The organism is Pseudomonas sp. MYb193 (assembly GCF_002966775.1).
In the GTDB taxonomy this organism is placed as follows: Bacteria; Pseudomonadota; Gammaproteobacteria; order Pseudomonadales; family Pseudomonadaceae; genus Aquipseudomonas; species Aquipseudomonas paracarnis.
Genome location: NZ_CP023269.1, coordinates 56725 through 287410, shown reverse-complemented (window position 1 = coordinate 287410; position 230686 = coordinate 56725). Strand labels below are relative to the sequence as shown.

At 59.5% G+C, this 230686-nt stretch carries 183 protein-coding genes, 3 tRNA genes, 4 rRNA genes and 2 pseudogenes (2 of these 192 running past the window's edge); 72 read left to right on the top strand and 120 right to left on the bottom strand.

The features are described 5' to 3' along the window. The 7 genes from CLM72_RS01240 to CLM72_RS01210 all read left to right on the top strand — a co-directional run. Positions 1-727: the 3' portion of a hypothetical protein gene (locus CLM72_RS01240; RefSeq protein ID WP_105225398.1), read on the top strand. 62 nt of this gene lie to the left of the window's left edge; the window shows 727 of its 789 coding nt (coding positions 63-789); the start codon falls outside the window, past its left edge; its stop codon occupies positions 725-727. A gap of 185 nt (positions 728-912) precedes the next feature. Next, a complete protein-coding gene (locus CLM72_RS01235) occupies positions 913-2154 on the top strand; it encodes an SfnB family sulfur acquisition oxidoreductase (protein WP_054920297.1) in 1242 nt (413 codons plus the stop codon). A 40-nt stretch (positions 2155-2194) separates the two neighbouring features. Beyond that, on the top strand, positions 2195-3388 hold the full coding sequence (locus tag CLM72_RS01230; protein WP_105225397.1) for an SfnB family sulfur acquisition oxidoreductase: 1194 nt from the start codon (positions 2195-2197) through the stop codon (positions 3386-3388). Then, positions 3388-4740, top strand: a complete 1353-nt coding sequence (locus CLM72_RS01225; RefSeq protein WP_105225396.1) for an LLM class flavin-dependent oxidoreductase — start codon at positions 3388-3390, stop codon at positions 4738-4740. Before CLM72_RS01230 ends, CLM72_RS01225 begins: the two co-directional genes overlap by 1 nt. Positions 4741-4882: 142 nt before the next feature. Then, positions 4883-5698 (top strand): MetQ/NlpA family ABC transporter substrate-binding protein, encoded by an 816-nt coding sequence (locus CLM72_RS01220; protein ID WP_054896665.1) that lies wholly within the window; start codon positions 4883-4885, stop codon positions 5696-5698. Then, entirely contained in the window at positions 5695-6810 is a 1116-nt protein-coding gene (locus CLM72_RS01215; protein WP_060772800.1) for a methionine ABC transporter ATP-binding protein, read from the top strand. The genes CLM72_RS01220 and CLM72_RS01215 overlap by 4 nt, the downstream gene beginning before the upstream one ends. Continuing rightward, positions 6800-7444, top strand: a complete 645-nt coding sequence (locus CLM72_RS01210; RefSeq protein WP_003187635.1) for a methionine ABC transporter permease — start codon at positions 6800-6802, stop codon at positions 7442-7444. Before CLM72_RS01215 ends, CLM72_RS01210 begins: the two co-directional genes overlap by 11 nt. 2 nt (positions 7445-7446) lie before the next feature. On the opposite strand, the gene CLM72_RS01205 is transcribed toward CLM72_RS01210, so the two are convergent. Continuing rightward, on the bottom strand, positions 7447-8550 hold the full coding sequence (locus CLM72_RS01205) for a hypothetical protein (RefSeq protein WP_105225395.1): 1104 nt from the start codon (positions 8548-8550) through the stop codon (positions 7447-7449). A 176-nt stretch (positions 8551-8726) separates the two neighbouring features. Between CLM72_RS01205 and CLM72_RS01200 the strand changes: the two genes are divergently transcribed. Further along, on the top strand, positions 8727-9353 hold the full coding sequence (locus tag CLM72_RS01200; RefSeq protein WP_105225394.1) for a bifunctional 2-polyprenyl-6-hydroxyphenol methylase/3-demethylubiquinol 3-O-methyltransferase UbiG: 627 nt from the start codon (positions 8727-8729) through the stop codon (positions 9351-9353). 109 nt (positions 9354-9462) lie between these two features. On the opposite strand, the gene CLM72_RS01195 is transcribed toward CLM72_RS01200, so the two are convergent. The 4 genes from CLM72_RS01195 to CLM72_RS01180 all read right to left on the bottom strand — a co-directional run bounded on the left by CLM72_RS01195 (position 9463) and on the right by CLM72_RS01180 (position 17108). Then, positions 9463-11652 (bottom strand): glycoside hydrolase, encoded by a 2190-nt coding sequence (locus CLM72_RS01195; protein ID WP_105225393.1) that lies wholly within the window; start codon positions 11650-11652, stop codon positions 9463-9465. A gap of 244 nt (positions 11653-11896) precedes the next feature. Then, a complete protein-coding gene (locus CLM72_RS01190) occupies positions 11897-14962 on the bottom strand; it encodes an efflux RND transporter permease subunit (protein WP_032894148.1) in 3066 nt (1021 codons plus the stop codon). After that, the gene (locus CLM72_RS01185) at positions 14959-16029 is read right to left on the bottom strand and encodes an efflux RND transporter periplasmic adaptor subunit (protein WP_096143912.1); all 1071 of its coding nucleotides are present in this window, start codon (positions 16027-16029) and stop codon (positions 14959-14961) included. Before CLM72_RS01185 ends, CLM72_RS01190 begins: the two co-directional genes overlap by 4 nt. Beyond that, entirely contained in the window at positions 16026-17108 is a 1083-nt protein-coding gene (locus CLM72_RS01180; protein ID WP_034125475.1) for an efflux RND transporter periplasmic adaptor subunit, read from the bottom strand. Before CLM72_RS01180 ends, CLM72_RS01185 begins: the two co-directional genes overlap by 4 nt. Before the next feature lie 121 nt (positions 17109-17229). Here CLM72_RS01180 and CLM72_RS01175 point away from each other — a divergent pair, with 121 nt between their 5' ends. Next, positions 17230-18390 (top strand): AAA family ATPase, encoded by a 1161-nt coding sequence (locus CLM72_RS01175; protein ID WP_105225392.1) that lies wholly within the window; start codon positions 17230-17232, stop codon positions 18388-18390. 99 nt (positions 18391-18489) lie between these two features. On the opposite strand, the gene CLM72_RS01170 is transcribed toward CLM72_RS01175, so the two are convergent. The 12 genes from CLM72_RS01170 to CLM72_RS01115 all read right to left on the bottom strand — a co-directional run bounded on the left by CLM72_RS01170 (position 18490) and on the right by CLM72_RS01115 (position 30534). Continuing rightward, a complete protein-coding gene (locus CLM72_RS01170; protein ID WP_003187618.1) occupies positions 18490-19338 on the bottom strand; it encodes a transporter substrate-binding domain-containing protein in 849 nt (282 codons plus the stop codon). Further along, positions 19335-20111, bottom strand: coding sequence for an amino acid ABC transporter ATP-binding protein (locus CLM72_RS01165; RefSeq protein WP_034125472.1), 777 nt, complete (start codon positions 20109-20111; stop codon positions 19335-19337). Before CLM72_RS01165 ends, CLM72_RS01170 begins: the two co-directional genes overlap by 4 nt. Continuing rightward, on the bottom strand, positions 20108-20767 hold the full coding sequence (locus CLM72_RS01160) for an amino acid ABC transporter permease (RefSeq protein ID WP_105225391.1): 660 nt from the start codon (positions 20765-20767) through the stop codon (positions 20108-20110). The genes CLM72_RS01165 and CLM72_RS01160 overlap by 4 nt, the downstream gene beginning before the upstream one ends. Next, positions 20748-21413, bottom strand: a complete 666-nt coding sequence (locus tag CLM72_RS01155; RefSeq protein ID WP_003187615.1) for an amino acid ABC transporter permease — start codon at positions 21411-21413, stop codon at positions 20748-20750. Before CLM72_RS01155 ends, CLM72_RS01160 begins: the two co-directional genes overlap by 20 nt. Before the next feature lie 316 nt (positions 21414-21729). Then, positions 21730-22512: a MetQ/NlpA family ABC transporter substrate-binding protein gene (locus tag CLM72_RS01150; RefSeq protein WP_105225390.1), complete on the bottom strand. Its 783-nt coding sequence runs from the start codon at positions 22510-22512 to the stop codon at positions 21730-21732. Positions 22513-22618: 106 nt separating this feature from the next. After that, on the bottom strand, positions 22619-23545 hold the full coding sequence (locus tag CLM72_RS01145; protein ID WP_054896673.1) for a sigma 54-interacting transcriptional regulator: 927 nt from the start codon (positions 23543-23545) through the stop codon (positions 22619-22621). A gap of 48 nt (positions 23546-23593) precedes the next feature. After that, positions 23594-24175 (bottom strand): alpha/beta hydrolase, encoded by a 582-nt coding sequence (locus tag CLM72_RS01140; protein WP_105225389.1) that lies wholly within the window; start codon positions 24173-24175, stop codon positions 23594-23596. A gap of 192 nt (positions 24176-24367) precedes the next feature. After that, positions 24368-27298: a glycosyltransferase family 32 protein gene (locus CLM72_RS01135; protein WP_105225388.1), complete on the bottom strand. Its 2931-nt coding sequence runs from the start codon at positions 27296-27298 to the stop codon at positions 24368-24370. A 185-nt stretch (positions 27299-27483) separates the two neighbouring features. Next, the gene (locus CLM72_RS01130) at positions 27484-27885 is read right to left on the bottom strand and encodes a biopolymer transporter ExbD (RefSeq protein ID WP_105225387.1); all 402 of its coding nucleotides are present in this window, start codon (positions 27883-27885) and stop codon (positions 27484-27486) included. Between the two features lies 1 nt (position 27886). Beyond that, complete coding sequence (locus tag CLM72_RS01125) at positions 27887-28609, bottom strand: MotA/TolQ/ExbB proton channel family protein (RefSeq protein WP_105225386.1); 723 nt, start codon at positions 28607-28609, stop codon at positions 27887-27889. 25 nt (positions 28610-28634) lie between these two features. Beyond that, positions 28635-29447, bottom strand: a complete 813-nt coding sequence (locus CLM72_RS01120; RefSeq protein WP_105225385.1) for an energy transducer TonB — start codon at positions 29445-29447, stop codon at positions 28635-28637. 235 nt (positions 29448-29682) lie between these two features. Then, positions 29683-30534, bottom strand: coding sequence for a LysR family transcriptional regulator (locus tag CLM72_RS01115; protein WP_005783745.1), 852 nt, complete (start codon positions 30532-30534; stop codon positions 29683-29685). 105 nt (positions 30535-30639) lie between these two features. On the opposite strand from CLM72_RS01115, the gene CLM72_RS01110 reads away from it, so the two are divergent. Both CLM72_RS01110 and CLM72_RS01105 read left to right on the top strand, forming a co-directional pair. Further along, positions 30640-31101: a nucleoside deaminase gene (locus CLM72_RS01110; RefSeq protein WP_105225384.1), complete on the top strand. Its 462-nt coding sequence runs from the start codon at positions 30640-30642 to the stop codon at positions 31099-31101. Continuing rightward, on the top strand, positions 31088-32275 hold the full coding sequence (locus CLM72_RS01105) for a CynX/NimT family MFS transporter (RefSeq protein ID WP_105225383.1): 1188 nt from the start codon (positions 31088-31090) through the stop codon (positions 32273-32275). The genes CLM72_RS01110 and CLM72_RS01105 overlap by 14 nt, the downstream gene beginning before the upstream one ends. On the opposite strand, the gene CLM72_RS01100 is transcribed toward CLM72_RS01105, so the two are convergent. After that, positions 32246-34561, bottom strand: a complete 2316-nt coding sequence (locus CLM72_RS01100) for a TonB-dependent receptor (RefSeq protein ID WP_105225382.1) — start codon at positions 34559-34561, stop codon at positions 32246-32248. The two genes, CLM72_RS01105 and CLM72_RS01100, sit on opposite strands and share 30 nt — an antisense overlap. Before the next feature lie 155 nt (positions 34562-34716). Here CLM72_RS01100 and CLM72_RS01095 point away from each other — a divergent pair, with 155 nt between their 5' ends. The 3 genes from CLM72_RS01095 to CLM72_RS01080 all read left to right on the top strand — a co-directional run bounded on the left by CLM72_RS01095 (position 34717) and on the right by CLM72_RS01080 (position 38560). Further along, a complete protein-coding gene (locus CLM72_RS01095) occupies positions 34717-35661 on the top strand; it encodes a LysR family transcriptional regulator (RefSeq protein ID WP_105225381.1) in 945 nt (314 codons plus the stop codon). Positions 35662-35766: 105 nt separating this feature from the next. After that, the gene (locus tag CLM72_RS01090; RefSeq protein WP_105225380.1) at positions 35767-36228 is read left to right on the top strand and encodes an HIT family protein; all 462 of its coding nucleotides are present in this window, start codon (positions 35767-35769) and stop codon (positions 36226-36228) included. Between the two features lie 724 nt (positions 36229-36952). Next, entirely contained in the window at positions 36953-38560 is a 1608-nt protein-coding gene (locus CLM72_RS01080; protein WP_105225378.1) for an alkaline phosphatase family protein, read from the top strand. A 59-nt stretch (positions 38561-38619) separates the two neighbouring features. On the opposite strand, the gene CLM72_RS01075 is transcribed toward CLM72_RS01080, so the two are convergent. After that, on the bottom strand, positions 38620-39525 hold the full coding sequence (locus tag CLM72_RS01075) for a TauD/TfdA family dioxygenase (protein ID WP_072434701.1): 906 nt from the start codon (positions 39523-39525) through the stop codon (positions 38620-38622). Positions 39526-39709: 184 nt separating this feature from the next. On the opposite strand from CLM72_RS01075, the gene CLM72_RS01070 reads away from it, so the two are divergent. Then, positions 39710-40630, top strand: a complete 921-nt coding sequence (locus tag CLM72_RS01070; RefSeq protein ID WP_105225377.1) for a LysR family transcriptional regulator — start codon at positions 39710-39712, stop codon at positions 40628-40630. A gap of 103 nt (positions 40631-40733) precedes the next feature. On the opposite strand, the gene CLM72_RS01065 is transcribed toward CLM72_RS01070, so the two are convergent. Then, the gene (locus CLM72_RS01065) at positions 40734-41735 is read right to left on the bottom strand and encodes an ABC transporter substrate-binding protein (RefSeq protein WP_105225376.1); all 1002 of its coding nucleotides are present in this window, start codon (positions 41733-41735) and stop codon (positions 40734-40736) included. Positions 41736-42014: 279 nt separating this feature from the next. Between CLM72_RS01065 and CLM72_RS01060 the strand changes: the two genes are divergently transcribed. Next, on the top strand, positions 42015-43613 hold the full coding sequence (locus CLM72_RS01060; protein WP_105225375.1) for an ABC transporter permease: 1599 nt from the start codon (positions 42015-42017) through the stop codon (positions 43611-43613). Next, a complete protein-coding gene (locus tag CLM72_RS01055; RefSeq protein ID WP_105225374.1) occupies positions 43610-44425 on the top strand; it encodes an ABC transporter ATP-binding protein in 816 nt (271 codons plus the stop codon). Before CLM72_RS01060 ends, CLM72_RS01055 begins: the two co-directional genes overlap by 4 nt. On the opposite strand, the gene CLM72_RS01050 is transcribed toward CLM72_RS01055, so the two are convergent. After that, a complete protein-coding gene (locus tag CLM72_RS01050; RefSeq protein ID WP_105225373.1) occupies positions 44412-45482 on the bottom strand; it encodes a fatty acid desaturase in 1071 nt (356 codons plus the stop codon). The two genes, CLM72_RS01055 and CLM72_RS01050, sit on opposite strands and share 14 nt — an antisense overlap. Before the next feature lie 101 nt (positions 45483-45583). On the opposite strand from CLM72_RS01050, the gene CLM72_RS01045 reads away from it, so the two are divergent. From CLM72_RS01045 to uraH, 3 genes are all read left to right on the top strand, one after another. Beyond that, positions 45584-46588 (top strand): AraC family transcriptional regulator, encoded by a 1005-nt coding sequence (locus tag CLM72_RS01045; RefSeq protein WP_105225372.1) that lies wholly within the window; start codon positions 45584-45586, stop codon positions 46586-46588. A 195-nt stretch (positions 46589-46783) separates the two neighbouring features. After that, the gene (locus CLM72_RS01035; RefSeq protein WP_105225371.1) at positions 46784-47257 is read left to right on the top strand and encodes a heme-binding protein; all 474 of its coding nucleotides are present in this window, start codon (positions 46784-46786) and stop codon (positions 47255-47257) included. Between the two features lie 27 nt (positions 47258-47284). Beyond that, positions 47285-47695 carry a hydroxyisourate hydrolase gene (uraH, locus tag CLM72_RS01030; RefSeq protein WP_014716425.1) on the top strand — a complete coding sequence of 137 codons (411 nt, stop codon included), beginning with the start codon at positions 47285-47287 and terminating at the stop codon, positions 47693-47695. Here uraH and CLM72_RS01025 read toward each other — a convergent pair. Then, positions 47690-48376 (bottom strand): Crp/Fnr family transcriptional regulator, encoded by a 687-nt coding sequence (locus CLM72_RS01025; protein WP_105225370.1) that lies wholly within the window; start codon positions 48374-48376, stop codon positions 47690-47692. The two genes, uraH and CLM72_RS01025, sit on opposite strands and share 6 nt — an antisense overlap. Before the next feature lie 83 nt (positions 48377-48459). On the opposite strand from CLM72_RS01025, the gene CLM72_RS01020 reads away from it, so the two are divergent. Then, positions 48460-48984, top strand: a complete 525-nt coding sequence (locus CLM72_RS01020) for a DUF962 domain-containing protein (protein ID WP_019819908.1) — start codon at positions 48460-48462, stop codon at positions 48982-48984. Positions 48985-49111: 127 nt separating this feature from the next. On the opposite strand, the gene CLM72_RS01015 is transcribed toward CLM72_RS01020, so the two are convergent. The 6 genes from CLM72_RS01015 to dibA all read right to left on the bottom strand — a co-directional run bounded on the left by CLM72_RS01015 (position 49112) and on the right by dibA (position 55469). After that, positions 49112-50092 (bottom strand): sulfate/molybdate ABC transporter ATP-binding protein, encoded by a 981-nt coding sequence (locus tag CLM72_RS01015; protein WP_105225369.1) that lies wholly within the window; start codon positions 50090-50092, stop codon positions 49112-49114. Positions 50093-50095: 3 nt separating this feature from the next. Then, a complete protein-coding gene (gene cysW, locus CLM72_RS01010) occupies positions 50096-50968 on the bottom strand; it encodes a sulfate ABC transporter permease subunit CysW (protein ID WP_054920357.1) in 873 nt (290 codons plus the stop codon). A gap of 13 nt (positions 50969-50981) precedes the next feature. Further along, positions 50982-51800, bottom strand: coding sequence for a sulfate ABC transporter permease subunit CysT (cysT, locus tag CLM72_RS01005; protein ID WP_032894195.1), 819 nt, complete (start codon positions 51798-51800; stop codon positions 50982-50984). A 199-nt stretch (positions 51801-51999) separates the two neighbouring features. Next, positions 52000-53010: a sulfate ABC transporter substrate-binding protein gene (locus CLM72_RS01000; protein ID WP_003187562.1), complete on the bottom strand. Its 1011-nt coding sequence runs from the start codon at positions 53008-53010 to the stop codon at positions 52000-52002. Positions 53011-53074: 64 nt separating this feature from the next. Beyond that, entirely contained in the window at positions 53075-53257 is a 183-nt protein-coding gene (oscA, locus tag CLM72_RS00995; protein WP_003170956.1) for a sulfur starvation response protein OscA, read from the bottom strand. 295 nt (positions 53258-53552) lie between these two features. Then, a complete protein-coding gene (dibA, locus tag CLM72_RS00990; RefSeq protein WP_105225368.1) occupies positions 53553-55469 on the bottom strand; it encodes a phosphodiesterase DibA in 1917 nt (638 codons plus the stop codon). Between the two features lie 166 nt (positions 55470-55635). On the opposite strand from dibA, the gene desA reads away from it, so the two are divergent. Together desA and CLM72_RS00980 are read left to right on the top strand one after the other, a co-directional pair. Then, positions 55636-56820 carry a delta-9 fatty acid desaturase DesA gene (gene desA / locus CLM72_RS00985; RefSeq protein ID WP_032894197.1) on the top strand — a complete coding sequence of 395 codons (1185 nt, stop codon included), beginning with the start codon at positions 55636-55638 and terminating at the stop codon, positions 56818-56820. 188 nt (positions 56821-57008) lie between these two features. Then, entirely contained in the window at positions 57009-58010 is a 1002-nt protein-coding gene (locus CLM72_RS00980) for a sensor domain-containing diguanylate cyclase (protein ID WP_034125448.1), read from the top strand. Between the two features lie 87 nt (positions 58011-58097). Here CLM72_RS00980 and CLM72_RS00975 read toward each other — a convergent pair. The 12 genes from CLM72_RS00975 to CLM72_RS00920 form a co-directional block, all read right to left on the bottom strand. After that, positions 58098-59470, bottom strand: a protein-coding gene (locus CLM72_RS00975; protein ID WP_233475429.1) for an IS3 family transposase whose coding sequence is annotated in 2 segments (ribosomal slippage) — positions 58098-58967 and positions 58970-59470 — 1371 coding nt in all. Because the reading frame shifts where the segments join, the coding sequence is not laid out codon by codon here. A 98-nt stretch (positions 59471-59568) separates the two neighbouring features. After that, positions 59569-60771, bottom strand: a complete 1203-nt coding sequence (locus CLM72_RS00970) for an HDOD domain-containing protein (RefSeq protein ID WP_105225367.1) — start codon at positions 60769-60771, stop codon at positions 59569-59571. Between the two features lie 125 nt (positions 60772-60896). Next, positions 60897-62174, bottom strand: a complete 1278-nt coding sequence (gabT, locus tag CLM72_RS00965) for a 4-aminobutyrate--2-oxoglutarate transaminase (RefSeq protein ID WP_014716416.1) — start codon at positions 62172-62174, stop codon at positions 60897-60899. 177 nt (positions 62175-62351) lie between these two features. Continuing rightward, on the bottom strand, positions 62352-63794 hold the full coding sequence (gabD, locus tag CLM72_RS00960; protein WP_003187552.1) for an NADP-dependent succinate-semialdehyde dehydrogenase: 1443 nt from the start codon (positions 63792-63794) through the stop codon (positions 62352-62354). A 296-nt stretch (positions 63795-64090) separates the two neighbouring features. After that, positions 64091-64405, bottom strand: a complete 315-nt coding sequence (locus tag CLM72_RS00955; protein WP_003187551.1) for a RebB family R body protein — start codon at positions 64403-64405, stop codon at positions 64091-64093. A gap of 50 nt (positions 64406-64455) precedes the next feature. Next, positions 64456-64770, bottom strand: coding sequence for a RebB family R body protein (locus tag CLM72_RS00950; protein WP_003187550.1), 315 nt, complete (start codon positions 64768-64770; stop codon positions 64456-64458). Between the two features lie 80 nt (positions 64771-64850). Further along, positions 64851-65174, bottom strand: coding sequence for a hypothetical protein (locus CLM72_RS00945; protein WP_105225366.1), 324 nt, complete (start codon positions 65172-65174; stop codon positions 64851-64853). 40 nt (positions 65175-65214) lie between these two features. Beyond that, entirely contained in the window at positions 65215-65856 is a 642-nt protein-coding gene (locus CLM72_RS00940) for a hypothetical protein (RefSeq protein ID WP_229999321.1), read from the bottom strand. 67 nt (positions 65857-65923) lie between these two features. Then, positions 65924-66496: a hypothetical protein gene (locus tag CLM72_RS00935; RefSeq protein ID WP_105225365.1), complete on the bottom strand. Its 573-nt coding sequence runs from the start codon at positions 66494-66496 to the stop codon at positions 65924-65926. Positions 66497-66514: 18 nt separating this feature from the next. Further along, on the bottom strand, positions 66515-66742 hold the full coding sequence (locus CLM72_RS00930) for a RebB family R body protein (protein WP_003187543.1): 228 nt from the start codon (positions 66740-66742) through the stop codon (positions 66515-66517). Between the two features lie 103 nt (positions 66743-66845). Next, a complete protein-coding gene (locus CLM72_RS00925) occupies positions 66846-67388 on the bottom strand; it encodes an RNA polymerase sigma factor (protein ID WP_020302203.1) in 543 nt (180 codons plus the stop codon). Between the two features lie 87 nt (positions 67389-67475). Further along, entirely contained in the window at positions 67476-68192 is a 717-nt protein-coding gene (locus CLM72_RS00920; RefSeq protein ID WP_158688676.1) for a Crp/Fnr family transcriptional regulator, read from the bottom strand. A 195-nt stretch (positions 68193-68387) separates the two neighbouring features. Between CLM72_RS00920 and CLM72_RS00915 the strand changes: the two genes are divergently transcribed. Next, positions 68388-68464 (top strand) — tRNA-Arg (locus CLM72_RS00915). A gap of 511 nt (positions 68465-68975) precedes the next feature. Here CLM72_RS00915 and CLM72_RS00910 read toward each other — a convergent pair. From CLM72_RS00910 to CLM72_RS00875, 7 genes are all read right to left on the bottom strand, one after another. Then, positions 68976-69623, bottom strand: a complete 648-nt coding sequence (locus CLM72_RS00910; RefSeq protein ID WP_105225363.1) for an HNH endonuclease — start codon at positions 69621-69623, stop codon at positions 68976-68978. Position 69624: 1 nt separating this feature from the next. Next, positions 69625-71064, bottom strand: coding sequence for an AAA family ATPase (locus tag CLM72_RS00905; protein WP_105225362.1), 1440 nt, complete (start codon positions 71062-71064; stop codon positions 69625-69627). 600 nt (positions 71065-71664) lie between these two features. After that, on the bottom strand, positions 71665-72927 hold the full coding sequence (locus CLM72_RS00895; RefSeq protein WP_105225360.1) for a hypothetical protein: 1263 nt from the start codon (positions 72925-72927) through the stop codon (positions 71665-71667). A 3-nt stretch (positions 72928-72930) separates the two neighbouring features. Next, positions 72931-74064, bottom strand: a complete 1134-nt coding sequence (locus CLM72_RS00890; protein ID WP_105225359.1) for a nucleoid-associated protein — start codon at positions 74062-74064, stop codon at positions 72931-72933. Between the two features lie 1322 nt (positions 74065-75386). Beyond that, the gene (locus CLM72_RS28655) at positions 75387-75710 is read right to left on the bottom strand and encodes a hypothetical protein (RefSeq protein ID WP_158688675.1); all 324 of its coding nucleotides are present in this window, start codon (positions 75708-75710) and stop codon (positions 75387-75389) included. A 290-nt stretch (positions 75711-76000) separates the two neighbouring features. Continuing rightward, positions 76001-77176, bottom strand: a complete 1176-nt coding sequence (locus CLM72_RS00880) for a cell wall metabolism sensor histidine kinase WalK (protein WP_072434685.1) — start codon at positions 77174-77176, stop codon at positions 76001-76003. Positions 77177-77181: 5 nt separating this feature from the next. Then, positions 77182-77871 (bottom strand): response regulator, encoded by a 690-nt coding sequence (locus tag CLM72_RS00875; RefSeq protein ID WP_003187519.1) that lies wholly within the window; start codon positions 77869-77871, stop codon positions 77182-77184. A gap of 218 nt (positions 77872-78089) precedes the next feature. Between CLM72_RS00875 and CLM72_RS00870 the strand changes: the two genes are divergently transcribed. After that, the gene (locus CLM72_RS00870) at positions 78090-78902 is read left to right on the top strand and encodes a MipA/OmpV family protein (RefSeq protein ID WP_105225358.1); all 813 of its coding nucleotides are present in this window, start codon (positions 78090-78092) and stop codon (positions 78900-78902) included. Positions 78903-79013: 111 nt separating this feature from the next. After that, a complete protein-coding gene (locus CLM72_RS00865) occupies positions 79014-80234 on the top strand; it encodes an alginate lyase family protein (RefSeq protein WP_105225357.1) in 1221 nt (406 codons plus the stop codon). A gap of 252 nt (positions 80235-80486) precedes the next feature. Here CLM72_RS00865 and CLM72_RS00860 read toward each other — a convergent pair whose 3' ends face one another. Further along, the gene (locus CLM72_RS00860) at positions 80487-81386 is read right to left on the bottom strand and encodes a LysR family transcriptional regulator (protein ID WP_105225356.1); all 900 of its coding nucleotides are present in this window, start codon (positions 81384-81386) and stop codon (positions 80487-80489) included. Positions 81387-81502: 116 nt separating this feature from the next. On the opposite strand from CLM72_RS00860, the gene CLM72_RS00855 reads away from it, so the two are divergent. Next, complete coding sequence (locus tag CLM72_RS00855) at positions 81503-82534, top strand: SDR family oxidoreductase (RefSeq protein ID WP_105225355.1); 1032 nt, start codon at positions 81503-81505, stop codon at positions 82532-82534. Positions 82535-82582: 48 nt separating this feature from the next. On the opposite strand, the gene CLM72_RS00850 is transcribed toward CLM72_RS00855, so the two are convergent. The 8 genes from CLM72_RS00850 to CLM72_RS00810 all read right to left on the bottom strand — a co-directional run bounded on the left by CLM72_RS00850 (position 82583) and on the right by CLM72_RS00810 (position 89092). After that, positions 82583-83170 (bottom strand): hypothetical protein, encoded by a 588-nt coding sequence (locus CLM72_RS00850; protein WP_105225354.1) that lies wholly within the window; start codon positions 83168-83170, stop codon positions 82583-82585. Then, positions 83167-83739, bottom strand: a complete 573-nt coding sequence (locus CLM72_RS00845; RefSeq protein WP_105225353.1) for an RNA polymerase sigma factor — start codon at positions 83737-83739, stop codon at positions 83167-83169. The genes CLM72_RS00850 and CLM72_RS00845 overlap by 4 nt, the downstream gene beginning before the upstream one ends. A 152-nt stretch (positions 83740-83891) precedes the next feature. Further along, a complete protein-coding gene (locus CLM72_RS00835) occupies positions 83892-85514 on the bottom strand; it encodes a VWA domain-containing protein (RefSeq protein WP_105225352.1) in 1623 nt (540 codons plus the stop codon). 196 nt (positions 85515-85710) lie between these two features. Beyond that, positions 85711-86361: a DUF799 domain-containing protein gene (locus CLM72_RS00830; RefSeq protein WP_005783625.1), complete on the bottom strand. Its 651-nt coding sequence runs from the start codon at positions 86359-86361 to the stop codon at positions 85711-85713. After that, the gene (locus CLM72_RS00825) at positions 86358-86720 is read right to left on the bottom strand and encodes a DUF4810 domain-containing protein (RefSeq protein WP_005783622.1); all 363 of its coding nucleotides are present in this window, start codon (positions 86718-86720) and stop codon (positions 86358-86360) included. Before CLM72_RS00825 ends, CLM72_RS00830 begins: the two co-directional genes overlap by 4 nt. A 29-nt stretch (positions 86721-86749) precedes the next feature. Further along, a complete protein-coding gene (locus CLM72_RS00820) occupies positions 86750-87430 on the bottom strand; it encodes a CsgG/HfaB family protein (protein ID WP_005783620.1) in 681 nt (226 codons plus the stop codon). Between the two features lie 503 nt (positions 87431-87933). Continuing rightward, positions 87934-88626: a hypothetical protein gene (locus tag CLM72_RS00815; protein ID WP_105225351.1), complete on the bottom strand. Its 693-nt coding sequence runs from the start codon at positions 88624-88626 to the stop codon at positions 87934-87936. Positions 88627-88699: 73 nt separating this feature from the next. Next, complete coding sequence (locus CLM72_RS00810) at positions 88700-89092, bottom strand: DUF2846 domain-containing protein (protein ID WP_169913177.1); 393 nt, start codon at positions 89090-89092, stop codon at positions 88700-88702. 343 nt (positions 89093-89435) lie between these two features. Between CLM72_RS00810 and CLM72_RS00805 the strand changes: the two genes are divergently transcribed. Continuing rightward, positions 89436-89693, top strand: a complete 258-nt coding sequence (locus CLM72_RS00805; RefSeq protein ID WP_105229064.1) for a hypothetical protein — start codon at positions 89436-89438, stop codon at positions 89691-89693. 107 nt (positions 89694-89800) lie between these two features. Here the strand turns inward: CLM72_RS00805 and CLM72_RS00800 are convergent, their stop codons facing one another. The 21 genes and pseudogenes from CLM72_RS00800 to CLM72_RS00700 all read right to left on the bottom strand — a co-directional run bounded on the left by CLM72_RS00800 (position 89801) and on the right by CLM72_RS00700 (position 119722). Next, a complete protein-coding gene (locus CLM72_RS00800; RefSeq protein ID WP_233475105.1) occupies positions 89801-90250 on the bottom strand; it encodes a hypothetical protein in 450 nt (149 codons plus the stop codon). 88 nt (positions 90251-90338) lie between these two features. Next, entirely contained in the window at positions 90339-90770 is a 432-nt protein-coding gene (locus CLM72_RS00795; RefSeq protein ID WP_105225349.1) for a hypothetical protein, read from the bottom strand. Positions 90771-90871: 101 nt separating this feature from the next. After that, entirely contained in the window at positions 90872-91345 is a 474-nt protein-coding gene (gene comJ / locus CLM72_RS00790; protein WP_105225348.1) for a competence protein ComJ, read from the bottom strand. Between the two features lie 204 nt (positions 91346-91549). Next, on the bottom strand, positions 91550-92014 hold the full coding sequence (locus tag CLM72_RS28650; RefSeq protein ID WP_146120476.1) for a hypothetical protein: 465 nt from the start codon (positions 92012-92014) through the stop codon (positions 91550-91552). Then, entirely contained in the window at positions 92011-99999 is a 7989-nt protein-coding gene (locus CLM72_RS00785) for a DUF637 domain-containing protein (protein ID WP_168220160.1), read from the bottom strand. The genes CLM72_RS28650 and CLM72_RS00785 overlap by 4 nt, the downstream gene beginning before the upstream one ends. Positions 100000-100029: 30 nt before the next feature. Next, positions 100030-101758, bottom strand: a pseudogene (locus CLM72_RS00780) (ShlB/FhaC/HecB family hemolysin secretion/activation protein). Positions 101759-102250: 492 nt separating this feature from the next. Continuing rightward, the gene (pgaD, locus tag CLM72_RS00775) at positions 102251-102727 is read right to left on the bottom strand and encodes a poly-beta-1,6-N-acetyl-D-glucosamine biosynthesis protein PgaD (RefSeq protein ID WP_003187480.1); all 477 of its coding nucleotides are present in this window, start codon (positions 102725-102727) and stop codon (positions 102251-102253) included. A gap of 2 nt (positions 102728-102729) precedes the next feature. Continuing rightward, positions 102730-104070, bottom strand: coding sequence for a poly-beta-1,6-N-acetyl-D-glucosamine synthase (gene pgaC / locus CLM72_RS00770; RefSeq protein WP_105225347.1), 1341 nt, complete (start codon positions 104068-104070; stop codon positions 102730-102732). Between the two features lie 2 nt (positions 104071-104072). After that, the gene (pgaB, locus tag CLM72_RS00765) at positions 104073-106076 is read right to left on the bottom strand and encodes a poly-beta-1,6-N-acetyl-D-glucosamine N-deacetylase PgaB (RefSeq protein WP_105225346.1); all 2004 of its coding nucleotides are present in this window, start codon (positions 106074-106076) and stop codon (positions 104073-104075) included. Between the two features lie 12 nt (positions 106077-106088). Beyond that, positions 106089-108569 carry a poly-beta-1,6 N-acetyl-D-glucosamine export porin PgaA gene (pgaA, locus tag CLM72_RS00760; protein WP_105225345.1) on the bottom strand — a complete coding sequence of 827 codons (2481 nt, stop codon included), beginning with the start codon at positions 108567-108569 and terminating at the stop codon, positions 106089-106091. 320 nt (positions 108570-108889) lie between these two features. Beyond that, positions 108890-110386 (bottom strand): YdgA family protein, encoded by a 1497-nt coding sequence (locus CLM72_RS00750; RefSeq protein WP_105225343.1) that lies wholly within the window; start codon positions 110384-110386, stop codon positions 108890-108892. Between the two features lie 146 nt (positions 110387-110532). After that, entirely contained in the window at positions 110533-111165 is a 633-nt protein-coding gene (locus tag CLM72_RS00745) for a hypothetical protein (protein WP_019819550.1), read from the bottom strand. 81 nt (positions 111166-111246) lie between these two features. After that, positions 111247-112689 (bottom strand): efflux transporter outer membrane subunit, encoded by a 1443-nt coding sequence (locus CLM72_RS00740; protein ID WP_105225342.1) that lies wholly within the window; start codon positions 112687-112689, stop codon positions 111247-111249. After that, positions 112686-113576, bottom strand: coding sequence for an efflux RND transporter periplasmic adaptor subunit (locus CLM72_RS00735; RefSeq protein ID WP_105225341.1), 891 nt, complete (start codon positions 113574-113576; stop codon positions 112686-112688). The genes CLM72_RS00740 and CLM72_RS00735 overlap by 4 nt, the downstream gene beginning before the upstream one ends. Continuing rightward, a complete protein-coding gene (locus CLM72_RS00730; protein WP_003187469.1) occupies positions 113573-113782 on the bottom strand; it encodes a DUF1656 domain-containing protein in 210 nt (69 codons plus the stop codon). The genes CLM72_RS00735 and CLM72_RS00730 overlap by 4 nt, the downstream gene beginning before the upstream one ends. Then, positions 113779-115857, bottom strand: a complete 2079-nt coding sequence (locus tag CLM72_RS00725; RefSeq protein ID WP_105225340.1) for an FUSC family protein — start codon at positions 115855-115857, stop codon at positions 113779-113781. Before CLM72_RS00725 ends, CLM72_RS00730 begins: the two co-directional genes overlap by 4 nt. Then, positions 115854-116273: a MarR family winged helix-turn-helix transcriptional regulator gene (locus CLM72_RS00720; RefSeq protein WP_105225339.1), complete on the bottom strand. Its 420-nt coding sequence runs from the start codon at positions 116271-116273 to the stop codon at positions 115854-115856. The genes CLM72_RS00725 and CLM72_RS00720 overlap by 4 nt, the downstream gene beginning before the upstream one ends. Positions 116274-116568: 295 nt before the next feature. After that, on the bottom strand, positions 116569-116985 hold the full coding sequence (locus CLM72_RS00715) for a hypothetical protein (protein ID WP_105225338.1): 417 nt from the start codon (positions 116983-116985) through the stop codon (positions 116569-116571). Continuing rightward, complete coding sequence (locus CLM72_RS00710) at positions 116982-117656, bottom strand: hypothetical protein (RefSeq protein WP_105225337.1); 675 nt, start codon at positions 117654-117656, stop codon at positions 116982-116984. Before CLM72_RS00710 ends, CLM72_RS00715 begins: the two co-directional genes overlap by 4 nt. A 207-nt stretch (positions 117657-117863) precedes the next feature. Next, complete coding sequence (locus CLM72_RS00705; protein ID WP_105225336.1) at positions 117864-118109, bottom strand: DUF2789 domain-containing protein; 246 nt, start codon at positions 118107-118109, stop codon at positions 117864-117866. Positions 118110-118141: 32 nt separating this feature from the next. Next, on the bottom strand, positions 118142-119722 hold the full coding sequence (locus CLM72_RS00700) for a glycosyltransferase family 39 protein (protein ID WP_105225335.1): 1581 nt from the start codon (positions 119720-119722) through the stop codon (positions 118142-118144). 193 nt (positions 119723-119915) lie between these two features. On the opposite strand from CLM72_RS00700, the gene CLM72_RS00695 reads away from it, so the two are divergent. The 4 genes from CLM72_RS00695 to CLM72_RS00680 all read left to right on the top strand — a co-directional run bounded on the left by CLM72_RS00695 (position 119916) and on the right by CLM72_RS00680 (position 123836). Continuing rightward, entirely contained in the window at positions 119916-122078 is a 2163-nt protein-coding gene (locus CLM72_RS00695) for an outer membrane assembly lipoprotein YfiO (protein ID WP_105225334.1), read from the top strand. Next, positions 122075-122779, top strand: coding sequence for a DUF3142 domain-containing protein (locus tag CLM72_RS00690; protein WP_105225333.1), 705 nt, complete (start codon positions 122075-122077; stop codon positions 122777-122779). Before CLM72_RS00695 ends, CLM72_RS00690 begins: the two co-directional genes overlap by 4 nt. 104 nt (positions 122780-122883) lie before the next feature. Then, entirely contained in the window at positions 122884-123243 is a 360-nt protein-coding gene (locus CLM72_RS00685; RefSeq protein ID WP_105225332.1) for a helix-turn-helix transcriptional regulator, read from the top strand. Positions 123244-123305: 62 nt separating this feature from the next. Beyond that, positions 123306-123836 carry a HipA domain-containing protein gene (locus CLM72_RS00680; RefSeq protein WP_256595261.1) on the top strand — a complete coding sequence of 177 codons (531 nt, stop codon included), beginning with the start codon at positions 123306-123308 and terminating at the stop codon, positions 123834-123836. Positions 123837-123873: 37 nt separating this feature from the next. Here the strand turns inward: CLM72_RS00680 and CLM72_RS00675 are convergent, their stop codons facing one another. From CLM72_RS00675 to CLM72_RS00640, 8 genes are all read right to left on the bottom strand, one after another. Continuing rightward, a complete protein-coding gene (locus CLM72_RS00675; RefSeq protein ID WP_105225331.1) occupies positions 123874-125316 on the bottom strand; it encodes an efflux transporter outer membrane subunit in 1443 nt (480 codons plus the stop codon). Next, on the bottom strand, positions 125313-126371 hold the full coding sequence (locus CLM72_RS00670) for an HlyD family secretion protein (protein WP_105225330.1): 1059 nt from the start codon (positions 126369-126371) through the stop codon (positions 125313-125315). Before CLM72_RS00670 ends, CLM72_RS00675 begins: the two co-directional genes overlap by 4 nt. Positions 126372-126386: 15 nt before the next feature. After that, complete coding sequence (locus tag CLM72_RS00665) at positions 126387-127922, bottom strand: MFS transporter (RefSeq protein ID WP_105225329.1); 1536 nt, start codon at positions 127920-127922, stop codon at positions 126387-126389. Positions 127923-128149: 227 nt separating this feature from the next. Then, positions 128150-129070 (bottom strand): LysR family transcriptional regulator, encoded by a 921-nt coding sequence (locus CLM72_RS00660; RefSeq protein ID WP_105225328.1) that lies wholly within the window; start codon positions 129068-129070, stop codon positions 128150-128152. A 60-nt stretch (positions 129071-129130) separates the two neighbouring features. Next, a complete protein-coding gene (locus tag CLM72_RS00655; RefSeq protein ID WP_105225327.1) occupies positions 129131-130003 on the bottom strand; it encodes a TauD/TfdA family dioxygenase in 873 nt (290 codons plus the stop codon). A gap of 215 nt (positions 130004-130218) precedes the next feature. Then, the gene (locus CLM72_RS00650) at positions 130219-131583 is read right to left on the bottom strand and encodes an HlyD family type I secretion periplasmic adaptor subunit (RefSeq protein ID WP_105225326.1); all 1365 of its coding nucleotides are present in this window, start codon (positions 131581-131583) and stop codon (positions 130219-130221) included. Beyond that, complete coding sequence (locus CLM72_RS00645; RefSeq protein ID WP_034125412.1) at positions 131573-133729, bottom strand: type I secretion system permease/ATPase; 2157 nt, start codon at positions 133727-133729, stop codon at positions 131573-131575. Before CLM72_RS00645 ends, CLM72_RS00650 begins: the two co-directional genes overlap by 11 nt. 41 nt (positions 133730-133770) lie before the next feature. Beyond that, positions 133771-135126, bottom strand: a complete 1356-nt coding sequence (locus CLM72_RS00640) for a TolC family outer membrane protein (RefSeq protein ID WP_105225325.1) — start codon at positions 135124-135126, stop codon at positions 133771-133773. 336 nt (positions 135127-135462) lie between these two features. Here CLM72_RS00640 and CLM72_RS00635 point away from each other — a divergent pair, with 336 nt between their 5' ends. Both CLM72_RS00635 and CLM72_RS00630 read left to right on the top strand, forming a co-directional pair. After that, positions 135463-151260, top strand: coding sequence for a LapA family giant adhesin (locus CLM72_RS00635; protein WP_105225324.1), 15798 nt, complete (start codon positions 135463-135465; stop codon positions 151258-151260). A gap of 150 nt (positions 151261-151410) precedes the next feature. Then, positions 151411-151749: a hypothetical protein gene (locus tag CLM72_RS00630; protein WP_003187438.1), complete on the top strand. Its 339-nt coding sequence runs from the start codon at positions 151411-151413 to the stop codon at positions 151747-151749. Between the two features lie 162 nt (positions 151750-151911). Here the strand turns inward: CLM72_RS00630 and lapD are convergent, their stop codons facing one another. Both lapD and lapG read right to left on the bottom strand, forming a co-directional pair. Beyond that, on the bottom strand, positions 151912-153864 hold the full coding sequence (lapD, locus tag CLM72_RS00625; protein WP_105225323.1) for a cyclic di-GMP receptor LapD: 1953 nt from the start codon (positions 153862-153864) through the stop codon (positions 151912-151914). Between the two features lie 14 nt (positions 153865-153878). Further along, positions 153879-154502, bottom strand: a complete 624-nt coding sequence (gene lapG, locus CLM72_RS00620) for a cysteine protease LapG (protein ID WP_371264164.1) — start codon at positions 154500-154502, stop codon at positions 153879-153881. 318 nt (positions 154503-154820) lie between these two features. Between lapG and CLM72_RS00615 the strand changes: the two genes are divergently transcribed. The 4 genes from CLM72_RS00615 to CLM72_RS00600 all read left to right on the top strand — a co-directional run bounded on the left by CLM72_RS00615 (position 154821) and on the right by CLM72_RS00600 (position 160980). Then, the gene (locus CLM72_RS00615) at positions 154821-155531 is read left to right on the top strand and encodes a GntR family transcriptional regulator (RefSeq protein ID WP_105225322.1); all 711 of its coding nucleotides are present in this window, start codon (positions 154821-154823) and stop codon (positions 155529-155531) included. Positions 155532-155903: 372 nt separating this feature from the next. Further along, the gene (locus tag CLM72_RS00610) at positions 155904-156662 is read left to right on the top strand and encodes a DUF3050 domain-containing protein (RefSeq protein WP_105225321.1); all 759 of its coding nucleotides are present in this window, start codon (positions 155904-155906) and stop codon (positions 156660-156662) included. Further along, complete coding sequence (locus CLM72_RS00605) at positions 156659-157606, top strand: diiron oxygenase (protein ID WP_105225320.1); 948 nt, start codon at positions 156659-156661, stop codon at positions 157604-157606. The genes CLM72_RS00610 and CLM72_RS00605 overlap by 4 nt, the downstream gene beginning before the upstream one ends. Then, positions 157603-160980, top strand: a complete 3378-nt coding sequence (locus CLM72_RS00600) for an amino acid adenylation domain-containing protein (RefSeq protein WP_105225319.1) — start codon at positions 157603-157605, stop codon at positions 160978-160980. The genes CLM72_RS00605 and CLM72_RS00600 overlap by 4 nt, the downstream gene beginning before the upstream one ends. A 63-nt stretch (positions 160981-161043) precedes the next feature. Here CLM72_RS00600 and CLM72_RS00595 read toward each other — a convergent pair whose 3' ends face one another. The 9 genes from CLM72_RS00595 to CLM72_RS00555 form a co-directional block, all read right to left on the bottom strand. Then, positions 161044-162924 (bottom strand): methyl-accepting chemotaxis protein, encoded by a 1881-nt coding sequence (locus CLM72_RS00595; protein WP_105225318.1) that lies wholly within the window; start codon positions 162922-162924, stop codon positions 161044-161046. Between the two features lie 274 nt (positions 162925-163198). After that, positions 163199-163314 (bottom strand): 5S ribosomal RNA (gene rrf, locus CLM72_RS00590). Positions 163315-163423: 109 nt separating this feature from the next. Continuing rightward, positions 163424-163539, bottom strand: a 5S ribosomal RNA gene (gene rrf, locus CLM72_RS00585). Between the two features lie 151 nt (positions 163540-163690). Next, a 23S ribosomal RNA gene (locus CLM72_RS00580) occupies positions 163691-166582 on the bottom strand. Positions 166583-166829: 247 nt separating this feature from the next. Then, positions 166830-166905 (bottom strand) — tRNA-Ala (locus CLM72_RS00575). 30 nt (positions 166906-166935) lie between these two features. Beyond that, positions 166936-167012 (bottom strand) — tRNA-Ile (locus CLM72_RS00570). A gap of 81 nt (positions 167013-167093) precedes the next feature. After that, positions 167094-168630 (bottom strand): 16S ribosomal RNA (locus CLM72_RS00565). Together the 16S, 23S and 5S rRNA genes with 2 tRNA genes alongside form the textbook arrangement of a ribosomal RNA operon. Positions 168631-169201: 571 nt before the next feature. After that, positions 169202-170422 (bottom strand): CaiB/BaiF CoA-transferase family protein, encoded by a 1221-nt coding sequence (locus CLM72_RS00560; RefSeq protein WP_105225317.1) that lies wholly within the window; start codon positions 170420-170422, stop codon positions 169202-169204. Between the two features lie 13 nt (positions 170423-170435). After that, positions 170436-171617 carry an acyl-CoA dehydrogenase gene (locus tag CLM72_RS00555; RefSeq protein WP_003187423.1) on the bottom strand — a complete coding sequence of 394 codons (1182 nt, stop codon included), beginning with the start codon at positions 171615-171617 and terminating at the stop codon, positions 170436-170438. Positions 171618-171773: 156 nt separating this feature from the next. Here CLM72_RS00555 and CLM72_RS00550 point away from each other — a divergent pair, with 156 nt between their 5' ends. The 19 genes from CLM72_RS00550 (at position 171774) to lptE (ending at position 192096) form a co-directional block, all read left to right on the top strand. Then, entirely contained in the window at positions 171774-172673 is a 900-nt protein-coding gene (locus CLM72_RS00550; RefSeq protein WP_168220159.1) for a LysR family transcriptional regulator, read from the top strand. 452 nt (positions 172674-173125) lie between these two features. Continuing rightward, positions 173126-174247 (top strand): Re/Si-specific NAD(P)(+) transhydrogenase subunit alpha, encoded by a 1122-nt coding sequence (locus tag CLM72_RS00545; RefSeq protein ID WP_034129252.1) that lies wholly within the window; start codon positions 173126-173128, stop codon positions 174245-174247. 15 nt (positions 174248-174262) lie between these two features. Beyond that, entirely contained in the window at positions 174263-174583 is a 321-nt protein-coding gene (locus CLM72_RS00540) for an NAD(P) transhydrogenase subunit alpha (protein ID WP_003187417.1), read from the top strand. Beyond that, entirely contained in the window at positions 174583-176019 is a 1437-nt protein-coding gene (locus CLM72_RS00535) for an NAD(P)(+) transhydrogenase (Re/Si-specific) subunit beta (RefSeq protein ID WP_105225315.1), read from the top strand. Before CLM72_RS00540 ends, CLM72_RS00535 begins: the two co-directional genes overlap by 1 nt. A gap of 180 nt (positions 176020-176199) precedes the next feature. Further along, positions 176200-177693 (top strand): acetyl-CoA hydrolase/transferase family protein, encoded by a 1494-nt coding sequence (locus CLM72_RS00530; protein WP_003187414.1) that lies wholly within the window; start codon positions 176200-176202, stop codon positions 177691-177693. 318 nt (positions 177694-178011) lie between these two features. Next, positions 178012-178227: a DUF1127 domain-containing protein gene (locus tag CLM72_RS00525; RefSeq protein WP_003187413.1), complete on the top strand. Its 216-nt coding sequence runs from the start codon at positions 178012-178014 to the stop codon at positions 178225-178227. A 330-nt stretch (positions 178228-178557) separates the two neighbouring features. Then, positions 178558-178878, top strand: coding sequence for a DUF2388 domain-containing protein (locus tag CLM72_RS00520; protein ID WP_105225314.1), 321 nt, complete (start codon positions 178558-178560; stop codon positions 178876-178878). Between the two features lie 105 nt (positions 178879-178983). Next, the gene (locus CLM72_RS00515) at positions 178984-179292 is read left to right on the top strand and encodes a DUF2388 domain-containing protein (RefSeq protein WP_105225313.1); all 309 of its coding nucleotides are present in this window, start codon (positions 178984-178986) and stop codon (positions 179290-179292) included. Positions 179293-179331: 39 nt separating this feature from the next. After that, on the top strand, positions 179332-179652 hold the full coding sequence (locus tag CLM72_RS00510) for a DUF2388 domain-containing protein (protein WP_003187408.1): 321 nt from the start codon (positions 179332-179334) through the stop codon (positions 179650-179652). Next, the gene (locus CLM72_RS00505; RefSeq protein WP_105225312.1) at positions 179649-181610 is read left to right on the top strand and encodes a DUF4105 domain-containing protein; all 1962 of its coding nucleotides are present in this window, start codon (positions 179649-179651) and stop codon (positions 181608-181610) included. The genes CLM72_RS00510 and CLM72_RS00505 overlap by 4 nt, the downstream gene beginning before the upstream one ends. 380 nt (positions 181611-181990) lie before the next feature. Further along, a complete protein-coding gene (locus CLM72_RS00500) occupies positions 181991-183298 on the top strand; it encodes a CitMHS family transporter (protein WP_003187405.1) in 1308 nt (435 codons plus the stop codon). Positions 183299-183365: 67 nt separating this feature from the next. Beyond that, positions 183366-184133, top strand: coding sequence for a TerC family protein (locus CLM72_RS00495; protein ID WP_014716354.1), 768 nt, complete (start codon positions 183366-183368; stop codon positions 184131-184133). Positions 184134-184345: 212 nt separating this feature from the next. Next, positions 184346-186004 carry a Na/Pi cotransporter family protein gene (locus CLM72_RS00490; protein WP_105225311.1) on the top strand — a complete coding sequence of 553 codons (1659 nt, stop codon included), beginning with the start codon at positions 184346-184348 and terminating at the stop codon, positions 186002-186004. 58 nt (positions 186005-186062) lie between these two features. Beyond that, positions 186063-187445: a pitrilysin family protein gene (locus CLM72_RS00485; RefSeq protein WP_105225310.1), complete on the top strand. Its 1383-nt coding sequence runs from the start codon at positions 186063-186065 to the stop codon at positions 187443-187445. Positions 187446-187513: 68 nt separating this feature from the next. Continuing rightward, positions 187514-188545, top strand: a complete 1032-nt coding sequence (locus CLM72_RS00480; protein ID WP_003187399.1) for a DUF5924 family protein — start codon at positions 187514-187516, stop codon at positions 188543-188545. A gap of 54 nt (positions 188546-188599) precedes the next feature. After that, entirely contained in the window at positions 188600-189748 is a 1149-nt protein-coding gene (locus CLM72_RS00475) for an ABC transporter permease (RefSeq protein ID WP_034129245.1), read from the top strand. Continuing rightward, on the top strand, positions 189745-190548 hold the full coding sequence (locus tag CLM72_RS00470; protein ID WP_003187395.1) for an ABC transporter ATP-binding protein: 804 nt from the start codon (positions 189745-189747) through the stop codon (positions 190546-190548). Before CLM72_RS00475 ends, CLM72_RS00470 begins: the two co-directional genes overlap by 4 nt. A 1-nt stretch (position 190549) precedes the next feature. Beyond that, positions 190550-191488 carry an MlaD family protein gene (locus CLM72_RS00465; RefSeq protein WP_003187394.1) on the top strand — a complete coding sequence of 313 codons (939 nt, stop codon included), beginning with the start codon at positions 190550-190552 and terminating at the stop codon, positions 191486-191488. Next, on the top strand, positions 191485-192096 hold the full coding sequence (lptE, locus tag CLM72_RS00460; protein ID WP_105225309.1) for an LPS assembly lipoprotein LptE: 612 nt from the start codon (positions 191485-191487) through the stop codon (positions 192094-192096). Before CLM72_RS00465 ends, lptE begins: the two co-directional genes overlap by 4 nt. Before the next feature lie 92 nt (positions 192097-192188). Here lptE and CLM72_RS00455 read toward each other — a convergent pair whose 3' ends face one another. Continuing rightward, positions 192189-193418 (bottom strand): nucleoside recognition domain-containing protein, encoded by a 1230-nt coding sequence (locus tag CLM72_RS00455; protein WP_105225308.1) that lies wholly within the window; start codon positions 193416-193418, stop codon positions 192189-192191. 97 nt (positions 193419-193515) lie between these two features. Further along, positions 193516-194847 carry a glutamate/aspartate:proton symporter GltP gene (gene gltP, locus CLM72_RS00450; RefSeq protein ID WP_003187390.1) on the bottom strand — a complete coding sequence of 444 codons (1332 nt, stop codon included), beginning with the start codon at positions 194845-194847 and terminating at the stop codon, positions 193516-193518. Between the two features lie 203 nt (positions 194848-195050). Between gltP and CLM72_RS28645 the strand changes: the two genes are divergently transcribed. Continuing rightward, positions 195051-195203 (top strand): hypothetical protein, encoded by a 153-nt coding sequence (locus tag CLM72_RS28645; protein ID WP_158688674.1) that lies wholly within the window; start codon positions 195051-195053, stop codon positions 195201-195203. Between the two features lie 356 nt (positions 195204-195559). Here the strand turns inward: CLM72_RS28645 and CLM72_RS00445 are convergent, their stop codons facing one another. From CLM72_RS00445 to CLM72_RS00435, 3 genes are all read right to left on the bottom strand, one after another. Beyond that, positions 195560-196027 (bottom strand): inhibitor of vertebrate lysozyme family protein, encoded by a 468-nt coding sequence (locus CLM72_RS00445; RefSeq protein ID WP_105225307.1) that lies wholly within the window; start codon positions 196025-196027, stop codon positions 195560-195562. Positions 196028-196029: 2 nt separating this feature from the next. After that, the gene (locus CLM72_RS00440) at positions 196030-196194 is read right to left on the bottom strand and encodes a DUF1328 domain-containing protein (RefSeq protein WP_003187386.1); all 165 of its coding nucleotides are present in this window, start codon (positions 196192-196194) and stop codon (positions 196030-196032) included. Positions 196195-196270: 76 nt separating this feature from the next. After that, a complete protein-coding gene (locus tag CLM72_RS00435) occupies positions 196271-196555 on the bottom strand; it encodes a hypothetical protein (RefSeq protein ID WP_105225306.1) in 285 nt (94 codons plus the stop codon). A gap of 389 nt (positions 196556-196944) precedes the next feature. Between CLM72_RS00435 and algB the strand changes: the two genes are divergently transcribed. Both algB and CLM72_RS00425 read left to right on the top strand, forming a co-directional pair. Then, positions 196945-198291, top strand: a complete 1347-nt coding sequence (gene algB / locus CLM72_RS00430) for a sigma-54-dependent response regulator transcription factor AlgB (protein WP_034129241.1) — start codon at positions 196945-196947, stop codon at positions 198289-198291. Between the two features lie 10 nt (positions 198292-198301). Continuing rightward, positions 198302-200089: an ATP-binding protein gene (locus CLM72_RS00425; RefSeq protein ID WP_054897229.1), complete on the top strand. Its 1788-nt coding sequence runs from the start codon at positions 198302-198304 to the stop codon at positions 200087-200089. A gap of 32 nt (positions 200090-200121) precedes the next feature. On the opposite strand, the gene CLM72_RS00420 is transcribed toward CLM72_RS00425, so the two are convergent. From CLM72_RS00420 to CLM72_RS29125, 6 genes and pseudogenes are all read right to left on the bottom strand, one after another. After that, positions 200122-200898, bottom strand: a complete 777-nt coding sequence (locus tag CLM72_RS00420) for an N-acetylmuramoyl-L-alanine amidase (RefSeq protein ID WP_105225305.1) — start codon at positions 200896-200898, stop codon at positions 200122-200124. Between the two features lie 89 nt (positions 200899-200987). Continuing rightward, positions 200988-203048 (bottom strand): GGDEF domain-containing protein, encoded by a 2061-nt coding sequence (locus CLM72_RS00415; protein WP_105225304.1) that lies wholly within the window; start codon positions 203046-203048, stop codon positions 200988-200990. After that, positions 203045-203923: an endonuclease/exonuclease/phosphatase family protein gene (locus tag CLM72_RS00410; RefSeq protein ID WP_003187377.1), complete on the bottom strand. Its 879-nt coding sequence runs from the start codon at positions 203921-203923 to the stop codon at positions 203045-203047. Before CLM72_RS00410 ends, CLM72_RS00415 begins: the two co-directional genes overlap by 4 nt. Before the next feature lie 10 nt (positions 203924-203933). Beyond that, positions 203934-204569 (bottom strand): thiol:disulfide interchange protein DsbA, encoded by a 636-nt coding sequence (gene dsbA, locus CLM72_RS00405; RefSeq protein WP_105225303.1) that lies wholly within the window; start codon positions 204567-204569, stop codon positions 203934-203936. A 167-nt stretch (positions 204570-204736) separates the two neighbouring features. Then, positions 204737-205363 carry a cytochrome c4 gene (locus CLM72_RS00400; RefSeq protein WP_105225302.1) on the bottom strand — a complete coding sequence of 209 codons (627 nt, stop codon included), beginning with the start codon at positions 205361-205363 and terminating at the stop codon, positions 204737-204739. Between the two features lie 33 nt (positions 205364-205396). Then, positions 205397-205604, bottom strand: a pseudogene (locus CLM72_RS29125) (cytochrome). Positions 205605-205796: 192 nt separating this feature from the next. On the opposite strand from CLM72_RS29125, the gene yihA reads away from it, so the two are divergent. Beyond that, on the top strand, positions 205797-206438 hold the full coding sequence (gene yihA, locus CLM72_RS00390) for a ribosome biogenesis GTP-binding protein YihA/YsxC (protein ID WP_105225301.1): 642 nt from the start codon (positions 205797-205799) through the stop codon (positions 206436-206438). A gap of 271 nt (positions 206439-206709) precedes the next feature. Here the strand turns inward: yihA and polA are convergent, their stop codons facing one another. Continuing rightward, on the bottom strand, positions 206710-209505 hold the full coding sequence (polA, locus tag CLM72_RS00385; RefSeq protein ID WP_105225300.1) for a DNA polymerase I: 2796 nt from the start codon (positions 209503-209505) through the stop codon (positions 206710-206712). Positions 209506-209579: 74 nt separating this feature from the next. Here polA and CLM72_RS00380 point away from each other — a divergent pair, with 74 nt between their 5' ends. After that, positions 209580-209870, top strand: coding sequence for a DUF2782 domain-containing protein (locus CLM72_RS00380; RefSeq protein WP_016978788.1), 291 nt, complete (start codon positions 209580-209582; stop codon positions 209868-209870). A 56-nt stretch (positions 209871-209926) separates the two neighbouring features. After that, positions 209927-210880: a homoserine kinase gene (locus CLM72_RS00375; RefSeq protein ID WP_105225299.1), complete on the top strand. Its 954-nt coding sequence runs from the start codon at positions 209927-209929 to the stop codon at positions 210878-210880. A gap of 107 nt (positions 210881-210987) precedes the next feature. On the opposite strand, the gene CLM72_RS00370 is transcribed toward CLM72_RS00375, so the two are convergent. Next, positions 210988-211917: a zinc ABC transporter substrate-binding protein gene (locus CLM72_RS00370; protein WP_105225298.1), complete on the bottom strand. Its 930-nt coding sequence runs from the start codon at positions 211915-211917 to the stop codon at positions 210988-210990. A 58-nt stretch (positions 211918-211975) separates the two neighbouring features. Here CLM72_RS00370 and zur point away from each other — a divergent pair, with 58 nt between their 5' ends. The 4 genes from zur to CLM72_RS00350 are packed head-to-tail and all read left to right on the top strand — an operon-like array spanning position 211976 to position 214766. Continuing rightward, positions 211976-212458, top strand: a complete 483-nt coding sequence (gene zur / locus CLM72_RS00365; RefSeq protein ID WP_014716336.1) for a zinc uptake transcriptional repressor Zur — start codon at positions 211976-211978, stop codon at positions 212456-212458. Further along, a complete protein-coding gene (znuC, locus tag CLM72_RS00360) occupies positions 212458-213228 on the top strand; it encodes a zinc ABC transporter ATP-binding protein ZnuC (protein WP_003187361.1) in 771 nt (256 codons plus the stop codon). Before zur ends, znuC begins: the two co-directional genes overlap by 1 nt. Beyond that, positions 213221-214009 (top strand): zinc ABC transporter permease subunit ZnuB, encoded by a 789-nt coding sequence (gene znuB, locus CLM72_RS00355; protein WP_034129232.1) that lies wholly within the window; start codon positions 213221-213223, stop codon positions 214007-214009. The genes znuC and znuB overlap by 8 nt, the downstream gene beginning before the upstream one ends. Positions 214010-214046: 37 nt before the next feature. Next, a complete protein-coding gene (locus tag CLM72_RS00350) occupies positions 214047-214766 on the top strand; it encodes a PA5502 family lipoprotein (protein ID WP_105225297.1) in 720 nt (239 codons plus the stop codon). Between the two features lie 86 nt (positions 214767-214852). Here CLM72_RS00350 and katE read toward each other — a convergent pair whose 3' ends face one another. Further along, positions 214853-216994 carry a catalase HPII gene (gene katE, locus CLM72_RS00345; protein ID WP_105225296.1) on the bottom strand — a complete coding sequence of 714 codons (2142 nt, stop codon included), beginning with the start codon at positions 216992-216994 and terminating at the stop codon, positions 214853-214855. Positions 216995-217259: 265 nt separating this feature from the next. Between katE and CLM72_RS00340 the strand changes: the two genes are divergently transcribed. From CLM72_RS00340 to CLM72_RS00330, 3 genes are read left to right on the top strand one after another with little or no spacing between them, the layout of a single operon-like run. Beyond that, positions 217260-218267: a methionine ABC transporter ATP-binding protein gene (locus tag CLM72_RS00340; RefSeq protein ID WP_034129230.1), complete on the top strand. Its 1008-nt coding sequence runs from the start codon at positions 217260-217262 to the stop codon at positions 218265-218267. Continuing rightward, positions 218267-218941, top strand: coding sequence for a methionine ABC transporter permease (locus tag CLM72_RS00335; RefSeq protein ID WP_003187354.1), 675 nt, complete (start codon positions 218267-218269; stop codon positions 218939-218941). Before CLM72_RS00340 ends, CLM72_RS00335 begins: the two co-directional genes overlap by 1 nt. Positions 218942-218992: 51 nt before the next feature. After that, positions 218993-219763 (top strand): MetQ/NlpA family ABC transporter substrate-binding protein, encoded by a 771-nt coding sequence (locus CLM72_RS00330; RefSeq protein WP_003187353.1) that lies wholly within the window; start codon positions 218993-218995, stop codon positions 219761-219763. A gap of 152 nt (positions 219764-219915) precedes the next feature. Here the strand turns inward: CLM72_RS00330 and CLM72_RS00325 are convergent, their stop codons facing one another. From CLM72_RS00325 to CLM72_RS00305, 5 genes are read right to left on the bottom strand one after another with little or no spacing between them, the layout of a single operon-like run. Next, on the bottom strand, positions 219916-220551 hold the full coding sequence (locus CLM72_RS00325) for an SCO family protein (RefSeq protein WP_105225295.1): 636 nt from the start codon (positions 220549-220551) through the stop codon (positions 219916-219918). Beyond that, positions 220548-221447: a heme o synthase gene (gene cyoE / locus CLM72_RS00320; protein WP_105225294.1), complete on the bottom strand. Its 900-nt coding sequence runs from the start codon at positions 221445-221447 to the stop codon at positions 220548-220550. Before cyoE ends, CLM72_RS00325 begins: the two co-directional genes overlap by 4 nt. Next, the gene (locus CLM72_RS00315) at positions 221435-222514 is read right to left on the bottom strand and encodes a heme A synthase (RefSeq protein ID WP_105225293.1); all 1080 of its coding nucleotides are present in this window, start codon (positions 222512-222514) and stop codon (positions 221435-221437) included. Before CLM72_RS00315 ends, cyoE begins: the two co-directional genes overlap by 13 nt. A 10-nt stretch (positions 222515-222524) precedes the next feature. Then, entirely contained in the window at positions 222525-223109 is a 585-nt protein-coding gene (locus tag CLM72_RS00310; protein ID WP_105225292.1) for a hypothetical protein, read from the bottom strand. Then, positions 223075-223839 (bottom strand): SURF1 family protein, encoded by a 765-nt coding sequence (locus tag CLM72_RS00305; RefSeq protein ID WP_105225291.1) that lies wholly within the window; start codon positions 223837-223839, stop codon positions 223075-223077. Before CLM72_RS00305 ends, CLM72_RS00310 begins: the two co-directional genes overlap by 35 nt. 31 nt (positions 223840-223870) lie before the next feature. On the opposite strand from CLM72_RS00305, the gene CLM72_RS00300 reads away from it, so the two are divergent. After that, positions 223871-224074 carry a twin transmembrane helix small protein gene (locus tag CLM72_RS00300; protein ID WP_003187345.1) on the top strand — a complete coding sequence of 68 codons (204 nt, stop codon included), beginning with the start codon at positions 223871-223873 and terminating at the stop codon, positions 224072-224074. Positions 224075-224080: 6 nt separating this feature from the next. Here the strand turns inward: CLM72_RS00300 and CLM72_RS00295 are convergent, their stop codons facing one another. The 4 genes from CLM72_RS00295 to coxB form a co-directional block, all read right to left on the bottom strand. Then, positions 224081-224968, bottom strand: a complete 888-nt coding sequence (locus CLM72_RS00295) for a cytochrome c oxidase subunit 3 (RefSeq protein ID WP_105225290.1) — start codon at positions 224966-224968, stop codon at positions 224081-224083. Between the two features lie 35 nt (positions 224969-225003). Further along, the gene (locus CLM72_RS00290) at positions 225004-225555 is read right to left on the bottom strand and encodes a cytochrome c oxidase assembly protein (RefSeq protein WP_003187340.1); all 552 of its coding nucleotides are present in this window, start codon (positions 225553-225555) and stop codon (positions 225004-225006) included. A gap of 135 nt (positions 225556-225690) precedes the next feature. Then, positions 225691-227274 (bottom strand): cytochrome c oxidase subunit I, encoded by a 1584-nt coding sequence (gene ctaD / locus CLM72_RS00285; protein ID WP_003187339.1) that lies wholly within the window; start codon positions 227272-227274, stop codon positions 225691-225693. Between the two features lie 58 nt (positions 227275-227332). Then, the gene (coxB, locus tag CLM72_RS00280) at positions 227333-228460 is read right to left on the bottom strand and encodes a cytochrome c oxidase subunit II (protein ID WP_032894328.1); all 1128 of its coding nucleotides are present in this window, start codon (positions 228458-228460) and stop codon (positions 227333-227335) included. A 369-nt stretch (positions 228461-228829) separates the two neighbouring features. Between coxB and CLM72_RS00275 the strand changes: the two genes are divergently transcribed. Continuing rightward, positions 228830-229477, top strand: coding sequence for a hypothetical protein (locus CLM72_RS00275; RefSeq protein WP_105225289.1), 648 nt, complete (start codon positions 228830-228832; stop codon positions 229475-229477). Between the two features lie 132 nt (positions 229478-229609). Here the strand turns inward: CLM72_RS00275 and CLM72_RS00270 are convergent, their stop codons facing one another. Next, positions 229610-230686, bottom strand: the 3' portion of a protein-coding gene (locus tag CLM72_RS00270) for a SulP family inorganic anion transporter (RefSeq protein ID WP_105225288.1). 465 nt of this gene lie beyond the right edge of the window; only the last 1077 of its 1542 coding nucleotides appear in the window; the start codon falls outside the window, past its right edge — the gene reads right to left on this strand; the stop codon is at positions 229610-229612.

The following is a 230686-nucleotide window of genomic DNA, read 5'->3' as shown; positions in this document are numbered from 1 at the left end:
CGGCATCAGCGCCCTGGCCTCCGCCCACTTGCAGGTCGACATTTCACCCTACCCGAGCATGGAAGAAGGCGACCTGATCGAACTGTTCTGGAACAACTGCTTCGCCGCCTCGCGCAAGGTGACGGCGTGCAGGATCGGCACGTGCACCCACCTGTACGTACCGCAGAGCTTTGTGCAGGACGGACCGGCACGCGTCCATTACCAGGTCTTGCAGATCGGCCATGGCCCGATGCGCTCGGCGGTGACGCTGGTGCGGGTCAAGACCAACTACCCCGGCGGTCAGCCTTCGCCGCGCCTGAACCCTGAAGGCGACAATGAAAACCAGAATCTGGCGCCCGTGAACCTGCCCGAGACGATTCGCCGCCACGGCGTCAACAGCAGCCAGGTAAGGCGCGGCATTCCGCTGACCATCGAGCCTTACCTGAACATGAGCACAGGCGATGCCATCACGTTGCGCTGGGGCGATGTACGCTTGGACCTGCCCCGTATCCAAGCCAACAGCGTCGGCCTGGCGGTGCAGGTGTGGGTGCCGCCCCACGTGATTGTCGAAGCCGGCGACGACTGCCGGTTGGAAGTCACCTACTGCATTCTCGACCGCGTGGGTAACAACTCCCGCTGGGCGCCCGCCCGCACGCTGCGCATCGCCGCCTGCATACCGCCCCGCCCTGCCTCGCCCGCACCGAGCTATCAACCGCGTCGCTTCGGTTCACCCTGTGAACCGGGGTGACAGCCCTTCTATGCATATTCCTAAAAGTTAGTTTATTTAAATAATTAACACGCTTAGGGTATATGCACCGGACCACCGGACATTCCTGATTTTTCTGTTTATTTCATTGAATGCGAGGTCGGTATGGTCAGAATTACCCCGGTGCGCAACGCCAGGGCATTGCGTGCAGCCAAGGAGCGGCGCTGATGTCTAACTTGGCTCTAACACCCCCCCAGAGTGATCTGGACGTAGCCCCCCTGCTGTTGCCCGCCACGGTGTTGCGCAACGACGCTCAGGCACTGAGTGCAGCCCACGAACTGGCCCAGGCTGCACGCCTGCACGCCGCCCAGCGCGACCAGCAACGCAAACTGCCCTGGGCGCAGCTCGAACAGTTCACCCGCAGCGGCTTGGGCAGTATTTCCATTCCCCGGGAATACGGCGGCCCACAGGTGTCGTTTGTGACCCTGGCCGAAGTCTTCGCGATCATCAGCGCAGCCGACCCGGCACTCGGGCAGATCCCGCAGAACCATTTCGGCATCTTGTACGTATTGCAGGGCACCGCGACCGAGCGTCAGAAAAAGCAGCTGTTCCAGAGCGTGCTCGACGGCTGGCGCATCGGCAACGGCGGCCCGGAACGCGGCACCAAAAATACCCTGGAGCTCAAGGCACGCATTACGGCCGAAGGTGATGGGTACGTGGTCAGCGGCCAGAAGTTCTACTCCACAGGCGCCCTGTTCGCTCACTGGGTGGCAATCAAGGCCCTGAACGATGACGGCAAGCAGGTCATGGCCTTTGTGCGGCGCGGCAGCGAAGGGCTGCGCATCGTCGATGACTGGTCGGGCTTTGGCCAACGCACCACCGCCAGCGGTACCGTCTTGCTTGATCGCGTGGCCGTGGAGCCGGAACTGGTCATCGACAACTGGCGCCTGGGGGAAAGCCCGAATATCCAGGGGGCCGTGTCGCAGCTGATCCAGGCCGCCATCGACGCCGGCATCGCCCGAGGCGCCCTCGACGATGCCATTGCCTTCGTGCGTGAACGCTCACGCCCGTGGATCGACGCCAAGGTCGAACGGGCCAGCGACGACCTGTATGTGATCGCTGATATCGGCAAATTGAAGATCGAACTGCACGCCGCCGAAGCCCTGCTGCGCAAGGCCGGCCAGGTGCTCGACCAGGTCAGCGCCGCGCCGATCACCGCGCAGTCCGCCGCCCACGCCTCGATTGCCGTGGCCGAGGCCAAAGTGCTGACCACCGAAGTGGCGTTACAAGTCACCGAGAAGCTCTTTGAGCTGGCAGGCAGCCGCGCCACCCTGGCCGAATTCAACCTTGACCGTCACTGGCGCAACGCCCGGGTGCACACCCTGCACGACCCGGTGCGCTGGAAGTACCACGCCATCGGCGCCTATCGGCTCAACGGCACCTTGCCGGCTCGTCATTCCTGGATTTAACCAACCAGAACACTTTTTCCACGAGCTTCTGGAGAAACTCATGACCCTTTCTCACCCCGTCGCGGTCATCACCAGCGACGAACAAGCGCTTATTGTCGCCAGCGATCTTGCTGAAGACTTGGGCCGCGACAGCGCCCAGCGCGACCGCGAACGCCGCCTGCCATTGCCCGAACTGGACGTGTTTTCCCGCTCTGGCCTGTGGGGCATCAGCGTGCCCAAGGCCTACGGCGGCGCGGGCGTGTCCAACGTTACCCTGGCCAAGGTCATCGCATTGATCGCCCAGGCCGATGGCTCGTTGGGCCAGATTCCGCAAAACCATTTCTATGCCCTCGAAGTACTGCGGGTGAACGGTAGCCCCGAACAGCAGCAACGCCTGTACGCCGAGGTATTGGCCGGCCAACGCTTTGGCAACGCCTTGGCGGAGCTGGGCACCAAGACCGCCCACGACCGCATTACCAGCCTCACCCGTGACGGCGACGGTTTTCGCATCAACGGGCGCAAGTTCTACGCCACCGGCGCGATCTATGCCCAACGCATCCCCACTTCGGTAGTGGATGCAAATGGCGTGCAGCAACTGGCCTTCGTACCGCGTGACAGCGAGGGACTGACGGTGATCGACGACTGGAGCGGGTTCGGCCAGCGCACTACCGGCAGCGGCTCGGTAGTGTTCGACAACGTGTGGGTCGCGGCGCAAGACGTGGTGCCGTTCCAGAGCGCTTTCGAACGCCCGACCACCGTCGGCCCGCTGGCGCAGATCCTCCACGCAGCCATCGACACCGGCATCGCCCGCGCGGCCTTTGAGGATGCCTTGCATTTTGTGCGCACCAAGACCCGCCCGTGGATCGACGCCGGCAACGACAAGGCCACCGAAGACCCGCTGACACTCAAGAGCTTCGGCCACCTGAGCAGCCGGCTGCACGCTGCCGAAGCCTTGCTGGAACGCTCGGGTGAATTCCTCGACCGCGCCCAGGCCGACAGCAATGCCCAGACCGTCGCCGCAGCCTCCATCGCCGTTGCCGAAGTACGCGCCCTGAGCACCGAGATCTCCCTGGCGGCCGGCAGCACCCTGTTCGAACTGGCTGGCAGCCAGGCAACCCTGGCCGAACACGGCCTGGACCGCCACTGGCGCAACGCCCGGGTACACACCCTGCACGACCCGGTGCGCTGGAAATACCATGCGGTTGGCAACTACTACCTCAACGATGAAAACCCGCCGCTGCGGGGGACCATCTGATGAGCAAAAAAAAGATCCTGCTCAATGCTTTCAACATGAACTGCATCGGGCACATCAATCACGGTTTGTGGGCTCATCCACGAGACAACTCGACCGAGTACAACACCCTCGAATACTGGACTGAACTGGCGAAGATCCTTGAACGCGGGTTGTTCGACGGTTTGTTCATCGCTGATATCGTCGGCGTGTATGACGTCTATCAGGACTCCATTGACGTGCCCCTCAAGGAGTCGATCCAGCTACCAGTCAACGACCCGCTGCTGCTGGTGTCGGCCATGGCCGCCGTCACCCAGCACCTTGGCTTCGGCCTCACCGCCAACCTCACCTACGAACCGCCGTACCTGTTCGCTCGGCGCATGTCGACGCTGGATCACCTGAGCCGTGGCCGGGTGGGTTGGAACATTGTCACCGGCTACCTCGACAGCGCCGCCAAGGCCATGGGCCTTACCGAACAGGTCGAGCATGACCGGCGCTACGACCAGGCCGATGAATACCTGCAGGTGTTGTACAAGCTTTGGGAGGGCAGCTGGGAAGACGACGCGGTGCGCAACGATCGCCAAGCGCGGGTGTATGCGCAACCGGGCAAGGTGCACAAGGTAGAGCACCACGGCGAGTTCTATCAGGTGGAGGGTTACCACCTGTGCGAGCCCTCGCCGCAGCGCACGCCGGTGCTGTTCCAGGCCGGCAGTTCCGAGCGCGGCTTGCTGTTCGCCGGGCGGCATGCCGAGTGCGTGTTTATCAGCGGGCAGAACAAGGCCGCGACCAAACGCCAGGTGGACAAGGTGCGCGCCAGCGCAGTGGAGGCTGGGCGCAACCCGGACGACATCAAGGTGTTCATGGGCCTTAACGTCATCGTTGGCGCCACTGAAGCGTTGGCCTGGAACAAGCACGCCGAGTACCTCAGCTACGCCAGCGCGGAAGCCGGCGTGGCGCACTTCTCGGCCTCGACCGGGATTGATTTTGCCCAGTACGCGTTGGACGAACCGATCCAGTATGTCAAAAGCAACGCGATCCAGTCGGCCACCCAGAACCTGCAGAACAACGACTGGACCCGGCGCAAATTGCTTGAACAGCACGCCTTGGGCGGGCGCTATATCACCCTGGTGGGCTCGCCTGAACAGGTGGCCGATGAGCTGGAATCCTGGATCAGTGAAACCGGGCTGGATGGTTTCAACCTGACGCGCATTGTGACGCCGGAGAGCTATGCGGATTTCATTGAGCTGGTGATACCGGAGCTACAACGACGGGGCTCGTACAAGACGGAATATGCGCAGGGAACGCTGCGGGAAAAAGTCTTCCACGACACGGCTCGCTTACCCAGCCAACACACCGGCTCTACCTATCGTCATTGAACAACACTGTGGGAGCTGGCTTGCCTGCGATGGCGGTGGACCCGCTAAAACCAATGTGGCTGAAACACCGCCATCGCAGGCAAGCCAGCTCCCACCATTGACCGCATTGTTTGCACCTATACCTTCTGACTGGAAAACCACTATGAAAAAGACATTCCTAAACCACCCAGTCAAAGCACTGGCCCTGGCCTTCGGCTTATTCAGCTCGGCGGTATTTGCCGCCGACGCCCCGCTGAAAATCGGCACCACCGCTGCCTTCGCCATTCCGCTGGAAGCCGCCGTAGAAGAGGCCGGCAAGCAGGGCCTGAAGGTCGAACTGGTGGAGTTCACCGACTGGATCGCGCCCAACGTCAGCCTCGCCGCCGGCGATATCGACGTGAACTACTTCCAGCACATCCCCTTCCTGGAAAACGCCAAGGCCGCCGCCGGGTTTGACCTGGTGCCGTATGCACCAGGCATCATCAATAACGTCGGGCTGTATTCGAAAAAGTACAAAAACTTCAACGAGCTGCCCGCAGGCGCCAGCGTGGCGATTGCCAACGACCCGATCAACAGCGGTCGCGGCCTGCAACTGCTGGCAAAGGCCGGGCTGATCACCCTCAAGCCGGGCGTGGGCTACAAAGCCACCGAAGAAGACATCGTCGCCAACCCGAAAAACATCAAGATCCTGCAAGTGGAAGCGGTGCAACTGGTGCGCGCCTATGACGACGCCGATCTGGTGCAGGGCTACCCGGCATACATCCGCCTGTCCAAGACCTTCGATGCCGAGTCGGCGCTGCTGTTCGACGGCCTCGACCACCCGGAATACGTGATTCAGTTCGTCATCCAGCCCAAGAGCAAAACCGACCCACGGGTGATCAAGTTCGTCGATATCTACCAACACTCGCCGGTGGTGCGTGCGGCCTTGGACAAGTCCCTCGGCAAGCTCTACCAGGTCGGTTGGGAAGCTAAACCATGAGTGCCGCCAACGCCCGATTGCACGATCTGGCCCCTGCACCCAGCCACGCCGAACAGACTGAACTGCACCCGGACTTGAACCGCGCCCATGTGCGGTTCATCAACCTGGGCAAAACCTATGACGGCACGGTGCATGCGCTGCAAGGCATTGACCTGGCGATTCAGCGTGGCGAAGTGTTCGGCATCATCGGCCGCAGCGGCGCCGGCAAGTCATCGCTGATCCGCACCATCAACCGCCTGGAACAACCCAGCAGCGGACGGGTGCTGATCGACCAGGTGGACATCGGCAGCTTCGATGAAGACCACCTGGTGGCGCTGAGGCGACGCATCGGCATGATCTTCCAGCACTTCAACCTGATGTCGGCCAAGACTGTGTGGCAGAACGTCGAGTTGCCGCTCAAGGTCGCCGGTGTGCCCCAGGCACAACGCGCGCGAAAGGTGCATGAACTGCTGGAGCTGGTAGGCCTGCAAGACAAACACAAGGCGTACCCGGCGCAGCTGTCCGGCGGGCAGAAGCAGCGCGTCGGCATCGCCCGCGCGCTGGTGCACGACCCCGAGATTCTGCTGTGCGACGAAGCCACCTCGGCCCTCGACCCGGAAACCACCCAGTCGATCCTCGGCCTGCTGCGCGAGATCAACCAGCGCCTGGGCCTGACCATCGTGCTGATTACCCATGAGATGGCGGTGATCCGCGACATCTGCGACCGCGTGGTGGTGCTGGAGCACGGGCGTATCGTCGAGCAGGGCCCGGTGTGGCAGGTGTTTGGCGATCCGCAACATGAGGTCAGCAAGACCCTGCTCGCACCGCTGCAACACGGCTTGCCGCCAGAGTTGCAAAGCCGCCTGCAACCCACGCCCGCCTCGGCCGACGCCGCACTGGTGCTGCGCCTGCAGTTCACCGGCAGCGACACCCTGGAGCCAGACCTCGCGGCACTGTTCAGTGCCCTCGGCGGCCGTGTGCGTTTACTGCAAGGGGGCGTGGAACGCATCCAGGGGCATGCCTTGGGGCAACTGCTGCTGGCGGTGAACGGATCGCCGCATAACGCCGAAGAACTGCGCAAACGCGCGGCGAATTGGGCACAACAGGTGGAGGTGCTGGGCTATGTGGTTTGATCGGTTAGTGCAGGGCGCCATCGACACCTTGTTGATGGTGGGAGTGTCATCGCTGATCGCGCTGCTGGTGGGCATTCCGCTGGCAGTATTCCTGGTCACCAGCGACAAGGGCGGCATCTACCAGGCACCGGCCCTTAACCGCGTGCTGGGAGCGTTCGTGAATCTGTTCCGCTCCATTCCGTTTCTGATCCTGATGGTGGCGCTCATCCCGTTCACGCGCCTGATCGTCGGCACCACCTATGGCGTCTGGGCGGCAGTGGTACCGCTGACCATCGCCGCCACACCGTTCTTTGCGCGCATCGCTGAAGTCAGCCTGCGCGAGGTCGACCACGGCCTGATCGAAGCCGCGCAGGCCATGGGTTGCCGCCGCTGGCACATCATCTGGCATGTGCTGTTGCCAGAGGCGTTACCCGGCATCGTCGGCGGCTTCACCATCACCCTGGTGACCATGATCAACTCATCGGCCATGGCCGGGGCGATCGGCGCCGGTGGCTTGGGCGATATTGCCTACCGCTATGGCTACCAGCGCTTCGATACGCAGATCATGCTCACGGTGATCGTGCTGCTGGTGGTGCTGGTGGCGGTGATCCAACTGAGTGGGGACCGGTTGGCGCGGGTATTGAACAAGCGCTGACGTCACGGGCACTCATCCAGTTGGGCAACGCTGGCACGGGGCACGAAGGTGATGGTTTTCTCCTTGGCCTGCCAGGGCCGCACGATATAGCTGCCATCCGAGTCGGCCATCACCCGCAGTTTCACGCTGCGTTTGGGGTTGTCGGTGTCTACCAGCGCGCCGGGGACCTTCGTCTCTGCCGCCCAGGTCATCAACGTACAAACGCGCCCTCCCGAGGCGGAGCCTTGCAGCGGCAGGCCACCCAACTTGGCCCCGCTCGCCGGGATCAGTCCGAGTAAAACGATGAGCGCAAAGGCCACCAATGAAGCGAACGCCACCGGGTTTTTCTGGACGCGCATGCGTACCACCAGGCAGGCGGCGCTCCCCTGGATCAGAAACAGCACGGCCATTTCGGCGGCCATGAACGGTGCAAAGAACACGGCGCTGTCGGAGTACTCGCTGAAGGCCTGGGAGACCGGCACCGTCACCATCAGAATGACCACCATTTGAACGACCCCGGCGCCAGCACTGGCCAGCCAGAACTCGCCGGACAACTCACCCAGAGCAACATGGGCGGGGCGCGCACGAATGATGATGCCGACATAAGCCACTACCGCCGCCATGATCGCCACGATCCAACTGAGCGTCAGCAAAAGCCCACTTTCGGCGTTCACGGACAGGTATACGGCGGACATCCAGAACACAAACATCACCAACAGGCTGGCCGCCCAATGCCCCAGTAACCTCCTGTGCTGGGCCGTCTCTTGCGGCGACTGCGGGCTGAGATTGAGTTGATCACTCAGGCGCACACCGGTGCCGTTCAGGCGCGTGAATAAGATGAACGTGGGCACCAGGATCGATGCACCCATCATGCCGATCACAAATACCAACATGGCGAACATAGCCGGCAAGGCAGTGAACGCCGACGCCGACAGGATACTCAGCGGCACCTTTTCCACCTGGATGTACTGGTACAGGTACAGGCCCGCCACCGAGAGAACCCCCACCGTCAGCGGCCAGGCACGCTCATTGAGCCAGAACAGCCCATTGCTCAATCTCGTGGCGTATTGGTCGACCTTGTTCGGTGCGGTGTCGTTGCCAACGGGTGAACATTTTTCCTCTTCCATGGATGTGTAGCCCTCTGCAAATGAGGGCCGAATCTTACCCACAATTTCCTGTGGCGGTCTGTCGGATGCGCGCACTGCGACCGCCGTGAAGCGCCCTACAGCGGATACACGGTTTTCAACTGATGAATGGGCCGGGGTATAGTCCCCCTACCTCAGCCGCAGCCGTGCGCCATGCCATGAAACTTGCTCCCGACGACCTCAACCAGATCACCTCCACCACCCTGGGCCACTACAACAAGGTGGCCGAAGACTTCCGTGAAGGCACCCGCGATCACGATGTGAGCCAGAACATCGACGCGTTGCTGCGGCATATCCAGGGCACGCCGCCATTCACTGTGCTGGATTTCGGCTGTGGGCCAGGGCGGGACTTGCAGACGTTTACGCGCAGGGGGCATATCGCCGTGGGCCTGGATGGTTCCGAACGTTTTGCGCAGATGGCCCGCGAAGACAGCGGCTGTGAGGTGCTGCAGCAGGACTTTCTCAAGCTGGACCTGCCCGCCGAACGCTTCGACGGAGTGTTTGCCAATGCTGTGCTGTTTCATATTCCCAAGCAGGAGTTGCCCCGAGTGCTCAAAGAGCTGCACGGCGCGTTGAAGCCTGGGGGCGTGCTGTTCAGCTCCAACCCTCGGGGTGAAAATCAGGAAGGTTGGAATGGGCCAAGGTATGGTTCTTATCACGACCTGCAGGCGTGGCAGGCCTTGCTGACTGAGGCCGGGTTTGAAGAGCTGGAGCACTACTATCGGCCGGCCGGGTTGCCGCGGGAACAGCAGCCTTGGTTGGCGAGTGTGTGGCGTAAGATTTAGTGCTGCATCGCCTGTACCTGCCTCATCGCAGGCAAGCCAGCTCCCACCTTTGGAATGCATTCACCTGTGGGAGCCGGGCTTGCCCGCGATGGCGCCGTAACGGGCAGCGTTATTTCACCTGATACACCACCGGCTCCTCCCCCTCCACCAGCAACGCGACACTGCGCCCGGCATACCCCTGTTTTTCCAACGCCGAGAAATTCGCCACCAGCCGCGTTCCATCGGCGAAGGTGGTTTGCTGCAGTTGCTTGTCCACCGTCAGCCAACGGAAACCCGTCATTTCCTGGGTCGCCAAGCGCTGGTGCAACGGCCGGAAGAAGCGGTCCTGGCGCTGAATAATCGGCAGCCGCGCCTTGAGCGTCGCCGCACTGAGGTGGTACAGCGGCGGCACGTTGTAGAGCAGTTGGGTCAGCTCATTGTCGCCCTGCACATTGCTCAGTTTGAGGCTGTCGAACAGCCAATGATGGGTGGTGATCACCGAGCCGTGGAACACCGCCTGATACAACGGCAGGCGCATCGTCGGTTCGAAATATAGCGTGCGAAACGGCTCCTTCAACGGCACCGATTTGAAGAACACCGCCGGTTGCTCCGAGGGGTACCAATTGCCTACGAAGTACGGCGACTGCGGGTCCTGGGTCATCTCGCGATCACCCCAACCGATCACCGGGGTCTGCATGCCGTGGGCAAACAGGATGCCCTGGGCGGTGATCGCGTTGCCGTCTTCGGAGCCTGTAACCAGCTTAGGCACGGTGTTGATCCAGCGGGAGGCGTCGATATTGCCTTCGGCGTTTTGTGCCTGGGTCATGCTGGCGTTGCTGCGGTAGCTGTCGAACAGCATGCTGGTGGCGTAGGCATCGAGAAACCAGGCATTGAAGCCAGCCTTGGCGTGTACCGCCTTCACCCGCGCCTCCAGCAGCGGCCGCACACACCGCGGGTCGGTGTAATGGCCGGACTTCTGGAAACCGGTTTTCAGCTTGCCGTCTTTCAACACGATCGCGCAGTCGCGATAGGCCTTGGCGCCCAGGTGGGCAGTGGTCCAATCGGGGTTTTCCGTGGCGGACAGGGCCGTTTCATAGGAGTCGTAAGGCGCCATCAGAAAACCGGCTTCCACCCCCGCGCGAATCGCTTCGGGATGCCAGAGGCCACCCTCCCAACCTTCGCCCAAGGTCAGCAACAGACGCTGCAACCCGGCGTCGCGCAGGGTTTGAATGGCGCTACTGCCCCAGGTTTGCGGGCTGTCACTCAAGGCTCCCACAAAGTCCACGGCCAGTTCACTGCGCAGCTCACCGTAGCGGGCGGCAAGGCGGGTCATGTCTGGGTCTTCGACTTGCCAGGCCTGCCGGGCCTTGGTGTTGATCGCCGCGTTGACGCCGCGCAGCAGCACGGTTTGCTCATAGCGATTCAATGGAGTGGGCTGCGCCAGCAGCTGTGCGCTCTCCTTGTCCATCAGCGTCTTGAGTTCATGGCTGCGCAGCCGTTTGATCAGTTTGGGCCAATCACGCACATCGCCCAAAGCCAGCAGGCCGTTGTCCCACAGGTACACATGGCTGGCGCCCAGCAGCTTCTGGGCTTCAGGTGTTTGCCGCAGCTTGTCCGCCAACGGTTCATAGCGGCCCTGCTCCACCAGCCACTGGCGGTAGCGCTTGGCGCCAGCCAATGGGTCGGCATCGCCCAGGTACAGCCGCAGCGTCATCGGCGCATCAGGCGCCAGCGAGGTGAATTCATGGGCCGCGGAGAGGGCCAGGCCGTTGCCGTCGGCTTGCCATTGCAGGCGGTTGTTGTAGGGGTTGGTCAACAGCCAGCTCAACGTGAAGCCACCGTGATCCACGCCCCACAGCGGCAGGCTCAGGTCCTGGGTGGTATTGAACTCACCCCGCTCCAGCAGAAACGCCTTCCAGATGGCATTGCCGGCAGGCACGTAATGCCCCTCGGCCAAGGGCCAGATCAACCCTCGCCCCATGGCCTCGGCAGGCTGGCGCAGCAGGGCCAGTTCACCGGGCTCGCGGGCGTTGATGGTCAGGACCAGGTCGCGCTGCTCCAGGCCGGCGCTCAGGCGATAGGCGCCGTTGTCCCATTGCCAAGTGGCTTGGTCAGGCGTGTTCTGCAGTTGGCTGACGGCATGCGCGGCCACACCGCTGGATGCCTGCACCGAGGCCTGCCCTGCGGGTGTCACGCGCAGCGCCAGCGTGGCGGGGTCGAGTTCGACGCGCCACAAGGCGTTTTCCAGTACGGTGGCGGCGAAGGCAGGCGGTGCAAGGAGCAACGCGCAAAACAGCAAGGTGAAACGCAGGCACTGCATGAGGACCGACCTGGGTTTGAAATGAGGACCAGAGGGTACAGCATGCAGTAGCGAGCCAGGACGACATGGGGATTTTTCAGAAACTTCACACAGCCTCAACCAGAATGAAGTTCCAAGTGTGGGAGCTGGCTTGCCTGCGAAAGCGACAGTTCAGTCACAGATGCTGCGACTGACGCACCGCCTTCGCGGGCAAGCCCGCTCCCACAGGGGATCTGCGCTTAACTGGCAGCCCCCTCTCTCAGTGTTAATCCTGTTGTGGCTGATGTTCCTGTTTCGGCTCGCGGATCTTGTACCAGGCCACATACAGCGCCGGCAGAAACAGCAACGTCAGCAACGTCGCAATGATGATCCCGCCAATCATCGCGTAGGCCATCGGCCCCCAGAACACCTCTCGTGCAATCGGGATCATGCCCAGGCTCGCCGCCGCAGCCGTCAGCAGAATCGGTCGACGCCGGTGTTCGGTGGCTTCCACCACCGCATCCCACGGCGTGTAGCCGGCCTCTTCGTACTCGTGGATCTGTGTGACCAAAATCACCGAGTTGCGAATGATGATGCCGATCAGCGCCAGGATCCCCAGGATCGCCACAAAGCCCATGGGCGTGCCCGTGGGGATCAACGCCAGCACCACGCCGATCAGCCCCAGTGGCGCGACGCTGGCCACCAGGAACATCTTCTGCACGCTGTGCAACTGGATCATCAAGAAGGTGGCCATCAGGAACAGCATCAACGGCACCACCTTGGCGATAGGTCCCTGAGCCTTGCCACTTTCTTCCACAGTGCCGCCGGTGGCGACTTTGTAGCCCACCGGCAAGCCCTCGCTGAATTTCTCGATGGTCGGCGCCAACTGCTTGACCAGGTCGGTCGGCTGCATCTCATCGCGCACCGCGGCCTTGATGGTAATCGTCGGCTTGCGGTCGCGGCGCCATACCAGCGGCTGCTCCAGCTCGTAACGCACGGTGGCGAACGCCAGCAATGGAATCGAGGTGCCGTTGGGCGTGACGATCTGCAGGTTCTGCAAGGTTTCCGGCGTACCGCGCTCGGCATCCTCGGCGCGGCCGACCACGTTGATCAGGTAGATATCGTCGTGCACCTGGGTCACCGCCGCGCCGCTGACCACGCTGTTCATCAACTGCGCCACGTCTTCCGACGACAGCCCCAGTTGCCGCGCCTTGTCCTGGGCGATGTCGACGCGCAGGACTTTGCCCGGCTCGTTCCAGTCGTAGATGATCTCGCCCAGGTGGGTGTTCTGATCGAGCAAGGTCGCCAGTTCAATGGCGTGTTTGCGCACCTGGTCGATGTCTTTGCCGGACACGCGGTACTGGATCGGCCGCCCGACCGGCGGGCCCATTTCCAGCGGCTGCACGTAGCTGCCGATACCGACAAAATCATCGCGCAAGCGTTGTTGCAGGCGTGCTATCAGGGCGCCACGCTCCTCCAGGCCCTTGCTCACAATCACCAGTTGCGCGTAGTAGGGGTTTTCCAACTGCTGGTCCAGTGGCAGGTAGAAACGGATCGCGCCCTGGCCGATGTAGGTGCTCCACCGGGCGATGTCCGGGTCGTCCTTGATGATCGCTTCGAGGCGGTCAACGGCCTTGCGCGTCTCGTTGATCGAGGCGTTTTGCGGCAGGTTCAGGTCGACGAGGATTTCCGGACGGTCCGACGACGGGAAGAACTGGTTCTGCACAAATTGCATGGAAAACACCGAGGCCACGAACAGCGCCACGGTGATACCAATCGCCCACCAACGGTTGCGCATGGCCCACAGCATGCCGCCATTGAAGGCACGGCCAATGCGCCCCGGCTCGGCGTTGTGCGGTTTCACATTGGCGCTGAGGATATGCACGCCGATCACCGGCGCAAACAGCACCGCCACCACCCACGACACCAGCATCGCCACGGCAATCACCGCGAACAAGGTAAAGGTGTACTCGCCCGCCGAACTGGCGTTGAGGCCAATCGGCACGAAGCCGGCGACGGTCACCAGCGTGCCGGTGAGCATCGGGAAGGCCGTGGAGGTATAGGCGTATGTCGCCGCCTGTTCCTTGGTTTCGCCTTTTTCCAGGCGCGTGATCATCATCTCCACGGTGATCATCGCGTCATCCACCAGCAGGCCGAGGGCGATGATCAACGCGCCCAGCGACACGCGCTGCATGGTGATGCCGCTGTATTCCATGAACACGAACACCAGCGCCAGCACCAACGGAATCGAGCACGCCACCACCAACCCAGCGCGCATGCCGAGGCTGATAAAGCTCACGACCAGCACGATGATCACCGCCTCGAACAATGCGCTGGTGAAGCCGCCGACCGCCTCTTCCACCACTTCGGCCTGGTCGGACACCTTGTGCACGCCGACGCCCACCGGCAGGTCGGCGGTCAACTCGTCCATGCGCCCGTGCAGGGCCTTGCCGAACGACTGGATATTGCCGCCCTTCTGCATGGCGATGGCCAAGCCAATCGCTGGCTTGCCGTTGAAGCGAAACATCGGCCGCGCCGGGTCCACATAACCACGGCTGATGTCGGCAATATCCGCCAGCCGGTAGAAACGGTCATTGAGGCGCAGGTTGACGTTGGCCAGGTCTTTCTCCGAGGCGAACTGCCCGGAGGTGCGCACGGAGATGCGTTCGGGCCCGGCCTCGATCACCCCGGCGGGGGTCACGGCGTTTTGCGATTGCAGGCTTTGCACAACCTGGCGCTGATCAATCCCCAAGGCCGCGAGTTTGCGCGTGGAGAAATTCAGGTAGATCACTTCGTCCTGCTGGCCGATCATCTCGACCTTGCCCAGCCCCGGTACCGAACGGATTTCGGCGCGCACCTGCTCCACGTAATCACGCAGCTGGCGCATCGACAGGCCATCGCCGGTAAAGGCGTACACCGAGCCGAACACGTCACCGAATTCATCGTTGAACGACGGCCCCTGCAAACCCTGGGGGAAGGTGCCGCGGATGTCATCGATCTTCTTGCGAACCTGGTACCAGATCTCCGGGATGGCCTTGGCGCTGGTGGTGTCCTTGAGGAACACGAACACCGTGGACTCGCCCGGCCGGGTGTAGCTCTTCACGTAGTCGAGGGAATCGAGTTCTTCGAGTTTTTTCTCGATGCGGTCGGTGACCTGCTTGAGGGTTTCTTCCTGGGTCGCGCCCGGCCAGCGGGTCTGGATCACCATGGTCTTGATGGTGAACGAGGGGTCTTCTTCACGGCCCAGGTTCATGTACGAGAACACGCCCATCAGCAGCGCGACGAACATCAGGTACCAGACGAAGGACTGATGCTTGAGGGCCCAGTCGGATAGGTTGAAGCTCCCTTTCATCGCGGGCTGTCCTCGTCGATTTTGACTTTTTGCCCGGGTTTCAGGCTGTTCACGCCGGCGGTGACAATGCGCTCGCCGGGTTTGACGCTGCCATTGAGCAAGGCGCTGTGAGCATCACGGCTGATAACCGTGACCTCGCGGGGTTGCACGGTCTGGCTCTGGGTGTCGAGCAGCCAGATACGGGTCTTGCCGTCGACTTCCTGCAAGGCGCTCAGGGGCAGTTCGATACGCGGGGCGATGGCGGTGCTCAAAGTCACGCTGATTGCCGTGCCCAGGCGGAACGCCGGCGGGGTTTCGGCCAGGCTCAGGCGTGCGCGACGGGTGCGCGTGGCGCTTTGGGCCTGAGGCTCGATCTCACGCACCACGGCGGTGGTGTGCACGCTGGGGTCCAGTTGCCCGGCGACCAGGAACACCACATCGGCAGGCAAGCGTTCAGCCAGGCCGGCGGGCAGGTCGATCACCGCTTCCTTGATGTCCGGACGGGCCAGGGTCACCACCTGCTGGCCGGCGCTGACCACCTGGCCGGCTTCGGCATTCCAGGCGGTGACGATGCCGGCATGGTCGGTGCGCAGTTCTGCGTAGTTGAGCTGATCCTTGGCCTGGTTGACCGAAGCACGGGCCTGGTCGAGGGTCGCCTGGGTGGTTTTCAGATCGGTCTGGGCCACATCCAGCTGGGCCTGGGCGCCGACGCCACGATTGAACAGCTCCTGTTGCCGCCGAGCGTTGGCCTGGGCGTTGATGAACTGCGCCTGTACGCGCGCCAGGTCGCCCTGGGCAGCGCGCAATTGGTTCTGCTGGTCGGTGGGGTCAAGCACGGCGAGCAGGGCGCCCTTCTCCACTTCGGCGCCGACATCCACGGCGCGACGGGCGATGCGGCCCGGCACACGGAAACCCAGGTTGCTTTCATAGCGGGCCTGGATGGTGCCGGCGAAACGACCGAGGTTTTCCTGGTCTTCAGCCTTCACTTCCATGGACAGCACCGGGCGTATGGGTTCGGGCGGCGCCTCTTCCTTGGAGCAGGCCATCAGCAACAGGCTGGCGGCGACAATGAGCGTCAATTGCTTCATGGCTGCGCTCCGGGCTGGGCGATCTCGACGACCATGCCGGGGTGCAGCAATTGCCCACCGGCTATCACGACTTTTTCACCGCCTTTGAGGCCCTCGCCGATGATCACTTTGCCGGTGAGGTAGCGCGCCACGGTGACCTTGTGCAACTGCGCCTTGCCTTCGCCGTCCACCAGCCACACGGCTGGCTCGTTGAGGTCTTTGGTCAGGGCTGACCAAGGCAGCTCGATGCTCGCCTTGGCCGGGCCATTGGCGGTGGCGCTGACCACCGACCCCAGCTCCATGCCCTTGGGCAGGCTTTGCAGGGCGATCTTCACTTGGACGGTGCCGGTATTGGCGGCCACGGCGGGCGTGACTTCGCGGACTTTGCCCACGGCCTTGATGCTCGGGTTGTCCAGCAGGCTCACCGTAATCGGCGCGTCGGGCGGCGGCTCCACCAGCAAGGACTCATACACGTTGAACACGGCGTCACGTTCGCCATCGCGGGCGAGGCTGAAGATCGGCACGGTGGCCTGTACCACTTGGCCGACTTCGGCCTGACGCGCGGTGATGATGCCCGGGGCATCGGCAATCAGCGAGGTGTAGCCCAATTGTTCGCGGGCATTGGCCAACTGCGCCTGGGCAGCGGCCAGGGCACTTTGGCTGCTGCGCAGCGCGGCCTGGGCGGCGTCATATTCGCTGCGGCTGGTATAGCCTTTGGGCAAGAGTTTTTCCTGGCGCACAAAGGCGGCGGCGGTCTGCTTGACCCGCGCCTGTTCGGCCACGACCTGGGCCTGGGCCGAATCAACATTGGTTTGCAGGTCCTTGGGGTCGAGCTTGGCCAGGACTTGCCTGGCCGTGACGCGGTCGCCCACGTCGACCATGCGCTGGATAATCTTGCCGCCCACGCGAAAGGACAGATCGGTTTGCACCCGCGCCTGGATATCACCCGTCAGCGTCACCGCCGCGGCAAAATCCGCCGACTGCACGGTCTGCACGAACACCCGCGAATGCTGCTTGGGCTCGGCTTTGTCCTGGCCACAGCCGCTGAGCAGCGCCAGGAGGCCAAGGCTGAAAATAAATGTCGAGGTGCGACCGCCCATGCAGGCTCCTTTTGCGTGATGCCGACGTTCAAGTGTGTATGCGACTGTGAGCTTAGATCAGGGTTCCTTATCTGCATGGAGGATCCCATACTCCAATGGTTCCCATGCTGGCTAAATACACATGCTTAAAACCCTCGCGGTGGCCAATTACCGCTCGATCAACAAATTGGTGGTGCCCCTGGACCGGCTGAACCTGGTGACCGGGCCCAATGGCAGCGGCAAGTCCAACCTGTATCGCGCCCTGCGCCTGCTGGCCGAAACTGCCCAGGGTGGGGTGATCAATGCGCTGGCCCGTGAAGGCGGGCTGGATTCGACCTTCTGGGCCGGGCCGGAAACCATCACCCGGCGTATGCGCAGCGGCGAAGTGCCGGTCGAATCCAACGTGCGCCAAGGCGTCAAACGCCTGCGCCTGGGCTTTGCCGCCGAGGACTTCAGCTACGCAATCTCTTTGGGCTTACCCGAAAAAACCCTCTCGGCCTTCAAACTGGACCCCGAAGTAAAAAAGGAATGCATCTGGGCCGGCCACGTCTACCGTCCGGCCAGCCTGCTGGTGCAGCGCTCAGGGCCGATGGTGCGTGCCCGCGAAGGACGTACGTGGGATGTCCTGGCGCAGCACACACCGAACTACAACAGCCTGTTCGACCAGGTCGGCAGCCTGCGTGGCTCGCCGGAAGTGCTGCTGTTGCGTGAAAGCATTCGTGGCTGGCGCTTTTACGATCACTTCCGCAGCGACGTGGACGCGCCAGTGCGCCAGCCACAGTTGGGCACGCGCACGCCGGTGTTGCACCACGATGGCCGCGATCTGGCGGCTGCGTTGCAGACCATCCGCGAGATTGGTGATCCCGAGGCGCTGCAACGCGCCGTGAGCGATGCATTCCCGGGGGCGAGTCTGCACATTGAACCGTTGCAGGGCGGACGCTTTGCCATTGAGTTCTATCAGGAAGGCTTATTGCGCCCGTTGTCGGCGGCGGAGCTGTCGGACGGCACCCTGCGCTACCTGCTGCTGATCGCCGCGCTGCTGACTCCACGGCCACCGACCATGATGGTGCTGAACGAGCCGGAGACCAGCCTGCATCCCGACCTGTTGCCGGCACTGGCGCGCTTGATTATCCAGGCGTCGAAGCAGTGCCAGGTGTGGGTGGTGAGCCATGCCAGCCGCTTGATTGCGGCGTTGCAGCAGGATGAGGGGTGTAACTCGATTGTGTTGGAGAAGGTGTTGGGGGAGACACGGATTGTGGGGCAAGGGATGCTGGATGCGCCGGCCTGGCACTGGCCGGAGTAGGCGTTGCCTGCACCGGCCTCTTCGCGAGCAAGCCCGCTCCCACATTTTGATGTGTGAATACATTCAAAGGTGGGAGCTGGCTTGCCTGCGATAGCGATCTCAGCCCTGCCACTTACCACCCTCAACAATCACACTCTCAGGCTTGGTGTCATCGCTCAGTTCTTTTCGCACATATTGGTCATAAAGCTTGAGCAGAAACTTCTCCTCGCCCAACTTCGCCAGCTCGGCATTCACCCAGTCACGCAGCTCGGTATTGCCCTTCTTCACCGCCGGGGCAATCGGCGCTTCATCACCCAGCTTCTCTTCCAGCACGCGGTAGCCAGGGTTCTGCTTGGCCCAGCTGAACAGCACCAGGTTGTCTTGCGCATAGGCATCCCCACGGCCAGCCGACAGCGCCTGCAGCGACTCGGAGTTCTTCTCGAACTTGAGCAGCTTCCAGTCCGGATGGTTCTTGGTCAGCCAGATATCCGCCGTGGTGCCGGTGGTGACGATGGTCGTGCGAGTGGCCAGGTCATCCAGGCTTTTGACGGCACTGTCATTCGGCACCAGGGCCTGCACCGCGACTTTCAGGTTGGGGTTGGTGAAGTCCACCGCTTCCTTGCGTTCAGGCGTCACGGTCATGTTGGCGAGAATCAGGTCGACCTTGTCGCTTTGCAGGAAGGGAATGCGGCTGGCCGGTTCCACGGCGACAAATTCCACCTTGTTTTCGTCACCCAACAGGTCCTTGGCGAATTGACGGCCGATGTCGGTATCGAAGCCGACATAACGACCCGCTTCGTCCACAAAACCGAATGGCGGCTTGTCGGTAAACACGCCGACAATCAGTTTGTCCCGCGCTTTGATTTTGTCGATGTAGCTCACAGCCGCGGGTTTTACCGGCTCTTCGGCCTTTTTATCGCAGCCGGCCAGCAAGGCGACGGCAAACAGTGGCAGCAGTAACTTTTTCATATCAGCTCCAGTTCCTTGATCTTTTTGGGCAGTGTTGAAACAAAGGAGAACTTCTCCAGGAACTGCTGCGCGCGTGCGGTCTGCGGGTTCGTAAAGAATGCCTCGGGGGTGTTGTGTTCGAGGATGCGACCGGCCTCCATGAACACCACGCGGTCGGCGACGGCGCGGGCGAAGGCCATTTCGTGGGTAACGATCAGCAGGGTCATGCCATCGCGGGCCAGGTCCTGGATCACTTCCAGCACTTCCTTGACCATCTCCGGGTCGAGGGCCGCGGTGACTTCGTCAAACAGCATGACCTGGGGGTTCATGCACAACGAGCGGACGATGGCGATGCGTTGTTGCTGGCCACCGGAAAGCTGGCGTGGGAAGGCGTCGCGCTTGTCGGCAAGGCCCACGCGCTCCAGCAATTTTTCCGCCTGCTCACGAGCCTCGCGGGGGTCGCGCTTTTGCACTTTGAGCGGGCCGAGCAGGATGTTGTCGAGCACGCTCATGTGCGGGAACAGGTGGTAGCTCTGGAACACCATGCCAATGTCCTGGCGTACCTGGCGCCAGTCGGTGGTTTTATCCAGCAGCTCTTTACCGGCGAACCGCAGACTGCCGCTGTGTGCCACTTCCAACCCGTTCAAACAACGCAGCAAAGTGCTTTTGCCACAGCCGCTGGGGCCGAGGATCACCACCACTTCGCCGCGTTGCACGCTCAGGTCGATGCCCTTGAGCACCTGCGCCTCGCCAAAGAATTTGTTGAAACCCTGAAACTCGATCAATGCGCTCATGCTTGGGCCCAGCGCCGTTCCAGCACCTTGGAGGCGGCTGACAACGGGTAGCAGATAAAGAAGAAAAACAGGAACAGCGCACCGTAGATCAATACCGACTCATAGGTGCGCTCGATGATTTGCTGGCCGACCTTGATCACATCCACCACGCCGATCAGCACCGCCAGGGAGCTGGTCTTGATGATGCGCGTGTACACATTGATGGTCGGCGGCGTCATGCGCTTGAGGGCCTGGGGCAGCAGTACATAGCCGTACAACTGTGGGCCGGACAGGCCAATCGACAAGCCCGCTTCGCGCTGGCCACGAGGCAGCGAATACAACGCGCCACGCACCACTTCGCCCACCTCGCTGGCGCCCCACAACGACAGCACCAGCACCGCGCACCAGAAACTGGGGATGCTCAGACCGAAGAAGATCGGCACGCCAAAAAACAGCAGGTACAACCACACCAGCACCGGAATGGCGCGGAACAGTTCCAGGTAGACCCGCAGCACGCCGTTGATCGCTTTGTTATTCAAGGTGCGCAGCACGCCGTAGAGCACGCCGCCAACCGTACTGAAGGCGATGCTCAAAAACGAAATCGACAGGGTTTGCGCAGCGCCCTTGCCCAGTTGCGGCAACGACACCCACAACAACTCAAGACCCGAACTGGCCATGCTGGAGCCTCCTTTCCAGGCGGCTGAGCAACAGCGACAACGGCAGGAACAACAGCACGCAAATCAGCGTCAGCACAGCGAGCATTTCGTAGGTCTTGTAGTAGAGGGCGATGTAGCTCTTGGTGGTGTAGAGAATTTCCGGCACCGCCACCGCCGACACCACGGTGGTTTCCTTGAGCAGAAAAATGAAATTGGCGAACAACGCCGGCAGGCTGAGGATACCGGCCTGGGGCAGGATCACGTGGCGCAGCAGTTGCCAGTCGGACAGGCCAATGGACTTGCCCGACTCGATTTGCGCCAGCGGCACCGCTTCCACACCGGCGCGCAGTACTTCGGTGAGGTAGGCGCCGCCCAGAAAGGTCATGGTGATGATCGCCGCCCAGAACCCGGAAATATTGAAACCCAGGGCCGGTAGCGCGAAATAGACGAAGAACAGTTGGATCAACAACGGCGTGTTACGCGCCAGCTCCACATAGAGCGCCACCAGGCGCGACAGGTAAGGCGTGCGAAACACCAGCAGCGCAGCGTTGATCAGCGCCACCAGCAAGGACGTGGCAATGGCGATCAGGCCGACTTGCAGCGTCACACCCACGGCCTTGAGAAAGGCCGGCAGCGTGCTGAGGATAAAAGCGAAATCGAAGGTCATGTGCAGTCCATATCGCCGCATGGGTAATGCCGCGAGCGCAGTCCGTTCCGACGTGGATAACGTCGGGTAGCGCGAACTTTAAAGGTATAAAAATCAAATTTTAAATACCTAGATAGCATATTCATATCACCAAAAAACTTACCTCTGTGGGAGCTGGCTTGCCTGCGATAGCGGTCTGTCAGATACAGCTGTGATACTGACCCAACGCTATCGCAGGCAAGCGAGCTCCCACAGTTTTGACTGTATTTCAGATAAAAAAACGCCGACGCTGTAGTAGCCGTCGGCGTTGAAACCTTGAAGGGGGTTTTGGCTTACATCAGAACGCTGGCACCACCGCGCCGTTGTACTTCTTCTCGATGAAAGCTTTGACTTCCGGGCTGGTCAGGGCCTTGGCCAACTTCTGGATAGCATCGCTGTCCTTGTTGTCCGGGCGGGCCACCAGGAAGTTTACGTAAGGTGATTTGGCGTCTTCGATGATCAGCGCGTCCTTGGCCGGGTTCAGGCCAGCTTCCAGGGCGTAGTTGGTGTTGATCACATCCAGGTCAACCTGATCCAGCACGCGTGGCAGCAGCGCCGATTCCAGCTCTTTGAATTTGAGGTTTTTCGGGTTGTCCTTGATGTCCTTTGGCGTGGACAAGGCGTTGGTCGGGTCTTTCAGGGTGATCAGACCGTTCTTCTGCAGCAGCAACAGGGCGCGGCCGCTGTTGGAGCCTTCGTTCGGAATGGCCACGGTGGCGCCATCTTTGAGCTCAGAGATATTTTTGATTTTTTTCGAGTAACCACCGATGGGTTCGACGTGCACGCCCGCAACGGTGACCAGGTTGGTGCCCTTGCCCTTGTTGAAGTTTTCCAGGTACGGCAGGGTCTGGAAGTAGTTGGCGTCCAGGCGTTTCTCAGCGACTTGCACGTTCGGCTGTACGTAGTCGGTAAAGACTTTGATCTGCAGGTCCACACCTTCCTTGGCCAGGGTCGGCTTGATCAGCTCGAGGATTTCGGCGTGGGGAATTGGCGTAGCAGCCACCACCAGTTTCTCGTTGGCCTGGGCAAAGCCAGCAGTCAGGGCAGCCGCCAGAGCGGTAAACAACAGAACCTTTTTCATGCAATGTCCTTCTAACGACCGTTTTTATGTGAGGTGCCAGCGAAGTGCTATCGCGGCGTGGAAAGGACAATACCTAGATTTTTTATTCCCGAACAATATCTTTTATTCACGTTGATATTCCATTTTGCTCATACAGGAATTTACGCACCGATTCCTGCTCGGCCGGGCTGGCGCTGGCCAAAATTCGTCGCACTTGCTCCAGCGGCGAACCCGCCGCTGGCAAGTTCAAATGCTCGGGCAAGATTTCATCGCCACTACTCACCAGCAAGGCAAAGTGAATGACGTTTTCCAGTTCGCGGGTATTACCCGGCCACGTGTGGTGTTCCAGCACCTGCTGGGCGGCGTCGCTGATCAGTGGCACCGGCAGGTCCAGGCGCTGGCTGTAGATGCCGAGGAAATATTCGGCCAGGGACAAGATATCCCCCACCCGCTCGCGCAACGCCGGCAGGTCCAACCGGCCCTCACTCAAATAATGGAACAGACGCTCATGAAACTTGCCCACGGCCACGGCCTGGGCCAGGTCGATGCTGGTAGCGGCCACAAGGCGTACATCGACCGGGCTCGGCTGTTGGGCACCAACACGGGTGACTTCATGGTTTTCCAAAGCCGCGAGCAATTTCACCTGGATCGGCAGCGGCAAGTCGCCGATCTCATCCAGGTACAAGGTGCCGCCATTGGCCGAGCCGAACCAACCCGCCCGGCTGCTCGCCGCGCCACTGTGACTGCCGGCGGCATAGCCAAACAACTCGGCATCGGCATAGGTGGGGCTGATTGCGCCACAGTTGACCGAGACAAACAGGCCAGTACGGTCACTGCCACGGTGGATATGCCGTGCCAGCAGTTCTTTACCGCTACCGGTCTCGCCGCGGATCAGCACAGGCAAGGCTCGTGGTGCGAGGCTTTCCAGCTCTTCGCGCAGTTGGCGTGAGCGTGGGTCGACAAACACCAGAGCTTTGGCGCGAATACTCAGCGGACTCTTTTCCGCGTCCGGGAAGGTCAGCAATGGCTGGCCGAAGGTTTCATGCAGACTCATGGCAGGCTCCCGCCCCAATCCACTCAGGGACGGGGCGTTGAAAAAATATTAGGCGCTGCGCCGAGCGTGGTGCTCGAGGCGATGTTGCAGGCGATAGAGGTAAGCAAACCCTTGCTCCCAGCGCCGGTGGCCGGACTTCACATTGATATGCCCGGCGCCCGACAAGATGCCGGCTTCGGCGCCCCACTGACGCGCCAGTTCCAGAGCCCTGGGGGCGCTTACGGCACTGTCGTTGTCGGAGCTGACCACCTGGCTGGGAAATGGCAGCAGGTCAGATGGAATAGGGGCGAAATTGCGCAGTGCAGGGGCACACGCAGGACGCTCGACATCCGCCGGTGCCACCAGCAATGCGCCGCGTACCTGCCGCAAGAAGTGCACGGGGGCAGTGGCGACCCAGTGGGCCACGGTGATGCAACCCAGGCTATGAGCGATCAGGATGACCGGCGTGCTGTCGGCAGCGATGGCCTCGGCCAGTGCGGCGACCCAATCCTCGCGACGCGGCGTCAGCCAATCGGCCTGTTCCACCCGTGCGCTGTTGGGCAAGCTCTTCTGCCAATGGGTTTGCCAATGATCTTCTGGCGATCCTTGCCAGCCCGGCACGATCAGATAACGAATCGACTCGCTGTGCATGGGTGTGCCCTCCTGCCGCGTTTAACGTTGCTGGTCAGTATAGGGTGAGGTTCACACGCCAATAAGGAATAAAAAAGAATTTATTAATAACCAAAAGGAATTTGCGCCCTTTTCAGAACTTGCTTTTACCAAGCCCTTCATTAAAACCGGCCATTGCGCCCCTGCCACCGCGGCGCAATGACCGAGCCAACCTCAGCGAGAATGATGCATAGAGTGTTCCGAGCCGATAGCAACTCCGAGCTTATGATTCATCGCCATATAATAATCACGCACTTGTGTAAGTTTTTCCGCATACGCTTGCGGAAGTAAAATACGCGCATTCATCAGATCCGTCAGTTCCTCAACTTCTGAAAAAAATCCATACTCTTTTTGCGCCAATACATCTCCAAACATTCTCGGCCCAGTGATTTCGAAAATTTTCTTTTCATACTCGTTATAAATTTGCCGCTCTGCGGCTGTCGAGTTTTCCTTCAGAAAGGGACGATTAGCGTTCAGCCATTCTTCGTTTGCCTTGAATCGCTCATACGCTGTCTCCAGAATCTCGTCAAATACAGGGTTGTCTGGATGGCTGGCAAAATTACTGGTGTTGAACCCATTGAAGTCCGTAGGTTCGTAAGTAACCGGCACGTTCATCAAGATATCATTAGGCGTGGCTTTCAATGTGACCTCGCCCACATTAAAGGTCAGTGCATCATCCGTATCCAGATAGATACCGCCGTACTTTTTCATTAGCACCGCGCGCATGACGTCCGATGACGCCGCTAAATTCTGCCCACGCCCTGAACGGAAAAACTGATACATCTCGCCGTATTGACCTGCATTCAGAGCCTGAAAACTTTCATCGGCCTTTAAATCATGTACTTCAAGCCCGCCCACTTTATGATCCAACGCTGAATGTATTTTCTGAAAAGTATCCGCGTCATTAGCATCAACGTGAACAATCGATTTATACCCTGGGCTTTTCCGGGAGTTTTCCATAATATTATTGAGTAGATTTTCCGGCATTTCATTGCCGGCCCAGAAATAGTGGATCACTTTCGGCACATCTGTAGCGCCGGACGGCAGTACCGGCATCCTCGGTAGTTTCAGTATTTTGGTTGTCATCGAAGCCGGCGCATTTTTACTGGCCTCAATCGCTTCGGCTTGAGTGCCACCCAGCCACCGTCCTTGACCTTTGCGCCAATAAAAGATGTCGTTCACCTGACCATTGGCCTGGAGCCCGCGCCAAAGACCCGCTTCGACGTCATACGTAACTTTGGTACCGTATTGACCGACATAAACCATATAGTCTTTCCCGATCATGCGCCTCACGTCATCCATGGGAACCCTGACCTCCTCAAGAATCACTGGAGGTGAGACGGGCCCCATCGGGTATCCGATATGCCCATTGACACGTTGTGGTGTCCTGAAGAATGGGCGCGCTTGTTCAGTCACTTGGGTGGGTGTGCGGGTTGCAGCATCAACCCCTGCTGCAACGCCACCGCCAGACATCCTCTCTGTCAGCGCTTTCGCCAGTGGTGCCCCCGCGTGAGTGGCCAACGGCGGTACGGCGTTCAACACGCCAAACACAATGCGGTCGGAAGCCGTTGCTTTTCCCTGGACGGCATCATCAATACCGATACCCGTCTGCGCAGCCCCGGCGGCCAGGAAGAAAACATCCAGCCCTATAGCGACTTCGGGCATCACCAGCGCCAGGGGCGTCATGAACATGGCGACCTTAGTAGCCTCTTCCACGACATGCAGCACCTGGTTCTTGGTGTAGTCCCCGTCACTGACAATCGCATTGTCAGCGTCCGAATAGGACCGTGCTTTTTGCCGAACCTTGACCGCTTCGAACGGATCGCCGTGCAACTGCTCAACAGCGATGAAACGATCCGGCACCCAACCGTTGAGGCTCGCAAGGAAAGCATTGCCTGATGCCTGCGCATCGGACCAATTTCCCATCCCTTGCAGGGTCTGACGTACGCCGTCTGAAAACGTTCTGTCAGCTTGATCCTTGAGGGAAAAGTGCGTCAACAAGGACGCGCGCTTTACGGGGTCCGAGGCTTGCCCGGCCAGCCACGTTGTCATTTGCTGCGGATTATCGAAGCGATGTATTGGCGAGGAGTTGCCAGGGATGTAAAGCAACGTCAACTGGGTTTTCCGATCGGTCACACACATCAAGTCGGTCGACTCAAACCCATTGATGCTCAGCAGGCCGATGTTCAGATCCGGGTCCTTTACGGCAGGCCCTTCAAAATCCTGGATCGTCAGCTTGGACCAATCCTTTTGCGCAACAGGCCCCAACGCCCGCTGGGCGAGTGCCGTCTCGGCAGGGCCAAGGCTCCCTTCCAGGCGCTGCAGATTGATGGCTTTGACAAACGAGATTTTACTCAATGCCGTATAAGATTCGCTGTGCTTGTCCCAAAACCCATCAAGGGTTTTCTTATACAGTTGGGTCCGGTCTGTATCCCAGACTAATGCCTTGAAGTCATCCACCGGTATGGAAACGCGGGTGTCGGCATTATAGGGGGCATCGCCCGGCGCACTGGGCTCCCTATAAATACCTTGTCGAGTGTTTGCTTCCTGCACCCAACCGTCAATCTGGTTGTAAATATATATCGCTGGCGAAAAGTACTTGCCAATCTTTACAAACCAGCTTTCATCTTTCTTAATTGTTACATCTTGCCTGTTTTTCAATGCTGCTTGCGTCAGGGTGATTTTTTCTACCACCTCTTTTTCATCCTCACTGTCATCTTTAAATGTCACCAGATAGGTTTTATCCGGATCAACATCCACACCCCATTGCTGCTTTATCTTTGCAGATAAAATAGTGGAAATTTCGTTTTCGGGCGTTACAAAGTCGGCGGTTTGCTTACTGATATAAGATTCTAAACGAGCGTTTTTCTTCAATGACGAGTTGCTCCCGCCTCCTGGTATAGGTAGTGCTTCAGCACCCTGCAGTAAACTCTGTTTTCTCTTATAGTCAGCCAGCGTGGGCAAAATACAGGCTGATGGATGTCGCAGGCCGGCCATACGATCGTTCGAAGATGCCATTACCGCAGGCTTTTCTTCAGGCTTTTCAACCGTTAAATGGGGATTAACGAACGTATTCACGACTTGGACAGGAACGCGTATAGACATGCAATTACTCCATTAATTAAATCACTCTATGCGCCGACCAGAATAAGCATGCTGCCGAGAATTGCACGCTCGGAAACATATAAATTCTTTTCCTGAGCAACATCTGTAAACATGTAATGCTTAAATAAAAAAAGGCCGCACCCTGCCAAGGAAAGCGGCCCAAAAACTGTCGAGACTTTTTGAAACTAACGTGCAGTGATCACCGACAACCTGGTTATGCCCGCACGCTCAATCGACGCCATGGCTCGTGCCACTTCGCCGTAGTTCACTCCATCGTCAGCCTGCAGTTGCACCCGCACATCGGGGTCCTTGGCCTTCGCCGACTGCAGGTTGAACTCCAGCAGATCCGGCTGGATTTCGTCCTTGTTGATAAACAATTTGCCGGCGCCATCAATGCTCACCACCAGCGGGTCCTTTTGCTCAACCGGCGCCACGGCCTGGGTCTTGGGCAGGTTGATCGGGATCGAGTTGGTCAACAGCGGCGCGGTGACGATAAACACCACCAGCAGCACCAGCATCACGTCCACCAGCGGCGTGACGTTGATCTCGCTCAGCACCTCATCACTGTCTTGCGTGGAGAAGGCCATGTCAGGACGCCTCCTTCACTTTCTGCGGGCTGCCGACGCCGGCCTTGATCAGCGCTGGGTGCAACAGCACGCGGAACGCGTTTTTCTGCGCCAGGCTGTAGAAGTCGTGGGCAAAGTCATCCAGGTCTGCCGCCGTCAGCTTCAGGCGACGCAGGAAGTAGTTGTAGACCAGCACCGCAGGCACCGCGACGGCGATCCCCACGCCGGTCGCCACCAGTGCCGCGCCGATGGGCCCCGCCACGGTTTCCAGGCTGGCGGACCCGGCAGCACTGATCCCCTTCAGCGCTTCCATGATCCCCCACACGGTGCCAAACAGGCCGATAAACGGCGAGGTGCTGCCGATACTCGCGACCACAGCCAGACCGGTTTCCAGGGAGCGGCGCTCACGCACGATTTGCTGGCGCAGGGCGCGTTCGAGGCGGTCCTGGTGATTGATCGCCTGGCTCAAATCCGCAGCGTGGGTGGTATCGCCCACCTGGATCGCGGCATAGCCGGCCTGGGCTACACGGGCGGCGGCGCCAGGCTGGGTTTCGGCGAGTTCTGCGGCCGAGTCGAGGCTCGATGCCGCCCAGAACTGTTTGTGAAACTTGCGATCCTGGGCCTTGAGGCGACCGAACTGCACGCCCTTGAGCAAGGCCAGGCCCCAGGTGGCGACCGAAAAGGCCACCAGCAGCCAGATCACCGCGCTTTCGATGGATTCAAGTGGAGATGCCAATGCCATGATGTTTTCCCTCTGCGCCGCTGAATAATTAATGAATCTTGAAATCGATGGGCACGCTCACCCAGCCGTTCTGGGCCACATCGCCCTGCTTGGCAGGCACGAAACTCCAGCGCTTCACCGCCGCCAATGCCGCGTCATCCAACTGCTGGCGACCACTGCTTTTCTGCACCTGGATCTCACCCGGTTTACCGCTGGCCAGCACCTGCACCCGCAGCAACACCGTGCCTTCCCAACCGCGACGCTGAGCCAGTGACGGGTATTCCGGCGCCGGGTTTTTCAGGTACGCGGCGTTGGCCGAAGCAGGCGTCACCGGCGCTGGCGCCGCAGGTGCGGGCGGTGCAGGTGGCGCTGGCGTCGGTGGTGCAGGTGGCTGCTCGACGGCCTTGGGGGCCGGCTTGGGCTCAGGTTTAGGCACGGGCTTGGGCTTGGGTTTCGCAATGGGTTTGGGCGGCGCCGGCTTGGCCGCCAACTCATCCACCAGCGGCGGCGGGGGCTCGACCACAGGCGGAGGCGGTGGTGGTGGTACAGGCGGTGGCGGCTCAACCACCGGCGGCGCCGGCTGGGAAAATTCGATGGTCATCGGTGGAATTTCCGGCGGCACAATCGGCAGCACCGGCGTGGGTTTCTGGCTCACCCAATAGATCACTGCACCGTGCAGCGCCAACACCAGCAACCCGAGCAAAACCCCTTCGCGGCGGCTGGAAAAACGCTTCGGGGTCTTCTGCAGGCGCAATTGCCCCAACGGCGCGCGATGCGGCCGGCCAAGGTCGACCAGCTCACCACTCGGTGCCTGACGCCACTGCGCCTCAGGTGCACTGGCGGCGGTCTGGACTTTGCCCATTGATTCACTCCCTGCGGTTTTGAAAAACCGACGGGCCAGCGTGAAGGCCCGTCGAGGGCTGAATCATCGGTGCCAGACACTTATCTCTTAAAGTAATCTTTAAAGTTATATATAGAACAAAAACGCATAAATAAAACAGCCGATTACGCCAAAGCCACGGGGTCCGTGGCCTGGCTTCAAGCCGTTGTTTTTCAATGCCTTAAAGGCATACAAAATATTCGGCAAAGGTATGGGCTCAGTGCGGGTTTCCACTGCACAACGCCAGCAATTCACCCAGCAAACTCTGGCCCGCTGCGCCCAAACCACTGCGGCCATACAGGGCCAACCGCACGCCATGAACAGGTGGCAAGCCACTCTCTGGACCGAGTATGCGATGGCCCGGTTGCAACACCCGTTCTGGCAATAAACTGATGCCCAAGCCTGCCGCCACCGCCGAGCACACACTGGCCAGGCTGGCGCTGGAATAGCCGATGCGCCAACGCCAGCCGGCCCGTTCCAGATGATGCAGCATGTCGTTGCGATACAGGCCGCCCACGGGGAAAGCCACCAGCGGCAGCGGGTCGCGACCCAGCGCCGGCGTGCTCAGGCTGTCGACCCAATACAAGGGCTCCGGCCACGACGCCACACAGTCGTCGCTGTCGCCCATCTGCTTGACCAGCAACACATCGAACTCACCGCCCCGGTACTGGCGCTGCAATTCAGGGCCCAGACCGCTGGTGACCTCCAGACGCACCCGTGGATAGGCCACCACAAACGCCGATAGCAGCGGCATCAGGCGCTCGGCGGCGAAATCCTCCGGCACGCCGAGGCGCAACACACCGTCGCTTTGCTGGTTGATCAGCACGTCGGCGGCTTCTTCGTGCAACGCGAGAATACGGCGCGCATACGCGAGCAGACGCTCACCCTCGGCGGTGGCCACTACCCGGCGCTGATCGCGGTCCAATAACTGACAGGCCACTGCGTCTTCCAGACGGCGGATCTGCTGGCTGACGGTGGATTGAGTCAAATGCAGGCGCTCGGCCGCCCGGGTGAAATTGCCGCAGTCCACCACGGCGACAAAGCTGCGTAACAACACGGGATCGAACAACGTCATCACCATTTCGTTTGCCACTGATTGGCATGTTTATATTTAATTTCAGCATACCTTGCTGGCTGACCATACTTCACCTTTCATCGCACCCCGGGGCCTTGTATGACCAACGATCAACCACACCTGCAACGCGCTATCGCCTTGGCCCGCGCCAACGTCGCCCAAGGTGGCCGCCCCTTCGGTGCGGTGCTGACGCGCAACGATGAGGTGCTGGTGGAAGCCGTGAATGAGATCCACCTGACCCAGGACCCCACCGCCCACGCCGAGCTGCTGGCAATTCGCGCAGCGAGCCGGCAGTTGGGTGCACGCCTGGAAGGGTGCGTGATCTACGCCAGCGGCCAGCCTTGCCCGATGTGCCTGAGCGCCATGTACCTGTGCGGCGTCGAGCGCGTGGTGTTTGCCGCCAGCAACGAAATAGCCGAGCCATTCGGCCTGTCGACGGCAGCCATCAGCCAACAGGTTGGCTTGCCCATCGACGCGCAACGCCTGCCCATTCAGTACCTGCCCGATGCCGCAATGACTGCGCTGTATCACCAATGGAAAACCCTGCATGACCCTGAATAAATCCGTCGCCGGCTGGGGCCTGCTGGTGGTGCTCGGCCTGAACCTGCGCCCCATCCTCAGTTCCATCAGCCCGCTGCTCGGCGAGATTCGCCAGGCCACCGGCCTGAGCTTTCAGAGCAGCGCCCTGCTCACCAGCCTGCCGGTGATCTGCATGGGGTTGGTGGCACTGGTCGGCGTGCGCGTGGAGGCTCGCTTGGGCGAGCGTCGCGGCATCGCCCTGGGCTTGTTGATGATTCTGCTGGCGTGCCTGGCGCGCTGGCTGATGGGCCAGGCTTCGGCACTGCTGGTTACCGCGCTGCTCGGCGGCGCGGGCGTGGCGCTGATCCAGGCGCTGGTGCCGGCGATGATCAAGCGTGAATTCCATCACCGTGTGCCGGTGGCGATGGGCGTGTATTCGGCCTCGCTGATGGCCGGTGGCGGCCTGGCGGCGCTGCTCAGTCCGGTGGTAGCCACGCATTTCCAGCAATGGCAGGCAGGCCTGGGTGTGTGGCTCTTGCCGGCGCTGGGGGCATTGCTGCTGTGGGCCTGGCTGCCGCTGGGCGCCGCACGCAATCCACAGCAGGCACCTGCGTTCAGAGGGTTGCGCAACCGCCGCGCCTGGCTGCTGGCGCTGTATTTCGGCCTGGTCAATTGCGGCTACATGAGCATGGTCGCGTGGCTGCCCGCCTACTATCAGCAACTGGGTTGGGGCGTGCTGCCCAGCGGGTCGTTGCTGGCGTTCATGACGATTTTTCAGGTGACGGCCGCCCTACTGATGCCGGTGCTGGCGCAACGCGGTATCGACCGCCGCCCATTGCTCAGCATCAGCCTGCTGGCGCAAACCATCGGTTATCTGGGCCTGATCGTTGCGCCGCAAGAATATCCCCACCTGTGGGTGGCCTTGTGCGGCTTCGGGTTAGGGGCGTGCTTTGCCCTGAGCCTGCTGCTGACCCTCGACCACCATCGCGACCCACGCCAAGCCGGGCAACTGGCGGCGTTCGTGCAAGGCGTAGGCTTTTTGATCAATGCGATTTCGCCGTGGCTGACCGGCTGGCTGCGCGAGCTTACCGGCAACTTTGTCAGTGCCTGGGTGGTGCTGACGGTGACGGTGGTGGCGATGCTGCTGGTGACGCGGGTGTTCAGCCCGGCCACCTATCGCACCGACCTAGAAGTCGTAGCGCCCAGTCACGCCTAGGGTGCGCGGCGTGCCCAGCAGGCCCTCGTAACCGCCGTTACCACCGGTCCACAGGGTGGTGTAGTAGGTTTTGTCGAAGGCGTTTTTCAGCCACAGCGACACATCCCACTGCCCCTGGTCATAGTCGCCGCGCAAACCGGTAGACAGGTTGACCACCGCATACGCCGGGATCTGCCCGTAGTCGGAATCTTCCACGGTGCCCACCGCCTTGGAACGGAACGCGTAGCTGGCGGTGACGTAGGGTTCGAAGCCGTTCGCCAGGTTCCACTTGTACTCGCCGTTGGCGTTGGCAATCCACTTGGACGCGCCCACCACCTGGTGGCCGCTCAAGTCGCAGGACGCCGGCGCACCTGGACGCAGGCTGGTTTCCGGCGGGCATGGCGCATCCTTGTAAGACAGGTACGTCACGTCATTGAAGGAGCCGTTGATGTTCAGGGTCAGGCCCTTGATCGGCACCAGGGTGCTTTCCACTTCCACGCCCCGCGAGCGCACCGAGCCGGCGTTGGTCAGGTACTGCACGCGGTTGTCCTGGTCGTAGGCGTTGGTCTGGTAGCCGTTGACCTGGGTCCAGAACAGGTTGGCATTGAGTTGCAGGCGGCGGTCCCACAGCGTGCTCTTGAAGCCCAGCTCGGCGTTGTTGGCGCGCTCGGTGCCGATCAGCAACGAGTCGGCTCCGGCTGTCGGCGCAGACCCCACCGCCAGGTTCACACCGCCGGACTTCTCGCCATGGGACAGCGTCGCGTAGCCCAGCAGGTTTTCATTGAAGTGATAACTGAGGTTGAGCAGCCCCGACGGCGTGGCGCTGTATTGCGACAGGTCGCCCGAGTCATAGGCCCCGGTACGCCCACGCCGCGCCATGGCGGCGGCCCCGCTGACCGCCGCGCCACCGACGGGCGCATTGCGCGTGACCCAGGCGCTTTTCTCTTCGTAGGTGCCGCGCACACCGGCGGTGAAATCCAGGCGCTCGGTCAGGTGCCAGGTGCCTTGGGCGAACAGCGCGAAACTGTCGGTGCGGATATGCCCGTTGCCCACACTGCTCACGTTGCTCAACGCACCGGCGGGCGTGCCGTTCCAGATATCGGCCTTGGGCCCGTAGTAGGCAAAGGATTTGTTATCCAGGTCGGAGCCGAAGTAGTAGGCGCCGAGCACGTAATCGAAGAAACCACCGCTGGGCGACGCCAGGCGAAATTCCTGGGACCACTGCTTATCTTCCACCGAAACCCCGGCGTTATACGACGCCGGTACGTTGAGGCCGTCATCGTTGCGCGGGGTGAAATTCCACCAGCGGTAAGCACTCACCGAGGTCAGGGTGAAGTCGCTGGGCAGCGTCCAATTGGCTTCCAGCGAGGTACCGCCCTGGAACACCGTGACGTGCTGGTCGTTGTCCAGGTTGACCTTGCGATGGGTGCCGTCCACCAGGGTGGCGCCTGCCGCGTTGGCCCGGGATTGATACAGGTTGGTGCCATTGATGGTCGGCCCGGTGCTGTACAGCACGCGGGTGCCGGCGCTGGAGTCTTCTTCGTTGTAGTCGCCGATCCAGCGCAGGTTGAAGGCCTCGCTGGGCTTGTACAGCAGTTGCCCGCGAAAGCCCTGGCGTGAACCGCCGTTCAGATCATGGCCGTCGTGTTCATTCTTGATGTCGCCGTCGCTGCGGGTGCGATAGGCCGAGAAACGCCCTGCCAGGTCATCGGTCAGGGGGCCGGAAATCGTACCCTTGGTCTGGAAATAACCGTCCTCGCCCAGGGAGGTTTCGATGCTGCGCTCCGGGGTAAAGCTCGGTGCGCGGGTGCTGATATTGATGACCCCGGCAGTGGTGTTCTTGCCGAACAACGTGCCCTGAGGGCCGCGCAAAACTTCAAGCTGCTCAATGTCCATCAGGTCGAACACCGCCATGCCCGGGCGCCCGAGGTAGACGTTGTCGATATACAGCCCCACGCTGCCTTCCAGGCCATCGCTGGCCGGGTTGTTACCCAGGCCGCGGATCGACACGCTGGACTGGCGCGCATGCATATAGGCGACGTTGGCGCTGGGCACCAGTTGCTGCAAATCCTGGATGCGGTACACCCGCTGGGTTTCCAGGGCCTGGCCACCGAGCACGCTCATGGGCGTCGGCACGGCCTGGGCACTTTCGGTACGCCGCCGGGCAGTGACCGTGACAGTTTCCAGTTGGCCACTGGCGCTTTCGCCCTTGCCGGCAGGCGCGGGTGTTTCAGCGGCCTGGGCCGGCGACCAACTGCTGCTACCGGCCACTAGAACAGCCAGGGGCAAGGACTTGAACAGACTCATAAGCGGCTCCAAAACCCCGGAATACTCGTCGCCTAATATTCCTAAAGGTTATTTATTTATGTTTTTACGAACATTTACTGCATAAGAGATAGCCTTTATAAGGAGTCGACGTAATGCATAGCCAATGCATTTCCCGGATATTTTTGATGTGAAAAATGCATATCGACTTGCGCCAGCTTCGCCACTTCATCGCCCTCGCCGAACAGCGCAGTTTCGTCGCGGCAGCCGCAGCGGTGAACCTGTCGCAGTCGGCGTTCAGTCGCAGCATCCAGGCCCTGGAACACAGCGCCGGCTGCCAACTGGTGGACCGCGGCCGCAAGGACCTGGCGCCCACCAAGCAAGGCCAGGTGCTGCTCGAACATGCACGGCGCCTGGTCAGCGGCGCACAACAACTGGCCAACGAGATCAGCCAGTTCAACGGCCTGGAAGCTGGCGAGCTGCGCTTCGGCTGCGGCCCCGCGCCGGCCGGTGGGTTAGTCCCGCGTGCCATTGGCAGTTTTATCGGGCGCTACCCCAAGGCCCGCGTGCAGTTCCAGGTGGATGACTGGCAAAGCCTGGGCAAACGTCTGCTCAGCGAAGAGTTCGAATTCTTCGTCGCCGACACCCGCCACTTCGAAGCCAACCCCGACTACCACACCCACCGCCTGCGCCCGCGCCGTTGGCACTTCTGCTGCCGCGCCGGGCACCCCCTGACCGTGCGCAACAGCGTCAGCGCCGCCGAGCTGATGAGCTACCCCCTGGCAGTGACCATCCGCCCGCCGAACCTGCGCAAAGTCATCGTCGACCTCAGCGGCCGGCCGGATTACCAGCCCAATGTGGAATGCGAAAACGGCTATAGCCTGATGGGCGTGGTGCTGCGCTCGGACGCCATCGGCATCGTCAGCGCCAACAGCGACGTGCTGCACATGGCCCGCGGCGAACTGGTGTGTTTGCAGATTGAGGGATTGGACGAAAACCTGGAGGAGCGCTACACCCGCTACGGAATCGTCAGCCGCGCAGGGTATCGGTTGTCGCCGCTGGCGCAGGCGATGATTGAGCAGATCAAGGAGATTGATGAGAGAGACGAGGATGCTTATGCGTTGGAAAATATTGCGGTCTGACCAAGCGGTGAACCGCGGCCCGCAACGTCAGTGAAGTCATCATTAGATAACAAAGATCACATACAAGAGGGTCTACCTTTTGACCCGCACGAGGAAGCGCGTTTGATGGACTGTATCTTTTGCAGCATTGCCCGCGGTACTGCACCCTCCCACCTCCTGTGGGAAGACCAGACCCACATGGCCTTTCTCTCCATATTTCCCAATACGCCGGGGTTCAGTGTGGTTATCCCCAAAACCCATCACGGCAGCTATGCGTTTGCCGAACCGGACACCGTGCTATGTGACTTGGTCATCGCAGCCAAGAAGACGGCGAAGCTTTTGGACAAAGCGCTAAAAGGTGTGGCTAGAACGGGCATGATTCTGGAGGGTTATGGCGTCGATCATCTGCACGCCAAATTATTCCCGATGCACGGGACCGGGGAAGATAGCGCCTTCAAAAAAATCAGTTCGACCCAGGACAAATATTTTGAGCGTTATGAAGGCTATGTCTCCTCCCATGACGCTGCCAGGGCAGATGATAAAGCGCTGGCAGGACTGGCCGTTCACATCAGGTCCTTCGCCGGGTAAGCCTGCTCCCACCATTTGATCGCGGGGTGCCAGGTAGATATGTATCTGCTGTCAGGCCGTCATCGCAGGCAAGCCAGCTCCCACAGGGAAATGCATTTCAACTGTGGGAGCTGGCTTGCCTGCGATGGCCATAGGTATCTACACAACTTCGGCACGACGCTAAATCTGTGGCGAGGGAGCTTGCTCCCGTGACGGCCTGGCAGCCGACACAGATATAACTGATGCCCCGCGATCCAATGTGGGAGCTGGCTTGCCTGCGAAGACGGCCTGACAGTCAACACAGTTGGACCGTGTACATATCCATTCCTGCGGTAACGGCCACTTAGGGTTCCGCCCTGACGGCGGCTCACTTTCGAAAAGCGCGAAAGTAAGCAAAGCGCTCTTGCCCCACCACTCGGCACCTCGCTTAGGCTCGGTGTGCCCGTAATCCGCCAGCGTGGTTTAACGGGGCGCCTAAGATCAAAAGCAGATCAAGATCAAGAGCGGCTCGCTTCGCATCGTGGTTACCGTTGAGCTAACAGAGTTATGTAGATACCTATGGTCATCGCAGGCAAGCCAGCTCCCACAGGGAAATGCATTTCAACTGTGGGAGCTGGCTTGCCTGCGATGACGCCAGCAGCCACACCCATGCACTCAATGCATAGAACCCAGTCCCCAAATGCACTTGCCAGAGCGCCCCTCGAACGGCGAAAAAACCCACCTGTCCTCCGTTCGGTAAATTCCTATGTCTGACCCCAAACCCGTGCGCAACGTGCTCTACATCATGTGCGACCAACTGCGCCGCGACTACCTGTCCTGCTACGGCCATGCCCATCTGCACACGCCGAATATCGACCGCCTGGCCGCCGCCGGCGTGCGTTTCAGTCGGGCCTATACACAGGGCACCATCTGCGGCCCGTCGCGCATGTCGGCCTACACCGGGCGCTATGTCAGCAGCCATCAGGTGGCGTGGAACGCAGTGCCGTTGCCGCTCGAAGAGCTGACGATCGGCGACTACCTGCGCCCCCACGGCATCCGCACCGCACTGGTGGGCAAGACCCACGCCACGCCGAACCTTGAGGCCTTGCAGCGCCTGCAGATAGACCCCGACAGTGCCCAGGCCGAGCCGCTCAATGAGGTCGGCTTCGACGCGTACCTGCGTCACGACGGCATCTACCCCGACAGCCCGCTGTTCGAGGATAAGCGCGAGTCCGCGCCCTACACCCAATACTTGCGTGATCACGGCTACCACGGCAGCAACCCTTGGCACGAATGGGCCAACGCCGCCGAAGGTGAGAACGGCGAAGTGCTCAGCGGCTGGCATATGCGCAACGCCGGCAAACCCGCACGGGTGGCCGAAGAACATTCGGAGACCGTCTATACCACCGACCGCGCCATCGATTTTATCGACGAACAAGGTGAACAGCCCTGGTGCCTGCACCTGTCGTATATCAAGCCGCACTGGCCCTACATCGCGCCGGCGCCGTATCACGCGCTGTACGGAACCGAGCATGTGCAGGCGCCGATTCAACCTGAACACACCAGCGATCACCCGGTGTACCAGGCATTTCGCCAACACCAGGAGAGCCAGAATTTCTCCCGTGACGAGGTGCGCCTCACGGTGATTCCGACCTACATGGGCCTGATCAAACAGATTGACGATCAACTCGGGCGGCTGTTCGACTTTCTGCAAAGCGCTGGCCGCTGGGACGACACGCTGATCGTGTTTACCAGCGACCACGGCGACTTCCTCGGCGATCATTTCCTCGGTGAAAAAGAATTCTTGCTGGAGCCTGCGGTGGGCATTCCGTTGATCGTGCGCGACCCGCGTGCCAGCGCCGATGTCAGCCGCGGCACCGTGGATGAGCGTCTGGTGGAAACCATCGACGCCCTGCCCACCTTCCTCGACGCCCTGGGCTTGCCCGCCGCCGACCATCGCCTGGAAGGCCGCTCATTAATTCCATTGCTGCAGGGCGAGCAACCCACCTGGCGCCGCTATGCCATTGCCGAATACGACTACGCCTTCCAGGCCCCGGCTCGCGAGCGTCTGGAGCAACCCATCGACCGTTGCCGCATGACCATGGTGCGCAGCGAGCGCTGGAAGTACCTGGCGTACGACGGCTTTCGCCCGCAACTGTTCGACCTGGAAAACGACCCGCAAGAAGTGCACGACCTGGGCAGCGATCCCGCCTATGCCGAGGTACGCGAGACGCACTTGGGTTATCTGTTCGACTGGTTGCGCGGGTTGAAGCGGCGCACCACCATCAGCCACACGGAGGTTGAGGTGCGCGGGCAATGGTTCCGTTATGGTGAGCCAGAGGCAGAGAAAGTGGTGAAGATCGGAGTCTGGTAAACACCACAAATCCAAATGTGGGAGCAAGCCGGCTCCCACATTTTTAATCCTCACCCGGCTTAAAGACCTTTAGTGGTTTTGCTTGATTGCCCCTGCACCCCCACCGGCACATCCCCCTTGAGCGTAACCCGGCGCACGATGCGCTCCTGCGTGCCGTAGTCGTCCACCGCGTAATGCTGGGTGGCGCGGTTATCCCAGATCGCCACGTCACCGGTGTTCCAGCGCCAGCGCACGGTGTTTTCCAGGCGGGTGACGTGGCCTTGCAGCAGGTTGAACAACTGCGCCGACTCTGCCTGGGAGTAGCCTTTCAGGCGTTTGACGAAGTGCCCCAACAGCAGGGTTTTCTCACCGCTGACCGGATGCACGCGCACCACCGGGTGTTCGGTTTCGTACACCGTGGAAGTGAAGACCTTGCGGTATTCCTCCAGCTTCTCCACCGCCACATCCGGCTTGCGGGCGGCGTAGTCGTATTCGTTGCTGTGCACCGCCCACAGGTGGTCAGCCAATGCGCGCAGTTCCACGCTGAGGTCGTTGTAGGCAGCGGCTGTGTTGGCCCATACGGTATCGCCGCCGGATGCAGGCGCCAGCACCGAACGCAGGATCGAGGCCTTAGGGTAGGCATCGACGAACGTCACGTCGGTGTGCCAGGAGTTGGCGCGTTGGCCACGGGTGCCATCCAACTCCATCAGGAACCGCGTGCCGTCCCGCACCGGCACCGTGGGGTGGGCGATCGGCTCGCCGAGCAGGTGAGCAAAGGCTTCCTGGCTCTGGTCATCGAGATGGGTTTGTTCGCGGAAGAAGATCACCTTGTACTGCACCAGCGCCTGCTGGATGGCCTCGACGGTGGCGGCATCCAGCTCACCGGACAGTTTGATGCCACGGATTTCGGCGCCGATCCGCCCGGCTACCGGGTGAATATCGAGTGGTTGGGCGATGGGTTGAACGGCTAATGCGGCGTTGCTCATTGTGATGACCCTCATGTGCCTGCGAAACGGTGGGGGGACGCTTCCAGCAACGCTCTATCCATATGCAATTTAGGTCTAGCAAATGAATGAATGCTTCGTTGACGGAATAAGAGCTTGCATTTAAAACCTCAGCTTGCTCGGTCGCAAATGCCTTCGACCTATTTTTAAAATGCCGGGAAAGCATATGGATCTTCGCCAACTACGCTACTTCATCGCCCTCAACGAACACCGCAGTTTCGTGCGTGCCGCGGACGCCATGGGCATCACCCAACCGGCGTTCAGCCGCAGCATTCAGGGGCTGGAACAGGAGTTTGGTTGCGTGCTGGTAGACCGCGGTCACAAGGACTTGCGCCCCACGCCGGAAGGCCAGGTGGTGTTGCAGCACGCCCTGAGCCTGGTGCATGGCGCAGCGCTGCTGAGCAGTGAAGTGACGCGCATGACCAAGCTCGACGCCGGCGACCTGCGCTTCGGCTGCGGCCCGGCGCCAGCCGTGAAACTGGTGCCGGATGCGGTGGCGCGGTTTATCAACGCCCACCCGAAAATCCGTACCACGTTTCAGGTGGATAACTGGGAAACCCTCAGCCGCCGCCTGAGCCGTGAAGAGATCGAATTCTTTATCGCCGACATCCGCCAGTTCGAAGCTGACCCGAATTTCCAGACCCGCGCACTCACCCCCAAACGCGGGGTGTTTTTCTGCCGCCCTGGGCATCCCTTGCTGGCCAAGGACAGCCTGTCCACCAACGATATGTTCGATTACCCGCTGGCGGCGCCGCTGATCTCCCAAGGCATTCGCAAACTGCTGGCGAACCTGAGTGGGCGTATGGATTTTTCCCCGAGTATCCAGACCGAGCACTTCCCGGCACTGGTGAGCATCGTGCTGCAAACCAATGCCATCGGCGTCGGCACTGAAGAAGCCTTTTCCGAGGACATTGCCAGGGGGGCGCTGGTGCTGCTGCACTGGCGCAACTTGCCGCAGCACATGGATACCCTGAGCGCACGCTGCGGGATCGTCAGCCGCACGGGGTCGCGGTTGTCGCCGGCGGCGAAGGCGATGATCGAGACGTTGGTGGAGGTGGATAGTCAGCAGGTAAGTGTGGCGGTTTGAAGGGCCTCATCGCAGGCAAGCCAGCTCCCACTTTGAGCGGTGAACACGTTCAAGTGTGGGAGCTGGCTTGCCTGCGATAGCGATAGCCCAGGCACCGATAAGCTCAAAGCCCTGCCGCCACCAACCCAGGCGCCACCCAGTCACTTACCTGAAACGGCCGACGAATCAACTTCTCCTTCGAAGCCAAATCCACTGCATCCTGCAATTTGCCCAGGAACACCGGGTCCAGGGTCGAGGGGAAAATCTCGCTGAGTTTCTGGTCTTTCAAATCATTGGTCAGGATCACCGGCGGGTAACTGGCCAGCCCTGATACCAGTTCGATATACGCCTGTTTGTTGTTGTCATCGGTCAACCACTGCACCGCTTGCTGCTGGGCCTTGAGCAGCTTGGCCACCGCATCGGGGTGTTCATCGACAAACTTGGCGCTGCCCACCAGCACGGCCTGGATGCTGCCGGCATCGCCCAGGTCTTTGGTGGTCAGCGGTATCTCTGCCAAACCTTTGGCCTGCAACGCCGTCAGGGTGGAACCGCCCCAGGTGGCGTCAATCTGCTTGGCGGCCAGGGCGGCAGCGGCCGCGTTGAAGTCCAGGTTGATCACCTTCAGGTCCTTCTCGCTCAAGCCCTGGCTGGCCAATGCGCTGTCGAACGACAACTGGCTCGCCGTGCCTCGGAACACCGCCACGCGCTTGCCCTTGAGGTCTTGCAGGGTCTTGATGCCGGAGCCCGGCACCACGCCGAGGTAGTGTTTCACTCCCCGTGCAGAGGCGCTGAGCAGCCGCGTGTCCAGGCCATTGGAGCGGCCGATGATCGCTGCCAGGTCGCCCAGATAGGCCAGGTCTACCTGGCCGTTGGCAAAGGCTTCATTGATCACCGGGCCGGCGCCCTTGAAGTAATTCCATTGGATCTTGATGCCTTGGTCGGCAAAGGCTTTTTCAAAGATCTGCTGTTCACGCAACACGTCGGTGATGCCACCGCCGCTGTGCTGGCTACCGGCACTGAGGTCGGGCACTGCGATGCGGATTTCCTTGAGGTCGGCGGCATGCACCACCCCGGCCAGGGCGGTGCCGGCGAACAGGCTGATCAGACGTTTAAAGGGCAGTTTCATAAGCGCAGCTCCTGGTGGGCGACGGTCGCCTGGGGAGCAAAAAGTAGGCACAGACTGAACAAAACTTTAAATACTATAAATTCACAATTTAATAGCTTTTAGAAATATGCAAGCTAACCCGCAGCCTCCAGAGGCCTATGCATAAACAGCATCGAAAATATTCTTCGAATGCATTGGATGCGTGGCGGCGTGAGGCTTTAAATGACTTTTCTTATCTCACAATCATCTTGATCCCGCTTTTGTAAGATCGAAATCACATAACGCATTCGGAGGTCTTCCATGGCCCGGATTTCACTTCTGAGCCTGCCGCTGGCGGCCCCGCCCAAAGGCATCGCGCCGCGCTGGCCGCAGCTGGGCCAGCGTTTATCGCCGTGGCTGCTGCCGCTCACGCTGTTTGCCTTATGGTGGCTGGCCAGCCGCAATCATTGGATGAGCGAGCAGATTCTGCCCACTCCCGCCCTGGTGTGGAGCAGCGCGGTGGAGTTGGCCGGCGGCGAGTTATGGAGCCATCTGGCCATCAGCTTGCAGCGCTTGTTCTGGGGCCTGCTGGCCGGTGTCAGTGCCGGCGCGATACTGGGCGCGTTCCTGGGTTTCAGTGCGCGCGCCGAGCGCTTGGTGTTCCCGACGTTCAGCGCGCTGGCGCAAGTGCCGACCCTGGCCTGGATCCCGCTGTTCATGGTGTTTTTCGGCATTGGCGAAACCCTCAAGCTGGTGGTGCTGGTCAAGGCCATCGTGGTGCCCGTGACCCTGCATACCCTGGTAGGCGTTCGCGACGCCCAGCCCAACCTGCGCGAAGCCGCCCGTGTACTGCGCCTGCCTGGCCACTTGCTGATCCGCCGCCTGGTCCTGCCCGCCGCACTGCCTGCGTTCATGGCCGGTGTACGCCTGGCCCTGGCGGCGGGCTGGACCTCCCTGCTGGCCGTGGAGCTGCTGGCCTCCAGCGAAGGCATCGGTTACCTGATGGTGTGGGCGCGCCAGTTGTTCATGCTCGATATCGTCTTCGTGTGCATCGTGGTCATTGGCGTGCTGGGTGTGGTGATGGACCGCGGCATCGGCTGGCTGGACCGCAAGTGGGTGCACTGGCCCCATCCGGCCACTGCGCAGATTCGACGCGGGCCACGCTACGAAGGCTGGCAGCGCTTGCAACCCTGGCTGTTGCCGCTGCTGCTATTGGCGTTATGGCAAGTAGCGACTCAGCAAGATTGGGTCGATCCAAACATTCTGGTCAGCCCCTGGGCGGTGCTGCAAACCAGCGTGGCGGGCGTGCTGGATGGCAGCCTGACTACGGCGCTGGGCAAAAGCCTTGGCCGGGCCCTGGGCGGGTTGCTGCTGGGCGGTAGCCTGGGCTTTGCCATGGGCCTGTGGCTGGGGCTGTCGCGGCGCAGTGAGCGGCTACTTGGCCCCACTTTGTCCGCGCTGCGCCAGATCGCGATTTTCGCCTGGGTGCCGCTGCTCACCGCCTGGTTCGGCCTGGGTGAACTGGCCAAGTGGGTGTTTATCGCCCTCGCCGCCTTCTTCCCGTTGTTTATTGCCACCCAGCGCAGCGTGCTCAACCTGTCGCCCCAGCTGCGCGAAGCCGCGCAGGTGCTGCGCCTGAACCTCTGGCAACGCTTGCGCCGCCTGGTACTGCCGGGCGCCGCGTCGGGGATTTTCGCCGGCCTGCGCCTGAGCCTGATCTACGCCTGGATGGGCACCCTCGGCGCCGAATATTTCATGCCCTCAGATGGCGGCATCGGCAGCCTGATGATCGGCGCCCAACAGTTGCTGCGCATGGATTTGATCATGAGCGGCATGCTGCTGGTCGGCCTCACCGGCGCCGCTCTCAACCTGATCGGCCAACGCATCGAAACCCGTGCCACCCGCTGGAGACACGCATGAACGCACCGATTGTCAGCTTCAACCACGTGGGTAAGTCCTTCGACGTCGACGGCTTCGAACTGGAAGCCATCCGTGAATTCAACCTGGAGGTGGCCGAAGGGGAATTTGTTGCGATTGTCGGCTCCAGTGGATGCGGGAAATCCACACTGCTGCGCTTGCTGGTGGGCTTGGATACGCAGTTTCGCGGCGAGATCCAGGTCGATGGCAAAGCCGTCAGCGGGATCGGCGGCGAACGCGGCATTGTGTTCCAGGAGCACCGCCTGTTCCCGTGGCTGACCGTGGCGCAAAACATCGGCCTGGGCCTGGTCAACGAGCCGCTGAGCGAGGCCGAGCGCAACCGGCGCATCAGCGACTTTATCGAACTGGTGGGCCTCACCGATTTCACTCGCGCCTACCCCCACCAACTCTCCGGCGGCATGGCGCAACGGGTGGCGATTGCCCGCGGCCTGGTGGCCAGCCCGCGCATCCTGTTGCTGGACGAACCCTTCGGTGCCCTCGACGCGCTGACCCGCCAGCAGATGCAGGATGAACTGTTGGCAATTCGCGCCCGCGCCAGGATCACCACGGTACTGGTGACCCACGATGTGGAAGAGGCGATTTTCCTCGCCGACCGCGTGGTGGTGATGGAGCCGCGTCCGGGGCGAATCAAGCAGGTCGTCGAGATCGCCCTGCCTCATCCGCGCCAGCGCAGCAGTTTTGAATTCCACCAGCTACGCGAAGAGCTGTTGCACGAATTAACCAGCGACGACCATTACCAACCGCCGGTGCGCGAACAGATCCGCGACCTGCCATTGGCGTTCATTGCTTGCTGAAAGAGAGCTCAGTGCGCGGGTGTTCCTGGGGCTCCAGGCGATTGGCTCGCGCAAACGTGCCCAAATCATTGAAGCGCACCCCCATCTCGGCCATGACCTTGTGCGCCACCTTGGCGGTCATCTGGCGGATGTAGAACGGTTCTTTCACCACAAAGTGATGGATGCCGTGGGTGCTGCCGAAGTTGAAGCAGAACGCCTGCAACGGCCACAGCCACCAAGGGTTCAGCACTTGGGTTTGCTGCATCACATTGCCCAGTTCCACATCGCCGTAGTAGTGCATGTTGGAGCTGACAAAGTGCAGGCAGAAGGTGCGCAACACGTTCGGGCCGATGATCACCACCGCAGCGATATCGATCACCTGCATCACCTGCAAGGTACCGGCTGACCACTGAATGGGCGCGCCCATCAAACTGGCAATCCCATTGGCGGCATGAAAGCCCAGGAAGACGTACCACGCGCCCCAATGCAGCAAGGCCAGCGGTGCGTACACCAGCAGCACGCGCTTGAGGATGCTGAACCTGTGCGGCCAGGTCTTGGCGCGCAACAGGCGGATCAAGGCCGACATCATGTTGTCCCCCACCATCAGCAACCGTGCGATGCCCCAGGGTTCGCCATTGGTGATCGCGCGCTCTTCCATGTCGGCTTCGGTGCCCGAGACCTTGTGATGGTTGAGGTGCAGATGCCGGCGTATCCAGGGGTTGATGGTGCTTGGCCGCGCCAGCCATACCAGCCCCATCATCAGGTTGTGGGGCACGCGTTGCTTGCGAAAGTACATGCTGTGGATCAGGTCGTGTTCCAACTCATGAGTGAGCGAGGCGAAGAAGGCATTGAGCAGCAGACACGCCCACCAGGCCATATGACCGCTGATATAGAGCGCTGCCGAGCCGAGCATGCCCAGCAGGGCAAAGGCCAGGATGCCTGCGCCCAGCGCGTCCTGATGCAACAACCAGGGGTGCCGCTGGCGCAAGCGCACTCCTTCGGCCATCACCACCTCGCGGATATGCGCCGAACGCTGTTGCGCGTTCAACGGCTGGGGGCTTGCAGAAGTACCGTCCATGCTTCCATTCTCTTGTGAAGTGATGCCTGCATCCTGCACCTAACCCTAGCGCAGGACGCTAGCCGCGCACGCCAATCTGTTGACCACAAGCGCCAATTGCCATGACCGAACCCACTTCCCTCGCCAGCTGGACCCGTGCCCTGCGCAAGCAGCTCGACGCCCTGGGCCTCGACAGCGCCGCGCTGTGCGCCGAAGCCGGGCTCGACCCGCAGCAGATGGACGACCCCAACGCCCGCTACCGGTTGTCGGCCACCACGCGCCTATGGGCGCTGGCGGTACAGGCCAGTGGCGACCCTGCGATCGGGCTGCGGGTGTCGAGGTTTGTCAGCCCCACCACCTTTCATGCGCTGGGTTACGCATTGGTGGCCAGCGGCAGCTTGCGCGAGGTGTTCGAGCGCATCGTGCGCTATCACCAGGTGGTCAGTGATGCCTTGGACCTGGAGCTGAGCCGCCACGGCGACGTCTACCGTTTTCGCCTGCTCCAACCCCCAGGCAGCCCTGCGCCCGCACCGGAAGCGATTGATGCCTTTGCGGCGATTTACGTACGCACCTGCCGCAACCGCCTGGGTCGCGACTATGCGCCGTTGGCCGTGTACCTACGGCGCCCGGAACCCGCCGACCCCAAGCCATGGCACACGGTATTTCGTGCGCCGGTATGGTTTGCCGCAGACGAAGACCGCCTGGAATTCGCCGCCAGCGACTTCGACAGCCATCTGGACGACGCCAACCCGGAGCTGGCCGAACACAACGAAACCGTGCTCAAGCGCACCCTCGCCCAACTGCAACCGCTGACCTGGGAACGCAAGGTGCGCGCCGCCATCGAGGCGCAATTGCCAGACGGCGAGCCAAGCGCCGAACACATTGCACAAGCGCTGCATTTGAGCCTGCGCAGCTTGCAGCGGCATCTGGCCGATGAAGGGTGTCGGTTTGACGCCCTGCTCAATGAGTGCCGGCAAAACCTGGCGTTATTGCACCTGCGCGACCCGCAGTGCTCATTGGCCGAGATCAGCCATTTGCTGGGGTTTGCCGATACCAGCAGTTTCAATCGTGCGTTCAAACGCTGGACAGGGATGACGCCGGGGCAGTTTCGCGACGGGTTGCAGTAGGAAGGGCCTCATCGCAGGCAAGCCAGCTCCCACAGAGGAATGGGGTTCACATCATGTGGGAGCTGGCTTGCCTGCGATGAGGCCAGTACAACCACCACAAATCCCTGAGTTTGATTACAAACCTGTCATCCAATTGTGCGGCTTTTGTCCGCGTCCGCTGGTTACCGTGACGGCCTGCTTTCTGGAGCCCTCACTATGTACCGCACTGCCTTGTTCCTGAGCCTCGCCGTGGCCACCGTCGCCCAGGCGGCGCCACAATTACCACGCCATGCCGAGCTGGATCTGCACACCGCTCGCCAACTGGCCGACGCCAGCCTGGCCCACTGCACCGCTGCGCTGACCGTACTCGACCGCGGTGGCAACCTGTTGCTGGGCCTGCGCGCTGACGGTGTCGGCTCGCACAACAGCCTCGCCAGCCAACGCAAGGCGTACACGGCGCTGTCGACAAAAACCCCGACCCGGCTGTTTGCCGAACGGGCGCGTAATAACCCCGAAGCCGCCAACCTCAACAGCTTGCCCGAGCTGCTGTTGCTCGGCGGTGGCGTGCCGCTGTTTGCCGACGCCGAACTGGTCGGTGCCCTAGGCATCGCCGGTGCCGGTGGCGCCGCGCAGGATGAAGCCTGCGCCGTACAGGCCGCCGAGCAACTGGGCTTGAAAATCACCCCTTGATTCCACTTCCCTCAAAAGGACTTCGCGATGAAAACCTTGAGCATGACCCTCGCCGCACTGAGCCTGAGTGGCCTGTGCAACCTGGCCCTGGCCGACGGCAACCCCCTGAGCGTGCACGTACTCAACCTGGAAAATGGCCTGCCAAGCGCCGGGGTCAATGTCACCCTTGAACAACATGTGGGCGATAAATGGCAGTCGCTGTCTGAAGGTGTCACCAACCAGCAAGGCCGCATCGCCGAGCTGTTCCCGGCCAACCGCAGCATGCAGCCGGGCGAGTACCGCGTGGTGTTCAAGACCGGCGATTACTACAAGAAGGCTAACCGCGAGACGTTTTTCCCTGAGGTACCGGTGATATTTCAGGTCAAGCAGGCCGACCAGCACTACCACATCCCGCTGCTGCTCAGCCCTTACGGCTTCTCCACCTATCGCGGTTCATAGGCCCGCGGCCAGCCGCAGCCCATTGAGGTCGCGTATCTCGATGGCGCCGTAACTCAAGCCGATAATGCCCTGTTGCTCCAGCGCCTTGAGCAGACTGTTGATGGTCTGGCGCGACAGGCCCAGCATCGCCGCCAGATCCTCCTGGGGCAGTTGCAGCACGCGGCGCGCCTGATCCACTTCGCCGTAGCCTTGGGCAATCATCAACAACCGATGGGCCAGCCGCTCTGAGGCGGGCATCAGGCTTGTCTGTTCAATATTGATCAACGACAGCCGCAGTTTATGGCTCATCAACAGCGCCATCTCCCGCCAGAACAGCGGGTGCCGTTCGAGAATGCCGAGCATCGCCGCCTGCGGCACCTGCAGCAGCCTGCAAGCACCCGTGGCCAAGGCATCGTGGGTGCGCGGCAGGTTGTCGAACAAGCAGATCTCGCCGAACCAGTAGGGCGTTTCCACCAGGCTCAACACCGCTTCCTTGCCTTGAGCACTGACCGCACTGATGCGCACCGTGCCTTCCAGCACCGCATACACGCCGCACGGCGGGTCACCACGCTTGAACAGGTACTGCCCCGCCGTCAGCACACGCAACCGCGCCGCTTCCAGCAGGCTACGCTGCAAGTCAGGCGGCAAATGGCTAAACCAATGACCGCGAGCCAATTGCGCGTGCCATGTCCCTGTGTCCATGCGAACTCCGAAGATTGTCGCCCAGTTGACAGTTAGGCACCGACTGACAGGGCATGATCAAACATCCTACAGGAGGAACAACAATGAAAAGCCTCGTCGACCACCTCAGTCAATACGCCGCGTACCACCGCGACCCACGCAACATCGCCAGCCACTTCATCGGTATCCCGTTGATTGTGGTGGCGGTGGCCGTGCTGCTGTCGCGCCCCGAATGGTCGGTGGGCGGGCTGTGGCTATCACCTGCGGTGCTGTTGGCACTGTTTTCGGCGTGGTTTTACCTGCGCCTGGAACTGGCACTGGGGGTGTTGATGACGGTGCTGATGGGCTTGTCGGTGTGGGCCGGGCATGTGCTGGCGGCGCAAAGCACGGCGGTGTGGCTGAGCAGCGGCGTGGGGATGTTTGTGGTGGGCTGGGTGATTCAGTTCGTCGGGCATTACTACGAAGGCAGGAAGCCTGCGTTTGTGGACGATGTGTCGGGGCTGATCGTGGGGCCGTTGTTTGTGGTGGCGGAGTTGGCGTTTTTGCTGGGGTTGCGGCAGGACCTCAAGCGCCAGATTGAAGAGCGCTCTGGGCCGGTGGCGGTACGCGGGAAAAACGCCACGGTCTAACAAGTACTGAAGATCCAATGTGGGAGCCGGGCTTGCCCGCGATGGCGGTGGATCAGTTGGCATAACTGTCGACTGACACACCGCCATCGCGGGCAAGCCCGGCTCCCACAAGGGTTTTGCAGTGTTATTAGGCTTTTTGCCAGACCTTGGGTTTGAAGAACAGGGTCTCGCCCCGCGCCAGGCCGGTGAGGCTGTCATGGTCTTTCACCACTTCGGCCTCGATCAATTCACTCTGGCCTTCAACCTTCAAGGTCACGCGAGTGGTCGCACCCAACGGCCGAATATCCCGCACTTGCGCCGCATGGTGATCTTCCAGCTCATGGCGTGACAACGACACTTCGTGGGGGCGGAACAGCAGGTGCTTGTCTTCGCCCAAATGCAGGCGGTTGGAGTCACCCAGGAAGTGGTACACAAAATCGCTGGCCGGGTTTTCGTAGACGTCGCCCGGTGAACCGATCTGTTCGATCACGCCCTTGTTCATCACTACGATACGGTCGGCAACTTCCATGGCCTCCTCCTGGTCGTGGGTCACGAAGACCGAGGTCAGGTTGATGTCTTCGTGCAGGCGCGCCAGCCAGCGGCGCAGTTCTTTACGCACCTTGGCGTCGAGGGCGCCGAAGGGTTCGTCGAGCAGCAACACCTTGGGCTCCACCGCCAGGGCGCGGGCCAGGGCGATACGCTGGCGCTGGCCACCGGAGAGTTGTTCCGGGTAACGGTCCGACAACCAATCAAGCTGCACCATGTTCAGCAGCTCGTGAACCTTGCTGGCAATCTGGCTTTCCGTGGGGCGTTGGTTTTTCGGCTTCATGCGCAGGCCGAAAGCGACGTTGTCGAAAACGGTCATGTGGCGGAACAGCGCGTAGTGCTGGAACACAAAGCCCACGTTGCGATCACGCACATCGTGGCCGGAGACGTCTTCGCCGTGGAACACAATACTGCCGGTATCCGGGGTTTCCAGGCCGGCAATGATGCGCAGCAGCGTGGTCTTGCCGCAGCCGGACGGGCCCAGCAACGCCACCAGCTCGCCACTCTGGATATCCAGGTTGATGCTGTCCAGGGCCTTGAAGGCGTTGAAGTTCTTGCTGACATTACGGACTTCGATCGACATGACTTATTCCTCACCCGCGCTGTTGCGCAGGCGGTTGATTCGGTTCTCGCTCCACTGCTTGAGCAGCAGGATGAAGAGCGCCAGGATCAGCAACAGGCTGGCCACCGCAAACGCGGCAACGTGGTTGTATTCGTTGTAGAGAATCTCGACATGCAGCGGCAGCGTGTTGGTGACGCCGCGAATGTGGCCGGACACCACCGACACCGCGCCGAACTCACCCATGGCCCGCGCCGTACACAGCACCACGCCGTAGATCAGGCCCCACTTGATGTTCGGCACGGTGACATGCCAGAACATCTGCCAGCCATTGGCACCCAGCAGGCGTGCGGCTTCTTCTTCCTGGGTGCCCTGCTCCTGCATCAGCGGGATCAGCTCACGGGCCACGAACGGCACGGTGACGAAGATGGTCGCCAGCACGATGCCCGGCAGGGCGAACACGATCTGGATGTCGTGGTCTTGCAGCCACGGCCCGAAGAAGCCCTGGGCGCCGAACATCAACACATACACCAGGCCTGCGATCACCGGCGACACCGAGAACGGCAGGTCGATCAGCGTGACCAGGATGCTCTTGCCACGGAACGAGTACTTGCTCACGCACCAGGCGGCGCTTACACCGAACACCAGGTTGAGCGGCACCGAAATCAGCACGGCGATCACCGTGAGTTTCAGCGCCGACAGCGCGTCGGGTTCAAGGATTGCGCTGAAGAACGTGCCGAGGCCGTTTTTCAAGCCCTGGGACACCACCACCAGCAACGGCAGCAGCAGGAACAGCACGAATACCAGCCAGCCAAGGCCGATCAGGATACGTCGCGAGGTCGCGCTGCCACGGCGGGCGGCGTTGGCCGAGGACGCGGCGGAAATAGACGATTGGGACATGTTCCGCGCCTCCTTATGGACGTTCGATGCGCCGCTGCAACAGGTTGATCAGCAGCAGCAAGACGAAGGACACCACCAGCATCAGCACACCAATGGAGGTGGCGCCGCGGTAGTCGTATTGGTCGAGCTTGACCATGATCAGCAATGGCAGGATTTCGGTTTTCATCGGCATGTTGCCGGCGATGAAGATCACCGAACCGTACTCACCCACGCCTCGGGCAAACGCCAGGGCGAAGCCGGTCAGCCAGGCGGGCAGCAGCGCCGGCACGAGGATGTAGCGGAACACTTGCAACGGCTTGGCGCCGAGGCAGGCGGCGGCCTCTTCGATTTCCCGGGGGATATCGGCCAGTACCGGCTGCACCGTGCGCACCACGAAGGGCAACGTGACGAAGGTCAGCGCCAGGGTGATACCCAGGGGGGTGTAGGCGATCTTGAAGCCCAGGTCCGTGGCGAACTGGCCGACCAGGCCGTTGGGCGCGTACAGCGCCGTCAGCGCGATACCGGCGACGGCGGTGGGCAGGGCGAACGGCAGGTCGATCATCGCGTCGATGACCTTGCGCCCGGGGAAGGTGTAGCGCACCAGCACCCAGGCCAGCAAAGTGCCAATCACACCGTTGATGAGTGCGGCGTACAGCGCGGTGCTGAAGCTCAGCTTCAAGGCCGCCAGTACACGAGGTGCGGAAATGATGTTCCAGAACTGATCCCAGGTGAGTTGAGCGGCGTGTACAAACATCGCCGCCAGCGGGATGAGCACAATCAGGCTGAGGTACACGACGGTGTAGCCCAGCGTCAGCCCGAAGCCGGGTATGACGGGGGAGATACGACGCGACATAAGAGTCCTTGGTTAAAGGGTAGAAACCACTGTAGGAGCGCGCTTTTTGTGGCAGCTGGCTTTTCTGTGGGAGCCGGGCTTGCCCGCGATGCAGGCACCTCGGTGTATCAGCCACACCACGGTGATGCTATCGCAGGCAAGCCAGCTCCCACACCAGCCCAGTTCCTACAGAAAGTCAGGCCCCTACAGTTACTTTGGCTTACTGCGCCGTATAGATCTGGTCGAACACGCCACCGTCATTGAAGAATTTCGGTTGGGCAGTTTTCCAGCCGCCGAAGTCTTTGTCGATAGTCACCAGGTCCAGTTTCGGGAACTGCTGGGCGTATTTGGCGGCGACTTTTTCATCCCGTGGACGGTAGAAGTTCTTCGCCGCAATCTCCTGGCCCGCCGGGCTGTACAGGTGGTTGAGGTACGCCGTGGCGATCTCGGTGTTGCCCTTTTTCTCGGCGTTCTTGTCGACCACGGCCACAGGCGGTTCTGCCAGGATCGACAGGGACGGCACGACGATGTCGAATTTGTCGGCGCCGCCGTCTTCCTTCAAGGCCAGGAACGCCTCGTTTTCCCACGCCAGCAACACGTCACCCTGGCCGTTGTTGACGAAGGTAATGGTAGAACCGCGTGCGCCGGTGTCCAGTATCGGCACGTGCTTGAACAGCTCCTTGACGTATTCCTGGGCCTTGGCTTCGCTGCCGCCGGCCTTGAGGCCGTAGGCCCAGGCGGCGAGGAAGTTCCAGCGTGCACCGCCGGAGGTTTTCGGGTTGGGCGTGATCACTGAAACGTCTTTCTTGATCAGGTCGCCCCAGTCCTTGATGCCCTTGGGATTGCCCTTGCGCACCAGGAACACAATGGTGGAGGTGTAGGGCGTGCTGGCGTCCGGCAGGCGGGTCTGCCAGTTCTCCGGCAGGGTCTTGCCCAGCTTGGCGATTTCGTCGATGTCACCGGCCAGGGCCAGGGTGACGACATCGGCGCGCAGCCCATCGATCACCGCCCGGCCTTGCTTGCCCGAGCCACCGTGGGACTGCTGGATCTTGACGTTGTCGCCGGGGTGGGACTGTTTCCAGAAGCTGGTGAATTCAGCGTTGTAATCCTGGTACAGCTCACGGGTGGGGTCGTACGAGACGTTGAGCAACTCGTAGTCCTTGGCAACGGCGGAACCGGCAAACACGGCACTGGCCAATGCGGCCAAGGCATAACGGCGAATCGACGACATAGAAGCTCCTGAAATTCTTGAGTGTTGGCTTTTCTTGTAATTGCGGGTCTATCGCCGTTCTTGCTCAGCTCGGTTTGTTACCGGGGTTCTGCAGACGGAATTTTTCCTTGCGTTCGATCTGTACCACTTGGGCGTTGTGTACAGTGATTTCCACCGCGCCAAACCGCAGGTCGCGCAGGGCGCTCTGGATTTCACGCAAAATGGCTGCTTCGTCCTGGCCGTCAACGCTACGTAGAGATGCGCTCATGGTCTCGCTCCTGAAATGAGTAGTGCCTGGCAGTGGCGGCACTGCTTGCGGCGTGAGGGCGATAGTAGATAAGCGCGGATATTCTTAAAAATACTATTTAAGAATGTTTATATAACCAGAAAGAATTTTCTGATAGGGCATGGGGTTGCAAGGGTTTCCACAGAAAAAACGCTCATGCACAGGCGCCGCAGAACCCCGTGGGAGCTGGCTTGCCTGCGAAAGCGGCGGTGCAGTAACACATGCAGTGACTGACACACCGCCTTCGCGGGCAAGCCCGGCTCCCACATCGACCGCGTCAGTCCTGGCGGATCAGAGGTGCCCGCGTCCAGTCGATTTCATCAGCCGGCATCGGCCGTCCAAACCAGTACCCTTGGCCCATGTCGCATTCCTGATCCAGCAGGAACCGCGCCTGTTCCACCTGCTCGATCCCTTCAGCGTGCACCTGCATGCCCATGCTTTTGGCCAGGGCGATCACCACGCGCACAATCGCCGCGTCGTCTTCGTCCCACGGCAAGCCCGCCACAAAGCCCTGGTCGATCTTGAGCTTCTGCACCGGCAGGCGTTTGAGGCGCAACAACGAGGAATAGCCGGTGCCAAAGTCGTCGATCGCCAGGCGCAGGCCCAGTTCGCGCAGGCGGTGCAGTTGCTCCAACGCGACTTCCGGGTCGTCCATCACTGCGCTCTCGGTGACCTCCAGCTCCAGGAAGGCCGGATCCAGCCCAGTGGCGTGCAGCACTTGGCCCACTTGCTCATACAGCTCGCGCCGGGCAAACAGGCGGCTGGAGACATTGATTGCGATAAAGCTCAGCGGCGCGCCGTCGGCCAACCATTGGCACATTTGGCGGCAGGCCTGGTCCATCACCCACGCATCGATCTCGGCAATCAGCCCGGTGCGTTCGGCGATGGGGATGAACTCGCCCGGGGGTACCAGGCCGCGCTCCGGGTGCTGCCAGCGCACCAGTGCTTCAACGCCGACCAGACGGCTGTCGTGCAGGTCGTGCACCGGCTGGTAATAGACGCGCAGCTCATGTTGGTCGAGGGCGCGACGCAGCTCGCCAGCGATTTCCACCCGATACTGGGCGTGGGCGGTCAGCTCTTCGGTATACAACGCGTAGCCTTCGCGCCCGGCGCTCTTGGCCTTGAACAACGCGGAATCGGCGTTGCGCAGCAGTTGCTCGGCGCTCAGGGCGTCACTGGGGAACAGGCTGATACCGATACTGGCGCTGATAAACAGCTGGTTGCCGTCAAAAATGAACGGATCCTTCATGGCATTGAGCATGCGCTGCGCCAAAGCCGCCGCTTGCACCACCTGCGGGCAGCTTTCTGCCAGCACGGCAAATTCGTCGCCCCCCAGGCGCGCCAGGGTAACCCCCGGCCCAAACAGGCCGCTGAGGCGTTCGGCCACCAGCTTGAGCAACTGATCGCCGACGTTATGGCCGAGGCTGTCGTTGATGATCTTGAAGTGGTCCAGGTCCATCAACAGCAGGGCGCAGCCACGTTTATGCACCTGCGCGGAGGCCAGGGCCTGCTCGGCGCGATCGGTGAACAGCAGGCGGTTGGGCAGGTCGGTGAGCGGGTCGTGATGGGCAAGGTGCGCCAATTCGTGCTCAGAGTTCTTCATGGCGCTGATGTCCGAAAACACCGCCACGTAGTGGCTGACCTGGCCCTGGTCATCGTGAATCACCCGTATGGTTTGCCACTGGGGGTAAACCTCGCCACTTTTACGGCGGTTCCAGATTTCGCCGCTCCATTCGCCGGTGCTTTCCAGGGCCTGGAACATTTGCTGGTAGAAATGCGCCGAGTGGCGCCCGGACTTGAACAGGCTTGGCCGTTGGCCCATGACGTCTTCGCACTGGTAGCCGGTGATCTCCATGAAAGCGCGGTTAACGTGCACGATCAGCCCTTGGGTATCGGTGACCAGCACCCCTTCGCGGGTGCAATCGAACACCGCAGCGGCCTGGCGCAGGCGCTCGCGGTTCTCTTTCAGGGGTTGTTGCAACGCATGGGCACGGGCAAAACGCCGGCCTATCCAGTAGATGACCAAGGCGCTGAGGCTGACCCACACATAACCGCGCGCCTGCAGCCAGCGCCCCAGCGCCCAAGGTTCATCGATAAAGTTGATTAATAGGTAATTGCTGAGCTGGAGCCAAACGATAGAAACCAGCAGGTACACCAACCCCGCACGTAGGGCACCTCGGTATGAAAACAGCATATGCTTAGTAATCCTTACTAAATAACCAGAATCGCCCTACAAAGGATCAGGATTATAGAGGAGGAAACACTTTGTAAGTCTTATCTGAAACGGTGACTGGTTTTATCTGCAAAGGAAGTGATAATGCGGGTGCTGTTTTTTTCTTTATCTGAGGGCCATACAGCCTATGTGGTACAACGGTTTTCTTGATCTGTCCGCCTGGCAACTGGTGGCAGTCACGCTGTTGATGACCCACGTGACCATTATTGGGGTCACTGTCTATCTGCACCGTTATTCGGCCCATCGCTCGCTCGAGCTCAATGCCGGCCTTAAACACTTCTTCCGCTTCTGGCTGTGGCTGACCACGGCGCAGAACACCCGCGAGTGGACCGCCATTCACCGCAAGCACCACGCCAAGTGCGAAACCGTCGATGACCCGCACAGCCCGGTGATCAAGGGCTTGTCCACCGTGCTGCGCAAAGGTGCCGAGCTGTACCGCGCCGAGGCGGAAAACCCCGAGACCCTGCGCATCTACGGCAAGAACTGCCCGGACGACTGGATCGAACGCAAACTCTACACGCGCTACCCGCTGCTGGGCGTGGCGCTCATGGGCGTGATCGACCTGCTGCTGTTCGGCACCATCGGTATCACCATCTGGGCGATCCAGATGATGTGGATCCCGTTCTGGGCCGCCGGCGTGATCAATGGCCTGGGGCATGCCGTGGGCTATCGCAACTTCGAATGCCGTGACGCCGCCACCAACCTGGTGCCGTGGGGCATCATCGTCGGCGGCGAAGAGCTGCACAACAACCACCACACCTACCCTAACTCGGCCAAGCTGTCGGTGAAGAAGTGGGAATTCGACCTGGGTTGGGCCTGGATCAAAGTGTTCAGCTTCCTGCGCCTGGCCAAGGTGCAGCGCGTGGCCCCCATCGCCCACCGCGTCGAAGGCAAGGGCAGCCTGGACATGGACACCGCCATGGCGATCCTCAACAACCGCTTCCAGATCATGGCCCAATACCGCAAGTTGGTGATTGGCCCGTTGGTCAAGCAGGAGCTGGAGAAGGTCGATCATTCGGTGCGCCACCAGTTCCACCGCGCCAAGCGCCTGCTGTCGCGGGAAACCAGCCTGCTGGAAGACCGCCACCACTTGCGCATCCAGAGCATGCTGGAACACAGCCATGCCCTGACCGTGATCTACGAGAAGCGCCTGGCGCTGCAGCAGATCTGGCTCAAGACCAGTTCCAACGGCCACGACATGCTGGCAGCGATCAAGGAATGGGTGCATGAAGCCGAGGCCAGCGGCATTCAATCCCTGCGCGATTTTGCCCACCAGTTGAAGACTTACTCGTTGCGCCCTACAGCAGCATGAGCACGCCGTGGGAGGGTTCGCCCTCCCACGCACTGGCTTTTTGGCGCCATTTTCCGGGCACCGTCAATGCATGCTGATCACGGAACTTCACCGCAATTCCCCTCTCTCAAAGAACACTTCGCCATCATGGTGACCCCTTGTAGTGACCGCTTTTGCACCCTGCGGCGCGCCCAGAGAGAGTTGTACCGATGGTTCACGAAAAGCCCAGCCTGCCCGATGTGCCCACCGCAGAGCCGCCGCGCCCGGCCGCGGCGGCGACCCTGTTGGCGCTTATGCATGCTCAAGGTGAAGTCGAGCGGCTGAGTGAGCGTGAGCAACTGCTCAGTTCCCTGCTGGTCAGCGTGAACGCCGTGCTCTGGGCCATCGATTGGGAAACACGCCGTGTGCTGTATGTGAGCCCGGCGTACGAGCGCCTGTTTGGCCGCTCCGCCGGCCTGCTGCTGGCCGACCACCGTGAATGGCGCAACAGCGTCCACCCCGAAGACCTCGACTACGCCGAACACAGCCTGGCCCGTGTGCTGGAACAGGGCGCCGTGGAGGACCGCGAGTACCGCATCATCACCGCTGACGGGCAGATCCGCTGGTTGAGTGACAAGTGCTACATCAACCAGCAGGTGGTGCCCGGTGAAGCGCTGATCGTGGTGGGCATCGCCGAAGACATCACCGAAAAGAAGCAACTTGAACTGGAACTGCATCGCCTCGCCACCACCGACGTACTGACCCAAAGCAGCAACCGCCGACACTTCTTCGAACTCGCCAACCAGGCCTTCGACAACGCCTGCGTGCAGGGCACCCCGCTGGCGTTCCTGTTGCTGGACATCGATGATTTCAAAGACATCAACGACACCTACGGCCACTTGGAGGGCGACCAGGTGCTGCGGCGCATCGCGGAAAGCGGTCGCGGGGTATTGCGCCGTGGCGACCTGTTCGGGCGCATTGGCGGCGAAGAATTCGCCGCCGTCCTGCCGGGTTGCCCACCGGAGATGGCCCTGCAGGTTGCCGAACGGTTGGGCAAGGAAATCCAGGCGTTGGTGTTCAGCTATGAGGGGCATGAGTTCAATGTGACCGTCAGCCAGGGCCTGGCCGGCCTGCGCGAAGACGACTCCACCCTCGACAGCCTGTTTGCCCGGGCGGATGCGGCAATGTACGAGGCCAAGCGCCAAGGCAAGAACCGCGTTATCGCCGGTTAACACCGACCCACTGTGGGAGCTGGCTTGCCTGCGATGGCGTCTTGGCTGACCCACTGAAGTGCGCCCCAAAAGTTGGACAGCTGTTGGTTAGGTTACAGCGGACCGAGTTCTGTACGCTACAGGGCTCAGTCCGCCAAGCTTCGTTTTGATTCGCTTATGGTTGTAGTAATGGATGTACTCATCCAACCCAGCCTGCAGTTGAGCCACACTGTCGAAGCTTTCCCGGTAGTAAAACTCTGACTTCAGCGTGCCGAAGAAGCTCTCCATCGTGGCGTTGTCATAGCAGTTTCCTCTGCGTGACATGCTCTGCTCAAGGCCCGCTTTCTCCAGGCGCTCCCGGTATTTTGGGTATCGATAGTGCCAGCCCTGATCCGAGTGCAACATGGGTTTAGCGCCCTCTGGCAAGCGCTCAAGAGCTTGTTCCAGCATGTCTCCCACCAAGGCATATTGAGGGCGTGTGGCGGTCTGATAGGCCACGATCTCCCCGTTGTATAAGTCTAAAACTGGCGACAAATACAGCTTTTGGCCGGCCACTTTGAACTCAGTGACATCCGTCACCCATTTCTGATTCGGTTGCTCGGCCTCAAACTGACGGGCCAGGGTATTGGGTGATGTCTCGCCCACTACCCCTCGATAAGACCTGTACTTCTTCGGACGCAACATACATTTGAGGCTCAACTCTCCCATCAGGCGTCGCACCGTTTTACCGTTAATGGGGCTGTTTTTACGTAGCTCCAAAGTCATCCGACGGTAACCAAAGCGACCTTTATGCTCGCCCTGGATAGCCTGGATAGAGGCTTTGACCGAGATGAATCGGTCTTCAACGCCCATCGCTTTGAGTTGGTAGTAGTAAGTACTTCGCGCAAGTCCCAGCAGTTTGAGTAGATCATTCAAGGGAAAGTCTTGCCTCAGCTCACTGATTATTTGGGCTTTTTCTTCGCTTCTTTCTCCCGCCTCATCACCGCCTCGCCTAACTCCCCAAGCTTTTTTAGGTAGGCGTTCTCCATGCGCAAATACTGAAGCTCATCAAGCAAGGCTTTATGCGCAAGCTGTTCGGCGGTGAATGGTGCAGTGGTTTTTTGAGGTTTAGCAGGAGGCTTGGGCATAACGGTATTCAGTCCTTTTTTCCCTGAGGCCAGGGCTTCAATGCCGCCACTGTAATACTGCTGTTGCCATCTGCCCACCTGGCTGGAGTTACCCAGATTGAAGAGCGCCGCTGCGCGGCGCAAGGAAAGGCTGTCACGCCACATGCGTTGCAGAACGGAGAACTTGAACAAAGCACTGTAACGCTCGCCAGTACTGCTCAGACCGGCTTCACCATGCAGTCGGTAAGCCTCCACCCAGCGGCGCAGCAAAGTGGGGTCCATGTGAAATTGAGCGGCGATACGTCGAAAACCACGGCCTCGCTCAAGAAAGGCGCTGATGGCGGAAAGCTTGAATTGCGTCGTGTATTTGCTCATGAAAAAGCCCCAGGAGTTGGATGGGTGTCCAACTTCTGGGGCGCACTTCACACCGCTATCGCAGGCAAGCCAGCTCCCACAATTGACCGGTGTGTGTTTCAGGTTTTGCGCACTCGGGTCAGTTCCGACAAGCCGACCTTGAGCAGCCGCGCCGTCTTGCTGCCCGCCAGTTCTTCCAGCCCTTCGTGCTCGGTCAGCCGCGCCATTTGCACCGCCAGGTTCACCACCAGGGCTTCGCGCGAATACACCCCGCCTTCAAGTGAATAGATCCCTGCGATCAACTGCCGCAACTCCAGCGGCAAGCGCCAACGCGTGCGCAACGCCGAACCGTAGGCAGCGCCAAAGGCGTCGAGGGATTCGCCGATGGCTTCGTCATCCAGGGCGCCGCCGCCCTGGCGCCAGTCTTCCAGGCAGCGCAACAAGGCCAGGTCGCCCAAGCGATGCAGGATGCAGGCGCTGTAGCAGCGCTGATGATCGAGCTCCAGCATGCGCGCCAGGCGCCGAGCGTAGTCCGCGCTAACCTGGGACAGTTGCCAGTGCCGTTCAGCGTAGGCCACCAGCCCAGGGTCGCCCAACACCACGTTGTGCTTGAGCGCCAGGCCCAGGATGAGGTTCATGCTCTGGCCGGGCACCAACTTATGCAGGGCTTCTGACAGGGTCTGCACCGGCGTGCCGTGGTAGCCCGCGCTGTTGGCGGCGGCGATCAGTACGGCGGTGATTTGCGGGTCGCTGTGTACCTGGTCTTCCAACTGCTTGAGGTCCAAGCCTTCGGGCCCCAGGCTGCGTTGCACGGCGGTTTTCACATCCACACGCAACGGCGCCCCATCGCAGACCTCGCGGCGCCGCTCGAGGAAGGCGGGCAAGGTCATGCCCGGCGCCAGGGGTGGAATTTCGCAGTACACGCTTTCGCCTTCATTGAGCAGCAGGTCTTGCAAGCGCTGGGTCAGGCTTTCCATGTTCAGCGGGCGGGTCAGGTAGGCGGTGGGCGCCAGGGGCAAGGCTTCGCGCACGCTGGCGCTGTCGTTGCGACTGCTCAGCAAGATAAACGGCAGCGAACGGCGCTTCTGGCGCACGCTGCGCAGCAGACTCAAGCCATCCACGCCCGGCAACTCCCAATCCGCCAGGATCAGGTCATAGGTTTTTTCGCCCAACAGCGTGGCGGCGTGCTGCCCATCGGCGCACACATCCAGCCGTGCGTCACAGCGCACATTCAACAGCACTTGCTTGAGCAGGTCCCGCGACCAAGGGTCTGCTTCGGCGATTAACACTCGGGGTACAGCGGGTAAATCAACAGCAGTCATCCAGCACGCTCCATCGGCAATGCTTGCACCTTAGACAATGCAGGCGCGTGCGTACAATGAAGCAGGCACAAAAAAACCGCCGAAGCGGTTTTTTTGTACGGGCTGTAACCTGTGGCGAAGGTTGGTCAGAGTTCGGAGAAGCACTCTTCGATGATCGCCAGGCCTTTGTCCAACTGCTCGTCCGGCGAGGTGAGCGGCACCAGTACGCGCAACACGTTGCCGTAGGTACCGCAGGACAGCAGGATCAGGCCCTTGTCACGTGCCTTGGCTACCACGGAGGCAACGGCGGCAGCGTTTGGCTTGTGGGTGTCGCCGTCTTCGAACAGCTCGACCGCGATCATCGCGCCCAAGGCACGTACTTCGCCGATCACCGGGTACTTGGCCTGGATAGCCTTGAGGCCAGTCACCAGGCGCTCGCCCACGGCCTTGCAGCGGTCCAGCAGGTGCTCTTCTTCGAACACTTCCATCACCGCCAGGGCCGCGGCGCAGGCAATCGGGCTACCGGCATAGGTGCCGCCCAGGCCGCCTGGGGCGATGGCGTCCATGTACTCGGCCTTGCCGCACACACCGGCCAGCGGGAAGCCGCCCGCGATGGATTTGGCGAAGGTGGTCAGGTCGGCGGCAACGCCCATCTGTTCCATGGCGAAGAAAGTACCGGTACGGCCGGCACCGGTTTGCACTTCGTCGGCGATCAGCAGGATGCCGTGCTTGTCGCACAGTTCGCGCAGGCGCTTCATGAAGGCTTTCGGCGCGACGTAGAAACCGCCCTCGCCCTGCACCGGCTCGATGATGATGGCGGCAATATCACGCGGCTCGGCATCGTTCTTGAAGATGCGCTCGATGCTGGCGATGGAGTCGTCGACGCTCACACCGTGCAGTTCGTTGGGGTACAGCGCACGGAACACGCCGCCTGGCATCAGGCCCATGCCGGCCGAGTAAGGCACGACCTTACCGGTGAGGCCCAGGGTCATCATGGTGCGGCCGTGGTAAGCGCCGGTGAAGGCGATCACACCGGCACGGCCCGTGGCGGCGCGGGCGATTTTCACGGCGTTTTCTACCGCTTCGGAACCGGTGGTGACCAACAGGGTTTTCTTGGCGAAATCACCTGGCACCTTGGCGGCGACTTTCTCACACACTTCTACGTAGGGCTCGTAGGCCAATACCTGGAAGCAGGTGTGGGTCAGCTTGTTGAGTTGCTCGGTCACGGCCGCGATGATTTTCGGGTGCACGTGGCCGGTGTTCAGCACGGCGATACCGCCGGCGAAGTCGATGAACTCGCGACCTTCAACGTCGGTCACGGTGGCGTTCTTCGCGGAGTCGGCGAAGATCGGGTGAATCTGGCCAACACCGCGCGGTACAGCGGCTTCGCGGCGTTTCATCAGGGAAGCGTTGGTCTTGCTCATAAAGTCCTCATTCGCCGCTCATCGGGCGGCGTGGCTCAAGGATAGGTGGCGGGGAGGCAACTACGGCAGCATGCGATGATCGACTGCCACAGCTTTCCCGGCCACTGCGAATAACCATGTGAAACACGCAAAGGGGCAGCGCTCTCGTGCCCTCTGCGTTTACTGCAATCCCGTGCCTTAGATACCCAGGCAGAGGTATTTGATTTCCAGGTAGTCCTCGATCCCGTACTTGGAGCCTTCACGGCCCAGGCCCGAGGCCTTGATGCCGCCGAACGGCGCCACTTCGTTGGAGATCAACCCGGTGTTGACGCCGACCATACCGTATTCCAGAGCCTCGGCCACACGGAACACACGGCCCAGGTCGCGGGCGTAGAAGTAGGAGGCCAGGCCGAACTCGGTGTCGTTGGACATGGCGATCACTTCGGCTTCGTCTTTGAAGCGGAACAGTGGCGCCAACGGGCCGAAGGTTTCTTCCTTGGCCACGGCGGCGTTTTTCGGCACGTCGACCAGGATGGTCGGTTCGAAGAAGTTGCCTTCCATCACCTTGCCACCGGCCAACAACTTGGCGCCTTTGCTCAGGGCATCAGCGATATGTTCCTGCACCTTGGCCACCGCTTTTTCGTCGATCAGCGGGCCGGTGGTGGTGCCGTCTTCCAGACCGTTGCCGATCTTCAATTTGGTCACCGCTACCTTGAGCTTTTCAGCGAAGGCGTCGTACACCGAATCTTGAATGTACAGGCGGTTGGCGCAGACGCAGGTCTGACCGTTGTTGCGGTACTTGGAGATGATCGCGCCTTCGACGGCCTTATCCAGGTCGGCGTCGTCGAACACGATGAACGGTGCGTTACCGCCCAGCTCCAGGGAGACTTTCTTGATGTCCTTGGCGCATTCGGCCATCAGCTGGCGACCAATTTCGGTCGAGCCGGTGAAGGACAATTTACGCACAATCGGGTTGCTGGTCAGCTCGCCGCCGATGTCGCCAGCGCTGCCGGTGACCACACTGAGCACGCCTTTGGGGATACCGGCGCGGTGCGCCAGCTCAACCAGGGCCAGGGCCGAGAATGGGGTTTGCGAGGCCGGCTTGATCACCATGGTGCAACCGGCGGCCAGGGCCGGGCCGGCTTTGCGGGTGATCATCGCGGCGGGGAAGTTCCACGGGGTGATGGCTGCGGTCACGCCGATAGGCTGCTTGATCACGATCAGGCGCTTGTCGGGCTGGTGGCCGGGGATCACGTCGCCATAGATGCGCTTGGCTTCTTCGGCGAACCACTCGATAAAGGAGGCAGCGTAGACGATTTCGCCCTTGGCTTCGGCCAGCGGCTTGCCTTGTTCGAGGGTCATCAGGCGGCCGAGGTCGTCCTGGTTTTCGATCAGCAGTTCGAACCAGCGGCGCAGCTTGTTGGCGCGCTCCTTGGCGGTGAGTGCACGCCAGGCTGGCAGGGCCTTGTCGGCGGCTTCGATGGCGCGGCGGGTTTCCGCGGCGCCCATCTTCGGCACGGTGCCGAGAATCTCGCCCGTGGCCGGGTTGTTGACCTTGATGGTTTGACCATTGTCCGCATCGACCCAAGCGCCATCGATAAAGGCTTGCTGGCGGAACAACTGGGTGTCTTTAAGCTGCATGTCGGCTTTCCTTAACAGCACCGCGCGCACGCGGAGCGAATTAGAGTTGTTGAAAGGCGCCTTGTGGGCTGCCGTCAGGGAAATCAGCCCCAGCGCGCAGAAGAAATGAAAGAGCGCACGGGAGACAGAGCGTTTGAAATCTCAAACGAATCCTAGGATCAATGGGGGTACAGGGCAATAGGATGTTCGAAAAAAAGAACGAATATGGCGCATCCGGTTCATCTTTCGGATCAAACGCACACACGACAACAGCCCCGGAGCCTTGTGGGCGCCGGGGCTGCTGGGGGCTCTGCAGCTTAAGGTTGGAACGACTTGAGCACGGCCAACAGGCTGGTCAAGTTGTCGGCCACGCCGCCCTGGGCGACTTTTTCGGTGGCGGCGGCGCCAGCGGTGGTGTCGACGCTGTAGATCTGCATCACGCCCTGGTTGGTGGCCGCCTGAGCCAGGGTGTTTTGTTGCTGTTGGGCCGAGACCGAGTTCTGGAACAGAATGGCCGTGGCCTGGCCCATGGATTGGTAAATGGTGCTCATGGCCATCGCGGGTGATTCGGCAACCACCTTGACGTTGGTCTGGGTGACGGCATCGGTGATTTGCGGGCTGACTGTACTCATGGTTAAAACTCCTGGGTTGAGAAAGAACAACATCCGTTATTGCTCAGTGCTTAAGGCTGGAAAGACTTGAGCACGGTCAACAGGCTGGTGAGGTTATCCGACACGCCGCCCTGGGCGACTTTCTCGGTAGCCGCCGCACCTGCGGTGGTATCGACGCTGTAGATCTGCATCACGCCCTGGTTGGTGGCCGCCTGGGCCAGGGTGTTTTGCTGCTGCTGGGCCGACACCGCGTTCTGGAACAGAATCGCCGTGGCCTGCGCCATGGATTGATAGATAGTGCTCATCGCCATCGCAGGCGATTCGGCCACCACTTTGACGTTGGTCTGGGTGACCGCGTCGGTAATTTGCTCGTTGACTAATGGCATGATCAATTTCCTTATTTAGTACACGGTGCATTCCGTGTTCATCAATGAACGTTGCGGAACAGGCGCTGTGAAACGCAGGGTCAAGGTTTTGCAGTGGGGCCCAGCGCCGCTTCAATCTGGGCGATCAACCCTTGGATCAATGCCTGCACTTCCTTGCGTTGCGCGTCCTGGTCGGGAGCTGCGCCGTCCAACACCTGGCGCAGCGCCGCTTCACGTTGCAGGGCAGCGGTCTTGAGCGCTTGTTCGTTGGCCTTCGATTGCGCAAGCACTTCGGTAGCGCGCTTGAGGGTTTCGTCGACGATGGCCTGGGGCGTTCCGGCGAAAATCTGCGGGTTGCGCAGCATCGCTTCGAGCCGTTGGCGGTCATCGGTGGACAGGACCGAGGGTGTGGAAGGGGGTGCCATGTCGATCTCCTTGGGCTTTACGTCGCCTGCAAAAGGGCCGCTAAAGCCGCACCTCTCTGCCGTCTTCCCAGAAACCGGCAAAGAAAAAACGCGGCGACGCAGCACAGAACGTCGCGAGCTCTGCCGGTGTCATCGCTGAGGGTTGCCGATTGAAGATGGCCGGCGGTGGCGGAACCAGATTGGCCGCGTTGTAGAGGTTGCCGACCTCATAAGCGTTGGCCGCGAATTGTGAGCAAAAGGAACCGCTGCCTATCGCTATCGACTCATTGATCCGAGCCTGCAGGGTGTCGTTGGCCTTCCAGTTCTTGAATGCAGAAAGCATCGCGTTCCACGCGCTATAACTGCCGTCGATTTCATCGCCGAGCTTGTCGAAATAGAACTGCTTGGCCGCCAGCGCCGCCGCAAACCCCAGCTCAGTGTCACGGCAGGAAAACACCATGGCGGTACGAGGGGGTTTTTCCAGGCTCACATCAGTCAACGCCAGGCCAGTGCCGACGCTTTCGATCACCATGGTCTTGCTCACCGCAATTGCCGGGTGGACCACATTCAAATACGTCGTGTCCTGTGAGAACACCTTGGCTTTGACCAACTGACCGGCTTTGATGAAAGCCCGCGTCGTACTGTCATCTTCTTGCTTCACCGAAAAAATAAGATCTCCAACGTCCATGATGTCGCTCCTCATTCAAGAAAAGTTGCTTTCAAGTTGCTGTTGCACCGCCCCAGCAGAACGCCGAAGCGCTGTGCTCGGTTCAGGCCGCTGGCGCGGCCCGGTTGGCCAAGGTGTCGGCGTACTTGGCGATGCTCTGGTCGATCTTGTCGATGGCCACGCTGGCGGCTTCGGCTTCCATCGCACCGGCGGCGGCGGCCACAGCGGCAGCGGCGCCCACCAGCAGGTCGGTGGCCAAGGCGCCCAAGGCGTCTTCGGCAGCGGCCGGCAGGTTGTCCTTGACGATGTTCTCGGTCATTTGCTGGAGCAGCACGGCCTGGGCCGCCAGGGCGATCTTGCTGACCCCGTCGAAGTACCCCGCCGCCGCTTGCGCCACCAGCCCGGCCGCCTGGCTGATCATCATGTCGGCCGGCACCGCGATCTGCGCCGGCGCATAGGCAAAGTTCTGCGCGTTGGTGAACTGCACCGCCTGCACGATCTGGCTATTGAGCGCCGCCGTGCTGTCGGATGACGGCGTGCTCACCTGGTTGAGCAGGTGCTCGTTCATGCGCGCCATGATTGAGCGCGAGGCCGGTGCGGCGGGCGCCGTCGCAGGTGGATCGGCGGCGGGCGTTGCTTGGGAGGCGGCGGGTTTCTTTCTGCTGAACCACGACATAATCGATCTCCCGAGGGCTCAGCCCTTCTCGCCAATCTGCATGATCAGCGCCACGGCCTTGGAGATCACCGCGTTGGAAATCTGATTCATCGCCTGCTGGCTGTTGACCGCGTTCTGCAACGACAAGCCCGCCGCGCTGCTGGCCACCTGGTACAGCGACGCGATGGCCTGGGCTGGCGCCTCGGCCACCACCTTGACGTTGGTTTGAGTGACCGCGTCGGTGATCTGGCTGTTGACCTCTGTCATACATCTCTCCTTGATGGCATTCACCCAGGTTTGGGTGTGGATAGCGGCGGCGTGCTGCGCTCATACCACTAGAACGCCCCACGCCAACGTCTGTGAATCGCCTTCAGCGCAAAGCACTGCGCAGCAGTTGCACACGCTTGCGCACCAGCGGCAGCTTCACGTGCAGCTCGGCGGCGATTTGCGGGTAAGGCAGGTCATCGACAAAACGCATCTCGAACAAGCGCTGCTGCAACAGCGGTAACCGTGCGACGTGCGCCTCGATCTGCTCCAGGCGCTCATAGCATTCCACCCGCTCCAGCACCGAGGCGCAGGGCGCGGCGAGCGCGGCCAGGTGATCGTGTTCAAGGTCCACCGAATCATCGAACAACCGCCCCTCGCGCTTGCTGCGCCGCACGCTGTCGAGAAACACATGATCGAGCACCAGAAACAGAAACCCCTGAGGGTCGCGAATGCGCTCCGGCGAACGCCGAAAAAACAGCAGGGCCTTGATCGCCGTGGCCGACAGCCACTCCTGGCCCTGATCCAGATTGCCCTTGGCCCGCCGCAACGCCCGGCGCCTGAGCTCGCCGTGCACAGCGCGCCAACTCGCTTCGAACAAACGGTCATCGGCGGCCCATTGATCCTTGAACTGAACAGTCATCCCCATCGCCAGCACTCCTGTGCATCCTTGATGAAGGGCCAGTCTGCGAGGGCACGACGGGGGCACGCTGTTACCTGGGGAACACCGCCACAACTAATTCAGCGCAAAAGCCTTGCGCCGCAAATGCTCGACATCGTTGATCACCATGCGCTCCAGATCGCCGCTGATCACCCCACTGCGCCGCCACACTTGCAGCTGCACATTCAGCTTGGGCCGGCTGGTATTCAGCATCGACGCCAACACCCCCTGGCTTGCGGGCAACGACACACTGGGCAAGGCCAACGCCAGGTCGATCTCGCCCAGGTTCGCCAATAAAAACCGCGCCAACCGCGACTCCAGCCGATGCAGGCACACCAACTCCAGCAACTCGATGGCGTGCAGCAAACGCAGCATCATCAACATCAACAAACGCCGCAGAAACGCCGGCTCCTCAAACAACACCGCAAAATGCCGACTGCCCAACTGCAACAAGCGCGTGGGGCCACTGGCAAAGGTAGAAGACTCGCGCCCATGATCCTTGATCAACGCCGTCTCCCCCACCACCTGCCCGGCCCCGGTGCTGCCGATGATCTGCTCTCGACCATCGGGCCCATGCACCACCGAATAAATCCGCCCCTCGACTACCAGCGCAATAAACTCGAGGGTGTCGTCCTTGAAATACAACAGCTCACGATCATCCAGCGTGCGCTCCACCATGTGGGTGGCAACGTAGCGCAAGAGGTGCTCCGGCATACCTCGAAACAAATCGGAGCGAGCCAACAGGGTTTGTTTGAGCGGGAGATCGAGCATCACGGTTCCTTTGGAATGCATGCGTTCACCTGGGGAATTGCGGCGTGGAAGCGGGTTAAAGCCACAAGAGCAAAGCAAACAAAGGGACGTGCGGCGCGGGGAGTTGTGAATGAGGGTGGCAATTAGCCATTTTTTGTCGGAAATGGACGACAGGGAGCGGGGGGAATGCCGGAATGGACGCATCAGGTCGACATGGGTATGATGTCGCCCGCACAAGCATCCGTAGCTCAGCTGGATAGAGTACTGCCCTCCGAAGGCAGGGGTCGTGGGTTCGAATCCCGCCGGGTGCACCAGATGTGGAATGGAAGAGCCTCAGGTCGGGAGATCTGGGGCTTTTTTGTTTTTTGGGTTGGGGGGGTGGTGTTGGGAAGGAGTTGAGCGGGGTTTCGGTTTGGGCTGTCTGGGATTGCCGCCTCCTTTTTCGTCGTGAAAATAAATCTGTCCCCTTTTTCCTTTAACGTCGAAATTGATGTAGCAAGAATGAATAATTTTTCCGGCCTCGCTCCGTGCCTTACTACCGCATCATTAATGCCTACAAGAAAAGCAGCCGTCGTAAAATCATTTCGCCTTGCACAATATTCGATGCCTGAGTTAAAAAGCGCTTTCATAGTTGACGAACTGAACTCCTTATGGAATTCAAGCATGGTTAAAAGAACGGCATCAAGCTGATGTTTTTCAAACGCCGAAAAACTTAACCTTCCGTCAGACATTATCGAAGTAATCTCAGCCATGCGATCCATCAATAGCTGAGGCTTGAGGTTCTTATTCTTCTTCCATTTCACTTTCATCGATTGTTCCATCGCTTCAAAAATCGGCCTCGACTGTAAAATTCAAAGTACACATAAAGCGTTGAATATCATCTTTAGTTGCATCGGGAGGACAGCGCTTAATGTAATCACTTACCGCCTTTACAATTGCGTAGTTAAAATCATCCCACTCCGCAAACTCATATGAAAATCTGACAAGCTCGCAAATTATGAAGGTCTCTCTTCCTTTTTCCTTATTTCTCGGGCGATGGAAAACCTTCTTGGCTAGGACCGCAATTTCCATATGTTCTGAATATGTATCATAGTGCGGGTGAATGATGGTGAATGCGTCAGACATACGAGGGTAAGGAGACTCCCTCGTTAACGGCTTGGTGAGAACCCCTTTGTCCCATTTGCTCTGATTGCATTCTTTGCAAGCTAAGGCAAGATTTTCAGGCTCAAATAAATATAGGGGATGGGTAGATTTTGGAATAATGTGTTCGACGTCCCAAGTTAATCCATGACGTTCTTTCTTTTCCATTCGGCAATATGCACACAGAAAGCCTTGTTCTTCCAGATAGTGCGTCCGAATTGAATGCCTCAACTTAACAATGGGACCTTTTGTGCGGTTCCAAAGTTCATGATCGGTGCCGTTGTACGCATTAACGTAAGTTGCGTCAAATCCAGTAAATGTGATTGCCTTCATTTTAATGCAATGCCTCCACCTGGCCTATAAGGTGGTACACTGGATCTGTCTCGCTCATATTCTTACGAATACTTACAAGCATCTTAAAGGTTTCACGATCATCGTAATTCAGCTCTTCGCGCCGACTGAGCTTTGTAAGTAATAGGAGTGTGACTCTTAGAAGATACTCATTATTTTGACCTGGCGTATGAAAAACTTCGGCCAACTGAAAGTCTGCAGAGCGCTTAGCGTATTCAAATGAGTGATAGAGTTCTTTTTCTTCTAGATTTAAAACATATCCATTATTACTTGTAAGCCCTGATACAAGCTGGGGTGAATGAGTGGCAATTACAAAGTGACAACCACTGAAATTTGAAAATACTTCCTGCAACTGCTTGACCAAGTTTGTTTGCCACTGCGGATGCAAACTTATTTCGGGTTCATCAATACATATAAGCGAACCGTCTTTTATCGCGCCCGCTATTCCAAGCATAATTGTCAACATGCATTGTTGCCCGGAACTCGCTTGACTTAATCGCATTCGAGACTTATTAATCAAACTGATCAAAGTGATATCGAATATTTTGATGAGTCCCGATTTGAGAAATGGAATTAACTCGGTAATTGTACGATGTTTCATATCAAGGGAGTGGTCCCAAAAACCAAGTTCAATGTTTGTTTTTGAACTAGATTTTAAATACTCGTAAAAAGCGCTTGCCGACGAATAGTTATCATGAACGCGAGAGTCGTCACCTATCAAAAATTCAAGTAAAGATTGATTGGAACTATAATGTAGCTCATTGAGCTCTTCGCTTGTAAGTCTTGAGTATTGCTTTCTGTCAAGAGATAACTTTATATCCAAATATGGCGCAAATCCGAGGTACTCAAATATGTCACTAAGCTTGTGAAGGCTTTGTCTACCTTGCAACAGCCCTTCGAGCAATGAGATGAGACTTGATGAAATGCTATTCTTTGAGAACTGGTCGGTGCCGATATAGCGATAATCTGCGATTATTTCTTTGTTTCTAATATGAGTTGCAGATGGAAATCTGTCGTGACGACCAGTGGAAACTGCGATCACATTGCTCGGCGACAAACTTGAAGTTAATGAAGTTCTTACCTCGCCTAAATAATAGTTGTGGTCGCGAAACAAATGCGAATCGTGTGAGGCTGCGTTGCTTGGCAATGCAAAGTAGTTAATCTGTTTCGGGTCGTTATGGGACTGATTCCATAAGCTGGAATGGTCTTGATTATAATAATTCCCCGACTTGATTGATGACTTGGTACGACCTTCTTGTGAAAAAATATAGTTACTGACAATTTTTCTTAGTAGCCTGCTCTTGCCTACAGCATTTTGCCCAACTATCAGTGTGAATATATTTTCGTAATTGTCTGACGCACGATAATCGGTTAGTGGAACCCAATGACCATCGACTTGTACTTCATTTATTTGAAAGCGCATCTCTGATCATCCATTTTCAGGGCTTAACCTAGGGGGGAGTTGCCATCTTGCTAATTGTACAGACAGCGGAAACGTTTTCAATGACGATATAAGTGCTTGCTCGTCCAGTCAAGCAGTGTTACGTCTCATGATGCTAAGATTCGAACGCCAAAATACGACGCAAGGGTGAAGCCGTATCGCCCGCAATTCGATTTGTCCCATGCCTCAGTTTCGCCCAGCAGTGAAATATTTCAAGCAATCACCGAAAGCAAAGTCGTAGAGAGGCGGAAAAGCATCGGTAACGTTGAAGGGGTATTATGAACCGCCTCAGGTCTCGTCGAAGGCGAGCGCCTGCTTATGGCCGATCCTGTTGAAATGTCGGTCCTCCAACATTACCTGGTCATTGACCAGTGAAAATGCCATTGTTGCACGCTGCTGCGTGAAGCCCACGCTTGTAAAACTCTGCCAAAAGTAAAGACTACAATCTCGGACACGGACCTTTAAGCTACGGAAATAAAGCACGATTCTCAACATAATCGGCCTCTTAGCGCCTCTGACGAAGGGCTGCAAACTGTCCGAAGCAAACATCATTCATTAGGACTTGTATCAGATCTCCATTGGCTAAGGACTTAGAAAAATCGGATCAAAAGTAGCGCCTGCGAAGATTGTCGATATGACAGTAACAATACCCCATAGGAACGAACCCCAATATTTTACAAGAGCCACCAGCACCGCCCCGGCTGCGGGCAATAGGGCTAGTATCTGCAATAGCTGAAAGGTACGCCGCAGAGTACGCCCCTGTCTTTCGACTTGCTCAATTGTAATTCTGAGCAGGCCTTGAAGTTTGGGAGGATAGGTTTTAATTTTGTCTTTGAAATCGTCGAAAACAACATTAAAGCTGTGCAACAAGCGTTCTGTCTGAAGCATTTGATTGTGCAAGATGGCGAGTAATACCAGCGAAACAACAATCAAACCAAGTACAAGAACGAACCCTTCAAAAGCAGAAGTACTGGTGTTCAGGACAACCCATCCAGCAAAAGAGATCGGGAGCGCCAGCATTTTACCGGCAATGTCACCTAAGACGCCGCTGAGTTTGGTCCCATAGTCGATTTCCGCCTGTGCCAATTCGCGCCGAGCCTTCTCGAACGAAAAGCCGTAGACATAAGTTTGTAAATTGGCGCGGTAGGTAGTGAGGACCTCCTTCCATTCGCGAACCACTACGAGGAAGTGATTTGGCTCGTTTTCAAACTTCTCAATTACACCGGCGATCGCCATTCTGATCATCAGCTTACGTTCTGAAAGATGAGCCTTGTTCTCGTTTTTGCGGTTGAGAATCTCCTCCAGCAAACTCATATGCCTGAGTTCATGGCCAAGAACTTGTTCATCAACCTGCGTCGCCAGCAGAAAAGTCCTGGGCGGTTTTGCGCCGTCGGGAGGCAAAGCGAAGAACAAATTATAGGTATCTGGGCTGCTGTCCTTGTCCACACCGATTGCCAACAACGCCAGAAGCTCGATTAACCTACAAACTCGTCTGAGCTCTTTAATTTGTGTTGGTTCGCTAACGTCGAAATCGGCCCAACCCAAGTCAACGACGTATACGTTCTGCGGAAACTGCCCTTTGCCCAGTGACCCGTTACGAGCCAAGTCGCTAACGTTCGCGTAAAATCGGCCCGATTCATTCGTAGGTAGGCGGAGCTCGATCTCTACCACACCACCTTCAACTACTTCATGATGCTGAATTTTGCCGAACTCGGGCTGCAGATCCTTACACGCCTGCAGCGCGGCAGTGATTTCGGTAGTGGGGAGCCCTTCATAGGAGACCACACCGCCTTCGATGGCTGGCGCTCCCATTGCCCGGTACAGGGCCACGACATTGGAAAACATGGCTTACCCAACCCTGGCCTTCAGCTCTTTTTCAATCAAATCGACCAGTTCTTGGTTCATATTTGACAGGGTCAGCTTCTTGCGACCCTCATCGTAATAAACATCGGACGTTGCCTCCTTCCCCAAGGCACCACGTTCGAATTGAAGCGACCAGCTTGCAGCTTCGCCTTTAATCCTGGTCTTCTCCTTCAGCGATTTTGCATTGACAGTAAAGTCCTCAGGGACTCGATGTTTTTCGTCGTTGAGATAGTCTTTCAGTCCTGCAATCTCATCGACCAGATCAGGCGGAACGTGCTGAATTGCCGCATGGCAGATCGCATCTAACCGAGCGGATTTACCATCCACAAGTCGGTCCTGCAAATACCGGACAACCGCCTCTTTCGCCTTGTAAGCAAAGGGCTTGAGCTCTCTATTGTTACGGAAGAAACGGCCAACATAATCAATGGCATTCTTGGTTGCCCGGCCGGATGCCACGCCTTTGGCGCATCCTAAAGCGGAGATGAAATAGTCAGAAGCCTGGCTGTCCCGACCGCGGCTGATAAAGCACAGATAGGTCGAATCAGCCTCTTCTGCGTCCTCAGCATCTACAACTGTATTACCCGCAGCGACACATGCGGCGGCGGCAGTAACCGACGCGAATTTCACAAAGTTGATCCTGGCTGCCTGCTGAACCGTCTTCAGGTCCACTTCCTGAATGGCTTTGGGCACATAGTTCTCATCCAACTGGATGCCACCGCGCTGTTTGATGCTAGCAACCAGAAAGAAGTCAGACGCACCGGAGGTGTATTGCGCGCAGAGAATATGGCCCCCAGTGGCCAAGGTTTGGTCCCTCGCCTGCTCGACGAGCTGATCCATTGCTAAGTGGGTTAACGCGATAAATTCAGCCTCATCATCGCAGACATCCACATAAGTGCTAAACCGATCAGGAAACGGACCTTGGCGACCGTCGTCGGCAAATTGTCCGTAGACCACGCTGTTTCCTTCTTTGCCAATCAGGCCGTTGATGCCTTCGACCAGAGACTCTAAAGCTGGGTTTTGTGTGTCGAGGACAACATCCTTTTTCACCACGTCAGAAACGAGACCTGTGTGAGCGATCTTCTTGAAACTGTGGATGATGGCGGTTTTCAGCGTGATCACAAGTCGACTTCCATTTCAGTAATATCAATGTGAGATTACGAGAGTCCACGTAACCCTGCAAACGGCCATTGGTCTGATGTCTTTATTTTCTAGCAGTCAACAGCGGCAAATTAAAGTAATTGACAGTGATACTGTATATGCAAACAGTATAACTGTCGAGCTCGCCATGCCCGCGTCATATTTTGCTAGCGGGTAGCAGCCCTTCTAAGCTATGGGCTCTCGTCCGATGGCAGTCGCCTTAATCATCATAAACAGCTCCTCCCTGACCAGTTATTGATGTAACACCACTTGCCATGTAACACGTCTGTCGGCAAACGAAGCAAAGCCGTATAACGCCTATATATTATTTAAAATCATATAGTTATAACCTCGCGCAACACCAGTAACACGGTTTCTCAGGGTATCCCCGAGCCCCATCGACATTCCTCCTCCAGCGAACGGAGATAGATCATGCTCTAGGCTTTGGATAAACCGTGGGGACCCTGTGCATGTTGATTTAGCACGGGGTAGGAAACCCGCGTGATCGTGTCAGCGGAAAGGTGCCCAGCTTAGTGAACAGGTGAACCAGGTGAACTGCTGTTCACCAGTGCATTTGCCCTATGAATCGTAAAGCCGCTGGGGACCTTGGGCATTTCGGATAGACACGGGGCAAAGAACCCGCGCGTTCGTGTTAGCGGCTGGATTTTTTAAGTTGGTTGACAGGTTGACGTGGTTGACACCCATCACCATGGTTGACGCCCTGCGGATGTTCACTATCAGCAACAGATACAGCCACCTTTACCGAAGCTGTAACGATGGCCGTTTTTCTTCAGCATCCTTTCAATTTCAACGATTGAAATTTCAGTAACTTCCGGCACCTCCCACTAACTCGATCCCGCGGGTTTCATGCCCCGTACCACCTTAATACTCCCAGGGGCCCCGCCAGTTTTTGGCACCAGGGCTAGCTTCCGTCGTCGAAAATTCGAATAGCTGATGCCACTCTGTAACGACAGCGAGACCGTGGGTTGAATAGAGGGTGCGCCTTAATGGCATTTCCCAATTCCCCAGCTACTCTCCAAGCCGCTAGGTGCAGAACGCTTGCCCCGCAGCAGACGTGCGCTGACTTTCTGCGTTACACGCAGGGGCAGCGTTACATCGGATGTACGCTAGACATCTAAACTGTGTAACGGCCCTAAAAGCCAATAAAAATAGGCGTTTGGCGATGGGCGTTACACGAGTAACACGCGTTACACCGGTTTTAGAGGGGGCTGTGTAGGTGCTCGCATACTACCGCTCAAAACTGGCCCTCATGACCAGGTGAGCGCTGTACCGCTGTTGGTCGGTTAAAAATAAAAATGACGCAGCCAAGGAGACAACCAATGCCAAGATTTATCATCAACAAGAACGCCCAGGCGAATGGTGATCATGAAGTCCATGATGCGACCAACGGATGCCGGTTCATGCCTTCCCTTGAAAACCAGGTCGAAGTTGGCACCTACCCCACTTGTCATGGAGCCGTAGCCGCAGCTAAACAAAAATGGTCGGATAGCCGGATTAACGGCTGCTACTACTGTTCCAACCAGTGTCACACCAGCTAGTAACCCAAAATAGATGGCAGCATTGCATAGGGCATTAAGGGGCCAGGCGAGCTGGCCGTGTATGCCCACATGTATGCCTAACCGAAAACCTGTCTGCTAGCCCCAGTAAATACTGGGGCTTCATAGCCCAGTTCAAACGACGCCGGGGCACAAGATATGAAATGAAAAAGCCTCAGGTCGGGAGATCTGGGGCTTTTTTGTGCGTTTGGTGGTTGGTGAGAGAGTGTTGAGTCGCGTCGGGATAGTAGAGGTGAAAATAAATCCCCTTTTCCCCTCCCTTTTTCCCAAGCAGTTTTCCAGCTCTACGATCATTACGATTTCACCGTCTTGAGCGCCGGTCTCAAGCAAAGAAGAAACGCCTACACAGGAACCTCCGCCCTGATCAGCGTACCGCCTTCGGCCAGATTGCGGGCAGTAATGGTACCGCCATGGGCGTGGCAGATCGCACGGGCGATGGACAAGCCTAGCCCGCTCCCCCCCGAGTAACGTGCCCTGGAGCGCTCTGCACGCCAGAAGCGGTCGAACACGCTGTCCAGATGCTGGGCTTCGATACCTGGCCCTCGGTCACCGACTTCAATCACCACCGAACCGTGAACCCGGCGCGCCGTTACATTCAACTCGCCTCCCCCGGCCGCATAACGCAGCAAGTTATCGACCAGAATGTTGATCACCTGGCCCAGGCGATCACGATCGGCATGCATACGAAGCCCATCAGCAATACTGACCTGCGTCAGCACGCAAGCCTCATCCAACTGCGGCTGGAACCACGCCAACCGCTCCGCCACCAGAGCTGCCAGAGAAAACTCGCTGCGCTCCAGCACCAGCCGGCCAGCACGAGCCATCGACAACAGGTGCAAATCATCCACCAGCTTTCTGAGTTGATCGAGCTGACGCTTGACCATGCCCAACTGCATGGCATCGCTGGGGAATACCTCATCGAGCATACCCTGCACGCGCCCCATGGCGGCGTTCAAGGGTGTGCGCAGTTCGTGGGCAATGACCGCGCTGGATTCACGCACATCGCGCTCATAGCGCTCCAGTTGCGTGGTCATGCTGTTGAAGTCGCTGACCAGCCGTTGCAGCTCGTCGGGCGCGTCGCGGTGCACCGGCAGGCGCGTCAGGAAATCACCGCCGGCGACTCGCCGGGCGCCCTGGGCAATTGCCGAGAACTGGCTGGACAAGGGCCTCGAAAACCACAGGCCGAAGCCAATGATGATAGGGATCGCGGCCAGCACCAGGCCGATCAGTATCAGCCAGTCGCGATTGGCGATAGCCGGCTGGAAATAGTCCAGCGGATAGTACTGGGCAACCACTTGACGCAAGCGTGCCTCATTGAGCTCTGGCTCGGCGCGCAACGCCAGCAGTTCCTCACGCGGCCCCGGCGGCAGATGCTGCACAAAATACCAGTCCGACAGTGTGACGTTGATCCACATGCACACCGAGATCACCACCACCGCGCCGATCGCCAGCAGGCTCATGCGCAGGCCGATCCAGCGCCACATGGGTTTGTCGTTGACCCGCGGTTGCTCAAGCATGTGCGTTACCTGAATCGATAGCCAATGGAGCGCACCGTGACCAGAACGCCGGTGATGCCGTGGTTTTCCAGCTTGCGGCGCAGGTTGTGCACGTGGGTGTCGACGACGCGGGCCAGGGCTTCGCTTTCCGGCAGGCAGATTTCCAGCAACTCATCACGAGTGAAGGCCTTGGACGGCGTCTTGAGCAACGTCACCAGCAGCTTAAATTCCGTTGGGGTCAGGTCCAGCCATTGCGGTGGTGCTTCGCCCTGCTCAATGGCCGCGGTAAACGCAACAAGATCCACCCGCAGGTTTTCATGGCGCAGCAGGTGTTCGACCGGTTGGTTGCCGGTGGTGCGCCGCAACACCGCGTGCACCCGCGCCACCACTTCGCGCGGGCTGTAAGGCTTGACCACATAGTCGTCCGCGCCATAACGCAAGGCACCGAGCTTTTCCGGTTCGTCGCCCATGGCCGTGACCATGATGACCGGCGTGTCACTGCTACGGCGCACGGCGGATAACACCTCGGTGCCGCTCAAGCGCGGAAGCATCACGTCGAGCAGGATCAGGTCGGGCTGCCAGCTTTTGTACAGGTCCAGACCGCGCTGGCCGTCTTCGGCCAGGGCCACCTCATAGCCATCCCGGAGCAAGTAGGCTTCGAGAATGTTGGCGCTGTCGGCGTCGTCTTCGACGATGAGGATACGTTTTCCTGACACAAAGAAGCCTCTTGATGAAACCTTGATAATTTACGAACGGTTTATTGAAAGTGCGCTGCCAGTATTGCCCTACGCCCACTTTCGCGAGCCGATCCTATGCCGACCACTGCATCGCTGTCCAAGCCTATCAACGGGCCTGAACAGCTCGATCAGAGGGAGGCGTTGTGTCGCGCGTCGGCGGGCGCACTGCTGTCTTCTTTTGCACATAGGGCTTGACCATGAACTTCACCACCTCCCCTACCCACAACGTTCTGTTGGGCGCCGTCACGCTGCTGTGCTGCGCGCTCGCGCCCCAGGCTCAGGCGACCGACGCCAGCCCGACAGCCGATGAAACCACTGTTACCCTGGGCCTTGGCATGGGTGTCACACCTCGCTACATGGGTGCTGACCGCTACCGTCCGCTCGTACTGCCGATGCTCAGCATCCAGCACGGAGCGTTGTTCGCCGACACCACTCGCGGCGTGGGCCTGCAATTTCAATCCGACAGTGGCTTCGGCGCCAGCGCGGCGATCAATTACGACATGGGCCGCAAGGAGAAGGACAGCACCACCGGCGCGGGCGGCGACGAGCTAAGAGGAATGGGCGATATCAACGGCGCAACCGTCGCCAACTTTACCCTCAGCCAACAACTGCTTGACTGGCTGTCGATCAACGGTGAAGCCGACATCCGCATGGCCGGTGAGCACCGTGGCAACCGCTACCGCTTTGGCCTGGAAGGCATCCTGTTGCACACAAGCCGCGACACCCTGGCCCTGGCCATCGACGCCCATGCCGGCGATAGCCGCTACAACCAGACGTTCTTCGGCGTCACCCAGGCCCAGAGCCAACGCTCGATCTACAGCAAGTACACCGCCGACGCCGGGATCTATGCCTACTCCGCTGCCTTGAACTGGCAGCACACCTTCGACGCGCACTGGTCAACGCTGACCAGCCTGACGCTGACTCAATACGCCGACCAAGCCAGCGACAGCCCACTGGTAAGGCGCGAAACCGCAGGCTTGGGCCTGTTTGCAATCAACTACACGTTCTGACAACAAGCCCCGGGTATGCAGGCTTCATCTGGACTATCCCTGGGGCAGATTCCGGTCCTGTGCGAATGGCTTTTCAAACCGCAAGGTTCTCCCCATCAGGGCGTACACACGATGATCCGTTTGAAGTACCTGTCCAAAAGAGCCGTGCTGCTCTATGCGCTATTGATGAGTATCGGCAGTCAAGCCTCCCCCACCCTGCCTACCGAAGCGTTCGTGCATCCTGGCCTGCTCCACACCCGGGAGGACTTCACGCGGATACGCGAGAAGCTGGCCAACTATAACCAGCCGTGGCTGGCCGGCTGGCAGAAGCTGATCGCCAACCCCCATGCCTCATTAGCCTGGCAGCCCAACCCGATGCCGGTGGTGTACCCCACTTCAGGCGGCCCGAATAACGACAGTGTTCTGTTCAACGACGCAGCCGCCGCGTATGCACTGGCCCTGCGCTGGCAGATCTCCAACAACCCGGCGTATGCCGACAAGGCCGTGAGTATTTTGAACCAGTGGGCCTTGACCCTCACCGCGATCAAAGACAAGCCCGGCAGAGCTTTGGTGGCAGGCTTGTACGGCTACCAACTGGCCAACGCGGCCGAACTGCTGCGCAGCTACCCAAAGTGGCGGGCGGAAGATTTCCAGCGTTTTCAAGGCATGATGCTCACTGTGTTCTACCCCATCAATCATGACTTCCTGGTGAACCACGACGGCGCCCGGCCTGATCATCATGGGGCCAGCTGGGACCTAGCCAACATGAACTCGATGCTGGCCATCGGCGTACTGACCGACCGCCGCGATCTCTACAACGAGGCCGTCGACTACTTCAAGCACGGCACAGGTAACGGCGCCATCGCCCACGCGGTGTGGAAGCTCTACGGCGATGGCCTTGGTCAAGTCCAGGAAAGCGGACGTGATCAGTCACACGCCATGCTCGACATAGCCCTGCTCGGCAGTTTCTGCCAAATGGCCTGGAGCCAGGGCAACGACCTGTTCGGCTACCAGAACAACCGCGTGCTGCAGGGCGCCGAGTATGTGGCCAAGTACAACCTTGGCCAGGAGGTGCCGTTTAGCCCCATCCCCAACAGCAGCTTCAAACAGACCGTCATCTCGCCCGATCATCGCGGCGAAACCCGTCCGATATGGGAACTGCTCTACAACCACTACGCCGTGCGAAAGGGCCTCAGCGCACCGAATGTGCAGGCCATGGCAAATAACGTCCAAGTGGAAGGTGGTGGCGGGGATTATGGTGCTGACAGGGTTGGCTACGTCCAGCTGGGGTATGGGACATTGCTGTATTCGTTGGGGGAATACGGTTTGTCGGAGATGCAGTTGATGCCTTAGAGGTATATCACCGAAGCTGCGCTGCGCATTACAAATGCGTCCTTTCTACCTGTCAAATTCGAGGAATGACAAGAACGCATTGGTGTGTTGGAAATGTCAAAGGACGCCAGCACCATCGCCGCAGAAGTGTGGAGCCAGATATGAATGAAACACCCGAGGTCTTAAGACCCGGGGCTTTTTTGTGAGCCACTTGCACGCGCAACTCGATGTTGCTACGAGTGGCTAAGCGCCTACATCCCGATGGGTTGAGTATTACGAAGGCCTTGATGAATTCCCGGAATGCTGCTTTTCCAGGCTTGAAATTTCACCGCGCAACACCCCCTCCAACACCCCAAAAAATCCCTGAATATGCCCCTGCTTCAACGCCTGCGGCCGCGTCACCAAATAAACCTCCATCGCCGGCAGTTCTATCTCCTGAAAAACCTCACTCAACCCCGTCGCCAAAATACGCGGCAGCACCGCCACACCCATCCCGCGCTTCACCGATTCAAGCTGCACCGCAAACGAACTCACCCTGATCGGCGCATGGTCCAGCCCCGCGGCTTTCGCGGCGCGCATTTGCGGTAGCAGGTCCAGCGGTGGCAGCAAGGCGATACTGGCGGCAGTGGCGGGAGTTAGCGCCGGAAATCGTTGCAGGTATTCCGCAGTTGCGAAGACCCCGTAAGCGAGTTTGCCGAGCCCTCGGTAGATCAGGGAAGGTTCGCCCAGGTGTGCGGTGCGTATGGCAATGTCGGCTACGCCTCGTACGATTTTGTGGAAGTCGGTGGTGACCTGCAGCTCTACGGAGCAGCCTGGGTGCTGTGCTGTGAAGCGGCTGGCGGCCTCGAGCACGCTGGCAGAGAAGCCTTCGCCGGCGCTCACCAGCACGGTGCCGCTGAGGGTTGCTGGCGCGCCGTCGACGGGGGCCTGGCGTCGCAGGCCGGATTCGGCCGCCAGGGCGACGTCCACCAGGGCTTGGCCACGGGAGGTGAGCCGGCAGCCTTCCACGCCGCGCTCCACCAGCGGCTCGCCCAGGGCGGTTTCCAGTTGGGTAAGGCGTCGGGAAACGGTAGACGCCGCGATACCGAGTAACTGGCCCGCCTGTAAAAAGCTGCCGCGCCGTGAGACTGCCAGCAGCAGTCGAAGATCGTCCCAATTTGCCTGCAATGCCATATCTCCGCGCTTCCCTGGTGTGCAGATGTGCAAAGCCATTATGCCGTAGGCGCTGTTTTTACTGCGCGGGCTCGCGGGTATATCTACTGGCCTTCTCAACAAATGGAATGGCCTGTATGAACACGAACCCCAATCGCTTGCGCAGCACCTTTGTGACCGGTGCCACCGGCTTGCTGGGCAATAACCTGGTACGGGAGCTGGTCGCACGGGGTTATGCGGTGAAGGCGCTGGTGCGCTCGGCGGCCAAGGGTGCGCAGCAGTTCGGCGATTTGCCGGGTGTGGAACAGGTGGTGGGAGACATGGCTGATGTGGATGCCTTCGCGGCGGCGTTACAAGGCTGCGATACGGTGTTTCACTGCGCGGCGTTTTTTCGCGATAACTACAAGGGCGGCAGCCATTGGGAGGAACTGGAGAAGATCAATGTCGTCGGTACGCGAGCCCTGCTGCAACAGGCGTATGACGCCGGTGTGCGACGGTTTGTACATACTTCGTCGATTGCCGTGCTCGACGGTGCCCCCGGTACGCCGATCGACGAGACGTGCCTGCGGGCCGAAGCCGATGCGGATGACTACTACCGCAGCAAGATCCTGGCTGAGCGTGAGGTGTTGAGGTTTCTTGAAAGCCATCCGCAGATGCACGCCTGCATGGTCTTGCCCGGTTGGATGTGGGGGCCGGGTGACCGTGGGCCGACGTCTTCGGGGCAGTTGGTCAGGGACGTTATCAACGGCAAGTTGCCGGGGCTGATTCCTGGCACCTTTTCTCTGGTCGATGCCCGCGATGTAGCCTGGGCGCACATTGCCGCCGCCCAGAGCGGGCGACGGGGCGAACGCTACCTCGCGGCCGGTCGCAACTTGACCATGCGCCAGCTGATTCCGGCGCTGGGGCGTATTGCCGGGGTCAAGGTGCCCTCCCGCCAACTGCCGCTGCCCGCGCTCTACCTGTTGGCCGCGGTGCAAGAGGCCTACGCTTACCTGACTGGAAAGCCCATCTTGCTGAGCATGGCGACGTTACGGCTGTTGATACGCGAGGAGCACCGTACCCGCTTTGACCACCGCAAAAGTGAAGAAGAACTGGGGCTGAGCTTTCGTGTGCTGGAGCAGACCCTCACAGACACGGTGGCCTGGTCCCGGGCCTACGGCGGGTTGTAATAAAAAGCCCCAGGTCGACAGGCCTGGGGCTGGTTCGTGGCGGCGGGTTCACTGCTGTTGCAACGCCTCTAGCCGTGCCGGCAAGTCCTCCTCGGGAAAGCGTTGGTACAGCGCCAGCAGTTTTTCATCCGCGGCCCTGGTTTCACCCGCTCGACGCAGGTTCACAATTTCCTGCAGACCTGCTTCCAACGTAGGCAGCGCCCGTTTGCTGAGTTTCAGCGCTGGCTGATCCGCCACTGCGCTTTCGGCTTGAGCAGGCGCACTTTCAACCCGTGGCGCTATCGCCATCCGGGCCATTGGCGCGGGGGCGGAGAAGGCTTGCGGCGCTGGCTGGGCGGCTTCTTCGTGGTGCGGCGCAGAGAATGTCGCGGTGGAGATTTCGGGTTGCGGCACGGGGGAGCGCATGACCACGCCGATCATCAATGCCAACCCGGCGACGGTGGCAAATGCCATTTGCCAGCGCGGGCGTTGGCAGGCTTGCAGCCAGCGTTGCCACAGGCTGGGTTGCGGCTGCGGGGCTTCGCGACGGGCAGCGTTGAGGATGAAGGCGTCGAGGGACGCGGGCGGCTCGCCCGTGCTGTGTTGACGATAGTGCTGGAGCAGCGCGTCGTCTGGGGTGTGTCGGGAGTCAGTCATACAGGTACCTCCTCGGCCAGCAGGCGCCGCATTTTTTGCAGGGCGTAGCGCAAGCGGCTTTTTACGGTTTCCAGCGGGGCGCCGGTGAGGGTGGCGATTTGCGGTACTTCGAGCTCGCCGTGCAGGCGCAGCAGAAACACTTCGCGCTGGTCTTCGGGCAACGCTTGCAGGGCCGCGTCGAGGCGCGCCTGGTCGCGGCTGAGGGTCAGTTGCTGCTCGGGGCCGTCGCTGTCGTCGGCCTGGGCGTGCAGCTGTTCATCGTAGCTGTCGTGCAAGGGGTTGTGGATGCCGTGCTTGCGCCAGTGGTCGATCAGGCGGTTGCGGGCGATCTGGAACAACCAGGTACGAAAACTCGCCCGGCCTTGTGGCTGGGTGGTGCTGCGGATCAGGCTGAGCCAGGTGTCCTGGTAGATTTCTTCGGCCAGTTCGGCTTTGTTGCACAGGGACACGAGGAAGCGGTACAGGCCCTGGCGGTGGCGCGTGTACAAGGCTTCGAAGGCGGCAGCGTCGCCGGTTCGGTAGCGGGCCAGCAGCGATTCGTCGCTGGGTGAGTCATCTGGAACGGCCATGTAGTGGGCGAACTCCTTTTTGTCAGCCGAAGCAGGGCTAAGTGTGGGAGCGGGCTTGCTCGCGATGGCATCCACTCGGTGTGCCTGATGGACCGAGTTGTCTGCATCGCAGGCAAGCCAGCTCCCACATTGGTTCATTGTTGTGGTGGAGATCAGGGTTTGAGGCTTTGGGCCAATTCCACCAGTTGCACGAACTCGTTGCGCAGCCCGAACGGGTCAGCGCCGCGGGCCGAGCGCGCCAGTTTGGCGGTGTCTTGCACACTCATGGTGCCAGTGTAGCGGCCATCGCCCTTGAGCTGTTGGGCGAAGGCGGCCACGGCAGACGCGAAGCGCAGATCATCGCTGGCCGGGGTGGTTTGGTTGGCGATGGGGCGTTCGATCAACTGACTGTTACCGCCCGCAGCGGGTTTGTAGCGCACCCGAAGCATCGCAAGCTCCGCGGATTGGCTTGCGTCCGCAGGCGCAGCGGCATAGCGCAGAGGCTCCAACCAGCCCTTCTCGCCCTTGGGCACGATTTCATACAGCGCGGTCACAGTGTGCCCTGCACCAATCTCGCCGGCATCGACTTTGTCGTTGTTGAAATCCTCACGCTTCAGGGCGCGGTTTTCATAGCCCAGCAGGCGGTACTCGCTGACCTGCGCCGGGTTGAATTCAACCTGCAGTTTTACATCCCTGGCCACCACCGCCAGGGTCGAACTAAGTTGTTCCACCAGCACCTTGCGCGCTTCGCGCAGGTTGTCGATGTAGGCGTAGTTGCCATCGCCCGCATCGGCCAGTTGTTCCATCAGGTGTTCGTTGTAGTTATCCACACCGAAGCCGAGGGTGGTCAGGGACACGCCGCTTTTGCGCTGGGTTACCGCCATTTGCTTGAGGCTGTCGAAGTCGCTGATGCCCACGTTGAAGTCGCCGTCGGTGGCCAGCAGGATGCGGTTGATGCCTTGGTCGATAAAGCCTTCGCGGGCCATCTGGTAGGCCAGTTCGATGCCGGACGCGCCTGCGGTGGAGCCGCCGGCGGTGAGTTGGTCGATGGCGTTGCGGATCTTGGTTTTGTCATGCCCCGAGGTGGGCTTGAGCACCACGCGGGACTCACCGGCGTACACCACCAGTGACACGCGGTCCTGATCGCGCAGTTGGTCCACCAGTAATTTCAGCGTGCTTTTGACCAACGGCAAGCCTTCGCGGCGGTCCATGGAGCCGGACACGTCCACCAGGAACACCAGGTTGGCAGGCGCCAGTTCGGCCACGGTTTTATCGGAGGCTTTGATGCCAATGCGCAGCAGTTTTGTGCGCGGGTTCCACGGCGTAGTGGCAACTTCGGTGGTGACGCCAAAGGGTGAGCCGTCGGTGGGCAGTGCGTAGTGGTAGGGAAAGTAGTTGACCATTTCCTCCAACCGCACCGCGCCTTCGGGCGGCAGGCGGCCTTGGTTGAGGAAGCGCCGTACGTTGGCGTAGCTGCCCGTGTCGACATCCACGCTGAAGGTGGAGACCGGGGTTTCGGCGACGCGGTGCACCGGGTTGTCGGGCAGGTTGGCGTATTGCTCGCGGGGTTCGCTGCGGTCATTCATCATCGCCATTTCACGCACCATGATCGGTGCCGGCATGACCATGCGTTTGGCCATCGCGCCCTCAACCGGCGCGCTGTGCAACTCGGCGATGGGTTGTGCGGGTTTGGCTACCTCGGGAGAGGAAGACAGCCCACACCCGGCCAGCGCTACCAGCAGGGTAACGGTGAAGCCTTGGGCAGCGGGACGCAGGCAGAGCAGAGGGCGGGACATGGGCTGAACCTCGTGAATGAATAGTCCGTTCACAAGGTCAGACGCGAGGAAGGTTGGGTTCGGGTTAAACCTTGGAAATTCACCCCGATCAATGTGGGAGCTTGCCTGCGATAGCGGTGTGTCAGGCAGCCTTTCCAGCACTGGCCCACCGCTATCGCAGGCAAGCCAGCTCCCACAGTTGAATGGCGGTGTTCTCTTAGTCCGTGCCGTACTTGGGGTTACGCGGGCCGTACAAGATACCGGTGCGTTGCCCTGCCGACAGCAACCGCGCACTGGTGATACCGGCAATCGGGTGTGCCGCATCGGTGGAGCTGTTGATCACCTGCTTGACCGCCGCCGTGATCAGCATGCCCACCAGGCCGCCACCGTTGTTGTTGCCCTCCTCGCTCGACGCCCGCGCCGAACCTGTCCACAGGGTGGTGCCGGTGCGCAGGTCCACCAGTTTGGCCGAGGCCGTCACCGAGGTGTCGCTGGAGATCAGCATGTACTGAGTGCCGTACTCGCTGATGGTGATGTACAGCGCCGCGTCCGCACCAAAGATGTCATGCAGCTTGGCCGGCTGTACGGCCTGGATATCGTTGGCGGTGGTGAGGCCGTTCTGGCGGAAGGTTTCGTCCACCAGGGCAATCGGCAACACGTAGTAGCCTGCTTCGGCCAGCGGGTAGGTGACTTGCGACACCAGGCTGTAGGACGCCTGCACTTCCGGCGATTCATTGATCGGCGGCAGTACCAGGATCGACTTGGGCCGCGCCTGTTTGTACGCCGAATAATCGACCGTCTTGGGTGCGGCGCAACCGCCGAGCAACGCCAGGGCCAGCAACGCGCCGGTGAGTTTTAACAGGCTCATTTGGTGGCGACTCCGGCTTTGGCGTTTTTCAACAGAAAGTCCATGTACGCAGCAGATTCGGGGAACAGCGCCTTCTCGGTGCGAAACTCCTGCACCATCTGGTCATCCTTGCCCATGTTCATGTACAGCATGCCCAGGTGCGCGTGGTAACCCGGCGGTGCCTTGCGGCCACTGGCGTTGATCTTCTGCAGATCGCGCTCCAGTGCTTCCACCTGCGCTTCCTTGGGCTCGCCCTTGAAGTACTCGTAAACCTGCGGCTGGTAGCTCTCCCATTGATACAGGGGCTGGGGCGCCGTCTGGCACCCGGCTACCGTCGCGATTGCTGCCAGCGTCAGCGCCAACTTAACTGCCTTGCTCATCCGTGTACTGCTCCTTGTGGTGTGGCTGATCAGTTACGCGGGTTCCAGGCGCCGGCGTTGATGCCGTCGACCAGGCGGTTGATCGCTTCGCGCATGGCCAGGTCCAGCACCTTGCCATTGAGGGTGGAGTCATAGCTGGCGGTGCCGCCGAAGCCGATCACTTCACGGTTGGACAGCGCGTACTCACCGGCGCCCTGGGTGGAATACACCACTTCGGAGGTGTTGATGTTGACGATATTCAACGCGACTTTGGCGTAGGCCACTTGGGTCTTGCCACGGCCGAGGATGCCGAACAGCTGGCGGTCGCCGGTTTCTTTGCGGCCGAACTCGGTCACATCGCCAGTCACCACATAGTCAGCGCCCTTGAGCTTCTGCACGGTGCCTTTGATCTTGGCTTCCTGGGAGATCTCGCCCATGTTGTCGCGGTCCAGCACGCTGAAGCGGTTGGTCTGCTGCAAGTGGGTGATAAGGATGGTCTTGGCCTGGCCGCCGAGACGGTCAACGCCATCGGAGAAGATGCCACGCATGTAGCTGGAGCGGTTATCGAACTTACCCACGGCAATCGGCACACGCACGCCGGAATAGGCCACGTGGGCGCTGGCGACTTGCTCCACCGGCATCGCGCGGTTGCTCTCGGTGGCGCAACCGGCCACGGTCAACAGCGCCGCGGCGGTGAGGCCCGACAGCAGGATTTTGGACAGTGTCTTCACAGGGTGCTCCTTGGGTGAGGAAATCAGCGTTGCTGGGTTTTCCAAGGAGAAAGGCAGCCTGAAAACGTGCTGGCCTGAATTCTTCCCTGAAAGACGGTGATGCAACGGCTGCGGCATTTTACGGGGTTGAGAGCGGTTCTCAAGTTGTTTCGGCCATAGGTCGGGGGGCTTAGCCTACTGCCGACCGCAACACTCAAAGCAACGAAGATCAAATGTGGGAGCTGGCTTGCCTGCGAAAGCGGTAGTGCAGCAACAGATGCAGCGACTGACACACCGCCTTCGCGGGCAAGCCCAATGCCGATCAATTAAACGAACGCAATGCCCAAAGCAACGAAGATCCAATGTGGGAGCTGGCTTGCCTACGAAAGCGGTAGTGCAGCAACAGGTGCAGCGACTGACACACCGCCTTCGCGAGCAAGCCCGCTCCCACAGGGGAACTGCGCTAACCCTGACTGGCATTAAGACAAACCCGCCCACCAACAACAGCGAGCCTTCGCACAGCCCTACTTGAGCTCCTTCACCAGATACTGCGCAGAAATCTGCGTAATCCCGGTCAACGCCCGGCGCAAGGCTTCAGGGTCAGTGCGGTAAGTGAGCGGCGTGTAGCCATAGACGTTCTGGCCATTGAACGGCGTAACTGCTTCAAAGGTGCGCCAGATCATCTCATCGCCGCGATCCATCTGAGCTAACACGTTAAGGGTCGGATAAATCACGCTGCTGAAACCCTGGGTCAGGCGAAAGCCCCACTCGGACACGGTCAGCTGAATCTGCGCATCAGCCGGCTCATCATCGCCGACCACCTTGAGCGTCGAAGTCTTGCCCAACTCATCGACAAAGCCCTGCTTAAGCAACACGCCTACATCGAGTTTTTCCGCCTCCATCACCGTCAGAATAGCCACCGGCGTCGGCATCTCGGCCAACTGCCCAAGCTTCATGCCGCCGGCAAACCCGGCGCCACTCAACGCCGCAGTACCCACCTTGGACGCCCCGCTGGCCATGCCAACACCCGCGCCAACCCCGGCACCCAGGGCCGCGCCCCAGGCCTGTTCGCGGCCGAAGTACACCATGTTCTTTTCCCACTTCACGGGCAGGACTTTGACGGTCTTGATCTGCGCGCGGTTTTCGGGGGTGAGAGGGTGGCTGACGCAACCGCCGAGGATGAGGGTGGCGAAGAGAGTGAGGAGGAGATTTTTCACATTGGTCCTTTAATGTTTGCAGTGAATACGAGAAGTCGGCAGGGCCTGGGCCCTGCCGACACACTGGCTCAACTCATTTGCTTTCTTTGGCAATGGTGCCCAAGGACGCATCCTTGACCAGATAACGGCCTTCGACTTCGCTCAGCGCTTTGAGGCTGTTACGCGCCACGGCGAAGCCCATTTCGACTTCCTGCTTGAGGTAAACCACCTCGCCCGCCTTTACATCAATCGGCATATCCGCCCAGTTTTCAGCCTTGGAGCTGATCACGTGTTTGCCCGGTGTCACGAAAAAATAGATGTACTGGTTACCACGGTTGTAACCCATCTCCGAGTCGGCTTCCTTGTCATCTAGGAACACATTGAACCGCACCAACATTCCTACGTTGCTCGGGCGCACGACGTACACCAAACCTTTATCGGCCACGGCAGCCTTGGGCAGCGAATAGTTCGCCACGTCAGCCTGCATCTTCTCCACCGACGGCGTCGAGGAACAGCCAAACAGCGTGGCCAGGGACAGAACGACAGCGGCTTTGCAGAACAGCTTGATCATGTATTTCTTCCTTGTGGGTAACGGTGGAGCGGTTTTGAGAGTGCCGATGATGGCGGGGTCTCATTTTTGGATGCGTTGGTCATTGCCGTTGTGTCGGCAATGGATGGCGTGACATGAGCAATGTGTGCCATCAGTGTGACGCCTTGCACGGTTTTAGCTGAGGCGCTTATAGTCCGGCCGTCGCTCAAAAAGCGACCGGGTTTGGCGACCCGAAGAACGAGCCCTCAATAATCCAGAGAGCTTAATGATGAATCGATACATTCCCCTAACCTGCCACGACTGCACCGTCCCAGCCCTGATCATCGACACCCAGGCACCTCTCGACGTCCTTCACGACGCCGCCGTGCACCGCATTCGGGCCGTCACCCAACTGCTGGAAAACCTGGCCTTTCGCGAACAACTCAGCAGCGATGCCGTAGTACTTTCAGACTTCGCCCACTTGCTGGCCATTCCGCTGCGCGATGGGTGTGATTTGCTGGATGTCATCAGTCGCAGGCTTAACGCCGATCCGTCCTGAGTGGAAATAGGGCGGCCTTCGTGTCGCCCGCTTTGGCCTCGCGCCGGAAGGGTAAAGGCTAAATAAATCTGCCCTTTCGCACTGCTCCGCCTCGATGATCAAATAGCTTACAAAGAACCTTCACAACTGTGTTTGTTGAATTCGAACCGGCCAATTTCTTTTACATTTTTGCTACCAAAAACATAAACGTAAGTACCGCCCAGCGAAAAAATGGATTGTTCTTCAAAATTTTTCGGATCACAAAAAATCTTTACAACTGCTGACTTAGTAGCGTCTAAGTCAAAGCCGGCAACATCAAGATCATAATTTAATAAAGAATAATAAACCGTTATTGTATGGCTATTAGTCGCCTCCATACGAACAAGCTCTGTATTTTCGTCAACCTTCCAATTACGGGCATGCGTTCGCGCGGTGACGATTATCAAGTCACTAAGAAAGGTTGTTTTGCTAGGCTCAGGCGTTTCTTCTGTTGCTTGTTTTATCAAGACCGCTGCTATACCAACAAACAACAGTACAAAACCCCAGCGCCAAAATCCTTTTTTTGATTCATCAGTCATTATTTATAGCTCCCTTCAACCATTGATTGGTTTTTCTGCGATCTCGAATCAAAATAAATCTATGCCCTTTTCTTCTCTTTGCACCAACTCAACTTTTTCCTTTCATATGATTTCGCCACGGCACGAGCAGTCCTTCCAGCAAGACTCGGCCAATAACACCATCATCAATGGCGCCAACAAAAGTTGTATCCAGTTGAAATTCAAAAGAAATATTCTCTTTTTCAGATAACATTCTTACAGCGCAGATTATTTCTTCTACTTCATCTAGATTTTTCGACTCCATATCAACGGAGAGTATGCTTGGTTGCAGCGCTGAATAAATCTCCAACATTCCACCCACTACTTCCGCGCCCCCTTCGTCTATCGCGTCAATAAAGGTTGGCGGGGCAATGCTCCATATTCTTGACGCGGCGACCTCATTCACAAGCTGCTGCACATGAGATCTAATAGACTGATCTAAGTCCTGAGCCACGTAGAAAATCAATTTTTGCTTCTCATGTTCTAGCGGTACGGAATGCACTATTCAGCTCCTTTTTTGAACAAAAGGGGACAGCTTTATTTAATAGGCTTTTTTACCGCCATCTCGAATTAAAATAAATCCGCCCCCATTTCTCCGAAATTTTATCCCGCAGGAACCGCATCGATATCAAACTCACCTTGCTCGTCAATTTCGGCGTCTGCTCTCAACACCTCAAAATCGCAGCCCCCTAAATTCAAATGGACATTTATTTCATACACTCCACTTGAGGAGGGTCTTATAAATTCGACCTGAAGAGAATAATCTCCTTCAGGCAGCTCTAGAGGAACCGTACTCGAAATACTACCAACCTCAATATTTCTATCTCTCACCGAGAAGGGAACTTTAAAGGCCCGAACCACATCTGCGTTTATAGCTGGTACTTGTTCGTTAATGAAAAAATTAATTATATGACTCCCTTCGTCAACCAGCGCTTTAAAAGAGACACTCCCCGACCTCCACACAAATCCTTGTGCATAACTACGATCACTCCAATCGTTATACGGCTGATCAAGCGAACTCAAAAATACGCAAAACTGCGAATAAGACAAATATATACTTTCTTTGAATCCAGCCATGAGCCCACCACCTTAATTCTGACTTTCTCCCCACCGGACAGTCCGCATGAAAAGGGTGGAGAAGATGGCAGATTTATTTAATTTGCTTTTCTACCGACATTCCGAGCTCAAATAAATCCGCTCCCTTTTCTCATGTCTAGGGTTTAGTCTCACCTCTGCCTCTATCGAGGTTTATTTAAATAAACCCTCCTCCCTTTCGTAACCTCAATCAGGGGAATATTTCGGTAAGCTCCAATACGATAGCAGCCCCGTAATTAGCGCCCCTCCAAAAAAAGCAATCGAAGCAGGGAGCATACTGTCCATAAAGCTGTAACCAGCACTATTACGAAGTAAATAACAGTCCGACAAAAACATCCACAACGAAGCAACCACAGCCCCGCAAATCGAAACATTCCTGCAAACTTTAAAACTTCTAACTGGCTTAACAAAACTTATACAGCATGCAAATACAAGAGAAGGGACAAAAAAAACCAACTCCGCAAAAAGTGGAGCAGTCAACAGGACTGAAAACGCTTCCCCCCCCCTGACTTGCCCTAACAAACGAGCATCACTAAACAGACCTACCAGCATAACAATTAGAGAAATTGGCCCTATGATTAGACCTGCGAAAAAAGGGCAAAATAAAAATACGAAAAATATTTTCATTGTTGGGTATTTCTTGACGTTCATGGCGCGCACCCTTGGCTTGCTGAATAACCGAGCAACTTACATCCAAACGTAACTCTTGATTTGTAATCCAAAATATCAACGCCGCCCTCTATGCGCTGAGTTTCCACAAAAGGGATATATTTCATAGGACCATCGACACTGGTGGCTTCCTTGGTCAATTCTACAAACCGCTTATGATCCTGCAAGTATGCTTCATGAATAGGCTGGAGCGTTGCCTGCTCATTTTTTAGCTGACTTATATCCCAAGCTACTGGGTCGGTCGCCTTTTTATCATAAAGGGCTTTAAAGTTATCGTAACCGCCAGTCATAAGAGCATCTCCTGCCGCCTTACGCCAATCATATACAGGCGCTAACGCCCATCCCGCTCCAAAGGTTAAGTATGATGCATTCCCGTCCGCCCCCAACCCTGTAATAGGTGCACGCGAGACAGCATCTGCGCCTCCAAACCATCTTGCACCAACGCCTAATTGATGCTCGTAAGTATCACTGGCGGAAAAAAAGTTTGCTCGATTGTCAATCGTATTAAAATAAGATACGAAAGATTCTTTTCCTTGCTCAGTATTATATAAATAATTGAATGTGTTCTTCGTAGAGCGCTCAACATCACTATGCATTACACTCCACGCTTCTTGAATTGCAGCGTACTTTATAGCTGAATTCACCGCAGTCCGACAGCTGTCGCTACCAGGATTTTTGGAACACACATCGTTCATTTCGTCATCCAGAAGCTTACTTAGACGTTCTGCTTCCGTTTTCGCGGCATTTTTTTCAGCATCTGTCGAGCAGGTCCTCCCCGACATGCAATTATTAACCTCATCAAATTTTTGATGGGTTAAATAATTAAACGTAGTCGCCTTTTGCGCAACCTGAGCCCCTTTTTCCAAATCGCCGTCTACTGCAGCCGCCGCCACCAAGCCGGTTAACTGTGAGAGCATCAAGGTAATATCTTTATTTCCCTGCGCAGCCCAAGCAAGCTGGTTAATTAATGCCTCGTTTAACCCGGCCGCCGCCGCACCTGTTTTAAAGTCACTGCCGGTGGCCTCTGCTAACAATCCCCCCATCAAAGCGTGCGCAATAATCTTTTGAGGGCTGCCATTGGGGAACGTGACGTAATCACCCACCCAATTAAAACCGGTAGCCATTGCAACGTTGCCAGCCTCTCCCAACAAGGCCGCATTGAAGTTGTCGCCAAAGCTTCCCCCTTGAATGGCCGTCGATATTCCGCTAGAGATTACCGCCCGGCCACCGGTACGCAGCGCGATATCGCCTGCTGACGTCCAGGTGAAAATATCTTTGGAGGAGTTCGTAACCGCCAAGGTTGAACCCGTACTCGGGGTAACACCTTGGACTGTGCTTGTACTTGTGCCTGCACCTGCGCCGTCAGCACCAGCGAACCAATTGGTGTCGGCATACTCAAGAGCCCCCGCCGTGAACCCGGCGACCGCTGCGCTTTTCAGGCTATTGGCGCTGACCGTTTCCTTAAGCGCTGCACCCAAATTGCCTTTGTTGTTGATGGTGCTGGTGACTGCGGTCGTACTCAAGCTGGTGCTCACCGCAAGGGTGGCGCCCTGCAGCCCAAAACCTACCGGCCCCATAATCGCCGCCATCATGATCGCAATCGCAATCTTGGCACCGGCGCCCAACCCTGAGTTGTCGTACTTGAAGCTCTCGTGAATCTCTTTCACCTGGCGCCAATCAATGTCGCCACGCGCTTCAGCTTGCTTGAGCCAGGCCAAATTAGGATCAGCCTTGACCATCGCATCAACGGTCTGGCTTACAGTCTGCTGATCGACCTGTTTGACGTCGATACGAATGCCTTCGGCGGCCTTGATGACAAGTTTTCCTTGGGCAACCAACTCGCTCTGACGCAAGGTTTCGTCTGTATTACCTTTGCCCTTAGCGCTGAACCACGAGAGGTCGCTTTTGCTCTTAGTGTGGCTCTCATCGTGCAGGTCCTTGACGCCTTCAAAGACAATTGCACCACCGCTATCAAGGATGATGTCCTTGCCGCTATTAAGCTTCGCAACTTGATACAGCTGGTCGCCGTCGCTTTTAAGGACTAGGTTGCCACCTGTCTTGATCTCGCTCCCTACCTGGGTGGTGCGGGTCACTTCATCCATCTGCGCCTTTTTAGCGCCCCAGCTTCCCTTCTCCTTCATGTCATACAACGTATGCGTACTATTCTCAGCCGCCAACAAACTCAACTTATCCCCGCTATACAGATAAGCCTCATTCCCCGCACTGATCCTGCTCGCCACGATCGTGGTGTCACGCCCCGCCTGGCTGACAAAATCCCCACCCGCCGTCAGTACGCTCGCCACTTGGGTGGTCTGGTCGTCCGAAGTCTTGATGCGTTTTTTGCCATCCTTTTCCTTGCCCTCGACGTTGTGCATGTCGCTGACCGAGGCGACGTTGAGGTCGCGGCCGGCGGCGATGTTGAGGTCTTTGCCGGCGGTGGCGGTGCTGCCGATGATGTTGACGTCTTGCCCGGCCTGCATGTTGAGGTTGCCGCCCACCGTGACGCTGGCGGCGAGGTTTTTGACGTCGGTGGTGATGCTGGATTTCTCCCCGCCGTCGCGGGTCTCGTGTTTGACGCTGGTGTCGCTGGCGGCGATGAGGTTGAGGTCGCGGCCGGCGGTTAAGTTGGCGTCGTTGCCCGCTACCAGTGCGCCTCGGTTGGTGAGGTCGCGGCCGGCGTCGATGGCGAGGTTTTCGCGGGCGACGATGGTGCCGGCGCTGGTGTCGGTGAGGGTGCGCATGCCGGCGCCGTCACGTACCTGGATGGCGGTGGTTTCGTTGGTGATGTCGCCTTTGAGGGCCGTAAGGCTGACTTGTTTGCCGCGGATTTCGCCGGCCATGGCGTTGCGAATGCTGTCCTGGGCCAGCAGGCTGAGGTTGTTGCCGGCTTCGACCAGGCCGCCGGTGTAGATACTGCCGCTGCTGATGGCGGAGAGGTTGTTGCTGGCGCGCAGGGTGCCGACGTTGATCAGGTCGCCGCCGGTGACCAGGTTGAGGTCGCGGCCTTGGATGAGGCTGTTGCCGCGTACGTTGCGCGAGTCGGCCTGGGCCAGGTACAGCACCGGCACGAGCACGGTCTGGCCGTCGATGACGCGGTTTTCCATCCACACGATGTCGTGGGTCAGGGCGCCGACTTGCTGATCGGTAAGGGCCACGCCCAGGCTCAGGCGCAGGGCGTCTTTGCTGGCAAGGCCATTGTCCATCAGGTAGCGGAACTGGTCGGCGTCGCTGTACAGGCCGCCGGCGAGGAAGCGTTGGCCGGTTTGCGCGAGGACGGCGTCGCGGATCAGGCGGGTTTCGTACTGGCCGTCACCGAGGCGGCGCCAGGCGTTGTCGGCAGTGAAACCAAGTTTGCCGAGCATGTAGTCGGAGCTGAAGAAGCCCGACACCGAGGTGAATTCGGGGTTGGTTTCGATCAGGTAATGGCTGGTAGGGTCGGCGTTCTTGACGAACAGGCCGTACTCGCCCTTGGGCAGTTGGAAGGTCGGCGAGGTGGTGGGGTCGACCGGGGCGAAGGCGGTGCCGGTGTAGTCCACGGGCACGAAGCCGCCGCCAGGGGCCACGCCCACGACGGGCAATACGCTGCCGGGCGCCTGGGCGCTCGGGTCGTTGGCGTGTTTGCTCAGGTTGATGTTGATGCCGCCGACGGGGATGCCGGTCTGGTCGTCGCCGAGGGTGCCGGTCAACTGGGCCAGGGTGTTGTTGTGCAGCGTGCCGTTTTGCAGGGTGCGGGTGACGTTGAGGTTGACCGTGCCGCCCGCTTGCAGGGTGGCGTCGTAGCCGCGGCCGCTGTTGTTGGTCCAGGTGGTGACGTCACTTGCGTAGGCGAACGGCAGGCTATTGGGTGAGCGGCTTTTGAGTTCTTCGAAGCGCGCCTTGTCGAAATTCCCTGCCGCCGTGGCCGCATTGAACGCGGGCACGTCGACATATTGCATGCGTTCAAACAAATCGTCGGAGACGTGACCTGGCGTGCCGATGACAAGCTTGCGCTGGCCCGTGCGCGTGGCGGCGCCCTGGTTGAGCAGGTCACCGGCAGTGATGCTCAGGTCGCCATTGGCGGCCATCAGGCTGTAGCGGTTCTGCACCGTGTCGCCTTGCAGCAGCATGTTTTTGCCCGCCACCAGGCGCGCCGCTACCGAGTCCTTGGTCGCCGCCTCGAGGTACGTTTCGTAGATGGTGATCTCGCCACGTTCCCAGTTGTCGCTCTCGCCGCAGTGCTGGCCACAGATCCAACTCAAGCTGCCGGTGGTCAGCGTTTGCCCGAGTTCGAATGCGTCTTTGGCGTTTTCGATAAAGCCCGCATTGATGCCAATCGAGCCTTCGCTTTCCACGGTGCCGGAGCGGTTGCTGAACAGCACGGCACGCCCGCCATCGCGGGCGGCGAAGCTCAGGTTGCCTTTGCTGTAGACATCGCCATAGCTGTTGCTGAAGCCATTGCTGCGCAAGGTCATGTCGCCGCCGCTGAACAGCAGCGTGTCGGCGGCATTGGTGATGCCGTTGACTGCGGTGAGGTTCACCGCGCCCTGGGCACCGAGGGTGCCACGGTTGTTGATTTGCGCGGCGGCGATATCCAGTTGCTGGCGGGCGGTGAGGAACCCGAGGTTGTCCAGGGTGCCGCCCAGGGTCAGGCGCGTATTGGTGGCCGCCAGGCGGCCGCCGTTCTGGCTGAGGTTGTTGGCGGCGACGGTGAGTGTTTGCAGGGCCGAGACGCGGCCGCTGTTGGTGATATCGCCGGTGGTGATGCTGATGTCACCGTCGCTGAGCAGTTCGCCGCCGTTGTCCAGGCTGGCCACGTTGAGGATCAAGCCCTTGGCGCTGGCCATGCGGTCACCGGCCTTGAGGGCCAGCCCTTGGTCGCTCTTGTAGGTGAGCACGTCGTTAAGTTGCACGCGGCCCAGGCCGTCAACGTTGCCGAATGCCCAGTCGGCGCTGCCCATGCCCTGGATATTGCCCTGGCTGCCTTCGAGGCTGGCGGTGTTGAGGTGGAACAGGCCGGTGCCAGCGTGTTGCAGCATGCCGCTCTGGTTGTTGAGGCTGGCGGCGTCAAGGCTGAAGGCCTGGCTGCCGAATTCGAGGGTGCCGTTGTGGTTGTTCAACGCGCCGCTGAGGTTGAGTTTGCTGCTGGCGCCGCCCAGGGCACGCAGTTGCCCGCTGGCGCTGTTATCCAGGTTGCCGCCGGTGAGGGTCAGGCCCTGGTTGGCTTCGATCAGGCCGCCCTGGTTGGTGAGGGTGTCGCGTGAGGTCAGGTTGATCTGATTGCCGCTGACCTGGCCACCCGCGCTGTTGTCGAGGCTGGCGCCGCTGACGGTCACTTGTTCTTTGCCGAACAGTTTGCCGCCACGGTTGGCCAGGGCTTCTACGGTCAGTTGCAGGTTGCCGACCAGGCTGGCCATCAGGCCGCCGCTGGCGTTGTCGACGCTGTTGGCGGTGACGCTCAGGCTGTCGCCCTGCACGGTGCCGCCCTGGTTATCCAGGCGGGTGGTGTTCAGTTCGGTGAGGGCGCCGCCGCTGAGGATCAGGCCCTTGCGGTTGCTCACATCCTGGCCGCTGTAGCTCAGGCCTTCGGCGCCGGCCAGCAGTTGGCCGTTGTCGTTGTTCAGGTGCTGGGCGGCGATGTCCAGGCGCTTGCCGCGCAGGGTGCCGCCGTCGTTGTTAAGGGTGGTGAGCTGCTTGACCAGCACGCTGCGTTCGCCCGCGTCGATCTGGCCGCCGACGTTGGTGAGCAGGTCGCTGACCTTGAGCACCACGTCGCCGCCGTCGCTGACCAGCGCGCCTTTGTTGCTGTTGGTGAAGGTCTGCGCGGTCACGTCGACGGTCTGGCCCAGCAGGATGCCGGCACTGTTGTCCAAGCGCTCGCCTTGCAGTTGCAGCAGGCCCTCGCTCTGGATGCGGCCCTGGGCGTTGAGCAACTGGCCCGGGCCTTTGAGCAACAGACTTACGCCCTGGGCGCCACCGGCCAGCAGGCCGGCGTTGCGGTTGTCGAGGCCCGAGGCGCGTACGTCGAGGTGGTCGCCCAACACGCGCCCGGCGCGGTTGTCGATGTCGCCGCCGGCCACGTCGAGCAGCAGTTGCTTGCCGACGATCGTGCCGCTCTGGTTATCCAGGTTCGCGGCGTGCAACTCGATATCGCCCTGCCCGGCCTGCAAGCGGCCCTGGGCGTTGTTGAGCTGTTGCGCGGCGGTGAGGGTGAGCTTGCCGGTGTCGGCGCTGAGTACGCCGCCTGCGTTGCTGCTGAGGGTGCCGGCAGTGACGTTCAGATCGGTGCTGGCCTGGGCGAAACCCTGATTGTTGTTGAAGGTGTTGGAAACGGCGAGGTTGAGCGCGCCGCCGTCAGCCTGGATCAGGCCCTTGAGGCTGTTGTCGAGGTTGCTGGCAGTGACGGTCGCGGTCTTGGCCACCAGTACGCCGTTCTGGTTGTTCAGGTTGCCAGCGTTGACGGTCAGGTCGTTGGCGATGACTTGCCCGCCGCTGTTGTTCAGGTTGGCGCTGGTGAGCACCAGGCTGCCACCGGCCATTTCGATACGGCCCTGGCGGTTGTCCAGGGAGGCGCTATTGAGCGTGGCGGCCTGGCCTTCGCCGAAGCGGATCAGGCCGCCAAGGTTGACGATGGCCGGCGAGTTGATCACCAGGCTCTGTTCGCCAAACAGGCGCGCAGTGGCGCCTTGGTTCGTGAGCTTGGCGCTGCTGACCTCGACGGTCTTGGCCTGAATAATCGCGCCCTGGTTGGTCAGCGCTTGCGCGGCGGTAATCGCCAGGGCGCGGCTGGCCAACAGGTTGCCGCTGGTGGTGACGGTTTGCGCGTTCACCACCAGATCGCCGGTGGTGTTGCGGCTGTTATCGGCGGCGACGCCGGCTTCGATGATGCCGGGGTTGTTCACGCTGGCCGCGTTGATCTCGATGCGCTGGCCAGCGGCGATGCTCTTGCGGTTGACCAGGGCCTGGGCGCTGGCGACCTGCACGTTGCCGTTGGCGTAGACCTTATCGGTGAGGTCGATGTTTTGCGCGGTGACCTTGACGTTACCGGTGGCCACCGTTTGCGCCATGCTCAAGCGCCCGTTGGCGTCGAGCTGAATATCGCCGCCACTGGCGGCCAGGGTGCCGTCGAGCTTCACGCCCACACCGGCCTCGGTGCCCACCAGTTTGATCGCGCCGGCATACATGCCGCCCAGGGCCGAGGAGTCGATTGCCAGCTCGGGTTTGGCGCTGCCGTCATCGGCGCGGGGCGTGGTTTTCAGGCTTTGCGCATCGACGTCGTTGCGCCCGGCGATCACGTTGAGTTCGCGGGCGTTGATTTGTGCGTTGATCTTGGCCGAGCGGGTGATGATGTCGAAGCGCTCGACGTTGCTGGCGTTCAAGCCCTGGCCGTCGATGGTCACGGCGCCGCCATCCACTTCATAGCGCTGCAATTGGCCGCTGGCGTCGAGCACCGGTTTGCCGGTGGTGAGGGTGACGTTGGGGGTGTTGATAAAGCCGCAACCGCTGCACGTCACACCGTACGGGTTGGCGACGATGACCTTGGCCGACTGCCCCGCCACTTCGGTATAGCCGCGCAACTGGCTGGGGCTGCCGCCGTTGACTTCGTTGAGGATGACGTTCGCCGCGCCGCCCTTGAGGTTGGGGTTGCCGACAATGATCCCGCCCAGTTGGGTGTTGACCATGGCGGTGTTGCCGTTGTTGAGGATCACGCCGTTGGGGCCGACGTTGTAGTCCTTGAACTGGTTATGGGACAGGCCCGCGCCATTGGGGGTGGCGATGTTTACCACCGGCACGCCATTGCCCGCCGCGCCCACGGTGGTGCCCGGCGCACTGACCACGATGCCCTCAGCCTGGGCCAGCAGCGGCTGCCAGAACAATGCGTTGGCAAGGATCAAGGCCAGCCCGCGCTTGGGCAGGCCGAAGAACGCGTCCCGGCGCTTCAGGGCGGCAGAAGGTTGGCGGGCCAGGAAGGCGAATTGGCGAACATCCATTGTCAGGCTCTCATGCAGCGGGGCGTTGAATTACAGGAAAAAATCCATGCGGAAGTAGATCGGCGCTTCGCGCTCGGTAACCACACCGGGTCTTTCTAACGAATGAGCAAAGGTCACGCTGGTGCTGACGTGTTTGCCACGGGCGAACAGCTCCAGGGAGTTGCTGGACACCCGGCCATGCACGTTGCCGTTGTAGCGGTCGTTGCGGATCACGCCCTGGTCGTAGCCGACACTGGCGCCGTACTCGGCGAAGGCCGGGCGCATCCAGTCGAGGGTCACCGGGCGCGCCCAGCGCACTTCGTTGCGCCAGTAGCCGCCGCTGTCACCGGTCAGCAACTGGTCCTTGAAACCACGCACCGAGGCCGAGCCGCCGAGGCTCATGCGCTGCGGCGAAAACAGCGGGTCTTCGCTACGTTGCCCGGTGGCCAAACTGCTGAAGCTGAACGACTCGCCCCACAGGCTGAACGGTTGCAGGTAGCTGACGGTGGCGGTGTATTTGCGGTAGCGCGAGTTCGGCTGGCGACGGCCTGCTGGGTCACGCTCGTCTTGGGCCTGGGCGTCGAGCAGGCCGATGCCGCTTTGCATGCCCAGGTCCAGGTTGACGAAGGCACTGCCGATGCGCCGACCGTGGTTGACGCCCAGTTGCAGTTCGCTGAGGCGGTTGCTACTGGGCGCGGTGCGCACGTCGAGGATGTAGTTGTTGGTACGCAGGTGCGCCAGGCCGACGTTGACCGAAGTCTTGCTGACGTCGTCGCGGTGGATCACTCGCTCGGCGCGCAGTTGGTGGTTCTGGTTGTCGCCGTCCTGCTTGTATTTGAAGCCGTCGGTTACGCCGTAGGTGCGGTAGTCGCTTTCGCTGTAGGTGTAGCTGAAGTTCCACCAGCCCCATGGCAGGTTGTAGTAGAGCATGGTGTTTTTCGAGGTTTTCTGGTGGTCGCTGATGGCGTCGTGGCCGCCGCGCAGCATCAGTTGGTCACCCAGGCCCAACGGGCTGTCCCACTCAAGGCCCGCGCCCCATTGCTGTTCGCCGGTGCTTTTCTGCCCGTCGTTGTTGCGCGACAGGCTGGCGCGCCAGGGCTTTTGCGCGGTGTTCTTGACCACCACGTCGCTGCCGCCGATTTGCTTGCCGGGGGTGAGTTCCATCTGCGCCTGTTTGGACGGCAGGCGGTTGAGCTGGTCCACCAGTTGCTCGATCTCGCGCAGGTTCAGTGCTTCACCGACTTTGCCGGGAAACGCCATGGCCAGCTCGCGGTCGGTCACCGTGCTGCCTTCGGCGCTGCGCAACGCTTCGAGTTTGCCTTCCACCACCAGCACTTGCAGGTGGCCGGTAGAGAGGTCTTGCTGCGGCAGGTACGCACGGCTGGTGACGCGGCCTTTGCCGAGGTAGTAGTCGGTGATGGTTTTGAGCAGGTCGTTCAGCTGGGACACGCCCAGGCACTGGCCGATGTAGGGCTTGAGCAAGCGCTCGCGGTCGGGCGCCGGCAGGCTGTCGGCGCCTTTGAGTTCGATGGTTTTGATCGGGAAGCAACGGGTGTCGGCCGGGGTTGCCGGGGCTTGGGGCTTGGGGCTTGTCCGCTTTGCCGGGCAGGTCCTGGAGTTCCTGCAGGCGCCGCTGTTGCTCTTCAAGCAGGCGGTTCTGCCGGTCGCGGATCAAGTCCTGATCGCCGGGCGTGGGGGCGGCGGATGCACTGTTCAGGCCCATGCAGGTGAGCAGGAAGGTGCAGAGCAATAACCGGGTCCATGGCAATAACGAAGACATGTTCGATCCATCGAAAATCAAGGGCCGCGAAACTAACATCGAACTTCCAGCCCGCCTAGAAACGGGCGACGTGGGGCCGTTCGACTGATTAGTTTTCTAACCTGTTGATTATTAATAATAATTTTTCATCAAAAGAGTTTAATTCGGGCACTTACGGTGATTATTCCGACAAGCGGCAACTGTTTTGATGGCGATTCGACGAATGACTTTCCGACTGCCATTACTTAGCCATCAGGTGTTCGTCGAGTTAGGTTAGTACCGGAGAAGGGGGAAAAGTTCGCGGGGGTTTTGTGAATTGGATCCCATTTATCGGAATTCCAACAAGAGGAGTGAACCACTGCAAGCCATGGGTGGAAATACTACCTGTGGGAGTGGGCTTGCCCGCGAAGGCGGTGTGTCAGTCAATAAAACTCTTACTGCACTACCGCTTTCGCAGGCAAGCCAGCTCCCACATTGGATCTTCATTGCTTTGAGCATTGCGTTCGCTTAACGCTAGCCAATGCCCTTGTCTTTGTCGGGCACCAGGGTCAGGCCGGGGCGTTCGACGTCGCGGGAGACGTGGGACTTCACTTCTTCGACGCCGCCCTCTTCATCGTTGTGAATCACCAGCACGCCGGGGCGGCGCAGTTGTTCGAGGTCGCCGTCGCCCAAGTTGAAACTTTCACTCAGGTGCTGGTCGCTCAGTGCATTGGCCTCGGCGCGGCGCTGGGCGAATTTGCGCCCGCGATGCTGCTGATAACGTGCCCAGCTGATCAGTATCACTGCATTGAACAGCGCGATCCACAGGTAAACCTGCAAGGTGTTGAGCGCAGCAAAGATAGGCGCCTCGATGCGTGGGCCGCCGTGGGTTTCAAGCATGGCGCTGATGCCTCGCGCCAGCAGCCAGATCAACCCACCCCACGCCAGCAGGGTCAGCAGCACATCGACGATCCACATCAGTGTGTTTTGGCGAGTTCTGACCAGTTTCATGATCAAGCCTCCTCTTGTGCAGGTTTGATACCACGGTCCGGGCTGACCCAGCGTGCGCGCTTTTGATGCTGGTTAAACAACACCTTGGGAAAGCTGACCAGGGTGGTGAGCAGGCTGACCAGCCAGAACACCATCGGGTACCACACGGTCCAGAACAGGGTTTTCCACAGGTCTTTTTCGTAGCGCCGGTCGATCAGGATGCTGACCGCAAACTGCAGCAGGCACACCATCGCCAGCACCAGGCCGGTAAACGCGGGTGGCACCAACGAGTCCACGGTAATCGCCGCCGGCAACGTGACGAATTTACCCACGGCCCAGAAGATCACCGACAGCAGGAAGGTAAAGGCCCAACCGGTGGACAGGCAGTATTCGAACAGCAGCGGCCACAGGTAGCGATGGCGCCATTGCCAGATGCCACGGATGTTCTTGAACAGCACTTCAGCGCCGCCCTGGGCCCAACGCAGGCGTTGTTTCCACAGGCCGCCGACGGTTTCGGGCATGAGGATCCAGCACAGCGCGCGCGGCTCGTAGAAGATCGCCCAGTGATCGAGTTGCAGCTTCCAACTGACATCGATGTCCTCGGTGATCATGTCGGTGCTCCAGTAGTCGATGCGGTCCAGCGCCTTCTTGCGAAACGCCACCACCACACCGGAGACCGTGAAGATCCGACCGAATACCCGCTGGGTACGCTTGATCAAACCGATGATCGAGGAGAACTCGCCCACCTGCACCCGGCCGATCAGGGTCGAGCGCGTACGAATGCGCGGGTTGCCGGTGACGGCCCCCAGGCGCGGGTTGTCGAGCATCGGCGCGACCATGTAGGCCGCCGCGTTTTTGTCGAGCAAGGCATCGCCGTCGATGCACACCAGGTATTCGCTGCGGGCAGCCACGGCGCCCATGCGCAGGGCCACGGCCTTGCCCTGGTTCTGAGCCAGATGCAGCACGCGCAAGCGCGGGTGTTGCAACGCCAGGGCATCGAGTACTGCGGCGGTGTTGTCGCTGGAACCGTCGTTGACCGCGATCACTTCGATGTTCGGGTACAACTGGCCGAGGGCCGCGCCAATAGTGTCAGCGACGTTATCGCCCTCGTTGTAGCAAGGGATGATGATCGAGATCAGCGGCTCGCCGGCCAGGGTCGGCGCCGGCGTGTCTTCTTTCCACGGCCAGTGGCGTTCCCAATGCAGCCAGAAGTACAGGCCACCAGCGATCCACAGCGCCGACATGAACAACGGGTAGAAGAACACGAAGTCCATCAGGAACTGCCCGGTCACCAGGAAGATCAGGCCCAGGGGCAAGCCCAGTACCAGTGCCAACACGAATATAGCCAGGATTCTGTCGAACATGATCAAGGGTTCCACTGGTTGGAAAGGGCCGGACGAATGGTCTTCAAGTCCGGGGAGTTTTCCAGGAAGTTGTCCGGGTAGTAGCCGAAACTGGTGACGCCCTGCCGTTTGAGTACACCCATCCACTCTGCCAATTGCTCAGCGCTGATATCCGGTGCGGCTGGGGTGCGCCAGTCTTTGGCTTGCAGTTCGAAGACGGTTTTTTCCAATGCGCCGGGGCGTGCCTTGACCGTGGCCACCAGTTTTTCCAGCCAGGCATTGGAGTCTTTCAGCGACTGGCCTTCCATCAGCGGCATGGCCATGGGCGCCGTCCAGTCGTAGGTCTTGAGGAAGTCATCGAGGTTCTGCGCGAACCAGGCTTCGCTGCCGGGGTTGAGCATCGGCTCGGCGAAGATATTGCGCGCGGTGAGGATCTGCGGGCCGCGAATGGCGCGCACCTTCACGGTCAGCTCGTTGGTGAAATCGGTCAGGTAGCGGCTCTTGAAGCGAGTCCATCGCTGCATCACGGCTGGGTCGGCACGCAGCGCGGCGATATTGTCCGGCAGGCCCTTGGCGGCGTAAGCCTTGAGTGCGGCAGGGCTGGCGTCTTCAAAGTCGCTTAGCAGCGCATCGTCGTGATACAGCACGCCGTCGATGGCACTGTTGCTGGTACGCGCCAGGTCTTCGTAGATCTCGCCGATGAGCTGGCGCACTTTCGGATCAAAGGGCGACAGGCGCTTGTATTGATCCGGATCGGCAGCAACCTTGCCGGTCTGCGGGTCCCAGCGGGTCACACGTGGCAGCTTGGGGTCGAGGGCAAAACTGAGCACCGGCATCCACGCAAACACGCTGGCATGGGCACGGGTATGCAACTGCCAGGAAACGCGGTTGAACAAATCGGCGCGCATCGGCAGGTGGCGGTTGGGGAAGTACAGCGAATGCACCAGACCGTCGCCCTTGGGATCGGCGTAGGCTTGCAGGAACACCGTGACAGCCCCCATGTCCACCACGCGCTGCACCAGCACGTCCAGGTTGTGCGCCTGTTGGACCGGGTCGGGGTCATAGACGTGATCCAGGTCCACATGCAAGACGCGCAACGGTGCCTTGGCCTGAACCGAAACCATGCTGCTGGCGAAGTGCTCACCATCCGGGTCGGAGGCCACCAGAAAGCGCGGGCTGTTCATCAGCTTGTTGGAATCATCCAAACCGTCATCCAGCGTAAGCGCCATCTCATAGCCGTGCTCACCGACCACGGCCAGGGTGGTGCCATCGGCCGCGCCATATGGCCACACCCATACCCGTGGAGCCTTGCCAGTGACGGTACGGATTTTATTGGAGATGGCTGCTACGTCAGTACGCATCCGCGCCTGGAACTGCGCTTCGGTTTCATAGCGACCGGTCGCCGGATCATAGCGGCGCGTGGTGGCCGCCGGTTCGAGGTTGCCCTGGGGATTGGCGAGTATGCCTTTGTGATTGGCGTCGGTATGGGCGGCGATTTCCACCAGGCCCGATCGGGACACTTCACGAATTTGCTGCCAGGTCAGGAAGTCGCCCCGTGGGCGCGGTGTACCGGCGAAGTCCACCGGCTGGTTCAGCGGGGTATCGATCCAACTGCCCACCGGCGCCAGCACGGCCGGCCAATTGTACGCCCGCAGGATCGGCATCACGCGGGTGTAGAAGCTGGAATAGCCGTCATCGAAGCTGAGCATCACAGCCTTGGGCGGCAGTGCCGGCCCGCCCCGGCGCGCAGCAAGGACTTGATCCACGCTGACCGCTTGGTAACCGTTCTCGCGCAGCCAGGCCAATTGCTCGATCAAGCGCTCGGTACGCACCGCCACCACGGCCTGGTCGGGATCGTTGTCCGAAACATCGTGGTAGGCAATGCCCAGGAAATGGTTCTTCGGCCACGGGGCCTCGCTGGCCAGTGTCGGCCGCTCGGCAGGTGGAACGAATGGCGCAGGTTGCTGGGCGCACGCGGCGGCCAGCATTACACCCAGGACCAAAAAAAAACGGCTGAGGAGGGTCATGGTCAGGCTCTTCTAGAAACGGTAAGTGAGGTCCAGGAGCAGGCGCAAATCGCGTTCGCGCTCGCCGTCGTAAGGTCGGCTGACCAGGCTCAGGTTGGCGCCGGCTTCCAGCACGTCGTTCCAGCGAAAGCGTTGGCCGTACCCGATCAAGCCGACACCACCGGTGGAATAGTCCTTTTGGCTATAGGTACCCGCACCAAGCTGGAACTGCTGACTCCACTGGGTTTCGTAGCGGTGATAAAGCACATGGTTGACGTTGACGGTAGGCAACACGCTGAAGTCGGACTTGGGGTTGAAGTAGATCGTGTCTTCCTTGCTGTTACGGCTGGCACCAACTTCCAGGCCCAGCTCGACTTGCACTTTGGGCGAGCTGTAGATGCCTTCGCGTCCCGTGAGCAAGGCTTCGACGCGATCGTTGCCATCGCTGAAATGGGACGGGCTGATGGCCAGTTTCCACTCGCGGCTTTCGTTGGCGCGCCAGCGGATAAAACCGCTGCCGCCGTTGGCCGTGACACCTTCATTCAACGCCCGCAACGGTGTGGTGTTGAGCAGGTAGCCAAGGCTGCCGCCGTACTGCCAGTGGTCGTTGATATCGCGGGCGATCGACACGCTCGCGCCTTGTTTGGCGCCATCGCCATAGGAGTGGTTGGACACTTCGGCTTCGATGGTCATGTCGCGGGTGCGCCGCTCCACGCCCACACGCTGCCAGCGGTGATGGCCAGTGCCTTCGGTGAAATCGGCAGTGCCGTAACCGACACCGGCAAACAGCCGCCAGTCTTCGTCGATGGGCGGGGTGTAGATCACGCTTTCTATGCCCCAGTCACGGCTACCCGACACCGCACCGGCCTCTTGGTTGTTGCCGCCACCGAAGCTTTTGCCGGTATAGGCTTCCACCCGCACTTCGGCCATGTCGTGCACATCACGCAAGCGTTTGAGGCGCTGTACCTGGCGGTTGTCCGGGGCGCGGGCAACGACGTCATCGGTGAGCAGGTCCAGTTGCCGCCATTCCTGCAGGTCCAGCGCGGTGAAGCCTTGGGACATTTCCACCCCGATGTCACGGGGGCTCTGGTTTTCGGTTTCCTTGAGCGAGTCTTCAGCGCGTCTCGGCCATTCACGGGCACGGTACATTTCTGCCTGTGCCAAACGTACACCGATGCTGCCGGGGGCCTTGCTCCCCAGGTTTTCCAGGGCTTGTTCGCTGGCATTCAGGTCCGCGCCATAGGTACCGGCCTGGGCCGCCAATTGTTGGGCGTCCATCCATTCGTCGTTAGGGTTGCCGATAGGCAAACCCTTGAGTTCAACCCGAGGTTTTTCGGTGCTGGCCAACTGCGTGGCGACCGTACGCGCCTCATCCACCTGGTCATTTTCCAACAAGGCGTAGAACAGGGCGGTGCTGTCTTTGACATGATCACCAACGTCGGCATCCGCCGCAGTCAGCGCCTGGCGATACAGGGGCGCGGCTTTTTCCGGCAGGCGCTGGTCGAGGTAGGAGGCGGCCACCCAACGCACGGCGTAGGTCGGCAACTGCACGCCTTGGGCGGTGAGCACTTCGTATTCGCGAATCACCTCAGCGGTCCGTGCACGGGCCTTGAGCGCGCCCAGGCGGTCGATGCGCCAACGCACGACGTCGTCGTGGGCCGTGGCGTCCGGCGCCCAGCGACTGATCAGTTTGTCGTAGTCCTGCAGGGCACGGTCTGCGATGACGTAGCGTTCCTTCTCGCTGCGCGTGGCGAACTCAGCCATGCGCACACGCTCGGCGGCAAGGTCACCTTCGAGGCGGCGCTGGGTGACCGCATCCACCAGCCCCGGGCGCTTGGCCGAGAGGCGCAGTGCCGGCTCCGGCAGCCGCGCCTTTTGCAGGGCAACGATGTATTCACGCGCCACTTCGGGTTTATCGCCCGCCCGGATAAAGGCTTGGTCGAATTCGAACAGCGCGTCGTAGTTCAGGCCGGCGCGTGTCAGCGCATAACCCAGGGCCATGCGGCGGTTCGGGTCATTGGGTTGCGCCGCCACCATCGTGCGCAAGCGTTGCACCGCTTCGTTGGCCTTGCCGCCATCGGCCTGGGTGAGGGCCTGGCCCAGTTGCAGGTCGACGTTATTGGGTTCACGCAGCAGCGCCTGGCGATAGACCGCTTCGGCCTGAGCCCACTGCTTTTGATTGCGATAAGTGCGCGCCACCGTGGCGAGTGCCTGGGTGGTGAGGTTGCGATGCTTGCCTTGCGCCTCGTAAACCTTGAGCACTTCAGCGTCTTGCCCGGCCCACCCGGCAATCACCAGGTGGTCACTGACCTGGCCTGGGGTTTGGCGTTCGGCAGACAGTTGGCGCAGTTGCGTCAACGCCGGCGTGAAGTGGCCGTTACGGGCCTGGATGATCAGGGCGTCGTAGGCTGGGTCGGCAAACGCAAGGCCTGGGATCAGCAATTGGCTGCACAGGGCGGCCCCGATAAGCAGACGCAACCGGCCTGAAGCACTGTAGGGGAGGTTTCGCAGCATATCGTGAGCTTCCTTACACACGGAAAGCCCTAACGATAGATGGTCCTGAGCAAAACGCATCAGGGTGTCGGCGTCTCGGGACCCGACCTAGCTTTCCTGTAGGAACTATCCCTTAGGGAAGTAGGGGGAAGCACAATTCAGAACAATTGTTCAGAATTGTACGATCGCGATTTTTTGCCCTCACACAAAACAAAAGTGGGAGCCGGGTTTGTGTGGGAGCCGGGCTTGCCCGCGATGCAGGCACCTCGGTCGTTCAGCCAGACCGGGACGATGCTATCGCAGGCAAGCCAGCTCCCACATTTTTTTACCGCATTTCAGGTTTATTGGGCGCCGCTGACCGCACCGGCTTTGGACATCACAAAGCTGAGGAACTGCTCAACGGTCATCTTCTGGCCGTTGAAGGTCACCTCGTTGTTGGCGTAGTGCAGCTTGGAAACCACGTCGGTGCCCACCAGGGTCGCCAGTTGAGTACCGACCGCCATGCTGCTGACCATCTCGGCCGCCATCTGCGATTGCTGTTCGATGGCTTTGGGGTCAGTCACGCCGCCCACCTGGGCTTGCAGGGCCGCCACGTCGCTGATCATCGGCTTGGACAGGGTCAGGTTGGCATCCAGCAGCGAGACCATTTGCTTGCCCAGTTCAACCGGCGGCAGCTCCATGGACGTTGGCTTGGTCAGGTCCACCACCAGGTTGAACTTGCTTTCGCCACGGGTGGTTTTGAGCGACAGGTTTTCCACGGCCAGTTGCGGCTTGGCGGCCAGCACCTGGTTGACGTTGGCTTCAGCCAGGGCTTGCTCGGCTTCGGTCATTTGCAGCTCCGGCACCGGTTGACCGGCAGCGGCGGCGGCTTGCACCGGTTGCATCTTGTCCTGGTAGAGCTTGGTCAGCACCAGCATCGCCGGAATGTCGACGTTCTTCATGCTCACGGCCATGGCGGCCGAGCCTACTGCTTTGCCCTGGTAGCCGATCTCGTCGATCTTGTAGTCGACGCGGCCAGCCAGGTTGTTGTCCTTGGTTTCGCTGGAGTCTTTTTGCTCGAAACCCTTGAGGGTCAGCACGGCTTTCTGCGGGCCGAAGGTGACCTTGGTGTCGGTCAGTTCCACGGTGTTCTGGCCGGTGTAGAAACCGAAGGTGGTTTTTTCCAGGTTGCTGGCGACGGTCAGGCCGGCCAGTTCCGCTTCGAACGGTGCGCCTTCGGCGTCCACTGCGGCAACCTTGAGGCTGTTCATGAAGCCTTCGGCCTTGACCTTCTGGCCTTCGGCGCTGCTGTCAAAGTTGAGGTTGGCGCCGGAGAAGCTCACCGAGGAGGTGGCGTCCTTGAATTCCAGGGGCAGCAATTCGATGTTGCCGCTCACCGAACGGCTATAGCCGATATTCGCCACGCCTTTGAGCGGCGACACGTCTTTGCTGGCGGCGAACCATTTTTCGGTGGTGGGGTTCTTTTCCAGTTCGTAGTGACTGGTGGCCATGACCGGCAACCACTTGAGCGTCACCAGGCGCGAGAACGGCAGCGGGCCGTGTTCGATGTGGTCGACGAACAGCAATTCGGGGTTCGGGTTGTCTTCGCCGAACACGCTGCCTTGGCCTTTGAGGCGATAGTGCGCGGTGCTGCTGAACACGCCACGGTCCAGAGACACCAGCTCCAGGGTCACGCTGCCATCGACGCCGGCCATGGAGGTCTGCAGTTCTTTATTGGCGCTCTGGATAGCGGTTTGCAGGACCGGCTCCAGTTGTTTACCGGTGTACCAGGCACCGCCCGCACTGACGGCGCCGACGGCGACAACAAAACCCAAGAAAACAACGGCTGGCTTATTCATGAAGTGACCTGATCAAATCCTGTGAGAAGTGGGCTGTCTTCCTTGAACCCCCGAGGGGATTGGCTCAAGCCCGCCGAAACGGGGGAAGATTAGCACTGGCAGGCGTAAACGGCCCAGCCTTTCAGAGGGATCAGTTCAGCAGGAGTTCAGGAGTACTCCTGCTCGACTTCATCCAATTGGTGATCAAAACTCTTCAAGCGTGCGGTCCAGGTGTACACCAGCACCTCGAACTCGCGATGTATCACGGCATTGCCGGGGGTGTCGGCCTTGGGGTCGCAAAAGTCCAGCTGGTAGCGCTCCCGGGCCATTTGCGTGGCCACGTCGGACAATTCCCGCGCGTTATCCAGCCAATGCCTACCGTCAGCAACTTGCCGATCCAGCAGCACACATTGTTTTTTCAGGACTTCGAGGCTTTTTTCCAGCGGCGTGCCGGTGAGGTCGCCCATGACTTCCTGGAACGTGCGCCCCGGCTGCCAGTAACTGCCCCAGAAATAGCGATCGAACACGGTTTCGACACGGCGCAGGGCGACCTTGGTGTCCCAGATCGCCACGCGGGTCTTGCCCTGTTCGAGGAGTTTTTTCTTCACCCGCTGGTTTTGATACGACGCCCAGGCCACCACGCCGATGGACAAGGTGCCGATCACCAGGCAGGCGCTGTCGAGGAACACCATGGCCTTGTCGAGTTGATGGGCGAGCATGACGCCATAAAAATACGCGGCCGATAACAAAACCAGTGCGAAGAGCACGCACCAGAAAGCGGGAGCATAAGGGTTTTTCATTCTTGGAATCCCCATGAGCAAACGCGAGCTTTGTCGGGTGAGGCACCAGCGGGCCTCACCCAAGAAAGCATAGCAATCACCTCACGGTTTGCCGGGTTTTTCCCCTTGCGTTCGTCCGCTTTCCCAACCGCCGCCCAGGGCCAGGAACAGATCGATCTGGCTCATGGCAACCTGGGTGTTGGCGGCCGCCAATTGCGCACGCATGTCGGTGTAGGTGCGCGTGGCCTGCAAGTCCGCCAGGAAGGATTCGCGGCCGGCCTGGAAGAAGCGATGGGTCTGGCCGGCGGCTTCTCGCGCCGACTGTTCGGCGTCGGCAAGGGCGTCGCGGCGTTGCAACACGGCGGTGTATTGGGCCAGGCCGGTCTGGGTTTCGCGGATGGCGTTGAGCACCACGCCGTCGAAGTGGGCCAGGGCGCCCTGGGTCGCAGCTTCAGCTTCATGCACGCGGGCACGAGCGCCGTTGGTCGGTACAGTCCAGCTGATCATCGGGCCAAAGCCCCAGCGGTTGGTGGCAGGCGTGCCGAGGTTTTCCAGCAAGCCGACGGTGCCGACCGTGGCGCCGATGCTGATATCCGGGTACAGCGCGCCGGTGGCTACGCCGATGCGTGCCGTGGCGGCAGCCAATTGGCGTTCGGCCTGGCGCACGTCCGGGCGGCGCTTGAGCAGCGTGGCGCCATCGCCTACCGGCAGCAGTTGAGCAATATGTGGCAGCTCGGCGCAGGTGCCCGTGCCGGCTGGCAGTTGGTCGACAGGTTTGGCCAGCAACATCGACAGCCGGAACAGCGCCGCCTGACGCGAAGCTTCATAGCGCGGTATGTCGGCGCGCAGGGATTTGTATTGGGTTTGCGAACGAGTCACCTGGGTCTCATCGCCACGCCCGGCATCTCGCAGGCGCTGGGTCAGTTTGGTGCTCTGGGCTTGCAGGTCGAGGGACTCGTTGGCAATCGCCAGTTCTTCGTTGGCCGCGCACACCTGGGTATAGGAGCGCACCACATCGGCCACCAGGGTGATGCGGGCGATATCCGCCGCGGCCTGGGTGGCATCGGCGCTGGCCTGGGCGCTTTCGATGCCGCGCTGCAAGGTGCCGAAGAGGTCGAATTGATAGGACGTGGTAATCCCGACGCTACCGATATTGCCTACCGGGACTTTGTCCGGCAGCAAGAAGGCCTCGCCAGATTCCTGTAAACGCTGGGCCTCGGCCTTGACGCCGGCACTCCAGCCGCCAGCGGATTCGGCCTGCTGCACCTGATAACGGGAGCGCTGCAGGTTGGCGGCGGCCACGCGCAGGTCGGTGTTGGAGGCCATGGCCTGGCGTACCAGTTCGTCCAGGCGCGGGTCTTTGTACAGCTTCCACCAATCCGCTGGCACCGGTGCCGACACCACGTTTTTGCCTTCACCCATGATCGGCCTTTGCAGGTCGCCACGGTTGACTGCGGCCTGTTCCGGCAGTTTGTAATCCGGGCCTACAACTTGGCAGGCCGACAGCAACAACCCCAGGGAAGCGGTTGCCAGAAGCCGCTTCATGGTTTGTCCCCGTCTTTAACTTTGTCGTCAATGATCGACACCGTCGCCGTGCGCCCGGCGATCATGCGAAAGTCCGCCGGCACGTCATCGAAGGCAATGCGCACGGGGATCCGCTGGGCCAGGCGCACCCAGCTGAACGCCGGGTTGACGTTGGGCAACAGGTTGGAGCCGCTGCTGCGGTCGCGGTCTTCGATACCGGCGACGATGCTCTGCACGTGGCCATGCAGGCGCGCGTTGTCGCCGATCACACGGATATCCACGCCCATGCCCACGTGGATGCCGTCGAGCTTGGTTTCTTCGAAGTAACCGTCGATGTGGAAGGAGTTGCTGTCCACCACTGACAGCACCGGGCGCCCGGCGGTGACGAACTCCTGGGTACGCGGTGCGCGGTCGTTGACGTAGCCGTCCACAGGGCTGCGGATCACCGAGCGGTCGAGGTTGAGTTGGGCGGAGTCCACCGTCACTTGCGCTTCGGCCAGTGCCGATTGGGCGCGGGCGACGCGGGACTGGCTCTCTTCCAGTTGCTCGCTGGGCACCAGGTTGCCAAGGCCACGGTTACGCTTGTACTCGCGCTGGGCCTGGGCCAGGGTTTCCTGGCGGTCGGCCACGGCGGCCTGGGCTTGGCGCAGGGCCAGCTTGAAGCGGTCCTGGTCGACGGCGAAGAGCACCTGGCCCTTGGTCACCAACTGGTTGTCGCGCACGTCCACGCGCTGGATCAGCCCGGACACGTCCGGGGCGATCTGCACGATGTCGGCACGGATGTGGCCATCACGGGTCCAGGGCGCAAACATGTAGTACATGACCATGCGCCACACAACGACGACCGCGAAACTCACGATCAACAACGTCAGGACGACACGGCCGATAGTCAAAAAAGGGTTTTTCATGTCATCAAATATCGACTGAGTGAGTCCACCGCGCCCAGCAACAGCGCGTAGAGCCCCACATTGAACAATGCCCGGTGCCAGACCAGGCGATAGAAGTGCATGCGCGTCAACAGCCCGTGCACCACCAGAAACAACACATAAGTAATGCCCATCAGCACCAGCAGCGTGGGCAGGAACACCCCGCTGATATCCAGGTCACCGATCATAAAGGCGCTCCATCAGGTAACGGCGCTTCCATCTCTGTACCGCCAATGAACTCCACACCGGGCAACAGCGCCAGGCGCAGGCCGGCCAAGGCGTGCAGCAGATGCAGGCGGGTGTCGTCTTCGTCTTGCAGGCCCTGACCGTTGAGGGCGCGGCGCGTGCGGTCCAGGGTCATCAGCAGACCGCTAGGCGCGGGCAAGCGTTCACCCGCCTTGAGGCAGGCCTTGAAGTAACCGCCCACGCCTTCCACCACTTGGTTGAGCAACACCCGTGGCACACCGAGGATGCGTGGCGAGTAGGCAAGCAGGTCGAGCAGGTTCAGCGCCACGCGCAGGTCGCGCAGGGCGATGCCGGTGTCCTGGCCGGTGAGGGCCAGACGCGGCAGGTGTTGCATCAGGCGGTCGAGCATTTGTACGGCCATGTGCCGGTGTTCGGCCAGGGTGGCGGGCTCGGTGAGGCTGACGATGTCGCGCCAGCTGAAACGGGTGAGGCGCTTGGCCGCCAATTCAGCGCCGAAGGGTCGCGCGATCAAGGTCCACACGAACGCGAACAGCAGGCCAACGGGCCCGGCCAGGTTGACGTTGGCGAAGTTGAGAAAGTCCGCGTCATAGGCGCCCTGGATGCTGATGAACGACGAGGTGTTCACCAGCGTCAGCAACATGCCCAGGTAGAAGCGTGGCTGTACCGTGAGAGTGCCGACGCAGATAAACGGCACGGCGAAGGCCAGCACCAGCATGGGGAAGTCATGCAGGTTGGGCAGCACCAGAAACAGATACAGGCTGGCGAACAGTACCGACATGGCGGTCCAGAAAAAGAACCGGTAGATCTGCGGCGCCGGATCGTCCATCGAGGCGAAGAAGCTGCAGGCGACGGCGGCAAGGATCACGGCGCTGCCGCCATCGGTCCAGCCCAGCAGAATCCACAGCACCGAGGCGACAATGATTGCGGTGACGGTGGAGAACGCTGAGTAGAGCATCAGCCCACGGTCGAGGAACGGCGTGAGCCGGCCCAGGCGCCAGTGCCGGTAAACAGCGCGCCAGGTGTCCTGGCTTTCGCATTGGATGGCGGCTTGCAGGCTGCGGCAGTCTTGCCACAGGTCGACCCATTCGCCCAGGCGGTACAGCGCGTTGGAGAACAGCAACGTATGACGGTCATCCAGCGCTTCGCCTTGGGGTTGCGCGGCGTCGATCTTGTCGCGCAGCAGGCGCCAGCTTTCCAGTGGCGCGGCTTCGGTGGTGCTTTGCAGCCAGGCGCTGGCTTCTTCCAGCAACGGCGTGAGCTGATCGAGAAACTCCGGCGCACGGTGCTCAATGGCGTACACCGCATCGTCCAAAGCGTCGATCACTGGTAGCAGGTGAATCATGCGCCCGCGCAGTTCCTTGGTGTTGCGCACCGTCTGCGGGCGCGCACCTTCGTGGGGCAACTGGCCGATCATCAATTCAAGGGTGTTGAAGGTGGCGACCATGCCGCCGCGCAGGTTGCTGACTTCTTGCGGGTCGACCTTGCGGCTGAGAAAGCGCTGGCTATAGACCTGCGCGTCGCTGAACCACTTGGCCACCGAGCCATCGAACACCGGCATCAGGCGCCGAGGCCAGAACATCGCGCCCACCACCGCTGCGACTGCGATGCCGAGGAAGATTTCTTCGGTACGCGCCTCCGCCACATCCCAGACTGCCAGGGGGTTATCCACCACCGGCAAGGCAATCAGCGGCAAGGTGTAGCCGGCCAGCATCAGGGCGTAGTTATTGGCGGTGCGCAGGTGCATGGACAGAAACAGCAAGGTGCCGGTCCACAACGCAATCACCACCACCAGAATGTAGGGTGACTGCACGAACATCGGCACAAACAGCACCGCCGCCGCCGCGCCCATCAAGGTGCCGATGGCACGGTACAGGGCTTTGGAACTGGTAGGGCCGACAAACGGGCTGGAGACGATATACACCGTGGCCATCGCCCAGTACGGACGCGGCATTTGCATGAGCATGGCGATATACAGCGCGATCATCGACGCGGCGAAGGTACGCACCCCGTAGAACCAGTCGCGGGCAGGCGGGAAGCCGGTAAAAAATCCGTTCAAGGCGACACAGCCTCGGCCGCTTCGAAGGCGCGCAATACACGCAGTGCCGCTTGCAGATCGTCGGGGGCGATATCCGCCAACACGTCCTTGCGCAGGCGCACCAGTTGCGCCTCCACCGCCTGCACCAGCTCACGGCCACGCTCGGTGAGGCTCAGGGCCTTGGCGCGGCGGTCGTGGATGTCTTCGGTGCGGCAGACGTAACCGTCACCGCACAGCCGGTCGAGCAGGCGCACCAGTGATGGGCTTTCCATACCGGAGGCCTGGGCGACCTTGACCTGGTGCACACCGTCGCCCAAGCGACCGATCATCAACAACGGCACGGCGCAGGCTTCGGAGATGCCATAGCCCACCAGCGTGGTCTGGCAGATTTTGCGCCAATTACGGGCGCCCACCACCATGCTGCTGCTGAGGCTCATCTGGAGTTGTTCGAGGGATTGAGGCACTGGATAGTTCGCATACAGTTAGTTTGCTAACTATCAATATGGCGAAGGAAGAGTGTGCCGTCAAGTTTTGAAACAATTTCGCAGATGAGTGGTGGAATGTGGCTTGAGTAAAGCGGGTTTGAGGGTGGGCATCAGCAAATCGCGATATTCGCCATACGACAAACAAAATGTGGGAGCTGGCTTGCCTGCGAAAGCGGTGGTTCAGTTGAGTATTCAGTGACTGACACACCGCCTTCGCGGGCAAGCCCGCTCCCACATTAGGTCAGCGTCAGCATTTTTTGCTCCATCGCCACACGCTCCAGACTTTTAAAATCTCCGACGCACCGATCAATCCAGCCATTGCCAGTACGTTGTAATGCGGGAAAACTCGAGCGCCAATCAACAGGAGCGAAACGGAGGGGATAATGAGCACAAGACGTAAGGGGGTTTGGAAAAAGGCAAGCCACATGACTGATTTTTTCTGAAGAAAAAACATGGCACAGGATGCAAAAATTGAGGCCTGTAAAACCAACGCCCCCATAAACATGACAATTTGCACATCACTGTGCTCTCGCAAAACATCTGAGGCACTTATCACATCACTCAGATACGGAATTCTATTGTTTAAGAAACTATTGGATGAATACCAAATGAGATAAATCGCATCCATCGCTCCCCAAAATAGCCAAATTCTGCGATGGCTCATTTTGCCCCCTCCTTTTTTTCATACGCCTCATCTGGCGTGACTGGCTGCCAGTGCCACGATTTCCCGCCAATCTGCCACTTGTCCTCGCCCTCCAGAAACCGTTGCGGAGTGTACCGAAGCTCACCATATCGACGTATGGCAGAGTCGGCGATGCGGTGCTCTTCGAAATCATTCAGTGGCACCCATTGCTGAATAAGTGTTCTGGCCGTGTTTGCTAAATCTTTGCCGTCAGAACCAAATACTCGACCTTGGTCACCCATAGATCCTAAGCGATTGGCGGCTATAATCGCGGTGTTCTTCACTCCGTCATAGTCAACGCTGAAAAAAGCCCATTTTCCCGGCCCTACCTCCTCCTCGCTAACAAACCGGCCAGAAGAGAACCCACTTGGAATACATCGCTGTGCATACAAGTCATTCAAAGCCCCCGTCCGTTCTGAAACAAGCAACCACTCTCCGCCATTAATCTTGTCAAGTATCGCTTTTCGGCCTTTCCAAGTTACACACGAGTTCAAACCTACATCACACTCTTTAATAAGCTCAGACAACCCAAGCAAACCAGAAGTAAATGGAAGATGAAATTCAACAATTGACGTCGCAGAAAAAGGGCTTATGAGTTCAATCGTCGAAGGGTCAAAACTCCGTAGTTTTCCGCGCGGAATCAGCTTTTGCATGTCGTACCCACTCATCAATAGGAGATATCCCTTTGATAAGAAAAATCGTCTGCGGCGGCTATAGTCCGTTTCCCCATGAAAAATAGGACGTTTCGCATATTTTTCGTATAGCGGGCTTTTTCAGAAAAAAAATAATTTGCGCGATCAAAACCAAATTTTTTCAACCCTCACCAGATTTTTTCAAGTTACAGCGTGGCAGCTATTTTTTTACACCCCTCGTCCACCCCGCAAGATCAGATTCAACTCATCCACCACCACCGCCCAATCCGCATCGTCGAGAATCTCCTCACGCAAAAATGCCCTCTGGCTATCCGTCCAAAAAAACGCATCCGCCAGTTTCAACTCCGGCTTGAGCGGCGAATGAGAGGCGACAAATTGCTCAATACTGACCGGGTCGTCCGGCAGGCCAAGCTGTTTGAACAAAGCCGGCAAGCTGTGCAGTGGCGATTCCATGAAAGGCTCCTCATAAGTAGGTTCAAGTGAGTCTAGCGGCAGCCTTCAGGTTGCGGCGCCGGTGCGTTGCATAGCACGAACAACCGCGCCCTGGCGCCACCGCCGTCCTGGCGACTGAGTTCGCGCCAGCCGTTGGGCAGTGGCGCGAATTCATCTGGGGCTTCGTTGCTGCTGATCAACCATACCCGCCGCGTTTGAGCAGGCAGTGCTGAGAGGCGGTCCAGATAGATGCGGCCACCGTCCTGGTCCACCAGTGTGCCGAAACCATAGGCGTTCGGGCGAGTGGCAGTGCCGTCGGGCTTGGGCGGTGTGTAGAGCTGAAGTTGCGCGTCGGTCTGGTCGTAATACACGTAGCTGAGGTACCACATCATGTCACTGAGGACGATGCGGTCGCCTTCCTGGTAGTTGCGATTGACGAACTCCACCGGCACGTTGAACTGGTCGTGCTCATCCACTTCGAAGTTGTTCTTTAGCCCCAACAGTTCTACGCCAACAAACAGTGCGAACAACGCCACGCCCAGCCAGGACAAACGGGGCGGCAAACGGTCGATGGCAAGCGCCAGGACTATCGGCAGGCCTAACGCATACACCGTGAGGTAGCGCTCGATAAACACGGGCGAGATAAAGGACACGCCATAGACCAGCAGCAGCGGTAGCAGGCAAAACAGTGCCGGCAAGCGCGCCGCGTTATTGCGCCAGGCCGTCGATACAACCACCACGGCCAGCAGCAGGGGTAACAGCCAGAACAGCGGCGGCCACAGGCCGAGACCGTCATCCTGCAGCAGGAACTGCCACACCATCGACGGTAGCGACAGCAGATTGACCGGCTCTTCCCAACCAATGTCGCCGCCGACTTTGAGCTGTTCGACGTGCTGCACCAAACCCAGCAGGTTGGGCAGCCAGGGTAGATACAGCAACACTATCGCCACGTTGGCGACCCACCACGCAGGTCGCGTGATCAAGCGCTGACCCGGCGCCTGCAACCCCAGGTACGCCCAATGCACCAGCACGCACAGCGCAGTGAAGTAGTGGGTATAGAACCCGGCGCTCATCAGCAGCACATACACAGCCAAATAGCGCGCGCGTTCGGGCTGCCTCACCCAGTACACCAGTGCCAGCGTGGCGCCCAGCAGCCACACGCCGAGCAGCGAATACATACGCACTTCCTGGCTGTAGCGCACCGCAGTGGGCAGTAGAACCAGCAGGATCCCCGCCAGCACGGCTGCGCGTCGGGTGGACAGTTGCCGTGTCAGCCAGATGCCCAGGCCCACGACGGCCACGCCGGGGATCGCACTCAGGCTGCGAATTGAGCCGATGCTGTCGCCGAACACCTCGATCCAACCGCGCAGCAGCAAGAAGTACAGCGGCGGGTGCACATCATGGGCCGCGTGAAACCACAGGTCGGCCAGGGCGTATTCGCTGAGCAACAGGCTGGAGCCTTCGTCGCCCCAGATCGCCGCCGAGGTGAGGTGGTAAAACCGCAGGGCCATGGCCAGCGCCAGGATCGGCACCCACCACAGGCGGCTGAGCCAGCCGGCACCTTCCCAGCTCAAGCGATGAAAGGCAGGCAATGCCCCGACTTTTTCGTGTTGCTCTACCACAGACCGACGCATATCGACTCCGCTACTACTGCCCTCTTACAGGACAAACACTGCGCATGCGCAAACACCGCCACTCTAGGCCAAAAGCCCTGGCCTCGCCGCTGGAATCGGACAAATCCGCAATTTGTGTAGGCCTTCACCGAAGCACGCGTCGGATCAGGCTATTATTGCCCCTTCTCCAAGGACTCAGGATCAAGGAAACGTTATGCGCATCGGTTTGCTGTCACCTCTGGCCCTGGCCCTGCTGGCCGGGTTTTCCCTACCGGCCCAGGCCAGTTCTGACGACTCGTGCTACCCCGACTGGCGGGTGTCGCGTGACAGCTACGAGCCGTGCAGCAACCAGCCGTTTCTCAGCCCTGGCAACGACAGCCGGGTGAACCTGCGCCTGTTGCTGGCCGACAAAAAAGCCGCGCCCCTGGCCCCCAATGCCTTAGGCGAAGACGATTTGGCGCAAGGGTTCGGCCCGGTGCCGTTTCCGGTGTACCGCCTGGTGCCGGCTCCGGCCACGAATGAGGAGCCTGACAACAAGGCTGACGATTCACGCACAGCCGAACTCGACACGCTGCTCCAGCCCCTGGGCATCAAGCGCGAGGAGTACAAGACCGCAGGCCAGGCCTTCCTGAATGGCGAAGGCAGCCGTTGCCGCAGCAATGACGATGACAGCGCCGCGGCGTTTATCAGCCAGGTGATCAAAGCCCAGATGCCGCCCGCCGAGCGCGATGTGTTGGTAAAAGCACGCCTGCAGCTGCTGACCACCTGTGACTGGAGCCGCCAGGTCGTGGACGCGCAGTTGACCCCCTCGGCCAACGCCCAGTTGTTTCGCACCTACTTGCAGGCCGCCGGCGATTTCTACAGCGGGCGCTTCGATTACGCCGAGCGCGGGTTCGCCGCCGCCGCCACCAGCGATGTGCCGTGGCTGAAGGAAACGGCACTGTACATGACTGCGCGTACGTCGCTGAATCAGGCCCAGGCCGAAGCCTTCGATGAATACGGCATGCCGCAACGCGAGCATGTGGATAAGTCGGCCCTGAGCGATGCCGAGCAAGGCTTTCTCGGTTACCTGAAAACTTACCCACAGGGCGATTACGTCGCCTCCGCCCGCGGGCTCTTGCGCCGTGTGCATTGGCTGGCGAACGACGACGCCAAGCTTGCCGAAGACTTCACCTGGCAATTTACCGAGGCCACCGACGCCCAGCGTAATGTCAGCGTCGATGAGTTGGTGGAAGAGGCCGACCTCAAGTTGCTGATGGTCGGCAACCAAGCGGCGAACAGCCCGATGCTGCAAGTGGTCAGCGACCTGATGGCGATGCGCGCCCACACCCCGCCGCTGTTGAGCCGCGAAGACCTGGATAAGCAAAAGAGCACCTTCGCCACTGAGCCGGCGCTGTTTGACTTCCTGCAAGCCAGCTATGCCCTGTACGTCGAGCACCAACCCGACACGGCCTTGAAGCACCTGCCTGCGGATGTACCATCGAGCCTGGATTACTTCGCCTTCAGCCAACAGACCCTGCGCGCCCTCGCCCTGGAGGCCAAGCAGGACTGGAAAGGCGCCGAAGCCCTGTGGCTGCAACTGCTGCCGCTGGCCAAGCAACCGCTGCAACGTGACCAGTTGGAGCTGGCATTGGCCATGAACTACGAGCGCAGCGGCCAACTGGCCAAGGTGTTCGCCGCCGACTCACCGATCAGCGCCAAGCAAGTGCGCTACATCCTGCTGCGCAACGTCGCCGGCCCCGACCTGCTACGCCAGCAGATCGCCAACGCCAGCGACCCGATCGAGCGCCAGAGCGCGCAATTCGTGCTCCTCTACAAAGACCTGCTGCGCGGCCAGTACGCCACCTTCGCCGATGACCTCAAGCAGGCCTCGCTCTCTGACGACAAACTCGGCACCAGCCTGGGCTACACCTATACCAGCGGCCAGACCTTGAAGCTGTTCCAATGGAACGGCGACAAGGCCGAATCTGGGTACGCGTGCCCAAGCATCGCGCAAACCGCGGCGACCTTGCAGAACGAGGCCAAAAACCCGCATGCGTTGAACTGCTTCGGGGAATTCATCCTGCGCAACGGCCTGGACGGCATGCCGTTGGAACAACCCCGCGCCGCCGGCAGCCTGGGCAGTACCGCCTCGGACTTCAAGGGTGAAACCTTCTCGCGCCTGGACGGCTACAAACAAGTGATCGCCAACGCCAAGGCGCCGAAAACCGACAAGGCCTATGCGTTGTTCCGCGCCATCAACTGCTACGCGCCGGCCGGCTACAACAGCTGCGGCGGCGAAGACGTTGCGCCAGCGGTGCGCAAAGCTTGGTTCCGCCAACTCAAGAGCGGTTTTGCCGATACCCAGTGGGGCAAATCGCTGCAGTACTACTGGTGAAATCGCTGTGGCTAGGCTTGCTGTTGCTGGCAAGTCCGGCTTTTGGCGCCGTTGACGCAGGCGACTACGACGCCTTCTGGCTGTGGAGTGGCGTCACGCCCCAGCCGGTCATCAAGCAGGCAAAAACCCTGTACATCCTGCAAGGCCAGATTAACGCCACGCGCCGCGCACCCCAGCGCGGTGTACAACTGATCGCCCAGGGCATGAGCGTGCCGCGCATTACTCAAGGCCACGTCTGGGTGGTGTACCGCGCCCACACCCTGCGCTGGCCGGAACGGGTCTACACCCAGGTGCTGGGCCAGGTGCAACGCTGGCGAGACGCCGGCAACCCGGTGGTCGGTATCCAGATCGATTTCGATGCCCGCACCCAATACCTGCACGAATACGCCGACTTCCTGCGCGACCTGCGCCAGCGCCTGCCTGCCGACCTGCGGTTGAGCATCACCGGCCTGATGGACTGGAGCAGCAACGCCGACCCGGCCGCCATCGCCCAGCTCAAAGGCGTGGTGGATGAAGTGGTGGTGCAGACCTATCAAGGGCGTCACAGCATCCCGGATTACGCGGCGTATTTGCCGCGGATGAATCGGCTGGGGGTGCCGTTCAAGATTGGCTTGATTCAGGGCGGGGAGTGGCAAGAGCCGGGGTATCTGCGGGGCAATGAGTGGTTTCGGGGGTATGTGGTGTTTTTGCAAAACCTTTGATCTTCCAACCCTGCAAAAAACCGGCCTCGAGCCGGTTTTTTGCAGGTGGCCTTAGAGGCTTGGATGATATAAGTTACCTTTATTGCTTTAAAGAGTGATATATCATGCAAGAAACAGCGAAGCCCTACCCGCACAAAGGGTACATCTCAGAGAGAAGCGCTGAGGTAATGAGAGGTATCGGGAACGGTATCGAAATAGCCCGCATTCGTCGCCGGTTGAAAATCTCCACCATATGCAGCCGCGCGGGCATTACGCGGCAGACGTATCAGCGGCTGAGGCAGGGCGAGGCCGGCGTATCCCTCGGCGTGCTGATGAATGTGCTGAGCGCGATGGACTTGGAAGAAGGTATGGCGAGCATTGCGTCACCAGAACTTGACCAGGTTGGTATTACCATGAGCCTCGCCCGAGAGCCTGAGCGAATTCGCACTGAAGGAGAACCCGATGTCCTGGAAGCCGATTGGTAATGCCTTTGTTTTTTCAGCTCACTTAGTCGGTGACCCGGTCCCTGTTGGCGAGGTGGCGATGCATGGGAATGGATTCGTTTTTCGCTACGCCAACGGTTGGCTCGCGCGGCCCGACGCATTTGCGATTGACCCGCGTCGACGCGGTTGAAAGTGCCGTTTCCTATTACAGGATCGCAGACGTTTTGAAGAAGGTCAGCGACGATGCAACGTTTGATATGCGTGAGCTTTACAAGCGCATGGCCTTCAATGTGCTCATCGGCAATAGCGACGACCACCTGAAACAAACCGGGCTGCTGCTGACCAGCGCCTCGGGCTACTCCCTTGCGCCAGTATTTGACGTGTTGCCCCACCCGACTCAGCTAGGCTTGCAGGCACTTATCATCGGGAATGAGGGCAGGGTATCGTCGATCAGCAATTTGCTCAGTACCCCCGACCGCTTTGGGTTGGGAATGGATGAAGCAAGATCCATCGTCACTGATATTTATGCTGTGGTGCGAGAAGCCTCCGGCTTTTTCGAAGCGGCAGGCTGTAGCGGTGCCGAGGTACGCATGCTTTCCAATGTGTGTACCCGGTTTGCAGCAGACCTCACTTAGGATCAAGAATCTCGGGCTGCAACAAAGCGCACCCTCATTACTGAGCGACTTGCAACGGATACACCGACTCCCACCCGCCTCCCAGCGCCTTGTACAAGCCGACCATAGCCAATGACACGCCGGTGGAGCTCTCTACCCACTGCTCCTGAGTCGCCAACAACGCACTCTGCACGGTGAGTACGTTGACGAAATCCGCCACGCCTTCGACGTACTGGTGTTGGGCGGTGGTCAGCGCAATTTGGTTCTGGCGCACAGCTTCCGCGAGGCTGTCGCGGCGCAGTTGGCTGGCGTTGTAGCGGGTCAGTTGGTCGTCGATTTCATGCCAGGCACGCAGCACGGTTTGCTGGTAGGCCAGCGCCGCTTCCTGTTGCTGGGCTTCGCGTAAATCCACCATGCCTTGCAGGCGCCCGCCGTTGAACAGCGGCAGGCTCAATTGCGGGCCGAAGGCAAAGGCACGGGAACCCCAGGAGCCGAAATCCGAGAGTTGCATGGCTTGGGAACCCAGGCTGCCAGACAGGGTGATACGTGGGTAAAAGTCGCCCTTGGCCACGCCGATGCTGGCCGTGGCTGCGTGCAGGCGCGCTTCGGCCTGGCGGATGTCGGGCCGGCGTTCGGCGAGTTCCGATGGTAGGCCGATCGCCACCTGGCGCTGGGTTTGCGGCACGGGAGCGTCTTTGGACAGCTGCGCGTACAGCGCCTGGGGTGGCTCGCCCATCAGCAGGCTCAGGGCGTTGATCAACTGGTCCTGACGCTGCTGCAGATCCGGCAGGCGCGCTTCAATAGCCGCGACCTGGGCGGCGGCTTCGGCCACGTCCAAATCGGTCGCGACGCCGTCGGCCAGACGCAGTTGCGAGAGCTTGAGGCTGTGGCGAGCGACGTCGAGGTTTTGCTCGGTCACGGCGCGGGTATTTTGTACGCCGCGCAGTTGGATGTAGTCCTGGGCGGTCTCGGCCAGTACCGACAACAACACGGCGCGACGGTCGTTTTCGGCGACTTCCAGCGTGGCGTCGGCGGCCTCGGTTTCACGCTTGACCCGGCCCCAGAAGTCCAGCTCCCAGGCGGCCGAAAAGCCCATGTCCCATTGGTTGAAAGCAGAGCCGCCGTTCTCGCCGGAAGGGTCGTTCAAGCCTTTGCCGCTGTTGCGCTTACGCTGGTAAGCGCCGCCGACATCAACGTTGGGGTAGCGCTCGGCCGTGGTCACCTGGCGGATAGCGCGGCTTTGTTGCAGGCGGCTGCTGGCCAGTTTCAGGTCGAGGTTATCGCTGAGGGCGCGACGCGTAAGGGCCGAGAGCTGCGCATCGTGGAACACATCCCACCAGCGCTCCTGCAAAGGGTCGCTGGTGGCGCGGCTGGCGGCCTGGCGGCCCTGGGGCTCGCTCCATTGACTGATCTGCGGGCTCTCGGGCCGCTGGAAGTCGGGACCGACCGTGCAGGCACTCAGGCTGATCAGGCTCAAGGTGAGCCAGGCGAGGTGTTTCATTGCTGGGCCACCTCACGCTGTTGCGCGACCGGCCGGGTGTCGACGCTGGCTTCCACCGACATGCCGACGCGCAAACGCTCGGTCAGTGGCTGGTTCGGTTCGAGGACGATCTTCACCGGAATACGCTGCACCACCTTGGTGAAGTTGCCGGTGGCGTTGTCGGGCTTGACCGAGGCGAAGGTCACTCCGGTGGCAGGCGCCAGGCTTTCCAGATGGCCTTTGAGCAGTTCGCCGTCAAGGCTGTCGACGCTGACTTGCACCGCTTGCCCCGCGTGCATATGCGACAGTTGGGTCTCTTGGAAATTGGCCACCACGTAGGCTTCGGCCAGTGGCACCACCGCGAGGATCTTGCTGCCCGGTGTCACATAGGCGCCGACCCGCACCGCACGCTCACCGACCATGCCATCCACCGGTGCGACAATGCGCGTGTAAGACAGCTGATAACTGGCCATTTCCAGCGCGGCCTGGGCGCGTTTGAGCCCACCTTCGGCGGCGTCGCGCTGGGCGGTGAGGATTTCCACCTGCTTGCGTTCGGCGGCCAGCACGGCGGTGGATTTGGCCAGGCGCGCGGTAGCCTGGTCGATGCGCGTCTTGGCTTGCTGGGCGTTCTGCACGGTGCCCGCACCGACGCCAGCGAGGTGGTTGTAGCGATTCAGTTCATGCTCGGCAAACGCCACTTCTGCGCGATCTGCTGCCACGGTGGCCTGGGCCTGAGCGATCACCGAGCTTTGGCGCTCCAGGGTCGCGCTGGCGTTTTTCAGCTGGGCCTGGGCGACCAGGGTGTCGGCATCGGCGGCCTGGGCGGCGGCGCGAAAATCGCGGTCGTCGATCAGCGCCAACAGTTGGCCAGCCTTGACGCGCTGGTTGTCCTCTACCAGCACTTCCTTGATGAAGCCTGCCACCCGCGGCGCCACCAGAGTGAAGTCGGCGGCGACAAAGGCGTCGTTGGTGGTCTGGTGCTTGCTGCCCAGTACGCCCGGCGCAACCAGGTAAAACAACACGCCGACAGCAAATACAGCAATAACGGAGACGGCAATTTTGTCTTTGCGTTTCATGGAAAGTCCTTGTGGTCAGGCCGGAGCGCGAGGCGGATAGATCCGCGTGGGCATCCAGAAAATCAGCAGGATCAACGCCACCGCGACACCGGCCATGACGACGTAAAGATCCGAAGAGGTCAGCACCACGGTCTGCTCGTGCAAGCGGTGGGCGAGGCCCGGCGCGTCAGCGTCGGCCAGGGGCGAATTGCCCAGGCGGTCCACCAACATGGTTGAATGGAAATGCCCGCGCTGGGTGGTCAATGTATCCAGCACCGCAGTGGCGATCACAGCGGCCAGGCCCTTGACGGTGTTGAACCAGGCCGAGGCAAACGGCCCTTCGATGGGTTGGATACTGCCGGTGGACAGCATCAGCAGAGGCAACACGGCCATCGGCTGACCGAAAATCTGCAGCAGGTACCAGCCGTAAAAGTCGTCACGAATCCACGCCGAAGTCAGGTGAGAACTGCCGATGCAGCACAGCACCAACATGCTCAGGCCAATGCCCAGCACCCAGCGGCAATCGACCCAGCGCAGGTTGCACAGCGCCGCCACCAGCGGCAGCGCAATCAACTGTGGCAGCGCCATCAGCAGCATCACCGGCGCAGTTTGCAGCGGCCGGTAGCCCTGGACCTGGGCGAGGAAACTCGACGGAATGATGATCACCGAGGTCAGCACCATCAGCACGCCGGCCAGCACGATCAGGGCGAAGGCCAGGTTGCGCAGGCCGAGCATCTGCAGGTTGAAGAAGGGCAGCGGTTGTGACCATTCGTTGAGCATGAACAGCACCAGCAACAATGTGCCGCCACACAGCAGGAAGGTAATCAGGCCCGATTCGAACCAGTCCAGGCGATTGCCCTGCAACAGGCCGATCACCAGCATGCAAATCGCCGGGAAGCCCAATAGCAAACCACGCCAGTTGAACTGCTTGAAGCGCTCCAGGCGCAGCGGGTCTTGTGGCAAGCCATAGGCCACGGCCGCCATGGCCAGCAGGCACGGCGCGACGATCTGCCAGAACGCCCACTGCCAGCCGACGTATTCGGTCCACAACGCCGCCAGCGGCGTGCCCAGGCTGGGCCCGAAGGTGGCGGTCAGTGCGTAACCGGCCAACCCGTACAACTTGACGTTGGCCGGCAAAAAACGCAGCGCCACGGTCATCAGCATCGGCGGCAGCGCGCCACCGGCCAGGCCTTGCACGGTACGCAGCAGCAACAGGCTTTCGTAGTTCGGCGCGAACGGGCAGAGGATGCCCAGCACGGTGAACAAACCGATAGCGCACAGGGTGAAGCGACGCAGGGAAAACGTCACCGAACACCACGGCGCGAAGGCCATGGCTGCCACGGAGGTGGCGGTGTAGGCGGCGACCAACCACGTGCCTTCGTCAAAGCCGATGTACAGCGCACCACGAATATCGGCGAGAGCGACCTTGGTGACCATCTCGTTGAGACCGGAGACCAGCACCGCCAGCAACACGCCGAGCAAGCCGATGATGATGCGCGGGCCGAACACGGGTGGGCTCGGGGCCGTAGGTTTGGCTGCGGCCTGGATAGCGGGGGCAGCGAGGGACGTCATGAAAAGGTAACTCGGAATGAAAAATACCCGAGCAGTTTAATCAGGCACTCTCATGACAAAAAGTTACTTGTTGGCAGGTTATAAGTGCGTCGGACGCAACTTTGAACATCAACACTGAACCCTGTGGGAGCTGGCTTGCCTGCGATAGCGCCAGTTCAGTAAGAGATTCAGTGACTGACATGCCGCCTTCGCAGGCAAGCCAGCTCCCACATTTATCCGCGTTCGCTTTATACCGGCTGGGCTTCTAGCCAGGTGGCATGACAGCTTTCGCGCATGGTTTCGCGCAGCCATTTGTGCGCCGGGTCTTTGTCGAAGCGTGGGTGCCAGGATTGGGCCAGGACCAGGGTGGGCAGTGAAATCGGCAAGGCGAACGCGCGCAGTGGCAGGTTCAGACGCTTGGCGCTCAGGAGGGCTTCCTTGGGTACCGGCAGCAGCAGGTCGGAATCGGGCAGCATGAACATCGCACCGTGAAAGCCGGGGGCGATCATGGCCACACGGCGCTCCAGGCCTTGAGCATTCAACGCGGTATCGATGGGCCCACGGGCGATGCCGCGCCGGGAGATGCTGATGTGGGAATAGCTGGCAAAGCGTGCCGCCGTGATTTCTTCATCGAACAGCGGGTGGTCCTGGCGTGCCAGGCCGACAAAGGTGGTGGAGAACAGGTTTTGCACCTTCACTTCCGGGCTGGCAGGCATGGTGTTGCTCACCCGCAAGTCCAACCGCCCCTCGCGCAGGGCTTCATCGTCAGTGTCGCCTTCGGGCACAAAGCGCAGCTCGCACAGCGGCGCCACGCGCTCCATAGTGTCGAACAGTCGCCCGCCATACACGCCGATGAAAAAGTCATTGGCGCGCACGCTGAAGCGGCGGCGCAAGGTGCTCAGATCGACTTGGTCCGCCGAACGGAACAGCAACGCGGCCTGCTCCACCACATTGCGCACCTGGCCTTGCAGCTCGAGCGCCTTGGGCGTCGGCACCAGGCCACGGCCGGCACGCACCAGGATCGGGTCTCCGACCGCTTCACGGATACGCGTGAGGGTGCGGCTCATGGCGGCCGGGCTGAGGTTCATCCGCCGCGCGGCGCCCACCACACTGCCCTCGTCGAGCAACGCGTCGAGGGCGACCAGCAGGTTCATGTCTGGTAGTTGCATGCCAAGCACTCGTGGTCCGTTGGGAGTGAACTGGGCGCAATCCTAGCAGGCTTTATCGGGTTAGAAAGGCGCGTCCCCCTGAATGGTGGTGCGGAACAATTTGCGCCGCAGGTGGCTTGGGCACCCGGCGGCCAGGTGGATCAGCGAGCGGTTGTCCCAGAACACCAGGTCGTGGGGCTGCCACTGGTGGCGGTAGATGTTTTCCGGCAGCACGCTGTAGGCGTAGAGCTGGGCCAGCAGGTCACGGCTTTCGTCATCGGGCAAGCCGACGATACGGGTGGTGAAGCCCTCGCTGACGAACAGCGCCTTACGGCCGTTTTCCGGGTGGGTACGCACAACGGGGTGCACCACTTCGGCAACCTGGGCGAGCTGTTCCGGGGTGAGGGTTGGGCGCCAGTTGCCTTCGAATTTGGTCTCGCTGTAGCGCGCCGTGTAGGAATGCGCGGCGCTGCGGCCTTCGATGGCGTTGCGCAGGTGGCTTGGCAACTGCTCCCAGGCTTTGTGCATATCGGCGAACAGAGTGTCGCCGCCTTCAGATGGCAGCTCCTGGGCATGCAGCATCGAACCCAGGCTGGGCAGTTCTTTGTATGACAGGTCCGAATGCCAGAACTTGCCTGCATCCCCCAGGCCGATGGATTGGCCGTTCTCGATGATGTTGGAAACGATCAGGATCTCGGGATGGTTGGCCAACAGGAACTGCTTGAGCACATGGATCTGCAACACGCCGAAACGGCGGCTGAAGGCGATCTGTTGTTCGGGGGTGATGCGTTGGTCGCGGAACACGATAACGTGGTGGTCCAGGTGTGCGCGATGGATGCGGGCGAAGTCCTGGTCGTTGACTGGGCGGGATAAGTCCAGGCCGATGATCTCGGCGCCGACGCTGCCAGGGAAAGGCCGGATGTCGAAGGTTTGGAGGACGGTGGTGGCAGACATTTGATTCATTCCCGGCAGACAGGGGAGTGAATTTATAGGCATAAGGATGGAAGCTTAAATACCGTTAGCGCATATGGATATGGCGTTTGGTTTGAGCTGTAGCGTGATGCTGGCGGCCGCATCGGGGGCAAGCCCCCTCCCACATTTTGATTGGTGAACACATTCAAATGTGGGAGCTGGCTTGCCTGCGATGAGGTCGGTACAGGCGCTGAAAATCAACGCTCGTGCAACGCCTCGGCCCGCGCCTTGATGATCGGCTTGAGCAGGTAGCTTAGGATGCTTTTCTTGCCGGTGATGATATCCACCGAAGCAACCATGCCAGGGATGATCAGCAGCGGTTTCTCATCCGTACCCAAGTGGCTGCGGTCAGTGCGCAAAGTGATCATGTAGTAGGTGGTCTTCTTGTCTTCATCAGTGATGGTGTCGGCACCGATGCGTTCGAGCTTGGCCTTCAGGCCACCGTAGACCGTGTAGTCGTAAGCGGTGAACTTGACCACCGCTTCTTGCCCTGGGTGCAGGAAGGCGATGTCTTGCGGGCGGATCTTGGCTTCTACCAGCAGGGTGTCGTCCAGCGGCACGATTTCGACCATGTCGCTGCCCGGCTGGATCACACCGCCAACGGTGTTGACCAGCAACTGCTTGACGATCCCACGCACTGGCGAAGTGACCAGGGTGCGGCTGACCCGGTCTTCCAACGCGCGGCCGGTGGACTCGGCCTTGTTCAGTTCAGTACGGGCTTCGTTGAGTTGGGTCAGGGCTTCGCTGCGGAATTTGCCGCGGGTTTCATCGATTTTGCGTTGCACTTCCTTGATCGCCGATTCAGCACGCGGGATCGCCAGGGTGGTGGCGTCCAACTGCCCGCGGGTTTCCATTTCGGCGCGCTTGAGGCGCAGCACTTCTACCGGCGACACCGCGCCCTGAGCCACCAGCGGCTCGGACATGTTGATTTCCTGGCGTTGCAGGGACAACTGGCTGCGGTATTGGCCCTGCTTGGAGGTGAACTCGCGCAGTTCCTGTTGGCGCTGTACGAGTTGCTCCTGCAAGCCGCCGACTTCGTCTTTCAACTGCTGGCGGCGGCTTTCATACAAGGAGCGCTCATTGGCAGCCTGGCTCGGTGCGGCCTTGAGCACATCGTCGGGGATGTTCAGCGGGCGGTCATCCACCTGGGCGCTCAAACGCTCGACGCGCAGCTGCATGGCCAGGCGCAGGGCTTCGGTTTCCCCGGCATTGGAGACAAACCGCGTGTCGTCGAGACGAATCAACGGCGCGCCGGCCTCTACGATCTGGCCTTCCTTGACGTACAGCTCGGCGACGATACCGCCTTCCAGGTTCTGGATTTTCTGCAATTTGGACGACGGAATCGCCTTGCCGTCGCCACGGGTCACTTCGTCGATCTGGGAGAAACCAGCCCACACCACCAGGAATATAAAGAACGCGATGATTGCCCAGATGGTCAGGCGGATGACCCGTGGCGCATCTTCGATCAGCGCCTTGTTGACCTCGGGCAGCGGCTGGCCCTGCAGCGAATCGGAGCCTTTGAAGTAGCGGCCGACCGCACTCTTGATGGAGTTAAGCAACACTGATCTGCCCCTTCTTCAACGCTTCCATGACCACGGCTTTCGGGCCGTCCGCGAGAATCTGCCCACGGTCGACCACCAGCAGGCGGTCGACCAGGGAGAGCAGTGAGGCTCGGTGCGTGACCAGCACCACGGTCTTGTTTTGCACCACGGCTTGCAGGCGTTGCTTCAAGCGTTCTTCACCGGTGTTGTCCATGGCGCTGGTGGGTTCGTCCAGCAGCAGCATGGGCGGGTTGAGCAGCAGCGCACGGGCCAGGGCAACGTTCTGGCGCTGGCCGCCGGACAGGTTCTGCCCACGCTCGCCGACTTGCAGCTCGTAGCCTTGGGGATGCAGGCGGGCAAATTCGTGCACGCCAGCCAGTTCGGCGGCTTGCAGGACCATTTCATCCTCGACGTAGCGCGCACCGCTGACCAGGTTGTCGCGCAGGGTGCCGGCCAGCAATTGAATGTCTTGGGCGACATAGCCGATGTTGTGGCGCAGTTCGCTCACGTCGATCTGGCGCACGTCCACGCCGTCCACCAGCAAGGAGCCGGAGTCGGGTTGGTAAAGGCCAACGATCAGCTTGGCCAGGGAGCTTTTGCCCGAACCGCTGCGGCCGATGATGCCGATTTTTTCCCCTGGTTTGATCACCAGGTTGATGTTTTTCAGCGCCAGGTTCTGCTGGTTCGGGTAAGTGAAGTTCAGGCCCCGGCACTCGATGGCGCCTTGCAGGGTGCGCCGGCTCATGGGGCGCTCTTCGAAGTTGCGCTCCTGGGGCAGCTCCATCATCTGGTCCACCGAGGTCATGGTGACCTTGGCTTGCTGGTAGCGCGTCAGCAGGCCCGACAGCGAGGCCAACGGGCTCAAGGCGCGGCCACTGAGCATGTAGCAGGCAATCAGGCCGCCCATACTGAGGTTGCCGTCGATGATCTGGTACACGCCGAACACGATCATGATCACGCCAGCCAGTTGCTGGATCAGCAGGGTCATGTTCATCGACAGGCCCGACAGCAACTTCACCCGCAGCTCAAGCCGGCTCAGGGTACCGATGGTCTGTTCCCAGCCGTACTGACGCTCGCTCTCGGCATTGTTGACCTTGACCGCATCGAGCCCGGCAAGGGTTTCGATCAGGCTCGACTGGCGCTCGGCGGCCAGCGCCATGGTGCGCTCCATGGTCGCGACCAGGGGCTTCTGCAAGGCGTAGCCGATGCCCAGGGCCAGCGGGAACGCCAGCACCGGGATCCACACCAGGTGCCCGCCGAGAATGGCGATGACCAGGAAGATCAGCAGCGTAAACGGCAGGTCGATCAGGCTGGTGAGGGTCAGCGACGCGAGGAAGTCGCGCAGGCTTTGAAACTCGTGGATGTTCTGCGCGAAGCTGCCGACCCGCGCCGGGCGGTATTTCATGGACATGCCGACGATGCGCTCGAACAGCGTGGCCGAGATGATCAGGTCGGTCTTTTTACCGGCCAGGTCCAGGCACAGGCTGCGCAGGCTTTTGAGGATCAGGTCGAACAGGTAGGCACCGCAGATGCCCACGGCCAGCACCCACAGGGTGGCGGTGGCCTGGTTCGGCACGACGCGGTCGTACACGTTCATCACGAACAGCGGCGCGGCCATGGCGATGATGTTGATCAGGAAGCTGGCGGCGATGGCGTCGGTGTAGAGCCAGCGTGAACGCATGAGGGTGTCACGGAACCACGAGCGCGCCCGCGGAATCAGGCTGCCGTGGTTGACGTCGAACTTGTGCTGCGGCTGTGCAAAGAAGACTTTGCCGATGTAGTCGTCGGCCAGTGCTTCGCGCTTGATCAGCACTTCACCGCCGTCGCTTTCGCTGAGCAGGATCCGCGCTTCATCTTCGCCCTCCCAGCCCACCAGCACGGTACTGCGACCGTCCTTGAGCAACAGCAGCGCCGGCAGTGCAATGGTCGGGATCTGTTCCAACTTGCGTTGCAGCAGCCGGCCTTGCAACCCGGCCCGCGCAGCGGCACGCGGTAGCAGTTCGGCACTCAAGCGTTGCGAAGGCAGCGGCAGGCCGGTGGTGAGCATGGCCGCACTGGCCGGTTTTTGATGCAGGGCGCAGAGCGCCAACAACCCGTCGAGTAACGGGTCGTCGTGCAGTGCGCGTGGATCATGACTGAGATGAACTCGACTGACTTCAGGTTCCACGCGGGGCACTCTCGACTAACAGATGGGGCTATTGGGCTGGCTCAATTCATCCCAGGCAGTTGGACTTTAGGTTTCACGTCGTTCTGCACGACGGAGGCCATTGGTGCAACCACTCCCTGGCTCTTGAGCAATTCGCCCATGGTCGCCTTGATTCGGTACTGAGTAAATAACTGAATGTTCTTGATTTCTTCCAGGCGACGGGAAGCGGTGAACAATTCATTTTCGCTGTCGAGTAAATCCAACAGGGTACGTTGACCAAGGCTGAACTGTTGCTGGTAAGACGTGCGTACGCGGGTGCTGTGATCCACGTACTGCTGGGCGACCGGCAATTGCGCGTTAGCGTTGTTCAGGGCGTTCCAAGCCAAGCCTAGCTCTTCATTGAGCTGGCGCAAGGCGTTGTTGCGAATGTCCAGCGCCTGGTTGGCCTGGTAGGACTTCGATTGCAGGTCGGCCTTGTTGCTGCCACCGGCGAACAGGTTGAAGCGCATGCGCACCATGGCTTCCCAACCGTTGCTGTGGTTGGGATCACCGGAGACGTTGTTGTCGGCGTTGGTGCCCAGCTCAGCGTCAAATCGCGGGTAGAAGGTGGACTTGGCGGCTTCGTACTGCTTCTCGGCGGCGGAGATATCCGACTCGGCCGAACGCAGGATCGGGCTGTTGTCGAGCATCTGGCGGCGGGCTTCATTCAGGTCTGCCGGCAGCATGGCCATGAACGGGGCCGGGCGCTCTAGCTGGTCTGGCATCTGGCCGACGGCGCTGAGGTAATTGACCTGCGCATCCGCCAGGTTGGTTTGCTCGGTGATCAAGTTGTTACGGGCCTGGGCCAGGCGGGCTTCAGCCTGGTCCTGGTCGGCACCGTTGCCGACGCCGCGCTCGGTGCGCAACTTGATCTGGTCGTAGATGCGTTCGTGGTTGCGCAGGTTGTCTTCGGCCAGGCGCACGAACTCTCGACGGGTCAGCACTTCCAGGTAAACCTGGGCAACGGTCAGCGCCGTGCGTTCGGAAGTACCGAGCAAGGAGTAGGCACGGGAATTAACGTTGGCTTGTTGACGCCCGACTTCGCTGGAGGTGGCGAAACCGTCAAAAATCATTTGCTGCAGGCGCAGGCTGGATTCACCGCGGTTGAGCGTGTCCCAGTGATTGCCGCTGGGGTTATTGGCGCGGGTAGTAGCGTTGTCGGTTCCTTGACGGCCGTAACCGGCGTTCAGGTCGACACGCGGCAGGTAGCCACCTTGTGCCGCGCGCAATTGGTAATCGGCGGCGATGCGGCTGTTAACACCCGCCTGGATTTCCGGGTGTACATCCAACGCCTGTTGCATGGCTTGGGGCAGTGTCTGGGCTTGTACGAAACTGGCGGCGAGAACGAACGGTATTGCCTTGAACAGGTGCAGACGCATTTAAAATTTCCCCAAGACTTCTTGTCTTAAATCACAGCGATTAGCACCGCTGCGTCGGATAATGGCTACCGTAATGACCGTACGTCGGAAAGTTCAAAAAGCGGAACTGCTTCACACATGTAGGACGGTTCGCCGCATAAATATCAATGTGACATTACTAGGGCGATTGTTTAGGATGGCGACCATAAGGTCAATAGTTTGGCACAAACTAGATAGCTAAAAAATCTAGCCAATTATTTGACGTCAATGCATTTATAGACTACGCCCCCAGATTGGCAGCGCTAATAGCGTGCTGCGAAATGGATTTGTCGAAACGGATCGCCGGAGAAAATTTTAATGAGCAGTGTTGTTGCCACCGTCAAAAGCATTGTTGGTCAAGTTTTCGTAATTTCTCCGGAAGGTGCTCGCCGCGTCCTCGTTGAAGGTGATCGCTTGTTCGCGGGCGACCAGATCGACACCGGTATGTCGGGCGCCGTGAGCCTGGAGCTGGCCGACGGTCGCATTCTGGACCTGGGCCGTGACACTCAGTGGAGCGCCGACCTGCCGGACTCCAGCCTCGACCTCGCCGCTGCCAGCGAGCAAGCCGCGCCATCGGTTGCCGAGCTGCAACAAGCCATCGTCGCTGGCGCCGACCCGACCACCGACCTGGAAGCCACCGCCGCCGGCGCAAACGCTGCCGGTAACGGCGCAGCCGGGGGTGGCCACAGCTTCGTGGTGCTGGATGCGACCGCCGGCCGTGTCGATCCGACCATCGGCTTCCCAACCGGTACGCTTGGTCAGGGCACCTCGGCTCTCAACGCGCTGACCGGTGCCCCAGGCTCCGCTGACGCGGGCAACCTGGTGCTGCAGCCTTCGACCCTGTCCCTGAGCGCAACCCCCACCATCACCGAAGCCGGTGGTGTGCTGACCTACACCGCGACCGTGACGCGGCCATCCAGCAGCGACCTTACCGTTACCTTGTCCAATGGCGCGGTGATTACTATCCCGTCAGGCCAACTGACCGGTACGGTCAACGTACCCCTGGCGCCCAACGACACCCCGTACAACGACCCGAGCCAGATCAGCGTGGGCGTTACGGGCACCACCGGTGGCGGCAACCTGGTATTGACCATCGACCCTAACCCGGCCGTGACGCAGATCACTGACACCATCGACACCACCACGGTCACTCTAACGGCTGGTTCGACCGTGACCGAAGGCGGTCAAATCACCTACACCGCCACCTTGACCAACCCGGCGCAGACGCCGGTGAATGTCACCTTGAGCAATGGCTCGGTGATCACCATCAAGGCCGGTGAGTCGACGGGTACCGTTGTGGTCGATACGCCGGCCAACGACGTTTACAACAATGGCTCTACCGTCAGCACCACCATCACGGGCGCAACGGGCGGTAACTTCGAGAACCTGGTACCGAATACCACGCCAGCGGTTACCACCATTACCGATTCTATCGACACCACCACGGTCACCCTGACCGCGGGTTCGACCGTAACCGAAGGCGGTCAGATCACCTACACCGCCACCCTGACCAACCCGGCGCAGACGCCGGTGAATGTCACTTTGAGCAATGGCTCGGTGATCACGATCAAGGCCGGTGAGTCGACGGGCAGCGTTGTCGTGGATACGCCGGCTAACGACGTCTACAACAATGGTTCGACGGTCAGCACCACGATCACGGGCGCAACGGGCGGTAACTTCGAGAACCTGGTACCGAATACCACGCCAGCGGTTACCACCATTACCGATTCGATCGACACCACCACGGTCACCCTGACCGCGGGTTCGACCGTAACCGAAGGCGGCCAGATCACCTACACCGCCACCCTGACCAATCCAGCGCAGACCCCGGTGAACGTCACCTTGAGCAATGGCTCGGTGATCACCATCAAGGCGGGCGAATCGACGGGTACCGTTGTGGTCGATACGCCGGCCAACGACGTTTACAACAATGGCTCTACCGTCAGCACCACCATCACGGGCGCAACGGGCGGTAACTTCGAGAACCTGGTACCGAATACCACGCCAGCGGTCACCACCATTACCGATTCGATCGACACCACCACGGTCACCCTGACCGCTGGTTCGACCGTGACCGAAGGCGGTCAGATCACCTACACCGCCACCTTGACCAACCCGGCGCAGACGCCTGTGAATGTCACCTTGAGCAATGGCTCGGTGATCACCATCAAAGCGGGTGAGTCGACAGGCAGCATTGTCGTTGATACGCCGGCTAATGACGTCTACGTCAACGGCAGCACCGTCAGTACGACGATTACGGGCGCGACTGGCGGCAATTTCGAGAGCCTGGTGCCGAGCACCACGCCAGCGGTTACCACCATTACCGATTCGATCGACACCACCACTGTGACGCTGACAGCCCCAACCGAGGCGAACGAAGGTGGTCAGGTGACGTATACCGCCACGCTTTCCAATAAAGCGGGCACTGATGTCACGTTGAAGTTGGACAACGGCTCAAGCATCACCATCAAAGCTGGCGAAACCGTTGGCACCGTGACCGTGCCCGCCCCTACCGATGACGTGTTCATCGACAAGAGCACCCAAACGGTCAAGATCACCGAAACCACCGGCGGCAACTTCGAAAAACTGGAAGTTGCAGGTAACGGCGCGACCACCACGATCAACGACACCATCGACAAAGTTGATGTGGTTCTGACCGCTACCACCACCGTTGGCGAAGGCGGCAACATCGTCTACACCGCTAGCCTTGTGGATAAAAACGGCGCGCCGGTGACTAACATCACTAACCCGTTGACCGTCACTTTGGATAACGGTCAGACCATTACTATCGGTGTTAACCAATCCAGCGGCACCGTTACCACCGTGGCGCCAGACGATATTTATAAAGGCGATCAGACCGTCACCGCTGCTATCAAGGGGGTGACCGGCGGCGAGCATTTTGAAAATCTGGTTCCAGGTATTACCCCAGTTAACACGACCGTTACCGATACACCGGGCACCGATAACACCACTACCGTGACACTGACGGCTCCGACCGAGGCGAATGAGGGTGGCGAGATCACTTACACCGCCACGCTTTCCAACAAAGCGGGCACTGACGTCACGCTGAAGTTGGATAACGGCTCAAGCATCACCATCAAAGCTGGCGAAACCATTGGCACCGTGACCGTCCCTGCGCCTACCGATGACGTGTTCATCGACAAGAGCACGCAGACCGTTCAGATCACCGAGGCCACTGGCGGCAACTTCGAAAAACTCGAAGTGGCAGGCAACGGCGCGACCACCACGATCAACGACACCATCGACAAAGTCGATGTGGTCCTGACCGCCACTACCACTGTCGGCGAAGGCGGCAACATCGTCTACACCGCCAGCCTTGTGGATAAAAACGGCGCACCGGTGACTAACATCACTAATCCGCTGACCGTGACCTTGGATAACGGCAAGACAATCACCATCGGTGTGAACCAGTCGAGTGGCTCTGTCACCACTATCGCGCCGGATGACGTTTATAAAGGCGACCAGACCGTCACTACCGCTATCAAAGGCGTCACTGGTGGCGAGCACTTTGAAAACTTGGTCCCTGGCACGACGGCAGTGAACACCACTGTCACCGACACCCCCGGTACCGACAACACAACGACTGTCATCCTGACTGCGCCAAATGCAGTTAACGAAGGTGGCCAGATCACGTACACCGCGACCTTGAGCAACAAGGCCGGCACCGACGTCACGCTGAAACTCGACAACGGCTCAAGCATCACCATCAAGGCTGGCGAAACCGTAGGCACCGTCACTGTCCCTGCGCCTACCGATGACGTGTTCATCGACAAGAGCACGCAGACCGTCAAGATCACCGAAACCACCGGCGGCAACTTCGAAAAACTCGAAGTGGCAGGCAACGGCGCAACGACCACGATCAACGACACCATCGACAAAGTTGATGTGGTCCTGACGGCCACTACCACCGTTGGCGAAGGCGGCAATATCGTTTACACCGCCAGCCTTGTGGATAAAAACGGCGCACCGGTGACTAACATCACCAACCCGCTGACCGTGACTTTGGATAACGGCAAAACCATCACCATCGGTGTGAATCAGTCGAGCGGCTCCATCACCACCATCGCGCCGGATGACGTGTACAAAGGCGACCAAACTGTCACTACCGCCATCAAAAGCGTGACCGGCGGCGAGCACTTCGAAAACCTGGTCCCTGGCACGACGGCAGTGAACACTACTGTCACCGATAACCCTGGCACCGATAACACCACCACCGTTACGTTGACGGCTCCGGCTGAGGCAAACGAAGGTGGTCAGATTACGTACACCGCGACCTTGAGCAACAAGGCCGGTACTGACGTCATCTTGAAGCTGGATAACGGATCTTCGATCACCATCAAGGCTGGCGACACGGTTGGCACCGTAACCGTGCCCGCGCCGACCGATGACGTGTTCATCGATAAGAGCACTCAGACCGTCAAGATCATCGACGCTTCCGGCGGCAACTTCGAAAAACTCGAAGTAGCAGGCAACGGCGCAACGACCACGATCAACGACACCATCGACAAGGTGAATGTAGTTCTGACGGCCACCACCACCGTTGGCGAAGGCGGCAACATCGTTTACACCGCCAGCCTTGTGGATAAAAACGGCGCACCGGTGACTAACATCACCAACCCGTTGACCGTCACCCTCGATAACGGCAAAACCATCACCATCGGCGTAAACCAATCGAGCGGTAGCGTTTCGGTTATTGCTCCTGATGATGTGTATAAGGGCGACCAAACCGTCACCACCGCTATCAAAAGCGTGACTGGCGGCGAGCATTTCGAGAACCTGGTGCCCGGCACTACGGCAGTGAACACCACTGTCACCGATACCCCCGGTACCGACAACACAACGACTGTCACCCTGACTGCGCCAAGTGCGGTTAACGAAGGTGGCCAGATTACCTACACCGCGACCTTGAGCAACAAGGCTGGCACTGACGTCACCCTGAAGCTGGATAACGGCTCGTCGATCACCATCAAGGCTGGCGAAACCGTTGGCACCGTGACTGTCCCTGCGCCTACCGATGACGTGTTCATCGACAAGAGCACCCAAACGGTCAAGATCACCGAAACCACCGGCGGCAACTTCGAAAAACTGGAAGTTGCAGGCGACGGCGCAACCACCACCATCAATGACACCATCGACAAGGTAGATGTGGTCCTGACCGCTACTACCACCGTCGGCGAAGGCGGCAATATCGTCTACACCGCTAGCCTTGTGGATAAAAACGGTGCGCCGGTGACTAACATCACCAATCCGTTGACCGTCACCTTGGATAATGGCCAGACCATCACCATCGGCGTAAACCAGACTAGCGGTAGCGTTTCGATTCTTGCTCCTGATGATGTCTATAAAGGCGATCAAACCGTCACCACCGCTATCAAGGGTGTTACCGGCGGCGAGCACTTCGAAAACCTGGTCCCTGGCACGACGGCAGTGAACACTACTGTCACCGATACCCCAGGCACCGATAACACCACCACCGTGACGCTGACGGCTCCGTCCGAGGCAAACGAGGGTGGGCAGATTACGTACACCGCCACGCTTTCCAACAAAGCGGGCACTGATGTCACGCTCAAGTTGGATAACGGCTCGTCGATCACCATCAAGGCTGGCGAAACCGTTGGTACTGTGACCGTCCCTGCGCCTAACGATGATGTGTTCATCGACAAGAGCACGCAGACGGTCAAGATCACTGAGACCTCTGGCGGCAATTTCGAGAAATTGGAAGTTGCGGGCGATGGTGCGACCACTACGATCAACGACACCATCGACAAAGTTGATGTGGTCCTGACGGCCACCACCACCGTTGGCGAAGGCGGCAACATCGTTTACACCGCCAGCCTTGTGGATAAAAACGGCGCACCGGTGACTAACATCACCAACCCGTTGACCGTCACCCTCGATAACGGCAAAACCATCACCATCGGCGTAAACCAATCGAGCGGTAGCGTTTCGGTTGTTGCTCCTGATGATGTGTATAAGGGCGATCAAACCGTTACCACCGCCATCAAAGGCGTGACCGGCGGCGAGCACTTTGAGAATCTGGTCCCAGGCACCGATAACGTCACCACAACTGTGACTGATACACCGGGTACCGATAACACCACGACCGTAACGCTGACAGCTCCGACCGAGGCGAATGAGGGTGGCCAGATCACCTATACCGCGACCTTGAGCAACAAGGCCGGTACTGACGTCACCCTGAAGCTCGATAACGGTTCGTCGATCACCATCAAGGCTGGCGACACTGTTGGCACCGTCACCGTGCCCGCCCCTACCGATGACGTGTTCATCGACAAGAGCACCCAGACCGTCAAGATCACCGAGACCACTGGCGGCAACTTCGAGAAGTTAGAAGTCGCAGGCAACGGCGCAACCACCACGATCAACGACACCATCGATAAAGTCGATGTGGTACTGACCGCCACGACTACCGTGGGTGAAGGCGGCAACATCGTCTACACGGCCAGCCTTGTGGATAAGAACGGCGCGCCGGTGACTAACATCACCAACCCGTTGACCGTCACCCTCGACAACGGCAAAACCATCACCATCGGCGTAAACCAATCGAGCGGTAGCGTTTCGGTTATTGCTCCTGATGATGTGTATAAGGGCGACCAAACCGTCACCACCGCTATCAAAAGCGTGACTGGCGGCGAGCATTTCGAGAACCTGGTGCCCGGCACTACGGCAGTGAACACCACTGTCACCGATACCCCCGGTACCGACAACACAACGACTGTCACCCTGACTGCGCCAAGTGCGGTTAACGAAGGTGGCCAGATTACCTACACCGCGACCTTGAGCAACAAGGCTGGCACTGACGTCACCCTGAAGCTGGATAACGGCTCGTCGATCACCATCAAGGCTGGCGAAACCGTTGGCACCGTGACTGTCCCTGCGCCTACCGATGACGTGTTCATCGACAAGAGCACCCAAACGGTCAAGATCACCGAAACCACCGGCGGCAACTTCGAAAAACTCGAAGTTGCAGGCAATGGCGCAACCACCACGATCAACGACACCATCGACAAAGTCGATGTGGTCCTGACCGCCACTACCACCGTCGGCGAAGGCGGCAATATCGTCTACACCGCCAGCCTTGTGGATAAGAACGGCGCGCCGGTGACCAACATCACCAATCCGCTCACCGTCACCTTGGATAACGGCCAAACCATCACCATTGGTGTGAATCAGTCGAGCGGCAGCGTTTCGGTTGTTGCTCCTGATGACGTGTACAAAGGCGACCAAACCGTCACCACTGCTATCAAAGGCGTGACTGGTGGCGAGCACTTTGAAAACCTGGTGCCGGGTACTACAGCGGTGAACACCACCGTTACGGACACACCGGGTACCGACAACACCACCACCGTTACGCTGACGGCTCCGTCCGAAGCAAACGAGGGCGGTCAGATCACTTACACCGCCACGCTTTCCAACAAAGCAGGCACTGATGTCACGCTGAAGTTGGATAACGGCTCAAGCATCACCATCAAGGCTGGCGAAACCGTAGGCACCGTCACTGTCCCTGCGCCTACCGATGACGTGTTCATTGATAAGAGCACGCAGACCGTTCAGATCACCGAGGCCACTGGCGGCAACTTCGAAAAACTCGAAGTGGCAGGCAACGGCGCCACCACCACGATCAACGACACCATCGACAAAGTTGATGTGGTCCTGACGGCCACTACCACCGTTGGCGAAGGCGGCAACATCGTTTACACCGCCAGCCTTGTGGATAAGAACGGCGCACCGGTGACTAACATCACCAATCCGCTGACCGTGACTTTGGATAACGGCAAAACCATCACCATCGGTGTGAACCAGTCGAGTGGCTCTGTCACCACTATCGCGCCGGATGACGTTTATAAAGGCGACCAGACCGTCACTACCGCTATCAAAGGCGTGACCGGTGGCGAGCACTTTGAAAACTTGGTTCCTGGCACGACGGCAGTGAACACCACTGTCACCGATACCCCAGGCACCGATAACACCACCACGGTTACGCTGACTGCGCCAAGTGCCGTTAACGAAGGCGGCCAGATCACCTACACCGCGACCTTGAGCAACAAGGCCGGTACTGATGTCACCTTGAAGCTGGATAACGGCTCGTCGATCACTATCAAAGCTGGCGAGACCGTCGGTACTGTGACCGTGCCCGCCCCTACTGATGACGTGTTCATCGACAAGAGCACTCAGACCGTAAAGATTACTGATGCTTCCGGAGGCAACTTCGAAAAACTCGAAGTCGCAGGCAACGGCGCAACCACCACGATCAACGACACCATCGACAAAGTCGACGTCGTCCTGACCGCCACCACCACCGTTGGTGAAGGCGGCAATATCGTCTACACCGCCAGCCTTGTGGATAAAAACGGCGCAGCGGTGACCAACATCACCAATCCGTTGACCGTCACCTTGGATAATGGCCAGACCATCACCATCGGCGTAAACCAGACTAGCGGTAGCGTTTCGGTTCTTGCTCCTGATGATGTCTATAAAGGCGATCAAACCGTCACCACCGCTATCAAAGGCGTAACCGGCGGCGAGCATTTCGAGAACCTGGTGCCGGGCACTACCGCGGTGAACACCACCGTTACGGACACACCGGGTACCGACAACACCACTACTGTGACGCTGACAGCGCCAAGTGCCGTTAACGAAGGTGGTCAGATCACCTACACCGCGACCTTGAGCAATAAGGCCGGCACCGACGTCACGCTGAAACTCGACAATGGTTCAAGCATCACCATTAAGGCTGGCGACACTGTTGGCACCGTCACTGTCCCTGCGCCTACCGATGACGTGTTTATCGATAAGAGCACCCAGACCGTTAAGATCGCCGAGACCACCGGCGGCAATTTCGAAAAACTCGAAGTGGCAGGCGACGGCGCAACCACCACCATCAATGACACCGTCGACAAGGTCGATGTGGTCCTGACCGCTACTACCACCGTCGGCGAAGGCGGCAATATCGTCTACACCGCCAGCCTTGTGGATAAAAACGGCGCAGCGGTGACCAACATCACCAACCCGTTGACCGTCACCTTGGATAATGGCCAGACCATCACCATCGGCGTAAACCAATCGAGCGGTAGCGTTTCGGTTCTTGCTCCTGATGATGTCTATAAAGGCGATCAAACCGTCACCACCGCTATCAAGGGTGTTACCGGCGGCGAGCACTTCGAAAATCTGGTTCCAGGTACTACCCCGGTTAACACCACCGTTACTGATACACCGGGCACCGATAACACCACTACCGTAACGCTGACAGCTCCGACCGAAGCGAATGAGGGTGGCCAGATCACCTATACCGCGACCTTGAGCAATAAGGCCGGTACCGACGTCACGCTGAAGTTGGATAACGGCTCTTCGATCACCATCAAGGCTGGCGACACGGTTGGCACTGTGACCGTGCCCGCTCCTAGCGATGACGTGTTCATCGATAAGAGCACTCAGACCGTCAAGATCACCGACGCTTCCGGCGGCAACTTCGAAAAACTGGAAGTTGCAGGCAGCGGCGCAACGACCACGATCAACGACACCATCGACAAGGTCGATGTAGTCCTGACGGCCACCACCACCGTTGGTGAAGGCGGCAACATCGTCTACACCGCTAGCCTTGTGGATAAAAACGGTGCGCCGGTGACTAACATCACCAATCCGTTGACCGTCACCCTCGATAACGGCAAGACCATCACCATTGGTGTGAATCAGTCGAGTGGCTCTATCACCACCATCGCGCCGGATGATGTGTACAAAGGCGACCAAACTGTCACTACCGCCGTCAAAAGCGTGACCGGCGGCGAGCACTTCGAAAACCTGGTCCCTGGCACGACGGCAGTGAACACTACTGTCACCGATACCCCAGGCACCGATAACACCACCACCGTGACGCTGACGGCTCCGTCCGAGGCAAACGAGGGTGGGCAGATTACCTACACCGCTACGCTGTCCAACAAAGCGGGCACTGACGTAACACTGAAACTCGACAACGGTTCAAGCATCACCATCAAGGCTGGCGACACCGTTGGTACCGTAACCGTGCCCGCGCCTACCGATGACGTGTTTATCGATAAGAGCACGCAGACCGTCAAAATCACTGACGCTTCCGGCGGCAACTTCGAAAAACTCGAAGTCGCAGGGAATGGCGCAACCACCACAATCAACGACACCATCGACAAGGTCGATGTAGTCCTGACCGCCACCACCACCGTTGGCGAAGGCGGCAATATCGTCTATACCGCCAGCCTTGTGGATAAAAACGGCGCACCGGTGACTAACATCACCAACCCGTTGACCGTTACCTTGGACAACGGCAAGACCATCACCATCGGCGTAAACCAATCGAGCGGTAGCGTTTCGGTTATTGCTCCTGATGATGTGTATAAGGGCGACCAAACCGTCACCACGGCTATCAAGGGTGTGACCGGCGGCGAGCATTTCGAAAATCTGGTCCCTGGCACTACCGCGGTGAACACCACCGTTACGGACACACCGGGTACCGATAACACCACCACCGTTACGCTGACAGCGCCAAGTGCCGTTAACGAAGGTGGACAGATCACCTACACCGCGACCTTGAGCAATAAGGCCGGTACCGACGTCACGCTGAAACTCGACAATGGTTCAAGCATCACCATTAAGGCTGGCGACACTGTTGGCACCGTCACTGTCCCTGCGCCGACCGATGACGTGTTCATCGATAAGAGCACGCATACCGTCAAAATCACTGACGCTTCCGGCGGCAACTTCGAAAAACTCGAAGTCGCAGGCGACGGCGCAACCACCACCATCAATGACACCATCGACAAGGTAGATGTGGTCCTGACCGCGACCACCACCGTTGGCGAAGGCGGCAATATCGTCTACACCGCCAGCCTTGTGGATAAAAACGGCGCACCGGTGACTAACATCACCAACCCGCTGACCGTCACTTTGGATAACGGCAAAACCATCACCATCGGCGTAAACCAATCGAGCGGTAGCGTTTCGGTTGTTGCTCCTGATGACGTGTACAAAGGCGACCAAACTGTCACCACCGCCATCAAAGGCGTAACCGGTGGCGAGCACTTTGAAAATCTAGTGCCTGGCACGACGGCGGTGAATACCACCGTCACGGACACACCGGGTACCGACAACACCACTACTGTGACGCTGACAGCGCCTAACGCTGTTAACGAAGGTGGACAGATCACCTACACCGCGACCTTGAGCAACAAGGCCGGTACTGACGTCACCCTGAAGCTCGATAACGGCTCGTCGATCACCATCAAGGCTGGCGAAACTGTTGGCACCGTAACCGTACCCGCGCCTACCGATGACGTGTTCATCGATAAGAGCACCCAGACCGTCAAGATCACCGAGACCACTGGCGGCAACTTCGAGAAGTTAGAAGTCGCAGGCAACGGCGCCACCACCACGATCAACGACACCATCGACAAAGTCGATGTGGTCCTGACCGCCACCACCACCGTTGGCGAAGGCGGCAACATCGTTTACACCGCCAGCCTTGTGGATAAAAACGGCGCAGCGGTGACCAACATCACCAATCCGCTGACCGTCACCTTGGACAATGGCAAAACGATCACCATCGGTGTGAATCAGTCGAGCGGTTCCATCACCACCGTAGCGCCAAACGACGTCTACAAAGGCGACCAAACCGTCACCACCGCCATCAAAGGCGTGACCGGTGGCGAGCATTTCGAGAACCTCGTGCCGGGCACGACGGCGGTGAACACCACCGTCACCGACACACCAGGCTCCACCGACCTGACCACCGTCACCTTGACTGCCCCGACCGCGGTCAACGAAGGCGGCCAGATCACCTACACCGCCACCTTGAGCAACAAGGCCGGCAGCGACATGCTGGTCCAGCTCGACAACGGTTCGAGCATCACCATCAAGCAAGGTGAGACCATGGGCACGGTGACCGTCCCGGCGCCTACCGATGACGTGTTCATCGACAAGAGCACCCAGACCGTCAAGATCACCGGCACCACCGGCGGCAATTTCGAGGGTGTGACCATCACACCTGCGGGCGCCACGACCACCATCAACGACACCATCGATGACGTGACCGTGGTACTCAAGGCCACTGGCTCGGTCAGCGAAGGCGGGCAGATCGTGTACACCGCGTCCCTGGTCGACAAGAACGGCGTGGCGGTGAACAACGTTGGCTCAGACCTGGTCATCAAGCTGGATAACGGCTCGACCATTACCATCGGCAATGGCAAGTCCACCAGCTTCACCACCGCCACCGCACCTAACGATGCGTATGTCGGCGCCAATGACGTCACCACCAAAATCACCGGTGTGGTCAGCGGTGGCGACAAGTACGAACACTTGATCGTCGACGGCAGCACTGTGGTCACCAAAGTGACCGATGTGGTCAGCAACACCACCATCAGCATTACCGGCGATGCGTCGGTGACTGAAGGCGGTACGGCGCACTACACCCTGACCCTCACCAACCCGCCGCAAACCGACGTGACCGTAACGCTCAAGTACAGCGGCACCGCTACCGACGGTTCAGACTTCAATGGCGTGTACACCGTGAAGATCCCGGCCGGTACCACCAGCGTACCGTTTGATATCCGCACGCTCGACGACAAGATCACCGAGCCGACGGAAAATATCGTCATCACCATCGACAAGACCACTGGCGGCAACTTCGAAAATCTGGTGGTCGGCAATGGCAGTGTTACCACCAACATTATCGACAATGATGCGCCGCCGGTGATCGACCTGGATGCCAACAACTCCAGCGGCGCCACGGGTGCCGATTACAAGACGACATTTACCGAGGGTACCGCCGGGCCGGGCGTGTCGATCGCCGATACGGATATCAAGATCACTGACCCAGACAGCACACTGCTGACGGGCGCGACGGTCACGCTGACCAACGCACAGGCCGGTGATGCCCTGAACCTGGGCAATAGCGTGAATGGCATCAGCGTCAGCACCAACAACCAGACGGGCACTATTACCCTGACGTTGTCCGGCAGCGCAACGCTGGCTGACTACATGCAACGTATCCAGAACATCACGTTCACCAACAACAGCCACGACCCGAGCACCACACCGCGCACCATCACCGTGACGGTGACCGATGGCGGCAACTACTCCAACGTGGCCACCACCACCGTCAACGTGGTAGCGGTCAACGATGCACCAGTGGCCACTGGCGGTGCTGTGACCGGTACGGAAGACACGGCGCTGGCCCTGACCTGGGCCAACTTCGGCGTGAGCGATGTGGACTCGCCACAAGCCAGCCTCGGGGTGAAAATCACCGAGCTGCCGGTAGCCGGCAAGCTGCAGTACCTGGCGGCGGACGGCAGCACCTGGACCAACGTGACCAGCGGCCAGACCTTCACCAAGGCCCAGATCGACGGCGGCCAGTTGCGCTTTATGCCTAACGCCAACGAATCCGGCGCGGATGGTTATGGCGGTACCGGTGTAGGCAACAAGCAAGCGGATTACGCACAGTTCAAGTTCCAGCCAACCGATGGCAAGGACCTGGGCACCAGCGCCACGGTGAAAGTCGATATCACACCGGTAGCCGACGCGCCGACCCTGAGCGTGGCAGACAACAACGTTGCCTCCACCGGCCTGGTCAAACAGGGCTGGAACAGCATCGCCGGCCTCGGCAACAACGGCAACGGTGCTGCACCGGACGTGCTGAAAAAAGCCATCGATAACGCAGGCACACCCAACAGCACCTCTGTGGTGACCAACGTCGAGTCCGTCGACAACGTCACCGCCGGCTCTGGCTCCAAAATCTCCGGCCTGATCTACATGGAAGCCGGCAAGAGCTACACCTTCAGCGGCATCGCCGATGACAGCGTGGTGGTCAACGTGGGCGGCAAAGATGTGGCCAGCGGCGTGTGGAGCACCAACAGCGGCAAGTTCAGCGGCTCGTTCACCCCAACGACCACTGGTTACTACAGCCTTGAGATCTACCAGGCCAACCAAGCGGGGCCTGGCAGCTTTGACGTCAACCTGTCGGTCAACGGCGGGGCGGTGCAGAACCTGAGCACCAGCACCGTGCCGCTGTACACCGGCCTTACCGACCTGACCAACGCCGGCGTCACCGTATCCGACCTGCATGGCAGCAACGGTGACGGTTACTACGTGGGCTACAAGCTCAACGAAGGCCAGGAAAACGGCACGGTCAAATTGTCCAAGGTCACCACCGCGCTGACCGACACCGACGGCTCCGAAACCCTGAGCGTGAAGATCAGTGGCATTCCGGCAGGCTCGGTGCTTACCGACGCGTCGGGGCATACCTTTACTGCGGGTAAAACCGTGGGCGAAGTGAATGTCACCGGCTGGGACCTGAACACCCTGACTATCAAGCCGCCGACCTACTACAGCGGTCAGTTCAACCTGACGGTCACTTCGACTTCCACCGAGAGCATCGGCGGGTCAGCGACCACCACCGCGCAATTGCCCGTCACGGTGCATCCGGCGACCTACAATTCGGTCACCGGCACCTCGGGCAGCGACACCATCAATGGCAGCGATGGCAACGACATTGTCGTGGCCGACGTCGCCGGCTTGAACGTGGTGCAGGGCAAGAACTACAACATCGCGTTCATGATCGATACATCGGGCAGTATGGGTGCGGACTCGATAGCAGCGGCAAAAACCTCGCTGACTACCACGTTCAACTCGCTGAAAAACAGTATCGGCGCCAGCACCTCTGGCACTGTAAATATCTTCCTGGCGGATTTCAGCGACCAGGTCAATCGCACGGTGACAGTCAACCTGAAAGACCCAGGTGCATTGGACTCGCTGCAGAAAGTCCTGGATTCCATGGTGTCTACCGGCGGGACCAACTACGAAGACGTGTTCAAGGCCGCGGCCAACTTCTTCAAGAGTGCCCAGGCGACTGGCAACACTGGCGCTATCAATACAACGTACTTCATCACCGATGGTCAGCCGACGTTTTACCAAGCGTCCGAGCAGACCAACCCGTACTTGTACGGCAACGTCAGGCTCGATGATGTCGTCACCATGAACAACTACACCATAGGTACCGCCACCCGGATCAACATCGATTCGAATAACTACCTTGATATCAACTCTGCCGGCAAGGTAACCCTCTGGTCCTACGGCTGGGGCTACAACAAGGGAATCATCCACGCCCAAGGGGATGGCACCTATGAAATATCGGTGCAAGGCGGTCTCGGCTACGATACCGACTACTACACCACCGCCAACTCCAACAGCGCGTTCGCACTGCTTAAAGGTCTGTCCACAGGTGGCGTAGAAGCCATCGGCCTCAACAGTGGGGTCAGCTTGAATCAGTTGGCACCGTACGACAGCGATGGCAAGCCACAGGCCAACATCGATCCGAAGGACTTGGCCAACGCTATCCTCGGCCACACAGAGGCGACGTTGCCGGGCGCGGACACCGTCAGCGGTGGCGACGGCAACGACATTCTCTTCGGCGACCTGGTGAGCTTCAGCGGGATCAATGGCGAGGGTTACAACGCCCTGCAGGCCTTTGTCGCACAGAAGACCGGCGTGGCTGTCTCTGCGGTGACCGCCTCTAACGTCCACCAGTACGTTACCGAACACTATGTGGACTTCGACGTCTCCGGCGCCAAGGATGCCAATGACACGCTGCTGGGCGGGGCTGGCGATGACATCCTGTTCGGCCAGGGCGGCAACGACCTTCTGGACGGCGGCAAAGGCAATGACATCCTGCTGGGCGGCACCGGCAACGACACGCTGATTGGCGGTCAGGGCAACGACATCCTGATCGGTGGCTCGGGGGCCGACACCTTCGTGTGGAAGGCGGGCGACATCGGCAACGATGTGATCAAGGACTTCAAGGCGTCCGAAGGCGACCGCATTGACCTGCGTGATTTGTTGAAAGGTGAAACCGACAGCACCATCGACAACTACCTGAAGATCACCACGGTAGATGGCGTGTCGACCCTGCAAGTGAGCAGTGAAGGCAAGCTCAACGCCGCCGGTGGCTTGGCCAATGCCGATGTGACGATCAAACTGGAAGGCAACGATTGGTCCCACACCAGCATCAACTCGCTGATCAGTGGTGCCGACCCGACCATCAAGATCGACCACACCTAAGACGCGATTGATCGGCCGCCCTTCCAGGCGGCCGATTTTTTGGCCTACGGGTCGCTGGCCCTGGCGGACGGTGCATCGCATACTCACGCCCATACACGCAGCGTTGACCTATGCTGTTGAACGCCTGTGGCGCATTTTCGAGGGGTTGTTATGTTTTACGTGCAACGTGATGCACAGGGCGCGCTGGTTCGCGTAGAGGCTGCTGCCTTTACCGAATCCACTGAAACCCTGCCGGCCGATCATCATGAGATCCAGGCCTGGTACGCCAACGAAGTGGTGGAAACCAGCCTGGCCCAGCTCAAGCAGAGCGACTTGGAGATGATCCGGGTGCTGGATGACTTGATCCAGGTGCTGACCCGCAAAGGGGTGATCAGCGTGACCGACCTGCCGCCGGCAGCCCAGGCCAAGTTGATGGACCGTAACCAGGCGAGGGAAGCGTTGGGTGGGTTGAGCCAGTTGATCGATGATGACGAGAAAGGGCTTATCTGAGCCCTGGCGCCGAACCTGAATTTAAATGTGGGAGGAGGCTTGCTGTGGCGAGGAGCTTGCTCCCGCTTGACTGCGCAGCAGTCACCGGCTTTTGGGGGCGCTTCGCACCCCAGCGCAAGCAAGCTTGCTCGCCACAACTGGCTCTATTTTAACCCATTCATATCAGTGAGATTTCCAAGGCGCGGGCTCGCCAAACAGTTGGCCCTGCACGCCGAAAATCCCCATTTCACGAATCACCTTCAGTTCGCCTTCAGTCTCTACACGCTCGGCAATCAGCGGCAGGTCGATGCTATGGGCCGCTCGCTGGATGGCCTCGATAAACAGGCGCTTGTCACTTTCCTGGTCGATGGCGCGAATGTAGCTGCCGTCGATCTTCAGGTACGCCAGGCCCAGGCGCGCCAGGTTGCCGATCATGCTGAACCGCCCACCGAAACGTTGCAGGCTGAGGGAGAAGCCCAGCTCGCGCAGGCGGTGGGTCATCTGTTCCAGCACAGGCTGCTCAGGCAGTTGCTCCTCACCGATCTCCAGAGTGAGGCGCGGGCCCAGGTTGCTGTGCTGGCGCAGCAGGTCATAAATACGGTTCAGGGCCTGGGTATCTTGCAAGGTCGCGGCCGAAAGATTCAGCGCCAGGTTATCGGTGTGGCTGGCCATCTGCTTGAGCACCTGCTCCAGCATCAGGCGGTCCAGGCGGGCTGACCAACCAAAGCGCTCAAGCCACGGCAGGAAGCGCCCGGCCGGTATGGTGTGGCCGTCTTCGTCCTGCAAGCGCGACAGTACTTTGTAATGCAAGACCAATTGTGGGTCCTGGCTGGCGACAACCGGCTGGAAGTACAGCTGGAAGCGCTGCTGGGTCAGGGCCTGGTCCAACAAGGTGTGCCAGGCATGGTGATCGTCTCCCACGCTGGCGGCGGCGCTGCGGTCCAGGCACACCCAACTGGTGTCGCCCTGAGCTTGGGCCTGGGCCAGGGCCTGATCGGCCAGGGTCAGCAGGGCTTGGGGCGCGTCGCCATGGCTGAACGGCGCCAGGCCGATATAGGCGACCGGCGTAACGTCACTGGCGCCGGTCGCTTGCAGACTGAGCAAGGTGGTTTCCAGGTTTTGCGCCAGCTGCACCGCTTCTTCACGCATCAACCCCGGCGCCAGCACGGCGAACTCACCGCCACGAATACGGGTGACGAGGTTATGGGTTTCCGGGTACGGCGCGCACTGGCGCAGCAGTTGTTCGCCAACCGCTTGCAGTAATTGGTCGGTGCGCTGGCCACCCAGGCGCTGGTTGAGGCCGGCCAGGTCCTTGACCCGCAGCAGCAGCAGGTAGCCGGAGTTGGTCTCTTCCGGGTTACTGACGCGGGCGTTGAGCTGCATCTCGAAATAACGGCGGTTTGCGAGGCCGGTGAGGTTGTCCTGATAGGATTCGGTGCGCAGTTTTTCGCTACGCTCGGCCTGCTCCTGGAACAGCGCCTTGAGCTTTTCCACCATCTGGTTCATGGCCTGCACCACCCGCCGTAGTTCAGGCGTGCGGGGCAAGTCAGGCAGGCTGAGGAACTCACGGCGGGCAATGGCGTGGGACTGTTTGACCATATAGTCCAACGGCTTCAATTGCCGGCGCAGCAGCAGCCCACCGAGCACCACGCTGACCGCACCGCACAAGAGCAACCAGCCCAGGCTACCCAGGGCGCTTTGCCAGAGCTTGGCCAGGGCGAACATCGGATGGCTGACTACTTCTACCCGTGCGGCCTGTTCCCAGCCACGGCTGACCAGGGCATCACCGCCCGCCGGCTCCAGGCCGATCAGCTTGACGAACCAGTTGGGCACGCCGTTGTTGTCGGGAATACCGCTGCGCTCGACGATGGTTTTGTCGGTGGCCAGGTCCACGACGCGGATGCTGGCATAGTAACCGCTGTCGAAGATCGAGCTGACCAGCAGCTCCACCATGGCTGGGTCATCGATATTCGGGGTCAGCGACAGCGCCAATGCCGTCGCGGCATCCTGGGCGTGGGAGCGCAATTGGTTGACGTATTGGGTGCGCGAGCTTTCCAGGCTGACCATGAAGCTGCCGCTGAAGGCGACCACCAGGAACAGACAGATTGCGATCAATAGCTGTTTGAACAGAGACATCCGATCAGTTACTCCTAGTTGGCAGGCTCGGCTGGGAAGCCTTCCGCACGCATTTTTCTCAACACATCCTGCCAGCGCGACAAGCGTTTGGTATCACCGACTTTTTTGTTGCCTTTGGCACCAGGCAAGTACAGCCCCTCGGCGTTGAATGAGTACACCGGGACCAGGTCAGTGCGACGGGTAGCCGGCAGGATCTCATCCATCAGGCTGTCGAGCACCAGTGGGACGGCGTCGGGGCTCGAATAATAAGTCAGGACCATGTGCGCCCGATTCTGCCGCAGGGCCTTGACGTAGGTAATGCGCAATTTGTCGCTGGACACGCCCAGGTGACGCAAACTGAAATATTTTGCGATGGCGTAGTCTTCACAGTCACCAGCACCTTTCCAGAGTGCCTCGACGGGCGTCTCCCAGTAATCCACAACGTGCCAGAGATCGATGTCTTCCACGTAGGTCATTTGCTTGTTGAAGAACAAATTGACGACCTTGAGCTGCTCCTGCTCGCTGACCTGTTTTTCGCTCACCAACAGCCGCTGCCAGGCGTCGATACGCTGCTGACCTTGACCCAAAGGCCCGTAGACGGCGGTAGCCTTGCGGCTGATTTGCGAGAAATCCCAATCGGCACGTAGCCCGCCGAGCATCAGGCCGGCCAGTAAAGTTGCTGATAAAAGCCAGCAAAGCAGTCGATAGGGATTAAAACTTACCGCCAAAATGTTCAGTCCGTGAAAGAGACGGAATTTCCAGGGATGGTGAAGCCTGGCCCTACAAAAAACAATGGCACAGTGCAATCATCGCAGGAGGCCGCGTTTTTATAACCGCCCTTGTGAGAGACACAAAGTATGCTGTGTAAGCCCTTACAAACGGAAACTTTGGCTATTTGACAAGCACCTGGCCCATCTTTAGTGTTCTTTGGATCCAATTAGCCAGACTATTATTCAAGAAAGGAGGATAGCGCAACCGTGACGCAGAAGCCGAACCCATTAAGCAGCATCAAAATCAGCGGGCCTATTCCCGCCCATCTTGCGCGCTCCGTTATCGAAGAAACGTTGCGCAATGCCATCCTTGATGGGCGATTGCCCTGTGGCACTGCCATGCGCCAGCAAGAACTGGCCAGCCTGTTCGGTGTCAGCCGCATGCCAGTACGCGAAGCGTTGCGCCAGCTGGAGGCGCAATCCTTGTTGCATGTGGTGACTCACAAGGGTGCCGTCGTTGCCCCCTTGATCGAGGACAATTCGGCTGAGACCTATGCCCTGCGCATGTTGCTGGAGTCCGAGGCCCTGCGCCTGTCGATTCCATTGCTCACAGATGCGGACCTTACTCAAGCCGAGGCGTGTATCAATGCGCTGGAAAGCGAGAAAGACTACACCAAGATTGGTCGGCTCAATCGCCTGTTTCACATGGTGTTGTACGGCAAGGCGCCCAACCAACGGCTGCTCACTTTGGTCGAGCACGGATTGAATGAGGAGGAGCGCTTCCTGCGCTTCAACCTTGAGGCGATGGGGCTGGGGGAGACTTCCCAGGAGGATCACCGCGAACTGCTGAGCCTGGTAGCGCAGAAGAAGGTCGAGGAGAGCATCCTGACGCTGCGTAACCACTTGATGCGAGGCATGGAGGTGATCGCGACCTACCTCAGCGGCCTTGAGAGCGCCGAAAAAAACCCCACGCAGTAGGTTTTTTCGCTTTTGCCCTTGATCCTTAGGTGATGCAGCAACTTTCTTATCTGGGATTGTTGCTCCATCAGAAAAATAAAGAACCAAATCATAATTAAAGCGACTCAGCGCACAGAAAATTCCCACGTATAGATGAGCAAATCACCACACACATAAACATCGGGAAAAACATCTAATACATTTGTATACCGGTTCAAACATTCAATCAGCTTATTATCTTTTCCCAGCAAGCTACACCTTTCACTCCGCTGCGCCTGCCTAGTTAAAAGGCCTCGCCGTGCGCGTGGCCGCGCTCAAGTTACTCTTGCCCTCACAACTATAATAGTTCAACACTGCTTTCAGAGCACTCGCAACAACTCATAGGCGTCAACCATGTACCCACATTCACTCGCGCAAAAAAAACGACAACTTTTTGATCATCCGTTATTTATAGAAATAACCAGCCTCGGCAAGTTACAACACTTCATGAAACACCACGTATTTGCTGTCTGGGATTTCATGAGCCTGACCAAACGCCTGCAACAGGACCTCACTTGCATGCAGTTGCCCTGGCTCCCCTCCACTGACCCGCACGCTGCCCGCTTGATTAATGAAATCGTGCTGGCGGAAGAGTCGGACGAGCACCCGACGCGGGGCTATTGCAGCCACTTCGAGCTGTACCTGGACGCAATGACGGAAGTGGGCGCCAGCACGGTCGCAATCACTCGCTTTATCGACCTGCAAAGCCAGGGAGTGGAGGTAAGCGCAGCCTTGCAGATGATCGATGCGCCCCAGGGCGTCGCCCGCTTCGTCGACAGCACCTTACAAATTGCCCTGAGCGCTCCGACCCACTGTGTGGCGGCGGCGTTCCTGCATGGCCGAGAGTGTGTGATTCCGTCAATGTTTGAAAGGCTTTTGCATAGCCATGCATTCATAGGTCAGCAGGCCCCTACGCTATGTCACTACCTCAGCCGCCATATCGAAATAGACAGCGATGATCACGAGCCTGCGGCGCAACAGTTGCTACAGCGCCTGGTCGACGCAGACCCCAGCCGTCAGCGACAGGCCGATAACGCCGCCCTGTGCGCCGTGCAGAGTCGTATTACCCTCTGGGACGACGTACTGGCCTCGATGCAAGAGGTACGTCCGTGAACGCCGCTCATTACCAATCCTTTGCCGATGACTGGGAGCGTCGCGCAACCATCCGCACACGCCCCCGGCGGATGTTGGAAGACGACGACAAACTCATCTTCCCCCTGTGCCGTCAGCCTCTGGTGCTGAGTGCAACCTTTCTCAAGCACTGCCCGCAATGGCGCGACTTCGTGCTGGTGCAAAGCTTCTATAAATTCATCAATGACGTGGTGATTTTCGAAACAGAGATCGTCGACAAAACCGCGCGCAGCATCGCTAAAAATCGCTTCTCCCTGCCCTTCCCGCTCGCCTGCCGCTACGATGCGATGACGGTCGTTGTCGACGAGGATTATCACGCGCTGGTCGCGCTGGATTTCCTGCAGCAAGCCGTGCAGATGACCGGAATCCAACCGCTCGATCTACCCGGGCAAATTGAATTGGGCCGCGCGCTGCCGGCAGCCCAGGCACAGGTACCGGCATACTTGCACGATGCCGTAGAGTTGATCGGCGTCGCCATCGCTGAGAACACCGTCACCCATGACGTCGCAGCGTTTTCCAAAGATGGCAGCGTCAAATCCTCTGTCCGCGGCCTGATGGCCGATCATCTGTTTGATGAAGGGCGGCATGCGCGGTTCTGGACACAGTTGGTGCGCCTCTACTGGCAATCGGCAAGCTCTGAAGATCGCGACCACATTGCTCAAGCCCTGCCCGTGTTCCTGACGCACTACCTGACCAACGACCTACAGAAAGACTTCGATCTGCAACTGATCGAACACTTGGCTATCAGTGCCGATACGCGCCGGGCACTGCGCGACGAAATCCAGGCGCTGGACTTTCCCATCACCCACCAACATCCGCTGCTGGCCAATATCATGGGCCTACTGCACCACAGCGGCGTACTGCAAACCCCCAGCGTGGCACGAGCCCTGAGCGACTACCTGCCCGTATCGAGGAGGTTGGCATGAGGCGCTTGCAGATCGAGTGGCGTGGTACCGGTAACGCTCTGGCGGCGCTCAGGCAGGAGCTGGAGCAATATGGGCATGTGGCAGGAACGGGGTCTGTGGATCTGGTTATTGAAGACGGGAGTCAGCCGCTGCCGCCCTCGCCCGCCAGTGCGCCATGGTTAAGCTTGCGCGTGGGTATCGGCCCGCTCTGCGAACACGGGCTGCCCTCATTGCAGTTGCGCTGCTACGACCGGGAGTGGCGCCTGCTGACGGTGCACGACGTTGCCCAGGAACCCAGCGGCAATGGGCAGCGGTTGCGTCAGCAGGCAACGAATGCAGTGGTGGAGTGGGCTGCTTTGTTGGTCTGCGGTTTTTCAAGAGACCCCGCTTATTTCTCGGCAACGGCCGCTGCTAACGCCTGGCCTGAACAGGGCCTGCAAGAGTTGGATGCCTTGGCTTTCATGCACCGGTTCAACCACACGGCGGACCCTGCCTTACTGCACGCGGCCCGAACGCCCATGATCGAACGGCTGCAGGCCAGCCTCAATACCTTCGCGCATCGAACAGTGCTGAACATCGCCGGTCATGCGCTGACTTATCGGCAGCTCCAGCAACAAGCCATGGCTATTCAACAACGCCTGCTTCCCTTGCTGGAGGATGCCGAGGCTCCACAAGTGGTCGGCGTATGCCTGGAGAAATCTGCCGAGTTGTACGCCAGTATTCTCGCGGTGCTTGGCTGTGGCGCCGTGTATTTGCCGCTGGTGCCTGACCACCCGGAGCAACGCCAGCACTGCATGCTGACCAGCCTCAAGGCCTGTGTGCTGCTGGAGAATGGCCAGCACCCATTGCGAGAGCGTTTCGTTTCACTTGATGTGAGCCAGGTGGCCGCGCACAGCGCCGACATGACGCAACCGCTGATGCACCGTCCCCCCCGTGCCGACGAGCCGTGCGTGGCACTGTTCACCTCGGGTACGACGGGCCAGCCCAAGGGGGTACTGCTGAGCCAATACAACCTGGCGCACTTCACGGCCTGGCTCGTCAGTTGCGTGGCGTTGGATCAACACAGTCGCGTCCTGCAATTTTCGCCACTGGGTTTCGATTCTTCACTGATCGATATTTTCCCTTCATTGATCGCAGGCGCCGAGTTGATTGTGCCCAGCCCAGACCAACGTCACGACCCTCAGCAACTGGTAGAGCTGATTCGCAAGCAACGCGTCACTCACGGGTTTGTGCCACCGGCACTGCTCAGCATCCTGCCGCTGGATCAGCCATTGGGCATGACTCATTTACTGACCGGAGGTGATTTCTGCGAGCCCTGCGTGATCGAACAACTGGCCGGTCAATGCCAGCTGCATAACCTCTATGGGCCGACCGAGGCCACTGTGTTGGCGACCCATCGGGTATTCCAACGAGATGACAGCCATCGCAATATCGGCCTCCCCATCGCTAACAGCCAGGTGCTGATTCTCGACGAGAACCTGCAGCCCGTGGATGAACAGGTAATGGGCGACTTGTACATTGTCGGTCCCGGAGTAAGCCTGGGTTATTCGAATACACTCTCGCGGGCCGACAATCCGTTCGTGACGCTGACACTGCCAAATGGCCAAGTGCTACAGGCTTATCGCAGCGGCGACTTGGCAAAATGGACGCAAGAGGGCATCGAACTGGGCGGCCGCAGGGATGAGCAAGTCAAGATCCGCGGGTTTCGAGTTCAGCCTCAGGATATTGAACAGTGCTTGCGCGATAGTCGCTTGTTTCGCCAAGTGGCAGTGGTGATCGATACGGCACACAGAGTCATCGGCTTTGCCGCCCAGCCGGAATCTGGCGCTACGCTGGCAAGCCTGAAGGAACATGCTCGACAGTGGTTGCCCGTGCATATGCAGCCCAGCGCTTGGAGCGAACTGGCATGCATGCCCCGTTCGAATAACGGCAAGATCGATCGCAAGGCCTTGCTGGCCATGCCAATACCCATACCCATCGGGATGGATCGCTGTCGCATACAAGACCCTTTGCAGGCACAACTGGCTGACGTGTGGGGTGAGCTGCTGGGATTACCCGCAGGCGAACTCTCGATTGATGAGAGTTTTTTCAACCTCGGTGGCCACTCCATCCTGTTGTCGACCCTGTTGCTACGCCTGCGCGAGCAGTTTGGACGCAGCTTCTGCCTGAGCCCCTTTTTTGAGACGCCGACCATCCGCACATTGGCCGCACTCATGGATGGCAGTGCACTGCCGGATACACCATCCGACCAGATGGAACAAGATGCGACGCGCGCACTGGAGGTCGAGGTGCTGCCCGAGACCCTTGCGGGAGACTCGCGCAAAGCCATCGTCACCGGCGCGAACAGCTTTGTCGGGGTTCATATTGTCCAGGCACTGCTGGCTGGCGGGGCGCAGGACGTGGCGTGCCTGGTGCGCGAGTTGCCCGGCCATTCGGCAGCGACAAGGTTCGCCCAGGCATTGCGCGAATACCGCTTGGAACATCTGGACCTGAGCCGAGTGCAGGTATATGCCGCCGATATTCGTAAACCTCGCCTGGGCTTGGCCGACGACGTGTACGAGCACCTCGCCCGTCATTACGGCGTGGTGGTGCATAACGCCGCGCAGGTCAATCATGTGATGGATTACGCCTCACTCGCCAAGGACAACGTCGAGCCGGTGCTGGAATGCCTGCGTCTTTGCGAGACCCATTGCAAGAAGGTCCTCAATTTCATCTCGACGCTGTCAGCCTGCAGCAGCGTGGACGTCGACGGGTTCGTGCTTGAAGCGCCTGCCCGACGCGCACTGCCGCTTTATGTGAAAAATGGCTACAACCTCTCCAAGTGGGTAGCCGAGCGGCTGTTAGGACGGGCAGTCGAGCAAGGGGCCTGGGTCAATATTCATCGGCCGGGAAATATCAGCTTCAACAGCCAGAACGGTGTTTGCCAGCCACAGAAAAACCGCTTGATGTTGATGCTCAAGGGGTCTCTGCAATTAGGGATGGTCCCGCGACTGGACGCCAATTTCGATCTGATGCCGGTGGACTTCCTGGCGCGTTTCATCGCCTACCACAGCGCGCGCTTTGACCCTGGGCGAAACGTGTTCAACCTGCACAACCCGTTGCCCTTGAGTTGGGATCAGTACCTCGATGTATTCAGCGAGGCTGGGCACGTTTTTGACCGAGTCAGCGTTGAGCACTGGCAACGGGCATTGCGCAAAGTGAACCGCAAGAACGCGTTGTTCGGAGTGCTGGGCTTTTACCTGGACGAACTGGGCGAAGACATCGGTGACACGTCGATGATCCGTTACGACAATGCCCGGTGGGGCGTGAAAAAAATGGGCATGTGCTATCCACCCAAGAGCCAGGCGCTGTTACGCAAAGGCTGCGACTATCTGAGCGCTATCAGCTTCCTCTGAATAGCACCCTGGACGTGAGACCAAGCGATCGGAGCGAGAGGCCTCGCTCCGATGCGGTCAGGATCAGATCTTGAAGCTATCGACCAATTGCTTCAGTCGGCTGGCCTGCTGGGACAGCGCATCGCAGTCCTTGAGCGTCTCGTTGAGGTTGGCCACACCCTGCTGGTTCAGCAAGTTGATCTGGTTGATATCGACGTTGAGGGTTTCAACCACGGCGGTCTGCTCTTCAGTGGCGGCCGCGACGGATTGGTTCATGCCATCGATCTCAACGATACGTTGCGTCACGCTGACCAGACGCTCACCTGCCTGGTTAGCGACTTCGACGCTTTCTTCGCTGGAAGCCTGGCTGGCGTTCATGGTGGTCACGGCTTCGCGCGAACCCACTTGCAGCGAAGTGATCATCTTGTGGATTTCTTCTGCCGACTCCTGGGTACGGTGCGCCAAATTGCGCACTTCATCCGCCACGACGGCAAAACCACGCCCTGCTTCGCCAGCACGGGCCGCTTCGATCGCCGCGTTTAGGGCGAGCAAGTTGGTTTGCTGGGAAATGCCTTTGATCACATCCAGGATGTGTCCGATGTTATCGGTACTGGCATTAAGGGTTTCGATCTGAGTGCAGGACAGGCTGATCTTTTGCGAAAGCTCCGACATCGCCTGAATGGTTTGCTCCACCACTTTACGACCATCGTCAGCTTGTTCGCTGGCACCACTGGCATGCTGGGACGCATCAGCAGCGTTGCGCGCGATTTCCTGGGTGGCGGCCCCTAGTTCGTTGATGGCTGCAGCCACGCTGTTGGTACGTGCGCTCTGTTCGTCAGAACCGATGATCGACGCATTGGATGAAGCCATCACACGCTGGGACAAATCGTGCACCTGGCGCGTTGCCGAAGACACTTCGGAAATCGACGCGTGAATTCGCTCGACGAACTGGTTGAATGCGCTGCCGACCTCGCCGAACTCGTCTTTGCTGGTCACGTCGAGACGTCGGGTCAAATCACCTTCGCCTTGGGCAATGTCCTGCATGGCCACGCCCATGGTGGTCAACGGGCGCAACAGTACTTGAATCAACAGGCTCAGGAGTACCGCAATAGCCACAACGGCAATCAACATCGCAATCAAGGCCGAAGTACGGAATTTGCCAAGCGGGGCATAGGCTTTTTCTTTGTCGATCGAAAGGCCGATGTACCAGTCAGCGCCAGGCAAGCCGCTGATAGGCGTGAAGGAAAGGATACGATCCTGACCGTTGAGGACAACGTCCTGATTGAGCTTCTCAATGCGCACGTCGGTGCCGGGATAGATGTCCTTGAGATTCTTCATCACCTGGTCCTGGTCCGGACTGACGATGACCTGGCCATCACCGCTGACCAGGAACGCATGGCCGATACCACCGAAGTCTACCGAGTTGATGATCTTCACAAGTGTCTGCAGGCTCAGGTCACCACCGACAACACCCAACAACTCGCCATTCTTTTTCACCGGCATGGCAATTGTCACAATCTGACCGCCCACAGCCGCCATATAAGGCGGAGTAAGCATGGTTTTGTCCGCCACTACTGCTTGCTTGTACCAAGGGCGCTGACGGGGGTCGTAGTCGTCAGGCATCTTCGCGTCAGGGCGCTGGGTGAATACCCCATTGGTTTGACCTACATAGGTGAACTGGAAATTGGTGGTGAATGCTGGCTGATCGACCAAACCTGGGAGGTCGGCGGCGCTGCCCTGGTGGGCAACGTTCTGCGCCAGGTTCTCGAGGACCAGGATGCGACCACTGAGCCAGTTCTGCACACTGCTGGCGGTAAGCTCGCCAGATTGCTGGATGGACGATGTCAGGTTTTGCCTGATGGTGCTGCGCTGCAGGTAGTCGTTGTAGAGGGTAAATAACGCGAAGGCTAAAACCACGACGCCTGACGCGGCCAACAGAATTTTATGACTGAACTTGAGATTCATTTCATCGACTTCTTTTGCCAAAGGGGGGTGAGCGTGCCGAGTGGAACATTCCATGTAACGGGATAGGCGGACTCTGCGGTCGCTCTATTTCGGTGCACGCATGGCTCGTCAGGCTTTCGGCCAAACTTCGACAAATCTTAGGAATTTGTGAGAAGCATCTTCTTTTAACGTAGGAAACCGACAGGCGGTAGCCGTAAGGCAGATTTGCTGCGGTGGGCCGCCCTAAACGACAAAACCCCTGTCTGCGTTAGCAGACAGGGGTTTCGGAATTCAATCTTGACGATGACCTACTCTCACATGGGGAAACCCCACACTACCATCGGCGATGCATCGTTTCACTGCTGAGTTCGGGATGGGATCAGGTGGTTCCAATGCTCTATGGTCGTCAAGAAATTCTGTGTACCAGACCGTTGTGTTGGCAACGTGCCGGTGAAATTCATGAGCTTCTACATAAACAAAACCCCTGTCTGCGTTAGCAGACAGGGGTTTTGGAATTTAATCTTGACGATGACCTACTCTCACATGGGGAAACCCCACACTACCATCGGCGATGCATCGTTTCACTGCTGAGTTCGGGATGGGATCAGGTGGTTCCAATGCTCTATGGTCGTCAAGAAATTCGGGTACTGAGTCGTGGCCAGTTGGCCTCGCTTCAGCAAATTGGGTATGTGATAGATCGTGGTGTTTTGTGAGCGTCGAACTTTCGGTTCATTGCGTCTTCACACACCGCAATCTGGCCTTTCGACTCAAATTGCTTGGGTGTTATATGGTCAAGCCTCACGGGCAATTAGTATTGGTTAGCTCAACGCCTCACAGCGCTTACACACCCAACCTATCAACGTCGTAGTCTTCGACGGCCCTTCAGGGAACTCAAGGTTCCAGTGAGATCTCATCTTGAGGCTAGTTTCCCGCTTAGATGCTTTCAGCGGTTATCTATTCCGAACATAGCTACCCGGCAATGCCACTGGCGTGACAACCGGAACACCAGAGGTTCGTCCACTCCGGTCCTCTCGTACTAGGAGCAGCCCCTCTCAAATCTCAAACGTCCACGGCAGATAGGGACCGAACTGTCTCACGACGTTCTAAACCCAGCTCGCGTACCACTTTAAATGGCGAACAGCCATACCCTTGGGACCGGCTTCAGCCCCAGGATGTGATGAGCCGACATCGAGGTGCCAAACACCGCCGTCGATATGAACTCTTGGGCGGTATCAGCCTGTTATCCCCGGAGTACCTTTTATCCGTTGAGCGATGGCCCTTCCATACAGAACCACCGGATCACTAAGACCTACTTTCGTACCTGCTCGACGTGTCTGTCTCGCAGTCAAGCGCGCTTTTGCCTTTATACTCTACGACCGATTTCCGACCGGTCTGAGCGCACCTTCGTACTCCTCCGTTACTCTTTAGGAGGAGACCGCCCCAGTCAAACTACCCACCATACACTGTCCTCGATCCGGATAACGGACCTGAGTTAGAACCTCAAAGTTGCCAGGGTGGTATTTCAAGGATGGCTCCACGCAGACTGGCGTCCACGCTTCAAAGCCTCCCACCTATCCTACACAAGCAAATTCAAAGTCCAGTGCAAAGCTATAGTAAAGGTTCACGGGGTCTTTCCGTCTAGCCGCGGATACACTGCATCTTCACAGCGATTTCAATTTCACTGAGTCTCGGGTGGAGACAGCGCCGCCATCGTTACGCCATTCGTGCAGGTCGGAACTTACCCGACAAGGAATTTCGCTACCTTAGGACCGTTATAGTTACGGCCGCCGTTTACCGGGGCTTCGATCAAGAGCTTCGCGTTAGCTAACCCCATCAATTAACCTTCCGGCACCGGGCAGGCGTCACACCCTATACGTCCACTTTCGTGTTTGCAGAGTGCTGTGTTTTTAATAAACAGTCGCAGCGGCCTGGTATCTTCGACCGGCATGAGCTTACGGAGCAAGTCCTTCACCCTCACCGGCGCACCTTCTCCCGAAGTTACGGTGCCATTTTGCCTAGTTCCTTCACCCGAGTTCTCTCAAGCGCCTTGGTATTCTCTACCCAACCACCTGTGTCGGTTTGGGGTACGGTTCCTGGTTACCTGAAGCTTAGAAGCTTTTCTTGGAAGCATGGCATCAACCACTTCGTTATCTAAAAGATAACTCGTCATCAGCTCTCGGCCTTGAAATCCCGGATTTACCTAAGATTCCAGCCTACCACCTTAAACTTGGACAACCAACGCCAAGCTGGCCTAGCCTTCTCCGTCCCTCCATCGCAATAACCAGAAGTACAGGAATATTAACCTGTTTTCCATCGACTACGCTTTTCAGCCTCGCCTTAGGGACCGACTAACCCTGCGTCGATTAACGTTGCGCAGGAAACCTTGGTCTTTCGGCGTGGGTGTTTTTCACACCCATTATCGTTACTCATGTCAGCATTCGCACTTCTGATACCTCCAGCAAGCTTCTCAACTCACCTTCACAGGCTTACAGAACGCTCCTCTACCGCATCACTTACGTGATACCCGTAGCTTCGGTGTATGGTTTGAGCCCCGTTACATCTTCCGCGCAGGCCGACTCGACTAGTGAGCTATTACGCTTTCTTTAAAGGGTGGCTGCTTCTAAGCCAACCTCCTAGCTGTCTAAGCCTTCCCACATCGTTTCCCACTTAACCATAACTTTGGGACCTTAGCTGACGGTCTGGGTTGTTTCCCTTTTCACGACGGACGTTAGCACCCGCCGTGTGTCTCCCATGCTCGGCACTTGTAGGTATTCGGAGTTTGCATCGGTTTGGTAAGTCGGGATGACCCCCTAGCCGAAACAGTGCTCTACCCCCTACAGTGATACATGAGGCGCTACCTAAATAGCTTTCGAGGAGAACCAGCTATCTCCGAGCTTGATTAGCCTTTCACTCCGATCCACAGGTCATCCGCTAACTTTTCAACGGTAGTCGGTTCGGTCCTCCAGTTAGTGTTACCCAACCTTCAACCTGCCCATGGATAGATCGCCCGGTTTCGGGTCTATTCCCAGCGACTAGACGCCCTATTAAGACTCGCTTTCGCTACGCCTCCCCTATTCGGTTAAGCTCGCCACTGAAAATAAGTCGCTGACCCATTATACAAAAGGTACGCAGTCACCCAACAAAGTGGGCTCCCACTGCTTGTACGCATACGGTTTCAGGATCTATTTCACTCCCCTCTCCGGGGTTCTTTTCGCCTTTCCCTCACGGTACTAGTTCACTATCGGTCAGTCAGTAGTATTTAGCCTTGGAGGATGGTCCCCCCATATTCAGACAAAGTTTCTCGTGCTCCGTCCTACTCGATTTCATGACTAAGAGATTTTCGCGTACAGGGCTATCACCCACTATGGCCGCACTTTCCAGAGCGTTCCGCTAATCTCAAAGCCACTTAAGGGCTAGTCCCCGTTCGCTCGCCACTACTAAGGGAATCTCGGTTGATTTCTTTTCCTCAGGGTACTTAGATGTTTCAGTTCCCCTGGTTCGCCTCTTGCACCTATGTATTCAGTACAAGATAACCATCTTATGATGGCTGGGTTCCCCCATTCAGACATCTCCGGATCAAAGTCTGTTTGCCGACTCCCCGAAGCTTTTCGCAGGCTACCACGTCTTTCATCGCCTCTGACTGCCAAGGCATCCACCGTATGCGCTTCTTCACTTGACCATATAACCCCAAGCAATCTGGTTATACTGTGAAGACGACATTCGCCGAAAATTCGAATTTCTCAATTAAGAGAACTCACAAATTTTACCTTAGCCTGATCCGTTACCAGTGAAAGTAACGTTCAGTCTATCTTTCTATCACATACCCAAATTTTTAAAGAACGAACTAGTCAAAGACTAGAAATCAACATTCACCATCACAACGATGGAATGCTCATTTCTAAGCTTTATACAAACAGAAGCAGTAGTGGTGGAGCCAAACGGGATCGAACCGTTGACCTCCTGCGTGCAAGGCAGGCGCTCTCCCAGCTGAGCTATGGCCCCGTATTTCTACAGGCGTTTCCCACACAAAATTGGTGGGTCTGGGCAGATTCGAACTGCCGACCTCACCCTTATCAGGGGTGCGCTCTAACCAACTGAGCTACAGACCCAATTTCGGGCTGCTTCTTTCGTCTTCTTCAATGAATCAAGCAATTCGTGTGGGAACTTATGGAGCAGCTGATGTCGTCGATTAAGGAGGTGATCCAGCCGCAGGTTCCCCTACGGCTACCTTGTTACGACTTCACCCCAGTCATGAATCACACCGTGGTAACCGTCCTCCCGAAGGTTAGACTAGCTACTTCTGGTGCAACCCACTCCCATGGTGTGACGGGCGGTGTGTACAAGGCCCGGGAACGTATTCACCGCGACATTCTGATTCGCGATTACTAGCGATTCCGACTTCACGCAGTCGAGTTGCAGACTGCGATCCGGACTACGATCGGTTTTATGGGATTAGCTCCACCTCGCGGCTTGGCAACCCTCTGTACCGACCATTGTAGCACGTGTGTAGCCCAGGCCGTAAGGGCCATGATGACTTGACGTCATCCCCACCTTCCTCCGGTTTGTCACCGGCAGTCTCCTTAGAGTGCCCACCATGACGTGCTGGTAACTAAGGACAAGGGTTGCGCTCGTTACGGGACTTAACCCAACATCTCACGACACGAGCTGACGACAGCCATGCAGCACCTGTCTCAATGTTCCCGAAGGCACCAATCCATCTCTGGAAAGTTCATTGGATGTCAAGGCCTGGTAAGGTTCTTCGCGTTGCTTCGAATTAAACCACATGCTCCACCGCTTGTGCGGGCCCCCGTCAATTCATTTGAGTTTTAACCTTGCGGCCGTACTCCCCAGGCGGTCAACTTAATGCGTTAGCTGCGCCACTAAAAGCTCAAGGCTTCCAACGGCTAGTTGACATCGTTTACGGCGTGGACTACCAGGGTATCTAATCCTGTTTGCTCCCCACGCTTTCGCACCTCAGTGTCAGTATTAGTCCAGGTGGTCGCCTTCGCCACTGGTGTTCCTTCCTATATCTACGCATTTCACCGCTACACAGGAAATTCCACCACCCTCTACCATACTCTAGTCAGTCAGTTTTGAATGCAGTTCCCAGGTTGAGCCCGGGGATTTCACATCCAACTTAACAAACCACCTACGCGCGCTTTACGCCCAGTAATTCCGATTAACGCTTGCACCCTCTGTATTACCGCGGCTGCTGGCACAGAGTTAGCCGGTGCTTATTCTGTCGGTAACGTCAAAATTGCAGAGTATTAATCTACAACCCTTCCTCCCAACTTAAAGTGCTTTACAATCCGAAGACCTTCTTCACACACGCGGCATGGCTGGATCAGGCTTTCGCCCATTGTCCAATATTCCCCACTGCTGCCTCCCGTAGGAGTCTGGACCGTGTCTCAGTTCCAGTGTGACTGATCATCCTCTCAGACCAGTTACGGATCGTCGCCTTGGTGAGCCATTACCCCACCAACTAGCTAATCCGACCTAGGCTCATCTGATAGCGCAAGGCCCGAAGGTCCCCTGCTTTCTCCCGTAGGACGTATGCGGTATTAGCGTCCGTTTCCGAACGTTATCCCCCACTACCAGGCAGATTCCTAGGCATTACTCACCCGTCCGCCGCTCTCAAGAGAAGCAAGCTTCTCTCTACCGCTCGACTTGCATGTGTTAGGCCTGCCGCCAGCGTTCAATCTGAGCCATGATCAAACTCTTCAGTTCAAACATCTTTGGGTTTTTAAGAAACCCTAAACTTGGCTCAGCAATCGTTGGTTACATCTTTGATTTCTCGCGGAGTAACTTGTGATGCTGATAATCTTGTTGACTATCAGTCTGACTCCACAAGCACCCACACGAATTGCTTGATTCAGTTGTTAAAGAGCGGTTGGTTAAGATCTTTCGTCTCAACCGAGGCGCGCATTCTACAGCAGCCTCATTTGCTGTCAAGTGGTTATTTTCAGAAGTTTTCGAAGATTTCTTCAACAACTTCAACCACTTGCGCTTGCGATCTCTCGTAAGCGGGAGGCGAATTCTACAGCGTTACACGCTGCTGTCAACACCTCTTTTTCAACTTCCTTTTGGCTTCGATGAACTGAAGCAGCTTGCTGCCGAAAACCGCATAACTCATTGTTTACCAAGGAGTTTTCCGTTTCGACTGCGCTGGAAGTGGGGCGAATTATAGACAGTTATAATTCGCCGTCAACTCTTAATTCTGCTTTTCTATCAATAAGTTAGCTTCGGTTAAAAAACAACCAGCTCTCCACTGGACTTCTATCTATATAGAAGGAAAAGCTTAAATAACACCTGCTTCCTTCAATGCAGCCACATGAGCAGCTCCCAGCCCCAGAACTCCTTGCAGCACCTGAAGCGTGTGCTCGCCCAGTAGAGGAGGCGCACTCCGGTACTCTACAGGCGTCTTGGATAAGCGTATCGGGCTCGCAACCTGAGGCACCATCCCCGCCAATGCATGAGGCAACTCCACCGCCAAGCCACGCGCCTTGACCTGAGGATCGGAAAACACCTGCGCCAGATCATTAATCGGCCCACACGGCACGCCCACTCGCCCCAGCTGCGACACCCACTCAGCGGTCGTCTTGAAGACCGTCGCCTGGCGAATCAAGGGAATCAGCTCCGCGCGATTAGCCACCCGTGCGCGATTGGTGGCGAAACGCACGTCATCCGCCCATTGTGGTTGCCCAGCGACTTCAGCGAATTTACGGAACTGCCCGTCATTGCCTACGGTGAGAATGAAATCTCCATCGGCAGTGGGGAAATCCTGATAGGGCACAATATTAGGGTGAGCGTTGCCCAGGCGCTTCGGCGGCGTCCCGGTGGTCAGGTAATTCATCGCCTGATTCGCCAGGCAAGCCACCTGCACATCCAGCAACGCCATGTCGATATGCTGCCCACCACCATCGTGATCGCGATGAGCTAGCGCAGCCAAAATCGCCACGGTCGAATAGAGCCCGGTCAAGATATCGGTCAAGGCTACGCCAACCTTTACCGGCCCAGCGCCTTCATCCCCTTCAGGCCGCCCCGTCAGGCTCATGAGCCCACCCAAACCCTGGATCATGAAGTCGTAACCGGCGCGCATCGCATAGGGGCCCGTCTGGCCAAACCCCGTAATGGAGCAGTAAATCAGCTCCGGGTTAACCTCTTTGAGGGACTCGTAGTCCAGTCCATACGCCGCAAGGCCACCCACCTTGAAGTTTTCGATCAGGATGTCCGACTTGGCAGCCAGGTCGCGTACCAGTTTCTGGCCTTCAGGTCTCGTAAAGTCGATGGTCACCGACTCTTTATTACGGTTGGCCGACAGGTAGTACGCCGCCTCACTGGTGTTCTCGCCATCCGCATCCTTAAGGAAGGGAGGGCCCCAAGCGCGCGTGTCATCGCCGCTGCCCGGCCTTTCGACTTTGATCACCTCGGCCCCAAGGTCTGCAAGAATCTGCCCGGACCAAGGGCCCGCGAGTACTCGTGACAAATCCAGCACTCGCAGATGCGAAAGCGCGCCCATGCCCATGCTCCTATTAATAGAACGCTTGAAGACCGGTTTGCGCGCGCCCCAGGATCAAGGCATGCACGTCATGGGTCCCTTCATAGGTGTTGACCACTTCCAGGTTGACCAGGTGGCGTGCTACCCCGAACTCGTCAGAGATGCCGTTACCGCCCAGCATGTCCCGGGCCATGCGCGCGATGTCCAATGACTTGCCACACGAGTTACGCTTCATGATCGAAGTGATCTCCACCGCCGCCGTACCCTCATCCTTCATCCGGCCCAGGCGCAGGCAACCTTGCAGGGCCAAGGTAATCTCGGTCTGCATGTCTGCCAGCTTCTTCTGGATCAGCTGAGTGGCAGCCAATGGGCGACCAAACTGCTGGCGATCAAGTGTGTACTGGCGCGCGGTATGCCAGCAGAACTCAGCAGCCCCCAGCGCACCCCAGGAGATCCCGTACCGTGCCGAGTTAAGGCAGGTAAACGGCCCTTTCAAGCCACGTACATCGGGGAAGATATTTTCTTCCGGCACAAATACGTTATCCATGACGATTTCACCGGTAATGGAGGCCCGCAACCCCACCTTGCCGTGGATAGCCGGAGCGCTCAGGCCTTTCCAGCCTTTTTCCAGCACAAAGCCACGGATATCTCCCGCATCGTCTTTGCCCCACACCACAAACACATCCGCAATCGGACTGTTGGTGATCCACATCTTCGCGCCGGTCAGGCTGTAGCCGCCATCCACTTTGCGTGCACGGGTGATCATCGCGCCCGGATCAGAACCATGGTTGGGCTCGGTCAGCCCGAAACAACCGATCCATTCACCAGAGGCCAGTTTGGGCAAATACTTCTGTTTTTGCGCCTCGGTACCAAACTCATTGATCGGCACCATGACCAAGGAAGACTGCACACTCATCATCGAGCGATAGCCGGAGTCGACACGCTCGACCTCACGAGCAATCAAACCGTAGCTGACGTAATTCAACCCACTGCCGCCGTATTGCTCGGGGATCATCGCCCCCAGCAAACCGGTCTCGCCCATCTCACGGAAAATAGCGGGGTCTGTCTTTTCATGACGGAAGGCTTCGAGCACACGCGGAGCCAGCTTGTCCTGAGCAAATTGCTCGGCGCTGTCACGCACCATGCGCTCTTCTTCGGTGAGCTGTTGATCCAGCAGCAGTGGATCGATCCAGTTGAAGCTTGCCTTGCCAGCCATGAATAAGTCCTCGCGAAAAAATCAGAAGTCGTGGATCCAGACTAGGCGCGGTCTGCGCAGAGGGCAAACGAGGTTTTTGCATAGGCTTGTGCTAATTTCTCACTTCGTAACACTCAAAAAGCCCATAAATGCGCTTTATCTGTGAGGGCAATGTACATGCGCCGGAAAATCCCCAGTACCACCGCACTCATCAGCTTTGAGGCAGCAGCCCGCCACGAGAGCTTCACAAAGGCAGCACTGGAGCTTTCCATCACCCAAGGCGCGATTTGCCGACAGATCGCCAGCCTGGAGGAGTTTTTGAGTGTCGAGCTGTTTCGCCGCTCACGCCGCGGCGTGAAGCTGACGGAGGCGGGGCTGTCTTATAGCCGTAGGGTTGCAACACAGCTGGACGCCGTGGAGCGCGACACCTTGTCGGTAATGGGCCAGCAAGGCGCCAATGTGATCGAACTGGCGGTGGTGCCCACCTTCGGCACGCAGTGGCTGATCCCACGCCTGAAGGACTTTCAACATCAGCACCCGGAAGTCACGGTGAACCTGACGAACCGCACACGCCCCTTCCTGTTCGCCGACACCGAGTTCGATGCCGCAATCTACTTCGGAGATGCCGATTGGTCGGGTACGCAATCCCACAGGCTGATGGGCGAGAACCCGGTACCGGTCTGCAGCCCGCGCTTACTCGGCGACCGCACGCACTTCACCCCTCAACAGATCGCCGAGCTGCCCCTGCTGCAGCAGACCACACGCCCCTACGCCTGGCGCCAATGGTTCAACGCCCAACAACTGAGCATCCCTCGCGACATGACAGGCCCTCGATACGAGCTATTCTCGATGCTGTCTCAAGCGGCCATGCATGACATGGGCATCGCACTGATCCCTCCTTTTCTCATCCAGCAGGAGCTGAAGGAGCAACAATTGGTAATCGCCAGCACCGAAGCACTGACCAGCGAAAAGGCTTATTACCTGATGATTCCTGACAGAAAGGTCGAATCCGCCTCTCTGCATGCATTCAGGGACTGGCTGGTCGACCAGTCAAGACGCTACAACCCAAGTAAATGAAGGGCAAAGCGCAATTACTGACTTTGTAGTCAAATAAATTAAGAGCCTACAGATGTACGTATATGTCGCATTTAAACAGACTGTACTTGTCAGCCAAAAACAAGGCTAAAAGCCATGTATTTCATGGCTCGTAGCGACTCTTACCGGCCAATGCACGACTATTCACACTGGCAATGGAAAAATGGACTGAAAACGCCTGAACGCCTTTAAAGGCCTGTATTTAAAGAGGTTATTTCAGCCTGTTGCGACAATCAGTCACAGGGTGACTTGTAGTTAATTTTTCGTCACCCGTCATAATCCCTTGATGGCCGTAAAGTTCGCCTGCAAAATGCCGCGCCCCGCTGTCATTTCAGCGGGATCGTGCTGATCGGCCGCCCCAGTTGCGCCACTCGCGGTGCACTGGCCTTTTTACAAAAAGATCAAAAGCAAAAAGATCATGCAGGAGATTTGACGTGCACATTGGTGTTCCTCTCGAAACCCAGACCGGTGAAACGCGGGTGGCTGCCACCCCGGAAACCATCAAGAAGCTGATCGGCCAGGGCCATAAGGTCACTGTACAAAGCGGCGCAGGCATCAATGCCAGCATCGTCGACAGTGCCTATGAAACGGCAGGCGCCACCATTGGCAGCGCCAACGACGCATTTGGCGCCGAGCTGATTCTCAAAGTGGTTGCCCCCAGCGACAGCGAACTTGCGCTGATCAAAAGTGGCACCGTGTTGGTGGGCATGCTCAATCCGTTCAGCAACGAAACCATCGCCAAGCTCGCCGAGCGCGGCATCACCGCCTTCGCCCTGGAAGCCGCGCCGCGCACTTCACGCGCTCAAAGCCTTGATGTGCTGTCTTCGCAAGCCAACATCGCCGGTTACAAGGCCGTGTTGCTGGCCGCTCACCACTACCCGCGCTTCATGCCGATGCTGATGACTGCTGCCGGCACTGTAAAAGCCGCACGCGTACTGATCCTTGGCGCCGGTGTGGCGGGCCTGCAAGCCATCGCCACGGCCAAGCGCCTGGGCGCGGTGATCGAAGCGTCCGACGTACGCCCGGCGGTTAAGGAGCAGATCGAATCCCTGGGCGCCAAGTTTGTCGACGTTCCCTACGAAACCGATGAAGAGCGTGAATGCGCCGTCGGTGTCGGGGGCTACGCACGCCCGATGCCCACCAGTTGGATGCAGCGCCAGGCCCTGGCCGTGCACGAACGCGCCAAACAGGCCGATATCGTCATCACCACCGCCCTGATCCCGGGCCGCAAGGCTCCGACCCTGCTCAGCGCCGATACCGTAGCGCAGATGAAACCCGGCTCGGTGGTCATCGACCTCGCCGCTGCCCAGGGTGGCAACTGCCCGTTGACCGTGGCCGACCAGGTAGTGGTGGAAAACGGCGTGATCATCTGCGGCCCGACCAACCTGGCGGGCGCTGTCGCCGCCGACGCCTCGGCCTTGTATGCGCGCAACCTGCTGGACTTCCTGAAGCTGGTCTTCACCAAGGAAGGGCAGTTTGAAATCAACCTCGAAGACGACATCGTCGCCGCGTGCCTGATGTGCCGCGACGGCCAAGTCATCCGCAAAAACGCCTAAGCAGGGATTCAGACGATGGAAGAGCTTATCTCCCCCGGTATCTACAACCTGATCATCTTTGTGCTGGCGATTTATGTCGGTTATCACGTGGTCTGGAACGTAACACCCGCATTGCACACGCCGCTGATGGCCGTGACCAACGCCATTTCCGCGATTGTTATCGTCGGCGCCATGCTCGCCGCCGCTCTCACCGTGACGCCACTGGGCAAGACCATGGGCACGCTGGCCGTGGCCCTAGCAGCGGTAAATGTCTTCGGTGGCTTCCTGGTCACCCGCAGGATGCTTGAGATGTTCAAGAAGAAAGCCCCGAAAGTAAAAGAAGAGGCGCCCAAGTAATGAGCATGAATCTCGTGACGACGCTCTACCTGATCGCGTCGATTTGTTTCATCCAGGCCCTCAAAGGCCTCTCGCACCCGACCACTTCGCGGCGCGGCAACCTGTTCGGCATGCTCGGCATGGCGCTGGCGGTACTCACCACCGTCGGCCTCATCTATAAGCTGGGGGCTGAACTGGCGACTGCCGGTATCGGCTACGTCATCGTTGGCCTATTGGTTGGCGGTACCGCCGGCTCGATCATGGCCAAGCGTGTTGAAATGACCAAGATGCCAGAGCTGGTCGCGTTCATGCACAGCATGATCGGCCTCGCAGCGGTGTTCATCGCCATTGCCGCCGTGGTCGAACCGCAGTCCCTGGGCATCGTCAAGCACTTGGGCGATTCGATACCGGCCGGTAACCGTCTGGAACTGTTCCTCGGTGCTGCCATCGGTGCTATCACCTTCTCCGGCTCGGTGATCGCGTTCGGCAAGCTGTCGGGCAAGTACAAGTTCCGCCTGTTCCAGGGCGCACCGGTACAGTTTGGCGGGCAACACAAACTGAACCTGGTGCTCGGCCTCACAACCCTGGGCCTAGGCCTGGCGTTCATGTTTACCGGCAATCTCACTGCGTTCGCGCTGATGCTGGCCTTGGCCTTTGTACTGGGTGTGCTGATCATCATCCCGATTGGCGGCGCCGACATGCCCGTGGTGGTGTCGATGCTCAACAGCTATTCCGGCTGGGCAGCGGCGGGCATTGGCTTCTCGCTGAACAACTCGATGCTGATCATCGCCGGTTCCCTGGTGGGCTCCAGCGGCGCGATCCTGTCGTACATCATGTGCAAGGCGATGAACCGCTCCTTCTTTAATGTGCTGTTGGGCGGTTTCGGCAATGCGCCGGATGCTGGCGCTGCGACGGGCTCCAAAGAAGCACGCCCGGTGAAGTCCGGCTCCGCTGATGACGCCACCTTCCTGCTGACCAACGCGGACACCGTGATTATCGTCCCAGGCTACGGCCTTGCGGTCGCGCGGGCACAACACGCGCTCAAGGAGCTGACTGAGAAGCTGACCCACCACGGCGTCACCGTAAAGTACGCGATCCACCCGGTGGCGGGCCGTATGCCGGGGCACATGAACGTATTGCTGGCCGAGGCCGAAGTGCCTTACGACCAGGTGTTCGAGATGGAAGACATCAACTCCGAGTTCGGCCAGGCCGACGTGGTGCTGGTATTGGGCGCCAACGACGTGGTCAACCCGGCCGCCAAGAACGACCCGAACTCACCCATCGCCGGCATGCCGATCCTCGAGGCGTTCAAGGCCAAGACCATCATCGTCAACAAGCGCTCGATGGCCAGCGGCTATGCGGGCCTGGATAACGAGTTGTTCTACCTGGACAAGACCATGATGGTGTTCGGTGATGCCAAGAAGGTCATCGAAGACATGGTCAAAGCCGTCGAATAACACTGCGCCAGCGCAATACCCGAAACCCTGGCCTCACGTAGGCTGGGGTTTTTTATTAGCGGATGAAACCCGACCAAAGGCTCTAAATCGCGACCTGGCATTCGACCATGGTAGCGGGCCGAAACTTTTTGAAATCACTACACTGCCCACCTTGCTTTCCGTAGCCAGAGATAACAATTCATGTACCGTGATCGTATCCGCTTGCCTTCGTTGTTGAACAAGGTCATGAGCGCGGCAGACGCCGCTGCACTGATCGAGGACGGCATGACCGTCGGCATGAGCGGCTTCACCCGTGCCGGTGAAGCCAAGGCCGTCCCCCACGCCCTGGCCGAACGCGCCAAGACTTCGCCGCTCAAAATTACCCTGATGACCGGCGCCAGCCTGGGCAATGACCTGGACAAGCAGTTGACCGAAGCCGGCGTACTGTCACGACGCATGCCCTTTCAAGTCGACAGCACCCTGCGCAAGGCGATCAATGCCGGCGAGGTGATGTTTATCGACCAGCACCTGTCGGAAACCGTCGAGCAACTGCGCAACAATCAGCTCAAATTGCCCGACATCGCCGTGATCGAAGCCGTTGCGATCACTGAGCAGGGGCATATCGTGCCCACCACTTCCGTAGGCAACTCGGCCAGCTTCGCGATTTTTGCCAAACAGGTGATCGTCGAGATCAACCTGGCGCACAACCCGAACCTGGAAGGGCTGCACGACATCTACATCCCGACCTACCGGCCGACGCGCACGCCGATCCCGCTGGTGAAAGTCGACGACCGTATTGGCAGCACCGCGATTCCGATCCCGCCCGAGAAGATCGTCGCCATCGTCATCACCAACCAGGCGGACTCCGCCTCTACGGTAACGCCGCCTGACAGCGACACCCAAGGCATCGCCAATCACCTGATCAACTTCCTCAAGCAAGAAGTCGATGCCGGGCGCATGACCAACAAACTCGGCCCGCTGCAAGCCGGCATCGGCAATATTGCCAACGCAGTGATGTGCGGATTGATCGAGTCGCCGTTCGAAGACCTGACCATGTACTCGGAAGTGTTGCAGGATTCGACCTTTGACCTGATCGACGCCGGCAAGCTGAGCTTTGCCTCCGGCAGTTCGATTACCTTGTCGGAGCGGCGTAATGCCGATGTGTTCGGCAACCTGGAGCACTACAAAGACAAATTGGTGCTGCGCCCGCAGGAAATTTCCAACCACCCTGAAGTGGTACGCCGCCTGGGCATCATCGGCATCAATACCGCGCTGGAGTTCGATATCTACGGCAACGTCAACTCCACCCATGTCTGCGGCACGCGGATGATGAACGGCATCGGTGGCTCCGGGGATTTCGCCCGCAATGCGCACCTGGCGATCTTCGTTACCAAGTCCATTGCCAAAGGCGGCGCGATTTCCAGCGTGGTACCGATGGTCAGCCATGTGGACCACACCGAACATGACGTGGACATTCTCGTCACCGAAGTAGGCCTTGCCGATCTGCGGGGCCTGGCGCCACGGGAGCGCGCCCGGGTCATCATCGATAACTGCGTGCATCCCGCCTATCGCGATGCGCTCAACACTTACTTCGATGCTGCCTGCGCCATCGGCGGGCATACGCCGCACATCCTGCGCGAAGCACTGAGTTGGCACATCAATCTGGAAGAAACCGGGCACATGCTCAAAGCTTGATGAGTACAGATCCGGGCTGATGCAAAGACCGTTTCATCAGCTCGGTGAACCCACACTCACTTATGGAAAAAACTGTACTGCTGTACCGGTCATTTCCTACCGACATATCCCACACCCATGCTAAAAAATAGCAATTTCGCACCATTTAAGTGCGCACAGGTACAGTTGCCCCTATTTCGTACCGTACAGCCTCGTTAAACAGTTAACTGGCCTCTCACAATACAGGTGAACTGTATCTAGAGAGTCTTGCCTCGGAAGAGGATCATTGGCATCAGTTAAACCACTACCTAATCCCGCCACAAGCGGAAGGATGTCATCATGGAACGTACACTCAGTTCCGAACTGTTCTTCGAAGAAAAAGCTGTAAACACCCAGGCTTCCCTGCCTTTGCGCGTTCTCGCCAACCTGATGTTGTGGCAGCGCCGCATCTCCAGCCGCCACCAACTGGCTCGCCTGGATTCGCGTCTGCTGGCTGACGCCGGTATCAGCGAAGCTCAACGCTACGAAGAGCTGAGCAAGCCGTTCTGGCGCTAAGTGGCGCCCGCTGGCCCTGACCTCACGGGTCCACTGCCAGCACCCTGATTTGTCAAAGCAAAGCCCGCCCCGGGTAACCGGAGGCGGGCTTTGTTGTATCTGCGACAGCGCATTGGAATAGCTCAATCCAAACCTACAGATACAGTTTAAAATTAGTAAAATATGACAGGTACAGTTTAATTGCAGGCTTCCGAATAGCCCGGCACACGCCTAATATCCACTCACCACGTGGCGAACCCTGTAGAGCGTGCGTCTGATGCTCGACAGTCCCAGTCCGTTTCATTGTGGCCGTTTCGCGCCACCTTATTATTCGTCTACAGGAGTTACCCCATGTCCCGTCTTCGCCTGCTGTGCACTGCCGCTATGCTGACCCTGGCTGCCAATGCCAACGCGAGCAGCCTGATCATGACGACCGACTCGATCGTCGGCGCTCTGAAGGCAACCTCCGATGCCACGTCTGATGCCACTTCATCCCTGCGCGACAACAAGGTCGTACAAGCCGCCCGTGACGACGCCGCCAGCTTTGTCGCCAGCGAAGGCGCCATCCGTGGCGTGAAACTGGAAAGCGCCCTGGCCCAGATCCGCCAACAAGCGCCGCAATTGAATACCGCTACCGATGCACAGCTGGCACAGGCCATCCTGGCTATCTGATCCACAGCAACCAGACGGGAGCGCCCGCCGCTCCGTCTGGCTCGGTGCTGGCTCTCGCCCGGCCGTTGCGCTAGCCTTGGCGCTCGCTTTCAGTTGTCGAGTCCCATGGCTTTTTCATACCGTTTATTGATTGTTCCTGTACTGTTTTGCGCCTGCTGGTCACCCATGGCTTCAGCGTTGGATGTGTCCACCCAGAGCACTGTTGTCAGCGTGTATGCCACCAGCAAAGTGACCTCTGCGCCGTTCGACAATAAGTTGGTCATGGCCGCTCGGGATGATGCTGCCGCTTTCATTGCCACTGACGGCCAATGGCGGGGCGCACGCCTGGAGTCCGCGCTGGACTATCTACGCCGTACCCAGCCAAAACTTCATGCAAGCGACCTTGAACTGGCGCAGGCAATTCTCGTCCAATAATCATCGTTGTATTTCTATCTTTGTCATTGGAGTCACCCCATGCGTAGCCCGCTGATCGTCGCCGCCCTCGGCCTGCTGTTTTTGGCCGATGTCGCCCAGGCGCAAACCTTGAAGGCCACCAGCAACATCGTCGTGCGCGCCTCGGCGCGCACCATTGATTTCACCTCGGACACCACCACCTCCATCCGCGACTCCAAGATCGTGCGCGAAGCCCACGATGACGCCGCCAGTTTCGTCGCCACGAATGGCGAGATCCGTGGCGCCCAACTGGAAGCTGCGTTCGATACCCTTCGCACCCGCGTGCCAGAAGCCCGTGATGCCAGCGACCAGACCCTCGCCGAAGCTATCCTCGCTCTGTGAGGCGTCTCAAAACCTGGCTCCTGGCCGGGGCCGTGCTGCTGTGTGCAAGTACAGCCCAGGCCGGCCTGCAACTGCGGCTCAAGACCGAAGGCTTGAGCCCAGCCGAACAGCAGGCCAGCCAGGCATTGCTCGATGAAGCACTGCGTTCCTTGCCGCCGCGCTTTGTCGAGCAGTTGGATCGACGTATCGATGTCGGCTGGACCGACAAGATGCCTGAAAATGCCTACGGCCAGGCATCCCTGGTGTCCGAACTGGACCTCAACCAGAACCTGCTCGCCAGCCTGACTGACGGCAGCGCCGCCACCCAGAAAACCAATCGCCCACACGGCACTGTGCGCCGGGAAATGCTCGCCACCGTGCTGCATGAGCTGACCCACATCTACGACCGTGCGCGCCTGTGGTCCAAGGACGAGCGCACGCTGATCCAGCGCTGCAGCCGTCAGAACAACATCACCGGATTGATCGGCTTGCCCGACCAGTGCCGTGGCCAGAACGACCGCCGCTTTACCCTCAGTGACGACCCGCGCCTGCTGGACCTCGCTGGCTGGCCACAATATGTCGGTCGCCGCGGCGAGCGTGAGCAGCACAACCATCAGGTGGTACGCAGCCCGGACATCTACGAAACCACCAGCCCGCTGGAATTCGTAGCGGTCAACATGGAGTACTTCCTCCTGGACCCCAGCTACGCGTGTCGCCGCCCCGCGCTGTTCCGTTATTACAAGGATCACTTCGGCTGGGCCCCGCCCGGACAGGACACCTGCGCCAGCACCTATGCCTTCCTGAACGCGGGCAACGATTTCGCCAAGACGCCCCTGGGCCAGATCGATCCGGAACGCGTATATGAAATCGACTATCTGCTTGCCGAAGCCAACCAGAACCTGGTGAGCCGTTGGGGCCATAGCATGTTGCGCCTGGTGATTTGCGCTCCAGGCCGCCCGCGTGGCCCGGATTGCCGACTGGACCTGGACCGGCATCTGGTGCTGTCTTACCGCGCCTTTGTCGGGGACGTACAGCTGTCGAGCTGGGATGGCCTGGTGGGCAAATACCCGTCGCGGCTGTTCGTACTGCCGCTGGCCCAGGTCATTGATGAGTACACCAAGACCGAACTGCGTGGCCTGGCGTCGGTGCCGCTGAAGCTCAGCCGCCAGGAAATCAACGACACCGTCGAACATGCGGCTCAGATGCACTGGAGCTATGACGGCAACTACTTCTTTATCTCCAACAACTGTGCGGTCGAAAGCCTGAAACTGTTGCGCAGCGGCAGCGCCAACCCGCAATTGACCGGCCTGGACAACATCACCCCCAACGGTTTGCTGGAAGTGCTCAGCGCCCGCGGCCTGGCCGATACCAGCGTATTGAATGACAAGCGCGAGGCACTGCGGCTGGGGTATCACTTCGACTCGTTCCGCGAGCGCTACCAGGCCATGTTCGATGTGCTGCGCAAGCAACTGCCGATCAAGCAGACCCAGGTCGAAGACTGGTTGTCCCTGGACGCGCAAGCGCGTCGCCAGTGGTTCAGCCAGGCCGACCTGCGCACCAGCGCAGCGCTGTTGCTGCTGGAGCAGGCCAGCTATCGCAAACAACTGATGCTCGCCCAGGATGAGGTCAAACAACGCTACCTCAATGCCCGCGAGCTGAAATACGGTGGCATGGAGAAAGCCAACAACACGCTGCAACAAATTCTCGCCAACAGCGGCTTCCTGAGTCGCCCGGCCGAGTTGCTGGACAGTGGGGGTTATGGCCTGCCACAGCCTTCGGAAGCCAAGCGCCTGGAATCAGAAAGCGCCGAACGCCAGAAGCAGTTGCAGTCGTTGACCGGCGAGCTGGATAAAGAGGTGAGGGCGCTGCTCGATCCATCCCGCGCCGCCGAGATTGCCGCGTGTGAAACCAACCTCAAACAGGTGGGTGAGCATTTGCGGGCCTTGCACAAAGCCGCTGGCGGCCTGGAACTACCCTGATATTCTGGCAGCGACCACTCTCCAAATGTGGGAGCTGGCTTGCCTGCGATGACGGTGTCACAGCCATAAGAGATGTTGGCTGATACACCGCCATCGCAGGCAAGCCAGCTCCCACATTTTGTTCTGCGTCAACCTGAAGAACGGGTGCCTGCCCTTCATCAGCTGTTTTCTCAGCGAAAGCTGGCTGAAAGCTTCCCCGTCTAGGATCGCCCTCACTGCCGGCAACAGACCGGCTGTTAACAACAACAATGGTGATTCCCGATGTCCGCTCGTACCCGCCTGTTTGCACCAACTCCACCCGTACGCCTCGTGCCTTTCGTTCTGCGCTGACCGCCACTCGGTCCGCCATTCCCTAGCCGCGCTACGCCTGGAGTATTCCTATGCTGACTTTCCTTGGCTTTGCCATGGTCATCACGTTCATGTTCCTGATCATGACCAAGCGCCTGTCCGCGCTGATCGCCTTGATCATCGTGCCGATCCTGTTCGCGCTGTTCGGCGGTTTCGCACCGAAGATCGGCCCGATGATGCTCGAAGGCATCACCAAGCTTGCGCCGACCGGCGTGATGCTGATGTTCGCCATCCTATATTTTGCCTTGATGATCGACTCCGGCCTGTTCGACCCGGCCGTGCGCAAGATCCTCAAGATGGTCAAGGGTGACCCGCTCAAGGTGTCGGTCGGCACCGCGGTACTGGCCCTGGTGGTCTCTCTGGACGGTGACGGTGCCACCACCTACATGATCTGCGTCGCGGCCATGCTGCCGCTGTACCAGCGCATCGGCATGAGCCCAAGAATCATGGCCGGCCTGATCATTCTCGCCGGTGGCGTCATGAACATGACCCCCTGGGGCGGCCCGACGGCGCGCGCCGCCAGTGCGCTGCATGTAGACCCGTCGGACATCTTCGTACCGATGATCCCAGCCATGGCCGCCGGTGTGGTGGCGATCCTGGTGATTGCCTACATGTACGGCAAGCGCGAACGTGCGCGCCTGGGTGAGTTGCACCTGCAGGGCGACGAGATCGACCACAGCGAAATCAGCGTGTCGCAATTCCCCGACGCCCGCCGTCCGAAATTGATCTGGTTCAACGGCGCCCTGACCCTGGCGTTGATGTGCACCCTGATTGCCGGCCTGTTGCCGCTGCCGGTGCTGTTCATGGTGGCGTTCAGTATCGCCATGATCGTCAACTACCCATGCCTGCAGCAGCAAAAAGACCGCGTCGCGGCTCACGCCGGTAGCGTATTGGCGGTGGTGGGCTTGATCTTCGCCGCCGGTATCTTCACGGGCATCCTGTCGGGCACCGGCATGGTCGACGCCATGTCCAAGAGCCTGTTGGCGGTCATCCCAGAAGCGATGGGCCCTTACCTGGCGGTGATCACCGCGCTGGTAAGCATGCCGTTCACCTTCTTCATGTCCAACGATGCGTTCTACTACGGCGTACTGCCGGTACTGGCCGAAGCTGCCAGCCATTACGGCATCACCGCGGTGGAAATGGCGCGGGCGTCGATCGTCGGGCAACCCGTGCATTTGCTGAGCCCACTGGTACCCTCGACGTACTTGTTGGTTGCTCTGGCGGGTATCGAATTCGGCGATCACCAGCGCTTCACACTCAAGTGGGCAGTGTTGGTGTGCCTGTGCATAATGTTCGCCGCATTGCTGATGGGGATTTTTCCGCTGTTCAGCACTCTATAATCGTACCGACTCACTCACCGCGCGGCGCTACAGCTTGCGCGGTTAACACTTGCTCAAAGGAATACACATGGAATGGCTGACCAATCCGGAAATCTGGATTGCCTTCTTCACCCTGACGGCCCTTGAGATCGTCCTGGGCATCGATAACATCATCATGATTTCGATCCTGGTCAGCCGCATGCCCAAGCATATGCAGGCACGCACTCGGATCTTCGGCCTGGCGTTGGCCATGGTCACGCGCATCCTGTTGCTGCTGTCGATCACCTGGGTCATGCAACTGACTGCCGACCTGTTCGTGGTGTTTGGCCAGGGCATCTCCGGTCGTGACCTGATCCTGTTCTTCGGTGGCCTGTTCCTGCTGTGGAAAAGCTCCCAGGAGATGTACCACGCGCTGGAAGGTGAAGATGAAACCCACGACGAGCCCAAAGGCGCCGGTGGCAAGTTCATCTACACCATTATCCAGATCGCCATCATCGACATCGTGTTCTCCCTGGACTCGGTGATTACCGCCGTCGGCATGGTTTCCCATGTGCCGGTGATGGTCGCCGCCATCGTCGTTGCGGTATTGGTGATGATGCTGGCTGCCGGCACCATCAGCGAGTTCATCGACAAGCACCCGTCGCTGAAAATGCTCGCGCTGTCGTTCCTGCTGGTAGTGGGTACCGTGCTGATCGCCGAATCCTTCGACGTACACGTGCCAAAAGGCTACGTCTACTTCGCCATGGCGTTCTCGCTGGCAGTGGAAGCGGTGAACATCAAAATGCGTACCGCCATCGCGAAAAAGAAGAAGCAACAGGATCCAGTGAAACTGCGTAAAGATATTCCGGGTCAATAAACCTGACCCGCTGCTGAAATGGGGCGCTTGCGCCCCATTTTTTCGTCTGTCAAAAAGTTGATTTCATGACAGTTTTGTTTCAATCCCGAGTTTAGCTATGCGATGCTGGCGCAGAGCCCATTCGCCAACTACAGCTTAGGTACAAGACGTAGAGCGGCACGCGGTAACTTTCCTTCGCTCCTATTGGAGCGCACCCACACGGGGGGCCGAGCATGCTGACCTTGCTCAATCTGCTTTCCGCCGTGACCCTGCTGATCTGGGGCACGCATATCGTCCGAACCGGCATCCTGCGGGTCTACGGTTCCAACTTGCGCCAAGTCATCGGGCAGAACATGTCCAAGCGCTGGCTGGCATTTGTCGCCGGTATCCTGGTGACGGCCATGGTGCAAAGTAGTAACGCCACCGCGATGCTAGTGACTTCGTTTGTCGGCCAAGGGCTGATGAGCCTCACGCCGGCCTTGGCCACCATGCTTGGCGCCGACGTCGGTACGGCCTTGATGGCGCGGGTGCTGACGTTCGATTTGTCCTGGCTGTCGCCGCTGCTGATCTTTCTCGGGGTGATTTTCTTCCTGTCGCGCAAACAGACGCGGGTAGGGCAGTTGGGCCGGGTGGGGATCGGCCTTGGGCTGATCATTCTCGCGCTGCAATTGATCGTTGAAGCCGCCGGGCCCATCACCCATGCCCAGGGCGTCAAGGTGATCTTCGCCTCGCTGACCGGCGATATCTTGCTCGACGCCCTGGTCGGGGCACTGTTCGCGATGATTTCCTACTCCAGCCTCGCCGCCGTGCTGCTCACGGCCACCCTGGCCGGTGCCGGCGTGATCGGCTTGCACGTGGCCATCGGCCTGGTGATCGGCGCCAACATCGGCAGCGGTGTACTGGCCTTTCTCAGCACCAGCATGCAAAACACTGCCGGTCGCCAAGTGGCCCTGGGCAGCCTGTTGTACAAATTGATCGGTCTGTTGCTGATCATCCCGGTGCTCGACCCGCTCGTAGGCTGGATGGACGGCCTGGACTACAGCGTCCAGGGCATGGTCATCACCTTCCACCTGCTCTACAACGTCAGCCGTTGCCTGATCCTGTTACCCACCATCGGTCCCATGGCACGCCTGTGCGAATGGCTGCTGCCGGAACGCCCCGAAACCAATGGCAAGGCCAAGCCACGCCATCTGGACCTGGCCTCATTGAATACCCCAAGCCTGGCCCTGGCGAACGCCGCCCGCGAAACCCTGCGCCTGGGTGACTTGATCGACAATATGCTCACTTCGATGCAGGAAGTGCTGCGCGGCAATCAAACCGCCGTTACCCAAGAAATGCGCAGCCTGAGCGATGACGTCGAAGCGCTCTACAGCGCGATCAAACTCTACCTGGCGCAAATGCCCCGTGAAGACCTGAGTGAACAGGACAACCGCCGTTGGGCGGAGATCATCGAGCTGTCGATCAACTTGAAATTGGCGGGTGATTTGATCGAACGCATGCTGCGCAAGGTCCAGCAACAGAAGACCTCGCAGCGCCGGCAATTTTCCGAAGTGGGCCTGGAGGAACTCAGTGGCCTGCACAGCCAGTTGATCGCCAACCTGCGCCTGGGCTTGTCGGTGTTTCTAAGCGGCGACCCGGAAAGCGCCCGCCAATTACTGCGCGAAAAGCGCCGCTTCCGCGCCCAGGAACGCCGCCTGGCCCACGCCCATGTCAGCCGCCTGCAGCGCAAGATCGTGCAGAGCCTGGAAACCAGTTCCCTGCATCTGGAACTGATTGCCGACATGAAACGCTTGAACTCGTTGTTTTGCAGCAGTGCTTATGTAGTGTTGGAAACGTCCGACACTGGCGCGCTCTCCGCCGAAAGTATTGCCGACATCACCCATTCGCCCTGAACGTACGCCCGCGAGCGAAGTCAGTTAACAATGGACCTCATTCGCCAGGAAGCTTGTTATGCGCCGCCTGTTACTCGCCTGCCTGCTCTTGGGCTCGGTACACGCCTTTGCCTTTGACCGCCTGCAAGTCGAGGGCTACACCTTGCCCAATGGCTTGCAACTGCTGCTCAAACCGGGCACCGAGCGTGGGCATGTCGCTATTCGCCTGGTGGTTGGTGTGGGCCTGGACGATTTCAGTTGCGAAGAAAAAGAACTGCCGCACTTGTTCGAGCACTTGCTGTTCAGCGGTATCGACGGCGGCAGCGAAGGCGACCTCGAAGACCGCATGCAAGCCCTGGGCGGCGAGTGGAACGCCTACACCAGCAACGCCGACACCACCTTCGTGATCGAGGCGCCCGCGCAGAACCAACGCAAGGTGCTGGACCTGCTGCTGGCAATCCTCACGCGCACGCAACTGACCGACGCCCATATCAATGCCGCCAAGCAAGTGGTGGAGCGCGAAGACGGTGGCCATTATTCACACTTGCAACGCCTGCTGGATCGCCAGGACCTCGGTCACAGCGCCAGTAACCAATTGGCCGTCGAGCTGGGCCTCAAGTGCGCCGAACGCGCCGAGGTCAGCCACCTCACCCGCGACCAGTTGGAGAAGCTGCGCAAAGAATGGTACGCGCCGAACAACATGACCCTGATCGTCGTCGGCGATCTCGACAAACTGCTGCCCGCCTACCTGGAACGCACCTATGGTCAACTCGACCCAGTGGAGCCGAGCGAACATCGCCCCCTCCCGGAAATCCAGCACACCGCCGCCAGCCACCGCGACCTGATCCGCGGCTGGGTGGGCGATGGCGCCAAGCTGCACTGGCTGTTCCCAGAGCCTGTACTGGACGACCAGCATGATGAAACCTACAACCTGCTCAAGGACTACCTCGACTGGGCGCTTTACCGGCAACTGCGCCTCAAGCACGGTTTGTCCTACGGCCCGTGGGTGGAACGCGAAGTGCTCGGCGGCGTTGGGTTCCTCAGCCTGAATGCCGACCTTGAGCGAGAAAACCTCCCTGAAGCAGAGCAGGTCTTGCAAGACCTCAAGGCCCAGTTGCTCAAGGATGGCCTCGACCCAATAGTATTCACACGCCTGCAACAAGCCGCCATTGCCCGCCAAGCCTGGGCAGTGCAAGGCAACAGCGCACTGGCCGACTATTACTGGAGTGCGGCCGGCGACTACTCCAATGGACGTTTCAGCGACCCGGTCAAACGCATCAAGGCCGTGAGCCTGGCGCAAACCAACCAGGCCATGCGCGAAGCGTTCCAGCAGCCGGGCTACTGGCGCATCGAAAAACCGCTGTTGAGTTATGACGCCTTGACCTGGATCGGTGCGGGCGTACTGGGCCTGATCATCCTTGTTTTGATCGGCCTGAGGCTTTATCGCAAACCTGTTGAGTAATGAGGCGCAGAATATCGGGCCAAGGCGTTATTCTGTCTGAGATTTTTCCCACAACCAGTGAACCGCCCATGCCGAACTTGCCGCCCCTCATCCAGCGCGTTATAGAACTGATCAAGCGCTACCCAGGGGTGATTGCACTCGGCGGTTTCATCTCGGGGGTGGGCAGCTTCATCCTGGTAGACCGCCAGCAGGGCATGGCCAGCTGGATTGCGGTGATCATGCTGGTGAGCTGGTTGTGGCTGATGCTGGAGAACAGTTTTACGCAACTGTTCACCAAGGTCTTCAATCGCGAGATCCCTGAACCGCTGCTGCGCTACGCCACCCAGATGATCCACCAGGAAAGTCTGTTCTTCGTCCTGCCGTTCTTTTTCGTCACCACCGCCTGGAACAGCGGCCAATCGCTGTTCACTGGCCTGCTGGGTGCGGCGGCGCTGGTGTCGATCATCGACCCGCTGTATTACAAATGGCTGGCGCCCAAACGCTCGCTGTTCCTGGCCTTGCACACCCTGACCCTATTCGCCGCGTTGCTGACCGCACTGCCGATCATCATGCACCTGACCACCGCCCAGAGTTACAAACTGGCGTTGGGTGTGGCCATGGTCTTGTCGATCCCGAGCCTGGCCGTCAGCCTGCCGCTGCGCAGCCTCAAGGGCTGGGCCATGCTGCTGGGGGTAACGGCCGCCATCGGCTGCGCCGGCTGGTTCCTGCGCAGTTGGGTACCGCCCGCCACCCTGTGGATGACCGAAGTCGCCATCAGCACCCAACTGCAAGACCGCACGCCGGGCGACGACCTCAAGCAAGTCACCGCCGCCCAATTGCGCAGTGGTGGGCTGTATGCGTACACCGCGATCAACGCGCCACGCGGGCTGGATGAGCGGATCTACCATGTGTGGAAATTCAACGGCCAGGAAGTCGACCGCATTGCCCTGGACATCCATGGTGGGCGCAAGGAGGGCTATCGCGCCTGGACCCACAAGCAGAACTTCCCGGGTGACGCCGTGGGGCGCTGGCAGGTGCAGGTGCTCACCGAAGACGGCCAGGTCATCGGCGTTCTGCGCTTCAAGGTGATAGACACAGCACAAGCGGACAACCCAAAGTAAGCCGGATCGTGCTATTACGTAGCAATTGTGGATAGCCAAACAAGCTCGGAGCTTATGACCACTCGCACGACGGCCGGCGCGGCCCATCTTGATACGTCCAGCACCCCGCCTTCGCTACGGATTACCGGCGACTGGACGCTGGCCCACTACGCCCACCTGAAGAAGCTGTCGGCCACACTCGACGGCCAATACGACGCCGGCGCCCGCATTGACCTCAACGGCCTCGGTGCGCTGGATACCGCCGGCGCCTCGCTGCTGGTGGAGCTGCTGGGCCCTGCGCGCATCGAACATTCTGCCGAACAGACTGATTGCACCCTGGCAGCCGCCGACCGTGCCCTGCTCAAGACCGTCTACCGCTCCCTGAATGACTTTTGCGTACCGATCAAAGAGCCGGAAGAGGCCGCCGGTATTCAAGTGTTGGCTCGCATCGGCCGCGCAGTAGACACGGTCTGGCAAGACGCAATGAAGCTGTTGGGCTTTATCGGCCTGATCCTCGAAACCTTCGCCCGCGGTATTTGGCGGCCCAAGCGCTGGCGCCTGACGCCCATGGTCGCCCACATCGAACAGACGGGCCTGGATGCTGCGCCTATCGTCGCGCTGCTGACCTTTCTGGTAGGCGCCGTCGTGGCCTTCCTCGGCGCCACCGTGCTCAAGAGCTTCGGCGCGACGATCTTTACCGTGGACCTGGTGGCGTTCTCCTTCCTGCGTGAATTCGGCGTGTTGCTCACCGCAATCCTCATCGCCGGCCGTACCGCCAGTGCATTCACCGCGCAAATCGGCTCCATGAAAGCCAACGAAGAAATCGACGCCATCCGTACCCTGGGCCTGGACCCCATGGAGCTGTTGGTATTGCCGCGCGTGCTGGCGCTGCTGGTGGCGTTGCCGATGCTGACCTTCCTGGCGATGCTCTCGGGGATCGTCGGCGGTGGTGTGGTGTGTGCGGTGGCCCTGGATATTTCGCCGGCGATGTTTCTTTCGCTGCTGCAATCGGACATTGGCGTGCAGCACTTTCTGGTGGGCATGGTGAAGGCGCCGATCTTTGCCTTTTTGATCGCGGCCATTGGCTGCCTGGAAGGTTTCAAAGTCAGCGGCAGTGCCGAATCAGTCGGCGCGCATACCACGTCGAGCGTGGTGCAATCGATCTTTGTGGTGATTGTGCTGGATGCGGTCGCAGCGATGTTTTTCATGGAGATGGGCTGGTGAGTCGTCTACACCGTGCGCCCACCGAGGCGGTGATTGAAGTGCGTGGCTTGTGCAATCGCTTTGGCAGCCAAAGCGTGCATGAGAACCTCGACCTGGATTTGTACAAGGGCGAGATCCTGGCGGTGGTGGGGGGCTCTGGCAGCGGTAAATCCGTGTTGTTGCGCAGCATCGTTGGCCTGCGGCGCCCCAGCGAAGGCGAAGTGCGGGTGTTCGGCAAAAACCTGCCGAGCCTGCCTGAACATGAACGCTCACTGGTAGAACGCCGCTTTGGCGTACTGTTCCAGAAGGGCGCGCTGTTTTCCTCGCTGACGGTGACCGAGAACGTGGCCCTGCCATTGATCGAGCACGCCGGCCTCAGCCGCGCCGATGCCGAGCACTTGGCGGCGGTCAAGCTGGCCCTGGCAGGGTTGCCGCTGTCGGCGGCCGATAAATACCCGGCCTCGTTATCCGGCGGCATGATCAAACGCGCGGCCCTGGCCCGCGCACTGGCCTTGGACCCGGACATCCTGTTCCTGGACGAACCCACCGCCGGTCTCGACCCCATTGGCGCGGCGCAATTCGACCAACTGATCCTCACCCTGCGCGATGCGCTGGGCTTGAGTGTGTTCCTGGTCACCCACGACCTCGACACGCTGTACACCATCACCGACCGTGTGGCGGTGCTGGCGCAGAAGAAAGTGCTGGTGGCCGACGCCATCGATGTCGTTTCGGAAACGAACGACGCCTGGATTCACGAATATTTCCACGGCCCCCGGGGCCGCGCGGCATTGGATGCCGCTCAATCGCTCAACGAGGTATGACATGGAAACCCGAGCCCATCATGTGATGATCGGACTGTTCAGCGTAATTGTGGTGGTCGGCGCGATGCTGTTTGGCCTGTGGCTGGCCAAATCCAGCGTCGATACCGCCTTCCAGGATTACGAAGTGATCTTCAACGAAGCGGTCAGCGGCCTGTCCCAGGGCAGTGCGGTGCAGTACAGCGGCATCAAGGTGGGCGATGTCATCAGCCTGCGGCTGGACCCCAAAGACCCACGCCGCGTCCTGGCTCGTATCCGCCTGGCCGGGCAAACGCCAATCAAGGAAGACACCCAGGCCAAACTGGCCCTGACCGGTATCACCGGCACCTCGATCATCCAGCTCAGTGGGGGCACCCCGCAGAGCCCGGAGCTCAAGGGCAAGGACGGCAACCTGCCGGAAATCATCGCGTCGCCATCGCCTATCGCACGCCTGCTCAATAACAGCAACGACCTGATGACCAGCGTCAACCTGCTGCTGCACAACGCCAATCACCTGTTCTCGCGGGAAAACGTCGAACGCCTGAGCAACACCTTGGATAACCTGCAACAAACCACCGGCGCCATTGCCGAGCAACGCGGCGACATCAAGGTGGTGATGCAGCAATTGATGCAGGTGAGCAAACAGGCGGGCGCGGCGCTGGAGCAAACCACCGTGCTGATGCGCAGCGCCAATGGTTTGCTCAGTGAACAAGGCAAGCAAGCCTTCGGCAGCGCCGAGCAGGCGATGAAATCCCTGGAGCAAAGCACCGCCACCATCAATACCTTGCTGACCAATAACCAGGACTCGGTGAACAGCGGCATGCAGGGCCTTAACGAGCTGGCGCCAGCCGTGCGCGAGCTGCGTGAAACCCTCGGCTCGCTGCGCGCCATCTCTCGCCGCCTGGAAGCCAACCCCAGCGGTTACCTGCTGGGCAGTGACAAGAACAAGGAGTTCACGCCATGAAGCGTGCTTACCATATGATCGTCCCCATGGCCCTGGCACTGGTCAGCGCGTGCTCGATCCTGCCCAAGCCGGACCCATCGGACGTGTACCGCCTGGCGTCCGCCCAACCGGCCAGCCAAGGCACGCCGGTGAGTTGGTCGCTGCGCGTGACCAAGCCGCAGACCAGCGAGTTTCTCGATAGCCCGCGCATCGCCGTAGTGCCAAATGGCAACTTGATCAGCAACTACGCGAATTCACGCTGGAGCGACCCGGCGCCGGTGCTGCTGCGTAATCGCCTGCTGGATGGCTTCCAGCGCGACGGGCGCGTGACATTGTTGAGTACCGACGAGACCAACCTGCAAGCCGACTATGAACTGGGCGGGCAGTTGCAGGCGTTTCAGAGTGAGTATCGAGGCAAAGCGGTGGAGGTGGTGATTCGCCTCGACGCACGATTGGTGCGTGGGCGTGATCAAAGGATTATCGCCAGCCGCCGGTTTGAAGTGAGGCAGCCGGTGAGTGACGCCAAGGTGCCAGCGGTGGTGGCTGCTTTTGGCCAGGCTGGGGATCAGTTGAATACGCAGGTGGTGGATTGGGTAGTCAGTCAGGGCAATACCGCTCTGAAACCTTGAAGGCCTCATCGCAGGCCAGCCAGCTCCCACATTTTACTGTGTTCACACATCAAACTGTGGGAGCTGGCTTGCCTGCGATAACGATTGTGGCCTTAACCAAAAAACCAGTAGCACACCGAAATAGCCGCGACCACACCAGCAAACTCCGCGAACAACGCACATCCCACCGCATGCCGCGCCCGCTGGATGCCTACCGAGCCGAAGTACACAGCCAGCACATAAAACGTGGTTTCAGTACTGCCCTGTATCGTCGCCGCCACCAACGCCGCAAAGCTGTCCACACCCTGGGTCTGCATGGTCTCGATCAGCATCGCCCGTGCCGCACTGCCGGAGAACGGCTTGACCATCGCGGTCGGCAGAGCGTCGACAAAGCGCGTATCCAGGCCAGTCCAGGCCACCACATGGCGAATCCCTTCCAGGCCGAACTCCAAGGCGCCCGAGGCACGCAACACGCCAACCGCACACAGCATCGCCACCAGATAGGGCAGTAGGTTCTTGGCCACGTCGAAGCCTTCCTTGGCACCTTCGACAAAGGCCTCGTACACCTTGACCTTGCGCAACGCACCGATCACCAGGAACAGCATGATCAGGCCAAACAGCGTGAGGTTGCCCAGGATCGACGACAAACCGGCCAGCGCTGTGGCAGACAGGGTCGCCAGCAGCGCCATGAAGCCACCCAGTATCAACGCGCCGGGGATCAGATAGGCCAGCACCACAGGGTCCCACAGCCGCAGACGCTGCATCACCGCCACCGACAGCAGGCCCACCAGGGTTGAGGCGCTGGTGGCCAGCAGGATCGGCAGGAACACCAGCGTCGGGTCCGCGGCGCCTTGCTGGGCGCGGTACATGAAAATGGTCACCGGCAACAGCGTCAGCGAGGACGCGTTGAGCACCAGGAACAGGATCTGAGCGTTGGTCGCCGTATTGGGGATGGGGTTGAGTTCTTGCAGCGCCTTCATGGCTTTCAGGCCGATGGGCGTAGCAGCGTTATCCAGGCCCAGGCCGTTGGCGGCAAAGTTGAGGGTGATCAAACCGATCGCGGGGTGCCCGGCGGGCACTTCCGGCATCAGGCGGCGAAACAGCGGGCCGAGGGCCTTGGCCAGCCAATCGACGATCCCGGCTTTTTCGGCAATCCGCAGAAAGCCCAGCCATAACGTCAGGGTACCGAACAGCAGCACCATGACCTCCACCGACAATTTGGCCATGGCGAAAATGCTTTCGACCATCGCCGCGAAGATCCCGGCGTTACCGCCCACCAGCCATTGCGCCAGTGCTGACACCATTGCCACGACAAAGAAGCCAAGCCACAGGCCATTGAGCATCAGATAAGTCCCCCGAAAGATGGGGCGAATGATAACGGGGCTGGCAGAAACGACAAACCCCGGAATTTTCCGGGGTTTGTTTTCGATCAATCTGCAATCAGCTACGGGTGGCTTGTGCCGTAGGCAGGGCTTCCTTGCTGCGCCAGTGCGGCAGGGAATTCCAGTAGCGCTCGCCCTTGGCGTCGTCGTACATGCCTTCCCAACGGGAGATAACCAGTACGGCCAAGGCATTGCCGATCACGTTCAGGGCGGTACGCGCCATGTCCATCACACGGTCGACACCGGCGATAAACGCCAAGCCTTCCAGTGGGATGCCCACGCTGCCCAGCGTCGCCAACAACACCACGAAGGACACGCCCGGCACGCCGGCGATACCTTTGGAGGTCACCATCAGGGTCAGTACCAGCATCAGTTGCTGGCCGATCGACAGGTCGATGCCATACAACTGGGCAATGAAGATAGCCGCGATGCTCTGGTACAGAGTCGAACCGTCGAGGTTGAACGAATAGCCGGTCGGCACCACGAAGCTGCAGATCGCTTTCGGCGCGCCGTAGGCTTCCATCTTTTCGATCACACGCGGCAGCACGGTTTCGGAGCTGGCGGTGGAGTAAGCCAATACCAACTCATCTTTGAAGATGCGGATCAGCTTGAGGATCGAGAAGCCAAACAGGCGTGCGATCAAACCCAGGACCGCGAAGGCGAAGAACAGGATCGCGACGTAAACCAGGATCACCAGCTTGGCCAGCGGCAGCAGCGAGGCGAAGCCGAAGTTGGCGACCGTCACCGCGATCAGTGCAAATACACCGATAGGGGCGTACTTCATGATCATGTGAGTGACTTTGAACATGCTCTCGGACACGCCCTGGAACATGGTCACCAGCGGTTCGCGCAGTTCAGGCTTGAGGCTCGACAGGCCCAGGCCGAACAACACCGAGAAGAAGATGATCGGCAGCATCTCGCCTCGGGCGACTGCGGCGAAGATGTTCGAGGGGATCAGGTTGAGGATGGTCTCGATGAACGCGTGTTCATGCTGCACTTCGGCGGCAGTTGCCTGGTACTTGGAGATATCGACGGTACCCAGGGTACTCATGTCGATGCCAGCGCCTGGGTGGAACAGGTTGGCGAGCAACAGGCCCACCACGATGGCGATGGTGGTGACGATTTCGAAGTAGAGGATGGTTTTGACGCCGATACGACCGAGCTTTTTCGCGTCGCCCACACCGGCAATGCCGACGATCAGCGAAGAAATCACAATAGGGATCACGATCATCTTGATCAGGCGGATAAAGATATCGCCCGCCGGCTGCAACACATTGCTGATCCACCAGGCCTTTTCAGCACTGAAATGGTTGAGCACGGCACCGATTGCAATGCCCAGTACCAAACCGATGAGGATCTGCCAGGCGAGGCTTAGCTTTGCCTTCTTCATGTCATTACCCTTGCTTCAAGTGGACTTACGGCAAATGCGCCAGCTGCAACGCTCGAAAGCGAAAAAGTGTGTGCATCTGCCTCCATGGAAGGTCACCGCAGCGTGGCCGAAATGGCTTACTGGCAGGCGAAAAAAGGCGCAACTATTCCCATGCAAGGGAGCGACGTCTAATGCCGTAAACGCCTACCCTATGCCGAATCGGCATGGCTTTTTTTGAAAATATTCGTCCAAACGGTCAGTTCGTATCCGCCATTCGAGCGGGTGAATATGCCGTTAAGCAGCCAAATCAGGCTCGCGCAGAGATACTGGACGACTTCGATTGGCTGGCAAAAATGTCTGAGAAATCCATCACCTAGGGCCGGAAAGATCCTATAGCGCGATTGAAAAATTCTCGATAGATGGTCACGCCGACATACCCAGTAATGGTTGGCCAGACGCAAAAAACAAAACTGCGGCTATAGGCGGCATGAAACGCGGGAATGAGAGTCGTAAGCCCGCCGCAAGTTCAGCAAGCTTGAGGTCTTGTGAACTTGCGTCGCAGCTTTTCGCCTGACCCGGCCCTTGCGCAGGTACTCCCTGTACCCGTAGGTCACGCCGATCCTGATCGATCAGAGCAACCCGGCCCCCTGGTCATGCATCACTCAAGGAGCGATGCGAACAGAAAGAAGCACAAGGGCTTCCTTCTATGGACGCCGGCTCCGTCAGAAGGAACCTAGTACCAATTCGGATCTTTCTTGAGCTGTTCCATCAGCAGCTTTTGCATACCCTCGTCCGGCTTACCGAGGAAACGGTAATCGGCGTGCCGTGTCGGGGACTTGTCCGCTGGCAAACCCGCCGGGACTTCCACCAACATGGCGTAGGCATCTTCCTTGTCGAGGCTGAAGGCGACGATCAGGCGCTTGTTCAGGCATGTGTCTGCGGTTTCGCAGAGCGGCCCGACCAAGTACTTGTCGCCATCTTCCTCAACGGCATTCATTTGCTCAGCCGTGCCCGACAGGTTCATCACCCATTCAGGCAGGCGTTCCTCTTTCTTCACCACGTCTTGCCAGGTTTCACGGTACTGCGGATCTGCGCTGAGCAATTCGTTAGCCCGGGATTGGCCGTCGTTGGCGGCCATGGCCAGGCCGCTGCCGCCCAACAGCAGGGCGGCAGCAAGGGTTTTAAAAGGCAGGGTGACCATATTCAACCTCGGCCTTTGCGACCAAAGAAGAACGAAGCGATAAACATCACCAGGAAGACCACAAACAGGATCTTGGCGATGCCGGTGGCGGTGCCAGCGATACCACCGAAGCCCAGGACTGCAGCCACAATGGCGATGATCAGAAATGTGATTGCCCAACTCAACATGGTGATTCTCCTTATGCTTCTATAGGGGTAACAGCGGTGATGCCGTGCAGCCGCTCAACACGAGCGACGTTTTTGCCTAGAACACCCAACGGTCATGGGCCGGCAGTTCGTCCAGAGTGGAACCCTGGTCTACCAGGCTCAATTGCGGGGCAGTCACATCGACGCTGGCGCTGCCAATGGAACGGAAATGGGTCTGAGTCATGACGGGACGCTCAAATTGCGAGGCTGGCTGCGCACGCTCCTGCCAATGCTGCAACTGCTGGCCGGCAATTAACGTGACCATCAAGGCCAGGCTGGCGAACAGGCCCTGCTGCAAGCGCAGCGGCGATACACGCAAATGGCTGAGGCTTTGGCGAGTCATGCTGCATTACTCCCGCATTCTGATTATTCGTTCATGACGCTCTTGGGGGAGATATTGCAGAGTGCATGCCAGCTTTATTGCAAAATAAAACACAATAAAATCAAGCATTTACACTTGCTCGATAGATTCGTCGCCTAGCATCCTGCACGATGCCTCCTTGCAGGCCGTGCGAAATGCACGATGGTCGGGGGTCGGAACCAGACACCCAGCGCATACATCGAAGGATCGAAGGGTGAAAGGAAGGGAAAATGCCCTCAGACGTCGTCTGTAGGAAGGCGCGCAGATAGCTGCACGAAGAAGCCTTTTATGAATCAGAATAAACCATGCAACTTGCCCGATTATTCCGGGACTAAACACCATCACATTTATAGTTAAGGAGTGCGGGACAGATGGATTCAGCCAAGGAACTTCAAGGCCGCATTCTTTTAGTGGATGACGAATCCGCGATCCTGCGCACCTTCCGCTATTGCCTGGAAGATGAGGGCTACACCGTCGCCACCGCGAACAGCGCCGCCCAGGCCGATGCCCTGATGCAGCGTCAGGTGTTCGACCTGTGCTTCCTCGACCTGCGCCTGGGCGAGGACAATGGCCTGGACGTGCTGGCCCAGATGCGCGTGCAGGCTCCGTGGATGCGCGTGGTGATTGTGACCGCCCATTCGGCCGTGGATACCGCCGTGGACGCCATCCAGGCTGGCGCCGCCGACTACCTGGTCAAGCCTTGCAGCCCCGACCAACTGCGCCTGGCCACGGCCAAACAGCTGGAAGTGCGTCAGCTCTCTGCGCGGCTGGAAGCGCTGGAAGGCGAGGTGCGCCAGCCCAAAGACGGCCTGGACTCCCATAGCCCGGCAATGATGGTGGTGCTGGAAACCGCGCGGCAGGTGGCCGGGACGGACGCCAATATCTTGATTCTCGGCGAGTCCGGCACCGGTAAAGGTGAGTTGGCCCGGGCGATACACGGCTGGAGCAAGCGCTCGAAGAAGTCCTGCGTCACCATCAACTGCCCGTCACTGACCGCCGAACTGATGGAAAGCGAACTGTTCGGCCATAGCCGCGGCGCATTCACCGGCGCCAGTGAAAGCACCCTGGGCCGAGTGAACCAGGCGGACGGCGGTACGCTGTTTCTCGACGAGATCGGCGATTTCCCCCTCACGTTGCAACCCAAGTTGCTGCGGTTTATCCAAGACAAAGAGTATGAGCGCGTGGGCGACCCGGTCACCCGCCGCGCTGACGTGCGCATCCTCGCAGCCACCAACCTGAACCTGGAAGACATGGTGCGCGATGGCCGTTTCCGTGAAGACTTGCTCTACCGTCTGAATGTCATCACCTTGCACTTGCCCCCGCTGCGCGAACGCAGTGAAGACATCCTGACCCTGGCTGACCGCTTCCTTGCCCGCTTCGTCAAGGAATACGCACGCCCGGCGCGCGGCTTCAGCGATAATGCCCGCGAAGCGCTACTGAACTACCGCTGGCCCGGCAATATTCGTGAACTGCGCAACGTAGTGGAACGCGCCAGCATCATCTGCCCCCAGGAGAAGGTTGAGATCAGCCACCTGGGGATGGCTGAGCAACCGGCCAACAATGCACCGCGTATCGGGTCGGCTTTGAGCCTTGACGAGCTGGAGAAAGCCCATATCGGCGCCGTACTTGCGACCAGCGACACACTGGACCAAGCGGCCCGCACACTCGGCATCGATGCGTCGACGCTGTACCGCAAACGCAAGCAGTACAACCTTTGAACAGGACCTTATGAAGCTCGCGATGAAACTGCGCACCCGGTTATTCCTGAGCATCTCAGCCTTGATTACCGTGGCTTTGCTGGGGTTGGTCCTGGGCTTGGTCAGCGTCATGCAAATGGCCAAGACCCAGGAATCGCTGATCCGCAGTAATTTCATCACCCTGGACCTGGGGCTCAAATTGCGTCAGAGCCTGGGCGACCAGTTGATCATGATGCTGGAGAAGCGTCCCGACCCAGACGCCCTGCAAGCCTCCAAGCAGCATTATTTCGATCTGTTGGACCAGGGCATCGCCCATGAGCAGGTCGACGGCAAAAACCATGGTTTCAGCCAGGCACGCTCGGACTACCAGAATCTGCTCAAGGCGTTTGACCAATCCCAGCAGACATCACCGCCTGCGGGCAGCAAGGAAAAACTCACCGAGACCTTCAACATACTGCGCAACGGCTTGATCGCCGACCACAAGCGGGCCCTGGAAAATATCAGTACCAGTGAGCATAAATCCCGTGAGCGCGCCCTGTTGATAGCGGGCCTGCTCGGGCTGGTAGGGCTCGCGGTGCTGATCATCGGTTTCGTCACGGCCCATGGCATCGCCCGGCGTTTCGGTGGTCCCATCGAGGCCCTGGCCAAGGCCGCCGACAAGATCGGACAGGGCGACTTTGAAGTCACGCTGCCGATCTCCTCCGCAGCGGAAATGAACCTGTTGACCCGACGTTTCGGCATCATGGCCGAAGCGTTGCGCCAACATCAGGCCACTAACATCGATGAGCTGCTGGCCGGCCAACAGCGCCTGCAAGCGGTGCTCGACAGTATCGATGACGGCCTGTTGATGATTGATCGCCAAGGCTGCCTGGAGCACCTCAACCCTGTAGCGCAGCGCCAATTGGGTTGGGATGAGGAGCGGCTGGGTCAAGGCCTTGGTGAAGCCATGGGTCGTGCGGAAATGGATGAACAGCTGCAACTGGTGCTGCGCGGCGGCAACCTGGAGCGGGCCCCGGACGATCTGGAGGTGGAAGTCGAGGGTGAGTTGCGCCTGCTGACCTACAGCCTGACCCCGGTCAGCCATACACAGGGGCACATTCTCGGGGCCGTGATGGTGCTGCATGATGTGACTGAACAGCGCGCCTTCGAACGGGTGCGCAGCGAGTTCGTGTTGCGCGCCTCCCATGAGCTGCGCACGCCGGTTACCGGCATGCACATGGCCTTCGGCTTGTTCCGTGAGCGGGCCAAGTTCCCACCGGACTCCCGCGAGGCGGACCTGCTGGATACGGTGAATGAAGAAATGCAGCGCCTGATGCAGTTGATCAACGACCTGCTCAACTTCTCGCGCTACCAGAACGGCCTGCAAAAACTCACCCTGGGCACGTGCGATGTCACCGACTTGCTGGAGCACGCACGGGCTCGGTTTGCTGAGCCTGCGAACGCCCAGCACATTGAGTTGCTGGTAGAAGCTCAACCTGAGTTGCCACGGCTGTATGCCGACCAAGTGCAACTGGAGCGGGTGCTCGACAACCTGCTGGGCAATGCCCTGCGCCACACCGCCGAAGGCGGGCAGATTCGTCTGCAGGCACGACGGCATGGCGAGCGGGTGATTATCAGCGTCGAGGATAACGGCGAAGGCATTGCCTACGGCCAGCAAGGGCGGATCTTCGAACCCTTTGTACAGGTGGGCCGCAAGAAAGGCGGTGCGGGCCTGGGGTTGGCACTGTGCAAGGAAATCGTGCAATTGCACGGCGGCCGCATGGGTGTGTACTCACGGCCAGGGCAGGGTACGCAGTTCTATATGGCATTGCCCCTGTAGGAGCGAGCTTGCTCGCTCCTACCTGTACACCATCAGCGGTGATTCAAGGTACTCAGGATCGCGGCGCTTTCAGCATCTGGGGTGCCGTCAAACAATGACGGGCGAAAGCGCATCTGGAACGCAGCGATGACGTGCCGGGTGGCCACATCCAGCTCACCGGTCTGCGGCGTCTGGTAGCCCAGGCGCGCCAGCTCTTCCTGGAACCAGGTAATGCTCGGCAACTGCGCGGCGTACTGCCCCTGGAACCGGGCCACTGCCTGGGCATCCGGCCACACGGCCAGACCTTCTGCCGCCAAGCGTTTCCAGGGGAACAACGGGCCTGGGTCCAGCTTGCGCAGTGGGGCGATGTCGCTGTGCCCGATGATGTTCTTGGGGTCGATGCCATTGCGCTTGCTGATGTCCTTGAGCAGCACGATCAGCGACTGCACCTGCGCTTCGGAATACGGGTACCACACACGCCCAGTCGGCGTATCACTGAACCCTGGGTTGACGATCTCGATGCCGATGGAGCTGGAGTTGAGCCAGGTGCGCCCCATCCACTCGCTTTCCCCGGCGTGCCAGGCGCGCTGGCTTTCATCTACCAGCTTGTAGATGGTGCCGGAGGCGTCGTCGCCGATCAGGTAATGGCTGCTGACCTGGCCATGGGTCAACAGCGCCAGGGAACGTTCAAGGTTGGTCGAGGTGTAATGCACCACAACGAACTGCACGCGGTTGTCGTGGTTAACCGAAGGATGGCTGGTGTTCAGGCGCGGGCCACTGGCGCAGCCGGCGAGCAGAAGAAACGCTAAAGCGATATACAAGGATTTCATGGCGAGAGGCATTACACTGAAAGACGATAATGCAACAGTGTAACGTAAGGTTCATGGCTAGGCGGTCAAATCACAAAATGGAACATCTTTTATGCCGCCTGCACCTGATTACGCCCCGCAGCCTTTGCCCTGTAGAGTGCCTCGTCGGCACGCTTGAGCGCCAGGTCACTGCGCTCGCCGGCCTGAAACTGCGCCACGCCCATGGACACCGTGATCGTTACCGGCTCGCCCTTGAAGTGGAACGGGCACGCTGCAATGGCCTCACGCAATACTTCACCTACGGCCAGGGCATCCGCCAAAGCTGAGTCGGGCATGAGCAGCACAAACTCTTCACCCCCAAAACGCGCGATGAAGTCCGTCGGCCGCAGGCGCTTGCTCAGCACATTGGCGATGATCTTCAAGACTTTGTCCCCTGCCAGGTGACCGTAGCCGTCGTTGATGCGCTTGAAGTGGTCCAGGTCGAGCATGGCCAGCGACAGGCTGTTACCCCGCTGATGCCAGGCGTTGACCTCATAATCGAGGCGTTCGCTCCACGACGCACGGTTGGGCAGCCCGGTGAGCGGATCGATCAAGGCCTTCTGGCGCTGTACCTCCAGGTGCTCGCGGTAGCCCTGGGCTTCCTGTTCCATATGGGCCACGCGTTCAGCCAGGCCTTTGAGGCGTGCGGCCACTTCCTGTTCGCGCAGGTCACGCTGTTGCTGGTGTTCATCCATGGTGCCGAGCAAGCCCTCAAGATGGCTTTCGAGCACCTGCTTGAGGCCGTCCAGGTCGGCGGCGTCCTGCACGCTGCTTTGCAGGCCGTCGACCTGCTCGCGAATCTGTGTGTCCAGCTCCCGTGCGGCCAGGCTGCTGTCGGCGTGGCCCTCGCTGGCGACCTGCAGATGACCCTGGAATGCCTCGAGACGCTCGTTGAGCTGCTTGAGATAAGCCTCGAACTCATGCTGACCACTGTCGGTGACCGCCAGCATCAGCACGGCCAGGTCATCGAGGATCGGCAGCAGTTCGTACCAATTCAAACCATGGGCGAGACGCTCACGCATCGCCTCGGCCTGGGGCTGGTGACGTTCGGGCAGGGAAAGATCTTCCAGCAGGCCAAGCAAAGTGCCTTCAATGTGCTTGGCCACCGAACTGTAGGACGGTTCAGGAGAATCGGGCAGGGCGTAGGTGCCGTCCGGTTGCAGTTCGTCGGGCTCGGGGCTTTCCAGCACAGGGGGCAGCGACAGGCTGCCGATGGTGGTCTCATCCGGTGTTTCGACTGGAACCGGCGGCGGTTCGATAAAGGCGGCGAGTGCGCTTTCGTGAGCAGGCTCCGCAACCGGTGGCGTCTGCACGTCGAGTTCAGATAATTGCGCAGGCGCCCCAATCGACGGCAGCTCTGGAGCGTCGAATATCGGCGTTTCGCTGGCGACCTCTTGCCCTTCGGCCGCTGCAACAGGCGCAGGCTTCAAGGCCACGGGCGTGGGTGACAGCGGTGCAAAGGCACGCAAGGCTTGGGTCAGCTCTTCCGATTGCGCAGGTTCTTCCGATTCGGGTGCGGGTTTGGGCGCTGCAGGCTTTGGCGCTGCCAATTGCATTGCCGGCAGTGGCTCAGCGTCAACCGGGAGTGCTTCACTGGCGGCCTCCTTACTACCGAACAGGCGTTGCAACAGGCCCGGGCCTGGGCGTGCGGTATCGCCTTCAGGCTCCAGATTATTCAGCGCCTGCCCCTGCAGGCTGCTCAGCTCACTGAGTAGCAGGGGTATCTCCCGCGCTTGTGCCACGCGACCATCGAGTTGCTTGGCGAAGGTTTTCAGCGGGCGAGCCACCTCGCGGGGCAACGGCAGCTTTTGCAACTGGGTGACCAAGGCGGTGAGCGCGGTGCTGATCTGGTCGACACGGGTTTCGCGGCGCTGCTCCGAATCCAGCACGGCCTTTTCCAGGCGCGGCAGTAAAGCGGCGAGGGCAGCATCCATGTCGTCCGTGCGCACGACATCGCGCATTTCCTTCATGCATTGATCGACGGCGCGGTCGGTGCCTTCGGCGGCCAGCGTGCTGCGCACCAGCCCGCGGCGCAGCAAATCGAGGCGGGCAGCCCAGCGGCGTTCGAGTTTGTCTTGTTGCTCGATGCTCTGGAGGTATTTCTCTTTCCAGCGCTGGGCGTCGTCGCTCATGCAAGGGGTCCGCGAGGGCCTGGGCTCAACGCGGGTAATGCATCAGCCGTGAGCGAACCCGGCAGACGAATCTCTACCGCGACCGGCAGGTGATCGGAAATGGGCTGCGCTAGCACCTGCACACTTTCCAGTGTGAGGCTTGGGCTGAGCAGGATATGGTCAAGACAGCGCTGCGGGCGCCAGCTGGGAAACGTGGCTTCGACTTGCGGCGCCAATAACCCCAGGTCGCGCAGCGGAGAATTCTGCAGCAGGTCGTTGGCATGGGTGTTCATGTCACCCATGAGCACCTGATGCTTATAGTTGCCAATCAATTCACGCACGTAGGCCAGTTGCAGGTTGCGCGTACGCCCCCCGAGGGCCAGATGCATCATCACCACCACCAAGGCTTCCGGGCCTTCGCCAAAACGCACAAGGATCGCCCCGCGCCCTTTGGGGCCTGGCAGGGGGTGATCTTCAATTGCAGTGGGTTTGAGACGGCTGAGCACGCCGTTGCTGTGCTGTGCCAGGCGCCCTAGATTACGGTTGAGTTGCTGATACCAGTATGGAAAAGCCCCCAACTGAGCCAGGTGTTCCACCTGGTTGATATAGCCGGAGCGCAGGCTGCCGCCGTCGGCTTCCTGCAGGGCGACCAAGTCGAAGTCACTTAGCAGGTCGCCGATTTTCTGCAGGTTACCGGTACGCCCCTTGTGGGGCAGCAGATGCTGCCAGCCACGCGTGAGGTAGTGCCGATACTTCTCGGTACTGTTGCCCACCTGGATATTGAAGCTGAGCAGGCGCAAGCGGCTGTCTGCCGGCAGGCCCGTGGACTCCAGGTGATGCTCGTTGACCTGCGGTTCATGCAGGCCAACGACACGCTCGGTACCCCAGCGGCGCATGGCGAGCCCCTTACTTGGCAGCGCGTTCTTTGGCAATCAGTTGGTCAGCAACGTTCAGGGTCGCTTCAGGACCACCGGTGCTGCCCAGGTCGAAACGGTATTTGCCGTTGACGATCAGAGTTGGAACGCCTTGCACGCCGTACTTCTGCGCGAGTTCCTTGGCCTGTTTGATCTGGCCCTGGATAGCGAAGGAGTTAAAGGTCGCCAGGAACTTGTCCTTGTCGACACCTTGAGTAGCAACGAATTCAGCCATTTCGTCCGGCTTGGTCAGGCGCTTGCCTTGTTTCTGGATCGCTTCGAAGACGGCATTGTGGACCTTGTGCTCAACACCCATGGCTTCCAGGGTCAGGAACAGTTGGCCGTGGGCGTCCCATGGGCCACCGAACATGGCAGGAATGCGACGGAAGTTAACGTCCTTGGGCAGCTTTTCAGCCCATGGGTTGATAGTCGGCTCGAAGGCGTAGCAATGCGGGCAGCCGTACCAGAACAGCTCCACCACCTCGATCTTGCCGGGTACCGCAACCGGAACCGGGTTAGCCAGTTCAACATAGGTTTTACCGGCTTCAAGCGGCACATCGGCAGCTTGAGCGGTCATGCCGAAGAGGCTGGCAGTGACGAGAGCGGCGCTGAGGATCAGATTACGCATGCTTTACTCCTGGACAAATAAAGTCGCCTCACGCGACCTTTGTTGTGACAGGTCTACGCGGACATGAGTTCGTTAGTGTAACGGCAGCGGCCACAAAAAAGGGCGGCCTGAGCCACCCTTTTTATGCTTGCATCGCGGGATTAATCGAGCGTTAACGCCCAGCCCCGTCAGTGCAGGCCCTGGATATAACTGGAGAGGGCTGCGATGTCTTCGTCGCTCAGCTTGCGAGCGATGGTGCGCATGGTCATGGCGTCCCCATCGTTGGCCCGGCCGGCTTCTTCTTTGCGGAAGTCGGTCAACTGTTTGGCGATGTAGGTGGCATGCTGGCCGCTCAGGTGCGGGAAGCCTGCGGCAGCGTTGCCTGCGCCATTGGGCGAGTGGCAACCGGTGCAGGCGGGCAAGCCTTTTTCCAGGTTACCGCCACGGAACAACTGCTCTCCGCGGGCGACCAATTTAGGATCGGCAGCTCCCACGCTACCCTTCTGGCTGGCAAAATATGCCGCAAGGTCCGCCAGGTCCTGATCGTTGAGATTGGTCAGCAGGCCGGTCATTTCCAGCACCGTGCGCTTGCCGTCCTTGATGTCGTGCATCTGCTTGCTCAGGTAGCGTTCACCCTGGCCGGCCAGTTTGGGGAAGTTCGGCGCCGGGCTGTTACCATCCGGCCCGTGGCAGGCACCACACACGGCGGCCTTCGCTTGACCGGCAGTGGCATCACCTTTGACGGGGCCCTCTGCAGCGGCGGCAGCGCCTGTGATGCCCAAGGTCAACAGCAGACTCACGATCAGTTTGTTCATCAGCTAATCCAACTACGGCTAAGGGTTTAAGAGTTATCTACCGGGTTTACTCACCATCAAATCAATGACGGCCTGGTAATCCTCAGTACTGCAGTCCATGCACAAACCACGCGGCGGCATTGCCTTGAAACCCTGGGTCACGCACTGCGTCAGCCTGACCATGCAAACTCGGTTGATCCTGTGTAGCCTGAGCGCCGTAAAGCGGAATCAGGGCAGCAGAAGCGAGCAACCGTCGGTCCATACATCGACCTATTCAGGGTTTGAGAGCGTTTTGCGTTCTAATGCGCAATAAAGGTCTTTCGCTCCCGTGAACCTCATCCTTCGCTGGGACAAAGCACACACAAAATCTGCGGCATTATATACTGGCGCTACTGAAACGGAAACGACACCGCTTGCCGCACCCTTTCTCGGCACCGCCCACATCGGAAATCTCATGCAACTCAAGAACCCCATCCTCGGCCTGTGCCAACAGTCCACCTTCATGCTCAGCGCCGCCAAAGTGGACCAATGCCCCGATGACGAGGGCTTTGAAGTCGCCTTTGCCGGCCGTTCCAACGCCGGTAAATCCAGCGCACTGAACACCCTGACTCACGCCAGCCTGGCGCGCACCTCGAAAACCCCGGGCCGCACGCAACTACTCAATTTCTTCAAGCTAGACGATGATCGGCGTCTGGTCGACCTGCCGGGCTACGGTTATGCAAAAGTACCTATCCCGCTGAAGCTGCACTGGCAGCGTCACCTTGAGGCTTACCTGGGCGGTCGCGAGAGTTTGAAGGGTTTGATCCTGATGATGGACATCCGCCATCCAATGACCGACTTCGACTTGCTGATGCTCGACTGGGCTCTCGCCAGCGGCATGCCGATGCACATTTTGCTGACCAAGGCCGACAAGCTCACCTACGGCGCAGCCAAGAACACCCTGCTCAAAGTGCAGTCCGAAATCCGTAAGGGCTGGGGCGATACCATCACGATTCAGCTGTTCTCCGCCCCCAAGCGCATGGGCCTTGAAGAGGCCTACACCGTGCTGGCCGGCTGGATGGCATTGGCGGACAAGGGCGCAGAAATCGCCGAGTAACTTTTCTGCGGGCAAAAAAAACCCCGGACTTCTTTTGGGGAGGGGAAGTTCGGGGTTCAAGTTCCGGACCGCTAGGGCGGGGTCTGGAATTATCTGCCAACACTTAACACAACATAGGAGCATTGAAGGGCTTCACCACCCATTCAGTAACTCTGAGTGGCAGTTCACAGGTTAAGTTCCGACAGGCTCAAAAAACTATTGGAAATAACTGACGACGGTTTCCGATCTAAACCGCTTCGCCACCACTGACGGTGATGGCAAAGCCGCGGAATCAGTGCGCCTCGTCCCAGTTATCGCCTACGCCTACGTCCACCACCAAAGGCACGTCCAACTGAGCCGCCGCGCTCATATGCTCGCGAATCTTCTCGCTGACCTGCGCGACCAGGTCTTGACGCACCTCCAGCACCAATTCGTCGTGCACCTGAAGGATGACCTTGGCATCCAGGCCCGACTCGGTCAGCCAGTTATCCACCTGCACCATGGCTTTCTTGATGATGTCCGCCGCCGTGCCCTGCATCGGCGCGTTGATCGCTGTGCGCTCGGCCGCCGCGCGCTCCTGGGGCTTGTTGGAGTTGATATCCGGCAAGTACAGGCGCCGCCCGAAGAAGGTTTCGACATACCCCTGATCCGCCGCCTGGGCGCGGGTGCGCTCCATATATTCGCGCACCCCTGGATAGCGAGCGAAGTACACATCGATGTAAGCCTTGGCGGTCTTGGTATCGACGCCGATGTCCTTGCCCAGCTTCTGGGCGCCCATGCCGTAAATCAGGCCAAAGTTGATCGCCTTGGCGCTGCGGCGCTGGTTGGACGTGACCTCATTCAACTCGACCTTGAACACTTCGGCCGCCGTGGCCGTGTGCACGTCCAGGTCATTGCGGAAGGCGTTCATCAGGCCTTCGTCCTTGGACAAATGCGCCATGATCCGCAGCTCGATCTGCGAATAGTCCGCCGCCAGCAGTTTGTAGCCCTTGGGCGCGACAAACGCCTGGCGAATGCGCCGCCCCTCGGCGGTGCGCACCGGGATGTTCTGCAGGTTCGGATCGCTGGAGGACAAGCGCCCGGTCGCCGCGACGGCCTGATGGTAAGACGTATGAATACGCCCGGTACGCGGGTTGATCTGTTCCGGCAGGCGGTCGGTATAGGTACTTTTGAGCTTGCTCATGCTGCGGTACTGCATCAGTACCTTGGGCAACGGAAAATCATCTTCGGCCAGTTTGGCCAACACTTCCTCAGCGGTGGATGCCTGGCCCTTGCCGGTTTTTTTCAGCACCGGCATGCCGAGCTTCTCGTACAGGATCGCCCCGAGCTGCTTGGGCGAGCCCAGGTTGAATTCTTCACCGGCGATCTCGTACGCCTGGCGCTCCAGCTCGACCATCTTGTTACCCAGCTCGATGCTCTGGATGCCGAGCAGATCCTTGTCTACCAGTGCGCCCTGGCGCTCGATGCGTGCCAGCACCGGCACCAGCGGGATCTCAATGTCCGTCAGCACACTGGCCAGGCTCGGGATTGCCGTCAGCTGCGCGTACAGGTGCTGGTGCAAGCGCAAGGTCACATCGGCATCTTCGGCCGCGTAAGGGCCGGCTTGCTCAAGGGCAATCTGGTCGAACGTGAGTTGCTTGGCACCTTTGCCGGCGATGTCCTGGAAACTGACCGTGTCGTGGTCCAGGTATTTCTTCGCCAGGCTGTCCATGTCATGCCGCGTCGCGGTGGAATTGAGCACGTAGGATTCGAGCATGGTGTCGAAGGCGATGCCGCGCACGGTAATGCCCTGTGCAGGGTCGCCGCCAATGGCGCAGTTGGCCAGGATGTTCATATCGAACTTGGCGTGCTGGCCCACCTTGAGTTTGGTCGGGTCTTCCAGCAGCGGTTTCAGGGCCAGCAGAACGGTGTCGCGGTCCAATTGATCCGGCGCGCCGATATAGGAATGGGTCAGCGGGATGTAGGCGGCTTCATGGGGCTGCACAGCAAACGAGACCCCGACCAATTGCGCCTGCTGGGCGTCGATGCCGGTGGTTTCGGTGTCGAAAGCAAACAACGGCGCATCGTGGAGTTTTTTCAGCCACACGTCGAAGGTAGCCTGGTCCAGAATAGTGGTGTAAACCGCCTCTACCGGTACTGATATAACAGCCTCGACCGGCATTTCGGCGGCAGGCGCAACCTCGCTCGCCGACTTGAGCTCGACACGCTTGGCATCGCGCTGGATTTCGTCGTACCAGCTCTTGAACTCAAGCAGCGTGTACAGCTCCAGCAGCTTTTCGCGATCCGGTTCGATCAGGTGCAAGTCATCCAGCCCGATATCCAGCGGCACATCGATCTTGATCGTCGCCAACTGATAGGACAGGAATGCCATCTCCTTGTGCTCCTCCAGCTTGGCCGGCAGGGTCTTGGCCCCACGGATAGGCAGGGTCGGCACAATATCCAGCTGCTCATAAAGCTCTTTGAGGCCGCCATTGACCCCTACCAGCAAGCCGGAGGCGGTCTTGGGGCCAATGCCCGGAACGCCGGGAATGTTGTCGGACGAGTCACCCATCAACGCCAGATAGTCGATGATCTGCTCCGGAGCGACGCCGAATTTCTCCTTAACGCCCTCGATGTCCATCGAGCTACCGGTCATGGTGTTGACCAAGGTAATGTGGCCGTCCACCAGCTGCGCCATGTCTTTGTCACCGGTCGAGATCACCACCGGGCGGCTGGCGGCCGCGCTGCTGCGGGCCAGGGTACCGATCACGTCATCGGCCTCGACGCCCTCGACGCACAGCAACGGGAAGCCAAGAGCGATCACGCTTTGATGCAGCGGCTCGATCTGCAGGCGCATGTCATCAGGCATGCTCGGGCGGTTGGCTTTGTATTCGGCGTACATCTCATCGCGAAAAGTCCCACCCTTGGCGTCGAAAACCACCGCAAATGGGCTGTCCGGGTACTGCTTGCGCAGGCTTTTGAGCATGTTCAACACGCCCTTGACCGCACCGGTGGGCAGGCCTTTGGAGGTGGTCAGCGGTGGCAGCGCGTGGAAGGCGCGATACAGATAAGAAGAACCGTCCACCAGGACGAGGGGCGCTTGGCTCATGAGCAGGATCAACCTTTTCGGCGGGTCAGGCGCTAGAATAGCCGGACCAATGAAAACAAAGGGACAAGGTTATCATGCGTACATTCAATCGCCTGCTGTTGACCGGTTTGATTGCACTCGCTCCGATGGCTGCCATGGCGGCAGACAGTGCCCCTGGAGGTGATCCGGAAGTTACCATTCGCACGGAAGGCGACAAAACCATCCAGGAATACCGCCAAAACGGCTTTCTGTACGCGATCAAGGTCACCCCGAAGGGCGCACCACCGTACTTTCTGGTACGTGCGGACGGCACCGACGCGAACTTCATCCGCTCTGACCAGCCGGATATGCTGATCCCGTCATGGAAGATCTTCGAATGGAAATGATTTCTTAATTTTAACCGGCGCTGCCCACCGTAGCGCCCGTAACGGCAGTTTTAACCATGTCTGTGTTCACCCCCCTGGCTCGGCCCGAGCTGGAAACCTTTCTCGCCCCTTATGGGCTCGGCCGCCTGCTTGATTTCCAGGGGATTGCCGCCGGCAGCGAAAACACCAATTTCTTTATCAGCCTGGAGCAGGGCGAGTTCGTCCTGACCCTGGTTGAGCGTGGCCCGGTGGCAGAAATGCCGTTCTTCATCGAACTGCTCGACGTGCTCCACGACGCCGACCTGCCTGTGCCGTACGCCCTGCGTACCACCGACGGCATCGCTTTGCGCGAACTCAAGGGCAAACCGGCCTTGCTGCAACCGCGCCTGGCGGGCAAGCACATCAAGGAGGCCAATGCACAGCATTGCACCCAGGTTGGCGAACTGCTCGGCCACCTGCACTTGGCCACCCAGGGCGAAAAGGTACTTGAACGCAAGACCGACCGCGGCCTGGATTGGATGCTCTGCGAGGGCGCGCAACTCATTTCGCACCTCAACGAGGCCCAGCAACGCCTGTTGCGCGATGCGCTGGCCGAGATCGACGCCCACAAGGCCGACATTCTCGGCCTGCCGCGGGCGAATGTGCACGCCGATCTGTTTCGCGATAACGCGATGTTTGAAGGCACGCACCTGACAGGCCTGATCGACTTCTACAACGCCTGTTCGGGGCCGATGCTCTACGACGTGGCCATCGCATTGAATGACTGGTGCTCGGATGCCGATGGCGTGATTGACGGTCACCGTGCCCGGGCGCTGCTGGGCGCTTACGCGGGGCTACGGGGGTTTACCGCGAAGGAAGCCGAGCTATGGCCGACCATGCTGCGCGTGGCGTGCGTACGGTTCTGGCTGTCCCGGCTGATCGCGGCCGAATCATTTGCAGGGCAGGATGTGTTGATTCATGACCCGGCTGAGTTCGAGCACCGCTTGGCGCAGCGTCAACAGGTCACGGTCCACCTGCCGTTCGCACTTTAAAAGACCGACTCGGCCAATGTGGGAGCTGGCTTGCCTGCAATAGCAGTATCGACTGACACTGCGCTATCGCGGGCAAGCCCACTCCCACAGGGGTTTTGTGTTACCTGTTAGAGCGACTCCAGGCAACCGGCCAGATCATTGCCGAGCTTTTCCAGCACCTGCTCATAACCCTGCGCGGTAGCCGGCGTATAGCCACCCAACGCATCCAATTCCGCCAACTTCACCGGCAACCCCGCCACCAGGGTTTCGGCCAACCTCGGTCGCAATGGCGGCTCGCTGAACACGCAAGTCTTGCCCACTTCCTGCAAACGCGCGCGCATCGCCGCTACGTGCTGCGCGCCCGGCTGCACTTCGGCGGCCACGCTGAACACGCCAGCATGCTTCAAACCGTACGCCTCTTCGAAGTAGTCAAAGGCTTCGTGAAACACGAAATAAGGTTTGCCATCAACGCCCGCCAAACGCTGCTTCAGGCGCGCATCCAGCGCGTTCAGGCGTTCTTCGAAGGCCTTCGCATTGCTCTGATAACGCTCGGCATTGGCTGGGTCGGCAGCGCTAAGATCGGCCGCCATCCGAATGGCGATCACACGTGCATTGACCGTGGACAGCCACAGGTGCGCATCCACACTGCCTGGGCGGTGATCGTGATCATGTTCGTCGGCTTCATCGGCATGAGAGTGGCTATCTTCGCCGAAAATGCGCAGTTTCATACCTGGCAGGTCCTGCACGGCCACCGTTGGCGCCGTACGGCCTTTGAGCACACGCGGCAAAAACGTTTCCATGTCCGGCCCGATCCAGTACAGCAGGTCCACCGACTGCACACGCCGTACGTCGGATGGGCGCAAAGCGAAGTTGTGCGGCGACGCCCCCGGCGGCAGCAATACCTCCGGAACAGCCACGCCGTCCTGCACGGCAGCGGCAATCAGTTGCAAGGGCTTGATGCTCGTCAGCACCTTGACCTCGGCCTGAGCGGCACCCGCAACGAACAAACTGGTGACAAATACGACAAAAACGGGAAAAAGTCGGGACACGATGACCACTCGATGGCGTAGGAACGGGTAACATAATAACGTCTCTATCAAATATCTGTCGCCGCTCATGCCTAAAACACCGCTTGCCAGCCGTCCCCACGACCACTCTCACTGCGTGCACACCGCATTGTCAGAGGCCGACACCCTGTGCGCAAAGAAAGGCTTGCGCCTGACCGCCTTGCGTCGCCGGGTGCTGGAGCTGGTGTGGCAGAGCCACAAGCCTTTGGGCGCGTACGACATTCTCGGCGTCCTCAGCGAGCAGGACGGCCGCCGCGCCGCGCCGCCCACCGTTTACCGTGCGTTGGATTTCCTGCTGGAAAACGGCCTGGTGCACCGTATCGCCTCGCTTAACGCCTTTGTCGGTTGCAACCACCCGGAGCACGCGCATCAGGGCCAGTTCCTGATCTGCCGCGAGTGCCACGCCGCCATTGAGCTTGAACAAAAAAGCATCAGCGACGCCATTATCAAAAGCTCTGCCGACGTCGGCTTCAAGGTCGAAGGGCAAACGGTCGAAGTGGTCGGCCTGTGCGCAGGCTGCCAGGGGGTTTGATGAGCAATGCGTTAATCCGCCTGGAGCAGGTCGGGGTCACGTTCGCCGGGCAAAACGTGCTGGAGAACATCGCACTGAGCGTGGAACCGGGGCAAATCGTCACCCTGATCGGCCCCAACGGCGCCGGCAAAACCACCTTGGTGCGCGCCGTGCTCGGGCTGCTCAAGCCCCACAGCGGCACGGTTTGGCGCAAGCCCAAGCTGCGCGTGGGCTATATGCCGCAAAAGCTGCATGTGGACCCGACATTGCCGCTCTCCGTATTGCGCTTCCTGCGCCTGGTGCCTGGCGTAGACCGCGCCCGCGCCCAGGCTGCGCTTAAGGAAGTCGGCGCCGAACACGTCATCGACAACCCGGTGCAAAGTATTTCCGGTGGCGAAATGCAGCGCGTGCTGCTGGCCCGCGCCTTGCTGCGCGAGCCCGAGCTGCTGGTACTCGATGAGCCCGTGCAAGGCGTCGATGTCGCCGGCCAGGCCGAGCTGTACAGCCTGATCACCCGCCTGCGCGACCGCCATGGTTGCGGCGTACTGATGGTCTCCCACGACTTGCACCTGGTCATGAGCACCACCGACCAAGTGGTCTGCCTCAACCGCCACGTGTGCTGCTCCGGCCACCCGGAACAGGTCAGTGGCGACCCGGCGTTCGTGGAACTGTTCGGCAAGAACGCCCAGAGCCTGGCGATCTACCATCACCACCATGACCACGCCCATGACCTGCATGGCGCCGTCGTCGATACCCCCCACGTTCATGGAGATAGCTGCAAGCATGGCTGATTTTCTGCTCTACGCCCTGCTGGCAGGCTTGGCTTTGGCACTGGTGGCGGGCCCATTGGGCTCGTTCGTGGTCTGGCGACGCATGGCCTATTTCGGCGACACCTTGTCCCATGCCGCCTTGCTGGGCGTGGCCATGGGCTTTCTGCTGGATGTAAGCCCGGCCATCGCCGTGACCGTCGGCTGCCTGCTGCTAGCCGTGCTGCTGGTGACCCTGCAGCAACGCCAGCCACTGGCCTCCGACACCCTGCTGGGCATCCTCGCACCCAGCACCTTGTCCCTGGGCCTGGTGGTGCTGAGCTTCATGCATGAAGTGCGCATCGACCTGATGGCCTACCTGTTCGGTGACCTGCTGGCGATCAGCCCGACCGACCTGGCCTGGATCCTCGGCGGCAGCGCTGCGGTGCTGGTGTTGCTGGTGGCCCTGTGGCGCCCGTTGCTGGCGATCACCGTGCATGAAGAACTGGCCAAGGTAGAAGGCTTGCCCGTCGCAGGCCTGCGTATGGCCTTGATGTTGCTCATCGCCGTGGTGATTGCTGTCGCGATGAAGATTGTCGGCGTATTGTTGATCACGTCGCTGCTGATCATTCCAGCCGCCGCCGCCCAGCGCCACGCTCGCTCTCCGGAGCAGATGGCGATTGGCGCCAGCCTCCTGGGGATGCTTGCAGTGTGTGGTGGCCTGGCGCTGTCCTGGTTCAAGGACACACCGGCCGGGCCGTCGATTGTGGTTACGGCGGCCGCCCTGTTTCTGCTGAGTTTTGTCCTGCCCCGTCGAGGGGTGTAGACTTGATCGCTTTTTGCGCAAATAGAGAGTCGCAGGAATGAAGCCGTTCACCTCCCGTTATCTGCTCCTTGCCGCATTTTCACTGCTGCTGGGCGCCTGCCAAAGTACGCCGCCCGCTGCCCCCCAGGCTCCGGATCCGCGGGCTGCGGCCATCGCGCAGCTGGAACAAAACCTGGCCAGCAGCGAATTGGCCACCGCCGAAGACCAACTGGCTGCACTACAGGCCCAATCGCCCAGCGACCCGGCACTAGAGGCCTACCAGCGTCAATTGGCCGAAGCCTACCTGCAGCGCAGCCAGATCGTGCTGCAAAAAGGCGACGTCAACGCTGCCGCCACGGCCCTGAGCCGTGCCCGCGCCCTGATGCCCAAGGCGCCTGCGCTGACCGGTGGCGTCAACAGCGCCATCAGCCATGCGCGCAAAGCCGAATTGGACCAGGCAGAAGCTGCGTTGAAAGCCGCTGAGGCCAAGCCTGCCGCCAAGGTCATCGACCCGGCAGCGCCAAGCACCACCGTGGCGCTGAACCTTGCGGATGTTGAAGACATGCGCCATCAGTTGGACGCCATCGCGACCGATGTGGTGAATTACCAGTGCGATGTCAGCATCCAGGTGCCACGCACCCAGGATTACCCGTGGCTGGCCACGTTACTGACCAAGCGGGTCAAGCGGATTGATTCGGGGTATGACCTGAAGATTCACCGGCAAATCCTGAAACATATTCCGGCGCAGGTTGTGCTGATTCCGCGCAAGGCGGATTAAAAGCATCGCAGGCAAGCCAGCTCCCACATTTGAACGGTGTGGGAGCTGGTTTGCCTACGATGACGATCTAACAAACAACCGATAAGTTAAGCCGGAATCGCCTTGGATTTCGGCTCACGCTCCCACACCCGATGCTGGGCAATCGCCGCGAAGAAGGCCTTGAACGCCTTGGCATCCGCGCCCACGATCAACCCCGCATCCGCTTCCAGCTTCAGCAGGTCCAGCAACGGCTTCACATCGCTGGCTACCGCAATCGCCTTCAGGTGTTTGTAGGCTTCCAGTACGTAATGCAACGCCACGCCATCACCGCTCAGCGCCTTCACGGACTCTTTGCCACCCGGGATAAACACTGCGTCGAAGGCAATGGACGGCATGCCTTCCATCGAGGCGTCGACCGGCAGCGTCTTGCCCTGCGCGGTGGTCACCGGCGCCGAAGTAGGCCCCAGCAACTTGGCATGGGCACCTTCAGCTTCAAGCGCGGCTTTTAACGCGTCAATGGCCGCACCATCAACGCCGTTGGCTGCCAGAATCGCCACTTTGCGCGTTTTGATATCGCCCGATAGCAAATTCACCTGGCTCAAGGCTGGCGATTCTTTCAACGAGGTTTCACGGGCAGGCACGGTGCCCTTGGTCGGCGCCGGCAAGCCCAGGTTCTGCGCAACGCGCTTGGCCAGCTCCAGGTCGATATTGGCCAGGATCTCGTTGACCTGGCGCGCACGGATGAACTCGCGCTCCACCTTGCCCAGCTCAAAACTGTAGGCCGCGATAATGTGCTCTTTCTCGTGGTGGCTCATGCTGTTGTAGAACAGCGTCGCCTGGGAGAAATGGTCACCGAAGGATTCGCTGCGCTCACGCACTTTGTTGGCATCGACGCGCTCGTAGTAGGACTCAAAGCCACCATCGGTAGGACCAGCAGGGGTTTCTTTCGGCCAACCACCATCAATAGAGTTTGGCTCGTAGGACGCACGACCCTTATCAATCACGGTGCGATGCTGAGCGTCGCGCTGGCCGTTATGAAAAGGCACGACAGGCCGGTTGATTGGAATCTCATGAAAGTTCGGCCCGCCCAGTCGGCTGATCTGGGTATCGGTGTAGGAAAACAGACGGCCCTGCAGCAATGGGTCGTTGGTGAAGTCGATGCCCGGCACGATGTGGCCCGGGCAGAACGCAACCTGCTCGACTTCAGCGAAGAAGTTGTCCGGGTTACGGTTGAGCACCATTTTGCCCAGCGGCGTGATCGGCACCAGTTCTTCTGGAATGATCTTGGTCGGGTCGAGCAAGTCGAAATCAAACGTGTGCTCGTCTTCTTCGGCCACGATCTGTACGCCCAGCTCCCACTCGGGGTAATCGCCGCTTTCAATCGCTTCCCACAGGTCACGACGGTGGTAGTCCGTATCTTTACCGGCCAGCTTTTGCGCCTCATCCCATACCAGCGAGCAGGTGCCGACTGTTGGACGCCAGTGGAACTTCACGAAGCTGGACTTACCTTCGGTATTGATCAAACGGAAGGTGTGTACCCCAAAACCCTGCATGGCGCGCAGGCTTTTTGGAATGGCGCGGTCGGACATGGCCCAGATCACCATGTGCGCGGATTCCGGTTGCAGCGAAACAAAGTCCCAGAACGTATCGTGGGCCGAACCGCCGGTAGGAATCTCGTTATGAGGCTCGGGTTTCACCGCGTGGACGAAGTCAGGAAATTTGATCGCATCCTGGATGAAGAACACCGGCATGTTGTTGCCCACCAGGTCGAAGTTGCCTTCGTCGGTGAAGAACTTCACGGCAAAACCGCGAACGTCACGCACGGTGTCGCCGGAGCCACGCGGGCCCTGCACCGTGGAAAAACGCGCGAACACCGGGGTTTTATGCTCAGGCGTGCGCAGGAAACCTGCCTTGGTCAGCGCCGAATGGTCGCCGTAACTCTGGAAATAGCCATGGGCCCCCGTACCACGGGCATGCACGATGCGCTCCGGGATGCGCTCATGGTCGAAGTGCGTGATCTTTTCACGCATGATGAAGTCTTCCAGCAGCGACGGGCCGCGGGCGCCGACTTTCAGGCTGTTCTGGTTATCGGAAATTTTCACGCCCTGGTTGGTGCGCAGGGCCTGGCCGGTTGCATCGGAACGGAATTCTTCCAACGCCTGCAGCTTGGCGTTGGTGTTGCCACGGTCAAGGGTATCAGTGCCCGCGAGTTCACTCTTCGGCGGGGTGGCTGGCTTCTTGGTACTCATCAGTCAAAACTCCTTATTCAAAGTGGCCAGAGCGGTCCCCGGCTCGTTTGAGCAAAACCCCAGGCACGGCACCTGGGAAATCGAGTTGCTTAAGTAGTGACTGACTGGGTTTTGCACCGTTCCTTTTTTATGACCTTTGGTCTCGTTATTGCCAAATCGCTGGATGGATACGAAATAAATGCTAAGAAACACTAGATGGACAGGCTAAAATGCGCGCCCGGCTAACCGCTGATCCCTTTTCAATGCGCCCCACAAGGTTCGCTACGTGATCGAGTTTCAAAACGTCCATAAAACCTACCGCGTCGCCGGTAAGGATATTCCCGCACTGCACCCCACCAGCCTGCGCGTCGAGAACGGCCAGGTGTTTGGCCTGATTGGCCACTCGGGTGCCGGTAAAAGCACCCTGTTGCGCCTGATCAACCGTCTGGAAGAGCCCAGTGGCGGCCAGATCAAGGTGGATGGCGAAGAAGTCACTGCGCTGGACGCCAACGGCCTGCGGCGCTTTCGCCAGCAGGTCGGGATGATCTTCCAGCACTTCAACTTGCTGGCGTCCAAGACCGTCGCCGACAACGTGGCGCTGCCGCTGACGCTCGCCGGCGAACTGTCGCGCAAGGAAATCGACCAGCGTGTGGCTGAGCTGCTCGCCCGCGTCGGCTTGTCGGACCACGCCAAGAAGTACCCGGCGCAGTTGTCCGGTGGCCAGAAACAGCGCGTCGGCATCGCCCGAGCCCTGGCGACCAAGCCAAAAATCCTGCTGTGCGACGAAGCCACCAGCGCCCTCGACCCGCAAACCACGGCGTCGGTCCTGCAACTGCTGGCCGAGATCAACCGCGAGCTGAACCTGACCATCGTGTTGATCACCCATGAAATGGACGTGATCCGCCGCGTATGCGACCAGGTCGCCGTGATGGACGCCGGGGTGATCGTCGAGCAAGGCTCGGTCGCCGACGTGTTCCTGCACCCCAAGCACCCGACCACCAAACGCTTCGTACAAGAAGCCGAACAGGTGGACGAAGGCGAGCAGCGCGACGACTTTGCCCATGTGCCAGGCCGTATCGTGCGCCTGACGTTCCAAGGGGACGCGACCTACGCGCCACTGCTGGGTACCGTCGCACGGGAAACCGGTGTGGACTACAGCATTCTTGCCGGTCGTATCGACCGCATCAAAGACATCCCTTACGGGCAACTGACCCTCGCCGTCACCGGCGGTGACATGGAAGCCGCGTTCGCACGCTTCACCGCTGCCGACGTTCACATGGAGGTCCTGCGCTGATGGACGTTTTCCTGAGTTTCTTCGCCAATATCGACTGGTCTGAAATCTGGCTCGCCACCGGCGACACCATGACCATGCTGTTCGGCTCGCTGTTCTTCACCGTGCTACTGGGGCTGCCCCTGGGCGTGCTGTTGTTCCTGACCAGCCCGCGCCAGCTGTTCGAACAAAAAGGCCTGTATGCACTGTTGTCGTTGATCGTGAATATCTTGCGCTCGCTGCCGTTCATCATCCTGTTGATCGTGATGATTCCGTTCACGGTACTGATCACCGGCACGTCGCTGGGTGTTGCCGGTGCGATCCCACCACTGGTCGTCGGCGCTACGCCATTCTTTGCGCGCCTGGTGGAAACCGCACTGCGCGAAGTGGACCGTGGCATCATCGAAGCCACCCAGGCCATGGGCGCCACCACCCGCCAGATCATCACCAATGCCCTATTGCCCGAGGCCCGCCCTGGCATCTTCGCGGCGATTACGGTGACGGCGATTACACTGGTTTCCTACACCGCGATGGCTGGTGTGGTCGGTGCTGGCGGCCTGGGCGACCTGGCAATCCGTTTTGGCTACCAGCGCTTCCAGACCGATGTGATGGTGGTCACTGTGGTGATGCTGTTGATTCTGGTGCAAATTCTGCAAACCGTCGGCGACCGGCTGGTGGTGCACTTTTCTCGTAAATAACGGCCATTGCCGGCACATAGCCGGCAGATGCCCGAACAAGGAGCTTGCTGGATGAAAAAACTACTGGTTGCTTTCGCCGCCGTGGCTGCGTTTTCCGCCCACGCCGAGACCATTACGGTCGCTGCTTCGCCGGTGCCTCACGCCGAAATCCTCGAATTCGTGAAGCCTGCCCTGGCCAAAGAAGGCGTGGATCTGAAGGTCAAAGTCTTCACCGACTACGTGCAGCCGAACGTACAGGTGGCTGAAAAGCGCCTGGATGCCAACTTCTTCCAGCACCAGCCGTACCTGGATGAATTCAACAAGGCCAAAGGCACTCACCTGGTGAGCGTCGGCGCTGTGCACCTGGAACCTCTGGGCGCTTACTCCAGCAAGTACAAAAAACTGGCCGACCTGCCTGACGGCGCCAACGTGGTGATCCCGAACGACGCCACCAACGGCGGCCGTGCGCTGTTGCTGCTGGCCAAGAACGGCCTGATCACCCTGAAGGACCCGACCAACATCCTGTCGACCATCAAGGACATCACCGGCAACGATAAAAACCTGAAATTCCGCGAACTGGAAGCCGCCACCCTGCCGCGCGTGCTGACCCAGGTCGACCTGGCGCTGATCAACACCAACTACGCCCTGGAAGCCAAGCTTGACCCATCCAAGGATGCCCTGGTGATCGAAGGCAGCGATTCGCCTTACGTGAACATCCTGGTAACCCGCGAAGACAACAAGGATGCGGACGCGGTGAAGAAGCTGGTTGCAGCCCTGCACACGCCTGAAGTGAAGAAATTCATCGAAGAGAAGTACAAAGGCGCGATCAAGCCGGCGTTCTGATTTCGACCTGATAGACCGATCTCCTGCTTAATGGAGATCAATAAATGTGGGAGCGGGCTTGCTCGCGAATGCGGTAGTTCAGTCAATATTTTCGGCGACTGACACCCAACTTTCGCGAGCAAGCCAGCTCCCACATTTGTCTCGCCTTGACTCTATTTGCGCTGTAGCAAACCCGGCAACTGCGCCACCAGTTTCTTGTTGTTCAACGGCGCGCGAATAAACCCACGCTGAGTACCATCCGGGCCGATCAGCGCCAGGTTACCGCTGTGGTCGACGGTGTAGTTCGGCTTGCTGGTATCCGCCGGAATGAAGGGAATGCTCACCGCATTCGAGACCTTCTGCACATCCTCCACGTTCGCGCCAGTCAGGCCTTGGAATTGTGGGTCGAAGTAACCCAGGTACTGCTTGAGCTGCGCCGGGGTATCGCGGTGCGGATCGACGCTGACCAGGATCACCTGCAACTTGTCCACAGCCTCTTTGGGCAGCTCACCCTTGATCTGGCGAAGCTGGGCGAGGGTGGTCGGGCAGATATCCGGGCAGAAGGTGTAACCGAAAAACAGCAGGCTCCACTTGCCCTTCAACTCATTGACCACCACCGGCTGGCCTTCCTGGTCGGTCATGGCCACCGCTGGCAACTGGCGGCTTTGCGGCAGCAGAATGATGCCAGCGTCGATCAGCGCAGTGGGATCGCCCTGGCCTTTGCCCGAGAGCACTTTGTTGACGGTCAGGCCCATGATCAACGCCACCAGGGCCACGAGGATGAAGACGGTTTTTTGAGTTCGAGTCATAGGTTCAACAATAAGTAGTGGTCTACGAGCAGGGCGATAAACAGCAGCAGCAAGTACCAGATAGAGTACTTGAACGTGTTGATCGCCGCGTGCGGCTGGCTGCCACGGTACAACACCCAGGCCCATTGCAGAAAGCGCGCACCCAATACCAGCGCACAGCCCAGGTAGAGCAGCCCGCTCATGTGGATAACGTAGGGCATCAAGCTCACCGCCAGCAGGGCGAAGGTGTACAGCAGGATATGCACCTTGGTGTAGTGTTCGCCATGGGTGACCGGCAGCATCGGGATGTCGGCCTTGGCGTATTCCTCTTTGCGGTGAATGGCCAGGGCCCAGAAGTGTGGCGGGGTCCAGGCGAAGATGATCAGCACCAGCAGCAAGGGTTCGGCACTCACATGCCCAGTGACAGCCACCCAGCCCAGCAGCGGCGGCGCCGCACCGGCCAGACCGCCGATGACGATATTCTGCGGCGTCGCTCGCTTGAGAAAGCCGGTATAGATCACTGCATAACCCAGCAGCGAAGCCAAGGTCAGCCAGGCCGCCAGCGGGTTGGTGAACGCCAGCAGCAGGGCTAATCCTGCAATAGCCAGGAACAACGCAAACGCTAACGCCGCCATCGGCGAGACACGCCCCTCAGCCATCGGCCGCTTGTGAGTGCGCGCCATCACGGCATCAATCCGTCGATCGACCACATGGTTCACCGCAGCCGCGCCGCCGGCACACAGGGCAATGCCGAGGTTGCCGAACACCAGCACTGCCCAGGGCACCCCGGCGCGGGTGGCAAGGAACATGCCCACCAGCGAAGTAATCAGCATCAGCACCACTACTTTGGGCTTGGTCAGCTCTAAATAGTCACGCCAGATGGCCCGGTCGCGACGTGCGCTGATCACGGTCGCCATGGCAGCTCTCCTTTAAGGGTGATAAGGCCCGACACCTGTTTGCGCGGGATAAAACGCCAGCCGAACAGGCGCGGGTGACGCACCCGAACCAGGCTGGTGCGCGCGTGATAATTGACCAGCACCAGCGTCAACAACAACGCTGCCCCGCCGGCGTTGTGTGCGACCGCCACCGGCAGGGGCAAGCCGAACGCCACATTGCTCACCCCCAGGCAGATCTGCGCAGCCAGGGCGATCAACAGCAGGCCGACCAGGCGCGTCATCCCTACTGCTCGCAGTTGCCAGGCCAAACCGAGCAGCACCAGCGTGACCAGCACGGCGCCGATGCGATGCGTCAGGTGGATGGCAGTGCGCGCTTCGCTGTCGAGCTGGCCCCCCAGGTAATTGGGGCCGATGTGCTGGGTCAGGTGAAAACCATTGGCGAAGTCTGCCGTCGGCCACCATTGGCCATGGCAGGTGGGCAAATCGACACAGGCCACCGCCGCGTAGTTGGAGCTGACCCAGCCGCCCAGGGCGATCTGCCCGATCACCAGCACCAGCCCCGCCGTCGCCCAATATTGCAGGCGCTTGGGCACGACCAGCGCCGGTAGTACGCCGGACAGCCGCAGGGTCAGCAGAAACAGCAGGCTCAAGGTCGCAAAGCCGCCCAAAAGATGCCCTGTGACCACTTGCGGCCAGAGCTTCAAGGTCACGGTCCACATGCCGAACGCCGCTTGGGCGAACACCACCGCCAGCAGGAACAGCGGTAGCTTCACCGGCTGGCCCGGATCGCGTCGATGACGCCACGAACGCGCCGCCAGCAGCGCGATCAACAGGCCCAGGCTGCCCGCGAAGTAGCGATGGGTCATCTCGGCCCAGCCTTTGTCGGCCTCCACTGGCGTGTCGGGAAAGTGCAACTCGGCATGGGCCAGTTGGGCTTCGCTTTGCGGCACGCTGATAAAGCCATAGCAGCCCGGCCAGTCCGGGCAGCCGAGACCGGCGTGAGTCAGGCGGGTATAGGCGCCGAGCAGCACGACAAACAACGCCAGAAGCGTGGCAAACAGCGCGAGGCGAAATCCAGGCTTGGCCATGAGGGTGCCCTTATCCGATGTTCGACAGTTTCAGCAGCAAGCGCAGGTCGTTGAGCAAGTCCTTGCCCTTGACCTTGGCGTCGTAGCGCAGCACCAGATTGCCGTGGGGGTCGACGATCCACAGTTGTGCCTCGCCGGGCGCGGCAGCGTTCCTGGTAAAGGTCGACACATCCAGCGGGTAGCGCTGCAGCTGTGGATATTCGGCCTTGAGCTTGGCCTCGTATTCGCTGCGCAACGGTTGCGCGCCGGCCAGGGCATGGCTGGCACGGGATGCATCCCTGCCAAGGCTGATCTGCAGCTGGCGCGCCAGGTACACCAGTTGCTGGCAATCAGCGGCACAGGCGGTGGGGGCGGTGACCAGCAGTTGCCAGCGCTGTTCATCGGCCTGCACGCCGATGTCGGCACGGGTCTGGCCGTTGCCGATCAGTTCGCCGTGATAGCTGCGGCTGTCCGGCACCCAGAACTGCAATTTGTACATGAAGGTGGCCAGCGCCATCGGGCCGATCACCATCATCAAGATCAAAATCAGCTGCCAGCGCCCCTTGCGCCGATCAGGCGTGTCAGGTGTGCTGGGTGGATTCATGGCCGCTCCCATGGGGCTTCTCCTTTTTGTTATGCCATCCGAGGTAGAGGTAAAGCGCCAGCAACGCCATGGCCATGGCGAACCATTGCACAGCGTAGGCCAGGTGTTTTTCCGGGCCCATGGCGACGACGGGCCAGGTGGTTTCGTAGGTGCCGGGGCCCGCTTCGGCACGCAATTCATAAGCAAAACCACTGCGCCCCAGTTCGCCCCACAGGGCGGCAGGGTGCAGCGCGGTAAGCAGGCGCGGCCATTGCGTGCTGGCCGGGTCGGCATGCAGTTGGAAGGTCTCGCCGGGGGCGACGTACACCCAGGCGTCGAGGTTCAGCGTCTGTTCAGGAGTAGTAAAGGCGGGCGCGATACGCCGGTCCGGCCAGGGCAGCCAGCCGCGATTGAGCAACAGCCACAGGCCGCTGGCCTGATCATGAAAGGGTTGCAGCAACTCGACACCGGCCTTGCCGTCACGCATGCGGTTATCCAGCAATACGCTGTGTTCACCATCCAGTTGCCCGCGAAGGTGAACACGACGGAAGGCTGGATCAGCCATGTCATTGAGTTGCGCACTGCTGACCGGCTCGGCGGCGCGGCGCTCGGCATAACGGTCTACCAACAGTTGCTTTTCGTGCCCGCGGGACAATTGCCAAAACCCCAGGCCCACCATCAATGGCAGCAACACCAGTACCACCAGCGTCGGCGCGATGCCCGGACGAAAGCGTTGCATGGCACTGGCTATACTCGATCTCATCGCCCCTCCCCAATTAGCCCGGAGCCAGACCATGCTCAAAGCCGCCATTGCCCTGATGCTGATCGCGACCGTCGTGAGCCTGTTCAGTGGCTTGTTCTTCCTGGTCAAGGACGAGGGCAACTCCAACCGCCTCGTCACCGCCTTGACCGTGCGTGTCACGCTGGCCGTGATCACCGTGGGCTTGATCGCCTGGGGTTTTTTCAGCGGCCAATTGGTCTCTCATGCGCCGTGGTAACCGGCGTCACAGCACATAGACAAAGAAAAACAGCCCGATCCACACCACGTCCACAAAGTGCCAATACCAACTGGCCGCCTCGAAACCGAACTGGTGCTCGGCATTGAAATGCCCGCGCAGGATGCGCATCAGCATCACAAACAGAATGATGGTGCCGATGGTCACGTGGGCGCCGTGAAAGCCCGTGAGCATAAAGAACGTCGCGCCGTACACGCCTGAACCCAGGGTGAGGCCCAACTCTTTGTAGGCGTGGATGTATTCCTCGGCCTGGAACCCAAGAAACGCCAGGCCCAGCAGCACGGTGATCGCCAACCAGAGTTTCAGCGCACCACGATGGCCTTTGCGCAGGGCATGGTGGGCAATGGTGATGGTCACGCTGGAACTCACCAGCAGGATGGTGTTGACCAATGGCAGGCCCCAGGGGCTGATGGTGCCTTTGGGCGCTGGGTAGAGCTTGGGGTCGGGGTTGTTCAGCAGGGGCCAGGCAAACTCAAAGTTCGGCCACAGCATATGGGCAATGCCCTTGGGCCCTTCGCCCGCCAACCAAGGCCCAGCCCAGACGCGCACGTAGAACAGCGCACCAAAAAAGGCGATGAAGAACATCACCTCCGAAAAGATGAACCAGGTCATGCCCCAGCGGAACGAGCGGTCCATCTGGGCGCTGTACAGCCCGGCGCGACTTTCCTTGATCACCGCGCCAAACCAGCCAAACAGCATGTAGGCCAGCAACAAACCGCCGACGAAAAAGACCCACGGCCCGTGGGATTCGGGACGCGCGGCCTTCAAGTCGTTGAACCACACGGCCAGGCCATACACGGTGACCAGCAGGCCAATCGTGGCAATTATTGGCCATTTGCTTTGCGCTGGTACGTAGTACGTATCATGAGTCGACATGTATTCGCTCTCCTGATTGAGGGGGCAAACAGTAGCTAGCCCCCAGTCCTGACGGCCACGGGCGGCTGGCGCGCAGTGATATCGAACAGCGTGTACGCCAGGGTCAAATGCTTCACATCCTTGGGCATCGCGCGGTCGACGATGAAACGTACGGGCATCTCAATGCGCTCACCGGGCTGCAACACTTGCTGGGTGAAGCAAAAGCATTCGGTCTTGTGGAAGTACATCGCCGCTTCGGCCGGGGAAATACTGGGTATTGCCTGGGCGGTCATCGGCTTATCAGTGGGGTTGTAGGCCACGAACAGCATCTCGTTGACTGCTCCGGGGTTGACCACAATCTCATCGGCCTTGGAGTGAAATTCCCAGACCATGTCGATGGCGTTGGTGGACAGAAACTGCACCCGCACTTGGCGAGAGGGGTCAACCATTTGCTCACCCTCGTACTGCCCGGCGGTCTTGCCGTTGATGCCGAACGCCTTGCACATCACGTCGTAGATCGGCACTAGGGCGAAGCCGAAGGCGAACATTGCCAGCACCAGGATCAGCAGGCGGGTGACCAGGCGCTTGAGCGGTACGGAGTCAGCCATAGCGCCCACCTGGCTTTGGACTTTCTGTGGGAGCTGGCTTGCCTGCGATGAGGATCTCAACGCCGGTAGATTCAGCGCCTGACATACCGCCATCGCGGGCAAGCCCGCTCCCACAGGGGGAGTATAGGGAGGGCTTCATTTGACCTCCGGCGGCGTGGTGAAGGTGTGATACGGCGCCGGCGAGGGCACGCTCCATTCCAGGCCTTCGGCGCCATCCCACGGTTTGGCCGGCGCAGGCGGGCCGCCACGGATGCACTTGATGACAATGAACAGAAAGAAGATCTGCGTGGCGCCGAACATGAAGGCACCAATGGACGAGACCATATTGAAGTCAGCGAACTGCAGGTTGTAGTCCGGCACCCGGCGCGGCATACCGGCCAGCCCCACAAAGTGCATGGGGAAGAACGCCATGTTCATACCCACGAAAGACAACCAGAAGTGCAACTTGCCCAAGGTTTCGTCGTACATGTGGCCGGTCCATTTCGGCAGCCAGTAGTAAGCCGAAGCGAAGATCCCGAAGATCGCGCCGGGCACCAGTACGTAATGGAAATGCGCCACCACAAAGTAGGTGTCGTGGTACTGGAAGTCCGCCGGGGCAATCGCCAGCATCAGCCCGGAGAAGCCGCCGATGGTGAACAGGATCACAAAGGCCACCGCAAACAACATCGGCGTCTCGAACGTCAGTGAGCCTTGCCACATGGTGCTGACCCAGTTGAACACCTTCACCCCGGTGGGCACGGCGATCAGCAGGGTGGCGTACATGAAGAACAGCTCACCCACCAGCGGAATGCCCACCACAAACATGTGGTGCGCCCACACGATGAACGACAGGAACGCGATGCTCGCGGTGGCGTAGACCATCGAGGTGTAACCGAACAGCGGCTTGCGCGAGAAGGTCGGGATGATCGAGCTGACCGCGCCAAAGGCCGGCAGGATCATGATGTACACCTCGGGATGCCCGAAGAACCAGAACACATGCTGGAACAGCACGGGATCGCCACCACCGGCCGCACTGAAGAAGCTGGTGCCGAAGTGGATATCCATCAGCATCATGGTCACGCAGCCCGCCAGTACCGGCATCACCGCGATCAGCAGGAATGCGGTGATCAGCCAGGTCCATACGAACAGCGGCATTTTCATCAGGGTCATGCCCGGCGCACGCAGGTTGAGGATGGTGGCGACCACGTTGATCGCGCCCATGATCGAACTGATGCCCATCAGGTGGATGGCAAAGATAAAGAACGTCACGCTTTCCGGCGCATAGGTGGTGGAGAGCGGGGCGTAGAAGGTCCAGCCGAAATTCGGCCCGCCGCCGGGCGTGAACAAGGTGGACACCAGCAGCAGGAACGCCGCCGGCAGCAGCCAGAAGCTGAAATTGTTCATGCGCGGCAGGGCCATGTCCGGCGCGCCGATCATCAGCGGGATCATCCAGTTGGCCAACCCGACAAAGGCAGGCATCACTGCGCCGAATACCATGATCAACCCGTGCATGGTGGTCATCTGGTTGAAGAACGCCGGCTGCACGATCTGCAGGCCCGGCTGAAACAACTCGGCGCGGATCACCATGGCGAACGAGCCGCCGAGCAGGAACATGGTGAAGGCGAACCACAGGTACATGGTGCCGATGTCTTTGTGGTTGGTGGTCAGCACCCAGCGCATCAGGCCCTTGGCGGGGCCGTGGGCGTGGTCGGCATGACCATGGTCGATCACAGTGCTCATGGCCGTTCTCCTGCAAGCGAGTGAGCGGGACGATTCAGGGCATTGGCAATGAAAGTCGTCATTTGCTTTCCGCCTGTTTCAGAGCCAGCACGTCTTTGGGCGTGACCATGTCGCCTTTGTTATTGCCCCAGGCGTTACGCTCATAGGTCACCACAGCGGCGATATCCACTTCCGAGAGCTGCTTGCCGAAAGCTGCCATCGCGGTGCCGGGCTTGCCGTGATACACGATGCTCAGATGGTCTTTGGCCGGCCCCGTGGCGATTTTCGAACCCTTGAGCGCCGGGAACATCGGTGGCAAGCCTTGGCCCTCAGCCTGGTGACAGGCCACGCAAGTGGTGTGATAGACCTTGTCGCCACGGGCCACCAGTTCGTCCAGCGTCCACTCCTTGGAGGTCAACTCCTTGAGCTTGGCGGCCTCCTCCTTGCGCTCGCCCAGCCAGGTGTCGTAGTCGGCCTTGGACTTGACCTCCACCACGATGGGCATGAAGCCATGGTCCTTGCCACACAGTTCAGCGCACTGACCACGGTAGATGCCGGGCTTCTCGACGCGGGTCCAGGCCTCGTTGACGAAGCCAGGGATAGCATCGCGCTTGACCGCAAAGGCCGGCACCCACCAGGAGTGGATCACATCGGCGGCGGTAACGAGAAAGCGCACCTTGGCGCCCACCGGCAATACCAGCGGCTGGTCGACTTCCAACAGGTAGTGCTCGCCCTTGGTGGCCTGGTTATGGATCTGCTCGGCGGGTGTGGCCAGGTTGCTGAAGAACTCCACATCCTGGCCCAGGTATTTGTAGTGCCACTTCCACTGATAGCCGGTGACCTGGATATCGATATCCGACTCACTGCTGTCGTAGATGTTGATCAGGGTCTTGGTGGCCGGAATGGCCATGGCCACCAGGATCAGCAAGGGCACCACGGTCCAGAGGATTTCCACGGTGGTACTTTCGTGGAACTTCGCCGCTACCTGGCCCGTGGACCGGCGGTGCAGGATCATCGACCAGAACATCGCGCCAAACACGACGATGCCGATTACCACACAGATCCAGAAAATGGTCATGTGCAGGTCAAACACAGCGTGGCTGACTTCAGTAGCCCCTGGCGCCATATTCGTAGTCCAGGCGGCGTGCGCCTGGCCGAATACCGACCACAACAGGAGGCCCATCCAAACGTGTGGATGTCGCGTCATTGCGGGTTCCCCTTTATGTTTCTTGTTATCCCGCCGGTTTGCACCTGCGGCGAAGGGAGCGGCTTCCATACTGCTTACAACCGCCAAGCCTTGCCTGCGTCATGCAGTTGGGCGTCATCAGCTAATTGCGTACAAAATCGAGTATAGACAGCCGTAGCAACCCCGCAATGTGTGGGGGCAAATGAATAGAAACAGACAGACGGAGCCCGTAAAATGGGCGGCGGAATCGTTTATCCGACGAACGATGGCATTTCGATATAACCCCTGCCTATAACCATGAAATAATTATGACAAATGCGTCTTAGGCGCTCGTATAAACGAACTACCTTATCTTCTCCCTTTTCCTACGCCTGCTTCACTGGAGCCTTCATGAACACCGCCGCATTGCGCGAGCAGATTTCCCGTGCCCATCAACACGAAGCCAGCACCGGCCAGCTTGCCATTCAGCTGGAACAACAATTGCCGCACCTGCACTCGGCCATTTCCCTGGCTGACGAGGATCGCAATATCGTCATGACGCGCTTTGTGACCGCCTACATCGACCTGGTTCCTGACTTGCTCGACGCCGCCAATGACGTGGCCCGTGAGGCCGGGATTGAAAGCCAGATCAAACCGGTACTGAAAATCGCTGAACATTTTTTCCTGCAGCCGCCAGCGATTCTGGCCGGCCACGACGGCCTTGATGGCCTGCTGGATGAGGCCTACCTGGCGCATCGCCTGGTCGAAGAAGTGAACGATCTGTATATCAAGCATTTTGGCCAGCCGCTGATTCCAGCGGATACCACCGTGGCCAACGTGATCGCCCACCAACTGATCGGTGAAGACTTCGCCAACCAATTGGATGAAGCCGTGCACCTGGCGGTGGATGAGATGCTTAACGAGGAAAGCTTTGCGCTGGAGTCGGTCGAGGCCTATCGCGAACAGCTCAAGAGCCCGCAGACCGAAGCGTCCTGGAAGCGCTGGCCGTGCCTGTCGCGCCAGCTTGGGGTTGAGCTGTCGCTGGATCAACCTGCGTAAATCGTCCGGCTTACAAAGATCAACTGTGGGAGCCGGGCTTGCCCGCGATTGGCGGAGTATCAGCCAACAGTTTAGTTGACTGAATCACCGCCAATCGCGGGCAAGCCCGGCTCCCACAGTTTTTTGAGGGGGTCAGGCAGGCGCTGAGCCGATCCCCACTGTCGTTCTCACCCGACCTTCCAGCCGACGCTTCAAACCGCGAGCCTCGATCACCAACGTCGAGCCCTTGGCCGCATTGGCCCGGCCCCATTCTTCCAGCAACTCCAGGCAAGAGTGGTCAATGTAACTCAAGTTGCTCAACGGCACATGCAGGGTGGTCCCCGCAGGTACCGCCGACAACACCTGAGTCAACGCCGGCACCTTCAGAAAGGTCGCCGCCCCCGTCAAACGCAGCTCCATCTCACCTTCCTGAGGCAGGTCGATAAGGCTGACTTTCAGGCGCGACGCCTTGAAAGCCAGCTTCACCAATGTAAGCCCAAACCCTACCAGCACACCGGTCAGCAAATCGGTGAAGATGATTGCCAGCGCGGTGGCCGCATAGGTGAACATCGGCATCCGCCCATAGCGGCCCAGCGCCTTGAACGCCTTGACGTCTACCAGCTTGATGCCGGTGTACACCAGCACACCCGCCAGGCTCGCGACCGGAATGCTCTGCAGCACGCTCGACAGCAAGAGCACGAAACCCAGCAGCCACAGGCCATGGAACATCGCCGACAGACGCGTGGTTGCCCCGGCCTGGACGTTAGCCGAGCTGCGCACGATCACGCCGGTCATGGGCAATGCTCCCACCAGGCCGCAGAGCATGTTGCCCACACCTTGGGCCGACAATTCCTTGTCGAAATCGGAACGTTGACCACTGTGCATGCGGTCCACCGCCGCGGCAGACAGCAGGGTTTCGGCACTGGCAATAAACGCCACGGCGAATGCCGCGATCAGCAACTGTGGATCTGCCAGGTTCAGCAAGTCGCTGGGGCGCAGCCAGTCGATAGCGTCCGCCAGGTTTTCCGGGACTTCCACGCGCTTGACCTGCAACGCCAGCACCAGGCTGGCAACAGTCGCCAGGCCCACGCCAAGCAACGCGCCAGGCACAAACCGCAGTTGTTGCGGGCGGAATTTGTCCCACAGGTACATCACCAACATCGTCGACAAACCGAGTACGCCAGCCTGCCAGCCGAGCCCGCCGCCGAAGGTAGGAATTGCTGCAGCCAG

Bases quoted from the DNA above. Each gene is read 5' to 3' on its own strand.
- CLM72_RS01235 (WP_054920297.1), top strand. From the start codon at position 913: ATGTCTAACTTGGCTCTAACACCCCCCCAGAGTGATCTGGACGTAGCC.
- CLM72_RS01230 (WP_105225397.1), top strand. From the start codon at position 2,195: ATGACCCTTTCTCACCCCGTCGCGGTCATCACCAGCGACGAACAAGCG.
- CLM72_RS01225 (WP_105225396.1), top strand. From the start codon at position 3,388: ATGAGCAAAAAAAAGATCCTGCTCAATGCTTTCAACATGAACTGCATC.
- CLM72_RS01220 (WP_054896665.1), top strand. From the start codon at position 4,883: ATGAAAAAGACATTCCTAAACCACCCAGTCAAAGCACTGGCCCTGGCC.
- CLM72_RS01215 (WP_060772800.1), top strand. From the start codon at position 5,695: ATGAGTGCCGCCAACGCCCGATTGCACGATCTGGCCCCTGCACCCAGC.
- CLM72_RS01210 (WP_003187635.1), top strand. From the start codon at position 6,800: ATGTGGTTTGATCGGTTAGTGCAGGGCGCCATCGACACCTTGTTGATG.
- CLM72_RS01205 (WP_105225395.1), bottom strand. From the start codon at position 8,550: ATGGAAGAGGAAAAATGTTCACCCGTTGGCAACGACACCGCACCGAAC.
- CLM72_RS01200 (WP_105225394.1), top strand. From the start codon at position 8,727: ATGAAACTTGCTCCCGACGACCTCAACCAGATCACCTCCACCACCCTG.
- CLM72_RS01195 (WP_105225393.1), bottom strand. From the start codon at position 11,652: ATGCAGTGCCTGCGTTTCACCTTGCTGTTTTGCGCGTTGCTCCTTGCA.
- CLM72_RS01190 (WP_032894148.1), bottom strand. From the start codon at position 14,962: ATGAAAGGGAGCTTCAACCTATCCGACTGGGCCCTCAAGCATCAGTCC.
- CLM72_RS01185 (WP_096143912.1), bottom strand. From the start codon at position 16,029: ATGAAGCAATTGACGCTCATTGTCGCCGCCAGCCTGTTGCTGATGGCC.
- CLM72_RS01180 (WP_034125475.1), bottom strand. From the start codon at position 17,108: ATGGGCGGTCGCACCTCGACATTTATTTTCAGCCTTGGCCTCCTGGCG.
- CLM72_RS01175 (WP_105225392.1), top strand. From the start codon at position 17,230: ATGCTTAAAACCCTCGCGGTGGCCAATTACCGCTCGATCAACAAATTG.
- CLM72_RS01170 (WP_003187618.1), bottom strand. From the start codon at position 19,338: ATGAAAAAGTTACTGCTGCCACTGTTTGCCGTCGCCTTGCTGGCCGGC.
- CLM72_RS01165 (WP_034125472.1), bottom strand. From the start codon at position 20,111: ATGAGCGCATTGATCGAGTTTCAGGGTTTCAACAAATTCTTTGGCGAG.
- CLM72_RS01160 (WP_105225391.1), bottom strand. From the start codon at position 20,767: ATGGCCAGTTCGGGTCTTGAGTTGTTGTGGGTGTCGTTGCCGCAACTG.
- CLM72_RS01155 (WP_003187615.1), bottom strand. From the start codon at position 21,413: ATGACCTTCGATTTCGCTTTTATCCTCAGCACGCTGCCGGCCTTTCTC.
- CLM72_RS01150 (WP_105225390.1), bottom strand. From the start codon at position 22,512: ATGAAAAAGGTTCTGTTGTTTACCGCTCTGGCGGCTGCCCTGACTGCT.
- CLM72_RS01145 (WP_054896673.1), bottom strand. From the start codon at position 23,545: ATGAGTCTGCATGAAACCTTCGGCCAGCCATTGCTGACCTTCCCGGAC.
- CLM72_RS01140 (WP_105225389.1), bottom strand. From the start codon at position 24,175: ATGCACAGCGAGTCGATTCGTTATCTGATCGTGCCGGGCTGGCAAGGA.
- CLM72_RS01135 (WP_105225388.1), bottom strand. From the start codon at position 27,298: ATGTCTATACGCGTTCCTGTCCAAGTCGTGAATACGTTCGTTAATCCC.
- CLM72_RS01130 (WP_105225387.1), bottom strand. From the start codon at position 27,885: ATGGCCTTCTCCACGCAAGACAGTGATGAGGTGCTGAGCGAGATCAAC.
- CLM72_RS01120 (WP_105225385.1), bottom strand. From the start codon at position 29,447: ATGGGCAAAGTCCAGACCGCCGCCAGTGCACCTGAGGCGCAGTGGCGT.
- CLM72_RS01110 (WP_105225384.1), top strand. From the start codon at position 30,640: ATGACCAACGATCAACCACACCTGCAACGCGCTATCGCCTTGGCCCGC.
- CLM72_RS01105 (WP_105225383.1), top strand. From the start codon at position 31,088: ATGACCCTGAATAAATCCGTCGCCGGCTGGGGCCTGCTGGTGGTGCTC.
- CLM72_RS01100 (WP_105225382.1), bottom strand. From the start codon at position 34,561: ATGAGTCTGTTCAAGTCCTTGCCCCTGGCTGTTCTAGTGGCCGGTAGC.
- CLM72_RS01095 (WP_105225381.1), top strand. From the start codon at position 34,717: ATGCATATCGACTTGCGCCAGCTTCGCCACTTCATCGCCCTCGCCGAA.
- CLM72_RS01090 (WP_105225380.1), top strand. From the start codon at position 35,767: ATGGACTGTATCTTTTGCAGCATTGCCCGCGGTACTGCACCCTCCCAC.
- CLM72_RS01080 (WP_105225378.1), top strand. From the start codon at position 36,953: ATGTCTGACCCCAAACCCGTGCGCAACGTGCTCTACATCATGTGCGAC.
- CLM72_RS01075 (WP_072434701.1), bottom strand. From the start codon at position 39,525: ATGAGCAACGCCGCATTAGCCGTTCAACCCATCGCCCAACCACTCGAT.
- CLM72_RS01070 (WP_105225377.1), top strand. From the start codon at position 39,710: ATGGATCTTCGCCAACTACGCTACTTCATCGCCCTCAACGAACACCGC.
- CLM72_RS01065 (WP_105225376.1), bottom strand. From the start codon at position 41,735: ATGAAACTGCCCTTTAAACGTCTGATCAGCCTGTTCGCCGGCACCGCC.
- CLM72_RS01060 (WP_105225375.1), top strand. From the start codon at position 42,015: ATGGCCCGGATTTCACTTCTGAGCCTGCCGCTGGCGGCCCCGCCCAAA.
- CLM72_RS01055 (WP_105225374.1), top strand. From the start codon at position 43,610: ATGAACGCACCGATTGTCAGCTTCAACCACGTGGGTAAGTCCTTCGAC.
- CLM72_RS01050 (WP_105225373.1), bottom strand. From the start codon at position 45,482: ATGGACGGTACTTCTGCAAGCCCCCAGCCGTTGAACGCGCAACAGCGT.
- CLM72_RS01045 (WP_105225372.1), top strand. From the start codon at position 45,584: ATGACCGAACCCACTTCCCTCGCCAGCTGGACCCGTGCCCTGCGCAAG.
- CLM72_RS01035 (WP_105225371.1), top strand. From the start codon at position 46,784: ATGTACCGCACTGCCTTGTTCCTGAGCCTCGCCGTGGCCACCGTCGCC.
- uraH (WP_014716425.1), top strand. From the start codon at position 47,285: ATGAAAACCTTGAGCATGACCCTCGCCGCACTGAGCCTGAGTGGCCTG.
- CLM72_RS01025 (WP_105225370.1), bottom strand. From the start codon at position 48,376: ATGGACACAGGGACATGGCACGCGCAATTGGCTCGCGGTCATTGGTTT.
- CLM72_RS01020 (WP_019819908.1), top strand. From the start codon at position 48,460: ATGAAAAGCCTCGTCGACCACCTCAGTCAATACGCCGCGTACCACCGC.
- CLM72_RS01015 (WP_105225369.1), bottom strand. From the start codon at position 50,092: ATGTCGATCGAAGTCCGTAATGTCAGCAAGAACTTCAACGCCTTCAAG.
- cysW (WP_054920357.1), bottom strand. From the start codon at position 50,968: ATGTCCCAATCGTCTATTTCCGCCGCGTCCTCGGCCAACGCCGCCCGC.
- cysT (WP_032894195.1), bottom strand. From the start codon at position 51,800: ATGTCGCGTCGTATCTCCCCCGTCATACCCGGCTTCGGGCTGACGCTG.
- CLM72_RS01000 (WP_003187562.1), bottom strand. From the start codon at position 53,010: ATGTCGTCGATTCGCCGTTATGCCTTGGCCGCATTGGCCAGTGCCGTG.
- oscA (WP_003170956.1), bottom strand. From the start codon at position 53,257: ATGAGCGCATCTCTACGTAGCGTTGACGGCCAGGACGAAGCAGCCATT.
- dibA (WP_105225368.1), bottom strand. From the start codon at position 55,469: ATGCTGTTTTCATACCGAGGTGCCCTACGTGCGGGGTTGGTGTACCTG.
- desA (WP_032894197.1), top strand. From the start codon at position 55,636: ATGTGGTACAACGGTTTTCTTGATCTGTCCGCCTGGCAACTGGTGGCA.
- CLM72_RS00980 (WP_034125448.1), top strand. From the start codon at position 57,009: ATGGTTCACGAAAAGCCCAGCCTGCCCGATGTGCCCACCGCAGAGCCG.
- CLM72_RS00970 (WP_105225367.1), bottom strand. From the start codon at position 60,771: ATGACTGCTGTTGATTTACCCGCTGTACCCCGAGTGTTAATCGCCGAA.
- gabT (WP_014716416.1), bottom strand. From the start codon at position 62,174: ATGAGCAAGACCAACGCTTCCCTGATGAAACGCCGCGAAGCCGCTGTA.
- gabD (WP_003187552.1), bottom strand. From the start codon at position 63,794: ATGCAGCTTAAAGACACCCAGTTGTTCCGCCAGCAAGCCTTTATCGAT.
- CLM72_RS00955 (WP_003187551.1), bottom strand. From the start codon at position 64,405: ATGAGTACAGTCAGCCCGCAAATCACCGATGCCGTCACCCAGACCAAC.
- CLM72_RS00950 (WP_003187550.1), bottom strand. From the start codon at position 64,770: ATGCCATTAGTCAACGAGCAAATTACCGACGCGGTCACCCAGACCAAC.
- CLM72_RS00945 (WP_105225366.1), bottom strand. From the start codon at position 65,174: ATGGCACCCCCTTCCACACCCTCGGTCCTGTCCACCGATGACCGCCAA.
- CLM72_RS00940 (WP_229999321.1), bottom strand. From the start codon at position 65,856: ATGAGGAGCGACATCATGGACGTTGGAGATCTTATTTTTTCGGTGAAG.
- CLM72_RS00935 (WP_105225365.1), bottom strand. From the start codon at position 66,496: ATGTCGTGGTTCAGCAGAAAGAAACCCGCCGCCTCCCAAGCAACGCCC.
- CLM72_RS00930 (WP_003187543.1), bottom strand. From the start codon at position 66,742: ATGACAGAGGTCAACAGCCAGATCACCGACGCGGTCACTCAAACCAAC.
- CLM72_RS00925 (WP_020302203.1), bottom strand. From the start codon at position 67,388: ATGGGGATGACTGTTCAGTTCAAGGATCAATGGGCCGCCGATGACCGT.
- CLM72_RS00920 (WP_158688676.1), bottom strand. From the start codon at position 68,192: ATGCATTCCAAAGGAACCGTGATGCTCGATCTCCCGCTCAAACAAACC.
- CLM72_RS00910 (WP_105225363.1), bottom strand. From the start codon at position 69,623: ATGAAGGCAATCACATTTACTGGATTTGACGCAACTTACGTTAATGCG.
- CLM72_RS00905 (WP_105225362.1), bottom strand. From the start codon at position 71,064: ATGCGCTTTCAAATAAATGAAGTACAAGTCGATGGTCATTGGGTTCCA.
- CLM72_RS00895 (WP_105225360.1), bottom strand. From the start codon at position 72,927: ATGTTTTCCAATGTCGTGGCCCTGTACCGGGCAATGGGAGCGCCAGCC.
- CLM72_RS00880 (WP_072434685.1), bottom strand. From the start codon at position 77,176: ATGCTTGAGCAACCGCGGGTCAACGACAAACCCATGTGGCGCTGGATC.
- CLM72_RS00870 (WP_105225358.1), top strand. From the start codon at position 78,090: ATGAACTTCACCACCTCCCCTACCCACAACGTTCTGTTGGGCGCCGTC.
- CLM72_RS00865 (WP_105225357.1), top strand. From the start codon at position 79,014: ATGATCCGTTTGAAGTACCTGTCCAAAAGAGCCGTGCTGCTCTATGCG.
- CLM72_RS00860 (WP_105225356.1), bottom strand. From the start codon at position 81,386: ATGGCATTGCAGGCAAATTGGGACGATCTTCGACTGCTGCTGGCAGTC.
- CLM72_RS00855 (WP_105225355.1), top strand. From the start codon at position 81,503: ATGAACACGAACCCCAATCGCTTGCGCAGCACCTTTGTGACCGGTGCC.
- CLM72_RS00850 (WP_105225354.1), bottom strand. From the start codon at position 83,170: ATGACTGACTCCCGACACACCCCAGACGACGCGCTGCTCCAGCACTAT.
- CLM72_RS00845 (WP_105225353.1), bottom strand. From the start codon at position 83,739: ATGGCCGTTCCAGATGACTCACCCAGCGACGAATCGCTGCTGGCCCGC.
- CLM72_RS00835 (WP_105225352.1), bottom strand. From the start codon at position 85,514: ATGTCCCGCCCTCTGCTCTGCCTGCGTCCCGCTGCCCAAGGCTTCACC.
- CLM72_RS00830 (WP_005783625.1), bottom strand. From the start codon at position 86,361: ATGAGCCTGTTAAAACTCACCGGCGCGTTGCTGGCCCTGGCGTTGCTC.
- CLM72_RS00825 (WP_005783622.1), bottom strand. From the start codon at position 86,720: ATGAGCAAGGCAGTTAAGTTGGCGCTGACGCTGGCAGCAATCGCGACG.
- CLM72_RS00810 (WP_169913177.1), bottom strand. From the start codon at position 89,092: ATGCAGGCTGACGTGGCGAACTATTCGCTGCCCAAGGCTGCCGTGGCC.
- CLM72_RS00800 (WP_233475105.1), bottom strand. From the start codon at position 90,250: ATGACTGATGAATCAAAAAAAGGATTTTGGCGCTGGGGTTTTGTACTG.
- comJ (WP_105225348.1), bottom strand. From the start codon at position 91,345: ATGGCTGGATTCAAAGAAAGTATATATTTGTCTTATTCGCAGTTTTGC.
- CLM72_RS28650 (WP_146120476.1), bottom strand. From the start codon at position 92,014: ATGAACGTCAAGAAATACCCAACAATGAAAATATTTTTCGTATTTTTA.
- CLM72_RS00785 (WP_168220160.1), bottom strand. From the start codon at position 99,999: ATGGATGTTCGCCAATTCGCCTTCCTGGCCCGCCAACCTTCTGCCGCC.
- pgaD (WP_003187480.1), bottom strand. From the start codon at position 102,727: ATGAAACTGGTCAGAACTCGCCAAAACACACTGATGTGGATCGTCGAT.
- pgaC (WP_105225347.1), bottom strand. From the start codon at position 104,070: ATGTTCGACAGAATCCTGGCTATATTCGTGTTGGCACTGGTACTGGGC.
- pgaB (WP_105225346.1), bottom strand. From the start codon at position 106,076: ATGACCCTCCTCAGCCGTTTTTTTTTGGTCCTGGGTGTAATGCTGGCC.
- pgaA (WP_105225345.1), bottom strand. From the start codon at position 108,569: ATGCTGCGAAACCTCCCCTACAGTGCTTCAGGCCGGTTGCGTCTGCTT.
- CLM72_RS00750 (WP_105225343.1), bottom strand. From the start codon at position 110,386: ATGAATAAGCCAGCCGTTGTTTTCTTGGGTTTTGTTGTCGCCGTCGGC.
- CLM72_RS00745 (WP_019819550.1), bottom strand. From the start codon at position 111,165: ATGAAAAACCCTTATGCTCCCGCTTTCTGGTGCGTGCTCTTCGCACTG.
- CLM72_RS00740 (WP_105225342.1), bottom strand. From the start codon at position 112,689: ATGAAGCGGCTTCTGGCAACCGCTTCCCTGGGGTTGTTGCTGTCGGCC.
- CLM72_RS00735 (WP_105225341.1), bottom strand. From the start codon at position 113,576: ATGAAAAACCCTTTTTTGACTATCGGCCGTGTCGTCCTGACGTTGTTG.
- CLM72_RS00730 (WP_003187469.1), bottom strand. From the start codon at position 113,782: ATGATCGGTGACCTGGATATCAGCGGGGTGTTCCTGCCCACGCTGCTG.
- CLM72_RS00720 (WP_105225339.1), bottom strand. From the start codon at position 116,273: ATGAGCCTCAGCAGCAGCATGGTGGTGGGCGCCCGTAATTGGCGCAAA.
- CLM72_RS00715 (WP_105225338.1), bottom strand. From the start codon at position 116,985: ATGAGCCATCGCAGAATTTGGCTATTTTGGGGAGCGATGGATGCGATT.
- CLM72_RS00710 (WP_105225337.1), bottom strand. From the start codon at position 117,656: ATGCAAAAGCTGATTCCGCGCGGAAAACTACGGAGTTTTGACCCTTCG.
- CLM72_RS00705 (WP_105225336.1), bottom strand. From the start codon at position 118,109: ATGGAATCGCCACTGCACAGCTTGCCGGCTTTGTTCAAACAGCTTGGC.
- CLM72_RS00700 (WP_105225335.1), bottom strand. From the start codon at position 119,722: ATGCGTCGGTCTGTGGTAGAGCAACACGAAAAAGTCGGGGCATTGCCT.
- CLM72_RS00695 (WP_105225334.1), top strand. From the start codon at position 119,916: ATGCGCATCGGTTTGCTGTCACCTCTGGCCCTGGCCCTGCTGGCCGGG.
- CLM72_RS00685 (WP_105225332.1), top strand. From the start codon at position 122,884: ATGCAAGAAACAGCGAAGCCCTACCCGCACAAAGGGTACATCTCAGAG.
- CLM72_RS00680 (WP_256595261.1), top strand. From the start codon at position 123,306: ATGGGAATGGATTCGTTTTTCGCTACGCCAACGGTTGGCTCGCGCGGC.
- CLM72_RS00675 (WP_105225331.1), bottom strand. From the start codon at position 125,316: ATGAAACACCTCGCCTGGCTCACCTTGAGCCTGATCAGCCTGAGTGCC.
- CLM72_RS00670 (WP_105225330.1), bottom strand. From the start codon at position 126,371: ATGAAACGCAAAGACAAAATTGCCGTCTCCGTTATTGCTGTATTTGCT.
- CLM72_RS00665 (WP_105225329.1), bottom strand. From the start codon at position 127,922: ATGACGTCCCTCGCTGCCCCCGCTATCCAGGCCGCAGCCAAACCTACG.
- CLM72_RS00660 (WP_105225328.1), bottom strand. From the start codon at position 129,070: ATGCAACTACCAGACATGAACCTGCTGGTCGCCCTCGACGCGTTGCTC.
- CLM72_RS00655 (WP_105225327.1), bottom strand. From the start codon at position 130,003: ATGTCTGCCACCACCGTCCTCCAAACCTTCGACATCCGGCCTTTCCCT.
- CLM72_RS00640 (WP_105225325.1), bottom strand. From the start codon at position 135,126: ATGCGTCTGCACCTGTTCAAGGCAATACCGTTCGTTCTCGCCGCCAGT.
- CLM72_RS00635 (WP_105225324.1), top strand. From the start codon at position 135,463: ATGAGCAGTGTTGTTGCCACCGTCAAAAGCATTGTTGGTCAAGTTTTC.
- CLM72_RS00630 (WP_003187438.1), top strand. From the start codon at position 151,411: ATGTTTTACGTGCAACGTGATGCACAGGGCGCGCTGGTTCGCGTAGAG.
- lapD (WP_105225323.1), bottom strand. From the start codon at position 153,864: ATGTCTCTGTTCAAACAGCTATTGATCGCAATCTGTCTGTTCCTGGTG.
- lapG (WP_371264164.1), bottom strand. From the start codon at position 154,502: ATGCTCGGCGGGCTACGTGCCGATTGGGATTTCTCGCAAATCAGCCGC.
- CLM72_RS00610 (WP_105225321.1), top strand. From the start codon at position 155,904: ATGTACCCACATTCACTCGCGCAAAAAAAACGACAACTTTTTGATCAT.
- CLM72_RS00600 (WP_105225319.1), top strand. From the start codon at position 157,603: ATGAGGCGCTTGCAGATCGAGTGGCGTGGTACCGGTAACGCTCTGGCG.
- CLM72_RS00595 (WP_105225318.1), bottom strand. From the start codon at position 162,924: ATGAATCTCAAGTTCAGTCATAAAATTCTGTTGGCCGCGTCAGGCGTC.
- CLM72_RS00560 (WP_105225317.1), bottom strand. From the start codon at position 170,422: ATGGGCGCGCTTTCGCATCTGCGAGTGCTGGATTTGTCACGAGTACTC.
- CLM72_RS00555 (WP_003187423.1), bottom strand. From the start codon at position 171,617: ATGGCTGGCAAGGCAAGCTTCAACTGGATCGATCCACTGCTGCTGGAT.
- CLM72_RS00550 (WP_168220159.1), top strand. From the start codon at position 171,774: ATGCGCCGGAAAATCCCCAGTACCACCGCACTCATCAGCTTTGAGGCA.
- CLM72_RS00540 (WP_003187417.1), top strand. From the start codon at position 174,263: ATGGAAGAGCTTATCTCCCCCGGTATCTACAACCTGATCATCTTTGTG.
- CLM72_RS00535 (WP_105225315.1), top strand. From the start codon at position 174,583: ATGAGCATGAATCTCGTGACGACGCTCTACCTGATCGCGTCGATTTGT.
- CLM72_RS00530 (WP_003187414.1), top strand. From the start codon at position 176,200: ATGTACCGTGATCGTATCCGCTTGCCTTCGTTGTTGAACAAGGTCATG.
- CLM72_RS00525 (WP_003187413.1), top strand. From the start codon at position 178,012: ATGGAACGTACACTCAGTTCCGAACTGTTCTTCGAAGAAAAAGCTGTA.
- CLM72_RS00520 (WP_105225314.1), top strand. From the start codon at position 178,558: ATGTCCCGTCTTCGCCTGCTGTGCACTGCCGCTATGCTGACCCTGGCT.
- CLM72_RS00515 (WP_105225313.1), top strand. From the start codon at position 178,984: ATGGCTTTTTCATACCGTTTATTGATTGTTCCTGTACTGTTTTGCGCC.
- CLM72_RS00510 (WP_003187408.1), top strand. From the start codon at position 179,332: ATGCGTAGCCCGCTGATCGTCGCCGCCCTCGGCCTGCTGTTTTTGGCC.
- CLM72_RS00500 (WP_003187405.1), top strand. From the start codon at position 181,991: ATGCTGACTTTCCTTGGCTTTGCCATGGTCATCACGTTCATGTTCCTG.
- CLM72_RS00495 (WP_014716354.1), top strand. From the start codon at position 183,366: ATGGAATGGCTGACCAATCCGGAAATCTGGATTGCCTTCTTCACCCTG.
- CLM72_RS00490 (WP_105225311.1), top strand. From the start codon at position 184,346: ATGCTGACCTTGCTCAATCTGCTTTCCGCCGTGACCCTGCTGATCTGG.
- CLM72_RS00485 (WP_105225310.1), top strand. From the start codon at position 186,063: ATGCGCCGCCTGTTACTCGCCTGCCTGCTCTTGGGCTCGGTACACGCC.
- CLM72_RS00480 (WP_003187399.1), top strand. From the start codon at position 187,514: ATGCCGAACTTGCCGCCCCTCATCCAGCGCGTTATAGAACTGATCAAG.
- CLM72_RS00475 (WP_034129245.1), top strand. From the start codon at position 188,600: ATGACCACTCGCACGACGGCCGGCGCGGCCCATCTTGATACGTCCAGC.
- CLM72_RS00465 (WP_003187394.1), top strand. From the start codon at position 190,550: ATGGAAACCCGAGCCCATCATGTGATGATCGGACTGTTCAGCGTAATT.
- lptE (WP_105225309.1), top strand. From the start codon at position 191,485: ATGAAGCGTGCTTACCATATGATCGTCCCCATGGCCCTGGCACTGGTC.
- CLM72_RS00455 (WP_105225308.1), bottom strand. From the start codon at position 193,418: ATGCTCAATGGCCTGTGGCTTGGCTTCTTTGTCGTGGCAATGGTGTCA.
- gltP (WP_003187390.1), bottom strand. From the start codon at position 194,847: ATGAAGAAGGCAAAGCTAAGCCTCGCCTGGCAGATCCTCATCGGTTTG.
- CLM72_RS28645 (WP_158688674.1), top strand. From the start codon at position 195,051: ATGGCTTTTTTTGAAAATATTCGTCCAAACGGTCAGTTCGTATCCGCC.
- CLM72_RS00445 (WP_105225307.1), bottom strand. From the start codon at position 196,027: ATGGTCACCCTGCCTTTTAAAACCCTTGCTGCCGCCCTGCTGTTGGGC.
- CLM72_RS00440 (WP_003187386.1), bottom strand. From the start codon at position 196,194: ATGTTGAGTTGGGCAATCACATTTCTGATCATCGCCATTGTGGCTGCA.
- CLM72_RS00435 (WP_105225306.1), bottom strand. From the start codon at position 196,555: ATGACTCGCCAAAGCCTCAGCCATTTGCGTGTATCGCCGCTGCGCTTG.
- algB (WP_034129241.1), top strand. From the start codon at position 196,945: ATGGATTCAGCCAAGGAACTTCAAGGCCGCATTCTTTTAGTGGATGAC.
- CLM72_RS00425 (WP_054897229.1), top strand. From the start codon at position 198,302: ATGAAGCTCGCGATGAAACTGCGCACCCGGTTATTCCTGAGCATCTCA.
- CLM72_RS00420 (WP_105225305.1), bottom strand. From the start codon at position 200,898: ATGAAATCCTTGTATATCGCTTTAGCGTTTCTTCTGCTCGCCGGCTGC.
- CLM72_RS00415 (WP_105225304.1), bottom strand. From the start codon at position 203,048: ATGAGCGACGACGCCCAGCGCTGGAAAGAGAAATACCTCCAGAGCATC.
- CLM72_RS00410 (WP_003187377.1), bottom strand. From the start codon at position 203,923: ATGCGCCGCTGGGGTACCGAGCGTGTCGTTGGCCTGCATGAACCGCAG.
- dsbA (WP_105225303.1), bottom strand. From the start codon at position 204,569: ATGCGTAATCTGATCCTCAGCGCCGCTCTCGTCACTGCCAGCCTCTTC.
- CLM72_RS00400 (WP_105225302.1), bottom strand. From the start codon at position 205,363: ATGAACAAACTGATCGTGAGTCTGCTGTTGACCTTGGGCATCACAGGC.
- yihA (WP_105225301.1), top strand. From the start codon at position 205,797: ATGCAACTCAAGAACCCCATCCTCGGCCTGTGCCAACAGTCCACCTTC.
- polA (WP_105225300.1), bottom strand. From the start codon at position 209,505: ATGAGCCAAGCGCCCCTCGTCCTGGTGGACGGTTCTTCTTATCTGTAT.
- CLM72_RS00380 (WP_016978788.1), top strand. From the start codon at position 209,580: ATGCGTACATTCAATCGCCTGCTGTTGACCGGTTTGATTGCACTCGCT.
- CLM72_RS00375 (WP_105225299.1), top strand. From the start codon at position 209,927: ATGTCTGTGTTCACCCCCCTGGCTCGGCCCGAGCTGGAAACCTTTCTC.
- zur (WP_014716336.1), top strand. From the start codon at position 211,976: ATGCCTAAAACACCGCTTGCCAGCCGTCCCCACGACCACTCTCACTGC.
- znuC (WP_003187361.1), top strand. From the start codon at position 212,458: ATGAGCAATGCGTTAATCCGCCTGGAGCAGGTCGGGGTCACGTTCGCC.
- znuB (WP_034129232.1), top strand. From the start codon at position 213,221: ATGGCTGATTTTCTGCTCTACGCCCTGCTGGCAGGCTTGGCTTTGGCA.
- CLM72_RS00350 (WP_105225297.1), top strand. From the start codon at position 214,047: ATGAAGCCGTTCACCTCCCGTTATCTGCTCCTTGCCGCATTTTCACTG.
- katE (WP_105225296.1), bottom strand. From the start codon at position 216,994: ATGAGTACCAAGAAGCCAGCCACCCCGCCGAAGAGTGAACTCGCGGGC.
- CLM72_RS00335 (WP_003187354.1), top strand. From the start codon at position 218,267: ATGGACGTTTTCCTGAGTTTCTTCGCCAATATCGACTGGTCTGAAATC.
- CLM72_RS00330 (WP_003187353.1), top strand. From the start codon at position 218,993: ATGAAAAAACTACTGGTTGCTTTCGCCGCCGTGGCTGCGTTTTCCGCC.
- CLM72_RS00325 (WP_105225295.1), bottom strand. From the start codon at position 220,551: ATGACTCGAACTCAAAAAACCGTCTTCATCCTCGTGGCCCTGGTGGCG.
- cyoE (WP_105225294.1), bottom strand. From the start codon at position 221,447: ATGGCGACCGTGATCAGCGCACGTCGCGACCGGGCCATCTGGCGTGAC.
- CLM72_RS00315 (WP_105225293.1), bottom strand. From the start codon at position 222,514: ATGGCCAAGCCTGGATTTCGCCTCGCGCTGTTTGCCACGCTTCTGGCG.
- CLM72_RS00310 (WP_105225292.1), bottom strand. From the start codon at position 223,109: ATGGGAGCGGCCATGAATCCACCCAGCACACCTGACACGCCTGATCGG.
- CLM72_RS00305 (WP_105225291.1), bottom strand. From the start codon at position 223,839: ATGAGATCGAGTATAGCCAGTGCCATGCAACGCTTTCGTCCGGGCATC.
- CLM72_RS00300 (WP_003187345.1), top strand. From the start codon at position 223,871: ATGCTCAAAGCCGCCATTGCCCTGATGCTGATCGCGACCGTCGTGAGC.
- CLM72_RS00295 (WP_105225290.1), bottom strand. From the start codon at position 224,968: ATGTCGACTCATGATACGTACTACGTACCAGCGCAAAGCAAATGGCCA.
- CLM72_RS00290 (WP_003187340.1), bottom strand. From the start codon at position 225,555: ATGGCTGACTCCGTACCGCTCAAGCGCCTGGTCACCCGCCTGCTGATC.
- ctaD (WP_003187339.1), bottom strand. From the start codon at position 227,274: ATGAGCACTGTGATCGACCATGGTCATGCCGACCACGCCCACGGCCCC.
- coxB (WP_032894328.1), bottom strand. From the start codon at position 228,460: ATGACGCGACATCCACACGTTTGGATGGGCCTCCTGTTGTGGTCGGTA.
- CLM72_RS00275 (WP_105225289.1), top strand. From the start codon at position 228,830: ATGAACACCGCCGCATTGCGCGAGCAGATTTCCCGTGCCCATCAACAC.